199 protein-coding genes, 5 tRNA genes, 1 other RNA gene and 2 pseudogenes (2 of these 207 only partly in view) are annotated in these 230,686 nt (G+C 75.6%); 87 read left to right on the top strand and 120 right to left on the bottom strand.

From position 1 onward, the window contains the following. A protein-coding gene (leuA, locus tag BM165_RS07410) for a 2-isopropylmalate synthase (protein WP_083427151.1) crosses the window boundary here: on the top strand, positions 1-807 show its end. Its footprint begins 933 nt before the window's first position; only the last 807 of its 1,740 coding nucleotides appear in the window; its start codon lies beyond the left edge, outside the window; its stop codon occupies positions 805-807. 24 nt (positions 808-831) lie between these two features. Here the strand turns inward: leuA and mnhG are convergent, their stop codons facing one another. The 7 genes from mnhG to BM165_RS07375 all read right to left on the bottom strand — a co-directional run bounded on the left by mnhG (position 832) and on the right by BM165_RS07375 (position 9,203). After that, entirely contained in the window at positions 832-1,236 is a 405-nt protein-coding gene (gene mnhG, locus BM165_RS07405; protein WP_075012867.1) for a monovalent cation/H(+) antiporter subunit G, read from the bottom strand. Beyond that, a complete protein-coding gene (locus BM165_RS07400) occupies positions 1,233-1,562 on the bottom strand; it encodes an MrpF/PhaF family protein (protein WP_075012866.1) in 330 nt (109 codons plus the stop codon). The genes mnhG and BM165_RS07400 overlap by 4 nt, the downstream gene beginning before the upstream one ends. Then, positions 1,559-2,119, bottom strand: coding sequence for a Na+/H+ antiporter subunit E (locus BM165_RS07395; protein ID WP_075012865.1), 561 nt, complete (start codon positions 2,117-2,119; stop codon positions 1,559-1,561). The genes BM165_RS07400 and BM165_RS07395 overlap by 4 nt, the downstream gene beginning before the upstream one ends. Beyond that, entirely contained in the window at positions 2,116-3,804 is a 1,689-nt protein-coding gene (locus tag BM165_RS07390; protein WP_075012864.1) for a Na+/H+ antiporter subunit D, read from the bottom strand. The genes BM165_RS07395 and BM165_RS07390 overlap by 4 nt, the downstream gene beginning before the upstream one ends. After that, entirely contained in the window at positions 3,801-4,292 is a 492-nt protein-coding gene (locus BM165_RS07385; RefSeq protein ID WP_075012863.1) for a Na(+)/H(+) antiporter subunit C, read from the bottom strand. The genes BM165_RS07390 and BM165_RS07385 overlap by 4 nt, the downstream gene beginning before the upstream one ends. Further along, complete coding sequence (locus BM165_RS07380) at positions 4,289-7,165, bottom strand: Na+/H+ antiporter subunit A (protein WP_075012862.1); 2,877 nt, start codon at positions 7,163-7,165, stop codon at positions 4,289-4,291. Before BM165_RS07380 ends, BM165_RS07385 begins: the two co-directional genes overlap by 4 nt. A 229-nt stretch (positions 7,166-7,394) precedes the next feature. Further along, positions 7,395-9,203, bottom strand: a complete 1,809-nt coding sequence (locus BM165_RS07375) for an ABC-F family ATP-binding cassette domain-containing protein (protein WP_075012861.1) — start codon at positions 9,201-9,203, stop codon at positions 7,395-7,397. Between the two features lie 171 nt (positions 9,204-9,374). Here BM165_RS07375 and BM165_RS07370 point away from each other — a divergent pair, with 171 nt between their 5' ends. The 6 genes from BM165_RS07370 to BM165_RS07345 all read left to right on the top strand — a co-directional run bounded on the left by BM165_RS07370 (position 9,375) and on the right by BM165_RS07345 (position 15,303). Continuing rightward, positions 9,375-10,145, top strand: a complete 771-nt coding sequence (locus BM165_RS07370) for a hypothetical protein (protein ID WP_177225140.1) — start codon at positions 9,375-9,377, stop codon at positions 10,143-10,145. A gap of 81 nt (positions 10,146-10,226) precedes the next feature. Beyond that, positions 10,227-11,759: a Mur ligase family protein gene (locus BM165_RS07365; protein WP_075012859.1), complete on the top strand. Its 1,533-nt coding sequence runs from the start codon at positions 10,227-10,229 to the stop codon at positions 11,757-11,759. A 76-nt stretch (positions 11,760-11,835) separates the two neighbouring features. Then, complete coding sequence (locus BM165_RS07360; RefSeq protein ID WP_075012858.1) at positions 11,836-12,825, top strand: pirin family protein; 990 nt, start codon at positions 11,836-11,838, stop codon at positions 12,823-12,825. An 81-nt stretch (positions 12,826-12,906) separates the two neighbouring features. Next, positions 12,907-13,818, top strand: a complete 912-nt coding sequence (locus tag BM165_RS07355) for a DUF5996 family protein (protein ID WP_075012857.1) — start codon at positions 12,907-12,909, stop codon at positions 13,816-13,818. A gap of 88 nt (positions 13,819-13,906) precedes the next feature. After that, on the top strand, positions 13,907-14,878 hold the full coding sequence (locus tag BM165_RS07350) for a pirin family protein (RefSeq protein WP_075012856.1): 972 nt from the start codon (positions 13,907-13,909) through the stop codon (positions 14,876-14,878). Next, positions 14,875-15,303, top strand: coding sequence for a PPOX class F420-dependent oxidoreductase (locus BM165_RS07345; RefSeq protein ID WP_075012855.1), 429 nt, complete (start codon positions 14,875-14,877; stop codon positions 15,301-15,303). The genes BM165_RS07350 and BM165_RS07345 overlap by 4 nt, the downstream gene beginning before the upstream one ends. 42 nt (positions 15,304-15,345) lie before the next feature. Here the strand turns inward: BM165_RS07345 and BM165_RS07340 are convergent, their stop codons facing one another. After that, entirely contained in the window at positions 15,346-16,107 is a 762-nt protein-coding gene (locus tag BM165_RS07340) for a VOC family protein (RefSeq protein WP_075012854.1), read from the bottom strand. 159 nt (positions 16,108-16,266) lie between these two features. Beyond that, positions 16,267-18,372, bottom strand: a complete 2,106-nt coding sequence (locus BM165_RS07335) for a TPM domain-containing protein (protein ID WP_083427150.1) — start codon at positions 18,370-18,372, stop codon at positions 16,267-16,269. A gap of 100 nt (positions 18,373-18,472) precedes the next feature. Here BM165_RS07335 and BM165_RS07330 point away from each other — a divergent pair, with 100 nt between their 5' ends. Continuing rightward, complete coding sequence (locus BM165_RS07330) at positions 18,473-18,832, top strand: Rieske (2Fe-2S) protein (RefSeq protein ID WP_075012853.1); 360 nt, start codon at positions 18,473-18,475, stop codon at positions 18,830-18,832. Between the two features lie 25 nt (positions 18,833-18,857). Here the strand turns inward: BM165_RS07330 and BM165_RS07325 are convergent, their stop codons facing one another. The 10 genes from BM165_RS07325 to ffs all read right to left on the bottom strand — a co-directional run bounded on the left by BM165_RS07325 (position 18,858) and on the right by ffs (position 29,529). After that, the gene (locus BM165_RS07325) at positions 18,858-20,009 is read right to left on the bottom strand and encodes an ABC transporter ATP-binding protein (RefSeq protein WP_075012852.1); all 1,152 of its coding nucleotides are present in this window, start codon (positions 20,007-20,009) and stop codon (positions 18,858-18,860) included. Then, positions 20,006-21,076 carry an ABC transporter ATP-binding protein gene (locus tag BM165_RS07320; RefSeq protein WP_244274108.1) on the bottom strand — a complete coding sequence of 357 codons (1,071 nt, stop codon included), beginning with the start codon at positions 21,074-21,076 and terminating at the stop codon, positions 20,006-20,008. The genes BM165_RS07325 and BM165_RS07320 overlap by 4 nt, the downstream gene beginning before the upstream one ends. 5 nt (positions 21,077-21,081) lie before the next feature. Beyond that, positions 21,082-22,023: an ABC transporter permease gene (locus BM165_RS07315; protein ID WP_075012851.1), complete on the bottom strand. Its 942-nt coding sequence runs from the start codon at positions 22,021-22,023 to the stop codon at positions 21,082-21,084. A gap of 28 nt (positions 22,024-22,051) precedes the next feature. Next, complete coding sequence (locus tag BM165_RS07310) at positions 22,052-23,056, bottom strand: ABC transporter permease (RefSeq protein ID WP_075012850.1); 1,005 nt, start codon at positions 23,054-23,056, stop codon at positions 22,052-22,054. A 92-nt stretch (positions 23,057-23,148) separates the two neighbouring features. Then, positions 23,149-24,855 (bottom strand): ABC transporter substrate-binding protein, encoded by a 1,707-nt coding sequence (locus BM165_RS07305; RefSeq protein ID WP_075012849.1) that lies wholly within the window; start codon positions 24,853-24,855, stop codon positions 23,149-23,151. A gap of 365 nt (positions 24,856-25,220) precedes the next feature. Continuing rightward, complete coding sequence (gene recR / locus BM165_RS07300; RefSeq protein ID WP_075012848.1) at positions 25,221-25,820, bottom strand: recombination mediator RecR; 600 nt, start codon at positions 25,818-25,820, stop codon at positions 25,221-25,223. Between the two features lie 38 nt (positions 25,821-25,858). Beyond that, a complete protein-coding gene (locus BM165_RS07295; RefSeq protein ID WP_075013091.1) occupies positions 25,859-26,200 on the bottom strand; it encodes a YbaB/EbfC family nucleoid-associated protein in 342 nt (113 codons plus the stop codon). 76 nt (positions 26,201-26,276) lie between these two features. Then, complete coding sequence (locus BM165_RS07290; RefSeq protein WP_075012847.1) at positions 26,277-28,616, bottom strand: DNA polymerase III subunit gamma and tau; 2,340 nt, start codon at positions 28,614-28,616, stop codon at positions 26,277-26,279. 64 nt (positions 28,617-28,680) lie between these two features. Continuing rightward, positions 28,681-29,352, bottom strand: a complete 672-nt coding sequence (locus tag BM165_RS07285) for a YceI family protein (protein ID WP_075012846.1) — start codon at positions 29,350-29,352, stop codon at positions 28,681-28,683. An 81-nt stretch (positions 29,353-29,433) separates the two neighbouring features. Then, an RNA gene (ffs, locus tag BM165_RS07280) (signal recognition particle sRNA small type) lies at positions 29,434-29,529 on the bottom strand. Positions 29,530-29,718: 189 nt separating this feature from the next. Between ffs and BM165_RS07275 the strand changes: the two genes are divergently transcribed. Next, on the top strand, positions 29,719-30,663 hold the full coding sequence (locus BM165_RS07275; RefSeq protein WP_083427149.1) for a DMT family transporter: 945 nt from the start codon (positions 29,719-29,721) through the stop codon (positions 30,661-30,663). Between the two features lie 48 nt (positions 30,664-30,711). On the opposite strand, the gene BM165_RS07270 is transcribed toward BM165_RS07275, so the two are convergent. Continuing rightward, positions 30,712-30,796, bottom strand: a tRNA-Ser gene (locus BM165_RS07270). A gap of 139 nt (positions 30,797-30,935) precedes the next feature. On the opposite strand from BM165_RS07270, the gene BM165_RS07265 reads away from it, so the two are divergent. Then, positions 30,936-31,283: a hypothetical protein gene (locus tag BM165_RS07265; protein ID WP_075012845.1), complete on the top strand. Its 348-nt coding sequence runs from the start codon at positions 30,936-30,938 to the stop codon at positions 31,281-31,283. Between the two features lie 43 nt (positions 31,284-31,326). Beyond that, positions 31,327-33,120 carry a serine/threonine-protein kinase gene (locus BM165_RS07260; protein WP_075013089.1) on the top strand — a complete coding sequence of 598 codons (1,794 nt, stop codon included), beginning with the start codon at positions 31,327-31,329 and terminating at the stop codon, positions 33,118-33,120. 73 nt (positions 33,121-33,193) lie between these two features. On the opposite strand, the gene BM165_RS07255 is transcribed toward BM165_RS07260, so the two are convergent. The 5 genes from BM165_RS07255 to BM165_RS07235 all read right to left on the bottom strand — a co-directional run bounded on the left by BM165_RS07255 (position 33,194) and on the right by BM165_RS07235 (position 35,660). After that, positions 33,194-33,281, bottom strand: a tRNA-Ser gene (locus tag BM165_RS07255). A 10-nt stretch (positions 33,282-33,291) separates the two neighbouring features. Next, positions 33,292-33,768: a nucleoside deaminase gene (locus BM165_RS07250; RefSeq protein ID WP_244274107.1), complete on the bottom strand. Its 477-nt coding sequence runs from the start codon at positions 33,766-33,768 to the stop codon at positions 33,292-33,294. A gap of 85 nt (positions 33,769-33,853) precedes the next feature. Next, the gene (locus tag BM165_RS07245; RefSeq protein ID WP_075012844.1) at positions 33,854-34,504 is read right to left on the bottom strand and encodes an HAD-IA family hydrolase; all 651 of its coding nucleotides are present in this window, start codon (positions 34,502-34,504) and stop codon (positions 33,854-33,856) included. Beyond that, positions 34,501-35,001 (bottom strand): tRNA adenosine deaminase-associated protein, encoded by a 501-nt coding sequence (locus BM165_RS07240; protein ID WP_075012843.1) that lies wholly within the window; start codon positions 34,999-35,001, stop codon positions 34,501-34,503. The genes BM165_RS07245 and BM165_RS07240 overlap by 4 nt, the downstream gene beginning before the upstream one ends. After that, positions 34,998-35,660, bottom strand: a complete 663-nt coding sequence (locus BM165_RS07235) for an O-methyltransferase (protein WP_075012842.1) — start codon at positions 35,658-35,660, stop codon at positions 34,998-35,000. The genes BM165_RS07240 and BM165_RS07235 overlap by 4 nt, the downstream gene beginning before the upstream one ends. A 40-nt stretch (positions 35,661-35,700) precedes the next feature. On the opposite strand from BM165_RS07235, the gene BM165_RS07230 reads away from it, so the two are divergent. The 3 genes from BM165_RS07230 to BM165_RS07220 are packed head-to-tail and all read left to right on the top strand — an operon-like array spanning position 35,701 to position 37,368. Then, on the top strand, positions 35,701-36,189 hold the full coding sequence (locus tag BM165_RS07230) for a PaaI family thioesterase (protein WP_083427148.1): 489 nt from the start codon (positions 35,701-35,703) through the stop codon (positions 36,187-36,189). Further along, positions 36,186-37,097, top strand: a complete 912-nt coding sequence (locus BM165_RS07225) for a prephenate dehydrogenase/arogenate dehydrogenase family protein (protein WP_075012841.1) — start codon at positions 36,186-36,188, stop codon at positions 37,095-37,097. Before BM165_RS07230 ends, BM165_RS07225 begins: the two co-directional genes overlap by 4 nt. 37 nt (positions 37,098-37,134) lie before the next feature. Beyond that, positions 37,135-37,368, top strand: coding sequence for a DUF2630 family protein (locus tag BM165_RS07220; RefSeq protein WP_075012840.1), 234 nt, complete (start codon positions 37,135-37,137; stop codon positions 37,366-37,368). A gap of 82 nt (positions 37,369-37,450) precedes the next feature. On the opposite strand, the gene BM165_RS07215 is transcribed toward BM165_RS07220, so the two are convergent. Then, a complete protein-coding gene (locus BM165_RS07215; protein WP_244274106.1) occupies positions 37,451-38,692 on the bottom strand; it encodes a PucR family transcriptional regulator in 1,242 nt (413 codons plus the stop codon). A 172-nt stretch (positions 38,693-38,864) separates the two neighbouring features. Between BM165_RS07215 and BM165_RS07210 the strand changes: the two genes are divergently transcribed. The 7 genes from BM165_RS07210 to BM165_RS07180 all read left to right on the top strand — a co-directional run bounded on the left by BM165_RS07210 (position 38,865) and on the right by BM165_RS07180 (position 47,090). Further along, positions 38,865-39,743, top strand: a complete 879-nt coding sequence (locus BM165_RS07210; RefSeq protein WP_075012838.1) for an ABC transporter ATP-binding protein — start codon at positions 38,865-38,867, stop codon at positions 39,741-39,743. Beyond that, on the top strand, positions 39,736-40,572 hold the full coding sequence (locus tag BM165_RS07205; protein WP_244274105.1) for an ABC transporter ATP-binding protein: 837 nt from the start codon (positions 39,736-39,738) through the stop codon (positions 40,570-40,572). The genes BM165_RS07210 and BM165_RS07205 overlap by 8 nt, the downstream gene beginning before the upstream one ends. Positions 40,573-40,614: 42 nt before the next feature. Further along, the gene (locus BM165_RS07200) at positions 40,615-41,496 is read left to right on the top strand and encodes a branched-chain amino acid ABC transporter permease (RefSeq protein ID WP_075012837.1); all 882 of its coding nucleotides are present in this window, start codon (positions 40,615-40,617) and stop codon (positions 41,494-41,496) included. Next, a complete protein-coding gene (locus BM165_RS07195; RefSeq protein ID WP_244274104.1) occupies positions 41,493-42,665 on the top strand; it encodes a branched-chain amino acid ABC transporter permease in 1,173 nt (390 codons plus the stop codon). Before BM165_RS07200 ends, BM165_RS07195 begins: the two co-directional genes overlap by 4 nt. Positions 42,666-42,762: 97 nt before the next feature. Further along, a complete protein-coding gene (locus tag BM165_RS07190) occupies positions 42,763-44,109 on the top strand; it encodes an ABC transporter substrate-binding protein (protein ID WP_075012836.1) in 1,347 nt (448 codons plus the stop codon). Between the two features lie 236 nt (positions 44,110-44,345). Continuing rightward, complete coding sequence (locus BM165_RS07185) at positions 44,346-45,323, top strand: UDP-glucuronic acid decarboxylase family protein (RefSeq protein WP_075012835.1); 978 nt, start codon at positions 44,346-44,348, stop codon at positions 45,321-45,323. A 153-nt stretch (positions 45,324-45,476) separates the two neighbouring features. After that, entirely contained in the window at positions 45,477-47,090 is a 1,614-nt protein-coding gene (locus BM165_RS07180; RefSeq protein WP_244274103.1) for a VWA domain-containing protein, read from the top strand. Here BM165_RS07180 and BM165_RS07175 read toward each other — a convergent pair. The 9 genes from BM165_RS07175 to BM165_RS07135 form a co-directional block, all read right to left on the bottom strand. Beyond that, positions 47,081-48,049 (bottom strand): glycosyltransferase family 9 protein, encoded by a 969-nt coding sequence (locus BM165_RS07175; protein ID WP_075012833.1) that lies wholly within the window; start codon positions 48,047-48,049, stop codon positions 47,081-47,083. The two genes, BM165_RS07180 and BM165_RS07175, sit on opposite strands and share 10 nt — an antisense overlap. Positions 48,050-48,052: 3 nt before the next feature. Continuing rightward, on the bottom strand, positions 48,053-49,432 hold the full coding sequence (gene rfaE2, locus BM165_RS07170; protein ID WP_075012832.1) for a D-glycero-beta-D-manno-heptose 1-phosphate adenylyltransferase: 1,380 nt from the start codon (positions 49,430-49,432) through the stop codon (positions 48,053-48,055). Continuing rightward, positions 49,429-50,094 (bottom strand): D-sedoheptulose-7-phosphate isomerase, encoded by a 666-nt coding sequence (locus tag BM165_RS07165; RefSeq protein WP_244274102.1) that lies wholly within the window; start codon positions 50,092-50,094, stop codon positions 49,429-49,431. The genes rfaE2 and BM165_RS07165 overlap by 4 nt, the downstream gene beginning before the upstream one ends. 20 nt (positions 50,095-50,114) lie before the next feature. Next, positions 50,115-51,359, bottom strand: a complete 1,245-nt coding sequence (locus tag BM165_RS07160; RefSeq protein ID WP_177225139.1) for a glycosyltransferase — start codon at positions 51,357-51,359, stop codon at positions 50,115-50,117. After that, positions 51,356-52,336: a glycosyltransferase gene (locus BM165_RS07155; RefSeq protein ID WP_075012831.1), complete on the bottom strand. Its 981-nt coding sequence runs from the start codon at positions 52,334-52,336 to the stop codon at positions 51,356-51,358. Before BM165_RS07155 ends, BM165_RS07160 begins: the two co-directional genes overlap by 4 nt. Next, positions 52,333-53,385 carry a glycosyltransferase family 9 protein gene (locus BM165_RS07150; RefSeq protein WP_075013084.1) on the bottom strand — a complete coding sequence of 351 codons (1,053 nt, stop codon included), beginning with the start codon at positions 53,383-53,385 and terminating at the stop codon, positions 52,333-52,335. The genes BM165_RS07155 and BM165_RS07150 overlap by 4 nt, the downstream gene beginning before the upstream one ends. Further along, the gene (locus tag BM165_RS07145) at positions 53,382-54,872 is read right to left on the bottom strand and encodes an HAD-IIIA family hydrolase (RefSeq protein ID WP_075013081.1); all 1,491 of its coding nucleotides are present in this window, start codon (positions 54,870-54,872) and stop codon (positions 53,382-53,384) included. The genes BM165_RS07150 and BM165_RS07145 overlap by 4 nt, the downstream gene beginning before the upstream one ends. Before the next feature lie 257 nt (positions 54,873-55,129). Continuing rightward, entirely contained in the window at positions 55,130-55,627 is a 498-nt protein-coding gene (locus tag BM165_RS07140) for a MarR family winged helix-turn-helix transcriptional regulator (RefSeq protein WP_075012830.1), read from the bottom strand. Between the two features lie 25 nt (positions 55,628-55,652). Further along, positions 55,653-56,804: a hypothetical protein gene (locus BM165_RS07135; protein ID WP_075012829.1), complete on the bottom strand. Its 1,152-nt coding sequence runs from the start codon at positions 56,802-56,804 to the stop codon at positions 55,653-55,655. 190 nt (positions 56,805-56,994) lie between these two features. On the opposite strand from BM165_RS07135, the gene BM165_RS07130 reads away from it, so the two are divergent. The 3 genes from BM165_RS07130 (at position 56,995) to BM165_RS24690 (ending at position 60,729) form a co-directional block, all read left to right on the top strand. After that, the gene (locus BM165_RS07130; RefSeq protein WP_075013080.1) at positions 56,995-58,311 is read left to right on the top strand and encodes an alpha-hydroxy-acid oxidizing protein; all 1,317 of its coding nucleotides are present in this window, start codon (positions 56,995-56,997) and stop codon (positions 58,309-58,311) included. A gap of 97 nt (positions 58,312-58,408) precedes the next feature. Next, positions 58,409-59,863, top strand: a complete 1,455-nt coding sequence (locus BM165_RS07125) for an amino acid permease (RefSeq protein ID WP_075012828.1) — start codon at positions 58,409-58,411, stop codon at positions 59,861-59,863. Next, positions 59,860-60,729, top strand: coding sequence for a universal stress protein (locus BM165_RS24690; protein WP_075012827.1), 870 nt, complete (start codon positions 59,860-59,862; stop codon positions 60,727-60,729). Before BM165_RS07125 ends, BM165_RS24690 begins: the two co-directional genes overlap by 4 nt. A 126-nt stretch (positions 60,730-60,855) precedes the next feature. Here the strand turns inward: BM165_RS24690 and BM165_RS07115 are convergent, their stop codons facing one another. Continuing rightward, a complete protein-coding gene (locus tag BM165_RS07115; protein WP_208976677.1) occupies positions 60,856-61,563 on the bottom strand; it encodes a MerR family transcriptional regulator in 708 nt (235 codons plus the stop codon). Positions 61,564-61,626: 63 nt separating this feature from the next. Between BM165_RS07115 and BM165_RS07110 the strand changes: the two genes are divergently transcribed. Beyond that, a complete protein-coding gene (locus BM165_RS07110) occupies positions 61,627-62,094 on the top strand; it encodes a DUF6194 family protein (protein ID WP_075013078.1) in 468 nt (155 codons plus the stop codon). A 41-nt stretch (positions 62,095-62,135) separates the two neighbouring features. Here BM165_RS07110 and BM165_RS07105 read toward each other — a convergent pair whose 3' ends face one another. From BM165_RS07105 to BM165_RS07090, 4 genes are all read right to left on the bottom strand, one after another. Then, entirely contained in the window at positions 62,136-64,361 is a 2,226-nt protein-coding gene (locus tag BM165_RS07105) for an MMPL family transporter (protein ID WP_208976676.1), read from the bottom strand. Positions 64,362-64,699: 338 nt separating this feature from the next. Further along, a tRNA-Arg gene (locus BM165_RS07100) sits at positions 64,700-64,772 on the bottom strand. Positions 64,773-64,794: 22 nt separating this feature from the next. Then, positions 64,795-64,883, bottom strand: a tRNA-Ser gene (locus BM165_RS07095). Between the two features lie 97 nt (positions 64,884-64,980). After that, on the bottom strand, positions 64,981-66,183 hold the full coding sequence (locus tag BM165_RS07090; protein ID WP_075012826.1) for an MFS transporter: 1,203 nt from the start codon (positions 66,181-66,183) through the stop codon (positions 64,981-64,983). Positions 66,184-66,301: 118 nt separating this feature from the next. Between BM165_RS07090 and BM165_RS07085 the strand changes: the two genes are divergently transcribed. From BM165_RS07085 to BM165_RS07070, 4 genes are all read left to right on the top strand, one after another. Further along, positions 66,302-66,835 carry a CGNR zinc finger domain-containing protein gene (locus tag BM165_RS07085; RefSeq protein WP_075012825.1) on the top strand — a complete coding sequence of 178 codons (534 nt, stop codon included), beginning with the start codon at positions 66,302-66,304 and terminating at the stop codon, positions 66,833-66,835. Positions 66,836-66,942: 107 nt separating this feature from the next. Continuing rightward, positions 66,943-68,385: a bifunctional phosphatase PAP2/diacylglycerol kinase family protein gene (locus tag BM165_RS07080; RefSeq protein ID WP_177225138.1), complete on the top strand. Its 1,443-nt coding sequence runs from the start codon at positions 66,943-66,945 to the stop codon at positions 68,383-68,385. 133 nt (positions 68,386-68,518) lie between these two features. After that, a complete protein-coding gene (locus tag BM165_RS07075; protein WP_083427144.1) occupies positions 68,519-69,064 on the top strand; it encodes a DoxX family protein in 546 nt (181 codons plus the stop codon). Next, positions 69,061-70,119: a PHP domain-containing protein gene (locus tag BM165_RS07070; protein ID WP_075013075.1), complete on the top strand. Its 1,059-nt coding sequence runs from the start codon at positions 69,061-69,063 to the stop codon at positions 70,117-70,119. Before BM165_RS07075 ends, BM165_RS07070 begins: the two co-directional genes overlap by 4 nt. Positions 70,120-70,144: 25 nt before the next feature. On the opposite strand, the gene BM165_RS24685 is transcribed toward BM165_RS07070, so the two are convergent. The 12 genes from BM165_RS24685 to BM165_RS07010 form a co-directional block, all read right to left on the bottom strand. Continuing rightward, complete coding sequence (locus BM165_RS24685; RefSeq protein WP_075012823.1) at positions 70,145-71,323, bottom strand: acyltransferase family protein; 1,179 nt, start codon at positions 71,321-71,323, stop codon at positions 70,145-70,147. Next, complete coding sequence (locus BM165_RS07060) at positions 71,320-72,372, bottom strand: glycosyl hydrolase family 18 protein (protein WP_075012822.1); 1,053 nt, start codon at positions 72,370-72,372, stop codon at positions 71,320-71,322. The genes BM165_RS24685 and BM165_RS07060 overlap by 4 nt, the downstream gene beginning before the upstream one ends. After that, on the bottom strand, positions 72,369-74,696 hold the full coding sequence (locus BM165_RS24680; RefSeq protein WP_075012821.1) for a bifunctional polysaccharide deacetylase/glycosyltransferase family 2 protein: 2,328 nt from the start codon (positions 74,694-74,696) through the stop codon (positions 72,369-72,371). Before BM165_RS24680 ends, BM165_RS07060 begins: the two co-directional genes overlap by 4 nt. Positions 74,697-74,847: 151 nt before the next feature. Beyond that, on the bottom strand, positions 74,848-75,921 hold the full coding sequence (locus tag BM165_RS07050) for a hypothetical protein (RefSeq protein ID WP_143108071.1): 1,074 nt from the start codon (positions 75,919-75,921) through the stop codon (positions 74,848-74,850). Between the two features lie 688 nt (positions 75,922-76,609). After that, positions 76,610-77,665, bottom strand: coding sequence for an alpha-hydroxy acid oxidase (locus BM165_RS07045; RefSeq protein WP_075012819.1), 1,056 nt, complete (start codon positions 77,663-77,665; stop codon positions 76,610-76,612). A 117-nt stretch (positions 77,666-77,782) separates the two neighbouring features. Continuing rightward, positions 77,783-79,078: a glycoside hydrolase family 6 protein gene (locus BM165_RS07040; protein ID WP_075012818.1), complete on the bottom strand. Its 1,296-nt coding sequence runs from the start codon at positions 79,076-79,078 to the stop codon at positions 77,783-77,785. Positions 79,079-79,302: 224 nt separating this feature from the next. After that, entirely contained in the window at positions 79,303-80,541 is a 1,239-nt protein-coding gene (locus BM165_RS07035; protein WP_083427143.1) for a glycosyltransferase, read from the bottom strand. A 151-nt stretch (positions 80,542-80,692) separates the two neighbouring features. Next, positions 80,693-81,538: a hypothetical protein gene (locus BM165_RS07030; RefSeq protein ID WP_075012816.1), complete on the bottom strand. Its 846-nt coding sequence runs from the start codon at positions 81,536-81,538 to the stop codon at positions 80,693-80,695. Between the two features lie 166 nt (positions 81,539-81,704). Further along, entirely contained in the window at positions 81,705-83,024 is a 1,320-nt protein-coding gene (locus BM165_RS07025) for a UDP-glucose dehydrogenase family protein (RefSeq protein ID WP_075012815.1), read from the bottom strand. Between the two features lie 317 nt (positions 83,025-83,341). Continuing rightward, complete coding sequence (locus tag BM165_RS07020; protein WP_075012814.1) at positions 83,342-84,190, bottom strand: SDR family oxidoreductase; 849 nt, start codon at positions 84,188-84,190, stop codon at positions 83,342-83,344. Further along, a complete protein-coding gene (gene rfbB / locus BM165_RS07015) occupies positions 84,187-85,182 on the bottom strand; it encodes a dTDP-glucose 4,6-dehydratase (protein WP_075012813.1) in 996 nt (331 codons plus the stop codon). Before rfbB ends, BM165_RS07020 begins: the two co-directional genes overlap by 4 nt. A gap of 121 nt (positions 85,183-85,303) precedes the next feature. Then, positions 85,304-86,842 carry a sugar transferase gene (locus BM165_RS07010; RefSeq protein WP_143108069.1) on the bottom strand — a complete coding sequence of 513 codons (1,539 nt, stop codon included), beginning with the start codon at positions 86,840-86,842 and terminating at the stop codon, positions 85,304-85,306. Between the two features lie 290 nt (positions 86,843-87,132). On the opposite strand from BM165_RS07010, the gene BM165_RS07005 reads away from it, so the two are divergent. Continuing rightward, on the top strand, positions 87,133-88,215 hold the full coding sequence (locus tag BM165_RS07005; protein ID WP_083427142.1) for an LCP family protein: 1,083 nt from the start codon (positions 87,133-87,135) through the stop codon (positions 88,213-88,215). Between the two features lie 75 nt (positions 88,216-88,290). Then, positions 88,291-88,422: a hypothetical protein gene (locus BM165_RS26020; RefSeq protein ID WP_280140690.1), complete on the top strand. Its 132-nt coding sequence runs from the start codon at positions 88,291-88,293 to the stop codon at positions 88,420-88,422. A gap of 3 nt (positions 88,423-88,425) precedes the next feature. Here BM165_RS26020 and BM165_RS07000 read toward each other — a convergent pair whose 3' ends face one another. The 6 genes from BM165_RS07000 to BM165_RS06975 form a co-directional block, all read right to left on the bottom strand. Further along, positions 88,426-88,650, bottom strand: coding sequence for a hypothetical protein (locus tag BM165_RS07000; protein WP_075012812.1), 225 nt, complete (start codon positions 88,648-88,650; stop codon positions 88,426-88,428). Beyond that, positions 88,647-90,017 (bottom strand): sugar transferase, encoded by a 1,371-nt coding sequence (locus BM165_RS06995; protein WP_244274101.1) that lies wholly within the window; start codon positions 90,015-90,017, stop codon positions 88,647-88,649. Before BM165_RS06995 ends, BM165_RS07000 begins: the two co-directional genes overlap by 4 nt. 253 nt (positions 90,018-90,270) lie before the next feature. Continuing rightward, positions 90,271-91,776, bottom strand: coding sequence for a sugar transferase (locus tag BM165_RS06990; RefSeq protein WP_075012810.1), 1,506 nt, complete (start codon positions 91,774-91,776; stop codon positions 90,271-90,273). Positions 91,777-92,205: 429 nt separating this feature from the next. Continuing rightward, the gene (locus tag BM165_RS06985) at positions 92,206-93,309 is read right to left on the bottom strand and encodes a glycosyltransferase (protein WP_208976675.1); all 1,104 of its coding nucleotides are present in this window, start codon (positions 93,307-93,309) and stop codon (positions 92,206-92,208) included. Between the two features lie 78 nt (positions 93,310-93,387). After that, a complete protein-coding gene (locus BM165_RS06980; RefSeq protein ID WP_177225137.1) occupies positions 93,388-94,275 on the bottom strand; it encodes a glycosyltransferase family 2 protein in 888 nt (295 codons plus the stop codon). A 74-nt stretch (positions 94,276-94,349) separates the two neighbouring features. Next, positions 94,350-95,339 carry a polysaccharide deacetylase family protein gene (locus BM165_RS06975; RefSeq protein ID WP_083427140.1) on the bottom strand — a complete coding sequence of 330 codons (990 nt, stop codon included), beginning with the start codon at positions 95,337-95,339 and terminating at the stop codon, positions 94,350-94,352. A 44-nt stretch (positions 95,340-95,383) separates the two neighbouring features. Between BM165_RS06975 and BM165_RS06970 the strand changes: the two genes are divergently transcribed. Beyond that, a complete protein-coding gene (locus BM165_RS06970; protein ID WP_075012806.1) occupies positions 95,384-97,603 on the top strand; it encodes a glycosyltransferase in 2,220 nt (739 codons plus the stop codon). Between the two features lie 37 nt (positions 97,604-97,640). Here BM165_RS06970 and BM165_RS24195 read toward each other — a convergent pair whose 3' ends face one another. From BM165_RS24195 to BM165_RS06955, 3 genes are all read right to left on the bottom strand, one after another. After that, positions 97,641-98,744 (bottom strand): glycosyltransferase family 4 protein, encoded by a 1,104-nt coding sequence (locus BM165_RS24195; RefSeq protein WP_244274100.1) that lies wholly within the window; start codon positions 98,742-98,744, stop codon positions 97,641-97,643. Continuing rightward, on the bottom strand, positions 98,741-99,964 hold the full coding sequence (locus BM165_RS24190; RefSeq protein WP_143108068.1) for an oligosaccharide repeat unit polymerase: 1,224 nt from the start codon (positions 99,962-99,964) through the stop codon (positions 98,741-98,743). Before BM165_RS24190 ends, BM165_RS24195 begins: the two co-directional genes overlap by 4 nt. A gap of 98 nt (positions 99,965-100,062) precedes the next feature. After that, positions 100,063-100,719 (bottom strand): hypothetical protein, encoded by a 657-nt coding sequence (locus BM165_RS06955; RefSeq protein ID WP_075012805.1) that lies wholly within the window; start codon positions 100,717-100,719, stop codon positions 100,063-100,065. Positions 100,720-101,313: 594 nt separating this feature from the next. On the opposite strand from BM165_RS06955, the gene BM165_RS06945 reads away from it, so the two are divergent. The 3 genes from BM165_RS06945 (at position 101,314) to BM165_RS06935 (ending at position 104,750) form a co-directional block, all read left to right on the top strand. After that, positions 101,314-102,435: an MATE family efflux transporter gene (locus tag BM165_RS06945; RefSeq protein WP_143108067.1), complete on the top strand. Its 1,122-nt coding sequence runs from the start codon at positions 101,314-101,316 to the stop codon at positions 102,433-102,435. A gap of 5 nt (positions 102,436-102,440) precedes the next feature. Beyond that, positions 102,441-103,388, top strand: a complete 948-nt coding sequence (locus BM165_RS06940; protein WP_143108066.1) for a glycosyltransferase family 2 protein — start codon at positions 102,441-102,443, stop codon at positions 103,386-103,388. A gap of 129 nt (positions 103,389-103,517) precedes the next feature. Continuing rightward, a complete protein-coding gene (locus tag BM165_RS06935; protein ID WP_075012801.1) occupies positions 103,518-104,750 on the top strand; it encodes a glycosyltransferase family 4 protein in 1,233 nt (410 codons plus the stop codon). A gap of 6 nt (positions 104,751-104,756) precedes the next feature. Here BM165_RS06935 and BM165_RS24185 read toward each other — a convergent pair whose 3' ends face one another. Further along, positions 104,757-105,485, bottom strand: a complete 729-nt coding sequence (locus tag BM165_RS24185; RefSeq protein WP_143108065.1) for a methyltransferase domain-containing protein — start codon at positions 105,483-105,485, stop codon at positions 104,757-104,759. Between the two features lie 23 nt (positions 105,486-105,508). Between BM165_RS24185 and BM165_RS06925 the strand changes: the two genes are divergently transcribed. After that, complete coding sequence (locus tag BM165_RS06925; protein ID WP_083427139.1) at positions 105,509-106,594, top strand: glycosyltransferase; 1,086 nt, start codon at positions 105,509-105,511, stop codon at positions 106,592-106,594. A 67-nt stretch (positions 106,595-106,661) separates the two neighbouring features. Here the strand turns inward: BM165_RS06925 and BM165_RS06920 are convergent, their stop codons facing one another. The 5 genes from BM165_RS06920 to BM165_RS24675 form a co-directional block, all read right to left on the bottom strand. Next, on the bottom strand, positions 106,662-107,543 hold the full coding sequence (locus BM165_RS06920) for a glycosyltransferase (protein WP_075012798.1): 882 nt from the start codon (positions 107,541-107,543) through the stop codon (positions 106,662-106,664). A gap of 151 nt (positions 107,544-107,694) precedes the next feature. Beyond that, complete coding sequence (locus BM165_RS06915) at positions 107,695-108,822, bottom strand: right-handed parallel beta-helix repeat-containing protein (protein ID WP_177225136.1); 1,128 nt, start codon at positions 108,820-108,822, stop codon at positions 107,695-107,697. Between the two features lie 93 nt (positions 108,823-108,915). Continuing rightward, entirely contained in the window at positions 108,916-110,109 is a 1,194-nt protein-coding gene (locus tag BM165_RS06910; RefSeq protein ID WP_075012796.1) for an ABC transporter ATP-binding protein, read from the bottom strand. Position 110,110: 1 nt separating this feature from the next. Continuing rightward, positions 110,111-110,956, bottom strand: a complete 846-nt coding sequence (locus BM165_RS06905; RefSeq protein WP_280140689.1) for an ABC transporter permease — start codon at positions 110,954-110,956, stop codon at positions 110,111-110,113. Positions 110,957-110,996: 40 nt separating this feature from the next. Further along, complete coding sequence (locus BM165_RS24675) at positions 110,997-111,710, bottom strand: TVP38/TMEM64 family protein (RefSeq protein WP_177225134.1); 714 nt, start codon at positions 111,708-111,710, stop codon at positions 110,997-110,999. A gap of 147 nt (positions 111,711-111,857) precedes the next feature. Between BM165_RS24675 and BM165_RS24670 the strand changes: the two genes are divergently transcribed. Continuing rightward, positions 111,858-112,754: a hypothetical protein gene (locus tag BM165_RS24670; protein WP_075012793.1), complete on the top strand. Its 897-nt coding sequence runs from the start codon at positions 111,858-111,860 to the stop codon at positions 112,752-112,754. Positions 112,755-113,080: 326 nt separating this feature from the next. Here BM165_RS24670 and BM165_RS06890 read toward each other — a convergent pair whose 3' ends face one another. Continuing rightward, positions 113,081-113,965, bottom strand: a complete 885-nt coding sequence (locus BM165_RS06890) for a beta-1,6-N-acetylglucosaminyltransferase (protein WP_075012792.1) — start codon at positions 113,963-113,965, stop codon at positions 113,081-113,083. A gap of 204 nt (positions 113,966-114,169) precedes the next feature. Continuing rightward, positions 114,170-114,343, bottom strand: coding sequence for a hypothetical protein (locus BM165_RS24665; protein WP_177225133.1), 174 nt, complete (start codon positions 114,341-114,343; stop codon positions 114,170-114,172). Between the two features lie 196 nt (positions 114,344-114,539). Between BM165_RS24665 and BM165_RS06885 the strand changes: the two genes are divergently transcribed. Together BM165_RS06885 and BM165_RS06880 are read left to right on the top strand one after the other, a co-directional pair. Beyond that, on the top strand, positions 114,540-116,648 hold the full coding sequence (locus tag BM165_RS06885) for a SpoIIE family protein phosphatase (protein ID WP_244274098.1): 2,109 nt from the start codon (positions 114,540-114,542) through the stop codon (positions 116,646-116,648). Continuing rightward, complete coding sequence (locus tag BM165_RS06880; RefSeq protein WP_075012791.1) at positions 116,645-117,481, top strand: SDR family oxidoreductase; 837 nt, start codon at positions 116,645-116,647, stop codon at positions 117,479-117,481. Before BM165_RS06885 ends, BM165_RS06880 begins: the two co-directional genes overlap by 4 nt. A gap of 26 nt (positions 117,482-117,507) precedes the next feature. On the opposite strand, the gene BM165_RS06875 is transcribed toward BM165_RS06880, so the two are convergent. The 9 genes and pseudogenes from BM165_RS06875 to BM165_RS06820 form a co-directional block, all read right to left on the bottom strand. Further along, entirely contained in the window at positions 117,508-118,494 is a 987-nt protein-coding gene (locus tag BM165_RS06875) for a glycosyl hydrolase family 8 (protein ID WP_177225132.1), read from the bottom strand. A gap of 169 nt (positions 118,495-118,663) precedes the next feature. Next, positions 118,664-120,310, bottom strand: coding sequence for an ArnT family glycosyltransferase (locus BM165_RS06870; protein WP_075012790.1), 1,647 nt, complete (start codon positions 120,308-120,310; stop codon positions 118,664-118,666). Continuing rightward, entirely contained in the window at positions 120,307-122,919 is a 2,613-nt protein-coding gene (locus tag BM165_RS24175; RefSeq protein ID WP_177225131.1) for a glycosyltransferase, read from the bottom strand. Before BM165_RS24175 ends, BM165_RS06870 begins: the two co-directional genes overlap by 4 nt. 420 nt (positions 122,920-123,339) lie before the next feature. Then, positions 123,340-124,413: an NrfD/PsrC family molybdoenzyme membrane anchor subunit gene (nrfD, locus tag BM165_RS06850; protein WP_075013067.1), complete on the bottom strand. Its 1,074-nt coding sequence runs from the start codon at positions 124,411-124,413 to the stop codon at positions 123,340-123,342. A gap of 5 nt (positions 124,414-124,418) precedes the next feature. Next, a complete protein-coding gene (locus BM165_RS06845; RefSeq protein ID WP_075012789.1) occupies positions 124,419-125,480 on the bottom strand; it encodes a 4Fe-4S dicluster domain-containing protein in 1,062 nt (353 codons plus the stop codon). Next, positions 125,480-128,758 (bottom strand): annotated as a pseudogene (gene fdh / locus BM165_RS06840) (formate dehydrogenase). Before fdh ends, BM165_RS06845 begins: the two are co-directional and overlap by 1 nt. Before the next feature lie 88 nt (positions 128,759-128,846). Further along, positions 128,847-129,323 carry a hypothetical protein gene (locus BM165_RS06830; RefSeq protein WP_075012786.1) on the bottom strand — a complete coding sequence of 159 codons (477 nt, stop codon included), beginning with the start codon at positions 129,321-129,323 and terminating at the stop codon, positions 128,847-128,849. A 224-nt stretch (positions 129,324-129,547) separates the two neighbouring features. Further along, positions 129,548-129,934, bottom strand: coding sequence for an MmcQ/YjbR family DNA-binding protein (locus BM165_RS06825; protein WP_075012785.1), 387 nt, complete (start codon positions 129,932-129,934; stop codon positions 129,548-129,550). Positions 129,935-129,974: 40 nt separating this feature from the next. After that, complete coding sequence (locus tag BM165_RS06820) at positions 129,975-130,244, bottom strand: hypothetical protein (RefSeq protein WP_143108061.1); 270 nt, start codon at positions 130,242-130,244, stop codon at positions 129,975-129,977. A gap of 127 nt (positions 130,245-130,371) precedes the next feature. On the opposite strand from BM165_RS06820, the gene BM165_RS06815 reads away from it, so the two are divergent. The 6 genes from BM165_RS06815 (at position 130,372) to BM165_RS06790 (ending at position 137,452) form a co-directional block, all read left to right on the top strand. Further along, positions 130,372-131,181 carry an MBL fold metallo-hydrolase gene (locus tag BM165_RS06815; protein ID WP_075012783.1) on the top strand — a complete coding sequence of 270 codons (810 nt, stop codon included), beginning with the start codon at positions 130,372-130,374 and terminating at the stop codon, positions 131,179-131,181. Then, entirely contained in the window at positions 131,178-131,882 is a 705-nt protein-coding gene (locus tag BM165_RS06810) for a DedA family protein (protein WP_083427134.1), read from the top strand. The genes BM165_RS06815 and BM165_RS06810 overlap by 4 nt, the downstream gene beginning before the upstream one ends. Further along, positions 131,879-134,047: a phage holin family protein gene (locus BM165_RS06805; RefSeq protein WP_075013066.1), complete on the top strand. Its 2,169-nt coding sequence runs from the start codon at positions 131,879-131,881 to the stop codon at positions 134,045-134,047. The genes BM165_RS06810 and BM165_RS06805 overlap by 4 nt, the downstream gene beginning before the upstream one ends. 109 nt (positions 134,048-134,156) lie before the next feature. Beyond that, the gene (locus tag BM165_RS06800; protein WP_075012782.1) at positions 134,157-135,131 is read left to right on the top strand and encodes a glucosyl-3-phosphoglycerate synthase; all 975 of its coding nucleotides are present in this window, start codon (positions 134,157-134,159) and stop codon (positions 135,129-135,131) included. Positions 135,132-135,266: 135 nt separating this feature from the next. After that, on the top strand, positions 135,267-136,220 hold the full coding sequence (locus BM165_RS06795) for a glucosyl-3-phosphoglycerate synthase (RefSeq protein WP_075012781.1): 954 nt from the start codon (positions 135,267-135,269) through the stop codon (positions 136,218-136,220). Beyond that, a complete protein-coding gene (locus BM165_RS06790) occupies positions 136,217-137,452 on the top strand; it encodes a glycosyltransferase (protein ID WP_208976674.1) in 1,236 nt (411 codons plus the stop codon). Before BM165_RS06795 ends, BM165_RS06790 begins: the two co-directional genes overlap by 4 nt. On the opposite strand, the gene BM165_RS06785 is transcribed toward BM165_RS06790, so the two are convergent. Then, positions 137,365-138,321 carry a Gfo/Idh/MocA family protein gene (locus BM165_RS06785; RefSeq protein ID WP_075012780.1) on the bottom strand — a complete coding sequence of 319 codons (957 nt, stop codon included), beginning with the start codon at positions 138,319-138,321 and terminating at the stop codon, positions 137,365-137,367. The genes BM165_RS06790 and BM165_RS06785 overlap by 88 nt on opposite strands. A gap of 287 nt (positions 138,322-138,608) precedes the next feature. Here BM165_RS06785 and BM165_RS25135 point away from each other — a divergent pair, with 287 nt between their 5' ends. Continuing rightward, positions 138,609-139,301: a TetR/AcrR family transcriptional regulator gene (locus BM165_RS25135; RefSeq protein WP_075012779.1), complete on the top strand. Its 693-nt coding sequence runs from the start codon at positions 138,609-138,611 to the stop codon at positions 139,299-139,301. A gap of 30 nt (positions 139,302-139,331) precedes the next feature. Here BM165_RS25135 and BM165_RS06775 read toward each other — a convergent pair whose 3' ends face one another. From BM165_RS06775 to BM165_RS06765, 3 genes are all read right to left on the bottom strand, one after another. Continuing rightward, complete coding sequence (locus BM165_RS06775) at positions 139,332-139,928, bottom strand: TetR-like C-terminal domain-containing protein (protein ID WP_075012778.1); 597 nt, start codon at positions 139,926-139,928, stop codon at positions 139,332-139,334. Positions 139,929-140,064: 136 nt separating this feature from the next. Next, on the bottom strand, positions 140,065-140,397 hold the full coding sequence (locus BM165_RS06770) for a hypothetical protein (protein WP_075012777.1): 333 nt from the start codon (positions 140,395-140,397) through the stop codon (positions 140,065-140,067). Between the two features lie 100 nt (positions 140,398-140,497). Further along, positions 140,498-141,388: a 1,4-dihydroxy-2-naphthoyl-CoA synthase gene (locus BM165_RS06765; protein WP_075012776.1), complete on the bottom strand. Its 891-nt coding sequence runs from the start codon at positions 141,386-141,388 to the stop codon at positions 140,498-140,500. Between the two features lie 69 nt (positions 141,389-141,457). On the opposite strand from BM165_RS06765, the gene BM165_RS06760 reads away from it, so the two are divergent. Then, positions 141,458-142,282: an endonuclease/exonuclease/phosphatase family protein gene (locus tag BM165_RS06760; protein ID WP_244274096.1), complete on the top strand. Its 825-nt coding sequence runs from the start codon at positions 141,458-141,460 to the stop codon at positions 142,280-142,282. Here BM165_RS06760 and BM165_RS06755 read toward each other — a convergent pair. Then, complete coding sequence (locus tag BM165_RS06755) at positions 142,279-142,770, bottom strand: NUDIX domain-containing protein (RefSeq protein WP_177225130.1); 492 nt, start codon at positions 142,768-142,770, stop codon at positions 142,279-142,281. The genes BM165_RS06760 and BM165_RS06755 overlap by 4 nt on opposite strands. A 47-nt stretch (positions 142,771-142,817) precedes the next feature. Further along, positions 142,818-143,363 (bottom strand): DinB family protein, encoded by a 546-nt coding sequence (locus BM165_RS06750; protein WP_208976673.1) that lies wholly within the window; start codon positions 143,361-143,363, stop codon positions 142,818-142,820. An 82-nt stretch (positions 143,364-143,445) separates the two neighbouring features. Between BM165_RS06750 and BM165_RS06745 the strand changes: the two genes are divergently transcribed. After that, positions 143,446-144,567: an NAD(P)/FAD-dependent oxidoreductase gene (locus BM165_RS06745; RefSeq protein WP_075012775.1), complete on the top strand. Its 1,122-nt coding sequence runs from the start codon at positions 143,446-143,448 to the stop codon at positions 144,565-144,567. Positions 144,568-144,636: 69 nt separating this feature from the next. On the opposite strand, the gene BM165_RS06740 is transcribed toward BM165_RS06745, so the two are convergent. Together BM165_RS06740 and BM165_RS06735 are read right to left on the bottom strand one after the other, a co-directional pair. Further along, on the bottom strand, positions 144,637-145,677 hold the full coding sequence (locus tag BM165_RS06740; RefSeq protein WP_244274095.1) for a GGDEF domain-containing protein: 1,041 nt from the start codon (positions 145,675-145,677) through the stop codon (positions 144,637-144,639). 344 nt (positions 145,678-146,021) lie between these two features. Further along, positions 146,022-146,108, bottom strand: a tRNA-Ser gene (locus BM165_RS06735). A gap of 166 nt (positions 146,109-146,274) precedes the next feature. Here BM165_RS06735 and BM165_RS06730 point away from each other — a divergent pair. Further along, on the top strand, positions 146,275-148,170 hold the full coding sequence (locus tag BM165_RS06730; RefSeq protein ID WP_244274094.1) for a helicase-related protein: 1,896 nt from the start codon (positions 146,275-146,277) through the stop codon (positions 148,168-148,170). A gap of 32 nt (positions 148,171-148,202) precedes the next feature. On the opposite strand, the gene BM165_RS06725 is transcribed toward BM165_RS06730, so the two are convergent. From BM165_RS06725 to BM165_RS06700, 6 genes are all read right to left on the bottom strand, one after another. Then, positions 148,203-148,955: an MIP/aquaporin family protein gene (locus tag BM165_RS06725; RefSeq protein WP_083427132.1), complete on the bottom strand. Its 753-nt coding sequence runs from the start codon at positions 148,953-148,955 to the stop codon at positions 148,203-148,205. 97 nt (positions 148,956-149,052) lie between these two features. After that, a complete protein-coding gene (locus BM165_RS06720; RefSeq protein ID WP_075012774.1) occupies positions 149,053-150,162 on the bottom strand; it encodes an ABC transporter ATP-binding protein in 1,110 nt (369 codons plus the stop codon). Beyond that, on the bottom strand, positions 150,159-151,175 hold the full coding sequence (locus tag BM165_RS06715; RefSeq protein WP_075012773.1) for an ABC transporter ATP-binding protein: 1,017 nt from the start codon (positions 151,173-151,175) through the stop codon (positions 150,159-150,161). The genes BM165_RS06720 and BM165_RS06715 overlap by 4 nt, the downstream gene beginning before the upstream one ends. Beyond that, positions 151,172-152,113, bottom strand: a complete 942-nt coding sequence (locus tag BM165_RS06710) for an ABC transporter permease (RefSeq protein ID WP_075012772.1) — start codon at positions 152,111-152,113, stop codon at positions 151,172-151,174. The genes BM165_RS06715 and BM165_RS06710 overlap by 4 nt, the downstream gene beginning before the upstream one ends. A gap of 74 nt (positions 152,114-152,187) precedes the next feature. After that, the gene (locus BM165_RS06705; RefSeq protein WP_075013059.1) at positions 152,188-153,129 is read right to left on the bottom strand and encodes an ABC transporter permease; all 942 of its coding nucleotides are present in this window, start codon (positions 153,127-153,129) and stop codon (positions 152,188-152,190) included. Then, a complete protein-coding gene (locus BM165_RS06700) occupies positions 153,126-154,658 on the bottom strand; it encodes an ABC transporter substrate-binding protein (protein ID WP_075012771.1) in 1,533 nt (510 codons plus the stop codon). Before BM165_RS06700 ends, BM165_RS06705 begins: the two co-directional genes overlap by 4 nt. A 347-nt stretch (positions 154,659-155,005) precedes the next feature. On the opposite strand from BM165_RS06700, the gene BM165_RS06695 reads away from it, so the two are divergent. Both BM165_RS06695 and nagA read left to right on the top strand, forming a co-directional pair. Next, positions 155,006-156,466, top strand: a complete 1,461-nt coding sequence (locus BM165_RS06695; RefSeq protein ID WP_075012770.1) for a glycoside hydrolase family 3 protein — start codon at positions 155,006-155,008, stop codon at positions 156,464-156,466. Beyond that, a complete protein-coding gene (nagA, locus tag BM165_RS06690; protein ID WP_075012769.1) occupies positions 156,463-157,593 on the top strand; it encodes an N-acetylglucosamine-6-phosphate deacetylase in 1,131 nt (376 codons plus the stop codon). The genes BM165_RS06695 and nagA overlap by 4 nt, the downstream gene beginning before the upstream one ends. On the opposite strand, the gene nagB is transcribed toward nagA, so the two are convergent. The 6 genes from nagB to BM165_RS06660 form a co-directional block, all read right to left on the bottom strand. Further along, positions 157,594-158,376 (bottom strand): glucosamine-6-phosphate deaminase, encoded by a 783-nt coding sequence (gene nagB, locus BM165_RS06685; RefSeq protein ID WP_075012768.1) that lies wholly within the window; start codon positions 158,374-158,376, stop codon positions 157,594-157,596. A 7-nt stretch (positions 158,377-158,383) separates the two neighbouring features. Then, complete coding sequence (locus tag BM165_RS06680) at positions 158,384-159,361, bottom strand: ROK family protein (RefSeq protein WP_208976672.1); 978 nt, start codon at positions 159,359-159,361, stop codon at positions 158,384-158,386. Next, the gene (locus BM165_RS06675) at positions 159,358-160,287 is read right to left on the bottom strand and encodes a carbohydrate ABC transporter permease (protein ID WP_075012767.1); all 930 of its coding nucleotides are present in this window, start codon (positions 160,285-160,287) and stop codon (positions 159,358-159,360) included. The genes BM165_RS06680 and BM165_RS06675 overlap by 4 nt, the downstream gene beginning before the upstream one ends. Further along, positions 160,284-161,270 carry a carbohydrate ABC transporter permease gene (locus BM165_RS06670; protein ID WP_083427131.1) on the bottom strand — a complete coding sequence of 329 codons (987 nt, stop codon included), beginning with the start codon at positions 161,268-161,270 and terminating at the stop codon, positions 160,284-160,286. Before BM165_RS06670 ends, BM165_RS06675 begins: the two co-directional genes overlap by 4 nt. A 64-nt stretch (positions 161,271-161,334) precedes the next feature. Then, positions 161,335-162,660: an extracellular solute-binding protein gene (locus BM165_RS06665; RefSeq protein WP_075012766.1), complete on the bottom strand. Its 1,326-nt coding sequence runs from the start codon at positions 162,658-162,660 to the stop codon at positions 161,335-161,337. Between the two features lie 65 nt (positions 162,661-162,725). After that, positions 162,726-163,904, bottom strand: a complete 1,179-nt coding sequence (locus tag BM165_RS06660; RefSeq protein ID WP_075012765.1) for an ROK family transcriptional regulator — start codon at positions 163,902-163,904, stop codon at positions 162,726-162,728. A 127-nt stretch (positions 163,905-164,031) separates the two neighbouring features. Between BM165_RS06660 and BM165_RS06655 the strand changes: the two genes are divergently transcribed. The 4 genes from BM165_RS06655 to BM165_RS06640 all read left to right on the top strand — a co-directional run bounded on the left by BM165_RS06655 (position 164,032) and on the right by BM165_RS06640 (position 168,809). Further along, on the top strand, positions 164,032-164,700 hold the full coding sequence (locus BM165_RS06655; RefSeq protein WP_075012764.1) for a TetR/AcrR family transcriptional regulator: 669 nt from the start codon (positions 164,032-164,034) through the stop codon (positions 164,698-164,700). Next, positions 164,697-166,742 carry an acyl-CoA dehydrogenase family protein gene (locus tag BM165_RS06650; RefSeq protein ID WP_075012763.1) on the top strand — a complete coding sequence of 682 codons (2,046 nt, stop codon included), beginning with the start codon at positions 164,697-164,699 and terminating at the stop codon, positions 166,740-166,742. The genes BM165_RS06655 and BM165_RS06650 overlap by 4 nt, the downstream gene beginning before the upstream one ends. An 80-nt stretch (positions 166,743-166,822) precedes the next feature. Next, positions 166,823-167,542: a trimeric intracellular cation channel family protein gene (locus BM165_RS06645; protein WP_075012762.1), complete on the top strand. Its 720-nt coding sequence runs from the start codon at positions 166,823-166,825 to the stop codon at positions 167,540-167,542. 37 nt (positions 167,543-167,579) lie between these two features. Then, entirely contained in the window at positions 167,580-168,809 is a 1,230-nt protein-coding gene (locus BM165_RS06640; protein WP_075012761.1) for a saccharopine dehydrogenase family protein, read from the top strand. A gap of 114 nt (positions 168,810-168,923) precedes the next feature. Here the strand turns inward: BM165_RS06640 and BM165_RS25575 are convergent, their stop codons facing one another. Further along, the gene (locus BM165_RS25575; RefSeq protein ID WP_280140688.1) at positions 168,924-171,653 is read right to left on the bottom strand and encodes a SpoIIE family protein phosphatase; all 2,730 of its coding nucleotides are present in this window, start codon (positions 171,651-171,653) and stop codon (positions 168,924-168,926) included. A 176-nt stretch (positions 171,654-171,829) separates the two neighbouring features. Between BM165_RS25575 and BM165_RS06630 the strand changes: the two genes are divergently transcribed. Both BM165_RS06630 and BM165_RS06625 read left to right on the top strand, forming a co-directional pair. Then, on the top strand, positions 171,830-172,915 hold the full coding sequence (locus BM165_RS06630) for an EAL domain-containing protein (protein ID WP_075013056.1): 1,086 nt from the start codon (positions 171,830-171,832) through the stop codon (positions 172,913-172,915). A gap of 74 nt (positions 172,916-172,989) precedes the next feature. Further along, positions 172,990-173,163 carry a DUF1059 domain-containing protein gene (locus BM165_RS06625; protein WP_083427168.1) on the top strand — a complete coding sequence of 58 codons (174 nt, stop codon included), beginning with the start codon at positions 172,990-172,992 and terminating at the stop codon, positions 173,161-173,163. 218 nt (positions 173,164-173,381) lie between these two features. Here the strand turns inward: BM165_RS06625 and BM165_RS25565 are convergent. Beyond that, positions 173,382-173,570: pseudogene (locus BM165_RS25565) on the bottom strand (aldo/keto reductase); the annotation flags it as partial. A gap of 241 nt (positions 173,571-173,811) precedes the next feature. On the opposite strand from BM165_RS25565, the gene BM165_RS06615 reads away from it, so the two are divergent. Both BM165_RS06615 and BM165_RS06610 read left to right on the top strand, forming a co-directional pair. Next, a complete protein-coding gene (locus tag BM165_RS06615; protein WP_075012758.1) occupies positions 173,812-174,096 on the top strand; it encodes an HU family DNA-binding protein in 285 nt (94 codons plus the stop codon). A gap of 116 nt (positions 174,097-174,212) precedes the next feature. After that, the gene (locus tag BM165_RS06610) at positions 174,213-175,469 is read left to right on the top strand and encodes a serine hydrolase domain-containing protein (RefSeq protein WP_075012757.1); all 1,257 of its coding nucleotides are present in this window, start codon (positions 174,213-174,215) and stop codon (positions 175,467-175,469) included. A gap of 54 nt (positions 175,470-175,523) precedes the next feature. On the opposite strand, the gene BM165_RS06605 is transcribed toward BM165_RS06610, so the two are convergent. Beyond that, entirely contained in the window at positions 175,524-175,985 is a 462-nt protein-coding gene (locus tag BM165_RS06605; protein WP_075012756.1) for a MaoC family dehydratase, read from the bottom strand. A 90-nt stretch (positions 175,986-176,075) separates the two neighbouring features. Here BM165_RS06605 and folP point away from each other — a divergent pair, with 90 nt between their 5' ends. The 4 genes from folP (at position 176,076) to BM165_RS06585 (ending at position 180,199) form a co-directional block, all read left to right on the top strand. Beyond that, positions 176,076-176,936 carry a dihydropteroate synthase gene (gene folP, locus BM165_RS06600; protein WP_083427130.1) on the top strand — a complete coding sequence of 287 codons (861 nt, stop codon included), beginning with the start codon at positions 176,076-176,078 and terminating at the stop codon, positions 176,934-176,936. Further along, positions 176,936-177,874 (top strand): acetamidase/formamidase family protein, encoded by a 939-nt coding sequence (locus BM165_RS06595; RefSeq protein WP_075012755.1) that lies wholly within the window; start codon positions 176,936-176,938, stop codon positions 177,872-177,874. Before folP ends, BM165_RS06595 begins: the two co-directional genes overlap by 1 nt. 190 nt (positions 177,875-178,064) lie before the next feature. After that, entirely contained in the window at positions 178,065-178,487 is a 423-nt protein-coding gene (locus BM165_RS06590) for a PaaI family thioesterase (protein WP_075012754.1), read from the top strand. A gap of 113 nt (positions 178,488-178,600) precedes the next feature. Then, positions 178,601-180,199 (top strand): 4-coumarate--CoA ligase family protein, encoded by a 1,599-nt coding sequence (locus tag BM165_RS06585; protein WP_075012753.1) that lies wholly within the window; start codon positions 178,601-178,603, stop codon positions 180,197-180,199. A 509-nt stretch (positions 180,200-180,708) separates the two neighbouring features. Here BM165_RS06585 and BM165_RS06580 read toward each other — a convergent pair. Beyond that, positions 180,709-181,332: a hypothetical protein gene (locus BM165_RS06580; protein WP_075012752.1), complete on the bottom strand. Its 624-nt coding sequence runs from the start codon at positions 181,330-181,332 to the stop codon at positions 180,709-180,711. 62 nt (positions 181,333-181,394) lie between these two features. Further along, positions 181,395-182,381, bottom strand: a complete 987-nt coding sequence (locus tag BM165_RS06575; RefSeq protein WP_075012751.1) for an AraC family transcriptional regulator — start codon at positions 182,379-182,381, stop codon at positions 181,395-181,397. 155 nt (positions 182,382-182,536) lie between these two features. Between BM165_RS06575 and BM165_RS06570 the strand changes: the two genes are divergently transcribed. Together BM165_RS06570 and BM165_RS06565 are read left to right on the top strand one after the other, a co-directional pair. Next, the gene (locus BM165_RS06570) at positions 182,537-183,241 is read left to right on the top strand and encodes an NAD(P)-dependent oxidoreductase (RefSeq protein ID WP_075012750.1); all 705 of its coding nucleotides are present in this window, start codon (positions 182,537-182,539) and stop codon (positions 183,239-183,241) included. A gap of 42 nt (positions 183,242-183,283) precedes the next feature. After that, positions 183,284-184,276 carry an NAD(P)H-quinone oxidoreductase gene (locus BM165_RS06565; RefSeq protein WP_075012749.1) on the top strand — a complete coding sequence of 331 codons (993 nt, stop codon included), beginning with the start codon at positions 183,284-183,286 and terminating at the stop codon, positions 184,274-184,276. 9 nt (positions 184,277-184,285) lie between these two features. Here the strand turns inward: BM165_RS06565 and BM165_RS06560 are convergent, their stop codons facing one another. Then, complete coding sequence (locus BM165_RS06560) at positions 184,286-185,515, bottom strand: cysteine desulfurase-like protein (RefSeq protein ID WP_075012748.1); 1,230 nt, start codon at positions 185,513-185,515, stop codon at positions 184,286-184,288. 100 nt (positions 185,516-185,615) lie between these two features. Here BM165_RS06560 and BM165_RS06555 point away from each other — a divergent pair, with 100 nt between their 5' ends. Further along, positions 185,616-186,164, top strand: coding sequence for a bacterial proteasome activator family protein (locus tag BM165_RS06555; RefSeq protein ID WP_075012747.1), 549 nt, complete (start codon positions 185,616-185,618; stop codon positions 186,162-186,164). A gap of 8 nt (positions 186,165-186,172) precedes the next feature. Continuing rightward, positions 186,173-186,367, top strand: coding sequence for a DUF1707 SHOCT-like domain-containing protein (locus BM165_RS06550; RefSeq protein WP_075012746.1), 195 nt, complete (start codon positions 186,173-186,175; stop codon positions 186,365-186,367). On the opposite strand, the gene BM165_RS06545 is transcribed toward BM165_RS06550, so the two are convergent. The 5 genes from BM165_RS06545 to serS all read right to left on the bottom strand — a co-directional run bounded on the left by BM165_RS06545 (position 186,336) and on the right by serS (position 192,270). After that, entirely contained in the window at positions 186,336-187,271 is a 936-nt protein-coding gene (locus BM165_RS06545) for a slipin family protein (protein WP_244274092.1), read from the bottom strand. The genes BM165_RS06550 and BM165_RS06545 overlap by 32 nt on opposite strands. 274 nt (positions 187,272-187,545) lie before the next feature. Then, positions 187,546-189,180: a methyl-accepting chemotaxis protein gene (locus tag BM165_RS06540; protein WP_083427129.1), complete on the bottom strand. Its 1,635-nt coding sequence runs from the start codon at positions 189,178-189,180 to the stop codon at positions 187,546-187,548. A 69-nt stretch (positions 189,181-189,249) separates the two neighbouring features. Then, complete coding sequence (locus BM165_RS06535) at positions 189,250-190,053, bottom strand: HAD hydrolase family protein (protein WP_083427128.1); 804 nt, start codon at positions 190,051-190,053, stop codon at positions 189,250-189,252. Continuing rightward, entirely contained in the window at positions 190,046-190,972 is a 927-nt protein-coding gene (locus BM165_RS06530; protein WP_083427127.1) for an HAD family hydrolase, read from the bottom strand. Before BM165_RS06530 ends, BM165_RS06535 begins: the two co-directional genes overlap by 8 nt. Further along, on the bottom strand, positions 190,969-192,270 hold the full coding sequence (serS, locus tag BM165_RS06525; protein WP_075012745.1) for a serine--tRNA ligase: 1,302 nt from the start codon (positions 192,268-192,270) through the stop codon (positions 190,969-190,971). Before serS ends, BM165_RS06530 begins: the two co-directional genes overlap by 4 nt. Before the next feature lie 306 nt (positions 192,271-192,576). Here serS and BM165_RS06520 point away from each other — a divergent pair, with 306 nt between their 5' ends. From BM165_RS06520 to BM165_RS06505, 4 genes are all read left to right on the top strand, one after another. Further along, a complete protein-coding gene (locus tag BM165_RS06520; protein WP_075012744.1) occupies positions 192,577-194,010 on the top strand; it encodes a GuaB1 family IMP dehydrogenase-related protein in 1,434 nt (477 codons plus the stop codon). 7 nt (positions 194,011-194,017) lie between these two features. Then, on the top strand, positions 194,018-194,365 hold the full coding sequence (locus tag BM165_RS06515) for a metallopeptidase family protein (protein ID WP_075012743.1): 348 nt from the start codon (positions 194,018-194,020) through the stop codon (positions 194,363-194,365). Between the two features lie 21 nt (positions 194,366-194,386). Then, positions 194,387-194,722 (top strand): GroES family chaperonin, encoded by a 336-nt coding sequence (locus tag BM165_RS06510; RefSeq protein ID WP_244274091.1) that lies wholly within the window; start codon positions 194,387-194,389, stop codon positions 194,720-194,722. 124 nt (positions 194,723-194,846) lie between these two features. After that, complete coding sequence (locus BM165_RS06505; RefSeq protein WP_075012742.1) at positions 194,847-195,026, top strand: hypothetical protein; 180 nt, start codon at positions 194,847-194,849, stop codon at positions 195,024-195,026. A gap of 15 nt (positions 195,027-195,041) precedes the next feature. Here BM165_RS06505 and BM165_RS06500 read toward each other — a convergent pair whose 3' ends face one another. Next, positions 195,042-195,503, bottom strand: a complete 462-nt coding sequence (locus BM165_RS06500) for a MarR family winged helix-turn-helix transcriptional regulator (protein WP_075012741.1) — start codon at positions 195,501-195,503, stop codon at positions 195,042-195,044. Positions 195,504-195,587: 84 nt separating this feature from the next. Here BM165_RS06500 and BM165_RS06495 point away from each other — a divergent pair, with 84 nt between their 5' ends. Further along, positions 195,588-197,699: an MMPL family transporter gene (locus BM165_RS06495; RefSeq protein ID WP_075012740.1), complete on the top strand. Its 2,112-nt coding sequence runs from the start codon at positions 195,588-195,590 to the stop codon at positions 197,697-197,699. Positions 197,700-197,786: 87 nt separating this feature from the next. Here BM165_RS06495 and pheA read toward each other — a convergent pair whose 3' ends face one another. After that, positions 197,787-198,722 carry a prephenate dehydratase gene (gene pheA, locus BM165_RS06490; RefSeq protein ID WP_075012739.1) on the bottom strand — a complete coding sequence of 312 codons (936 nt, stop codon included), beginning with the start codon at positions 198,720-198,722 and terminating at the stop codon, positions 197,787-197,789. 108 nt (positions 198,723-198,830) lie between these two features. On the opposite strand from pheA, the gene BM165_RS06485 reads away from it, so the two are divergent. Together BM165_RS06485 and BM165_RS06480 are read left to right on the top strand one after the other, a co-directional pair. Then, positions 198,831-200,579 (top strand): GGDEF domain-containing protein, encoded by a 1,749-nt coding sequence (locus BM165_RS06485; protein WP_083427126.1) that lies wholly within the window; start codon positions 198,831-198,833, stop codon positions 200,577-200,579. A 113-nt stretch (positions 200,580-200,692) separates the two neighbouring features. Further along, complete coding sequence (locus BM165_RS06480; RefSeq protein ID WP_244274090.1) at positions 200,693-203,290, top strand: diguanylate cyclase domain-containing protein; 2,598 nt, start codon at positions 200,693-200,695, stop codon at positions 203,288-203,290. A gap of 127 nt (positions 203,291-203,417) precedes the next feature. Here the strand turns inward: BM165_RS06480 and BM165_RS06475 are convergent, their stop codons facing one another. After that, entirely contained in the window at positions 203,418-204,887 is a 1,470-nt protein-coding gene (locus BM165_RS06475) for a MocR-like transcription factor YczR (protein WP_075012738.1), read from the bottom strand. 58 nt (positions 204,888-204,945) lie between these two features. On the opposite strand from BM165_RS06475, the gene BM165_RS06470 reads away from it, so the two are divergent. Next, positions 204,946-205,572, top strand: coding sequence for a membrane protein YczE (locus BM165_RS06470; protein ID WP_143108060.1), 627 nt, complete (start codon positions 204,946-204,948; stop codon positions 205,570-205,572). A 72-nt stretch (positions 205,573-205,644) separates the two neighbouring features. Here the strand turns inward: BM165_RS06470 and BM165_RS06465 are convergent, their stop codons facing one another. Beyond that, positions 205,645-206,733: an MFS transporter gene (locus BM165_RS06465; RefSeq protein WP_075012737.1), complete on the bottom strand. Its 1,089-nt coding sequence runs from the start codon at positions 206,731-206,733 to the stop codon at positions 205,645-205,647. 340 nt (positions 206,734-207,073) lie between these two features. Between BM165_RS06465 and BM165_RS06460 the strand changes: the two genes are divergently transcribed. From BM165_RS06460 to BM165_RS06450, 3 genes are all read left to right on the top strand, one after another. Then, entirely contained in the window at positions 207,074-207,673 is a 600-nt protein-coding gene (locus tag BM165_RS06460; protein ID WP_075012736.1) for a TMEM165/GDT1 family protein, read from the top strand. 25 nt (positions 207,674-207,698) lie between these two features. Further along, positions 207,699-209,189 carry a diguanylate cyclase domain-containing protein gene (locus tag BM165_RS26015; RefSeq protein WP_348271788.1) on the top strand — a complete coding sequence of 497 codons (1,491 nt, stop codon included), beginning with the start codon at positions 207,699-207,701 and terminating at the stop codon, positions 209,187-209,189. Positions 209,190-209,310: 121 nt separating this feature from the next. Then, on the top strand, positions 209,311-210,051 hold the full coding sequence (locus tag BM165_RS06450; protein WP_143108058.1) for a hypothetical protein: 741 nt from the start codon (positions 209,311-209,313) through the stop codon (positions 210,049-210,051). Positions 210,052-210,302: 251 nt separating this feature from the next. On the opposite strand, the gene BM165_RS06445 is transcribed toward BM165_RS06450, so the two are convergent. Next, on the bottom strand, positions 210,303-210,788 hold the full coding sequence (locus tag BM165_RS06445; protein ID WP_075012733.1) for a VOC family protein: 486 nt from the start codon (positions 210,786-210,788) through the stop codon (positions 210,303-210,305). Positions 210,789-210,845: 57 nt separating this feature from the next. On the opposite strand from BM165_RS06445, the gene BM165_RS06440 reads away from it, so the two are divergent. Continuing rightward, positions 210,846-211,670: a helix-turn-helix domain-containing protein gene (locus BM165_RS06440; RefSeq protein WP_083427125.1), complete on the top strand. Its 825-nt coding sequence runs from the start codon at positions 210,846-210,848 to the stop codon at positions 211,668-211,670. Here BM165_RS06440 and BM165_RS06435 read toward each other — a convergent pair. Beyond that, positions 211,667-212,566 carry a haloalkane dehalogenase gene (locus BM165_RS06435; protein ID WP_075012731.1) on the bottom strand — a complete coding sequence of 300 codons (900 nt, stop codon included), beginning with the start codon at positions 212,564-212,566 and terminating at the stop codon, positions 211,667-211,669. The genes BM165_RS06440 and BM165_RS06435 overlap by 4 nt on opposite strands. Positions 212,567-212,666: 100 nt before the next feature. On the opposite strand from BM165_RS06435, the gene BM165_RS06430 reads away from it, so the two are divergent. Continuing rightward, positions 212,667-213,422 (top strand): MerR family transcriptional regulator, encoded by a 756-nt coding sequence (locus tag BM165_RS06430; RefSeq protein WP_075012730.1) that lies wholly within the window; start codon positions 212,667-212,669, stop codon positions 213,420-213,422. Positions 213,423-213,512: 90 nt separating this feature from the next. Here the strand turns inward: BM165_RS06430 and BM165_RS06425 are convergent, their stop codons facing one another. After that, complete coding sequence (locus BM165_RS06425) at positions 213,513-214,307, bottom strand: class I SAM-dependent methyltransferase (protein ID WP_075012729.1); 795 nt, start codon at positions 214,305-214,307, stop codon at positions 213,513-213,515. A gap of 164 nt (positions 214,308-214,471) precedes the next feature. Here BM165_RS06425 and BM165_RS06420 point away from each other — a divergent pair, with 164 nt between their 5' ends. Genes BM165_RS06420 through BM165_RS06400 form a run of 5 tightly spaced genes read left to right on the top strand, consistent with a single transcriptional unit; the run spans position 214,472 to position 221,559 of the window. Then, a complete protein-coding gene (locus BM165_RS06420; protein WP_075012728.1) occupies positions 214,472-217,045 on the top strand; it encodes an ATP-binding protein in 2,574 nt (857 codons plus the stop codon). Continuing rightward, positions 217,042-218,622 carry a sensor histidine kinase gene (locus BM165_RS06415; RefSeq protein WP_075012727.1) on the top strand — a complete coding sequence of 527 codons (1,581 nt, stop codon included), beginning with the start codon at positions 217,042-217,044 and terminating at the stop codon, positions 218,620-218,622. The genes BM165_RS06420 and BM165_RS06415 overlap by 4 nt, the downstream gene beginning before the upstream one ends. Continuing rightward, the gene (locus BM165_RS06410; protein WP_075012726.1) at positions 218,619-219,005 is read left to right on the top strand and encodes a response regulator transcription factor; all 387 of its coding nucleotides are present in this window, start codon (positions 218,619-218,621) and stop codon (positions 219,003-219,005) included. Before BM165_RS06415 ends, BM165_RS06410 begins: the two co-directional genes overlap by 4 nt. Beyond that, entirely contained in the window at positions 219,002-220,096 is a 1,095-nt protein-coding gene (locus BM165_RS26010; RefSeq protein WP_075012725.1) for a HEAT repeat domain-containing protein, read from the top strand. Before BM165_RS06410 ends, BM165_RS26010 begins: the two co-directional genes overlap by 4 nt. Further along, positions 220,096-221,559, top strand: a complete 1,464-nt coding sequence (locus tag BM165_RS06400) for a glycosyltransferase family 2 protein (RefSeq protein WP_075013049.1) — start codon at positions 220,096-220,098, stop codon at positions 221,557-221,559. The genes BM165_RS26010 and BM165_RS06400 overlap by 1 nt, the downstream gene beginning before the upstream one ends. 24 nt (positions 221,560-221,583) lie before the next feature. On the opposite strand, the gene BM165_RS06395 is transcribed toward BM165_RS06400, so the two are convergent. Together BM165_RS06395 and BM165_RS06390 are read right to left on the bottom strand one after the other, a co-directional pair. Beyond that, a complete protein-coding gene (locus BM165_RS06395) occupies positions 221,584-222,477 on the bottom strand; it encodes an aldo/keto reductase (RefSeq protein WP_208976671.1) in 894 nt (297 codons plus the stop codon). 46 nt (positions 222,478-222,523) lie between these two features. After that, a complete protein-coding gene (locus BM165_RS06390; RefSeq protein ID WP_075012724.1) occupies positions 222,524-224,854 on the bottom strand; it encodes a glycoside hydrolase family 65 protein in 2,331 nt (776 codons plus the stop codon). A gap of 133 nt (positions 224,855-224,987) precedes the next feature. Between BM165_RS06390 and BM165_RS06385 the strand changes: the two genes are divergently transcribed. After that, on the top strand, positions 224,988-225,983 hold the full coding sequence (locus BM165_RS06385; protein ID WP_075012723.1) for a GNAT family N-acetyltransferase: 996 nt from the start codon (positions 224,988-224,990) through the stop codon (positions 225,981-225,983). 9 nt (positions 225,984-225,992) lie between these two features. Here BM165_RS06385 and BM165_RS06380 read toward each other — a convergent pair whose 3' ends face one another. Further along, positions 225,993-227,513, bottom strand: coding sequence for a glycerol-3-phosphate dehydrogenase/oxidase (locus BM165_RS06380; RefSeq protein WP_143108056.1), 1,521 nt, complete (start codon positions 227,511-227,513; stop codon positions 225,993-225,995). A 15-nt stretch (positions 227,514-227,528) separates the two neighbouring features. Here BM165_RS06380 and BM165_RS06375 point away from each other — a divergent pair, with 15 nt between their 5' ends. Beyond that, the gene (locus BM165_RS06375) at positions 227,529-229,193 is read left to right on the top strand and encodes an FAD-binding oxidoreductase (protein ID WP_075013046.1); all 1,665 of its coding nucleotides are present in this window, start codon (positions 227,529-227,531) and stop codon (positions 229,191-229,193) included. A 218-nt stretch (positions 229,194-229,411) separates the two neighbouring features. Here BM165_RS06375 and BM165_RS06370 read toward each other — a convergent pair whose 3' ends face one another. Further along, positions 229,412-230,686, bottom strand: partial view of an FAD-binding oxidoreductase gene (locus tag BM165_RS06370; protein ID WP_083427123.1) — the 3' portion only. The gene runs 135 nt beyond the window's last position; 1,275 of the gene's 1,410 nt are visible here — the last part of the coding sequence; its start codon lies beyond the right edge, outside the window — the gene reads right to left on this strand; it ends in the stop codon at positions 229,412-229,414.

The following is a 230,686-nucleotide window of genomic DNA, read 5'->3' as shown; positions in this document are numbered from 1 at the left end:
CAGATCGACTTCTCCGACATCGACGAGATCCGCCGCACCGTCGAGTACTGCAACCAGCTCGGCGTGCACGAGCGGCACCCCTACGGCGGCGACCTGGTCTACACCGCCTTCTCCGGCTCCCACCAGGACGCCATCAACAAGGGCTTCACCGCCCTGGCGGCCGACGCCCGGGCAGCCGGGCGGAGCGTCGACGAGATGCCGTGGGCGGTCCCCTACCTGCCGATCGACCCCAAGGACGTCGGCCGCAGCTACGAGGCGGTCATCCGGGTCAACAGCCAGTCCGGCAAGGGCGGCGTCGCCTACATCATGAAGACGGAGAACCACCTGGACCTGCCGCGCCGGCTGCAGATCGAGTTCAGCGCGGTGATCCAGCGGCACACCGACGACGAGGGCGGCGAGGTCACCGCGCAGCAGATGTGGGCGGCCTTCAGCAGCGAGTACCTGCCCGACCCCGACTCCCCCTGGGGACGCCTGGCGCTCACCGGCCACCGGCACACCACGCACGGCGACCACCTCGACGAGATGGTCGTCGAGCTGACCGACGACGGCGTGCCGGTCACCGTGCAGGGCCGCGGGAACGGCCCGATCGCGGCCTTCGTCGACGCGCTGGCCTCCCTCGACGTCGACGTCCGCGTCCTGGACTACGCCGAGCACGCGCTCAGCGCCGGCGGCGACGCCCGCGCCGCCGCCTACGTCGAGTGTGCCGTCGGCGACAGGGTGCTGTGGGGCGTGGGCATCGACCCCAACATCGTCAGCGCCTCGCTGCGCGCGGTGGTGTCCGCGGTCAACCGCGCCCAGCGGGGCTGACCGGGAGCGACGCCCGGGCCCGGCTCAGCGGGGTCCCGCCGAGTCGGGCCGGGGCGGGGCGTCGCCGGGTTCGTCACCGTGGTGCCGCAGGTCCTCGTGTCCCCCGCCGCCGTACTCGTCGACCAGCAACAGGTCCCGGCGGACGTGCCGGCGGCGGTAGGCCACCCGGCTGATCAGGTGCGCACTCACCGGCGCGGTCAGCAGCTGGAAGGCCGCCACGAGCAGCAGCATCCAGGCGTTGGCCCAGCCCTCGAGCCGGATGGCGGCACCCACCATCACCAGCAGCACGCCGAGCACCTGCGGCTTGGTCCCGGCGTGCATCCGCGACAGCACGTCGGGGAAGCGCACCAGCCCCAGCCCGGCGGTGAGGCAGAGGGCGGCACCGGCCAGCAGGCAGACCGCGGCGATGACGTCGGCCACCGCGGTCACGACCCGTCCTCCCGCTGCTCGGCGGCCACGGGCAGGCCGAGGTCGCGTCCGTCCCCCGTGGCCGAGCGCAGCAGCATCCCGCCGACGTAGCGGGCCACCGACACCGAGCCAACGAAGGCCAGCAGGGCGACGACGACCAGCACCGGGACCAGCGTCGGGTCCCGCTGCAGCGCGGCGTGGACGGCGAGACCGGCCGAGATGATCACCAGCAGGGTGTCGGTCGCCACCACCCGGTCCAGCAGGGAGGGACCGCGCGCCAGCCGGACCAGGGCCAGCAGCGCTCCCCCGCCGATCAGCAGGTAGAGCGCGACGTCCAGGGCGGTCACGGCGCCTCCACCCGCGTGACCCGTTCGAGAGCCGCGAGGTCCTCGGCCGAGCCGAACGCGCGGACCAGCCGCTGCTCCACGACGAGGACGTGGGACCTCTTGCGCTCGACGTCGGCCAGGTCCCGCGCGGGCAGCACGTGGAGCGTCATCACACGCCCCTCCCGGTCCAGGTCGAGGACCAGCGAGCCGGGGACGAGCGAGGTGGCCTCGGCGACCATGGTCAGGAGCAGGTCGGAGTCGACGCGCAGCTGCACCTGCACGATGGCGGTGTTCCGCAGCCCGCCGGGCCGCAGCGCCTCCCAGGCCACCTCGGCACCGGAGACGACCAGGTCGGCCAGGAAGTGGCCGAGGAACACCAGCAGGGGCAGCGGCCGCACCCGGGTGCCGCCGACCACGTGCGGCAGCGGCAGCAGGACGAGCAGGACGAACGCGACCACCAGGCCGGAGAGCAGGTTGGCCCAGGACCAGGTGCCCCAGAGCAGCATCCACACCACCACGAGCCACAGCATCAGGGGGACCTGGTGGCGCAGGCGGGTCGCGGCGGGCTCGACGGTCACGGCACCTCCTCTGTCCCGAACACCGAGGTGGTGTAGGGCGTGCGGTCGAGCAGATCGGCCGCCGCCCGGCTGGTCAGGCCGTAGAGGGGCCCGGCCAGCCCGGTCAGGGCCACCGTGAGCGCGACCAGGGCCGCCGTGGCACCCACCATCGTGCGCGGCAGCGGGCGCAGCGCCCGGACCGCGCCGGCCGGCGGCGGGAGGTCGGGCTCGGCCGCCGTGGCCACGGCCGTGTGCCGCCGCCAGGCCTCCTGCAGTGCCGTCCGCGGCTCGTCCGCGGTGGACCCCGCGCCGTCGTCCCCGTCCGGCCGGCGCCGCGCGGTGGCGTCGGCGGCCGCGGCCGCGGCGGTGTCCTCGGCGGGCGCCTGGCCGGGGGGACGCCAGAACGCGCGGGTCCAGACGCGGGCGACCGCCAGGAGCGTCAGGAGGCTGGTCACCACCCCGCCGCCGACCAGCGCGAACGCCAGCGCGCTGCCCTCGGCGACGCCGGCCTGCAGCAGGCCCAGCTTGCCGATGAAGCCCGACAGCGGCGGGATGCCGGCGAGGTTCATCGCGGGCACGAAGAACAGCACCGCCAGCAGCGGGGAGCGCCGGGCCAGGCCGCCGAGCCGGTTCACCGACGTCGTGCCGCCCTGGCGCTCGACCAGCCCCGCGACCAGGAACAGCGTGGTCTGGATGGCGATGTGGTGGGCGACGTAGAAGACCGCGCCGGCCAGCCCGGCCGCCGTCCCCAGGGCGATGCCGAACACCATGTAGCCGATGTGGCTGACCAGGGTGAACGACAGCATGCGGCGCAGGTCGCTCTGCGCCACCGCGCCGAGGATCCCGACCACCATCGTGGCCAGCGCCGCCCACATCAGCAGGTCGTCGAGGGCGCCGTCGGGGAACAGCAGCGTCTGGGTGCGGATGATCGCGTAGACGCCGACCTTGGTGAGGAGGCCGGCGAAGACCGCGGTGACCGGGGCGGGCGCCGTCGGGTAGCTGTCGGGCAGCCACGCCGACAGCGGGAAGACCGCGGCCTTGATGCCGAAGGCGATCAGCAGCATCGACTGCAGCAGCACCTGGACGCCCGCGGGCAGCTCGTCCAGCCGCACCGCCAGCTGCGCCATGTTCACCGTGCCGGTCGCGGCGTAGACCAGCCCGATCGCGGCCAGGAACACCAGCGAGCTGGTCAGGCTGACCACGATGTAGGTGATGCCGCCGCGGATGCGCGCCGCGGTGCCCCCGAGGGTGAGCAGCACGTAGGAGGCCATCAGCAGGATCTCGAAGCCGACGTAGAGGTTGAACAGGTCGCCGGCGAGGAAGGCGTTGCCCACGCCCGCGACCAGGACCAGGAACGTCGGGTGGAAGATCGACAGCGGCGTCTCCTCCTGCCCGTCGGCCGCGCCCTGGCCGATGGCGAAGACGAGGACGCCGAGGGCCACGGTCGAGGCCACCACCAGCATCAACGCCGAGAGCCGGTCGACGACGAGGACGATGCCCAGCGGCACCGGCCAGCCGCCGACGGAGACCGCGGTCGCGCCCTCGGCGTCGGCGACGAGCAGCAGCGCCACCGAGACGCCCAGCACCGCGGTGAGCACGGCGGTGCTCAGCAGCCGCTGGAACACCGGGTGCCCGCTGGCCAGCAGGGCGCCGGCGGCCCCCAGCAGCGGGAGCAGCACCGGCAACGGAGCGAGCGCCTCGATCACCGGCGGGCGCTCCCCGCGGGCAGGTCGACGTCGTCGGCCAGTTCCTCGGCGTTGCGGGGCAGGCTGTCGGCGTGCCCGGCGATGCGGTCGTCGGGGGCCAGCTCGTCAGGGTCGAGCTCGTCGGCGTCGGTGGCGCGCCGGGCGGCGACGCGGCGGTCCTCCTCGTCGGTGCCCACGACCTCCTCGCGCACCAGGCGCCAGGACCGGTGGATGATCGCCAGCACGAACGCGGAGACGCCGAAGGTGATGACGATCGCCGTGAGGATCAGCACCTGTGGCAGCGGGTCGTTGATCTCGTCGGGGTCGGAGTAGCCGAGGATCGGCGCCAGTCCCGCCGGCCCGCCGGTGGACAGCAGCAGCAGGTTGGTCGCGTTGCCCAGCAGCACGAAGCCCAGCAGCACGCGGGTGAGGCTGCGGTCGAGCAGCAGGTACACCCCCGCCGCGTAGAGCCCGCCGACCATCAGCGGCAGCACGATCGTGGGGGTCATCGCAGCACCATCTCCCCGGGGCCGAGTTCGACGGGGTCCTCCTGGTCCTCCTGGCGGTCGAGCTCCGCGCCGAGGCTGCGGAGCACGTCGAGGACCAGCCCGACGACGATCAGGTAGACGCCGATGTCGAAGAACAGCGAGGTCACGAGCTTGACGTCGCCGAGCACCGGCAGCGTGGCCTCGAGGATCGCCGTCTGCAGCGCGCCGGCCCCCAGTGCCAGGCCGACGGCGCCCGTGCCGCCGGCGAAGAGCAGCCCGCTGCCCAGCAGCAGGCCCGGCGCGACCGGCGCGGCCTCACCGAGCTCGTAGCGCCCGCCGGCCAGGTAGCGCAGCACCAGCGCCAGGCCCGCGACCAGCCCGCCGGCGAAGCCGCCGCCGGGCTCGTTGTGCCCGGAGAACAGCAGGTACAGCGAGAAGACCATGATCGTGTGGAACAGCAGCCGGGTCACGACCTCGAGGACGACCGAGCGGCGGGCCGGGTCGAGCGTCGCGGTGGCGGCCAGCCAGCGGTCCCGGGGCGCCCGGCGGGCCCGCTCGCGGCGCTGCGAGAGCTCGGTGCGCGGAGCCCGGTCCACCCCGCCGGTCCGGCGGCGGAGGAAGACCAGGCTGGCCACGCCGGTCGCGGCGACGACCAGCAGCGAGATCTCGCCCAGCGTGTCCCAGGCCCGGATGTCGACCAGGGTCACGTTGACGACGTTCTTGCCGCCGCCGAACTCGTAGGCCGGACCCGGGTAGTCCTCCGACACCGGCGTCGCCGTGCGGGCCGACAGGGCGACGGCCCCGACCGCGGCCATGAACGCCCCGACGGCCACCGCGACCACCCCGCGCACAGCCCGCTCGCGGGGCCGGTGCCGCTCGCTGATGTCCTTGGGCAGCTTGCGCAGCACCAGGACGAAGACGACGAGCGTCAGGGTCTCGACGAGGAACTGGGTCAGCGCCAGGTCGGGGGCGCCCTGCAGCGCGAAGACGACGGCGATGCCGTAGCCGGTCACCCCGACGACGAGCACGGCCGACAGCCGCTGGCGGATGCGCAGGGCGAGCGCCCCGGCGGTGACCACGACGACGCCGACCACCGCCTGCACCGGGCTGTCCCAGGCCCGCCACTCCCCCGGCCAGGGGGCGCGGGTCAGGAGCAGCACCCCGGGCAGCGCGAGGACCGTGACCAGGATGGTGCCGAGGTAGGCCGGCAGCGATCCGCGCTGCGTGGTGCCGGTGACCAGCACGGAGAGCCGGTCCACGGCCTGGATGACGTTCCAGTAGCCCTCGTCCGCCGAGGCGCCGACGGCCATCCGCCGCTGCAGCCGCTGCGCCGGCGCGCGCAGCGCGAACAGCAGCGCACCCCCGGCGACGGTGAGCGCCGACAGGGCGAGCGCCGGCTGCCAGCCGTGCCACAGCGCCAGGTGCTCCACCTCCGGGGCCAGCAGCGGCAACGTGTCGGCGTACCGGGCGACGAGGCCGTCGAGCAGCGGGCTGGCGGGGCCGAGGACCAGACCGGTGAGCGCCAGGACCACGGGGGCGGCCAGGAACAGCGGCTCCGGGGGGTGGTCGACCCCGGTGGCCTCGACACCGGGCTTGCGCGCGAACGCGCCCCAGACGAAGCGGGCGGTGTAGGCGGCGGTCAGCACCGACCCGGCCACCAGGCCGGTGAGGACGGTGACCGCCGCGGTGCGGTCGGGCAGCCCGCCCTCCAGCAGGGCGGTGAACGCGGCCTCCTTGCCGACGAAGCCCAGCAGCGGCGGCAGTCCGGCCATGGACGCGGCGGCCGCGGTGCCGGTGACGGCGAGCACCGGCAGGCGCCGGCCCAGGCCCGACAGCCGGCGCAGGTCGCGGGTCCCGGCGGCGTGGTCGACGACGCCGACGGTGAGGAACAGCGTGGACTTGAACAGCGCGTGGGCCAGCGTCATGACCAGCCCCGCGGCGGCCAGCTCGCGGCTGCCCGCGCCGACCAGGGTCACCAGGAAGCCCAGCTGGCTGACGGTGCCGAAGGCCAGCAGCAGCTTGAGGTCGTTCTGGCGCAGCGCGCGGTAGCCGCCGACCAGCATCGTGGCCACACCGAGGCCCATCACCAGCGGCCGCCACCCGGGGACGTCGGCCAGTGCGGGCGCCAGGCGCGCGACCAGGTACACCCCGGCCTTCACCATCGCCGCGGCGTGCAGGTACGCGCTGACCGGGGTGGGTGCCTCCATCGCGGCGGGCAGCCAGAAGTGGAAGGGCACCAGCGCGGACTTGGTGACCGCTCCCACCAGCACGAGGACCGTGCCCCACACCACCGGCGGCCCGCTGCCGGGGTCGGCGACGACCTCCGAGAGCAGGAACGAGCCGCTGGCCTGGCCGACGAGGATCAGCCCGACCAGCATCGCCAGCCCGCCGGCGGTGGTGAGCACCAGGGCCTGGGACGCCGCCCGCCGCGCCGCCAGCCGCCGTCCCGACCCGCCGATCAGCAGGAACGAGAAGACGGTCGTGAGCTCCCAGAAGACGTAGAGGAGCAGCAGGTCGTCGGCGAGGACGAGACCGAGCATGGAGCCCGTGAACGCGGTGAGGCAGCCGGCGAAGCGGCCGGTGCCCTCGTCGCCCGGCGCGAAGTAGCGGGCGCAGTAGACCAGGACCAGCGCGCCGACACCGGTGACCAGCGCGGCGAAGACGAGGGCGAGGGCGTCCAGCCGCAGGGCCACGTCGAGGTCGAGCGCGGGCACCCACGGGAGGGTCTCGCGCGCCTGCCCGCCGGCGAGGACGGCGGGCAGTTGCGCCGTCACCCAGGCGAAGCCGGCGGCGGGCACCAGCGCCAGCGCCAGGAACGCCTGCCGCCCCCACCACCGCACGAGCACGGGCGCCAGCACGCCGGCGAGCAGGTGGAGGAGCAGGAGGGCGAGCACGTGTCTCCGGGGTTGGCGACGGCACGGGGACACCAGGGACGTCGGTCGCACGACCGCCGGCGGTGCCCCCAGACTACCGACCCGGCGTCACGAGGCCCGACTCGTAGGCGAACGCGACCGCCGTCGCGGCGTGAGCCGGGATCAGGTCACCTGATCGTGCTGCGTCCTGGCTCACCGTGGGAGGTGAGCCAGGACGCGCTGCGGTGAGCCAGGACGGACCGAGGACGACTCAGCCCTCGGCGAGCTCCGCGGCGGCCAGCCAGTCGGTCTCGACCTGCTCCTTCTCGGCCAGCAGCTCCCGCAGCCGGGCGTCGAGCGCCAGGACCCTGGTGTGGTCGGTGGCCGCGGCGGCGAGGTCGGCGTGCAGCCGCTCCTCGTCGGCGGTCAGCTTCTCCAGTCGCCGCTCCAGCCGGGCGGCCTCCTTGCGGGCCGCCCGCACCTCGGCCGCCGACGGACCGGCGGGGACGGGCGTGGCGGCCGGGGCCGCCCCGGTCGCGGCCGAGGACAGCGGGGCCTCCCCCGCCGCCCGGCGCTGCAGGTACTCCTCCACGCCGCCCGGCAGCGCGGCGAGCGAGCCGTCGCCCATGAGCGCGACCACCGAGTCGCACACCCGGTCGACGAAGTACCGGTCGTGGCTGACCACCAGCACCGTGCCGGGGAAGGAGTCGAGCAGGTCCTCGAGCTGGGTGAGCGTGTCGATGTCGAGGTCGTTGGTCGGCTCGTCGAGCAGCAGCACGTTCGGCTCGGCCATGAGCAGCCGCAGCAGCTGCAGCCGCCGCCGCTCACCGCCGGAGAGGTCACCCACCGGCGTCCACTGCCGCGACGCCGGGAAGCCGAACCGCTCGGCCAGCGACGACGCCGAGATCTCCTGCCCGCCGATCCGGGCGATGCGGGCGATCTCCTGCACCGCCTCGAGCACCCGCAGCCGGGCGGGCAGCTCCGTGACGTGCTGCGACAGGTAGGCCGGCGCGACGGTCTGCCCGCGCACCACCGTGCCGCGGTCGGGCTCGGTCTCGCCGACCAGCAGCCGCAGCAGCGAGGTCTTGCCCGCCCCGTTGACGCCGACGACGCCGACCCGGTCACCGGGCCCGACGTGCCAGGTCAGGTCGCGGAACAGCGGCCGCGGGCCGTCGTCGGCGGGCACCGAGTAGTCGACGTCCTCCACGTCGTAGACGGTCCGCCCCAGCCGCCGGGCGGCGAACCCCTTGAGCGCCATCGTCTCCCGCGGCGGCGGCTCGTCGGCGATGAGCGCCTCGGCCGCCTCGATCCGGAACCGCGGCTTGCTGGTGCGCGCCGGCGGCCCCCGCCGCAGCCAGGCCAGCTCCTTGCGCACCAGGTTCAGGCGCCGCTCCTCGGTGGCCGCGGCCACGCGTGCCCGCTCGGCGCGGGCCAGCGTGTAGGCCGCGTAGCCGCCCTCGTAGGCGTGCACCGCGCCGTCGGCGACCTCCCAGGTCTGCGTGCAGACCTCGTCGAGGAACCACCGGTCGTGGGTGACGACCACGAGCGCGCCGACCCGGCTGCGCACGAAGTCGGCCAGCCACGCGACGCCCTCGACGTCGAGGTGGTTGGTCGGCTCGTCGAGCACCAGCAGGTCCAGCGGCCGGATGAGCTGGGCGGCCAGCGCGACGCGGCGCCGCTCGCCGCCGGACATCGGCCCAACCGGGCTGTCGAGCCCCAGCCGGTCGAGCTCCAGGCCCGACAGCACGCTGCGGACGGCCGGGTCGGCGGCCCACTCGTGCTCCGCGGCGAACACCGAGGACGGCAGGACGACGTCGCGCACGGTCGCGCCCGGCGGCAGCGTGCCGGACTGGTCGAGGACGCCGACGGCGAGGTCGCCGCGCTGGGTGACCCGTCCGCTGTCGGGCTCCTCGCGGCCGGTGAGGACGCCGAGCAGCGTGGACTTGCCGCTGCCGTTGCGCCCGACCACGCCGATGCGCTCCCCGGACGCGACGCCGAGGGAGACGTCGTCGAGCAGCACGGTGGTGCCGTGGGCCTTCGACACCCGCTCGAGGTTGAGCAGGTTCAGCGGGGCGCTCACGGGCTGGTCCGGGTCATGAGGAGCCCAGTATCTCCGGGCCCGGCGGCGCGCCCGCGACCGCCCGGGGCGCCGTCGCTAGTGGACCCCAAGGCGCCCGCAAGTGAGGCCCGGAGAGTCAGGACCAGCACGGACCCGGGCTCCCGGGGCGGACGAGCGGAGGACTCCATGAGCATGACGGCAGCGGCACACGGCGCCATGACCCCGGCGCCGGCGATCCCGGCCCCGGCAGCCCCGCGCCTCCGGGCGGTGCCCCCGCTCGCCGCACCCGCCCCCGAGACGACGGCGCTGTGGTGGGCGCGGCTCCTGCGGCGCGGCCCCGGCCCCACCGAGTACTCGCTGGTCGCCGTCAACTCCGACCGCTTCCCCGACGGCACCCCGGTCGACATGACCGCCGTCGACGCCCGCGGCCGCCGCCCCGCCGGCTGGCAGGTCGACGTCCGGCACCGCGCCGCCGACGGCCGGGTGGTCCGCATCGAGGTCGCCGAGGAGCTCGCCGAGCGGTGCCCGCCGATGTGGTTCGCCGAGGTCACCCACGCGAGCAGCGCCGTCCCCGCCGTCTCGCTGCTGGCCTTCCGGGGCACCGCCTTCCGGCGCGGCGCGGTCGTCCGCCCGCACGAGGTCGCCGCCGCCGGCGTGCGGGTCACCGACCGGATCGCCGAGGTCCGCTGGTGGATCCGCTCCGGCCTGGTCGACACCGTCACCGTCGAGCCGGTGTACCGCGGGCGCGGCGTGGCCCGGACCCTGGTCACCGCCGCCGAGGGGCTGCGGTTCCTCCGCGGCTGGGCCCCGCTGCGCTCCGACGGGCGGCTCACCGACGCCGGCGCCGGCTGGCTGGAGACCGCTCCCCCGGCCTGGCGGCCCCGCCTGGCCGAGCGCAGCGAGGTGCTGCCCGACGCCGACGTCGAGGAGGAGCTGACGGGGGTCGCCCGCCTGCTCCGCTGACGCCCCCGCCCCTCCGGAAAGGACGGGACCGTCCGCCGCCCCGGCCTGCAGAACGGTCGTGCCCCGCCTATCGTCGGCCGCGTGCGCCTCCCCGCGGTGACCTGGTCGGAGGTCGAGCACCGGGCGCGCAGCGTGGCCGGCGGCCCGGTCACCCGCTGCGGCGGCACCGACGACCTGACGGTGGCCGGTCTGGTCACCGACTCCCGCCGCGTCGTGCCCGGGTCGCTGTTCGCCTGCGTCCGCGGCGCGGCCAGCGACGGGCACCGCTGGGCCGCCACGGCCGCGCGTGCGGGTGCCGCGGCGCTGCTGGCCGACCGGCCGGTCGACGTCGCGCTGCCGGTGCTGTGCGTCCCGTCGGTACGGGCCCAGCTCGGGCCGCTCGGGGCCCTGCTGGCCGGGGACCCCGCCCGCGCGCTGCGGCTGACCGGGGTGACCGGCAGCAACGGCAAGACGACGACCAGCACGCTCCTGCGGGGCGTCCTCGAGGCCGGCGGCACCCGGACCGGCGTCGTCGGCACGCTCGGTGCGCAGGTGGGCGGGCGCTCCCGCGGCACCGACCTGACCACGCCCGAGGCCCCGGAGCTGCACCAGCTGCTGCGCTGGATGGTCGACGCCGGCGCCCGGCAGGCGGTCGTGGAGGCCTCCTCGATCGCCCTGGACATGGGCCGCATCGACGGCCTGCACTTCGACGTCTCGGTGTTCACCGGCTTCGAGGAGGACCACCTCGACCACCACGGCACCATCGAGCACTACTGGGCGAGCAAGGCCCGGCTGTTCGAGCGGGACCGGTCGGCGGCCGGCGTGGTCGTCGTCGACGACCCGTGGGGGCGCCGGCTGGCCGACCAGGCGCCGGTGCCGGTGACCCGCGTGGGGTCGGCCGAGGACGCCGACGTCCGGGTGCTCGGCTGGCGCACCGGCTCGGCAGGCACCGAGGTGCTGCTCGGCGACGACACCGGCGGGCACCGCGTGAGCAGCCCGCTGGTCGGCCGGGTGCACGTCACCAACCTGGCCGCGGCGTGGGCGACCGGCCGGCTGCTGGGCGTCCCCGCCGACGCGATCGCCGCGGGCCTGGCGACGGTCGCGCCGCCACGCGGGCGCAACACCGTGCTCGGCGGGTCGGGCCGGCCGGTCGTCGTCGTCGACTACGCGCACACCCCCCGCGCGCTGGCCGCGGCGATCGCCACCGCCCGCGACCTGTGCGGCCCGGGCGGTCGGCTGCACCTGGTGCTCGGCGCCCGCGGCCGGCGCGACCGGTACAAGCGGCAGGGTCTCGGCGAGTCCGCCCGCGCCGCCGACGTCGTGTGGCTGACCAACGAGGGCAGCCACGGCGAGAACCCGTCGGCGATCATCGGCGAGCTGCGGATCGGCCTGCTCGGCGCCGCCGCGGCCGTCCGCACGGTCCCCGACCGGCGCGCGGCCATCTCCTCCGCGGTCCGCGCCGCCGGCCCGGCCGACGTCGTCCTGCTGGTGGGCCGCGGCCACGAGACGCGGTTGCTCGACACGACCGACCCGCGCGACGCCGTCCACCTCGACGACGCCGAGGTGGCCAACACCGCGCTCATCGTCGAGCACGGGCCGCCGGCGACCGCCGACGCCGCCGAACGCGCCTCCTGAGCGGGCGCAGGGAAGACAACGACCTCCTCCGGCGCTGCAGTCGCCGTCAGTTGAGAGTTCAACGAGGAGGTCGGCCATGCCTGCCGTGACCGTCGAGGACACCACCACGCTTCCCCGGGTCCCGCTGCCCGCGCCGCGCACCGTCCGCCGGCGCACCCGCTCGGTGACGACGGCGCCCTCGGGCTTCGAGGGCGAGGGGTTCCCGGTGCGGCGCGCCTTCGCCGGCGTCGACCTGCGAGACCTCGACCCCTTCATCCACATGGACCAGATGGGCGAGGTCGAGTACGCGCCGGGTGAGCCGAAGGGCACCTCCTGGCACCCGCACCGCGGGTTCGAGACCGTCACCTACATCATCGACGGCACCTTCGAGCACGCCGACTCCCACGGCGGCGGCGGGACGATCAGCAACGGCGACACGCAGTGGATGACCGCCGGTGGCGGCGTGCTGCACATCGAGCGGCCGCCGGAGGCGCTGGTGGCCAGCGGCGGCCTCTTCCACGGCCTGCAGCTGTGGGTCAACCTGCCGCGGGCGCAGAAGTGGGTCGAGCCGCGGTACCAGGACCTGCGGGCCCGCGAGTCGGTGCTCCTGGCCAGCCCCGACGCCGGCGCCCTGGTGCGGGTCATCGCCGGCGACGTCGGCGGGCACACCGGGCCGGGCTCCACCTACACGCCGATGGCGATGGTGCACGCGACGGTCGCCCCCGGCGCCACCCTCGACCTGCCGTGGCAGCCGGACTTCAACGCCCTCGTCTACGTGCTCTCCGGCGCGGGCTCCGTCGGCGTCGACGGGGCGCCGGTGCGCACCGGCCAGCTCGCCGTCCTCGGCCCCGGCGACACCGTGACGGTCAGCGGCGCGCTGCGGCAGGAGTCCCGGACGCCGGCGCTCGACGTCGTCGTCCTGGGTGGCCGGCCGATCCGCGAGCCGATCGCGATGTACGGGCCGTTCGTCATGAACACCCGGCAGGAGGTCGTCGAGGCCTTCGACGACTTCCGCGCCGGGCGCCTGGGCTCGATCCCCGCCCTGCACGTCCCCCACGCCGGGGTGCGGGGAGAGACCGGGCAGTGAGCACGACCCCGGCGGCGGCTTCCGCGCCGCCGCCGGGGGCTGCATGCTGACCGCCACCGGACCTGCGACGGAGGAGCCCCCGTGTCCGTCTTCCCGCCCGTCCCGCTGGCCGAGTGGGCCGACACCAAGGACACGCTGCACCGGCTCCTGCAGATCGCCGGCAAGCTGCGGCTGGCCAACGCCCCGCGGCGCAACCACTGGTGGCACGTCCCCCTGCACCTGACCGGCCGCGGCCTCACCACGCGGCCGATGGGCTTCGACCCGGTCTTCGCCGTCGATCTCGACCTCGTCGACCACCGGCTCGAGGTCACCGTGGCCGACGGCAGGCGGGCGTCGTTCCCGCTGCCCGGGCTCAGCGTCGCGGCCTTCTACCGGCAGCTGCTGGCCACCCTCTCCTCGCTGGGCCTGCCGGCGGCCGTCGAGCTGCCGGTCCCCTTCGACCTCGCCGACCGCACCCCGTTCGCCGAGGACGAGCACCACGCGTCCTACGACCGCGAGCGGGTCACCCGCTACTGGGTCGTCCTCGGCCAGGTGGCGCAGGTGCTCGAGGAGTTCGCCGGGCGCAGCTACGCCAAGACAAGCCCGGTGCACCACTTCTGGCACACGTTCGACCTCGCCGTCACCCGGTTCTCCGACCGGCAGGTCGAACAGCCGGCCACCGCCGACCCGGTCACCCGCGAGGCCTACTCCCACGAGGTGATCAGCGCCGGGTTCTGGTTCGGCGACGACACCGTGCCCGAGCCGGCGTTCTACTCCTACACCGCCCCCGAGCCGCCCGGCCTGACCGAGGAGCCGCTGCGCCCGGCCGCGGCACGCTGGGTCGACAGCCGCGGCGCGCACCTGGCACTGCTCACCTACGAGGACGTGCGGACGTCGGCCGACCCCCGCGCCACCGTCCTCGACTTCCTGGAGAGCGCCTACGCCGCCGGCGCCCGCCGCGCCGGCTGGGACCTCGGCGCGCTGCGCTGCCCTACGGCTCCCGAGCCCCGATGACCCGAGCCCCGATGACCCGAGCCGCGATGACCCGAGCCGCGATGCCCGGCGCCCCGATGTCCTGCCGCCCCGTCCGGAGGTCCGCACGATGAGCACCAGCGACCGACGCCCGTCCGCCCGCGAGCTCGGCGGCCTCGCCGACACCCCCGCCAGACCGGCCCTGGACCTGCTGCCCGGCAAGGAGGTCCTGCTCGGCCCGGGCACCCCCGTGCGGCGGCTGCTGCCCACGCTCGGCCGGCGGATGGTCGGCGCCTGGGCCTTCGTCGACCACTACGGCCCCGACGACGTCGCGTCCGGTCCCGGCATGCAGGTCACGCCGCACCCGCACACCGGCCTGCAGACGGTGTCCTGGCTGATCGAGGGCCGGGTGCACCACCGCGACTCCGTGGGCAGCGACGTGACCTTCGGGCCACGCGAACTCGCGCTCATGACCGCCGGGCACGGCATCGCGCACGCCGAGCAGTCGCCGGTGCGCCACCCGCGGTTCCTGCACGGCGCCCAGCTGTGGGTGGCGCTGCCCGACGCCGCCCGCGACACCGCCCCGGCCTTCGAGCACCACACGGCGCTGCCCGGGACCACCTCCGACGGGATGACCACGACGGTGCTGATGGGCCGCTTCGGCGGAGACACCTCACCGGGCACGGCCCACACGCCGATCGTCGGCGTCGACCTCGACCTGGCCGCCGGGGCCGACGTCGAGGTGCCGCTGGAGCCGGACTTCGAGCACGCCCTGCTCGGCGCCGCGGGCGGTGCCGAGGTGGAGGGCGCGCCGCTGGCACACGGGGCGATGGTCTACCTCGGCACTGGCCGCCGCTCGGTGCGGATCCGGACGGAGGCGCCCGCGCGGCTGCTGCTGCTCGGCGGCGAACCGTTCGAGGAACGCCTGGTCATGTGGTGGAACTTCATCGGCCGCGCCGGCGAGGAGATCACCGAGTACGCCGAGCGGTGGAACGACGGCGACCCGCGCTTCGGCGCCGTCCCGGGGTTCACCGACGACGAGCGCCAGCTCGCGCCGGCCCTGCCGCCGGTGCCGCTCAAGGCCCGCGGGCGGGTCCGGTGACCGTCGACGACGGCCTGCTCGCCTTCGTGACCAGCCGCAGCTCCGCCGTGCTGGCCACCGTCAAGCGCGACGGCCGGCCGCAGCTGTCCAACGTCGGCTACGCCTACGACCCGGAGCGGCAGCTGTTCCGGGTGTCGGTGACCGCCGACCGCGCCAAGACCCGCAACCTGCAGCGCGACCCCCGGGTCACGCTGCACGTGTCGTCGGAGGACTTCTGGTCCTGGGCGGCCGTCGAGGGCACCGCGGAGCTCACACCGGTCGCCGCCGACCCGCACGACGCCACCGTCGAGGAGCTGGTCGCCTACTACCGCGGCATCTCGGGTGAGCACCCGGACTGGGACGACTACCGGCGCGCGATGGTCGCCGACCGGCGCCTCGTCGTGCGGTTCACCCCCGAGCACACCTACGGCCAGGTCCGGGACTGAGCCGACGGCCGGCGCGCCCCGTCCGCGCCGGCCGGGGCACGCTCAGCCCTGGGGCGGGTCCTGCATGACGGAGAAGGCGGCACCCCACGGGTCGGTGACGACGGCGAACCGGCCGAACTCGGTGTCCTCCGCCGCCATGGTGACCTTCCCGCCCGCGGCCTCGACCGCGGCCACCGTCTCGTCGGTGCTCGCCACCGAGAAGCAGGTCGACCAGCCCCTCGGTGCGCCGGGAGTGACGCCGCCGAGGCCGCCGAGCGGGCGCTCGTCGGTGGCGAACGTGGCGTAGCCGCCCATGCCGTCGAGCTCGTCGAAGCGGAAGCCGAAGACGGCGGTGTAGAACGCCTGGGCGGCGGCCGGGTCGTCGACGGCGGCCTCGTTCCACGCCAGCGCGCCGGGCTCGTTGTGCAGCTCGACACCGGTGTGCGTGCCGGCCTGCCACAGGCCGAACGGGTTCCCCTGCGGGTCGCGCGCGACGACCATCGTGCCCATCGGCCCGACCTCCATCGGCTCGACGACGACGGTGCCGCCGGCCGCGCGGATCCGGTCGCAGGTGGCCGCGGCGTCGCTCGCGGCGAAGTACGTCGTCCAGGACGGCGGGTCACCCGGGTCCATCAGCGGGCCGAGGCCGGCCACCTGGTGACCGTCCCGCAGCGCGTTGACGTAGCCGCCGAACTCGGGACTGTCGGCCGTCCAGTCCCAGCCCAGCAGCGAGCCGTAGAAGGACTTCGCCGCGTCGACGTCGGCCGCGCCGTAGTCGACCCAGCAGGGCGTGCCGTCGGGCCAGGGGGTGTTCCGGGTGGGCATGGCTCCTCCTCGCGGTGTCGGGAGGGCACCGTCCCACCGCACACCGACAGTCCGGGAGCCCCGACGGCATCCTGGCTCACCCCCGCGCGTCCTGGCTCACCCCCGACGGTGAGCCAGGACGCAGCACGATCAGGCCACCTGATCGTGCTGCGCGCCACGCTAGAAGCGGCCGCCGCCGGACCGGCCGCGGCTGCGCGAGCCGCCGAAGCCACCGCCGCGCGGGCGGCCACCCCCGCCGCCGAAGCCACCGCCGAGCCCACCACCGAGGCCCCCGCCGCGACCGCCGCCGTACCCACCCCCGAAGCCGCCGCCGCGCATCCCTCCGGCCAGGATCCCGCCGAGCACGAGGCTGCCCAGGTCCACCCCGCCCCGCCCGCCGCCGTACCCGGGCCCGTAGCCGGGAGCGCCGTAGCCGCCCCCGCCGTAGCCGGGAGCGCCGTAGCCGCCCCCGCCGTAGCCCGACGACCACGACGCGACGTCGGACTGCGCGTACTGCAGCGCCTGCTGGGCGAGCTGGTCGGCCAGCTGCGCCTCCCGCAGGGCCGCCTCGGCGTCGACGCCACCCGTGCCGACCGCGGCGTCGAGGTGGCGCTGCGCCTCGGCCAGCCGGGTGCGCGCCTCGGGGCCGACCGCACCGCGGCGGGTGGCGACGAAATCGGCTGCTGCGGCCACGGTGGAGCGCGCCCGCAGCAGCGTCTGGTCGAGCGCGGCCGCGGCCCGGCGGGCGCGGGTCTGCGCGTCGCGGGCCACGGCGAGCGCCTGCTCCAGCGCGAGGTCGGCCTCCTCCAGCCGGCGGAGCGCGGTCAGCGGGTCGGGGAGCCCGCCGGTCATGGCCTCCTCCGCGGCGGCGAGGCCGGCCTCCGCGCGGGCCACCTGGGGCCGCAGCCCCGAGGCGTCACCGGACCCCAGCAGCGCGCGAGCCTCGGCGAGGTCCTCCTCGGTGTCCGCGCGGACGGCGGGCAGGCGGGCGGCGGCCGCCTCCAGGTCGCGCTCGAGCCGGCCGACGGCGTCGAGCAGCGTGCCCACCTGCGCGACGGCGTCCTCGGCGGCGCGCAGGTCGCCCACCGCCTCGCCGGACCGCCCGCCCTCCAGCGCGGCGCGGGCCTCGGCGACCTCGTGCCCGGCCGCGGCCAGCCGGGCGCGGGCCTCCTCGAGGTTGCCGGCGACCGGCGCCAGCGCGGGAGCGGCGTAGCGCCGCTGCAGCCGCGCCATCCGCTCCTCGTCCTGCGGCAGCCGGCCGTGCAGGGCGGTGATGCGCGGGCCGAGCGCCTCCAGCGCCTGCGGGGCGGTGCGCTCCAGGTCGCGCAGCTGCTCGAAGGCCTGCGCCTGCTCGTCGAGCCGGGCGTCGGCGGCCCCGGTCAGCTGCAGCATCTCGGTGAGCATCCGGCGCTGCGTCGGCTCGTCCTCCGGCACCTCGTCGTCGAGCTGCTGGCGCAGCGTGAACGCACGGGTGAGCTCCTGCCGCGACTGCGCCAGGGCCTCCGCGAACCCGGCGACGGCGGCCTCCCCGTACTGCAGCCGGGCGAAGTCGAGGTCGAGCTGGGAGGACGTGACCGCCTCGTCGAGGTCGAGCAGCGCCGAGCTGGCCCGGCCCTGCAGCTCCGCGGTGGGCACGCCGGCGTACGGGTCGGGCCGCTCCAGCCGGGTGGTGGGCGGCGGCTGCGCGCCCGCACGGCGCCGGCGCGCGCGGGACAGCAGGTAGACGCCGCCGCCCACCACGGCGATCCCCCCGACCACCGCCGCGGCCCCCGCGCCCGACCCGCCACCGGAGCCGGTGCCGGTGCCGGTGCCGGTGCCGGTGCCGGTGGACGAGGCCCCGCCCAGGCCGTCGGCGAAGGCCACCGCCGCGCCGGCCCAGTCGTCGTCCGCCAGGAGGGGCTCGACCTCGCGGGTGAGGAACGCGTCGATGTCGGCGTCGTCCTGCGGGAACGCGTCGTCGACCCAGGAGCCGTACCGCCGGTCGTCCACGGCCACCGCGAGCAGCACGTCGGTGCGCCCCAGGCCGGAGAACTGCGCCGTCCGCGGGGCCCACTCCTCGCCGTCGAGACCGTCGAAGGAGGACACGTAGACGACGAAGACCTGGAGGCCGTCGCGGGCCTGCCGCTCGTCGACGGCCTGCTGCACCCGGCCCACGTCCCCGCCGAGCGCGCCGACGAGGTCGGTCACCTCGCCGGGCACCTCGAACGGCTGCTCGGCCAGCGCCGGGCCGCCGCCGGTGAGCACCAGGGCGGCCGAGACCGCGAGGACCCCCATCAGCCGGCGCACACGACCGACCCTAGGTCGGCGCGCGCTGCCCGGCCGGGTAGGACGCACACGACCGGGTAGGGGGCTGTCGACCCAGACCCGGCACCGCAGGAGGACACCCGTGAGCGACCCCGACCGCATCCCCGCCGCCCAGCTGCCCCCGGGGACGGTGGGCCGGGCCGGCAACTGGGCTGTCGGCAACCGCGACGGGGAGTACTTCGCCGTCTCCCGCCGGTGCCGGCACCAGCTCGCCGACCTGTCGAAGGGCAGCCTCGACGCCGACGGCTGCCTGGTCTGCCCCTGGCACCAGGCGCGGTACGACGTGCGCACCGGCGAGATGGTCGAGGGCCCGCGCGGCATCCTCGGCTACCACGGCCCCACGCCGGGCTACACCCAGTTCGTGCGCGCCTACGCCCGGATCCTGCGGCTGCGGGTCAGGCGCGCCCTGCGCAAGGGCGACGACGTCGTCGTCGAGGACTAGCCGCGGACCCGGGTCGGGGCCGCGTTCAGGTCCGCTCGATGGGCGCGTCGATGCCCTGCACCAGCGCGTCGGACTCGATGTCGCCGACACCCGTCGGGCGCACCGAGACGCCCATCGTGGCGGCGACCTCCTCGGCCGACCGCGGGCGCAGCACGCCGTCGCGGATCTCCTCGGCCCAGTGGCAGCTGACCAGGTGCGCGGGCCCGAGTTCGCGCAGCACCGGCACCTCGTCGTCGCACCGGGTCTCCTGCCGCCAGGGGCAGCGGGTGTGGAACCGGCAGCCGCTCGGCGGGTTGGCCGGCGAGGGCAGGTCCCCGGCCAGCAGGATCCGCTCCCGGGTCTCCTCGACCACGGGGTCGGGCACCGGGACGGCGCTCATCAGCGCCCGGCTGTAGGGGTGCAGCGGCTCGGCGTAGAGGACCTCGGAGGGTGCCTGCTCGACCAGCGACCCGAGGTACATGACCCCGACGACGTCGCTGATGTGCTTGACCACCGCCAGGTCGTGCGCGATGACCAGGTAGGTCAGCCCGAGCCGTTCCTGCAGCTCCTCGAGCAGGTTGACCACCTGCGCCTGGACGCTGACGTCGAGGGCGGACACCGGCTCGTCGGCGATGAGCAGGTCGGGCTCGAGGGCGATGGCGCGGGCGATGCCGATGCGCTGGCGCTGCCCGCCGGAGAACTCGTGCGGGTAGCGGCGCAGCGCCGCCGAGGGCAGCCCGACGGCGTCGAGCAGCGTGCGGATCCGCTCCGCGATGCCCTGCTTCCCGCCGCCGAGGCCGTGCGCGTGCAGCGGCTCGGACAGCAGCGACTCGACGTTCTGCCGCGGGTCGAGGCTGCCCAGCGGGTCCTGGAAGACCATCTGCATCCGGCGGCGGATCGTGCGCAGCGGCTCGCCCGAGAGCGAGGCGACGTCGGTGCCGTCGAAGACCACCCGGCCGGCGGTCGGCTCGACCAGGCGCAGGACGGCGCGGCCGAGGGTGGACTTGCCGCAGCCGGACTCCCCCACCAGGCCGTAGGTGCTCCCCCGCTCGATGCTGAGGTCCACCCCGTCGACGGCACGCACGTGGCCGACCGTGCGGTCGACGAACAGCCCGCGCTTGATCGGGAAGTGCACCTGCAGGCCCTCGACCCGCAGCAGCGGGTCGGCGGGGGGTGTCTCGGCGGGGACGGCGGTCACCGGGCGGCTCCCGAGGCGGTGGCCCCCGCAGGGGTGGACGGATACGACAGGGGGTGGCGGCAGCGCAGCTCGCGTCCGGGTCCGTCGTACTCCAGCGGCACGGTGCTCCCCGACACCTCGGTCAGGCAGTCGTCCTGGGCGTTGTCGCAGCGGGGGGCGAAGGCACAGCCCTGCGCCCAGGGGATGACGTCGCGCGCGGACCCGCGGATGGGGTGCAGCGGCGCGCCCCGGGGGCCGTCGAGCCGCGGGACGGAGGCGAGCAGGCCGCCGGTGTAGGGCTGACGGGGCCGGGCGAACAGCTCGTGCCGGTCGGCCGACTCGATGATCCTCCCCGCGTACATGACGTGCACCCGGTCGCAGAGCCCCGCGACGACGCCGAGGTCGTGGGTGATCATCACCAGCGCGGTGCCGGTGTCGACGACCAGCTCCTTCAGCAGCTCGAGGATCTGCGCCTGGATGGTGACGTCGAGCGCCGTCGTCGGCTCGTCGGCGATCAGCAGCCGCGGTGAGCAGGCCAGTGCCATGGCGATGAGCGCCCGCTGGCGCATGCCACCCGACAGCTGGTGGGGGTACTCCTTGAGCCGGCGCGCGGGGTCGGGGATGCCGACGCGGTCGAGCAACCGGGTGGCCTCGTCGACGGCCTCCTTCCTCGACATGTCGCGGTGCTCGAGCAGGACCTCGGTCACCTGGGTGCCGATGGGCACCGTCGGGTTGAGCGAGGACAGCGGGTCCTGGAACACCATCGCCATGTCCGCGCCGCGCAGCCGGCGCAGCGTCCGGTCGGAGGCGCCGAGCAGCTCGTGCCCGTCGAAGCGCACCGAACCGCCCACCTGCACCCCCCGGCGGGGCAGCAGCCCCATGACCGCCAGGGACGTGACCGACTTCCCGCAGCCGGACTCCCCCACCAGCCCGACCGTCTCCCCCGGGGCGACGGCGAAGCTCACCCCGTCGACGGCACGGGTGGACTGCTCGCCGCGGCGGGTGAAGGTGACGGTCAGCTCGTCGACCTCCAGCACCGGCTGGCCGGTGCGGTCGGCGCCGTGCGGCGGCAGGTCCTCGATGCTCACCCGGCTCACCTCCGGAACTTCGGGTCGAGGGCCTCGCGCAGCGACTCGCCCAGCAGCGTGAAGCCCAGCGCGACGACGATGATGCACAGCGCCGGGTAGACGGCCAGCTCCGGGCGAACGGACAGGAAGTCCTGCGCGTTGGACAGCATGGCCCCCCACTCCGGGCGGGCGAGGTCGGGGTCGCCCAGGCCCAGGAACGACAGCGCGGCCGCCTCGATGATCGCCGTCGCCAGGGACAGCGTGGCCTGCACGATCACCGGCGACAGCGAGTTGGGCAGCACGTGGCCGAAGACGATCCGGCTGCGCCGGATGCCCAGCGCGCGCGCCGCCAGGGCGTAGTCGCTGTCGCGCTGGGCCAGCATCGAGCCGCGCAGCAGCCGGGCGAAGATCGGCACCTGGGTGACCGCGATCGCGATCATCAGCGAGTACTGGTTCTGCCCCAGCAGCACCGAGATGCTGATCGCCATCAGCAGGCCGGGGATCGACAGCAGGATGTCGATGAACCGCATGACGACGGTGTCGACCCAGCCACCGAACGCCCCCGCCAGGACGCCCAGCGCCATCCCGACGACGACGCCGAGCACCGTGGACACCACGCCGATGAGCAGCGACTGCCGCGAGCCGACGATCAGCCGGGACAGCAGATCGCGGCCGAGCTCGTCGGCCCCGAGCAGGAAGCCCTCGCGGCCGCCGGGGATGAAGCCCGGCCGGATCTCGCCCAGCAGGTACTGCGCGTACGGGTCCCGCGGGGCCAGCAGCGGCGCGAAGGCTGCGACCAGCAGGAACACGACGACGATGACGGCGCCGGTGATGGCCACCGGGTTGCGCCGCAGCCGCCGGTAGGCGCTGCGCGTGAGCGAGACGCCGCCCTCGCCCTCGGGCACCTGCCCGGCCCGGGCGGCCAGCTCGTCGATGCGCTGCCGCTTGAGGTCCCCCATCGCGGTCATCGGTTCCGCTCCCGTCCGGCCCGCGGGCTCATCGGACCCTCACCCGGGGGTCGAGGAGGCCGTAGGAGATGTCGACCAGCAGGTTCACCAGGACGTACACCACCGCCAGCATGAGGATGAAGCCCTGCAGGACGGCGAAGTCCCGGGCGAAGATCGACTCGAAGATGGCCGACCCGACGCCGCCGAAGGCGAACACGGTCTCGGTGAGCACCGCACCCGACAGCAGCAGCCCGGTCTGCAGGCCGATCGTCGTCGACACCGGCAGCAGCGCGTTGCGCACCACGTGCCTCCGGCGGACGGTCGCCGTCGCCAGCCCCTTGGCGTTGGCCGTCCGCACGTAGTCCTCGTTCACCACGTCGAGGACCGAGGCCCGGGTGATCCGCACGATGATCGCCAGGGGGATGGTGCCCAGCGCGATACCGGGCAGCACGAGGTGCGTGAAGGCGTCCCAGGCGGCGTCCCACTCACGGGTCAGCACGCCGTCGAGGACGTAGAAGTTCGTGATGCGGGTGGCGTCGATGCGCACCTCCTGCCGGCCGGAGCCCGGCAGCCAGCCCAGCTCGACGGCGAAGAGCAGGCGCAGCAGGTAGGCCAGGAAGAACACCGGGGTGGCGACGCCCAGCAGGGAGCCGATGACCGACGCCGAGTCCAGCCAGCTGCCGTGCTTGCGGGCGGCGAGGTAGCCCAGCGGGATGCCGACGCCGATCGCGAAGACCATCGCGAAGAGGGTCAGCTCGATCGTGCCGGGCATCCGCTCGAGGAACTCCTCGGTGACCGGGCGCCCGGTGCGGGAGGAGTTGCCGAAGTCGAGCTGCACCGCGCGGCCGAGGAAGCGCAGGTACTGCACGATCAGTGGCTGGTCGAGGCCGAACAGCTCGTTGTAGCGGGCGATCGCCTCGGGGGTGGCGCGCTCGCCGAGGGCGGCCTGGGCCGGCCCGCCGGGCAGGGCGCGCAGCCAGGCGAAGAGCAGCACCGACAACCCCAGCAGGATCGGGATCAGCTGGAGGAGCCGCCGGACGATGAAGCGGAGCACGCGCTCGGGTCACCTCTCCACGACGGGGCCGGACACGGGACCGGCCGCGCCGGGGCAGGACCTGCCTGCCCCGGCGCGGCCGGCGGTGCGGGTCAGTCGCTGATCGACACCGTGGAGAAGACCTCGGCGGTCAGCGGGCTGGGCTCCAGGCCCTGCACGTTCTCCGCCACCACGAGCGCCGGCGGGGAGTGCGAGATCGGGACACCGGGGAGGTAGTCCATGATCAGCCGGTTGGCCTCCTGGTACTGCTCGGTGCGGGCGCTCGCGTCCGGCTCCGCGTCGGCCTCGGCGAGAGCCGCGAAGATCTCCGGGTTGCTGAACGCCCCGAACTCCGCCGACGCCTGGCCGTTCGACGCCTCGGCGAAGAACGTCCCGATGAAGTTGTAGGCGTCGTTGTAGTCACCGGTCCACCCGAGCAGGTGGATGTCGGCCTGACCGGCCTGGACCGCGTTCAGGTAGTCCGGGTTCCACGGCAGCGCCACCGGCTCGATGGTGAACCCGGCGTCGGTGAGGTTCTGGTTGATGACCTGGAACAGCGCGGCCGGGTCCGGCAGGTAGGGCCGGCTGACCTCGGTCGGGTAGTAGAACCGCAGCGTCGTCCCCTCGGCGCCGGCCTCCTGCAGCAGCTGGCGGGCGCGGTCGGGGTCGTACTCGTAGGTGGTGACGTCCTCGGCCCACCCGTCGACGGTCGGCGGCATGAACTGGGTCGCGGCCTCGGCGCCCTCGGGCAGGAGCGAGTTCACGATCGTCTCGCGGTCGATCGCGTGGGCGATCGCCTGACGGACCCGCGGGTCCTGCAGCGCCGGGTTGGCGGAGGTGCCGGGCACGTTCCCGCCGTTGAAGCCCAGGTAGAGGATGTTGAACGGGTCGCGGACCAGGACCTGGAAGCCCTCGTCCTCCAGCGACTGGTAGTCCGCCGGGGCGACGAAGTCGTACCCATCGATGGACCCGGCCTGCAGCTCCTGCCGCCGGGTGTTCTGGTCGGAGATCGTCCGGAAGATGATCTCGTCGAGCAGCGGTGCGTCGCCCCAGTAGTCCTCGTTGCGGACTATGGTGACCTCGCCGTTGCCCCGGTCCCAGCTCTCGAACTTGAACGGTCCGGTGCCGGTCGGGTGCTCGAGGGCGTACTCCGAGTAGCTCAGCGAGTCCTCGCTGCCGGAGAGGTTGTCGGCGTCGTACTGCTGCAGCGCCTCCGGGCTCTGGATGGAGAAGGCCGGGAGGGCCAGCGCGGAGGGGAACTTCGAGGTGACCTGGGTCAGCCGGATCACCGCGGTGTTCTCGTCGGTGGCCTCGCAGCTCTCGTAGACGCTGGGCGTGTCCGGCGTGCTGGCGAAGCCGCCGAAGACCGCCTGGTAGTAGTACGAGGCGCTCGGGCTCTGCGCCAGGCCCTCGAAGTTGTACCAGCGGTCGAAGTTGAAGCAGACGGCCTCGGCGTTGAAGTCCGTGCCGTCGTGGAACGTCACGCCCTGGCGGAGGTTGAACGTGTACTCGAGGCCGTCCTCGCTGACCTCGTAGTCCTCGGCCAGCTCCGGCACCGGCTCGGTGCCGCCGAGCTCGTTGCCCAGGAGACCCTCGTGGATCTGACGGGCGACCCGGAAGGTCTCGCCGTCGCTGCCGAACGCCGGGTCGAGCATGGCCGGGTCGCCGGCCGCACCGAAGACGAGGGTGCCGCCGGTCTGCTCCTCGCCGCCGCCCTCGCCGGAACCGGATTCCCGGTCGCTGGAGGCACAGGCGGCCAGGGTGACGGCGGTCAGTGCGGCCGCGGAGGCGGCCAGCACGCGCTGTGGTCGACGCTGCATCGCAGGAGACCTGCCTTCTCGGCCCGGGGCTGGGCCGGATGAGATCCGTGGTGGGTGGCCGTCGGACGCAGGACGTCCGGACGGCGTGCACAGGGACCCTAGGTGCGGGCTGTGACCGCGATGACAGGGGTGGCCGTTTCGACACCGATTCGAGACCTGGCGCGTCGCCGCGCAGGTCGCCCGCCCGCCCCGGACCCCGGTGGGGTACTGGAGCGGCCCCCTGCAGGGCCCCGCCTCGAGCGGGGTGAGGGGATGGAACGGCCCCGCTGCAGGGGCCCTCCGCGAGCAGGTGAGGGGATGGAACGGCCCCCTCGCAGGGGCCCGCCCCGAGCGGAGCGAGAGGTGGGGGGCGAGGGGGTCCTTCGTCAGGCGTCGATGCGGCGGCGGCCCTCGAACGCCCGGCCGAGGGTGATCTCGTCGGCGTACTCCAGGTCGCCGCCCACGGGCAGCCCGCTGGCCAGCCGGGACACCGCCAGCCCCAGCGGGCCGACCAGCCGCGCGAGGTAGGCCGCGGTGGCCTCCCCCTCGAGGTTGGGGTCGGTGGCGATGATCAGCTCGGTGACGGCGCCGTCCATGAGCCGGGTCATGAGCTCCTTGACCCGCAGGTCGTCGGGGCCGACGCCCTCGATCGGGCTGATCGCCCCGCCGAGGACGTGGTAGCGCCCGCGGAACTCACGGGTCCGCTCGATCGCCACGACGTCCTTGGGCTCCTCGACGACGCAGATGACGTCGTCGGACCGGCGGGGGTCCTTGCAGATCCGGCACTGCTCGCCCTCGGCGACGTTGTAGCAGGTCACGCAGAAGCGGACCTCGGCCTGCACGCGCTGCAGGGCGGCCACGAGCCGGCCGACGTCGGCGGACTCGGCGGCCAGCAGGTGGAAGGCGATCCGCTGGGCGCTCTTGGGCCCGACGCCGGGCAGGCGGCCCAGCTCGTCGATGAGGTCCTGGACGGCACCCTCGTACACGGTTGTCCTCGGGGAGTCGGTGGTGGGATGCGGCGCGGTCAGGCGCCGGGCAGCCCGGGGAGGGCGCCGCCGAGCCCGCCGGCCAGCGGGCCCATGCGGTCGGCGGTGAGCTCACCGGCCAGACGCGAGGCGTCGCGGACGGCGGCGACGACGAGGTCCTGCAGGGTCTCGAGGTCGTCGGGGTCGACGGCGGCGGGGGCGATGGTGACGGCGGTCAGCTCACCGCTGCCGGTCATCGTGGCGGTGACCAGGCCGCCACCGGCCGAGCCGGTGACCTCCTCGTTGGCCAGCTGGTCCTGCGCGGCGGCCAGGGCCTGCTGCATCTGCTGGGCCTGCTGGAGGATCGCCTGCAGGTCGGGCTGGCCACCACCGGGGAACATGACCCGAGCGTAGGCCGCGGGGACGACGAACCGCTCGACCTCGTCCCGGATCCGCCGGCGCGCCCGCCCCCGGAGGTCAGTCGACCGGCCGCGCCCCGAGCTCCGCACGCAGCAGCGCCAGTGCCGCCTGCTCCGGGTCGACCGCGGCCACGTGCTCCCGCTCGCCGGCGGCGTCGTCCTCGGCGGCGCGCTGCGCCATGAGCTCGCGCGCCTCGGCGGCCTCGGCGACGCGGGCGGCCTCCTGGGCGGCCTCCCGCGCGCCCTGGCCGTTGCCGCCGGACGCCGCCGGCGCCCGGCCCGTCGCGCCCTCGACGACCGCCTCGACCTTCCAGCGCACGCCGAGCAGCTCGTTGAGCGCCTCGCGCAGCACGTCCTTGTTGAGGTCGTCGCCGATGCGCCGCGCGAGCGCCGGCGACGACGTCGAGAGCGTCAGCACCCCGTTGGCGAGGTCGTGCACCTGCGCGTTCTTGAGCAGCGCCTCGGTCGTGCGCTTGTGCCGCTTGACGACGGCGAGCAGCTCGGGCCACACCCGCCGCACGTCACCGGTGGTCAGCGCCCCGTCGCCCCCGCTGCCGGCGCCGGGCGGGTTCGCCGACACCACCGGCGTCGGCTCACCCCCGCGCGGCGCAGGCGCGGACTCGGCCGCAGCCCGGGGCGGCGACGCCGGCGGGCGCGGCTCGGCCACGCGGGCCGCGGCAGCCCGGGCGGCGGCGGGCTGTGCCGCGTGCGGCCACTCGTCGTCGTCGGTGGGCTCCGGCGGCAGCGGGATGTCCGGCTCGCCGTGGACGACGCGCGCACCCGTGCGGGGCCCGTCGGGGGCGGGCGCCGCAGCAGCAGTGGCCGCCGGCGCGGGGACGGCCGCGGCGGCGGGCGCACCCGAACCGGGCGGCGTCGTCTCCGGCCAGCCGTCGTCGGCCACCGCGGGAGCCGGTGCCGGGCGGGCGGCACCCGACCCCGGCGGCGTGGTCTCGGGCCAGTCGTCGCCGGCCGCCGGGGACGGCGCCGCCGCGGCGGGCTGCCCTGCCGCCGCGGCCGGCTGTCCTCCGGCCGACGCGGGCGCCGGCGTCGGTGGGCGCTGCGAGGGGCGCACGTACTCCTTGCGCGGCTGCCCGGGGCGGTCCGCCGCAGCCGGAGCCGCAGCCGGAGCCGGAGCCGGGGCCGGCTCGGAGTGCACCGGCTCGGCGCGGGCCGGTGACGGTCGCGGCGTCTCCCGCACGGGGGCGTCGGCCACGGGCTGCCCGCTCCCGTCCCCCGCGATCGACAGCCGCCGTTCCAGCCGCTCGAGCCGCTGCAGCGTGGCGACCGCCGAGTCGTCGGTGGCCGGCAGCAGCATCCGCGCGCACACCAGCTCCAGCAGCAGCCGCGGTGCGGTCGTGCCGCGCATCTCGGTGAGCCCGGCGTGCACCGTGTCGGCCAACCGGGACAGCGTCGCCGACCCCAGTGCCCGCGCCTGCGAGACCATCAGGTCGAGCCGGTCGGGCGGGCAGTCGAGCAGCCCGTTGCCGCCGGCCTCGGGCACGGCGTCGAGGACGATCAGGTCGCGCAGCCGGTCGAGCAGGTCGGTGGCGAAGCGGCGGGGGTCGTGCCCGGCCTCGACGACGCGGTCGACGGCGCGGAAGACACCCGGCGCGTCGGAGGCGGCGAGCGCGTCGATGGCCTCGTCGAGCAGGGCGTCGTCGGTGACGCCGAGCAGGCCCACCGCGGTGGCGTAGGTGACGCCCTCGGGGCCGGCGCCGGCCAGCAGCTGGTCGAGGATCGACAGCGAGTCGCGCACCGAGCCGCCGCCGGCGCGCACCACCAGCGGGAACACCGTCGGCTCCACCTGCACGCCCTCGGCGGCGCAGGTCTTCTCCAGCAGGCCGCGCAGCGTGGTCGGCGGGACCAGGCGGAACGGGTAGTGGTGCGTGCGCGAGCGGATGGTGGGCAGCACCTTGTCCGGCTCGGTGGTGGCGAAGACGAAGACGAGGAACTCCGGCGGCTCCTCGACCACCTTGAGCAGGGCGTTGAAGCCCTGCGTGGTCACCATGTGCGCCTCGTCGACGATGTAGACCTTGTAGCGGCTGTTCACCGGCGCGAAGAAGGCCCGCTCGCGCAGGTCCCGGGCGTCGTCGACACCGCCGTGGCTGGCCGCGTCGATCTCGATGACGTCGAGCGAGCCCGGTCCGTCGGGCGCCAGGGCCACGCACGAGCCGCACACGCCGCAGGGGGTCGACGTCGGCCCCTGCTCGCAGTTGAGCGAGCGGGCCAGGATGCGCGCCGACGACGTCTTGCCGCAGCCGCGCGGGCCGCTGAAGAGGTAGGCGTGGTTGATCCGGCCGCCGTCGACGGCGTTGACCAGCGGGGTGGTGACGTGCTCCTGGCCGACCACCTCGGCGAAGGTCGCCGGGCGGTACTTCCGGTAGAGCGCCAGAGCCACGCGGCGAGGTTACGTGGCGGGGACGACGACCCGGGAGACGCGCGGCGGGGTCACGGCGCGGCCGTCACATCGTGAGCCGGAGCAGGAACTCGACCTGCCCGCGGTCCTCCACCCGGACGAAGCCCAGGTTCGGCGGGGTGATGCCGAAGTCGGCGAAGACCACCGGCACGGCGCCGGAGACGTCGACGCCCTCGGCCGTGCGGACGACGGAGATCTCGGCCTGCACCTGTCGCGTCGTGCCGCGCAGCGTGAGGTCGCCGGTCACCGGGACGGTCACCGGCGCGCCGCTGAGCTCGGGGAGGTCGACCGGGCCGCGGATCGTGAAGGTCGCCGTGGGGTGCGTGCCGACGTCCATGACGTTGCCGCGGAAGTAGTCGTCCCGCCGGCCGCTGTCGGTGCTGACGCTGGCGACGTCGACGGTGACCTCGGCGCTGCCGAGGTCACCGCCGTCGATGACCACCTGCCCGGTGACCTGGTCGGTGGTGCCGGCGACGGTCACGTCGGCCCCGTTGAGGACCTCGTCGACGCGGTAGCCGGCCGAGGAGCCCGGGGTGACCGTCCAGGTGCCGTCGGTGTCGGAGACCAGCTCGACGTCGGAGGGCTGCGCCTGCACGGTGGGCGCGGCGGCGGCGTCCTCCTGCGTCGCGGCGTAGAGCAGCGGGCCGATGCCCAGCCCCAGGGCGAGGAGGGCGACGATCCCCCCGACGATCCACCAGGTGCGGCGACGACGGGCCATGGGGGCTCCTCTCCTTGACGCTTCAAGGATGACAGCGCGTCGAGCTGGGAGGAACCTGTGAGCCGTGCCGGACGGCAGAAGAGAAAGGACCCCCCGCGCACCCGCCAGAGCCCGCTTATCCTTGCTGCCTTCCGGCCCTGGGGAGGTTCACAGGGTGACGCCACACGAGGGGTCTGCGCACCACTGTAGAGGACGCCGGTCGCTAGGCTGCGGCCCCATGACACCCCGGCACGCGCTCGTGCTGCCCCCGCCCGTCTCCTGACCCGGAGCACCGCGGGCTGACTCCCGCGGCCGGCACCCGCCCGGCCGCCGCTGTGCCGTGCTCCGGACCCGTTGCCTCCGTCCGGAACCAGCGCCAGGAGCGTCGTGTCCACCCTCTCCTCCACCCCCCTGTCCTCCCGCCGCGGCCCGGGCCGCGGCTTCCTCCTCGTCGTGGCCGCCGCGCTGTGCTGGGGGACCTCGGGCCTGTCCGGCCGCGTGGTCGCCGACCGCGCCGGCCTGTCCGCCCTCGACATCGCCTGGTACCGCCTCGCCATCGGCACGGTGGCCCTCGCCGCGGCCTGGGCCGTGACCGCCCGGCGCCGCGGACCGGCCGTGCCGGTGACGCGGCCGGTCGCCGTCCGCCTGGTCCTCGTCGGCGCCGGGCTGGCCGCCTACCAGTTCGCCTACTTCAGCGCCGTGGAGCAGGCGGGCGTGAGCATCGCCACGCTGGTCGCCCTCGGCCTGGCGCCGCTGCTGATCGCCGTCGGGGGCACGCTGCTGGGCTCCGGCCGGCCGGACCGGGCGACGACGGCCGCGCTCGGCGTCGCGCTCGGCGGGCTGACCCTGCTCGTCGGCGTCTCGGCCGGTGCCGGGACCGGGACGGCGGTGCTGCTCGGCGCCCTCACCGCCACCGGGTCGGCACTCGGCTACGCCGTCGTCACGCTGGCCGGCGGTGGCGTGCCCGCCGGGGTGCCGGTGACCCTGGCCGGCTTCGCGGGCGGTGCGCTGCTGCTCACCCCCGTGGTGCTCGCCCGGGGGCTGACCGTCCCGTCCGACGGCGTGGCGCTGGCGGTGCTGCTCTACCTGGGCCTCGTGCCCAGCGCGCTGGCCTACGGCCTGTTCTTCACCGGCGTGCGGACGGTGCGGGGCGCGGTGGTCTCGATCGTCACCCTGCTCGAGCCGCTGACGGCGACCCTGCTGGCCACCGTGTTCCTCGGCGAGCGGCTCGCGCCGGCCGCCGTCGCCGGCGGGGCGCTGCTGCTGGCCGCGGTCGCGGGCCTCTACCTGCGCGAGCTGGGCCGCCGGTCGGCACCCGTGGGCGGCGGGTGAGACGGCGACGGGCCCCCGGCTGCCTGCCGGGGGCCCGTCGTCACGGTGCGGAGGATGGGAGATTCGAACTCCCGAGGGGTTGCCCCCAACCCGCTTTCCAAGCGAGCGCCATAGGCCACTAGGCGAATCCTCCCGGAACGCGTCGATGGTACCGGGCGCCGTGGCGGGGGACAGCCGGCGGGCCGCGGCGCGCCGCCCCGGGTGGTCCCCCGCGGCGGCACGGGGCAGGCTGACGAGGACGGGGGCGCACGCGAGGGCGAGGGAGCACGACGATGAGCGAGCCGGGGCAGGTCCGACAGGAGGTCGTGGACGAGATCGTGGCGGTCCTGCGCGGGGCGGACCCGGCGGGGCTGCCGGCCTCGGCGACGGCGCAGGAGAAGGCGGCGGCCAAGGACCGCTACCTGTCGGAGTTCGTGGCCGAGCGCAGCAAGCGCGACCGCCAGGCCCAGGCCTGGGAGCTGCTGCTCACCCGCAGCTACGACGAGCCGCCGACGTGGCAGCGGCTCTTCGACGACCTCCCTCCCGGCGCCGCCGAGGAGCTCGGCGGGCTCTACGACGTCCTGCCGTCGGGCGCACAGGAGGAGTACGCCCGCCGCTACGGCGTGCCCAGCGCCGTCTGACGACAGCGGTGCCGGGCGGGCCCCGGCGGGGTAGGGGGTGCCGGTGACCTCCACCGCGAACGAGCGCCTGGTGGCCGGCCGCTACCGGCTCGGCCCGCGGCTGGGCAGCGGCAGCATGGGCGCGGTCTGGCTCGGGCGCGACGAGCTGCTGGGCCGCGAGGTGGCCGTCAAGCAGGTGCTGCTGCCGGCCGGGACCGACCCCGCGGTCGCCGAGCAGCAACGCCGGCGGGCGATGCGCGAGGGTCGGATCGCCGCGCGGCTCACCCACCCGCACGCGATCTCGGTCTACGACGTCGCGCTGGAGGACGGCGTCCCGTGGCTGGTCATGGAGTACCTGCCCTCCCGCAGTCTGGCCGAGGTGCTGCACCAGGACGGCGTGCTGCTGCCCGACCAGGTCGCGCAGGTCGGCGCCCAGCTGGCCGACGCGCTGGTCGCCGTGCACGCGGCCGGGATCGTGCACCGCGACGTCAAGCCGGGCAACGTGCTCGTCGGGCGGGGTCCCCGGGTCGAGGGCCTGGTCAAGATCACCGACTTCGGGATCGCGCACGCGAGCGGTGACGTCACCCTCACCCAGACCGGCCAGATCACCGGGACGCCGGCCTTCCTCGCGCCCGAGGTCGCCCAGGGCAGCGAGATGACGCCGGCCAGCGACGTCTTCTCCCTCGGCGCGACGCTCTACACCTGCCTGGAGGGCCAGCCGCCGTTCGGCATGGACGACAACGCGCTGCGCCTGCTGCACCGGGTGGCCGCCGGGGACGTCCGGCCTCCGCGGCGCGCGGGGTCGCTGCAGCGGCCGCTGGAGCGGATGCTCGACGCCGATCCCGCGCGGCGCCCGGCGATGACCGAGGTCCGCGACGAGCTGGTGCGGCTGGCGGCCGGCCGGGACGGCGACCCGACGACCGTGCTGCTGGCCCGGACCGCCCTCGGCGCGGCGCCGGGCCGGACGCGCACCGCCGACCTGCCCTCCGGCCGGTCCCCCGGCGCGGCCGCGGTCGCTCCGTCGCCGCCGGCCGGCCCGCCCCCCGAGGCGGTCGACCCGCCGACCCCCGTCTCGCCACCGACGCTCGTGGATGAGCCCGCGCCCGCCGCTGCCGCGCAGCCCGCACCCGCGCCCCCCGCCGCCGCGTCGCCCGGCACCGACCCGCCGCCTGCCGCCCCCGCCCCGGACCGCCCGGCTCCGCGGCCGGCACCGCTGGTCGTCCCCCGGCGCCGGGGCCGCCGTCCGCTGCTGGTCGCCCTCGCCGTGGCGCTGGTCGTGCTCGCGGCGTCGCTGGGCACCTGGCTGGCCGTCCGCGACGACGGCTCCGGCGGCGAGGCGTCGGCGGACCCCGGCACCTCGTCGTCGGAGGCCCCCGCCGACGACAGCCCGGCGGGCGACACCGCGGCCGGCGAGAGCACGGCGGCGGACGAGCCGGCGAACCCCTCGTCGGAGGGCGCGCCGTCGTCGGAGGCACCGGACACGGCCGCGCAGGAGCCGACGGCGTCGGAGACGACGCAGGAGACGAGCCCCGCGCCGCCCGACCCGGCCACCGAGGCCCGGCAGACCCTCGAGCAGTACTACACGCTGCTGCCCGGCGACCCCGCCGCCGCCTACGAGCTCACCGGCCCGACCCTGCGGTCGCGCGCCAGCTACGGCTACTACGAGGACTTCTTCAGCCGCTGGTCGGAGATCAACCTGCTCGACCTGCGGGACGTCACCGACCAGGGCGACCGCATCACCGCGACCACGGAGGTGGAGTTCCTGGACGGCGGGGAGCGCCTCGTGGAGACGCACGCGGTGACCTTCGTCCGCGGCGACGACGGCCGGCTGCTCATCGACCTCGACGTCCTCGCCTGAGGGGTCCCGGCCCCAGGAGCGCGGACACGGCGACGGCGGCGCCCCGGGGTGGGACGCCGCCGTCGGGGACCGCTGGCGGTGGCGGTGGGATTTGAACCCACGGAGGCTTGCACCTCACACGCTTTCGAGGCGTGCTCCTTCGGCCGCTCGGACACGCCACCGTCGGACAGACTACAGGTCCCGTCTCCGGCGGAAGAACGTGCGTAGGAGTGTCGCGCTCTCCTCCGCGCGCACTCCCCCGGTGACCTCCGGGCGGTGGTTGAGCCGGCGGTCGCGGACGACGTCCCACAGCGACCCGGCGGCGCCGGCCTTGGGGTCGTCGGCGCCGTAGACGACGTGCGCGACCCGGGCGAGGACGCTCGCGCCCGCGCACATCGTGCAGGGCTCCAGGGTGACCACCAGCGTGGCGCCGGTCAGCCGCCAGCCGTCCCCGTGCACGCGGGCGGCGGCCCGCAGGGCCAGCACCTCGGCGTGCGCGGTGGGGTCCCCGAGCCGCTCGCGCTCGTTGGCCGCCTCGGCGAGCACCTCCCCGCCGGGCCCGAGGACGACGGCGCCGATCGGTGTGTCGCCCCACTCCTGCGCGGCGGCGGCGAGCTCCAGGGCGCGGCCCATGGCGCGGTCGACGGAGGCCGGGTCCGGTCCGGTCACGACATGCCGTCCGACCGGGTGCTCCCACGGACGCTCGTGCTCTGAGTCCGCCACGGACCCAGAGCACGAGCGTGCGGAGAGGAGGTCATCCCCCGGTGCCCGTCAGCGGGAAGCCGACCAGCGCCGACAGCTCGGCCAGCGCGGCCGCCGGGTCGACCACCTTGATCGTGTGCATCCCCAGGGCACGGGCGGGCTTGAGGTTGATGCCGAGGTCGTCGAGGTAGGCGCAGTCGGTGAAGTCCAGGTCGCGGCCCACCGCCTCGTTGAGCCGGTCCAGCGCCCGCCGGTAGATCTCCGGCTCGGGTTTGCGCACGCCCTCCAGCGAGGACTCCACCACGGCGTCGAAGAGGTCCAGCAGCTCGGCCAGCCGGCCGGTGCGCTCCATGGGCGCCACGTTGTTCGACAGCATCCCCAGTGGCAGGCCGGCCGCCCGCAACCGGTGGACCGCCCCGACCATCTCGGGGCGGATCTCCCCCGAGAGGGCGGCCAGCACGCGGCGGGCGTCCACGCGGTGCCCGGCCGCCAGCGCCTCGGCCTCGAAGGTGTCGACGAACCCCTCGACGTCGAGCTCGTTGCGCTCGAAGCGGGCCCAGGCGTTGGTGTCGGGGTCGGTGCTGTTCAGCCGGCGGATCAGGCCCTCGGGCAGGCCCGCCTCGGCCTCGTAGGCGGCGAAGGCGACCATCGGGCTCTCGGTGATCACGCCGCCGAGGTCGAACACCACCGCCGAGACGCTCACCGCCGCACCGCCGCGGCCAGCTCGTCGGCGAAGCCCAGCCGGGCGGCGATGCGCGTGACCATCTCGTCGGCCCACAGGTCGTCGGCGGTCACGATCGGCCGCAGCTCGGCCGCGGGCAGGCCGTCGTCGGCGAACACGTCCAGGTCACCCCCCGGCCAGCCGGTCTCGTCGTCGTCGAAGGCGCCGTCCTCGTCGACGGCGATCCCGTAGCGCTCCACCACCTCGGCGCCGAGCACCCACTCCTGCATCGTGGCGTCGGAGATCAGCGCCCGGACCATCCCGCCCGGGCCGTGCCGCAGCACGACGAAGTACAGCCGGGAGTCGACGACGACGACGAACGGCGGCGGCCACTCCCCCGCCCCCGGCTCACCGAGCGCGCGCTCGAGCACCGGCAGCTCGTCGCCGGCGTCGGCGGCCAGCAGCTCCACCCGCCAGGCACCGTCCGGGCGGCTGACCCGCACCGCCCAGCTGCTCCCCTGCGCGTCGCCGCCGCTCATCGCTTGCGCAGCAGGGTCAGGCCGTCGGCCAGGGGCAGCAGCGCCGTCTCCCACCGCGGGTCGGTGGCCAGCGCCGCGTTGAGCGCCACCACCGCGCGGTCGTCGTCGGTCTGCGGGTCGAGGACGCGGCCGCCGCGCAGCGTGTTGTCCAGCAGCACGAGCCCGTTCGGCCGCATCCGCGGGTACAGCTCGTCGACGTAGGCCGGGTAGCCGGTCTTGTCGGCGTCGACGAAGGCCAGGTCGAACACGGGGTCGGCCGGCACCGCCCGCAGGCTCTCCAGTGCCTCCCCCAGGCGCAGCTCGACCCGGTCGGCGACGCCGGCCCGCTCCCAGTACCGCCGGGCGACCGCCGTCCACTCCGCGCTGCGGTCCAGGCACAGCAGCGAGCCGTCGTCGGGCAGGCCGCGGGCGATGCACAGCGCGGAGTACCCGGTGAACGTGCCGATCTCCAGCGCCCGCCGCACACCGAGCGCGCGGGTGAGCAGCTGCATGAGCACGCCCTGCTCCACGGCGATCTGGAAGGTGGCCGGCGCCTCGCCGCGCTCGGCGAGGGCGGCGGTCTCGGCGACCAGGTCGGCGGCCACCGCGTCGAGCGGCTCGGAGCTCGCCCGCACGTGCTCGGCGAGCTCCGGGGTGAGGAGGAAGGACCGCGGCGTCATGCGGCGCGGACCGGGAGCACGGAGGCCATAGCCTCTGATCATGGCCGATCCCGCCCCGGACCACGGAGCCCAGGTCCGCGCGCCCCAGGTCGAGGAGCCCCGGGCCGAGCTGCCGCGGGTCGACCCCGCGCTGGCCGCCCGGCTCGCGGCCGACCCGCTCGCCGAACTGCTCGGCATCGTCCTCGAGGAGGTCCGCCCCGGGTACGCCCGCGCGGCGATGACCGTGGGCCCGCGGCACGTGAACGCCGTCGGCACCGCGCACGGCGGGGCGACCATGGCACTGCTCGACGTGGTGCACGCGGCGGTGAGCAACAGCCACGGCGTCGTCGCCGTGGCCCAGGACGTGCACACCGAGTTCCTCAACCCCGGCCGGCCCGGTGAGCGACTGGTGGCCGAGGGCACCGAGCTGCACCGCAGCCGGCGGACCGCCGTCTACCGGATCGACGCCCGCGGCGACGACGGCCGGCCGGTGGCCACCGCGCTGGCCCGGGTCTTCCGCACCGACCGCAGCTGGGAGACCGCCGAGTGAGCCTGCCGGTCCCCACGACGGAGGCGCCGCCGGTCGGCGTCGTCGGCCTGGGGCAGCTCGGCGGGTCGCTGGCCGCCGCACTGGTGGGGGCCGGCCGCGAGGTGCGCGGCTGGGACGTCGACCCCGCCGCCCGCGAGGCGGCCGCGGCGCGCGGGGTGCGGGTCACCCGCGAGCTCGCCGGCGTCGTCGTCCTGGCGGTGCCGCTGCCGGCGACGGCCGCCGCGCTCGACGGCCTCGACGTCGACCCGGCCGCCACCGTCACCGACGTCGGGTCGGTCAAGGAGCCGGTGCTGGCCTCGGTGGGCGCCGCGCTGGGCGGGCGGTTCGTCGGCGGGCACCCGATGGCCGGGACGGAGCGCTCCGGGCACGCGGCCACCGACCCCGGCCTGTTCCGCGGCGCCCGCTGGGCGCTGTGCCTGGAGCCGGGCACCGACCTGCGGCGCTGGCTGCGCGCCGCCGAGGTGGCCCTCGACGCCGGCGCGGAGGTGGTGCCGGTGACCGCGGCCGAGCACGACGCCGCCGTCGCCGCCGTCAGCCACGTCCCGCACCTGCTCGCCGCCGCGCTGGCCGCCGCCGCCGGGGAGGCCGGCCCGCTGGCGCTGTCGCTGGCCGCCGGGAGCTTCCGCGACGGCACCCGGGTGATCGGCAGCGACCCGGCGTTCGTCACCGCGATGGTCGAGGGCAACGCCGGGCCGACGGCGGCCGCCCTCGACCGCGTGCTGGTCCAGCTCGGACGCCCGTGGCCGGAGCTGGTGGCCGCCGGGCACGCGGTGCGCACCGCGCCGGGCGGCGGGCGGGCCGTCCGTGTGCCGCTGGAGCGGGCGGCACTGCTGGCGCTGGGCCGGGCCGGCGGCACGGTCACCCGGCGGCTGGCCGCCTTCGTCGAGGGCCGGGTGCCCGAGGCCTGACCGGTTTCGCGATGGACGGCGGGGGCAGGGTGGGGACATGGACGACAGCGAGATCCGCAGCCGCATCGACGCGCTGGTCGAGGAGGAGCACCGGCTCCGCGGGGGCTCCGAGCACACCGCCGAGCAGCGCACCCGGCTCCGCGAGATCGAGGAGGAGCGCGACCAGCTCTGGGACCTGGTCCGCCAGCGGGACGCCAAGCGGCAGTACGACGAGGACCCCGACACCGCCGAGGTGCGCCCCAGGTCCGAGGTCGAGGGCTACCTGCAGTGAGGTAGGTCCCGAGGTGACCGCTGCGGCCCCGTCCCGGGTCCCGCCCTGAGCCTGCGAAGGGTGGGGAGGACGGGGTCCTTCCCTAGGCCGAGTCGCGGACCGGGCGGCGGGTGCCGGCGTCGTGGTGGCCGGTGGCCAGCAGCGCCAGCTGCCACAGCAACCGCACCCGGGGGTCGGTGGGCTTGCGGCCGGTCACCGACTCGATCCGCCGCAGCCGGTGCATGACCGTGTTGCGGTGGCAGTAGAGGAGGTCGGCGGCGCGGGTCGGTGAGGCGTCGGCGTCGAGGAAGGCCGACAGCGTCTCCAGCAACACCTCCCGCTCGTCCCCGGGCAGCTCGAGCAGCCGGCCCAGCGTCTGCCCGACCAGCCGCTCGGCGATCTCCGGCGAGTTCGACAGCAGCGCCTCGGGCAGCCGGTCGTCGATGGTGACGACCCGGGACAGGCCCGCGGGCAGCGTCCGGGCGGCCGTCTGCGCCAGCCGGTGGGCACCGGCCACGGCCGCGGCGCCCTCCACGACCGACGACACCCCGACCGGCCCGGCGGCCAGCAGCCCCAGCCAGCTCAGCAGCTCCGACAGCCGCCGGGTGCCCAGGGCCACCACCCCGACCTGGGCCTGCGAGCGCGTCGCCCAGGCCGAGCGGATGCCGCGCCGGAGCAGCGCCGGCGCGGGGTCGGTCAGGGGGTCGGGCCCGTCGTCGGGCAACGGGGCGACGACGACGGCCAGCCGTCCCCCGAGCGGGACGGCGAGCAGCTCCGACGCCGTCCGGACGAAGGCGGGGTCGTTGCCGCGGCCGTCGAGGAGCGCGTCGACCAGCCGCTGCCGCTCCGCGGCGTCCAGCCCGGCCCGGCGGCGCTCCTCGGCGCGGTAGCCCTCCGCGGCGGCGCTGCAGCCGCGGTCGTTGGTGCGCCACAGGGAGCCGGCGACTTCCAGCAGCAGCCCGTCGTCGTGCCGGTCGTTCTGCCGGGACAGCGCGACCAGCGCCTCCCAGGTGACCTGCCCGCCCAGGCGGTAGGCGCGCAGCACCGCCTCCAGCGGGATCCCCTGCGCGGCACGCTGCCGGCCGACGGCGCGGGCGCCCTCGGCGTGGCTGGCGTGGTGGGTGGCGGGGACGTCGGGCATCAGCCCCCGGATGCCGACCTCGAGGTTGCGCCGCAGGCTCGAGCGCAGCTGGGGATCGCCGGCGGCCATCGCCTCGCGGTAGGCCGGCTCGGTCTCCACCAGGATGGCGACCATCCGGTCGGTCATCTCCTCGAGCCGGTCCAGCAGCGCCGGGACCAGTTCGGCGACCCGCTCGGCGACGGCTGCCGGGGGTGTCGTCTGCACGCGCTCACCTCCGGGGCTCATCGCACACAGCACAACACGGGTCGGTCACGACTGTGCGCTGCGCCCATTGTGACGGCCCTCACCAGCCCTAGGCTCATCGGGACGGAGCCGTGACCGAACCGTCGCCCTGTGGCGCGGGCGGTCGCGGCCACCTCCCCGACGAAGAGGAGACGTGGGCCCCTTGGCGCAGCCGCCGGACAGCTCGGGCAGCACCCCGCACCAGGACCGATCGCCCACCGCCCGGCTGGAGATGACCGGGATCAGCGTCGCCTTCGGCGGCGTCAAGGCCCTGACCGACGTGTCGCTGACCGTCGAGCCCGGTCAGGTGCACGGGCTCATCGGCCCCAACGGCGCCGGCAAGACCACGATGTTCAACGTCGCCTGCGGCCTGGTCCGGGCGACCGAGGGGCGGATCGTCTGGCGCGGGCAGGAGCTGCGGCGCCTGCGCCCGGCCCAGCTGGCCGGGCTCGGCATCGCCCGCACGCTGCAGGGCGTGGGCCTGTTCCCCGGGCTCACGGTGCTCGAGAACGTGATGGTCGGAGCGCACCGGCACGCCCGCGCGGGCTTCTTCTCCGCGCTGTTCGCCGTCCCGACCTCCGACGCCGACGAGGCCCGGCTGCGCGAGCGGGCCGTGGCCGCCCTCGGCGAGCTCGACGCCGAGGGCTACGCCGCCCGCTACCCCGGCAGCCTCCCCTACCCCGTGCAGAAGCGGGTCGCGCTGGCCCGCGCCCTCGTCTCCGAGCCCGAGCTGCTGCTGCTCGACGAGCCCGCCAGCGGTCTGAGCGAGGACGAGATGCGCGAGCTGGGCGACCTCATCGGTCACCTCTCGGGCCGGATGAGCGTCCTGCTCGTCGAGCACCACATGGACCTGGTCATGCGAGTGTGCGACCACATCACCGTCCTGGACTCCGGGAAGCAGATCGCGGCGGGCACCCCGCAGCAGGTCCAGAACGACCCGGCGGTCACCGAGGCCTACCTCGGCGACGCCGTCGACGACACGACCGACGTCAGCGAGCTGGCGGGCACCGACGGGGGGACCCACCGTGGCTGAGACCGGCGCACACGGCAGCACCGCGGCGGGCGCCGCCGGCGTCGGCCTGTCGAAGGGGGACACCGGTCGGGGCGCCGCGACGGGGAGCAGCGTGATCGCCGGCGGCGGGACCGCGACCGCCGACGCGGTGCTGTCCGTCGAGGGGTTGTCCGCCGCCTACGGCCCGGTCAAGGCGCTCGACGGCGTGACCCTGCGCGCCGAGCAGGGGCGGATCACCGCGGTCCTCGGCGCCAACGGCGCGGGCAAGACGACGCTGCTGCGCACCATCAGCGGCCTGGTGCGCCCGACCGCCGGCCGCGTCGTCCTCGACGGCGAGGACGTCACCCGCGCGCCCGTGGAGGCCATGGTCACCAAGGGCATGGCGCACGTGCCCGAGGGCCGCGGCGTCATCGCCGAGCTGACCGTCGACGAGAACCTCCGGGTGGGCTCGCTGTTCCGCGGCAAGGTCGCCCAGGACGAGTTCGACCGGGTCTACGACCTCTTCCCGCGCATCGCGGAACGGCGCGGCCAGACGGCGCACACGCTCTCGGGCGGTGAGCGCCAGATGCTGGTCATCGGCCGCGCGCTGCTCGCCCGCCCCCGCCTGCTGCTGCTCGACGAGCCCTCGCTGGGCCTGGCGCCGCGGATCGTGGCGCAGATCTTCGCGCTGCTGCGCAAGCTGGTCGACTCCGAGGGCCTGTCGGTGCTGCTCGTCGAGCAGAACGCCCGCAGCGCGCTGTCGGTGGCCGACACCGGCGTGGTCCTCAACCTCGGCCGCGTCGTCGTCACCGACGACGCCGCCCGGCTCGCCGGTGACGAGGACCTCCGGCACGCCTACCTCGGCTTCTAGCCCTCCCCCGCAGCCCGGCACCACCAGGAAGGCGACCTCCACGTGCGCGAGTTCATCAACCTCACCCTCGGCGGGGTGATCACCGGTGCGGTCTACGCGGCCTTCGCCCTCGCCCTGGTGCTGATCTGGCGGTCCACCCGGATCGTCAACTTCGCGCAGGGCGCCATGGGTGCCCTCACGACCTTCATCGCCCTGTCCCTCATCGAGTCCGGGCAGTCCTACTGGGTCGGCCTCGTGGTCGCGCTGCTCGCCGGACTGGTCCTCGGCGCCGTGATCGAGCGGCTGGTGATCCGGCCGGTCGAGGGCGGGCCGGAGCTCAACGCGGTCATCGTCACCCTCGGCCTGTTCATCGCCATCCAGGCGCTGATCTCGGTGCTCTTCGGCGTGAACCAGCGCGCGTTCGTGGCGCCCTTCTCCACCATCGGCTTCACCGTCGGCGACTCCAACCTGGCGCTGAGCCCCAACACCCTGTTCACCCTCGGCGCGGTGCTGCTGGTGATGGCCGGGCTCGTCGCCCTGTTCCGCTTCACCCGCGTCGGGCTGGCGATGCGCGCCTCGGCCTTCGGCCAGGAGGTCGCCCGGCTGCTCGGCGTGCGGGTGGGCCGGATGCTGACCCTCGGCTGGGCGCTGGCCGCCGTGGTCGGGTCGCTGGCCGGGATGCTCATCGCCGCGGAGGTCACCTTCGTGGCGCCGACGTTCATGGACTCGCTGATCGTGTTCGGCTTCGTCGCCGCCGTCCTGGGCGGCCTCGACTCCCCGATCGGCGCCGTCGTCGGCGGGCTGCTGCTGGGGCTGGCCCTCAGCTACGTGCGCGGCTACTTCAGTGACACGCTGACCGGCATGGCCGCGCTGGTCATCCTCGTGGTGGTCCTGCTCGTCCGGCCCGGTGGACTCTTCTCGACGACCCAGACGCGGAGGGCGTGACCGCCGTGAGCGACCTGCAGACCCCGGCCTCCTCCCCCACCGCCGGCGCGGCCACCTCCGACGCGCCGAGCACGGCCACCGCCGCGAGCAACGCCAGCTCCGCGCAGGCCGCCGGGGGCCGCACGTTCCTGCCGCGGAACACCCTGCTGCGGCACCTGCTCGTGCTGGTCCTCTGCGCCGTCGGCGCGGTGGTGCTGCTCGAGACCACCGACCTCGGCTTCAACGCGCAGGTCGGCTACGTCGCCTTCTACGCGATCGCCGCCGGTGGGCTGACCGTGCTGACCGGCCTCAACGGGCAGATCTCGCTGGGCCACGGCGCGCTCATGGCGGTGGGCGCGTACACCACCGCACTGCTGCTCGACGCCGAGGAGCCGCTGCCTCTCGTCGTCGTGTTCCTCGCCGCGGTCGCGCTGACGTCGCTCGTCGGCGCGATCGTCGGCGTCGCCGCGGCGCGGCTGCACGGGCCGTACCTGGCCGGTGCGACGCTGGCACTGGCGGTCGGCCTGCCCGGTCTCGCGCTGTACTACCGGAGCTTCCTCGGGGGTGAGCAGGGCCTGACGGTGTCCTCACCCGACCGCCCGGAGTGGTTCACCGACGTCATCCGCAGCCTGTCCGGCGGCTCCCCCTCCGGCGTCAAGTGGATCGCCTACATCAGCGTCGCCTGCCTGCTGATCACCTACTTCCTGCTGGCCAACCTCATGCGCAGCCGGGTGGGGCGCACCTGGCGTGCCGTGCGCGACCAGGAGGTCGCCGCCGAGCTCGCCGGCATCGACCTCGGCCGGTGGCGGGTGCTCGCGTTCGTGGTCAGCGCCGCCGCCGCGGGCCTGGCCGGGGCGGTCCTGGCTCTCGTCGTCCGGCTGACTGCACCGACCGGCTTCACCATCGTCCTGTCGCTGTCCCTGCTCACGGCCATCGTCATCGGCGGACTGGGCAGCCTGCTGGGGGCTCTGATCGGGGCGGCGCTGCTGGTCTTCCTGCCGCGCGTGCTGCGGGACGCCGGCGAGTCGCTGGACATGGACGCCGCGCAGGCCGCCGAGATCTCCTACGTCGTCTACGGCGTGATCCTCGTGCTGGTCATGCTCTTCGCCCCCGCCGGCCTGGTCGGGTCCATCCGGCTCGCCTGGATGAAGCAGCGCGCCCGGCGGGCCGCCGGCGGCACCACGAGGTGACCAGCCGGGCTCCCCGGCCGCGTCCCCGCCGACCCCAGCCCCCACCCACCCCAGAGCCCCCGGGCACAGGTGCCCGGGTCCATCCAGAGGAGACCCCTTGACACGATCCTCACGACGCCTCGTCAGCTTCGTCGCTGCCGCGACCGTCGCCACCACCCTCGCCGCGTGCGGCGGCGGTGACTCCGGCGGCGGTGGTGGCGGCGGCGGCGGCAGCGAGGAGAACGAGGCCTCCGACGTCGGCATCACCGAGGACACCATCAAGCTCGGTGCGCACTACCCGCTGACCGGCGTCGCGGCGCCCGGCTACAGCGAGATCCCGACCGGCGTCCAGGCCTACTTCGACTTCGTCAACGCCAACGGGGGCGTCAACGGCCGGCAGATCGAGTTCACCTACCGCGACGACGCGTACAACCCGACCAACACCAGCCAGATCGTCAACCAGCTCGTCCTCGAGGACGAGGTGTTCGCGATCATGGGTGGCCTCGGGACGCCGACGCACAACGCCGTCACCGACTTCCTCAACAGCGAGGGCGTGCCCGACTTGTTCGTGGCCTCGGGCTCGCGGCTGTGGGACGACCCGGAGGAGAAGCCCTACACCTTCGGCTGGCAGCCCGACTACGAGATCGAGGGCAAGATCATCGGCCAGTACGTGGCCGAGAACTTCCCCGACGCCAAGGTCGGCCTGTTCCTGCAGGGCGACGACTTCGGCGAGGACGGCGCGGCCGGCGCCCGCCAGTTCCTCGAGGACCAGATCGTCGAAGAGCAGACCTACGTCCCCGGCAACACCGACGTCCGCCCGCAGATCTCCGCGCTACAGGCGGCCGGCGCCGACCTCGTCCTGGGCTTCAACGTGCCGAGCTACACGGCGCTGTCGCAGCTGACCGCACTGCAGCTGGGCTACGACCCGCAGTGGTTCTACTCGAACGTCGGGTCGGACCCGGCGCTGGTCGGCGCGCTGCTGGCCCGCTTCTCCGAGGGCCAGGTGAGCGACGCCAGCCTGCTCGACGGCGTCCTGACCACCGAGTACATCCCGGGCGTGGACACCCCCGACAACCCGTGGACGCAGCTGTGGCAGCGGGCGTGGGAGGAGTCCGGCCAGGAGGGCGAGCTCACCAACTTCCGCGCCTACGGCATGTCGCAGGCCTACACGATGGTCCAGGCCCTGCAGTCCGCCGGCCAGAACCCGACGCGTGACGACCTGGTCGCCGCCGTGGAGCAGGCCGGCTCCGAGTGGGAGGGCCCGGGCTTCGCGCCCTTCCGGTACTCGGAGGACAAGCACGCCGGCTACAGCGGCATGCTGGTCAGCCGCATCACCGGGACCACGGCCGAGGACCTGACGCCGGTGCTGGTCACCGACAACGGCGACGCCGAGATCGAGGAGCTCGACCGCGAGGCCACCACTCCCCCCGAGAGCGGCGTCCCGGACGAGGAGCCGATCAACTGAGGAAGGATCCCCTCGCCCCCACCCCTCGCTGTCGCTCGGGGCGGGGTCCTGCGAGGGGGCCGTTCCCAGGCTCCTGCTGAACGGGCCGCCGGTTCCCCCTCGGGAGCCGGCGGCCCGTTCGCCGTCCCGGGTGACGCGGACGAGGACACTTCACCGGCTGAGTGTCGGCCGATGATCTCCGGGTAGGGCCGCTCCGTGTCCCGCGCCGGTGCGGGACTGGTGCGACGGGAGCGGAGATGGTGCAGGCGGCACGGACGATCCGGCGGGCGGTGGTGACCGGCGGTGCCGGTTTCCTCGGCTCGCACCTCTGCGAGCACCTGCTGGAGCGCGGCGTCGAGGTGGTCTGCCTGGACAACTTCCTCACCGGCTCGGCGGAGAACGTCGTCCACCTGATGGAGCACCCCGGCTTCCGGCTGGTGCGCTGCGACGTCACCGACTACGTGCACGTGCCCGGCCCGGTCGACCTGGTCCTGCACTTCGCCTCGCCGGCCAGCCCGCTGGACTACCTGAGGATGCCGATCGAGACCCTCAAGGTCGGCAGCCTCGGCACGCTGCACACCCTGGGCCTGGCCCACGAGAAGGGGGCCCGGTACGTGCTGGCCTCGACGTCGGAGGTCTACGGCGACCCGCTGGTGCACCCACAGCCCGAGGAGTACTGGGGCAACGTCAACCCGGTCGGCCCGCGCGGGGTCTACGACGAGGCCAAGCGCTTCAGCGAGGCGATGACGACGGCCTACCGGACGTCGAAGGGCACCGACACCGGCATCGTCCGGATCTTCAACACCTACGGCCCGCGGATGCGCGCCGACGACGGCCGCGCCATCCCCGCCTTCGTCGGCCAGGCGCTGGACGGGCGGCCGCTCACCGTCGCCGGGGACGGCTCGCAGACCCGGTCCATCTGCTACGTCGACGACACGGTGCGCGGCATCCTCGCGATGGCCTGCTCCGACCAGCCGGGGCCGGTCAACATCGGCAACCCCGACGAGCTGTCCATGCTGCGGCTGGCCGAGTGGGTCATCGAGCTGACCGGTTCCTCCTCGGGCATCGAGTTCATCGACCTGCCCGTCGACGACCCGAAGGTCCGCCGTCCCGACACCCGCCGGGCGCAGGAGCTGCTGGGGTGGCAGCCGGTCGTCGCCTCGGAGGAGGGGCTGCGGCGCACCGTCTCCTGGTTCGCCGAGCGGCGGAGGACGGTCGCGGCCCAGGCCGGCTGACCGGCGCGCAGGTCCGCTCCGGCCCGTGTGGCCGACCCGCCCACACGGTGGCCCGCTTCGCATCTACATTGGGGACCGGCGGTCGGAGGGCACGCCGAGGAACCGGACACTGACCGAGAGCGAGCAATGGGCCGCCACGCCGACACGAGCACCGTGCGCCGCACCCAACGTCCCGCACCCGTCGCCCTGCTCGTCGCCCTCGTGGTGCTCGCACTGGTGGCCGGCGGGCTGGTCTGGTGGCTGGCCGCCGGGTCGGGCGGGAGCGACTGCGAGGAGAACCGCACCGTCCGGGTCGCCGTCGCCCCGGAGCTCGGTGCGGTGGCGCAGCAGCTGCTCGACGAGCCGCAGGACCTCGGTGGCGGTGCCTGCGCCGTGGCCGAGGTGACCGCGCAGGAGCCGCTGCAGACCGTCGGCGACCTCTCCGCCCTCGAGGGCAGCGCGCTGCCGCACGTGTGGGTGCCCGACAGCTCGCTGTGGACCGTCCGCGCCGGCGACGCCGACCTCGACGCGTCCGGCTCGATGGCCACCTCGCCGGTCGTGCTGGGCACCAGCCGCGCCGCCGCCGACGCGCTGGGCTGGACCGCCTCGCCGCCGGACTGGCGCGCGGCCCTGAGCGGCGAGCGCCCGATCGCCGTCCCCGACCTCGCCGCGAGCGCCGAGGGCGTGTCCGCACTGGCCGCCGTGCAGACCTCGCTGGGGGGTGGCGACCAGGCCGACAACGCCGTCGTCCAGGCCGTGCTGGCCGCCCGCCGAGGGCCGGCGACCACCCCGGCCGAGGCGCTCGGGGCCGCCGCCCGCAACGACGTCGAGGCCCCGCTCGTGCCGATCAGCGAGCAGGAGGTCATCACGGCCAACCGCCTCGCCCCGGAGTCGCAGCTCGTCGCCGTCTACCCCGCGGAGGGCTCCCCGCAGCTGGACTACCCGGTGCTGCGGGTGGGCTCCCCCGCCGACGACGACCGCGCCGCCGTCGACGCCGTCGTCCGGACCCTGACCTCCGCCACCGCGCGCACCGCCGTCCTGGACGCCGGCTTCCGCGACGCCGAGGGCACGGCGCCGACCGAGCCCGGCCCCGGCGTGCAGGAGGAGGCACCCGAGGCGCTGGAGGTCGACCCGGAGGGCGTGCAGGCCCTGCTCGGCGAGCTGAGCCGGCTGGCCGCCCCCTCCCGGCTGCTCACCGTCATCGACGTCTCCGCCTCGATGGAGGCGCCCGCCGGTGACGGCACCCGTGCCACGCTCGCCCGCGACGCCGCCCGCAGCGCGCTGACCCTCATCCCCGGGACGTCGTCGATCGGGCTGTGGGTCTTCGCCCACCAGCTGGAGGGCGAGCAGGACTGGCAGGAGCTGGCACCGATCCGCACGCTCACCGACGAGGTCGACGGCTCCACCCAGCGCGAGCTGCTCGACCGCGAGCTCGAGACCATCCCCGACCGGCTCGACCCCGGTGGCACGGGCCTGTACGACACCACGCTGGCCGCCTTCCGCTCGGCGCAGGAGCAGTACGACCCCGAGGCCGTCAGCAGCGTCGTCATCGTCACCGACGGCACCAACGAGGACGCCAGCGGCATCGGCCTCGACGAGTTGCTGCAGGCGCTGGCCGCCGAGGCCGACCCCCAGCGGCCGGTCAAGGTGATCGGCGTGGCCCTGGGTCCGGACGCCGACATCACCGCGCTCCAGCAGATCGGGGACGCCACCGGCGGCGCGGCGTACTCCGCGGTCGACCCCACCGACCTGCAGGACGTCCTCTTCGACGCGCTGCGTCAGAGGTAGGCGCGCAGCCCCTCGAGGGCCGCGGCCACCTCCTCGACGGTGATCCGGGCGAGAGCGGGGTCGAGCTCGGTGCCCCAGGGGTCGCCGGTGCCGTCGCCGTGCCACAGGACGACGTGCAGGGGTCCGTGCGCGCCGGTCCGTGCCGGCGGGCCCCACAGCGCCGGGGACACCGGCCCGAACAGGACCACCGAGGGACGGCGGTAGGCGGTCGCCAGGTGGGCCACCCCGGTGTCGCCGCTGACCACCACGCGTGCGGCGGCGACGGTGGCGGCCAGCTCGAGCGTGGAGGTGCGCCCGGCGAGCACGGCGTCGTCGGGCAGGCCGGCGCCACGGGCCACGGCGGCGGCCAGGTCGCGCTCGGCCGGCCCGCCGGTGATCCGGACGTCGTGTCCCGCGTCGGCCAGCTCCCGGGCGACCGCGGCGAAGCGCTCCGGCGGCCAGCGCCGGCCGGGGAAGGCCGCACCGGGGTGAACGAGCGCGGCGCCGGTCACCGGCGGCGGCACGGCCGGGACGGCGAGGTCGAGCGCGTCGGGGTCGGCGTCGATCCCCAGGCCCTCGGACACCAGCCGGCACCAGCGGCGCACCTCGTGCTCGTCGGGGTGCCAGGTCGGGCCCGGCCAGCCGGGGCCGGCGAAGGTCAGCAGCCGCCCCGGGTGCAGGCCGGCGACGACGACGTGCGACGCCGGCCCCTTCCCGTGCAGGTCGACGGCGAGCTCCGGCGGCGGCCGGTCCCAGTCGAGCGGCTCGAGCTCGCGCGCGGGCAGCACGTCGTCGACGGCGTCGACCAGGCCGGCCAGCGGCGCCAGCGCGGCCGTCGTCGCCAGGACCAGCCGGTGGTCCGGGACCGCCGCACGCACCGCCCGGATCGCCGGGACGCCGGTGAGCAGGTCACCGAGCCCCAGCGGCCGCAGGACGACCGCGACCGGCCGGCCCTCCTGTGCACTTCCGCGGAAGTGCACGGCCTAGACCCGGGAGCGCTGGACCAGGGCGGTGGTCGAGTGGCCGTCGAGGTAGGGCAGCACGACGGCCTGCCCGCCCCACCGGCGCAGCACCGCGGCCTCGGGCAGGTCCGCGCCGGCGTAGTCGCCGCCCTTGGCCCACACGTCGGGCCGCAGCCGGTCGAGCACCTCGACGGGGGTGTCCTCGTCGAACACCACGACGGCGTCGACGAACTCCAGCGCCTCGAGCACGCGCGCCCGGTCGGGGGCGGTGACCAGCGGCCGGGTGGGGCCCTTGAGCCGGCGCACCGAGTCGTCGGAGTTGATGCACACGACCAGGCAGTCGCCCAGCCCGCGGGCGGCGCGCAGCGTGGCCACGTGGCCGGGGTGCAGCAGGTCGAAGCACCCGCCGGTGGCCACCACGGTGCCGCCGGTGGCGCGGACGCGGGCGAGCAGCGCGGAGACGCCGTCCTCGGCCGCCACGTCCGGCTCCCGGACGGCGGGCGCGTCCCACGCCGACGCCCCGCCGGCGGCGACGAAGCGCCCGGCGAACCCGACCGCGGCCGCCACCGCCTCGCCGGTCACCGCGCCGTCGGCGAGGGCGAGCGTCGCCGCGGCGGCGAAGGAGTCGCCCGCACCGCAGGGGTCCCCGCCGGTCACCGGCACCGCGGGCACGACCATCGGCGCGCCCTCGCCGTAGGACAGCAGCGCGCCCCGCGCGCCGAGGGTGACCGCGACCGCGCCGACGCCCCAGTGCCGGATCAGCCCCTCGGCCCGGGCGCCGACGGCGGCCAGGCCGTCGCCGTCGGCGGTGACACCGGCCGCGGCGGCCACCCGGGCGGCCTCGGCGGCGTTGGGCGTGACCAGCCGCACCGAGGGCACCGGGTCGGCGCCGCGCGGGTGGGGGTCCCAGACGACCGGCCCGCCGGCGCCGGCCAGCGCGGCCCGCACGGCGGGGTCGGAGGTCGTGCCGCGCCCGTAGTCGGCGACGAGCACGGCGGCCGCGCCGCGGATCGCCTCGAGCGCCTCGGCCGGCAGCCCGCCCAGGGTCACCGCGGGCGCGCCGCTGTCGAGGCGGACCACCGAGTGGTCACCGACGCGTACCCGCTGCTTGACCGCGGTGCCGCCGGTGGCCGGGACGGCGACCAGCCTGACCCGCCCGTCCAGCAGCGCCCGCAGCCGCGCGGCGCCGTCGTCGTCGGCGAGCGGGGCGACGAGCACCACCTCGCGGCGGGTGGCCTGCGCCGCGATGACCGCGGCGAGGGCGGCGCCGCCGGGGCGCTCGCGGGTCTCGAGGTCCTCGACGACGGGCACGGGCGCGTCCGGGGTGAGCCGGGACGCGGTGCCCACCAGGTCGACGTCGAGCAGTGCGTCGCCGACGACGACGACCGGTCCGGCGCTCACCCGGCGACCCCGAGGCGCGACCGAGGCACCCGCGCCGGCTCGGCCAGCACCGCGGCGTCGAACGCCGCGCACAGCAGGTGCAGGGCGACGAGGTGGCATTCCTGCACCGTCGCCGTCCACGGGGAGTCGATGCACACCGCCTCGTCGGAGGCGGCGGCCAGCGGGTTGGGTGCCGGGCCGGTCATCGACAGCACGGTGATGCCGCACTCGCGGGCGCGGCGGGCGGCGGTGACCGCGTTGGGGCTGCGGCCCGACGTCGACAGCAGGACCAGGACGTCCCCGGCCCGGCCGTGCGCCTCGACCTGCCTGGCGAACAGCTCGTCGGCCGGGTAGTCGTTGGCGATCGCGGTGAGCGAGGAGGTCTCGGCGGTCAGGCAGATCGCGGAGAAGGGCGGCCGGTCGGCGCGGTAGCGGCCCACCAGCTCGGCGGTGAGGTGCTGCGCCTGCGCCGCGCTGCCGCCGTTGCCCGCGGCCAGCAGCCGCCCGCGCTCGTCCCCGCACAGGACGTCGGCCAGCAGCCGGCCCCAGCGGTCGAGGGTGTCGACCGCCGCGTCGAGGCTGCGCAGCGCCGCGTTCAGGGACGCGACGTGGTCGCGGCCGGTGAGGTGGGTGCAGGAGTCGGGCGAGACGACCTCGCCGGCGGAATGGGGAGCGACACTCACGGGGCGACCTCCAGGGGCGCTCATCGGACGGCCTCGACGGGACGCCGGGTGGACAGGACCTGCCGGTAGACGGCCTCGGTGTCGGCGGCCACGCGGGCCCACCGGTAGCGGGCGCGGGCGCGCCGCACACCGGCCGCCCCGTAGGCGGCGCGGCGGGCGTCGTCGGCCAGCAGCGCGGCGAGCACCTCGCCGAGGCGGGCCGGGTCGCGGGGCGGCACGAGGTCGCCGGTGACGCCGTCGGCGACGGAGTCCTGCAGGCCGCCGACGGCGGTGGCGACCACCGGGCGGCCGCAGGCCATGGCCTCCAGCGGGGTGATGCCGAACGGCTCGTACCAGGGCACGGCGAGCACGACGTCGGCCGAGCGGATCCACGCGGGGACGTCGGCCCGGCCGACCGACCCGGCGAACACCAGCCGGTCGGCCACGCCGAGGGACGCCGCGACGGCGCGCAGGCGGCGGACCTCGGGGTCGGCGTCGACGGCACCGGCCGGCGGCCCGCCGACGACCACCAGCTCGGCGTCGGGGACGGCGGCCAGCGCGCGGACGGCGTCCTCCTGGCCCTTGCGCTCGACCAGCCGCCCGAGCACCAGCAGCCGCGGCCGGCCGGTACGCGGCGCCACGGGCCCGCGCGGGGTGAACACCGTGGTGTCGACGCCGCACGGCACGATCGAGACGCGGTCGCGGGACAGCCCCAGCCGGCGCAGCTCGAACACCTCGTCGCTGCAGGTGGCGACCACGTGGCCGACGGCCGCGCACAGGCCGCGCTCGAGTTCCACGCGCTGGGGCGGTGAGGTGTCGGCGTCGCCCTGGTGACGGCGCTTGACCGAGCCGAGGGCGTGGAAGGTCTGCAGCACCGGCACCGGGGCGAGCAGGCTGCCGGCGGCCTCGACCGCGGCCAGCCCGCTCATCCAGAAGTGCGCGTGGACGACGTCGGGCGGCGCCACCGCCCAGCGGGCGCGCAGCCCCGCCGCCAGCGCCGGCACGTGCGCGAGCAGGTCGTCCTTCGGCAGCACCCGCGCGGGTCCCGCGGTGACGTGGCTGACGACGTAGCCGTCGAGGGTGACCACCTCGTCGGGCAGGTCCGGGTCGTCGCGGCGGGTGTGCACGGTGACCTCGTGGCCGCGGGCGGCCAGCCCGGCGGCCAGCGCCGCGACGTGCACGTTCTGGCCGCCGGCGTCGACGCCGCCGATCGCGGCCAGCGGCGAGGCGTGTTCGCTGACCAGGTCGACGCGCAGCGGCGGGCCGCTGGTGCGGTGCGTCCTCATCGGGTGACCTCCTCGAGCAGGGCGTCCCAGTCGGAGAGGAACCGGGGGAGCCCGTAGCGCCCCAGCGCGGCGGCCCGCGCCGCCTTGCCGGCCAGCCGGGCGGCGTCCTCGTCGTGCAGGTAGGTGGCGACGGCGTCCCACAGCACCTCGGGCCGGGTGGAGACGACACCGGCGTCGGCGGGCACCGCCTCCACGACCTCGGTGGTGGCCAGCGCGACCACCGGCATGCCCAGGTGCATCGCCTCGAGCAGCGACAGGCCCAGCGACGTCCACCGCACCGGGTGGACGTAGACGCGGCGGCGGGCGAGCTCGGCGTGCATGGCCGCCTGCGGCGGGTCGTCGTGCAGGGTCACCCGTGCGGGGTCGAGGCCGTGCGCCTCGTGCAGCCCGGCCAGGCCCATGCCGAAGACGTCGACCGGGGCCACCGCGGCCAGCCCGGGCAGCAGGTCGGCGCCCACCGTGCGGCCGCGGCGGACCGGCTCGTTGGTGACGACGGCGGCGCGGGCCAGCTCGCCGGTCCAGCGCTCGCCGGGGTCGACGATCCCGTGCTCGATGACCGTCGTCGGCGCGCGGCCGTTGTCGTAGAAGAGCCGGTTGAAGTGCGTGACGTGCGCGATCGGGACGTCGTCGCGGTCGGCCAGCGGGTGGCGGGTGTGCGGCACCGGGCCGTCCCCGGGCTCGAGCCCCGGCGCGTTGTGCTCGAGGAAGACGGCGGGCAGGTCGCGCCCGGGCTCGCGGCCCAGCCACTCGCGCACCAGCTCCAGGTCGCGCACCCGCTGCAGCACCACGACGTCGACGTGCTCGTCGCGCAGTTGCTCCGGCGTCACCTCGCGGGCCGACGCCGGCCAGTCCCACGTGCGGGCGCGGCCCAGCCCGTCGGGGCCCCGGCCGGGGACCACGGGCAGCAGGTACTCGTGCCGGCCCTGGACGAACGCCGTCGTCCAGGAGCCGTGCACGTGCCAGAGCAGGACCCTCACGCGCTCACCAGCTTCCCGACCGCCGCGACGACGTCGTCGGCGGTCACCGACGTCAGGCAGGGGTGGCCGGGCACCGGGCACTCGCGCGCCCGGGTGAGCCGGCAGGGGGCGTCCTGGTCGCCGAGCAGCACGGTGGGGACGCCGTGCGGCGCCCACCGGGCCGCGGGCACGACCGGGCTGAACAGCGACACGACCGGCGTGCCGACGGCGGCGGCCAGGTGCGCCGGGCCGGTGTTGCCGACGACGACGGCCGCTGCGCCGTCGAGCAGGGCGGCCATCTCCGCGAGGGAGGTGGCCCCGCCGAGGTCGACGCCGCGGCGGCCGGCGACGGCGGCGGTGAGGTCCCGCTCCCCCGGCCCGCCGGTGACCAGCACCCGGTGGCCGGCGTCGGCGAGCGCCTCGACCGCCTCGGCGCAGCGCTCCGCGGGCCAGGCGCGGGCGGGGACCGACGCGCCGGGGTGCAGCACGACGTAGCCGGGCTCGAGACCGCCGGCCGCCCAGTGGCCCGGCTCGTGCGGGACGGCCGGCAGCGGGCGGCGGACGGCGAGCCGGCCGTCGTCGCCGTCGGGCAGGTCGAACCCGGCGGCGCGGGCCAGCGCCAGCGCCCGCTCGGGCTCGGGCAGGTCCGCCTCGTCGTCGGGCCCGTTCCGGTGCCGGACGTCGAGCAGCGAGCCGGGGTAGTCGACGCTGGTGGCGCTGATCCGGGGCACCCCGGCGGTGCGCAGCAGCAGCGCGAGCGGCAGCGGCGACTGGTGGAACGACGTGCTGACCACCGCCTCGTCGGGCGCCAGCGCCCGCACGCGATCGGTGAGCGCGGCGAGGTCGGCGGCGTCGACCGGCGGCGGGTCGCCCAGGATCCAGGGGCAGGCCCAGGTCCAGACCTCGTCGACGCCGGGCAGCAGGGCGGCGGCCTCGGCGCCGGCCGGCCCGGCGAGGAACACGACCCGCTCGGCGCCGTGGGCGACGGCGCGCACCAGCGGGCCCTGCAGGAGGACGTCGCCGGCGTTGTCGAGCCGGGCGACGAGGACCGTGCCCCGGCGGCCGGTCACCACCGGCCGGCCAGGACGTCGCCCACCGCGGCGGACAGGGTGGCCGCCCGGCGGGGCGCGGCGGCGACCTCCTGCCGCCGCGTCACCGGGGTGGGCACCAGGATCCCGCTCGCCCCGGCGGCCGCGGCGGCCTCGACGTCGGCACCGATGTCGCCGACGACCACGGTGCGCGCGGGGTCGACGTCGAGCTCGGCGCAGGCGGCCTTGACCATGCCGGGTGCGGGCTTGCGGCAGCTGCAGCCGTCGTCGGGGCCGTGCGGGCAGACCTGCACGGTGTCGAAGGGCCCGAGCAGCTCGTCGAGCCGCGCCATGCAGGCGTCGACCTGCTCCCGGGTGATGATCCCGCGGGCCACGCCGGACTGGTTGCTCACCACCCCGACCCGGACGCCGCGGGCGCGGAGAGCGTCGACCGCCTCCCGCGCCCCCGGCACCGGCTTCACGAGCTCCGGGTCGCCGTTGTACGGGAAGTCGCGCACCAGCGTTCCGTCGCGGTCGAAGAGCACGAGGTCGGGCAGGCCGCGCCACGGGGTCACCCGGCGGTGGGTGACGACGCCGCGCAGCCAGTGCCAGGTGGCCAGCGGCGGGATGGCGGCGCTGGTGAGCGCCATGGTGGACACCTCGGCGCGCTCGCGCGGGCCCGGGGCGATGCGTGCCCAGGCGAACTCGGCGGTGCCGGCGGCCCAGGCCAGCGCGGCGGCGAGCGCCGGACGGGGCCGGCGGGCGGCGGCCAGGCCCAGGGCGGCCAGCCCGGCCGCCGTGACGGCGAGGTGCTGCGGACGGCGGCCGAGCGCGGCCTCCGCCCGGTCCCGCCAGCCGGGCCCGTGCAGCCGGCGCATCAGGACGTCGTCGGCGTTGCCGGCCTGCACGCGGACGCTGACCCAGCGGTCGACCGGGCGGACCGGGTGGGTGATCCACCGGTCACCGCGGACCAGCCGCGCGCCGGTGTCCATGACCCGCAGCGCGAGGTCGGAGTCCTCGCGGAAGGCCCGGGGGAAGCGCTCGTCGAACCCGCCGACGGCGGCCAGCGCGGCGCGGCGGTAGGCGAGGTCGGCGGTGATCCAGGCGCTGGTGGCCAGGCCCGCGGTGCCGCGCTCCCAGTCGGTGGGCCGGCGGTCCTCCGGCAGCGGCACCCGCACCCGGCCCTGGCTGCCGGCCACGTCGGCGGGCAGGCCGGCGAGGTCGGCGGCCAGCCGCTGGTACCAGTCGGGGTCGGGGACGACGTCGTCGTCGAGGAAGGCGATCCACTCGGTGCGGGCGGTGCGCCAGCCGAGGTTGCGCGCGCGGGCGGGGCCGCCGCCGCCGGTGCGGACGACGCGGACCGGCGGCAGGCCGGGCCGCTCGACGGTCAGCGGGGGCCCGGCGGGGCGGTCGTCGACCACCACCAGACCGTCCGGGCGGGGGCCGGGCATGGCGGCGAGGGCGTCGAGCAGCACGTCGAGCGACGGCCGGCCGATGGTCGGCACGACGACGGTGCAGCTCACGGGCATGATCGCGCCCTGCCCGGTCTCGTCGGCGCGCAAACACTACGGGCTTGAAGCGCCTCCGAAGGTGGCACGTCGGCTCCCCCGCAGGGCCCCGCCGCGAGCCCGCGAGCGGTGGGGGGCAGGCGAGGTGCTGCAACGGCCCCTCTGCAGGGCCCCGCCGCGAGCCCGCGAGCGGTGGGGGGCAGGTGACGTACTGGAACGGCCCCTCTGCAGGGCCCCGCCGCGAGCCCGCGCGCGGTGGGGGGCAGAGGGGTCCTTCCTCAGCGGCGGATGCGGGTGGCCGCGGACACCCGCGCCAGCGCGTCGGTGACCACGGCGGCGTCGTCACCGAGCAGGGTGAGCAGGCGGGCGACGAGCTCGTCGTGGGTGACCGTGGCGGCCCGCGTGCGCTCCCGGCCGGCGTCGGTCAGCCGCGCGTGCAGCAGGCGGCGGTCGCCCGGGCGCCGCTCGCGCACGACCAGACCCTGCTCGACCAGCCGGCCGACCGTGCTGGTCACGCCGGCCCGCGACAGCCCGAGGGCCTCGGCGACCTCGCTCATCGTCGCCCGCTCCCCCGGCGCCTCGGCGATGCGCCGCAGGGCCTCGAAGCCGGTGAGGGAGAGGTCGTGCTCGCGGTGCAGCGCGGAGTCGACCCGGTGGGTGATGCGGTCGTGCACCTGCACGATGCGCAGCCAGGTCTCCGCGGCGCGGGGTGCGGCCCCGGCGAGCGCCGCCGGGTCGGTGGGGACGCCGGGAGCCAGCACGTCCTCGGAGCCCATCGCACCATCGTGACCGAAGTCAGCCTCAGGCGCTCCCGGTCGGCCCGGTGGGTCCGGCGGGCGCGCCCGGGCGCCGGCGGGCCGCGGTCAGCACCAGCCCGGTGGCGCTCAGCACCAGTGCCACGCCGGCCGCGACCAGCGGGACGGGCGCCGGGGCGGAGTCGGCCGGCCGGGCGGCGGCGGCGACGCGCAGGCGCACCTCGGCGGTGACCGCGGAGTCGGTGCCGACCATCTCCAGCGTCGTCGACCCGTCGGTGCCCGGGACCCGCACGGTGGCCTCGACCGCGCCGTCGGCGCCGGCCGGCACGGAGGCGAGGACCCGCCCGCCGGCCACCCGCACGGTGACCACCTCGCCCGGCTCGAAGCCGTCGCCGCTCAGGGTCACGGCGTCGCCGGCGGCCACCGTCCCCGCCGAGGCGACGACGTCACCCTCCGGCGCGTCGTCGGCCGGGGTGTCGTCGGCCCGGGTGTCGTCGGCCGGGACCCCGTCCGCGGGGACGTCAGGCGCGGTCCGCGGCGCGGGCCGCCGGGGCGCCGGCACGGGCAGGACCTCGGGTGCGGGCACCACGCCGGACGGGAGGGCCGGCTCGGGCGCCGGGTCCCCCTCCGCCGGCGCGGACTCCGGGGACGCGGGCGGGGGTGCCGACGGCGGTGCGGCCGGGGCCACGGAAGTCGGTGCCTCCGGCACCCCGGCCGGGGGCGCGTCGCCGGCGCCGGACGGCGAGGCGATCGCCGCGCAGTCCTCCTCCGCCGGGCGGGTGAACTCGAAGCCGTCGAGCTCGTCGACGTGGGTGTCACCCGAGCCGTCGAGCGCGGCGTACTCCAGGCGGCTGTCGATCCGCTCGCCCCAGGCGACGTCCCCGGTGCGCAGGACCGCGACCTCACCCGGCTGCAGCTCGGCGGAGTCCTCCCCGCCCGGGGAGCGGGTGGTCGCCAGCGTGACCGCGTAGGCGACGGTGCCGGCGGTCACCTCGACCGCGACGCCACCGGGCCGGCAGCTGGGCCCGTGGGTGACCCTCGCGTCCGGGCGGGCGGGGTCGTCGGCGGCCGCGGCGGGGCCGGCCAGCACCAGGCCGCCGGCCAGCAGCCCGGCCACGGCGGTGAGCAGCGCCAGCCCGGCCGGCAGGACCCGGGGCGCGCGCCCCGGCCCGGGCACGGGCGAGGTCGCGACCGGCACGGTGTCCCCCTCGAGCGGTGGTGCGCGCCGCTCGCGGTGGTCCCGGGGACGGCGGATCCCATGATGCGGCCGGTGACCCCGTGTCGACGACAGTGCGACGGCGCGTCGTCAGGTCGCTGCGGCGTGTCGTGACCCGGGCGTGTCGGAGGGTCCGGCCGGCGGTGGTGAGCGGGGTCACTACGGTGATCCGGTGGACTCCGCAGCCGGGACCGGTCGCCGCCGCCAGAACGAGGTCTACCGCGCCGGGGTATACGGGCGCTCCCCGCTCGTGCCCACCACGGCCCGGCCGCTGCAGCGCCGAGCCCGCGCGCGGCTGACCGCCCGGGCCTACGCCTACGTGGCCGGAGGTGCCGGCGAGGAGAACACGCAGCGGGCCAACCGCGCCGCCTTCGACCGGTGGGCCGTCGTCCCCCGGGTGCTGCGTGACGTCAGCGCCCGCGACACCTCCGTGGAGCTGTTCGGACGGCGGATCCCCGCGCCGCTGCTGCTCGGCCCGGTCGGTGCACTGGAGCTGGTGCACCGGGAGGCCGACCTCGCGGTGGCCCGTGCGGCGGCGTCCCTCGGCGTGCCGTTCGTCTTCTCCAACCAGGCGTCGGTGCCCATGGAGACCTGCGCGGAGGCCATGGGGGACGCCCCGCGCTGGTTCCAGCTGTACTGGTCGACCTCCGACGAGCTGGTGGAGAGCCTGGTGGGTCGCGCCGAGGCCGCCGGCTGCGAGGCGCTGGTGGTCACGCTGGACACCACGATGCTCGGCTGGCGCCCGCGCGACCTCGACCTCGGGCACATGCCGTTCGCCCTCGGGAAGGGCATCGCGCAGTACACCTCCGACCCGGCGTTCCGGCGGCTGGTCGAGGCCCGGGCGGCCGGGGCCGGCGACGCCGCACCCGCGCAGGCCGGCGAGGCCGCCGGGCGCGACCGCCAGCCCCGGCCCACGCTCGCCGCCGTGCTGGCGATGGTCGGCATGGCCCGTGCCTGGCCCGGGCCGCTGCGGGAGAACCTCCGCTCGCCGCTGCCGCGGGCCGCCGTCGAGACGTTCCTGGCCACCTACTCCCGGCCCTCCATCACCTGGGCCGACCTCGCCTGGCTGCGCGCCCGCACCCGGCTGCCGATCCTGCTCAAGGGCGTGCTGCACCCCGACGACGCCCGCCGGGCGCTCGACGAGGGCGTCGACGGCGTGGTGGTGAGCACGCACGGCGGGCGGCAGGTGGACCGCTCGATCGCCGCGCTCGACGCCCTACCCGACGTCGTCGCCGCCGTGGGCGACCGCGCGCCGGTGCTGCTCGACAGCGGCATCCGCAGCGGCGCCGACGTGCTGGTCGCCGTCGCCCTCGGCGCGCGGGCGGTGCTGCTGGGCCGCCCCTACGCCTGGGGCCTGGGCCTGGCCGGCGAGGCCGGGGTCCACCAGGTGGTCTCCGACGTCCTCGGCGAGTTCGACCTCACCCTGGGGCTCAGCGGGCACACCTCGGTCGCGGAGCTGTCGCCGGAGGTGCTCCGCCGGATCCCCTGAGCCCCGGAGCAGGAGTGGCCGTCCCCGCCGGCCTGGGTCACGGTGGTCGCCACCCGCCCGCCGCCGACGACGCCGGCTCCCCGTCGAGGAGGTCCGCGTGAGCGCTCCACCCGCAGGCAACCAGCTGTTCCGGCGCAAGCCGGTCGCCGAGATGGTCGAGGAGACCGGAGCCGGTGCGGACGGGGCCGCCGCGACCGGGGCCGGCGACCGCGGCGGCAGGGCGCTGGCCCGCCGGATGGGCGTCGGCCAGCTCATGGGGCTGGGCATCGGCGCCACCATCGGCACCGGCATCTTCTTCGTGATGACCACGGCCGTCCCCGAGGCCGGCCCCGCGGTGATCGTCTCCTTCGTGCTGGCCGCCGTCACCGCCGGCTTCACCGCGCTCTGCTACGCCGAGCTGGCCTCCACGATCCCGGTGGCCGGGTCCTCCTACTCCTACGCGTACGCCACGCTCGGCGAGCTCGTCGCCTACGTCGTCGGCTGGTGCCTGGTGCTGGAGTACGCCGTCAGCTCGGCGGCGGTGTCGGTGGGCTGGAGCGAGTACCTCAACGAGCTCCTCGACGACACCGTCGGCCTGCGCATCCCCGACACGCTGTCCTTCGCGCCGGGCGCCGGCGGGGTGGTGAACCTGCCCGCGATCGTGCTGGTGACGCTGTGCGCGCTGCTGCTGGTGCGCGGGGCGAGCGAGTCGGCGCGGGCCAACGCGGTGATGGTGGTGCTCAAGATCGCCGTCCTGCTGTTCTTCGCCGCGGTGGCCCTCTCCGCCTTCGACGCGGGCAACCTGTCGCCGTTCGCGCCGCTGGGCGCGGCCGGGATCGGCGTCGCGGCGTCGTCGATCTTCTTCAGCTTCATCGGCCTCGACGCCGTCTCCACCGCCGGCGAGGAGGTGCGCGACCCGCGGCGGACGCTGCCCCGCGCGATCATCGGCTCGCTCGTGGTGGTCACGACGGTGTACCTGCTGGTGGCGGTCGCCGCGGTGGGCGCCCAGGCCGCCGGCGCCTTCGAGGGCCAGGAGGCCGGACTGGCGGTGATCCTCGAGGACGTCACCGGCTCGCGGTGGCCGGCGATCGTGCTGGCCGCCGGCGCCGTCATCTCGATCTTCTCGGTGACGCTGGTGACCATGTACGGCCAGACCCGCATCCTGTTCGCCATGAGCCGCGACGGGCTGATCCCGTCGCTGTTCGCCCGGGTCGACCCGCGCACGCTCACCCCGGTGCGCGGCACGGTCGCCGTCGCGCTGTTCGTGGGTCTGCTGGCCGGCTTCGTGCCGCTGGACTTCCTCATCGACCTCACCAGCATGGGCACGCTCGTGGCCTTCCTCGTCGTGTCGGTGGGCGTGATGGTGCTGCGGTCCACCCGGCCCGACCTGCCCCGCGGCTTCCGGGTGCCCGCCTACCCGGCGGTGCCGCTCCTCTCGATCGCCTTCTGCCTCTACCTGCTCTCCGGCCTGCCCGGGGTCACCTGGCTGCTGTTCGCCGGGTGGCTGACGGTCGCGGCGGTCGTCTACGTGACCTACTCGCGCACCCACTCCCGGCTGCGGGAGCCCCGGTGACCCTCGTCGTCGGGCACCCCGCCGACCTGGAGGAGCGGGGCGAGGCCCACCTGCGGCTGACGGCGCTGCTGGCGCGCACGGCCGGCGACGACGTCGTCGTGGCCACCGTGACCGCCCGCGGCTTCCCCGACCCCCGGGTCGACCGGGAGTACCGCACGTGGGTCGCCGAGCTGGTGCGCTCACGGCAGGGCCGGGCGGCCCTCGCGCTGCGCGCGGCCGGCGTGGCCGACGTGGCCACGGTGGCCGTCGAGGCACCGTCGGTGCCGGCCGGGCTGGTCACCGTGGTGGGCCAGGTCGGCGGCTCGCTGCTGGTGCTGGGCCGGGAGGGCGCGGTGCCCGAGCACCTGCTGCGCTCCTCCCCCGTGCCGCTCGCGCTGGCCGCGCGGGCGGGCGCGCCCGGCGAGCGGGTGACCCGGCTGACCTGCACCTGGGCCGGCACCGACCGCTCCCGCGCCGCCCTCACCTGGGCACGGCGCGCCGCGGCGGCCTGGGGCGTGCCGCTGCGGCTGGTCACCTTCGCCCCCGAGCGCGACCCCCTGCTGCCGTCGGAGACCGGGCTGCACGTCGAGCGGGAGGTGAGCGCGGCCTGGGCGCGGCAGGCGCAGGAGGGGCTCGACGCCGTCGCGGCGACCCTGCCCGGGGCGCCGGAGACGGTCGTCGCACGCGGCGCCGGGTGGCCGGGTGCGGTGGCCGCGGCAGGGTGGTCCGACGGGGACCTGCTGGTCGTGGGCTCGTCGCGGCTGGGGCCGGTCGCCCGGGTCTTCCTCGGGTCGACGGCGACCCGCATCCTGCGTGCCGCACCGGTGCCCGTGGTCGTCGTGCCGCGCGGGACGGAGGACGCGGCCGACACGCCGCACCGGGGTTGACGCCCCACTGTGACGGCGCTCACAGTGGTGGCAGGGCGGGGGCAGCCGGCAACGATTGGCCTCCCACTGCTGGGAGGATCGACCAACGCGGCCAGACCGCCAGGACCGGCCCCCCGCCCCACACCCTCAGCGCTCCCGCAGCAGCGCCGCGAGCGCCGACGACGCGTCGAGCAGCGCCCGGGAGCGGGCGTCGAGGTCGGCGTCCCGGGCGGCCAGCGCGGCGAGGACGTCCTCCCGCCGCCGCGCGCCGCGCAGCTCCGGCAGCAGCGCCCGCAGCGGTCCGACGCGGTACCCGGCGAGGCGGAGCTGGTGCACGATCCGCGCGTCCCGCACGTCGGTGGGTGAGTAGCGGCGGGCCGCACCGGCCGTCCGCCGCGGGACGACGAGCCCCTCGGCGTCCCAGTGCCGCAGGGTCGAGGGGCGCACCCCGAGCGCGGCGGCGAGCTCGGAGACGCCCATCGAGTCCGACGGCCGGACGTCGTCCACCGGCTCGGCGCTGATCGACGCGGCGGCCTCCCGGGCCAGCGCGAGGTCGCGGCGCTCGGTGTGCAGCCCGGCGTGGGCTGCGTCGAGCAGGCGCAGCAGGTCGGGGGCCGGCCACCGGTGCGCCGCGCGCACCGCCTCGCGTGCCCGGACCGGGCCGACGGCGACCGCCAGGGAGCGGTAGGCCAGCGCCGCCTGCACGTGCACGTCGGTGAACACGCGGTACCCGGCCGCGGTCCGGGTCGTCGCGGGCAGGACGCCGTCGGCCTCGAGGTCGCGCACCTGCTGCACCGAGCACCCCGCCCGCCGCGCGACGTCGACCGTCCGCAGGGGCCGGTGGAGACCTGTCACGCCCTCCCCGCCTCCTGCGGAGGGCCGACCCTCCACAAGCACTTCCAGGTCACGCTCGAGGGCATGAGCATCGACGAGATCATCGACGCCGTCACCCCGCTGGGTGAGGTCCTGGTGCTGCGGCCCGGGCCCGGCGACGGCTCCCCGGAGGGGGCGTGGGGCGACGTCTTCCTCTACGTCTCCCCGGACGGCGTCGTCCCGAGGACCCAGCCGTTCGCCACCGTCGTGACCAGGGACCAGCCGGGCGAGCCGCCCGCGGGCCTCGACCGGCCGGGGTCCTTCCGCGTGAACGTGGGGGTCTCGCGGGAGGAGTTCACGGCGCTGGTCGGCCGCGGGCCGCGCGAGCCGGCCGGCGACGAGCCCGCCGCGGACACGACGGACACGGTGCTGGCGCACCCGGCGTACGGCGGCCTGGGCTGGGTGTGCGTGGTCGACCCGGGACCGCGGACGGAGGCGGTGGTGCGCGACCTGCTGCGCAGCGCCCACGCCCGGGCTCGGACGCGCCGCGAGCGCCGCGACGCCGTGTCCTGACGCGCGCCGGGGCGGTCCCCGCGGGGACCGCCCCGGACGTGTCAGCCGCGCGTCGTCGCCAGGCTGTCCTCCGGCGCCGTCCGCGGCCCGGGCAGGACGGCCGCGGCCGCCGGCTCGTGCTGCAGTTCGGGCAGCCAGCGCAGCCACCGGGGCAGGTACCAGTTGGCCCGGCCGAGCAGCTGCATCACCGCCGGCAGCAGGACCGCGCGGACGACGGTGGCGTCGAGCAGCACCGCGATGGCCAGCCCCAGCCCGATCTGCTTCATGCTCGTCATCGACAGGGTGACGAAGGTCAGGAAGACGAACACCATGATCACCGCGGCGCTGGTGACCACCCCCGCCGACGAGGTGATGCCCCGCGCCACCGCCGCCCGCGTGGGCAGGCCCTGGTCGTGCCCCTCGCGGATCCGGCTGAGGATGAAGACGTGGTAGTCCATCGACAGGCCGAAGAGGATCACGAACAGGAACAACGGGATCCAGTTCACGATCGCCCCGGTCCGGTCGAGGCCGATCAGGTCGGCGCCCACGCCCTCCTCGAACACCAGCACCATCGCCCCGTAGGCCGCCGCGACGCTGAGCAGGTTGAGCACGATCGCGGTGACCGCCACCGTCACCGAGCGGAACGACACGAGCAGCAGCACGAAGGCGAGCACCAGCACGAAGCCGAACACCCACGGCGTGCGGTCGGCCATGAGCTCGTCGAAGGCGACCGAGTAGGCGGTGCCGCCGGTGACCACCGCGGTGACGCCGTCCACCTCCCCCACCGTGGCGGGCACGACGTCGTCGGCGAGGGTCGCCAGCGCGTCGCGCGAGGCCTGCTCCTCGCCGTCGCCGACCAGCGGCACGGAGACGACGGCGACCGTGCCCGCCTCGTTCGTCTCGACCCCGATCGGCTCGCTGACCTGCCCGGTGGCCAGGGCCCGCTCCCGGAGCTCGGCGACGGCCGCCTGCACCTCCGGGGCCTCGACGTCGGGCGCCTCGATCACCACCTCCGCCGGGGAGGGGCCTCCCGGGAACGCCTCGGTGATGCGGTCGTACGTCTGGATGACCGCGAGGTCCTGCGGCAGGTCCTGCACGCCCTCGCTGCGCAGGTCCATCGACAGCGCGGGGACGGCGAGGGCGACGAGTGCGGCCCCGGCGGCGAGGGCGGCGACCAGCGGCCGGCGCAGCACGGCGCCCAGCACCGCCGGCCAGAAACGGCCGGGTCCGGCCTCCCGGCGGCGCAGGAACGGGATCCGCCCCTTCTCCACCCGGTCGCCGAGCCAGGCCATCGTCGCCGGCAGCACGGTCAGCGACCCGAGCACGGAGACGGCGACGACGAGGATGGTGGCCGAGGCGACGCCGGTGAACACCGAGAACCCGGTGAGGAACATGCCGGCCATCGCCACCACGACGGTGATGCCCGAGATGAGCACCGAGCGGCCGGAGGTGGCGGCGGCGACGTCGAGCGCGTCGGCCGGGCCGGCGCCCTTCGCCCGCTCCTCGCGCTCGCGCTTGAGGTAGAAGAGCGAGTAGTCGACGCCGACGGCCAGCCCGATGAGCAGCATGACGATCTGCGCGGTCTGGTCGACGTGCCAGACCTGGCTGGTGAGGCTGAGCAGGCCCAGCGAGGCGAGGAACGCCGTCAGGGCGAAGACCAGCGGCACCAGCGCGGCCACCACCGCGCCGAAGGTCACCAGCAGCACCACGAGCGTGATCGGGACGGAGAGCAGCTCGGCGCGCTGGAAGTCGGCGTCGAGGGTCTCCCCCAGCGCGAGGTCGGCGCTGGTGCCGCCGAACTGCTCGACCCGCACGTCGTCGTGCCGGTCGGCGACCGCGGCGACGGCGTCCTGGATCGGCCCGATCCGCTCGTCGGCCGTCGCGCTGTCCCCGGCGACGTCGAGGGTGACCAGCACCGAGCGGCCGTCGGCCGACACCAGCGGGGCACCGTCGAGCGGGCTCACCACGTCCGTGGCCTCGGGGACCCCGCGGAGCGTCTCGACGAGGTCGGTGAGCGCGGCGGTGGCGGCGGCCTCGGGGACGCCGGCGTCCCGCTGCACCAGGACCATCTCCGAGGCCGGCTCCTCCCAGCCGTTCTCCTCGAGGACCCGCTGCGCCTGGGCCGGCGCGCCCAGGGTCTGCTCGGCCGCGGTGAGCTCCCCCCGGGGGACCACCTGGCCGACGAGGAACGCGGCGGCCACGAAGGCCAGCCAGCCCAGGACGGCGGCCCTCCGGTGGCGGGCGCTCCAGCGGCCCATCCGGGCGGCGAGGTTGCCGCGTGTCTGCACGGTCGTCTCCTGTCGGGTCGCGGGACCGTCCGGCGAACGGTCGGGTGCCGTCGTCGAACCTGCTCTCCGCGGGGTCGCCGGCCCATCCGGGCAGCCGGTCGGTCCGGTGTCGGGCTGACCCGACAGCCGGTCCCCGGGAGCGGCAGCAGCCTCGCGGCGCGGCGCGGACGGCGGCATCGGGGAAGACCCCCGTCCACCCCTGGTCCTCGGCAGCGCGCCGTCGGGGTGGACCCGGGCCGGTGAGCGGTGCGTCACAGCGGCACCGGGGCCGACCCCGGACAGACGTCGGCCCCCGTTCCCACGAGGGGGACGGGGGCCGGCGCTGTCTCAACCAGACGTGCACCCGAAGGGATTCGAACCCCTAACCTTCTGATCCGTAGTCAGATGCTCTATCCGTTGAGCTACGGGTGCGTGGGTGTTCAGTTGTCGTGCGCGGAGGCTCCGGGATTTGAACCCGGGATGGGGATTAACCCAAACCGCATTAGCAGTGCGGCGCCATAGACCGGACTAGGCGAAGCCTCCCGGGGTCCGAGTTCCCCCGGTACCACCGAGAGGAGAGACTACCAGCGCCCCGCGGGCGGCTCCCAGCCCGGGGGGTGCCCCGGGCCGGGAGCGAGCGTCAGGCCGCGACCGCCTGGCGCTCCCGCGCCGGCGCGGCACGGCCGGGCACCAGGGTCACCAGCACGGCCGCCGCCGCACCGCCGACGGCGAGCAGCAGGCTGCCGGTCACCCCGGCCGGGCCGTCGATGAGCGCGCCGCCGAGGGCCGCACCCAGCGCCGAGGCGCCGGTGGCCATGGTCGACAGCCAGGTGAAGGCCTCGGTGGTGGCGTGCGCCGGCGCCAGCGCGCCGACCAGCGAGCTCTGCACGGTCATCGTCGGCGCGATCGCCGTCCCGCCGAGGAACAGCAGCGCGCCGAGCACCCAGGGGCTCGACGCCGCGGCGAGCGGCGCCAGGCCGATGGTGACGCCGAGCAGCAGCCAGCGGTACTGGCGCGGCAGCGAGGCGCTGACCACGCGCGCGCCGAACCACAGGCCGCCGGCCACCGAGCCCAGCGACCACAGCGCGAGCAGCAGGCCGGACAGGCCCGGGGACCCGGCCTCGTCGGCGAAGGCGGGGATGGCCACCTCCAGCGCGCCGAAGCCCAGCATCAGCGCCGAGCCGCTGACCAGCACCCGCGGCATGCCGGGGGTGAGCACGGTGGCGAAGGCGCTGGTGCGCTCCGCGGCCGGCACGGGCACCCAGCCGCGCATCGCCGTCGACGTCGCGATGGCGAGCGCGCCGGCGACGGCCAGGGTGCCGGCGACGGCCAGCGCCCACGCGGGTCCGGCGAACACGGCCAGCGCGGCGACGAGCGTGGGGCCGGCCACGAAGACCAGTTCGGTGGCGGTGGCGTCGAGGGCGAAGGCGGTGGTGCGCACCCGCGGGTCGACCCGCGACCACAGGGCCCGGACGGTGCCGGAGACCAGCGGCGTCCCGAGGCCGGCGGCGGCCGACGCGGCGAGGACGACCGCCGTCGGCGCGCCGCCGAGGACGGCCAGCACCAGCAGGGCGAGCAGCAGCGGGTACACGGCAGCCTGCGCCAGCAGGACCGGGCGCGGGGTACGCCGGTCGGCCAGCCGGCCGAGGACGGGGGCCATGGCGGCCATCGCGAGGCCGTAGGTGGCGGCGGCGAGGCCGGCGACGGCGTAGGAACCGGTCTGCTGCTGCACCATGAGCAGCAGCGCCAGCGGGACCATCGCCGAGGGCAGCCGGCCGGCGAACCCGGCCAGCAGGAGCACGGGGGCGGACGGCAGGCGCCAGACGGACAGGTACGTACGCACGACGGAACTCGTTTCGACTTGCAGGTGGAGAACGGAACAGTAGGGAGTCAAACACCGTTGACCCCCTACGAAGTCCCGAGGTTAGCAACCGGTCGTCAACCGGGCGGTAGGGAGCCATATGAACTACGACACCTACGGGTCGAACGCGGTGGAGCTGGCCATCCACCTGGCCAACACCGACCGCGACGGCGACCCGGCCTGGGCCGGCGCCTTCCTGCGCGCCCACGACGAGTGGTTCACGCCCGAGACGGTGCTCGACCTCACGCCGTCGGAGTCGCGTCGGGCGGCCGCCACGGCCGACCTGGTCCGCGCGGTCGCCGTCGCGGGCTCGCAGGACGAGGTCATCGCGCGGCTCAACGAGCTGCTCGCGCTGGCCCGGCCGCACCCCTACGCCACCGACCACGACGGCGAGCTGCACCTGCACTACGCCCGTCCCGACGCGCCGGCGGTCGAGCAGCTGACGACCACGGTGGCGATGGGGCTGTCCCAGGTCGTGGCCCAGCACGGCTGGCAGCGGCTGGGCGTGTGCTCCGCCGAGGGCTGCGACGACGTCTACGTCGACACCTCGCGCAACGCCAGCCGGCGGTACTGCTCCAACACCTGTGCCAGCCGCTCGTCCGTCGCGGCCTACCGGGCCCGCCGCCGGGCCTGACGGAGGACCACCCCTCCCCCACGCCCGGCGCGCCCCGGCGCGGGGCCCTGGGGGGTGGCCGTTCCATCGCACGCCACAGCCGTGGACGCGCACGTAACGTGCCGCGGGTGACCCCGCTGCGGCTGCGGTACTGGGACGCGCGGCTGCACGCCGCGATCGGCGCTCTGCCCGACACGCCGGCCGACCGGTGGCTGCGCCGGCTCACCACCACCGCCGACCACGGCCGGCTGTGGTTCGCCTTCGCCCTCCTGCTCGGGCTGCGGCGCGGCCGGTCGCGGCGGGCGGCCGTGCGCGGCCTCGGCTCGCTCACGGTGGCCAGCACGGTGGTCAACGCCGTCCTCAAGCGGCTGGTCGGCCGGGTGCGGCCCGACCTCGACGCCATGGCCAGCCACCGCCGGCTGCCGCGGGCGCCGCACACCCTGTCCTTCCCCAGCGGCCATTCCTCCTCGGCCGGCGCCTTCGCCACGGGCGTGGCGATGGAGAGCCCGCTCGCCGGCGCCGCGCTCGCGCCGCTGGCGCTGGCCGTCGGCTACTCGCGGGTGCACGTGGGCGTCCACTACCCGGGCGACGTCGTCTCGGGGCTGGCCATCGGCGCCGGGGTGGCGCTGGCCGGGCAGCGCTGGTGGCCGGTCCGCCCGACCGAGCCGGCGCGGGTGCGGCCCGCCCGGTCGGCCCCCGCGCTGCCCCGCGGCGAGGGCCTGGTGGTGGCGGTCAACCCGCGGTCGGGGCCGCCGGACCACGACCCCGTGGCCCAGGTCCGCCGCCTGCTGCCGGCCGCCGAGGTGCACGGCTCGGCGCCCGGCCACGGCATCGCCGACCTGCTGGAGGAGGCCGCCCGCTCGGGACGGGCACGCGCGCTGGGGGTCGCCGGCGGCGACGGCAGCGTGGCCGCCGCCGCCGCGGTGGCGCTGGCGCACGGGCTGCCGCTCGCCGTGCTGCCGGCGGGCACGCTGAACCACTTCGTGCGCGACCTCGGCGTCGAGACACCCGAGGAAGCCGCGCGGGCGGTAGAGGCGGGCCGGGCGGTGTCGGTCGACGTCGCCGACGTCAACGGCACGCCGTTCCTCAACACCGCCAGCATCGGTGCCTACCCGGAGATGGTGCGGCGGCGCGACGCCCTGGCCGGCCGGGTGGGCCGCTGGGCGGCGATGGCGGTCGCGGCGGCGCAGGTGCTGCGCGCCGGCACGCCGGTGTCGATGGTGCTCGACGGGCGGCCGGTGGACGTCTGGATCCTGTTCGTCGGCAACTGCCGCTACACCCCGCGCGGGGTGGCACCGGCCTGGCGGCCCCGGCTGGAGGACGGCCTGCTCGACGTCCAGTACCTGCGCGCCGACGTCCCGTTCAGCCGCACCCGGGCGGTGCTCGGGGCGCTGCTGGGGGTCAGCGACCGCATCTCCGGCTACGCCTCGTTCGCCACCGACGAGGTGCACGTGCACCTGTGGTCGGGCGCGCAGCCGGTGGCCTACGACGGCGAGACGGGCGCGGCGGAGTCGTCGTTCGTCTTCGGCAAGCGGGCGCCGCTCACGGTGTACTGCCACCGCACGTCCTGAGCGCTCCCCCACGCGGCCGCCGGTGCTGACCGAGCGGGGCGCGGCGCCGGTCACTAGGTTCCGGGGCGAGGTGTCCTCTGCGCTGCGCGGGCAGGGGACACGCAGTCAGTCCCATCGACGGAAGAGGTCCTCCATGTTGGTCCGCCGGATCGCCCGGCCCCTGCTCGCGTCGTCGTTCCTCTACGGCGGCATCGACACCCTGCGCAACCCGCAGACCCGGGTGCCGGGGGCGGCGCCGGTGGTCGACACCATCACCCAGACGGCGGACCAGCAGCTGCCGGTGCAGGTGCCGCGCGACGTCGAGCAGTGGGTGCGGATCGACGCGGGCATCAAGGTGGGCGCCGGCGCCCTGTTCGCGCTCGGCAAGTTCCCCCGCCTCAGCGCCCTGGCCCTCGCCGGCAGCATCGTCCCGACCACGCTGGCCGGGCACCGCTTCTGGGAGCACGAGGACCCCGAGGAGCGCTTCGGGCAGCTGTCGAACTTCCTGAAGAACGCCGGCCTGCTCGGCGGGCTGCTGATCGCCGCCGTCGACACCGAGGGCCGCCCGTCGGTCGGCTACCGCGCCAAGCGGGCCGCCCGGCGCGCAGCCGAGTCGACCGAGAAGACCTACGACAAGGCGGCCAAGCGCGCGGCCAAGGCGCAGAAGAAGGCCGCCAAGCAGGCGAAGAAGGCCAGCTGAGCACCCCCCTCCCGCCCGCGGCCGCGCTCCGGAGGATCGCCTTCCTCCTGGAGCGCGCCCGCGAGCCCACGCACCGGGTGGCGGCGTTCCGCACCGCGGCCGCCGTCGTCGACGCGCTGCCCGAGGGCGAGCTCGACCGGCGCATCCGCACCCGGACGCTGACCGACCTGCGCGGCATCGGCCCCAAGACCGGTGCCGCGATCGTGCAGGCGCACGCCGGTGAGGTGCCCGAGTACCTGGCCCGCCTCGAGGAGACGTTCGCCGAGCTGGTGCCGCTGGCCGACGACGTCGCCGAGTTCCGCAGCGCCCTGCGCGGCGACCTGCACACCCACTCCGACTGGTCCGACGGCGGCAGCCCGATCCGCGAGATGGCCGAGGCCGCGATCGCGCTGGGGCACGAGTACGTGGCCCTGACCGACCACTCCCCGCGGCTGACGGTCGCCAACGGGCTGACCGCCGAGCGCCTGGAGCGCCAGCTCGACGTCGTCGCCGCGCTCAACGAGGAGCTCGCACCCTTCCGCATCCTCACCGGCATCGAGTGCGACATCCACCTCGACGGCCGCCTCGACCAGACCGACGAGCTGCTGGGCCGCCTCGACGTCGTCGTCGCCAGCGTGCACTCCGACCTGCGCGCGGAGTCCGCCGCGATGACCGAGCGGATGCTCGCCGCGGTCGCCAACCCGCACACCGACGTCCTCGGCCACTGCACCGGCCGGCTGCTCATCCCCCGCGAGCAGCGGGAGGGACGGCGCCAGCGGCCGCGGCCGGAGAGCGCCTTCGACGCCGAGGCCATCTTCGGCGCCTGCGTCGAGCACGGCACCGCCGTCGAGATCAACTCCCGGCCGGAGCGGCTGGACCCGCCCCTGCGGCTGCTCGCCCTCGCCGTCGAGCTCGGCTGCGAGTTCGCCGTCGACACCGACGCCCACGCCCCCGGCCAGCTCGACTGGCAGGCCAACGGCTGCGAGCGCGCCGTCGAGACCGGGGTCGACCCCGACCGGGTGGTCAACACCTGGCCCGCCGACGAGCTGCTGGAGTGGACCGCCGGCGCCCGATGACCGCCCCTGTCCCCGTCCGCGGCGGCTAGGCCGCCGCCGACCGGGTCACCTGCACCACCGGAGCGGTCACCACGCCGGGTGCGACGTCCGGCGTGACGTCCGGGCGGACGGCCACCGCGGCCGGCCCGGCGGCCACCCGGTGCCGGCGGCGCGGCAGCAGCCGCGGCCGGCGGCCGGCACCCAGGTCCTCGGACCACCCCAGCACCACCAGCACGGTGAGCAGCAGCACCCACGTGGCGGTGTACTCGAGCACCTCACCGCTGGTGGTGGCCGTGTGGTACGGGGCCAGCGGCGTGGCGGCGATCGCCGCCGGGGTGAGCGTGATGACGACGTTGACCCACAGGAACGCGGTCAGCGAGCGGCTGTGGAACAGCGACAGGACGGGGTGGATGCCCCGCACCCGCTCCATCCAGCGCATCCACGGGTCGAGGCGCAGCAGCAGCAGCACCCCGCCCAGGGAGAACAGCATGGTGGCCGCCGGGTTGAGCTCGAGGCGGTAGGACCCGTACAGGGGCTCCTGCCACAGGGCGACGGCGATCCCCGCCGCGGCGCAGCCCACCCCGAGGACCAGCGCCGTCGACACCGGCACGTGCGGCAACCGGCCGTCGCGGTGGGCGAAGCCGAGCAGCCAGCAGGTCGTGTACGCCGAGAGCCCGAGGACGATGTCGGCCGTCGCGCCCAGCGGGTTGACGATCCCCACGGTGACGAGGGCCATGGCGCCCAGCGGCACGGTCATCGTCCGCAGCGGCCACCGGCGGGACAGCCACAGCAGCGGCGGGGTGAGGACCAGCAGCCAGAGGTACACGCGGATGAACCACACCGCGCCGACCAGCCCGAAGCCGTCCGAGGAGACCGGCGGGTCGGCGAAGGGCAGCAGCCACAGCCACGCGGTGTCCCAGGTCAGCGGGGCGGTGCCCTCCTCGGCGCTCCAGGACCAGCCGGCCGCGAGCATGGCGGTGATGACCGCGGCGCCGAAGACCCAGAACGGCACGAGCAGCGCCGCGGCCGCCCGCGGGAGGAACGCCCGGCCCCTCCGTGCGGCGTCGAGGCGGGACGCCGCAGCGGCGCCGCCGGCCGCGAACAGCACGCCCACCGCCGGGAACACCAGCGTCAGCCACGGCTGCGGGAAGGCCGCCGTGGTGAGGACCGCGGCCAGCGCGACCACCACCAGCGACTTGACGTACGCACTCTCCCGACGGTTCACGCGCCCTCTCCCTCTCCTGTCGCCTCTGCCACCGCGGCCCACAGCCGCGGGTCCTCGCCACCGAGCTGCCAGATCGCGATCCCGCGCAGTCCGGCGGCGGCGGCGAGGTCCTGCTTGGTCTCCAGCGAGCGCGCGTCCTCGTACCAGACGGTGTGCTGCCCGCCCTGGTCCACGTAGTCGAAGGTCCAGGCGGCGGCCGCGTCGTCCCAGCGGGGTTCGGCCCCCACCCGCTCGGCGAGCGCCACGGCGTCGGCGTGCTGCAGGTTGCTCCCGTCCTCGCCGACCCAGTCGTAGCCGTAGGTGGCCATCCCGAGCATCAGCTTCTCCCGTGGCACCCGCTCGACGGCGTACTCGACGACGTCGCGGACCCAGTCGGTGGGTGCGATCGGCCCCGGGGGGCTGCCGCTCCACGCGTTGTCGTAGGTCATGACCCGCACCTGGTCGGCGATCCGGCCGATCGCCTGGTAGCCGTACGCCAGCGCGTACGACGTCTCGTCCCGGTCGCGGGCGGGCACCGCCACCGACAGCAGCAGGCCGTGCTCGTGCAGGTCGTCGCGCAGCGCCTGCAGGAACGCGGTGAAGTCGGGCCCGGCCAGCGCCGGCAGCCCCTCGTAGTCGATGTCGACGCCGTCCCACTCGTTCTCCAGGGCGACCTCGACCAGCTCCCGCCGGTGGTCGGCGGAGGCGACCGGGTCGGCGAGGAGCCGGGCCACCGCGTCGCCCTGCCACGTCCCGTCGGCGAAGTTCTGCACCGCCGGGATCACGCGGACGTCCCCGGAGTCCAGCCGGTCCAGGACCTCCTGCGGCGGGGCGTCGACCGCGAGCGTGCCGTCCGGGCGGAGGGTGGCCCAGGTGGGGCTCACCTCGGCCACGCCGCCCTCGTCGACCGCCCGGGCGAGCGCGGCCGGTGCCCGCTCGTCCCAGACCGGGAGCCACGCCGCCGCCACGAGGTGCTCGGTGCGGTCCGGGGCCCAGGGCCGGGCCAGGGTGACGGCGCCGGCGACGACGAGCACGGCGCAGACGACCAGGACCAGCAGCGCCCGCCTCATGACCGCACCCCCAGCGGCTCGGGACGCGCCACGGCCGGCAGGGGCTCGTCGACGTTGGCGGTGCGGGCCAGCTTGTTCCAGCCCAGCCGCACACCGCGCAGCGCGGTCCCGAGCGCCGCGTAGAGCAGGTAGGCCCGGAGCGGCTCGTAGATCAGCCGGTACAGCGGCACCATCAGCAGGTGCGCCGGCCGCTCGCGCAGCAGCCAGACCGCCACCGTGGCGAGCAGGCCGTAGACCAGCGCGAACAGCCCGAAGTAGCCCAGGACCGGCAGCGGCCCCTGCTCGACGAGCATCTGGACCACCACGACCGCGATGAACGGGGTGAAGACCAGCGGCAGCAGGATCGTCAGCACCGACAGGGGCATCACGAACATGCCCAGCCAGCCGTACCGCGGCCGCAGGATCATGTTCCGGTGCCGCCAGACGGCCTGGAGGGTGCCGTACATCCAGCGGACCCGCTGGCGCAGCAGCGCGTCCACGGTCTCGGGGGCCTCGGTCAGGGCGACGGCGCCGTCGGCCTGCTCCACGCGCCAGCCGTACTGGTGGAGCATGAGCGTGAGGTCGCAGTCCTCGGCCAGGGTGGCGTCGCTGTAGCCGCCGACCTCGAGGACAGCCCGGGTCCGCCAGGCCGCGCACGCACCGGGCACGACCATGATCGCGTTGAGCAGCGCCGCCGCCGCACGGTCGACGCCGATCTGGGTGACGTACTCGAGCGCCTGCCACCTCGTCACGACGTTGCGCGCGAAGTTGCCGACCTTGACGACGCCGGCGACCGCGCCGACGTCCGGGCGGTCGAAGCGCTCGATCATGGCCTCCACGGCATCGGGGGCGAGCAGGGTGTCGGCGTCGATGGTCACGACGAAGGGCTGGTCGATGGCGGCGAAGCCACGGTTGAGCGCGGCCCACTTCCCGGCGTTGACCTGCTGCAGGAGCCGGACCCGCGGGTCCCGCACGGCCACCGCCCGCACCCGGGCGGCGGTCCCGTCGGTGCTGCCGTCGTCGACGACGAGGACCTGCTCGACCGGGTACCGGGACGCCAGGACGTGCTCGAGGGTGCGCGCGATGACGACCTCCTCGTTGTAGGCCGCGATCAGCACGGCGACCGGGAGCCGTTCACCCACGGGCCGCCGGCGGTGGAGACGGCTGCGGACGAGCGCCAGCACCGTGTTGAACAGGCCGACGCCCAGCATGCTTGCGATGGCGACGACGAAGAGGACCTCCAGCAGGAGGTGCGGCCAGACGAAGAGCACGGTCGCCGCGCCCTCGGCCACGCGGTCCCAGGTGGAGACCTCGACCGTGCCGGTCCGGGCCCGCAGGTCCGCCGACACCTGCGGCATGGACTGGAACGTGTACCCGGCGGCGGTGGCCTTCCCGATGAGGTCCTCGACGTAGGCCAGCGTGAGGCTGCGGTCGGTGCCACCGGAGTCGTGCAGCAGGATGGTGATGTTGTCCTCCTCCCCCAGCGGGGGCATGGGGATCTCCCCGGTCCGCTGCCCGGAGGCGTAGGCCCAGTCGTGGGGGTCGAAGTCGTGGCTGACGACGGCGTAGCCCAGCTGCTGGGCCCGCAGGATGCCCGGCGCGTCGTCGCGCATCGACTCCTCGTCCTCCCCCTCGTACGGCAGGCGGAAGTAGGAGGCGTGGTGACCGGTGATCGCGCGCATGACGCGATCGGCGACGACGACCTCGACCTGCTGGCGGAACGCCGTGGAGACGTTGACGTCGATGTGCGTCATGGAGTGGTTCCCGAGCGCGTGCCCCTCCCGGACGATCCGCTCCATGATGTCCGGGTAGCGCACCATCTGGTCGCCGGTGACGAAGAACGTCGCCTGGATGCCGTACTCGCTGAGCAGGTCCAGCAGGCGGGGCGTGTAGACCGGGTGCGGACCGTCGTCGAACGTGAGCGAGATGGTGCGGGATGCGGTGTCGTCGTAGCCGTAGCGGTGCAGCACGTACCGCGACGACCCGATCTCGGCGGCATCGGCTGCCGGGAGCTCCGCCACCACCTGGCCGTCGAAGGGGTCCTGCCCGTAGGTGACCCCGGCGACCTCGAGCACCTCGAGGACGCGGACCAGCGGGCCCTCACCGACCACCGGCGGCTCGCCGACCTCGAGCACCGTCGGCCCGTCGGGGATGGAGTCGCCGTCCAGCGCCGGAGGCGCGAGCACGCGCGGCACGGCGAACACGACGCTGCCCACGGCCAGCACGAGCAGCGTGAGCAGGACGGCGCGCAGCCGCTTCCAGCGCCGGCCGGACGGGTTGGCGAAGACGGGGTGCGTGGTCGCACCCGCGGCCGGGACACGGCCAGGGTGCAGGGGTCGTCTCATGGTCCTCGGGGTCCTCGGAGTGGCGCAGCGGAGGGGACTCGCTCGGCACGGCGGCGCCCCGGTGACGAGCAGCGGGGGGCGGGCGTGCCGGCGGACGACCGGCCGAGGGCGCTCCTGGATCAGGGCGCGGCGGTCCGGTCGGAGAAGCGGGTCAGTCGGGCCGGGCGCTCGGCTCGTCGGCGCTGCCGACGACCGCGCCGGCGGCGCCGGAGCGGGAGAGGACGGCGGCACCGCAGACCGGTGCGATCGCGGTGGTGGGCAGGACGGCCACCGGGGTGCCCCACGCGTCCTGGCCGCCCGAGCCGGACGCGGCCGAGGACGAGGACGAGTGCGCCGAGGGCGCGCCGGGCGACACCGGGGCGGGCGGCACCGGGGCGGGCGGCACCGGGGCGTGCGGCACCGGAGCGTGCGGCACCAGAGGCGCCGGGACCGCCGGAGCGGGAGCCGGGACGGGCGACGGGGAGACGGGGACGTCGTCGGAGTCGACGGCCTGCGGGGGCACGGTCACCGCCTCGACGGGAGCGTCCCGGTCCGCGGCCGGGGTGGTGCGTACCGGCTGCTCTCCCGCGGACGCGTCGGCGTCCCCGGGGTGCGCCGGGGCAGGGGGTTCCCCGCCGGGCGCGGGTGCGGTGTCGGCAGGGACCGCGCCGCCGGCAGCGGGCGCCACCGGGCCGCTGACCTCGGCGGCAGGAGGCGTGAGAGTCCCCTCGGCGGGCAGGGGCGCCGCTGCGGTGGCGGGAGCCGCCGGGCCCTCGGTCTTCGGGTCAGTGGTCTTCGGGTCAGTGGTCTTCGGGTCAGTGGTCTTCGGGTCAGTGGTCTTCGGGTCAGTGGTCTTCGGGTCAGTGGTCTTCGGGTCGCCGGTCGCGGAGTCGCCGGTCTCCGGGTCCCCGGTCACCGGCGTCGATGCCGGGTCCTGGGTCGCCGGGTCCCCGGTCTTCGGGTCCCCGGTCTTCGGGTCCCCGGTCTTCGGGTCCCCGGTCGCCGGGGCGCCGGTCGCGGGGTCCTCCGGCGTCGCCGGGTCCGCGGGTGCCGTCGTCGGCTCCGCGGCCGGGTCAGCCGGGGACTCGGGTGCCGTCGTCGGCTCCGCGGCCGGGGTCTCGCCGGTCGGGGTGCCGGTGACCGGAGGCTCCACCGCCGGCGCCTCGACCACGGGCGCCTCGACCACGGGCGCCTCGACCACGGGCGCCTCGACCACGGGCGCCTCGACCACGGGCGCCTCGACCACGGGCGCCTCGACAGCGGGAGGGCCCTCGGGGGACACGACGTCCGAGGGCTCCGCGGCCGGGGGCACGGAGGGGTGCTGCGGGACCGCTGGCACAGCGGAGGACGGCCGCGTCGGCGCGTGGTCCTGCGCGCCGGCCGAGGGAGGGCCGCCGTCCGGCGAGCCACCCCGGGGCTCGGCGGCACCGGGCTCGATGGCGCCCAGAGCCGCACCGTGCGGATGGGACCCGGAGGAGACCGGGTCACCGCGGTGGTCCCCGACTGCGTGCGGGTGGAGCGGCACGGCCCCGGCGGGCGGCGCGACGGGGGCGGCGCCCGGGGCCTGCGCGGCGGCGGACCCCGCAGACACGACACCGGCCACCCACGCGGCCCCCAGGAGAGCGAGGACGAGGAGTGCCCGCCGAACCCACGACACGGGTCCGGTTCGACCAGCGGGGACGACGGAGGGTGACGAGACGCACTCGTGCACCAGCGCCACCTCCCGTCCCGCCGCTACCGTCCGCTCCCGGGCGCCCCCCGTCCGGGCGACGAGGTCGTCCGCGAACTCCCCCGTACCGCTTCTGACCGCACTGTTCGTCCACAGGCGGGGAGACGTCAACCACCTGCGCCGTGATATGCGTACACGCCGGGGGTTGGACCACGCAGCGTGATCAACTGACCGTGAACAGGAGCGTTCCCGGACGCCTTGGGCGTCACGGGCGGGGGCGGGCGACCACCGTCCCCGGGTCCAGGTCGGCCGGTGAGGTCGCCCCGGCCAGGGCCAGCACGTGCCGCAGGTCGCCCGCCAGCTCCTCCAGCACCGAGGTGACGGCAGCCGCACCCCCGGCGGCGAGCGCCCACAGCACCGGCCGGCCCACCAGCACGGCGTCCGCCCCGAGCCCGAGCGCGACCAGCGCGTCGGTCCCGCTCCGGATGCCGCCGTCGACGAGCACCGGCACGCGGCCGGCGACGGCGGCGACGACGTCGGCGAGGGCATGGGCGCTGGGCAGCGCGCGGTCGAGCTGGCGGCCGCCGTGGGTGGAGACGACGACCCCCGCCGCGCCGGCCTCGACACAGCGCAGTGCCTCGTCGCCGCGCAGCACGCCCTTCACCACCACCGGCAGGCCGCCGACCTCCGCCAGCCGCGCGACGACGTCCGGCGTCATGGACGGGTCCTGCTCCGCCGACTCCCGGCCCACCGCCCCGAGCACCAGGTGACGGGCCAGGTTGACCAGGTACTCGTCGTCCGGGACGTCGATGCGCACGCCGGCGACACGCTGCTTGCGGCCGACGTGGGGGGTGTCGACGGTCAGCACCACGGCGCCGGCGCCGGCCGCGGCGGCGCGCCGGACCAGCGCCTCGGTCAGGCCGCGGTCCCGCATCAGGTAGGCCTGGAACCACCACGGCCCGGACGCCGCCGCGGCGACGTCCTCGAGCGGGCGGGAGGCGCGGGTCGAGACGACGGTCAGGCAGCCGGCGTCCCCGGCGCCGCGCACGGTGGCGCACTCGCCGTCGGGGGTGGCCAGGGCGTGGAAGGCCATCGGCGCGACGACGAAGGGCGAGCGCAGCCGCGTCCCGAGCAGGGAGGTGGCGACGTCGACGCCGGAGACGTCGCGCAGGACCCGGGGGCGGAGCCGGAAGTCACGCCAGGCGGCCTCGGCCTCGCCGAGGGTCACCTCGTCGCCGGACCCGGCCTCGTAGTACTCCCACACCTCGGGCCGCAGCACGGTGCGCGCCCGGTCCCGCAGCTCGGTGAGCAGTGCCAGCACCGGGCCGAGCCTAGGTGCGCCGGTGCCGGGTCCGGTCCCTCCCGGACGCGACCAGGGGGACGGGCCGTCACGGGACGGCCCGTCCCCCCTGGGGAGAGCGGGTGCTGCGAGCCGGCGTCAGTTGCGGGCGAGGCCCAGCGCGTACTCGGTCCAGAAGGTGCCGGCCGCCGGGCCGCCGTTGCACTGCCCGTCGGACTCCCCCGGCCGCTTGATCCACAGGAAGGCGTCGACGAGGGACTCGCCGGTGGCGGCGGTGGGGCGCTCGCCGAGGGCCCGGCCGCCGGGGTTGCACCACTCGCCGCCGTTGGCCCCGTTGCCGTTGCGGCTGGTGTCGACGACGAAGTGCGCGCCGCCCAGCGCGGCCGAGATCGCGTTGCCGTAGGTCACGTTGGCCGGGGTGGTCTGGAAGTTCGAGACGTTGAGCGCGAAGCCGTCGGCCTCGTCGACACCCGCGGCACGCAGCCGCTCGGCCATCGTCCCGGCCGGCACCCAGCCGGAGTGCCCGGCGTCGACGTAGGTGTGCGTGCCCGGGTTGGCCTCGAGGGTCTGCACCGCCGAGCGGATGAGGCCGAGTCGCTGGTTCGCGTCGCCGCACAGCTGCGCCAGCGCGTCGGGCTCGACGACGACGACCGCCTCGGCGTTCCCGATGCCGGCGGCCACGCCCTGCACCCAGCTCGTGTAGGCCTGCGGCGAGGAGGTGCCGCCGGCCGAGTACCCGCCGCAGTCCAGGCCGGGCACGGCGTAGGCGACGAAGACGGGCACGGCACCGGCGGCGCGCGCCTCGGCGACCCGCTGCCGGACCACCCCGGTGACGTCGCGGTCCCAGGCACCGACCCACGTGGCGGTCGGGACGGAGGCCATGTCGGCGAGGAGCGCGGCGGCGCCGGGGTCGCGGCCCTGCAGCTGCGTGGCGGCCTGCGCGGCACCCGGGTTCGGGCCGAAGAAGCGGTCGCCGGCCAGCGGGTTGCCCGGCGCCGAGGAGCGGGCCTGCGTCCCGGCGGCGACGGGTGCCTGCGGCGCGGGGGCCTGCGTGGGGGCCGGGGCGGGCGTCGTCGGCTCGGGGTCCGCGGGGAGCGCCGGGGCGGGCTCCGGCTCCGGCTCCGGCTCCGGCTCCGGAGCCGGGGTGGTCGCCTCGGGCGCGGGGGTCCCGGCCGGCTCGGCGACGGGCGGGGGCGGCGTGGTCACCGGGGCCGGGGTCGTCTCGGGGGCAGGCGAGCTGTCGACGGCGACCGGGGCGCCCTGCGCGGCGTCCGCAGCGGTCGCGCCCTGCACGGCGCCGGTCAGCGGGGTGCAGCCGAACAGCGCGGGCGCGACGGCGGTGGCGGCGAGCACCGACAGCAGGCGGCGGTGCCGCGGGCGGGGCGGCGTCAGCGGCGCGGGCCGGCCAACACTGGAGAGCGACGATCCGAACACAGAGGGTGACGTCCTGGGCACGCACTGAAGGTAGGTGACCGCTTGCGTTGTGTCACCAACGAAGTCCAGGACCTCCCCGGACCTCCCCGGACCCCCACCGCAGGCCGCGACGGCGGCGGAGGGCTCGCAAAAGCCCGACAGGACGGGGAGGACCGGTCCGTTCCGGACGTCGCCCGGGTGGTCGTCAGGCGACCGGGTGTGGGCAAGCTCACACCTGTCGACCGTCAGCGACGGCGGCCCGACCCGGCTCCCAGGGCCCGGCGCGCGGGGATCCGCGAGACCCCGGGCCGGGGTGCGCGGTAGACCACCCGCGAGACGAAGATGAACCGCACGACGAAGGCCACACCGAGCGTGACGGCCTGGGCCAGCAGGGCCCACAGGTGCATCGTCTCGACCAGCAGGACCAGGAACGGCAACCGGAGCAGCGCCTCGGCGTTGTTGAACGCCAGGTGCTGGGCCAGGCGGCGGCGCCGGCTGTTGACGCCGTCGCGCAGGTCGCGGAAGACGAAGCGCTCCTGCAGGACGAAGTTGTGCAGGATGGAGACCTCGGCCGCGACGACGGCGGCGAGGACGTACCAGAGACCGGGCAGCGCGGCGACGAGCCCGGCCATGACCGCCAGGTTCACCAGCGTGCCCAGCGCGCCGACCGCCGCGAACCGGGTCATCCGCCCCATGCGCAGGCCCAGCATCTGGTAGGCGAACTGGACCCCGTTGCGCCAGGAGGCCTTGCTCTCCCCGGCCAGGCGGTCCTCGAAGGTGAAGGGCACCTCGCGGACCCGCAGGTCGTGCCGGGCCAGAATCTCCAGCAGGATCTTGAACCCGCGGGGCCGCAGCCGGCCGGTGTCGACGGCGGACCTGCGGAAGCAGAAGAAGCCGGTCATCGGGTCGGTGCAGACCCGGCCGACCCGCCGCGGGAAGCACGCCTGGGCCAGCACGGTGCTGCCGCTGGAGACCCACCGCCGGTAGGTGCCGGCCAGCCCCGAGGAGTCGCCGTCCCCGCCGTAGCGGGAGGCCACGGCCAGGTCGACGTCGTCGGCGGTCTCGCGCAGGTCGGGGACCATCTCGGGCGGGTGCTGCAGGTCCCCGTCCATCACGAGGACGAAGTCGCTGTCCGAGGCGCGGATGCCGGCGGTGACCGCGCCGGCCAGCCCGCCGACCCGCTCCTCGCCCTCCCGGTGGACCAGCCGGACGGGCAGCGGCGCACGCGCGGCCACCCGGCGGATCTCGGCGGGGGTGTCGTCGGTGCTGTCGTCGACGAAGAGCACCTCGACGTCGCGGTCGCCGACCGCCGCTGCCAGCCGGTCCACCAGCGCCGCGACGTTCCCCGCCTCGTTGTACGTGGGGACGATGATCGTGGTGTCGACCGCCGTGCGGGGCCGCGCCCCGGCTCCCGGTCCCGGGACGACCACCCGCGGGGAGAGGTCCGCCGTCGCACGGAAGTACCGGGGAGGTCGGGAGCGCATCGGTGTCCTCGCGAGCGGCCGGGAGGCGCCGGTCCTGCCCGGGGCGCCCCGCCGTCGGTCGCTGACGGCCCGTCGAGGATGCGTTCCCCTCCGGGTCACGGCAAGTGCGGGGCCACCCGTCCGTGCGCGGGACCCCGCGGGCCGCGTGAGCTCAGTCCTGCGCGACGGGCAGTCGGACGACCGGCGCGTCGAGGGAGAGGGCGTCGTCGCGGCGGCGCAGCCAGGCGCGGGGCAGCACCAGGCGCGGCGCGACGCCGACCAGGACCGACACCAGGACGGCGACGCCGGCCAGCGCCTCGCCGGACTCCTCCACGAAGGTCGCCATGGCCGCCCACTGCCCGCTGAGCAGGCCGGGGAGCACCGACAGGCCGACCGCAGCGGTGGCGTAGAGGCCCAGGGAGGTCAGCACGCGACGCCGGTCACGGCGCTCGGCGCGGCTGATGAAGCCCAGCACGGCCAGGACGAGCAGCGCGCCCAGCGCGCTGATCGCCACGGCACCGGCGGACGACGTGGCGGCGGTGAGCGCCTCCATGACGGTGACGTGCACGGTGCTGCCGGCCTTGACCACCGCGATGCCGGCGGTCACCGCGCCGACCGCGAGCCACCAGGTGCGGCGGCCGGGGTTGCGCGCGGCACCGGCGACGGCGAACAGCGCGGCGACGGCGAACAGCGTGGCGACGTAGACCCGCGGCAGCGACCACGGGGCGTCCATCGACATCGCGTGGGCGGCCGGGCCCGTGGTGCCCCGCAGGCGCATCGTGTAGCCGACGGTCTCCAGCGCGACCGCGAGGAACGCCAGGGCGATGCCCACCGGCGGCAGCGGCACCCGGCGGCGCGCGGGCCGTGCGGCGGGCGCGATCCGCGGGGTCAGCGGCCGCTCCACCCCGGTGCCGGGCGTCCGCTCGTCGGCCAGCCGGACACCCCGTCCCAGGACGACCCCGAAGGCCACGGCGACGACCACCCACGCGGCGAACCCGCCGACGATCCACGTCCACACACCCGGGTCATCGGCACGCAGCGGCCCGGACGTGACCGTCCGGTCACACTCCCGGGTCGGGTGGGGCGGACGAGGTCACCCGGACGGGTGGGACGCCGTCCGCCCTGCTCACGCCGAGGGGCCGCGCGCACCTCGTGGCGGCCCCGCCGTCCCCCGGGACGGCCGGCTACCCGGCGCGGCGGCCGAGCGCGCGGTAGGTCCACCCGGCTGCGGTCCAGGCCTCGCGGTCGAGGGCGTTGCGCCCGTCGAGGACGCGCCGGCTGGCCACGACCTCCCCGAAGGCGACGGGGTCGAGCTCGCGGTACTGCCGCCACTCGGTGAGCACCAGGACGGCGTTGGCCCGCTCCGCGGCCTCCTCGGGGGTGGCGGCGAAGTCCAGGTGCGGCCACTCGCGGCGGCCGTTGTCGACCGCCGCGGGGTCGGTCACCCGGACGACGGCGCCCTGCAGCTGCAGCTGGGCGGCCACGTTGAGGGCCGGGGAGTCGCGGATGTCGTCGGAGTCGGGCTTGAACGCCGCCCCCAGGACGGCGACCCGCTTGCCCAGCAGCGAGCCGTCGAGCACCTCGCGGGCCAGCTCGACCATGCGGATGCGGCGGCGCATGTTGATGTTGTCGACCTCGCGCAGGAACGTCAGCGCCTGGTCGGCGCCCAGCTCACCGGCGCGCGCCATGAACGCGCGGATGTCCTTGGGCAGGCAGCCGCCGCCGAACCCGAGGCCGGCGTTGAGGAACCGCCGGCCGATCCGGTCGTCGTGGCCGATCGCGTCGGCGAGCTGCTTGACGTCGGCGCCGGTGGCCTCGCACAGCTCGGCCATCGCGTTGATGAAGGAGATCTTCGTGGCCAGGAAGCTGTTCGCGGCCGTCTTGACCATCTCGGCGGTGGCGTAGTCGGTGGCGACCTTCGGCGTCCCGCGGGCGACGATCGGCGCGTAGACCTCGTCGAGCAGCCGCTCGGCGGTCCCGCCGTCGGGGCCGGCGGGCAGCCCGTAGACCAGCCGGTCGGGGTGCAGGGTGTCCTGGACGGCGAACCCCTCGCGGAGGAACTCGGGGTTCCAGGCGACCAGCGCACCGGGCACCTTGCCGCCGACGAGGTCGGCCAGCCGGGCCGCCGTCCCCACCGGGACGGTGGACTTGCCGGCCACCACCTCGCCGGGCTGCAGCACCGCCAGCAGCGACTCGACGGCGGCGTCGACGTAGCGCAGGTCGGCGGCGTACTCGCCGTGCTTCTGTGGCGTGCCGACGCAGAGGAAGTGGACCTGCGCGCCGGCCGCGTCGGCGACGTCGGTGCTGAAGCCGAGCCGGCCGGTGGCCAGGGCGCGCTGCAGGAGGTCCTCGAAGCCGGGCTCGTAGAAGGGGGCCCGGGCGGCGCAGAGCGCGGCGACCCGCTTCTCGTCGACGTCGACGCCCACGACCTCGTGACCGAGCTCGACCATGGACGCAGCGTGCACCGCGCCCAGGTAGCCGCAGCCGATGACCGAGATGCGCACCGACGTCCCCTTCCCCGACCACGGGCCGCTCCGACACCGAAGTGCACCACGACCGCCCGCGGGTCGCCCGCAGGACCCCCGTGTCGGGGGAACCGTCAGGGAGCGGGACGGACGGCGCCGCAGCGGCAGGCGTAGAGGCTCGCGCCGCTGAAGGCGTCCTCACCGGCCCAGGAGAACCGGTGCCACAGACACCGCCGGGCCGGCACGGGCCCGGCCGGACGCCACTCGCCGGCTCGGACCGGTCGGGGCTCTGCGGACATGGGCAGCATGGTGCCCCATCAGCGGTCCCGGTGGGGCGGCGCCCGGCGGGACGGCACTCAGCGGGGCAGTGCGGCCAGGTAGGCGTCGAGGGCGGTGCGCCAGTCGCGGGGCCGGAATCCGGTCGCCTCGAGCCGGGTGGTGTCGAGGACGCTGTTGCGCGGCCGGGGTGCCGCGCCGGGCTGGCCGGCCAGGTACTCGGCGGTGCTCACCCGGCGCACGTCGCGGGGGTCGCGGCCGCGGGCGGCGAAGACGGCCTCGGCGACGTCGGCCCAGGAGGCCGGCGGGCCCCCGCACGTCACGTTGTAGGTGCCGGGCGCGGCGCCCACGGCGAGCAGGTGCCCGACGGCGTCGGCCAGGTCGCCGGCGAACGTGAGCCGGCCGACCTGGTCGTCGACGACGGCCGGGCTGACGCCGCGGTCGGCGAGCGCGGCCATCGTGCGCACGAAGTTGCGGCCCTCCCCCACGACCCAGGTGGTCCGCAGCAGCAGGTGCCGGTCGACGGCGGTGGCCAGCCGGTCGCCGTCGGCCTTGCTCTGCCCGTAGACGCTCAGCGGGCGGACGGGGGCGTCCTCGGAGATCGGGCCGCACGCGTCCCCGTCGAAGACGTACTCGCTGGAGAAGTGCACGAGCGTGGCCCCGTGCTCGCGGGCGACGCTGGCGAGGGCACCGACGGCGTCGACGTTGACCGCCCGGACCGCGGCCCGGGCGGCGGGGTCCTCGGCGGCGTCGACGGCCGTCCAGGCCGCGGCGTTGAGCAGCAGGTCGACGCCGGTCCAGTCGTGGGCGGCGACGGCGCGGGGGTCGGTGAGGTCGAGGACCGTCCGGTCCAGCGCCCGCGCGCCGGGGAACCGGCGGAGCAGCGCGCGGCCGACCTGCCCGCGCGCCCCCAGGACGACGGCGGTCACTGACCGCGCGCGGCGTAGGCCGCCTCCACCTGGTCCTTCAGGGGCCGCCACCAGGCCTCGTTGTCCCGGTACCAGGCGATGGTGGCGGCGAGCCCCTCGCGGAAGTCGGTGTAGCGCGGGCGCCAGCCCAGCTCCTCGCGCAGCTTCGTGGCGTCGATGGCGTAGCGCAGGTCGTGCCCGGCGCGGTCGGTGACGGAGTCGAAGGCGTCGGCGGGCTGCCCCATCAGCTCGAGGACGGTGGCCAGCACGGTGCGGTTGTCGACCTCGCCGTCGGCACCGATGAGGTAGGTGTGCCCGGTCCGGCCCCGCTGCAGGACCTCGTGCACCGCGGCGTTGTGGTCGTCGACGTGGATCCAGTCCCGCACGTTGAGGCCGGCGCCGTAGAGCTTGGGCCGCCGCCCGTCGAGCACGTTGGTGATCTGCCGCGGGATGAACTTCTCGACGTGCTGGTAGGGCCCGTAGTTGTTCGAGCAGTTCGACAGGGTCGCCCGGACGCCGTAGGAGCGCACCCACGCGCGCACCAGCAGGTCCGAGGCCGCCTTCGTCGACGAGTACGGGCTCGAGGGGTTGTACGGCGTCTCAGGGGTGAACTTCCGCGGGTCGTCGAGCTCGAGGTCGCCGTACACCTCGTCGGTGGAGACGTGGTGGAACCGCACGTCGTGCCGGCGCACGGCCTCCAGCAGCGTGTAGGTGCCGACGACGTTGGTCTGCAGGAAGGGCCCGGGGTCGGCCAGGGAGTTGTCGTTGTGGCTCTCGGCGGCGAAGTGGACGACGGCGTCACTGCCGCGCACCAGGTCGTCGACGAGTGCGGCGTCGGTGATCGACCCGTGGACGAAGGTGATCGCCTCGCGGACGCCGGCCAGCGACGCCTCGTTCCCCGCGTAGGTGAGCGCGTCGAGCACCGTGACCTCGTACTCCGGGTGCTCCCGCACCGTCCGGTGCACGAAGTTGGCACCGATGAAGCCGGCACCGCCGGTCACGAGCAGGCGCACGCGCCCTCCTCACGTCTCGTCGGCCACCCCGTCGGCGGCTCGGTCCGATCCTCCCGCACCGGCCCGGTCCGGGCGGTCGTGCGGACGCGCCACGCCCCCACATGGGGGGATGGGCCATGTGTCAGTAGGCCCCGTCGCGGTGCAGCACCGCGCGGGCGGTGCGCCACAGGATCGCCAGGTCCAGGCCCAGGGACCAGTTCTCGACGTACCGGACGTCGAGCTCGACCGACTCGTCCCAGGACAGGTCCGACCGGCCGCTGACCTGCCAGAGGCCGGTGATGCCGGGCTTCACCAGCAGCCGGCGGTGCATGTCCGCGCCGTACTGCTCCACCTCACGGGTCACGTGGGGGCGTGGCCCCACCAGGGACATGTCGCCCTTGAGCACGTTGACCAGCTGCGGCAGCTCGTCCAAGGAGAACGACCGCAGGAAGGCGCCGACTCGGGTGACCCGCGGGTCGCGGCGCATCTTGAACTGCACGTCGTTGCCCTCGTTGAGCACCAGGAGGGCCTCGATGCGGGAGTCGGCGTCGGCCACCATGCTGCGGAACTTCAGCAGGTCGAACTCCCGGCCGCGCTTGCCGATGCGCCGGTGCCGGTACAGCGCCGGCCCGCGGCTCGTGGCGCGGACGGCGACCGCGACGGCGACGAGGAACGGTGAGAACACGACGAGCGCCACACCGGCGACGGCACGGTCGAGCAACGACTTGGCCAGCCGGCGCCAGCCGCGGAACTCCGGCTCCTGGACCTGGATGAGCGGGATGGTCGACGTCGGCCGGACCTGCAGCCGGTTGGAGGCGACCTCCACCAGGCCGGGGCCGACGAGGACCTCGATGTTGGTGCCCTCGAGCCGCCAGGTGAGGTCCCGGAGGTACTCGCCCGCGGTCTCACTGGCCGAGGCCACCACGACGGCGTCCGCCCGCGCGTCGTCTATGGCGCGCGCGGCGCCGGCCAGGGTGCCGATCACGGGTACGCCCTCGGCGCGGACGGCCACGGCGTCCTCGGGCCGGGGCACGCAGGCGCCGACGACCCGCAGGCCCGCGGTCGTGTCCCGCCGCAGGCGGCGGACCAGGTCCGCCACGGCGACGTCGCGGCCGAGGACGACGACCCGCTTGGTCATGAGGCCGCGGCGGCGGGCCGCGTGCAGCCGCCGCCGGTTGAGCAGCCGGCCCAGTACCGTGACGAGCAGCGCTGGCGGTGCCGCGACGAGCAGCAGCCGGTGGAGCAGGGGTGAAGGGTGCACCGCGGCGGTGACGCCCAGCGTGGTCGCCGCCAGGAGGCCGGCGAGGAGGACGCGGCGGTACTCGTCGTCCCCCGTACCGAGGCGGCGCTCGGCGTAGGCGCCGGCAGCCGACAGCAGGACGGGCCACGCCAGGCAGAGCAGGACCGCAGTGGGCACGGAGCCCACGGCGGTGCCGGACGGCACCACGGCGGCGAGCGTCAGGCCGCCGACGACGGCGAGCAGGTCCCCGACGGCCAGCGCCAGCGTGTAGGACACCAGCCACTCGGGCGTCCTGCGGCGCCGGGCGGAGAACGGGTCGTAGACCGGCCGGTCGAGGAGCGGTCCGGGGAGGCGCTCCTCCGCGCCGGTCAGGGACAACGCCCGCACCGGTCGTGGTGCGTCGTCGCCCGGCGTCGGCGGCACGGTGGTACTGGCGGTCACGCTGGTCCTCCCCTGGTCCCCGTGTCCCCCGGCGGCACCGGCGGGGACGTGGTCGTCGCCGCCACCATCGGCGCCAGAGGACCCGGACCTGAGGGGCCGCGGGGATCGAGGGGGCCCGGACGTCCCTTCTCCATCCCGATGGGGGAGCCCGGCGGCCAGGGGTGACCGACGGTCACGACCTCGGGGCCGCGCCGTCGCGCCGGGTCGTCCCACCCCACGGGGTGGGACGAGGAGCGGAGAGCGCCGGTCCCTCCCTAGCCTCGGGGGGACGACCAGCCACGGGGGGCACTGTGAGTGACGAACGGGACGGCGCGCGGTCCACGCTCGTGGTCGACGAGCCCGCCGCCGAGGTGCGGCCGCGCCGTCGTCGGCGGGGGCTCCGGCGCCTCCTCGTCGCCCTCGCGGTCCTCGTCGCCCTCGTGGTAGCGCTGGCGGGTGGCGGGCTGTGGTTCCTGACGCAGCGCTACGCGGGCAACATCGAGCGGGTCACCGACGTCTTCGCCGGTCTGGACGAGGAGGCTCGGCCCGCGCCGGCGACGCCCACCGAGGAGGCCGCGGACGAGCCGGTGACCTTCCTGCTGGTCGGCACCGACAGTCGCGGCACCACGGCCGAGGGCATCGCCGAGGGCGGCCGGTCCGACGCGGTGATGATCGCCCGCTTCTCCGGCGACCGGCAGCACGCGCAGCTGGTGTCGATTCCGCGTGATTCGTGGGTGGACGTCCCCGGCCACGGGATGGGCAAGATCAACTCCGCGTACGCCCTCGGTGGGCCACCACTCCTGATCCAGACGGTGGAGCAGGTGACCGGCGTCCGCATCGACCACTACGTCGCCATCGACTTCGAGGGCATCACCGAGGTCACCGACGCGCTGGGCGGGGTCGACGTGGTCGTCGCCGAGACGACGAGCTGGGGGCCCTACACCTTCACTGCCGGCGTCAACCACCTCGACGGCGATCGGGCCCGCTGGTACCTCGGGCAGCGCTACGGGCTCACCGGCGGCGACTTCGACCGCGTGCGCCGTCAGCAGCAGTTCATGGAGGCGGTGTTCACCCAGTTGTCCCTCTCGGGAGTCCTGGCCGACCCCGGCCGGCTCGACGCGGCGCTGCTGGCAGTGACCAGCGCCGTCGCCGTCGACGACACCCTGGGCGACGCCGACCTGCTGTCGCTCGCGTACTCGATGCGCGACCTGCGGCCGGAGGCCGTCGACTCCTTCACCGCACCCGTGCTCGGCACCGGCACGGAGGGATCGGCCAGCGTCGTGTACCTCGACGAGGTCGCCGGCGAGCACATGTGGGCCTACCTGCGCAACGACTCGCTGTGGCAGAACGCCGACGAGTTCGGCGACCAGGCCCTGCCCGACGTGCCCCGCTGAGACTCTCCTCCCCCACCCGTCACGGACACCTCAGCGGCCTGCCGGATCGCACCCGGGAGCGACCAGGATGCGGTCGTGGCTTTCCTCCTCGGGTCGACGTGGCTGGCGCTGCACGTGCTCGTCGCCGAGCACGGTTGCGTGCTGGTGACCGTCGCCCTGTGCGGGATCACGCCGGTGGAGGCGCTGCTCCGCCGCACGGTGGCCTGAGGATCAGCGCCGCCGCCCCCACAGCAGCCCGGACAGCGAGAGCAACCCGGCGGCCCAGCCGGTGAGCACGAAGACGTCGCCGCGGTGAATTCCGTGCCCGTGGGCGACGCGCAGGAGCACCGGCCCCTCGTTGTGGTACTCCCCGGTCACGAGGAGCACGGCGAAGGCGGTGAGCATCGCGGCCGCCACGACGGCGAACAGCCAGCGGAGGGTGCCGTCCAGGGTCACCCGCCCTGGCGCCGGAGCACCTGTCCCACGGTCTTCAGGACGATCTTGACGTCGAGCCACGGCGACCAGTTCTCGATGTAGTAGTTGTCGAATCGGGCACGGTCCTCGATCGAGGTGTCCCCGCGCAGACCGTGCGACTGCGCCCAGCCGGTGAGCCCCGCCGGCACCCGGTGACGCGCGGTGTACCGCGGGATGTGCGCGGAGAACTGGTCGACGAAGTGCGGCCGCTCCGGCCGCGGGCCGACCAGGCTCATGTCGCCCCGGAGGATGTTCCACAGCTGCGGCAGCTCGTCGAGCGAGGATGCCCGCAGGAACCGGCCCACCGGCCCCAGCCGGTCGTCGTGCTTGATGTTCCACTGCGTCCGCGACTCGCCCTCGTCCACCGGCTTGAGCGACCGAAACTTCAGCACCTGGAACGGGCGTCCGTCCAGCCCGACGCGCTCCTGCCGGAAGATGATCCCGGGGCCTCCCTCGAGGCGGACGGCGAGTGCGCAGGCGGCGAGGACGGGGGTCAGCAGCAGCAGGGACACCGCGGCCACGACCGCGTCGACCAGCCGCTTGGCCCGCCACCAGGGGCTGCGGTAGACCGACCGCCGCCGGCGGACCAGCGGGATCCCCCAGATCTCGTCGGTGTAGCGGTTGGAGTCGTGCAGCTCGAAGAGCCGCGGCACGATGAAGACCTCGACGTCGAGGCGGTCGCAGGTGCGCAGGATGTCGACGAGCTCGTCCTCGTCGACCCCGCCGTAGGCGACGATGACGTCGCGGACGGCCTGCTCCCGGATGACCTGTGCGAGCCGCCCGTACCCGCCGAGCAGTGGCAGCGGCAGCAGAGCCGCGTCGTCCCCCGGCGCGTTGGCGTCGAGGAAGCCGATCGGGTCGAGACCGTAGTTGTGCCGCTCCAGCAGGGTGGCGGCCACGCGCACCCCGACCTGCCCGGCGCCGACGACGAGCGTGCGGTGCCGGACGAATCCGCGGCACCGGGCGGTGTGGACGACGCGGTAGGCCACCATACGGACGACCAGCACGGTCGCCAGCAGGACGACGATGTGCACGACCTGGCGGCCCGGGGGGTCGATGCCCGCGACCACGGAGAACGCCGCCACCTTGAACGTCCAGGCGACGATCACGGCGGCCAGGACATAGGGCAGGTCGTCGAGCAATGAGAGGGTCAGTCGCGACCGGTAGAGGCCGGCGCGCCAGAACACCAGCAGGAGGAACCCCAGCGCGAGGCCGTGCGCGGTCAGCGATCCCGGGAGCGTGATGGCGGTGGCGACGGCGAAGGCCACGACGTCGGCGAGGACCAGGTAGGGCCCGACTCCGCGCCGCAGCCACCAGGGCTCGGACGCCGGCGTGCCGACAGGACGCACCTCCCGCTCGTCCGCGACCCGCAAGCGCACCCTGCGATCAGGAGCCCGCGTCCTCGCACCCGACGCGGCCCCGCCCCCCGTGGCGTCGACCATGGTCCTCCCCCGTCACCGTGCCACGTCGCGGCACGGTCCCGGGGATGGTGCCACCCGGAACACACCCGACACCATTCGGACGACGAATCCCTCAGCCATTGGAGTGTGGCTTCCGGAAGAGGTCACGGAATGGCTGGGATTGGCTACGCGCGGTCGTTGCTCAGTAGGCTCCGGATCCGCGGAGGACGGCGCCCACGGTCTTCCACAGGATCATGGCGTCGAAGGTCAGCGACCAGTTCTCCACGTAGCGGACGTCAAGCCGGACCGCGTCGTCCCAGGACAGGTCCGAGCGGCCGCTGACCTGCCAGAGGCCGGTGATGCCCGGCTTGACCAGCAGCCGCCGGCGCATGTCGAAGCCGTACTGCTTGACCTCGCGGGTGACGTGCGGGCGGGGGCCGACGAGGCTCATGCTCCCGCCGAGGACGTTGAACAGCTGGGGCAGTTCGTCCAGGGAGTAGCGCCGCATGAACGCGCCGATGCGGGTCACCCGGGGGTCGCGGCGCATCTTGAACTGCACCGTGTTGCCCTCGTTCTGGTCGTGCAGGCCGGTCTCGACCTTGTCCGCGTCGACGACCATGCTGCGGAACTTCAGGACCTGGAACGGCCGGCCCTCGCGGCCGATGCGCTCGTGCCGGAAGAACACCGGACCTCGGCTGGTGACCTTGACCAGCACCGCCAGTGTGGCCAGGAGGGGCAGGAGGACCAGGACGCCGAACCCCGCAGCGGTGCGGTCGACGACGTCCTTGACGATCCGGCGCACCCCCGTGAACTCGGGTCGCTCGACGTGCATGAGGGGCAGTCCGGCGACCGGCCGCACGTGCACGCGGGGCCCGGCCACCTCGGTCACCGCGGGGGCCAGCAGCAGCTCGGCCTCGGTGTCCTCCAGGTCCCAGCCGAGCTTGCGCAGTCGTGCGCCGTCGAGTTCGGGGGACGGCAGGACGGCCACGGTGTCGATCTCGTAGCGGCGCACGACGTCGGCGACCTCCTCGAGGCCGCCCAGGACCGGCAGGCCGTCGAAGACGTCGCGGTCGCCGGCCGAGATGGGCAGGCAGCAGCCGATGACGCGGTAGCCGTGCCGGGCGTCGCGCTCCATCTGGGCGCTGAGGGCCGCGACGCCACTGCGGTGACCGACCAGCACGGCGGTCTGCACGTGGCGACCGCCGGTGCGCTCGGCGCGCAGACGCAGCCGCAGGACCAGGCGGGCGGCCAGGGTCAGGACGGTGGCCAGCGGCAGCGCGACCACGACGAAGCTGCGCGCGACCTCGAGCTTGAACGCCCAGGACACCGTGCCGACCGTGGCGAGGAGGAGCGCGGCGGCGGAGAAGACCCGCCGGAACTCCTCGGGACCGACCCAGAGGTAGCGCTGCTCGTAGGCGCGGGCGACCAACATCGCGCCCAGCCACACGAACGGCAGGGCGACGACGAGGGAGACGCTCGCTGCCCGTCCCATGAGGGGCCCACCCTCGGGGACGAGTGACCCGACGCCAGCGGCGACGAGAGCGGCCAGGCCGTCCAGGAGGACGAGGTGCTGCACGTAGGACCGCCGCCAGGCGCGTCGGGCGGCCGTCCCCTCCCCGCGGAGTCGAGGGGCGAGCCACAGCCAGTTGCGACCGATGGCGTCGGGCGTGGCGTGGTCGTTCCGTTCGCGGACGTCGAGCAGTGCCATGGATGGAACCCCCGTGAATGTGCCGGCCCGTGACCGACTGCCCCGTGTGCGCCGGGACGTCGTCGACCGGCGCGGGTCAACCCTAACCGGACCCGGAGCGGAACGAAAGTGCACAACCTTTTGATCACCGCGCGGGTGAACGTTCAACTACCCAGCGTCGATTGTCCATTCCGTGGCGTCATGTGCCGTTGCCACGGGACGGGCAACGTCCCGTGGCTTCGCCGGGTCACGACAGGCCCCGCGGTGACACCCAGTCAACGCAGGAAGACCCTCCGCAACCGGGACGGCCACAGGTGACTCATGAGGACGGCATTGATCGACGCCGATCCGAGGACGTGCAGGTCGTGCCAGCCGCGTGGCGCGAGTCCGGGACCTGGTCGGCCCGACCGGCTTGCCGCCTCCTCCGCGTGCGCCGGGTACGCCCGCGCCTCACCCGACCCCGTCGCCCTGCACCCCGTCCGGCACCACCAGGCGATACGCCTCGCGGACGCGGCGGCTGGTCACGGCGAGGTCGTGGGAGGACTCGACCGCCCGCCGACCGGCCCGACCCTCTCGCTCGGCCAGCGCGGGGTCCTCCAGCCGGACCGCCAGGGCCAGCGCGAGTGCCCGCGGGTCCTCCCGGTCGACGACGGCTCCTGCTCCGCCCAACGCAGCCCGCGCGCCTGCGACGTCGGCGGAGACCACCGGCCGTCCGAGTGCCATGGCCTCCATCGCCACCAGCGAGAGGCCGGCTTCCCAGCGGCTCGGCAGCGCGACGACGTCGGCGGCGGTCAACCACGGACGGACGTCGCTGCGGGCCCCGGCGAAGACCACCTGCTCCCCGGCACGTGCGCGCAGATCCGCCGCGTCCGGGCCGTCACCGACGAGCACCGTCTGCACCTCGGGCACCCGGCCACGCAGTTCCGGCAGGCAGTCGAGCAGCACGTCCTGCCCCTTCTGCCGCGCGAGCCGCCCGACGCAGACGACGGTCGGTCGGTCCGCCAGGCCCAGCTCGCGCCGCGCACGGCTCCGATCGGCCGGCCCGGTCACCCGGTACCGGCCGAGGTCGATGCCGTTGGGGAGGATGATCGTCCGTGCACGGACGCCCGCGTGCTCCCCGCGTTGCCGCTCGTCGTCGCTGACGCACACGAGGAGGTCGGTCCACCGCGCGGCGAAGCGTTCCCACGCCCGGGCCATCCGGGCGACGGGCCCCTCGGCTGCCTCGAAGGACCACGCGTGCGGCTGAAAGACGGTGGGCCGCCCGCCCCGGAGCGCCACGCGCCCGATCAGACCCGCCTTGGCGCTGTGCAGGTGCACGAGGTCGGGGGCGAACTCACCGATCAGCCGGCGGAGCCGTACGACCTCGCGGGGGACGGTCGGCCCCGGCTCCCGGGAGGCCTGCCAGGGCAGGTGGAGGACCTGCAGGTCGGCCAACCACCCGGGGAGGTCGCCCTCCGGAGGGGCGGCGACGGCGACCTGCCACCCGCAGGCCGCCTGGTCGGCCACGAGGTCGCGTACGACGACCGGAACGCCCGCGACCGTCGGCTGGGTCACGTGGAGGACTCGCACGGCACTCCAGACTGTGTGGTGGCGGATTCCCGACGCTCGGTGCGCGGGGATGCTAATGGCCGGTCAGCCACCGCCCTGCCGGACCACGAGCCGGCGGGCGAGGGACGGCCACCTGGCAGCCAGGTGCAGGACGGCCCGGCGCCGGCTGCTCAGCGAGCCCCGGCCCAGCACCTCGCGTGCCTCGGCGGGCCGGGCGTGACCGTGCTGCAGGCGCCATGCCCAGTGGGCGAACGCGACGTCGGCCAGGGAGCTCGCCGCGATCGCTCGGTCGTGCTCGTCGAGCCCCGGGTTGGCGAGGATCATCTCCGCCACCCTCTCGCGTCCGGCGAGCACGCGTCGGGTGTCCGCGGTCTGCTGGCCACCCCACCTGCGGTAGCGATACAGGGGCAGCGGCACCAGCCCTGCGGCGGCGCCGCGGAGGAACATCCGGACGTAGCACTCCCAGTCGGGGCCGTAGCGGAGCGCTTCGTCGAAGCCCCCGGCGTCGAGGAACGGCCGGCGGAGGATGGCAGGCGCCGGCAGGAAGTTCCACCGCAGGATCTCGGCCCGCTGTCCGTCGACCGGGAAGTGGTCGCCGAGGGACCAGTCCGATCCCCCGGCGCCCGGGCCGAAGTCCTCCCAAGTCGTCGTCATCAGGTGCAGGTCGGCTCGGCGCTCCGCCAGCCAGGCCAGGGCCTCCACGCGCTCAGGGGCCATCTCGTCGTCGCCGTCGAGGATGACCACCAGATCGGAGCGCGAAGCCTGGATCGCCGTGTTCTTCGCGGCGCCCTCACCACCCTGCACCGGCCGCCGCACGAGACGGATCCGGTCCTCGTACGGCGCGACGGCGGCCGCGACGTCGTCCTCGGAGGCGTCGTCGCAGACGACGACCTCGTCAGGCTTCCGGGTCTGCCGGAAGACGGACTCGAGGGCAGCGGGCAGGTACGGGGCGACGTTGTGGGCGGTGATCACGACGCCGACCGTCAGCGGTCGCGGCGGATCGAGCCAGGGGCCTGAAGGCGCCAGGACGGGCCAGTCCCTCCCGGTCACCGTGGCCGCCACGCCGTCACGGCACGGTGCAGGTGGTCCACCGTCCACCGCCCGACGGTGATGCGGGGGAGGGCGTGCCGGTCGGCGCCCTCGACCGGGCCGGCGACGTTCACGAACGCCGCGTCGTAGCCGGCCGCGCGGGCCTGGCGGGCGTTGCGGCGGGCGACCGTCCCCGGTGCGCCGTAGGGATAGGCCAGCAGCGTGGGCCGCACCCCGAGCAGCGTCTCCAGGGAAGCGCGACTCCCCTCGAGTTCCGCACGGCTCCGCGCACGGGAGAGCGTCGCCAGCGAGGCGTGCGAGCAGGTGTGCGAGCCGATGTCGAACAGGGGGTCACGCCCGAGTTCGCGGACCTGTGGCGCCGTCATCCGGCGGTGCCGATCGCACGGCACCGCCCGGCGCCACACGTCCTCGAGTCGCGAGACCACCTCTCGGACTCCCTCGGGAGGGCGCCGGTGCAGCGCCGCGGTGAGCGCTGCGTAGGAGTGGCTCCGCGCCGCAGGGCCACTCGTGTCCAGGAGGACGCGACGCCTCCCGACGCGGAGGACCAGGGACGCCGGACCGGGGCCGTCGTCCAGGAGGAGGTGCTCCAGCCGGTCCCACCAGTACTCCTCGGGCGAGCCCGCAGGGGCGCTGCCGTCGAGTGCGTCCGCCACGATGAAGAAGGTGGCCGGGAGGCCCAGTTCGCGCAGGACCGGAGCAGCCTGTTCCAGGTTGTCCAGGTAGCCGTCGTCCAAGGTGATGGCGACGGTCGGTCGTTCCCGTGGACGACGGATGTCCGTCGCGGACACCACCTCGAACCACTCCCCCAGCGCCGTCATGTGCTGCCGGAAGAGGGACGGGGGCACCACCATGCCGCCGGGGTCAGGCGAGGGGTCGTCGGAGATCCGGTGGTAGAGCAGGACGACGTCCCGGCCGCGCGGACGAAACCGTCGCGGCCACACCGGGCGCCGGGCCCAGACATCCCCCAGATAGGTCAGACGGCTCATCTCGCCGTGGCGGGCAACCGGACTGCCGTGGTTAGCATCGCCGCGTGGGCGGACGTGACGACCCCCGGGGGTCGCCGCCGGGCCATCCGGAGCAGGGCTTCCTCTACTCGGTCGCCATCGCCTGTCACAACGCGGCACCCTACGTCGCCGACGCCGTCCGCTCGGCCATGACACAGGATCCCCCACCGGCGGAGATCGTGGTCTGCGACGACGGGTCGACGGACGGGTCGGCGGAGGTTCTCCGGGGCCTCGGGAACGCCGTCCGCGTCGTGCGGCACGAGAGGAACCGCGGTGAGGCCGCGGCGAAGAACGCCGCCGTGGCCGCCACCACCAGCCCGTGGGTCGCCCTGCTGGACGCCGACGACGAGATGCTGCCGGGACGCATGGCCGCCGTCCGGGACCTGATCGCCTCGGATCCCGACCTCGCCATCGTCACCACCGACGCCGTGCTCGTCCACGACGGGGTCGAACTGGGGAACTGGTACAGCGCCCACTACCCGTTCGCGGCCACCGACCAACGCCGCGTCCTGCTGGAGCGGAACTTCGTCTTCGGCAACGTGGTGGTGCGTCGGGACGCGTTCACGGTCGCCGGCGGCTTCGACCCGACCATCGCGCACGCGACCGACTGGGACCTGTGGATCCGCATGGTCCACAGCGGCTCACGGGTGGGCTGCGTCGACCGTCCGCTGGCGCGCTACCGGATCCACGAATCGAGCCTGAGCTCGGACAGGGCGGCGATGAGTGCCTCCACCGCCGCCCTGCTGAGACGGACCGTCCGACGACTCGACCTGACCGTCGAGGAGGTCGACACCGCCTCGACGACCGCGGCCGAGCAGGACCGGATCGCCACCCGCTACCGCCTGAAGCAGGCTCTGGCCCGCCCGGCAGCGCCGGTCCGTCGCCTCGCGCTGGCCGTCGCCCGGGATCGTGCGCAGCCGAGGCGGTCCCGCCTGCTGGCCGCGGGGACACTCCTGCTGCCGGGCGTCGCACGGGCCGCGGAGCGCCGTCGGACGGCGACGTGGTGGGAGGGTCCGGGCGGGATGCGCCTCCCCCGCCGTCGGCGACGTGTCCTGGTCACACTCCCCGACCGTCCGTGGCCCACCGACGGCGGCAAGAGGACACGGTCGGCCACCACCCTCCGGGCCCTCGCCGCCCTCCCTGACGTCGACCTCGATGTCCTGGTGCTCTTCGCCGGTCCGCCCGTGGAGCACCCCCTGCCTCCCGGCGTGCGGGCACAGCGGTGCCTCCAGGTGGATGCCGGGCCCCGGCCGCGACCGGTCGCGGCGGTGGTCCTGCTGGTGCGACGGGTGCCGTGGCACATCGCCGTCCGCCGGTGGGACCTCGCCCGCGCCGCGGTCCGCAACCTCGGCCGGGCGCCCTACGACCTGGTGTGGTTCGGCTCGACCGACCACGCGGTGAGCCTGTCCCGCACCGTCCGGAGCCGCCGGACCGTGGTCGACATGGACGACGTCGAGTCGCCCAAGATCGCCGGTTTCCTGGCTCTACCGCCGGACAGCCCGACCCTGCGCCCCCGGCTCCGGGTGCAGCGCCGCGTCGAGCTCCCTCTCTGGCGGCGTCTGGAGCGGCGGGTGCTCCGTCGGTCCGACGCCGTGGTGGTGTGCAGCGAGTTGGATCGCCAGCGACTCGGCAGCGGCCCGGTAGAGGTCGTCCCCAACACCTACGCCGGCCCGGTCCCGTCCCACGCGGCGTGGACGCCGCCGCCCGTCCCGACCTTCGTGCTCGTCGGGACCTACTGGTACCCCCCGAACGTGGACGCGGCCGTGCACATGGCCACGCGGGTCATGCCGCACCTGCTCCGGAGCACACCGACTGCGAAGGTGCGGCTGGTCGGCCGGGGCGGCCTGGATCTGCTCGGTGACGTCGAGGGACTGCCGGGTGTCGAGGTCGTCGGCGACGTGGCCGACGTCGCCCCCGAGCTGCACTCGGCGACGGCGGCGGTCGTGCCGGTCCGGTTCGGAGGCGGCACGCGTGTCAAGATCCTCGAGGCCTTCGCCCTGGGGGTGCCGGTCATCAGCACCTCGCTGGGCTGCGAGGGGCTCGACGCCGTGGACGGTGTCCACCTCCTGGTCGCCGACACCCCTGAGCAGTTCGCCGCTGCCTGCGCCCGGCTGGCCGCGGACCCGGCCGAGGGCCGCCGGCTGGGGGAGGCGGGGTGCCGCCTCTTCGCGGCCCGCTACTCGCCGGCCGAGGTGACCTCCGCGGTCAGCGTGCTCGCGGAGCGGGTGCTCGGCACACCGGCATAGCCCACCCCTCGGCGGCGGCCGGTGGGCTCCGCTCACGTCAGGCGCGCCGGGCCACCGCCGTCCGTGCTGCCGCCACGGTCTCCGCGGCCACCTCGTCCCAGCCCCGCACGGCCACCGCTGCTCCCGCCGTGCGACCGGCGCGGAGGGCGGTGGTGATGGCCGAAGCCCAGCCGTCGGCGTCGTCGTCGGGCAGGTGCTCGGCGGAGTCGCCGCTGACCTCGACCAGCGCGGGGTCGAGCGAGGTGATCAGCGGGGCTCCGAAGGACCGCGCCTCGATGGCCGGCAGCCCGAACCCCTCGAGCCTGCTCGGGCACAGCACGACTCCCGCGTTCTCGTAGCACCAGCGCAGCTGTGCGTCGCTGAGGTGCCCGAGGATCTGGATGGCGCCGCTCGCGACCGACGCCGAGCCGTGCGTCCCCAGCTCCGACGGTCCCCAGCTCGGCGGCCCGACGACCGCCAGCGTGGCCCCGGGACGCTCGGCGGCCACGCGGGACCAGAGGTCGACCACGAGTCCGAGGTTCTTGCGCGGGGAGGTGTCGCCCACCACGAGGGCGAACTCGCGGTCGAGCAGGGCCCCGACCGGCTCGGGCCGGGCCGTCCGCAGCCCGTTGGACATGGCGAGCGGGACGGCGACCGTCCTGCCGGTCACTGCGGGCACGAACCGCTCCACGCTCTGCTGGGTGGCGCGACTGACGCACAGGAGGGTGTCCGCCTGGCGGATGGAGGCCAGGTAGGGCCTCGTCAGGAGGGTGCGCTTGAGGAGCCCGAAGTCGCGCGGGCGCTGGAGGGGCAGCATGTCGTGGACGGTGAGGACACGAGTGCCGCTCCCCCAGCGCGGCAGGATGTGCTTCGTGCCGTGCACGACGTCGAACCGGCGCCGGGCGGGCAGCTGCGCGAGCCCGAGTCGTTCCAGCGTCGAGCGGGCCGGGACGGGGACGTCGGGCACCGTCACGACCCGGTCGGGCGAGCCCAGCAGCTCGGCGAAGAAGGGGCGGGCCGATGCCGTGGCCAGTACGGACAGCTCGACGTCGGGTCGGGCGTGCAGTGCCCGGGCCAGCTCGACCGTGTAGCGGATGATGCCGCCACCCGCTCCCGACGGGGGCACGTGCGTTGCCAGCAGGAGCCAGGAGAGTGGGTTCACCTCGGTCCCCTCGTGGACGTGGAACGCCGGGCCAGCCAGGCGATGACCAGCAAAGCGACGAAGGACGGCAGGACCCGACCCTGTCCCCAGTACAGGTACCGGGGCATCTCGAGGAGGCCGGTCAGCGCCACCGGGTACACGAGGGAGGCCCAGAACTCGCCGTCCCGCCACCGCAGGTAGGCGATGCCCAGCGCCAGACCGACGACGAAGAAGAACACCAGCCCGCCGGCCGTGCCGTAGTCGACGAAGGGGATCGACAGCCCACCGGGGCTGTTGAACTCGGGGGTGCCGTACTGCTGCAGGAGGTAGGCGTAGTCGTCGGGTTCGTACCGCCCTGTCAGGCGTCCGTAGAGGTCCCACTGAGAGATCCCGGGCGCGGTCCAGAAGGCCTCGATGCTGCCGTAGGGGAGCCGCACGTCGCTCCCCAGGCCGTACGTGAGAGCGATCTGGCCGTTGTTGTAAGCGGTGGCGTAGTAGCCGGCCAGCCGGTCGATGACGAACTGCAGAAAGGACCCGCCGCGCTGCTGCGAGTAGAAGACCCAGCTCCGGGAGTACTCGAAGATGCCGAAGACAGCGATCGCACCGGGTACCAGGACGAAGGGTGCCGCCGAGCTCAGCCGGCGCCCGGCTCCCCCGCGGCGAGCCGCGTGCATGGCGAGGATCCCGACCGCCGGGATGGCGAGCTCCAGGATGGCCAGCCGCTCCGTCAGGAAGAACGCGCGCATGAGCGCGAGCACGACGACGACCACGAGCCGGCGGGCCACGTAGCGGTTGGACTCCCTGGTCAGGAGGGTGACGGCCACGACCACGTAGGCGATGCCGAGCTGCGTCAGCGTGGTGATCCCGGCGATGGGGGCGAATTGCGTCCGGAGGGTCGAGTCGAAGGCGTCCTGCGACGTCAGGGCGTCGAGGAGGTCGGCGGGCCGTGCACCCCGGGACGCACCCACGGCGGCGAGGGCGACGTAGCCGACGATCGTCAGCCGGTACAGCACCACGCAGCACCGGCGCAGGAAGCCGGTGTCCACCGCAGCGGCGGGCGACGCCGCGTGGCGTCCACGGCCTCCGCTGAGGAGGAGCGGCAGCATGCCACCGATCGCGAAGAGCAGGGCCCCGGCAGCGAACAGCAGCAGGGTGTCGTGCGTCAGCGACTTCGCCGTGCCCCACGACTCGCGGAAGTAGGAGTCGTCGAGCTGCCATGCGATCAGGAGCGTGACGGGCACGGTCAGGGCGGCCGCACCGGCCGGCGACAACCACCACACGCCGGTCGACAGCGCACTCCCCCGGGACCGTGAGGGAGTGCGCTGTACCGCACTCGTCGTCACTCCGTCCTGGTCCTCTGGATGAGCAGAGCGAGCGCGATCCCCACCACTGTCCCCAGCAGCAGCCCGAGCAGGGTCGCCTGCACCACTGCGCCTGCGCCCCCCACGGTCGTCGCGCGCGGGGAGCCGACGACCTGGGTGTACTCCTGGTCGCCCGAGCGCAGGAGCACGACTTGGCTGCGGGACGCCAGCAGTCGCGAGTATTCGGTCGCAGTGGCGGTGGCGAGCGCGCTGTCGTCATCCGCACTCAGCCTGCCTTGGAGGTCCACGATCTCCGCCTCGATCCCAGCGAGCAGCGCATCGACCTGTGCGGTCACGGCGGCACGCCTCTGCTGGTCGTACTGCTCGATGACTGCGGTCGAGGCGTCGCGCGCCGCTTCCTCCGTTCCGGCCTGGACCTGCAACTCCACGACGTCGGTCGCCCCGACCTGTTGTGCCGTCAGCATCAACTCGTCCCCGAGGCCCAGCCCCTCGGCCACGCTGTCACGGATGTCGGCGCCGGTGAGGATGAGGATCTGCGTCTGGATGAAACGGTCCTTGGCGTCAGGGCTGGTGGTGGCCTGCTCACCGGGCAGGACGGGGTCTTGGACGAAGGACAGCCTCGTGATGGCAGTCGGCGCCTCAGGGTCGCTCAGGGAGACGATAAAGCCGATCAAGCCACCGAGGAGAGCGCCGACGAGTGCAAGTGTTAGCCCACGGCGCTGACTACGAGGTCTCCGTGCCACTGCACCCCCGGCTGCTCGGCCACGCCGACGCTCCTGCGCGGCATCCGAGGCCCCGGAGTCGTCGGTGGCCAGCGCTCCCGGTGACTTCGATCCGGGGTGTACCGTCACGCGCCTGCTCCCTCGGAGGTCCGTCGTCGCGAATGTGGCGAAACCGCAGCGTAAGGTGCCAACCCGCCACCAGCCTCCCGAGGTCCTCCTCAGGAGTCACTGGAGGACCGTCCGCGCGAAGGCCCTGGACGAGGTGGAGGAGATGCTGACGATCGTCCCACCGGGCTCGTCGGGAGCTGGTCCCGTGCCTGCTCCCGCGTACCCGGCCGCCGCACCGCGCGACTTGACGGGTGCCCGCCGCTCGGCTCCCTCGTCCCCCCGGCGGTCGCCGGACGGGACGGACGGCGTCATCCCCGGCAGTCTGGCCCGCGGCGTGGTGGACCGACTCGAGCCAGGGGGGGACACCTGAGCGCGACGCCACCGCAGACGCGCTTCGCGCGCGTGCTGGACCGGGCCTGGCTCGCTCTGCCGCAGGTCGTGTCCCGTCTCACCTCGGTCGTCGTGTTCGCCCTGGTCGCGCAGCGCGTCGACTCCGGTTCCCTCGGCGCGTTCTCCGTGGCCACGGTGATCTCCTCGGCGTCGCTCGCGCTCGCGCCCGCGCTCGTGGGCAAGCCCCTAGCCAACCTGGTCGCTCGCGGTGCCGTCGTGCAGGAGGCACCGTTCGCCCAGTCGGCCGCGGTCGCTGGGAGCGTCCTCGCGGGCAGCGGCCTCCTCGTCGCGGCGCTGGTCAGCGAAGGGCTCGTCCGTCTCACGCTGCTGGGTGCCGCCATCGGTGTCCCGGCGGTCATGATCGTGGAGAGCAGCTTCTGGCGGGACGTGTTCACCGGCGGCAGTCGTCGCGCCGGCGGGCTGCTCAGCCTGGCGTACGCGGTGCAGGCGCTCGGGGTCGTGACGGCCGTCCTCACCCTCAACTCACGGGCCGTGGTGCTGTCCCCGTTCGTCACCCTCCTCGCCGTCGGCACGGTGATCCTCTTGGTACGCCGCGGGCTCACCGCCAGGGGCGCCTGGATCTGGTTCCGCCACCGCCGGTCGTCGTGGCTGCCCTACGTGCTCGGAGTCGCCGCGACCGTGGCGTTGGTCCAGGCCATCCCCGTCGTGATCACCGCGACCGCCGGTTTCGGGTCCGCGAGCGTGTACCGGGCCGGGGAGCTGGCCTTCGGGGGGACCAACCTCCTGATCGGCATCGCCACGCAGAGCCTCCTCGCCCGGGGCACGAGCAGGCCCCGGGCGACCTACGCGAGGTTCACCGCCGCGCTGTTGGTCGTGGCCGTCCTGAACGGGCTCGTCCTGGCCCTGCTCCCCGACGCGTTGCTCCGCGCCCTCGTGGGCCCTGCCGAACCCCTCCTCCGGGAGGTCCTGCTCATCGTCACCGTCCAGCGGTGCGCGCTCGCGGTGAGCTCCATCGGCGGGGTGCTCCTCGTGACCTTGGTGTCCGCACGGCGCTCCGGACTGCTCGACGTCGTCGCCGCCAGCGTCTCATTCACCTCCCTAGTCATCGGCAGCGTGCTGTACGACCTGCGCGGAGCCCTCGGGGGCCTGGCCGCAGCGGAGGTCCTGTTGTCGGGGATGTACTTCCTCCTCCTGCGGAAGAGGACGTGAGTCAGATGAGCACACCCATACGTCCGCGCATGGGACTGGCGATCACCACCGTGGGACGCCCGGCCCTCCACCGCCTTCTCGAGTCGGTGGCGGACTCGACCCTGCTCCCCCGGGTGGTCACAGTGGCCAACCAGAGCGGTCGCGACCTGCAGCTGGGGACGTCCGGACTGCCGTTCGACGTCCGGGTGGTCGACAGCACGGGGGGCGCCAGCAGGGGGCGCAACGACGCGGTCGCGGCCATGGGATCGTCGGTCGACGTCATCGGGTTCCCGAACGACGACAGCACCTATCCCCGGACCTGTCTCGAGCAGGTCGCGGACGTCTTCGGCGCCGGACCCGGTGTCGAAGGCCTTGCGTGCTCGCTCGTCGAGAGCGGCCGCCCCCGCTTCGTCCTCCCGGATGACTGTGCGCTCGACCGCTACTCCGTCTGGCGGGCGATCGAGCCGGCGATGTTCCTCCGCCGGGAGACCTTCGAGGACGTCGGCGGGTTCCGCGAGGACCTCGGCACCGGGTGCCGGACGCCGTGGCAGTCGGGAGAGGGGACCGACCTGCTCCTGCGGGTCATCGAGCAGGGCGGCGTCGTGTCCAGCCGTCCGGACATCGCCGTCATCGGCCAGGGGGAACGCCGGGACCTGGACACGCCGTCCCTGCTGGCCAAGCACCGCGGCTACGCCCGAGGGACCGGGTACGTGTACCGGATCCACCCCTACCCGTCCTGGGTCAGGGCTCGCATCCTGGCCGCCCCCTGGCTCAGGCTGCGCCGGCTCGACCCGTCACCCCGACTCGCGGCGCGACTCGCCCTCGCACGGTCCGTGGGCCGCGCCGAGGGGCTGGCCGGCCGGACCTTGTCCGCGCGAGAGCGGACGTGGCTGCCGACGGCGTCCTCCGCCGCACCGGTGCGCGACCCCGACGGCGGGCACGGGTCCCCTGGGGGCCGCGGCCCGGACCGTTGACGGAGCCTCTCCCCGAGGCGGACGCGGTCGGCCTCCGCGGGCGCCGGTGCACCGGATCAGGGGAGCGCGAGCATCGACGGTGAGGACCGTGGGCACTGCCTACACCAGTACCCGGGAACTGGAGGTGACGTGTTCGATCCCCGCGCCATCGGCGATCTGCCCGACGTCCTGCTGCGAGCGGACGGGTTCCCCGGCAATCGTCGGCCGCGCCTGGTCGCCACCGGCTACGGCGGTTCGGTACGGACGTCGTTCAGCGGATCGAGTGCCTACCTGGCCGAGGCGGGTATCGAGAACGGCTCACTCGACGGGGCGTTCACGCTCTACTCGACCCGGAGACCAGACCGGGTGCTCCAGGCCCAGGGGGCGCTGTGGAAGGCCCGGCGGCTCCTGCGCCGAGAGGCCATCGGCGGATTCAAGTTCTCGGCGGAGTTCAGTGCCCACCTGTGGCGCCGCCACCTCCCATCGCTCGCGGGCACGGATGTCATCAGCAACTTCCAGCTCTTCTCAGAGCGATTCCTGCGACAGCGTGAGTCACACGGGATCGGCGCGTACCTCTACCTCGACGCCACGTTGCACGACTACCTGGAGGGATACCGGGAGTTCGACGTCGCAGGCGTCGACCCGTCCACCGCCGACCGGGTCTTCGCCCTCGAACGCGACGGCTACCAGCGAGCCGACGGGATCGCGGTCATGAGCAGCCAGACAGCGGAGACGCTGACGTCCCATTACGAGGTCCCCGCCGACCGGGTCAGGCTCGTGCTGCCCGGCGCCAACATGAGTGACGAGATGGCCGAGCGGGTCATCGAGGCGCGCGCCACCCGTGCGGCCACGGACGAGTGCGTCGTCGGCTTCATCGGCGTCTACCCGGAGCGCAAGGGGCTGCCGAGACTCGCCTCGGCCATCGGGGCGTTGCGGCGGGAGGGTGTGCCGGTCCGGCTGCTCGTCGTCGGCCGCTGTCCCGAGGAGATCGCGGTCATGGACGGTGTCGAGGCGCTGGGGTTCATCAGCAAGACCGCGGAGCCCGGGGCGTTCGTCGCCGCCCTCGCCCGGATGGACCTCGGTTGCCTCCTGTCGACCGCGGAGATGTCCGGGATCGCCGTCCTGGAGTTCATCCGGTGCGGCATCCCCGTCCTCGCCACGGCCGTGGGTGGGATCCCCGACAACCTGCGCGGCGGCGGGGGGATCAGCGTGCCCGGCGACGCGTCGGCCACGGACGTCGCCGCGGCCATCGGCAGGTTCATCGACGACGGGGACGAGCGGCGCCGGCTGGAGGCGGAGGCCCAGGCGCGCAGCGGCTCGGTGCGCTGGCACGCCGCAGCCGCGGCTCTCGGGGAGATGGTCGCCGAGGAGGGCACGCCCTGACCGGACCTACCGACCGGTGGGGCCCCCGCCGACGGCCGGCCGCCGGACGACCGCCGTGACCAGCAGCGGGTAGGCGGGGTCGTCCCCGTCCAGCACCCCGGCCGGCAGTTCCTCCACCGCCGCCCCCAAGAGGAACGCACGGCAGGCCAGCAGGTTGCCCCGTGCCCGCACCTCGGCGTCGCCGCCCGCCCTGGCGACCAGCTCCCGGAAGCCGAGGGCCGTCCACCGCCACCGGTCCTGGTCCCCGGCCAGCCGGCTGAGGGAGGGGACCGTGACGAGAGCGGCGCCTCCCGGGCGGAGGGCAGCCAGCAGGTTGGCGAGCGCGGCCACCGGGTCCGGCACCAGCTGCAGTGTCTGGGTCACGACGGCGGCGTCGAACTCCTGCTCAGGGAGCGTGTCCCTGTCGCAGAGGTCGCCCACGATGGTAGCCAGTGGGTTGGCCGGGTCGATGTCCAGGACCTCCACACGCGCCGCCCCAAGCACGGAGGCGTACAGGTCCTCCTTGACCTCGAGGACGCGACCGTGCACGAGGTCACGGTGCTCGTGGAGGAACTCCTCGATGAGGTGACGGTCGACCGCTGTCCCCCGCTCGAAGCCCCACTCCGAGAGCGGGTCGGTCCTGCGGGTGCTGCTCCAGCGCAGCCGGAACGACAGCTGGCGGGCCAGCGCGGAGCGGGAGGCGACTGCACCGGTCGCTCGCCGGCGGAGGCTGCGCAACGCAGCGGTGGGCGCCATGCATGGCACACTAACCTCACGACGTGCCTGGTCAGGAAGACGTCTCACCCCGGCGAACGGGCTACCGGCTCTGTGTCGTGACCGATGCCCGGGAGTTCGGCGGGGCGGAGCGGTTCCTGGCCAACCTGCTGGGCGCGCTGCCCGGCGACGTCGCCGTCACCGTGCTCGCGACGTCGCCCGTGGTCCTCGCCCGGGTGGCCGACGCGCGGCCGGGCACCTCGGCGGAGCTGGTGGAGGACCGGGCGGGGCCCTTCCGGCGCGCGCTCCGACGCGCGGCGCCCGACGTCGTGCACCTCAACCTCATCGCCTTCCCGAGCTGCCGTCGCGCGGCCGCGGCAGCGGTGTCGCTCGGGCTGCCGTTCGTCCTCGTCGACCACCTGCCCAACCCCGGGCTGACCTGGCGCGGCCGAGCCGTGCAGCGGCTGCTGACCCGGTCGAGCGCGGCCCGGGTCGCGGTCGGCAGGACGGCCGCCCGGGACGTGGAGCGGTACGGGGGACTGCGGCCCGGGACCGTGCAGGTCATCCCGAACGGCGTGCCCGACCCCGGCTGCGGGGTACTCGACCGCCGCACGTCACGGCTGGTCCTCGGGACGCTCGGTCGCCTGGAACCCCAGAAGGGCGTCGACGTCCTGCTGCGGGCCCTGGTCGCCGTGCCGGACGCCGAGCTGGTGGTCGCTGGGGACGGGAGCCAACGGACCGCGCTGGAGGACCTGGCCGCCGAGCTGGGCGTGGCCGGGAGGGTCCGCTTCCTCGGCGCGGTGGACTCCCCGTGTGCGCTCCTGGGCTCCGTCCACGCCCTCGTCCAGCCCTCCCGGTGGGAGGCGATGCCGCTGGCCGTGCTGGAGGCGATGCACTGCGGCGTGCCCGTTGTCGCGACCAACGTGGGCGACCTCGGTGACGTCGTGCAGGACGGGCGGACGGGCTTCGTGGTCGCCGCGGAGGACCCAGTAGTGCTGGCGGCGGCGTGCCGAGACCTGGCCGACCCGCTCGTCCGTGAGCGCCTCGGGCACAACGCGCGGGTCCGGGCGCGGGAGTCCTACTCGGTGGCGGCCATGGCCGCCTCGTACGACGCGGCCTACCGCCGGGCCGCCGCGCGTCGGCTGCGGTGACGACGTCCGCCTCGGCCCTGCGCCGCACCAGCGGTCCGGCGGGAGGGGCCGCGCCGCTCCGAGCGCTTCAGGCGGAGCGTCGTCGTCCGCGTCCCCGGGACCCGATGAGCGGCCCCAGCTCAGTGTGCCCGTACCTGTGACGAGCCCGGGCGAGGCGGAGGCTGTACAGGGCCACCACGGCGCTCTCGTACCAACGTCGCCGCGACAGCGCCCACGCACACCACCTGAGCCTGGTCGCGCTGCTGAGCATCCAGGGCTTCCGTGGGCCGACGAAGTGGAGGACGTGGACCCCGTTCTCGCCGGACCACGAGACGCCGAGATGCCTGAGGTGGTAGTCCAGGTAGTCGGTGAACATGTTGTAGACGTCGGGCAGCCGGAGGTCCGGGGTGTGCCTCCACTCCGGATGAGCCTCGGTGATGACGTCCTGGTCGCCCACCCCCAGAGCCCCTTCCAGCACCAACCTCCGGTGGGCCGTGTCGGAGACCAGGTCGGGCAGCCGGGAGTAGGACTCCGGATCCGGTTCGACGACCATCAGGCCCGAGTTCAGGGTCGACCAGTCCTCGTTGCCGGGTATCCGCGCCCCGGCTGCGACCGCGGACATGTGGGGTCGCTCGAAGAGGTGGTCGATGTTCTTCACGACGAGCATGTCGCTGTCGACGTAGACGACCTTCGAGAACTGCGTCAGGGAGAACACGCAGAGCTTCTCCAGTGTCCTCGTCCAGTGGCTCCGGCCGTTGTCGGCGTTGACGGCCTGGACCTCCTCGGGGAGCTCGACGTCCAGGCGGACGGGGAGGCAGCTGATCCCCGCCGAGCGGAGCGCCGCCACCACCAGCGGCCTGACCGCCGTCCCGACCAGGACGTACAACGGATAGCGGGACCTCACCTGCACCAGCGAGTCGTGCAGGACGACCGCGCCGGGCAGGTACTGCTCGGAGCTCAGGACGGTCACGTACGCCCTCGAGCCAGACCGTGACCGATTGCTCCGACCCACCGCGGATTCCTCTCCTCGGGTCCCGTCCACCGCGCCCCGGTCCCAATGACCGTCGCGCGCTGATCGTGCAGCACGGACGAGGAAGCGGCCGCTCGTCCTCCGTGCGGCGCTACGGGACGACGTCCGGGATTGCGATCCCGTTGACCGTCCAGCCCGTCCGCGTGCAGCAGTCGGCGGGGACACCCGCGGCGGCGAACGCCGTGCCGGCGCTCGTCACGCCGACGTCCACCAGCGCCAGCTCCCGGATCCGCGCACCGGGCTCGGCGACGACGCCCACCTCCCACGGCGCATCCTCGCGGGTCGCCTCCACCACGAGCCCCGAGACGAGGACGTCGCTGGGGGGCTGGTCGGGGCGGCCCGCGTAGACGAGGACGGCACCGTGGCCGACCGAGGGATCCTGGTTGCCGCCCTCGATCCGGACCCTCCTGACGACGACCTCCCGGGGCGCGTAGGTGTCGTAGGGCGCCCCCTCGGAGGCGATGTACAGGCCCGCGGCACTGGTCCGTTCGACGAGCGCGTCCTCGATCGTGACCTGCTCCCCACCGACGACGCTGATCCCGCGGCCCCAGGTGTTGTCCCGCACCGTGACGTCCTGGACGTGGACCCGCCGGACCGGTGTCCCGTCCGCGAGGTAGGACACGACCGCGACGCCGTCGTCCCCCGTCCCCACGGCCACGACCCCGCGCACCACGCCGTCGTGGGAGCCCCCCGTCACGTGCACCCCGTCGGCGCGGGTGTCCTGGACACGGACGTCCTCGACGAGGAACTCCGTTGCTCCGGGGCCGACGTAGACGCCGGCCGCGGCGGACCCCTCGATCGTGACGCCCCGGACGACCACGCCGGTGTGCCCTGCCACGCGGAGCTTCATCTGCTCGTAGGCGTCCCAGCGACGGCTGGTGCCCCGCATCGCCAGCGTGATGCCGTCGACGACCACGTCGTTCGCCTCGACGACGACCGAGGACCGGGCTTCCTCGACCGCCACGAGGGAGCCCCCGCCGGTGAGGCGCACCCCCGGCACCCGGACCCTCAGGACGTCGGAGTGCACGAAGGACCTCCCCTCGGGCAGGACGAGCGTGTCCCCCGGGTGCAGCCCGTCCAGCGCCCGCTGCAGGGCACGGGTGTCGTCAGTCCGCCCGTCACCCACGGCACCGGAGTCGGCGGGGGTGGCGTGCTGCTCACCCGTGCCACCACCGAGGACGGCGAGCGCGACAGTGAGCAGGACGGCGAGGAGGACCACGCAGCCAGGTTCCCCGCACCCGGTCCGCGCGACCACCTGCCATGCCGGGGTCGCATCGGGAGAGGCCCTCCCGTGCCCGACGGCCGGGGACGCTCAGCCGCCCGCCGGTGACACGGACATCGGCAGCTCCTGGACGAGGATCCGCCCCGGACGCCCGTGGTCGCTCCCGAACAAGGTGAACGACGTCGTCACCGGTTCGTCGAGGAGGTCGGTGTGGGCCGTGCCGACCCAGACGCCCACCGTGAACTCCCCGACGTTGAGGATGGGCGGCACCATCAGCGTCACGCACCATCGGCCGGCCGTGATGCGCGGGGGGCCCTGGTCGCTCAGCGCCTGGTCCAGGACCCGCACACCGGTGGCCGTGGTGACGAACAGCGCCAGGTCCAGACCGGGCACGTCCTCGTCGACGGTGAGGTCGACCTCGATGCGCAGCGGCTCGTCGCGCACCAGCGCGGTCTCCGCCGCGCTCACCGCCGAGCGGACCCCGACCCCGTGGAGCGTGATCGGTCCGCGGCTGACCAGTGGCCCGGATCCGGGCTGCGGGGCGGTACCCGATGCGAGGTAGTCGCGCACCAGCTCCCTGGTGCCCCCCGCGGACCGGACCTGTCCACGGTCCAGCCAGAGGGAACGCCGGCACAGGGAGGTGAGGGCGTCGAGGTCGTGGCTGACGAAGACGATCGTGCGCCCCTCGCTGCCCGCCTCCTCCATCCGGCCGAGGCACTTGCGCTGGAACTCAGCGTCCCCGACCGCGAGCACCTCGTCGACCACCAGCACGTCCGGCTCGAGGTGCGCCGCGACGGCGAAGGCCAGGCGCAGGTACATGCCGCTGGAGTAGCGCTTCACGGGGGTGTCGAGGAACCGCTCCACGCCCGAGAACTCGACGATGTCGTCGAAGGCGCGGGTGATGTCGCGGCGGGACATGCCCAGGATGGCGCCGTTGAGGTAGACGTTCTCCCGCCCGGTCAGCTCCTGGTGGAATCCCGTCCCGACTTCCAGGAGCGCCGCGACCCGGCCCCGGGTCCTGGACACGCCTGCGGTCGGCGACGTGATGCCCGCCATGATCTTCAGCACCGTGCTCTTCCCGGCCCCGTTGCGGCCGAGGATGCCGAGCGTCTCGCCGTCGGCCACCGAGAAGCTGACGTCCCGCAGCGACCAGAGTTCCCGCTGCGCGTCTCCCCCGTCCCGGGTGACCAGGCGCTTCGCGGCGGCCACCAGCGCCTCCCGGGCGTTGGCCCGCTCACCGAGGACGTAGCGCTTGCTGACGCCCTCGAACTGCACGCGGTCCACGTCAGATCACGTCCGCGAAGGACCGCTGCGCCCGACCGAAGTAGCGGATCCCGGTCACGAGGACCACCGCGGCCGAGGCGGCCGACACCGCGAGCGACCACCCGGGCCAGGGGGTACCCGTCAGCGCGAACCGGCCGAACTCGATCGGGCCGACCATCGGGTTGAGCGCGTAGACCGCCTGTTGCCAGCCGGTGAGCGATCCCGTGCCGTAGGCCACCGGACTGGCGAACAGCCACAGTTGCAGCAGGGGGGTGACCGCGTGCTGGACGTCCCGGTACCGGACGTTGAGCGCCGACACCCACAGCGCGACGCCGGCCGCCGTCAGGACCAGCATCAGCAGCCATGCAGGCACCAGGAGGAGGCGGACGCCGGCGAAGATCCCATAGTACGTCGCCAGCACACCGACGAGCAGCAGCGACACGCCCAGGTCGACGCCCGGGGGCAGCAACGACGACGCGGGAGCGGCGATCCGGGGGAAGTAGACCTTGGTCACCAGGTTGACGTTCGAGGCGAGGACCGTGCTGGCCGACACGACGGTGCTCGAGAAGTAGGTCCAGGTGACCATGCCGACCAGGGCGAACAGGGGATACGGGATCCCCTGACTCGAGACCCCCGCGAGCCGGCTGAAGACGAGGGTGAAGACCGTGACGCTGGCGATCGGCTGCGCAAGGACCCACACGACACCCAGGGCCGCCTGCCGATAGCGAAGTCGCAGGTCCTTCAGGGCGAAGTACCCGACCAGCTCCCGCGCCCTCCAGAGGGCCGTCCACGGGCTTTCTCGTGAGACACCACGGGAGGTGTTCTCGTTCCACGTCGCCGGGTCCCCGTTCACACGCACGCCCGCCATCATGCGACGTCCGCGACCGGTCGACCCGCCTGCGCCCGGGTCACCTCACCTGCCCGGGTGCCCACGCGGCGGTGTCGGGCGGCCGTTGCGGGTCCTCCCCGGGCTCCCCCGCCGGCCGCCGGCGCCACCACAGCAGGACGGCGGCCCCGACCACGGCCGCCAACAGGAGACCGATCCGCAACGGCGAACCGGCCCGTGCGGCCCACTCCGTCAGCCCCGGCACCGACGCGCCGGCGCCGACCTGCAGCACCGTGCTGGGCAGCAGCCCGAGCGCCGTCGCCGCCGCGTAGGGCCCGGGCGGCACCGTGCTCAGCCCCGCCGCGTGGCTGAGCACGCTGAACGGCACCACGGGCAGCAGCCGCCCGGCGAGCACCGCGGCGAACCCGCGCTCGGCCAGCACCCGGTCGGCGGTGGCCAGCCGCCGCCCGGCCAGCCGGACCACCGCGTCGCGGCCCAGCGCCCGGGACAGGGCGAACGCGACCAGCCCGCCGAGCAGGCCCCCGGCGAGCGCGACCGCCAGCCCGGTCCCGAAGCCCAGGACGACGCCGAGCAGCACCGACAGCGCCGTCCGCGGCACCGGGCCGACCAGCGCCACGCCCACCCCCGCCGCGAGCACCAGCAGCCCGGGGCCCCCGGCGCCGTCGGTCCAGGCGCGCACCGCAGCGACGTCGGGCAGGTCGGCGGTCAGCGCCAGGACGGCGGCCCCGAGGAGGACGGCGACGAGCACCCCTGCCCGTACCCACGTCCCCCGCACGGCTCCATGGTCACCCACCGCACGCACCGCAGACGTCGACCGGCCTGCGGAGGCGGCGCGTGGCGCGTTGACCGCCCCGGGTGCCGCCACGGATCCTGGCCGCCTGACGACGGGACCGCTCCGTCGCGGCAGGACGGGGAACGCGGCATGAGCGACCGGTACGGCGTGCGACCCGGCGGGGAGCCGGCGCCGGCACCCGCCCGCCCCGGCCCCGCGCTCGGCGCCGCGGTCCTCGCGTTCGTGCAGGCCGGCCTGCTCCTCGCGCTGGTCGTCGTCGTCATCGTCGCCGCCCTGGTCGGCCTGTCCCCGGGCGGTGGCGTCGGCGTCGCCGCCCTGGTGTGCCTGGCCGTCTGCTCCCTGGCCGGCCTCGACCTGCTCGGCGGGCTCCTCCTCCTGCGCGGGGGCGGCCGCACGGTCCTGCTGGTCACCGGGCTGGTCGAGGCCGCGCTGGTCGGCCTGCTGCTGCTCGTCGCCGTCGTCGACGTCGCCGTCCGGCGGTCGGCCGACCCCGTGGCCGACCTCGTCGGGGTGCTGGTCCTGATGACCCTGCTGGCGCTCCCGGTCGTGCGCCTGGTGCTGGCGGCCCGGCCCGCCGTCGCCGGCTGGCTCGCCGCCCGGCGGCCGCCGGTCCCGCCGCCGGTGTGGTCGCCGCAGGCCGGCTGGGTGAGTTCGGCAGCCCCTGCGCAGGCCGTCCCGACCGGGCTGCTCACCGCGGCCCTGGCTCCGGTCGCCGTCCTGGCGGTGGTCGCCACGGTGACACTGGCGCTCATCGAGGGGTCCGTGCTGATCACCGACGGGCCGGCCGCGGGGTACAGCGGCACCGGGGTGCCGACGGAGCCACCGGCACCTGGGGACCGCGGCCACGACCCACAGTTCGCCGGCCTGGCCGCCGACTGCCGCGACGGCGACATGACGGCGTGCGACGACCTCTTCTGGGACACGCCGGTCGGCGACCCCTACGAGACCTACGGCTCCACCTGCGGTGGCCGGCTCGACGACGGGACCTCCGGCGGGTGCGTCGCCGTCTTCGGCCCGACCGACTGACCCGAGCGGCGACGGGCGGTCAGGAGGCGCAGGGCCGCTCCTCGGCCTCCGGCTCCCCGCGCTCCTGCCCGCGGGCCTCCCGGCCGCGGCGGTTCTCCCGGCGATCCGCCGTCCGGAGCGCCCTGCCGAGGAGGACGCCCAGGAACACCGCCAGGACACTGCACGCTAGGAGCACTCGACCGTCATCGATGCCGCGGCGCGCCCCACACCGACCGCCAACAGACGTTGGCTGGCCGATTCAGTCGACGGCTCGGCGCCGGACCGGTCGCCCATGATGTCTTCGCATTGCGGATGGTCTCCTTCCGGGGACACGGACGACGACCGACCTACAGGCACGCTTCATCGAGGAGGTCGAGCACTCGGGCATCCACGCCCGTGTCGAACTTGCGGGCGAAAAGGGCCTGTGAGGCCCGGATATCTGCGACGTCACCGACGCCCAACACCGCCGGGCTCCGTGCATCGTCGCGCCATACGGTGTACCGGAGGTCGTCGTTGACGACGCGGTCCCGGAGCGGGGAGTTGAGCAGGAGCGTCTGGAAGAAGATCTCGTCCGGGATGTACACCCGCCTGAAGTACCTGCAGTAGGCGGGATCCTGCCCAAGGAAGGCATGGATGTACTCCACGGCCTCTCTGGAGAGCGACCAGTACCCGCCGCCCCCGTAGGGCCGGAGCCCGGAGGGAAGCGGCCGCCTCTTCGGCAGGATCCTGCCGATGAACTGCGGCTTGGCAGGTATGCGGCGGCTGTTCACCGGCAGCTCGATGTGCCTGCCTCCCCACCAGAAGTGCCAGTGCTCCAACCTGGGCATGCCGCCCCGGAACCACCCCTCGCGCGGGAGTGGGAAGTGTTCGAGGTACTCACTGTCCGGGTGTGCCTCGAAGAACTCCCTGATGGCCGCTCTGTCCGTGACGGGATAGTCCTGGCCAGTCAGGAGCACGACCCGATCACAGGGGATCCGGCGCTCGACGATGCGCCTGATGCCCTTCAGGGAGGCTTCCACGTGCCCGAAGTCCCCCCAGTGACAGGGATGACGATCGAGAAGGTGGACGTCCGGCCTGCCGCCCAGCTTCTCGAGGATCGGGCCCGTCACCTCGTGCCCGGACTTCGCGTCCACGTGGACGAGGAAAGTGACCCCCTCGTCCTGGAGCCGCGAGACGAGTCGCACGAGTTGATGGGGAAGGCGATAGGCCGAGATCACGTACGCGATGTCCACCGGTTCCCACCCTTCGTCGGGAGGCAGACGCTAGTGAGCGCCGTTCCGGACCCGACGAGCCTGCGTCCCGACACCCGGTCCAGGTCGCTCAACGGCTAAGCAGTGCCATCGGATCCCGTCCGGGGGCTGCCATCGCCGTGGACGGCAGCGCCGAGGGCGCCGGTCGAACAGCGGCCGTCCTCGACGGTGGTGCCAAGCGGGCGGTCAGGAGGCGCAGGGGCGCTCCTCGGCCTCCGGCTCCCCGGGCTCCTGCCCGCGGGTCTCCCGGCCGCGGCGGTTCTCCCGGCGATCCGCCGTCCGGAGCGCCCTGCCGAGGACGACGCCCAGGAGCACCGCCAGGAGGCTCCACGCGAGGAGCACCCAGACCCACCACAGCACGCGTCCCCCAGCCGTCGCCCGGCCCCCGTGCTGCACGGCCCTGCTACCCAGCACGACCAGGAGGCACGCAGCGCCCGGCCTGTGACACCCGGTCGATCCGTTGCCCACAACGGGACCGGTAGGGTAGACACGACCGCCGATCGCGTCTCCGAGACACCGGGACGGATCCGTCCGGGCGGTCGAGCGGGAAGGCGCAGTGGGCGACTCAGGAGGACGTGACCCGCTCCACGCGGATCCGCGGCAGGCCGAGCAGCACGTCGACGAGATCGCGGCGGCGCTGCGCACCGAACTCGCCATGGAGGCCGCCGGCATCGGCACGTTCGACTGGGACCTCGTCAGCGGGGTCCTCGAACGCGACGAGCGCCTGGCCACCGTGTTCGGGGACGACGCGACGCCGTCCGGGCCCGGCCTCGAGACGTTCACCCGCCGCGTGCACCCCGAGGACCGGGACGACGTCACGGCCGCCGTCCAGCGCGCCATCGACACCCGTGACGGCTTCGACGCCCTGTTCCGGGTGCTGGTCCCCGGCGGCGCCACGCGGTGGATCTCCGCCCGCGGCCGGATCCTGAGCGACGCCACCGGTGCCGCCACCCGCCTGCTCGGCGCCGCCTCCGACGTCACCGACCAGCTCGGCGTGGTCCGCGTCCTGGAGTCGATGCCCGCGGGCTTCTACGCGCTCACCCGCGAGTGGCGCTTCACCCAGGTGAACGCCGAGGCCGAGCGCATGCTGGACCGGCACCGCGACGAGCTGATCGGCGAGGTCCTGTGGGAGGCGTTCCCGGCGGCGGTGGGGTCGGAGTTCGAGGAGGCCTACCGGCGTGCGGTCACGACCGGTGAGCCGGTCACCTTCGACGCCTACTACCCCGCCCCGCTCGACGGCTGGTACGAGGTCCGCGCCTGGCCCACGTCCGACGGGCTGTCGGTGTACTTCCTGGAGGTCACCGAACGCGTCCGCGCCCAGGAGAAGCTGCGCCGCGCCGCCGAGCGCGTCGCCACCGTGGCGCGCGTCAGCACCGAGCTGGCCGGGTCGCTCGACGCCGAGGTCGCGACCGGGCAGGTGCCCCGGCTGGTGGTCCCCGTGCTCGCCGACGCCTGCATCGTCAGCGTCTTCGACGAGCACGGGCACGCGCAGGCGGTGAGCACCTGGCACGCCGACGAGGGCCGGCGGGACCTGCTGGAGCGCTACGCCCGCTCGCGGCTGCCGTCGCTGACCTCCATCCCCGCCGTCACCCGGACCATGTCCACCGGGGACGTGCTGCAGCTCAGCGGGGAGCAGGCGCTGGCCACGACGCCGCCCGGCGAGCCGCGGCGGCTGCTCGCCGAGCTGCGCCCCAGTGCCGCGCTCGCCCTCCCGCTGCGCGGCCGCCACCGTCCCCTGGGGCTGGTCTCGCTCCTCTACACCGACGGCCGGGTGCCCACCGGCCAGGAGGTCGCGACGCTGCGCGACGTCGCCGACCGGCTGGGGATGGCGCTGGACAACGCGCGGCTGTACGGGACGCAGCGCCGGCTGGCCCTGGAGCTGCAGCGCTCGATGCTCACTGCCCCGCCCGAGCCCGACCACGCCGAGATCGTCGTCCGGTACCTGCCTGCCGCCGAGGCGGCCGCGGTCGGCGGCGACTGGTACGACGCCTTCCTCACCCCCGACGGGGCGACCACGCTGGTCATCGGTGACGTCGCCGGCCACGACACCGCCGCCGCGGCCACGATGGGCCAGCTGCGCAGCCTGCTGCGCGGGATCGCCATCGGCACCGGCGCCGGACCGGCCGACGTGCTGCGCGACCTGGACCGGTCCATGGGGCTGCTGCGGCTGTCGACCCTGGTGACCGCCGCCGTCGCCCGCCTGGAGCAGGTGCCGGCGGAGATCGGCGCCGGGACCACCCGGCTGCGGTGGTCGAACGCGGGCCACCCGCCGCCGGTCGTGCTCGCACCCGACGGCGCGGTGACCGTCCTGGCCGAGGACCGCGCCGACGTGCTCCTGGGCGTCGACGCCGACCGGCCGCGGCGGGAGTCCGTGGCGGTCCTGGAGCGCGGGACCACGGTGCTGCTCTACACCGACGGCCTCGTCGAGCGGCGCGACTCCGACCTCGACGAGGGGCAGGCCCGGCTCACCGCGGCGCTCGCCGAGCTGGCCGACCGCCCGCTGCCCGAGCTGTGCGACCTGCTGGTCGAGCGCATGGTCGACTCCCACCCCGAGGACGACGTCGCGCTCGTCGCCGTCCGCCTGCACCGCCAGGACCGGCCGCGGCCGGCCTCCGCCGGGCGGGTGGACGTGCCCGAGGGCGTCCCGCCGGACCCGGCCGCGTGATCGTCGTGACCGCCGCGGGCGGCCCCACCGGCACCGCGGTCGTCCGCGCGCTGCGGGCCCGGGGCGAGCGGGTGCGGGCCGTCGTGCGGTCCCCGCGTCCGGGGCTGGAGGCCCTCGGCGCGGAGGTCGCCGTCGCCGACCTGACCGGGGACGTCTCCGGCGCGCTGGCCGGCGCCGACGCGCTGTACCTTGTCTGGCCGAACGTCGACCCGGCCGAGGAGGCCGGCGCCCCGGCCGTGCTGCGCGCCGCCGCCCGCGCCGGGGTGCGCCGGCTGGTCTACCACTCGGTGCTGCGCCCGCAGGCCCGCGTCATGCCGCACCACGCCGCCAAGGACCGCGTCGAGGAGGCCCTCGACGGCGTCGTCGCGGGCACCGGGGCCCGGTGGCGGGTTCTGCAGCCGTGCGCCTACGCCGACAACCTCGACGCCGCCGTCGCCGAGGCCGGGCGGACCGGGGAGCTGCGCAGCCCGTGGGGGCTGGAGCGCGCGCAGTCCTTCGTCGACCTGCGCGACGTCGCCGAGACCGCCGCCGTGCTGCTCACCGAGGACGGCCTGGACAGCGGCACGTTCGAGGCGGCCGGCCCCGAGGAGCTCACCGCGCCCGACGTCGCCCGGATCGCGGGCGCGCACCTCGGCCGGCCGGTGACCGCCGTCGACGCCGCCCCACCCGCGGACGACGGCAGCTACGCCCGCCGCTGCCTGCGGACGATGTTCGGCGAGTACCGGGCACACGGGTTCACCGGCAGCCCGCGGGTGCTCACCGCGCTGCTCGGCCGCCCGCCGCGGACCTTCGCCGACCACCTCACCTCAGATGGTGCCCGCTCGTCCCTGTGACGTGACGGGAGCCGTCCGGGTGACCCTCACCGCGCGCAGGGGTCGAGGAGGTCAGTGGTGAGGATCGCCCGCCCGAGGGCCACCCAGGCCCCCTGGTAGTAGCTGGGGTACTCCGCGTCGACCTCTGCGGCCCGGTCGAGGAACCGGTCACGATCGGCCTCCCGGCCCGCTGCGTCCGCGGCAGCGGCGCTCGCCACGAGCGGAAGCGCGCCCACGCGGTCGTCGAGGACCTCCCCGGTGGGCCGGAGGCGCAGTGCGGCGGCCCGGTCGGATGCCTCGAGCAGGGGCAACGACCGTGCCGCCAGGGCACGGACCGGCGCGTCGCAGGCCGCTGAGAGCCACACCAGCAGGCGCTGGGCATCCAGACCGTACTGGGCCTCTGGCGTCGAACCGTCGGGCGCAGGTGTCGCGGACACCACCTCCCCGTCGACCCGGGCCCAGTCGGGCGGGAGCAGGCGCCCGTGGTCGGTGAGGGTCTCGGTCACCTCCACGGCGACGTCGGCCAACTGGGCCCAGCGTGTGTCGCCCGTCCAGCCGGCCAGGTCCACGAAGACCCCCGGCGCCCAGTAGCTGGGGTTGAGGGTCGCGGGGGCCCCCGTCGCCCACGGTCCCGCGGCGAGCACCGGACCGGTGCCGGGCATCTCGACGACCTCTGCACCCAGCACCGCGGCGGCGAGACGCAACCCGGGCTCGCGATACTGGCCTCCCTGTCGGAGAAGTGCCCAGGCGGCGAGCACGTCGGCGTCGCTCGCGGGGTTGGCGTCCACGACCCGGTCCCCCTGCAGCCGCCACGCGAGCAAGCCGTCGGGCTGCTGCAGGTTGCCGGCGGTCCACCCCCAGATGCGGGCGAAGGCCTCGTCGTCCGCGGCCACCTGGGCCAGGAGCAGCCCGTAGGCCTGCCCCTCGCTCACGGTGTCCCCGCCCTGGTCGCGCCGGACGACGCGACCGTCGGCGTCCACGTAGGTGTCCAGGAACGCCTCGGCAGCCTCTCGCGCGGCGTCGGCCCGTGTCACGCGACCGCCACTGCTCGTGGTCGGATCGGCGACGCAGGCCACCAGCAGCAGGGCCGTCAGCAGCGGCGCCAGCCTGCGGAGGCCCCGTGCCGTCGCTCCCCTCCCCGACTGCAGGAGGCGCGCTCCGGCGGAGGTCGCCGGAGCGCCGCCCGGCATCCGTCGCTGCCCGTCACTCACGGGTCGGGTCGACCCGGTGGACGATGATCTCCTCGCCACCCTCGCCGAAGGAGGCGATGACCTCCGAGTTCTCGAACGCCTCGATGGTGGTCTCGATGGTCGCGCTGTCCGTCGTGCCCGTCACCGAGTCGACCGTCGCCCGCATCTCGACGTTGGAGATGAGGTAGCCGATGTCCCGCCAGTTGTTGGGCAACCGCTGGCTCACCTCGGGGTCGGTGTCCGGCTTGTAGTACCAGATGATGTTCTCGGTGCTGAATCCCTGCTGCACCAGGTCGACCCAGACCCCGTGGCCCACGAGGACGATCGCGTCCCGAGGCAGGTTCTCCGCGGCCCACGCCGTCACCTCCTCGGTCGAGGTGTTGTCCTGCTCCGTGGCGAGGGCCTGCACCTGCGGCAGCCACCTCGGCCACACGACCCCGGCAGCGAAGGTCAGCAGCAGTCCGAGGATCACGGCGACGGACAGCGCCGGTGCCATCCGCGGGAGGGACGGCACGCGGGACGCCCACCTCCCGAGCCAGGAGGACACCGGGAACCGGCTCCGCCAGATGCCGTCCAGGACCCCGGCGACCACCAGTGCCGCGAAGGGCAGCGCAGCCACCGGGTGGGCCAGGGGCAGGTAGCCACCGCGGAGGAGCGCGAGCCCCTGGATGACGAGCACGAGCGCCACCGGCCGGAGCTTCCGCTGCAGGAGGGCGACCGGGATGGCGGCCAGCGCCAGCGCCAGGAAATACAGGTCCAGACCCCGCCAGATGCTGACGAAGCCGGCTGCCGGCGACTGCGGGTCGAAGACGCTCCCGCTGCTCTGCCGCTCGACCAACTGCCACCGCACCGCGTCCCAGAGGCTGACGTGCCCCTCACCCGGGAGCAGTTCTCCCTTGAGGAGTGCGAACAGCGGGTACACGAGGACCGTGGTCGCGAACAACGTGGTCACGACGACGACCACGTACGGGCGCGTGCGCCGGGCACTGTGCTGCCACATGACGTACACGAGCGCCGGCAGGAGCAGCAGGAGCGTCTCCTTGGTCAGCACGGCCACCGCGAAGCACACCGCGCTGGCCGCCTGCTCACCCAGCCGCCGGCGTGGGGAGGCCGCGAGGAAGAAGGCCGCCAGCACCCACGGCACGGCGATGTTGTCCAGCAGGGTCAACCGCTGGAAGAACAGCGCGAGCGGGTTGACCGCGACGAGCAGGATCCCGATAGCCGTGAAGGTCCGGCCGATCCCCAGCCGTCGCGCCAGGCCGTACAGCAGGGCGACGGTGACCAGCTTCATGACCAGCATGAACTCCCGGCCGACCATGATCGCCGCGGGCAGCCGGTCGAAGCCGTCGGTGAGCCAGGCGTACCCGGCCAGCATCATCCAGCCGACCGGTGGGTGGTCGTACCAGTAGGTGTAGTTGGCCAGTTCCCCCAAGTTGACCAGCGCCCAGGCCTGGGACACGTAGGTGCCCTCGTCGTCGGTCACCGTGGTGCCTGGGGACTGGTAGGCGTTCCAGCTGTGCACGAGGCCGGAGACCGCCAAGAGGACCACGAGCAGCACCGGCCCGGCCGGGATCCTGGTCCGCCTCGGGACCGCGGGGCCCTGCGAGTCCGGTGCGCCGACGGCCTCGGCGCGGCGGTGGTCGAGAACGGTCGCCATCACGCCGCCTCCGCCGCGGCCGGCGTCAGCACGTGGTGCGCACCGGCGTGCGCCGTCTTGTACCAGGTGTTCACGCCCCGGGCCTCCCGGACGGCGGCCTTCAGAGCCGCTGCGGAGAGGATGAACTGGTACGGGAAGAGCCCCAGGACGAGCCGCACGTAGTCACCCGGTCGGGCCTTCAGTCCGTAGAGCCGGGTGAACTCGCGGAGGGCCACCACGTCCCCGCCCAGGCCGGCGACGACCGGGATCAAGGGCAGGAAGGTGAGCAGGGCCAGCCCGACCGGCAGGCTCAGCAGGACGGCGGACACGATCGCCAGCGGCAGGATCACCCCGGTGAGGGCCTGGACGAGGGGCATGACCAGGGTGTAGCGGGCGAGCAACCGCTGACGGACCGTCGGCAGTGCGCGCCACTCGCCCTTGCGGTACGTCTGCAGGAAGCCCTGCATCCAGCGCACCCGCTGGTTGAACAGCGCGTTCATCGTGGGCGGCGTCTCCTCGCGGGTCGCCATCCGGGCGTCGTAGGCGACGCTCGTGCGGGCTCCGAGAACGCTCATCCGGACGCCGAGCTCGCAGTCCTCCGCCAGGCACGCGTCGTCCCAGCCGCCGAGCTCGTCCAGCCAGTTCCGACGGACGAAGATCGTGTTGCCCGAGTACGGGATGAACCCCCGCTTGGCCTGGTAGTGCAGCCGGCTCCGGAACCAGTAGAAGTACTCGAGCACGTTCTGCAGGGACCACCAGCTGGTGTGGAAGTTCATCAGCTGCACGGGTCCGATGACCGTGTCCGCGCCGGTCTCCCCGAACCGGAAGTCGACGTGCCGCAGCAGGTCCGGCGCGAGGATGCTCTCGGCGTCGACCACCCCGACGACGTCGTGGCGGCAGAGCGGCAGTGCTGCATTCAGGGCGAGGGGCTTGTTCTTCACCGGGCCGGTGACCTCGACGACGCGCGTCCGGGGGTACCGCGCGGCGGCCCCGTGCGCCACCGCCCGGGTCGGCTCGTCGTCGTCCCCGGAGACGACGAGCAGGATCTCGACGTCGGGGTGGTCCTGGGCAGCGAGCGCCTCGACCGTCCGGCCGAGCACGGTGGCCTCGTCCCGGGCGGGGACGATCAGGGAGAAGGAGTGCTCGGGGTCCCCCGGCTCCGAGAACCGGACCTCGTCGAGCATCTCCGGCGTCGACATGGCGTACAGCCGCAGTGCGGTACTGCTCGCAGCCACGGCGAACAGGGCGAGCACCAGCCCGGTGACCACCAGGTAGAGCAGCGCCCAGCCCGCGTCCCACCGCGCCACGAGCGCCGCCGCGACGGCGACCACCGCCACCTGACCGACGACGTGGACCCACCGGGGAACGGCAGCCCGCCGTACCCGCTCCTGCACCGCACCACCCGAGGGCCCGTAGACGACCCGGCTCATGAAGAGGAACCGCGCGAGGAAGGCGACCCCGAGGGTCACGGCCTGGGCCGGCACCGAGGGGAGGCCCAGGCTCTGCACGAGGAGGACCAGGACCGGCAGGCGCACCAGCGCCTCGGCGTTGTTGAAGAGCAGGTGCTGCGCAAGCCGCCTGCGCCGGGTCGAGCCGTCCCGCAGGTCCCGGAAGACGAACCGCTCCTGGAGCAGGAAGTTGCCGAGGATGGAGACCTCGGCGGCGACGAGGGCCGCGGCGACGTAGTGCACCAGGTGGGCGTGGACGAGCAGCGCCATCACGGCGAGGTTCACCAGGGTCCCGATGGCCCCGACCGCGGCGAACCGGCTCATCCGGCCCATCCGCAGGCTCGCCATCTGGTAGGTGAAGTGCACTCCGTTCCGCCAGGACGCCTTGCTGTCCCCGGTGAGCCGGTCGGCGAAGACGAAGGGCAGCTCGCGGACCCGCAGGTCATGGCGGGCCAAGATCTCCAGCAGGATCTTGAACCCCCGGGGACGGAGCCGCACGAGGTCGACCGCCGAGCGGCGGAAGCAGAAGAAGCCCGTCATGGGGTCGGTGCACACCCTGCCGACCCGGCGGGGGAAGCAGGCCTGGGCGAGCACGGTGCTGCCGTTCGACACCCACCGCCGGTAGCCGCTCGCCAGACCGGAAGCGTCCCCTTCTCCGGCATAGCGCGAGGCGACGGCGAGATCCACGTCCTCCGCCAGGTCCCGGAGCACGGGGACGGTCTCCGGAGGGTGCTGGAGATCCCCGTCCATGACGGCCACGAACTCGCTGTCGGAGGCCCGGATCCCCGCGACCACCGCGCCGGCCAGGCCGCCCACCCGCTCGGCGCCTCGGCGGTGGACCAGGCGGACGGGCACCCGGGCCTCCGCCGCCACCCGTTCGATCTCCAGAGGGGTGCCGTCCGTGCTGTCGTCCACGAACACGATCTCGGCCGCCCGGCCCACCAGGGCGTCGGTCAGGCGCTGCACGAGCGCGCTGATGTTCGAGACCTCGTTGAACGTGGGGACGACGACCGTCAGGTCGACGAGGGAGGTGCCGTGCACCGCGACGTTGCCCTCGAAGCGGAACCGGCGGCCGTCGCGGCCACCCGTCCCCTCCGCGGTCGTCTGTGGGACCTCGTGGGGACTCCGGACGTCGAGCTCGAGATCGGCCCCGAGCAGGGTGTGCGGAGACGGACGTGGGTGCATGAGCATCCTCAGGGAAGACAACCGGGAACGCCGACGTCAGCAGTGACGGTGTCGGGCTGTGAGAGGCGGCTCAGCCGTTGGCGGCGGGCCGTGGACCCGCGCAGGCCGTCCTCTTCTTCCCCCGTGGCGCTGCATCAGCGTGACCGGGAAAAACGGACGCCGGGATGACGGAAAAGAAAACAGCCATCATGACGCGCGTTTCGTCACCGACCGTGTCTTGACCTCCGACCACGGGTGAGAGTTCCGCATCCCGAGAGTGACCGGCCGACTCGATGTCCGTACAAGTCGCCCGAGCGACCGCCGGGGCGGCGGGGTCCGGCACCACCCTCGTCCCCACCCCGACCCACCTCCCGCGGACGGCGTGCGGGCCACCTCCGCGCGGTCGTGCTCTGAGTCCGCAGCGGACTCAGAGCACGAGCGTCAGCGGGAGACGGTCGAGGCGTGCCCGTTCTGGGCGGCCCGGGCGGCCATCCGCTCCCGCTGCGGGACCACGGTGTACTTGGGGTCCTTCGCGCTGGCCATGCCGGCTTCGAAGACGCCGAAGCGGGTGAGCAGCGACCCGGCCGCCAGCAGCACCCCGGACACGACCGCGCCGGCGCGCGAACGCCCCGTCAGCAGAGTCAGCCCGGCCCCTGCAGCGGTGCACGCCTTGGCCGCCCGCAGCAGCGTCCCGGCCCGGCCGGTGTGGAACGGCTCGCTCACGATGCCGAACCCGTTCTCCACCCGGTGCACCACCGCGAGCTCGATCGCCGCCCCGGTGACGGCCATCTTCCGCGACGGGCCGGCCTCGGCGACGGGGGTGAACACCATGGTGACGCCGCCGCCGGCGGCCATCGCCGAGCCGCCGAAGACGAACGGCAGCTCCCGGTGGGGCGCGTGCCACGACGGCACCGCGGTGTTGGCCAGCAGCACGCCGGTGTAGGTGGCCAGCGGCCCGCCGAACAGCCCGGCCACCACGCCGCCGAAGCGCTTGAGCCGGGGGAACCAGCCGAGCAGCTCGACCGCGGCGGTGGCGCCGGCCGCGGCGCTGAACGGCGCCAGGATGTAGGAGCCGATCGACAGCGGCGACGTCGGCTTGATCACCCGGAGCATGTGCAGGAACCGCTCGGGCCGCCCGAGGTCGTGGATCAGGAAGACCACCGACAGGATCGACCCGCCCCCGGCGGTCAGCCGGGAGACCCGCGTGAGCGCCGGCCGGCCGGTCAGGTCGGCGATGGCACCCAGGATGGCCGACGAGCCGGCCGCTCCGCCGAGGAAGAGGTACAGCGGTACGTCCGGGCTCTTCCACACCGGCGGCTTGATGATCGGCCGGCCGTAGTAGGAGGTGAAGTCGGCCTCCTCCACCATCGGGACCTCGCCGCCGCGGCCCCTCCGGCCGCCCCGGCGCCCCTTCCGGCGGCGCCCCGTGCCGTGCGCGCGGACGCCGTCGCCGGCGACGTCGGAGCCCCCGGCCCGCCGCCACCCGGCACCCGGCGTCGTGATCCCCTCGGTCACCACGGTCAGCTCCTCCGCGAGCCGAGGACGGCCGACAGCGCGACCCCGACCATCATCGCCGCCGCGGCGGCCGCCGACCGCCACATCGCCGGCAGGTCCCGGGTGGTCACGATCGGGTCCGGGGGCAGTCCGTAGACCTCCGGCTCGTCGAGGAGCAGGAAGAACGCGCCGTTGCCGCCGACGCCGTCGTCCTCGTCGCGCCCGTAGAGCCGGGCCGACTCCACGCCCTGCCGCTTGAGCGTCTCCAGGCGGGCGTCGGCCCGCGCCTGCAGCTCGTCGAGGTCGCCGAACTGGATCGACTGGGTGGGGCAGGCGGACGCGCAGGCCGGCTGCAGCCCGTCGGTGAGCCGGTCGTAGCACATCGTGCACTTGAAGACCCGGCCGTCGTCCTTGCGCTGGTTGATCACGCCGTACGGGCAGGAGGGCACGCAGTAGCCGCAGCCGTTGCAGATGTCGCCCTGCACGACGACGGTGCCGAACTCGGTGCGGAACAGCGCCCCGGTCGGGCAGACGTCGAGGCAGCCGGCGTGCGTGCAGTGCTTGCAGACGTCGGAGCTCATCAGCCAGCGGATCTCACGGTCGCCGGACTGCGACGTCTGCGGGTCGAACTCGCTGAGCGCCTCGGCGTTGAGCACGCTGGTCTGCGCGGTGACCACGCTGTCGCCGGGCTCGGCCTCGTCGGGCGCGTCGGTGATCCCGTCCTGCCGGGTGGCCGGCGGACCCATCGTCGGCATCGGCAGGTCGACCGTGCGCACCTGCTCGATGAAGGCCACGTGCCGCCAGGTGTTGGCACCGAGCTGTCCCGTGTTGTCGTAGGACATCCCCGACAGGCCCAGGGTGTCCCGGTTGCCGTAGGAGTCGTCCATCGGCAGGGTGTTCCACTCCTTGCACGCCACCTCGCAGGCCTTGCAGCCGATGCACACCGAGGTGTCGGTGAAGAAGCCGACCCGCGCGGGGTGGTCGGTGGCGTACCCCGCCTCCCCCTGCACGTCGGGCAGCGGCCCGAACAGCCGGTTCTGCGGGTCGTTGCCCGTGAAGGCCGGGCTCGCCGAGCTCACCGTCGTCATCAGGTCCCCTCCACGGCCACGCGGCCGCCGACCGGCATGCGGCCCGAGGCGATGCCCGCCCGGTGCCGGTACTGCTCGAGGAGCTCGGTGAGCTCCGGGCCCCGCGGCCGCCGGCCGGGCCGGATGTCGACCGTCGAGGCCTTGCTCTCCTGGATGTGGGTGTTGGGGTCCATCACCACCGGCAGCAGGTCGTTGGCCGAGTCACCGGTCGAGATGCCGGTCTCGCCCCAGTGGTAGGGCGCGCCGATCTGGTGCACCACCTGCCCACCCCGGGTGCGGATCGGCCGGATCCGCTCGGTGACCAGCACCCGGGCCTCGATGGCCGCCCGCGGGCTGACCAGCGTCGCCCAGCCGCCGTTCTCCAGCCCCCGCTCGGCGGCCAGCTCCGGCGACACCTCCACGAAGAACTCCGGCTGCAGCTCCGACAGGTAGGGCAGCGTGCGGCTCATCGCGCCGGCGGTGTGGTGCTCGGTGAGCCGGTAGGTGGTCACCGAGTACGGGAAGACGTCGCCCATCGACGGCGCCTCCCGGTTGTACGGCGCCTGGATGTGCTCGGTCGACGGGTTGCCCTGTACCGCGTACAGGGCGTTCTCCACCGGGGACTCCGACGGCTCGTAGTGCGTCGGCAGCGGCCCGTCGACGACGCCCTTGGGCGCGAACAGCCACGCCTTGCCGTCGCTCTGCATGACGAACGGGTCCTGCCCGGACAGCGCCGCCTGGGCCTTGGCCCCGGGCGGGGGCACGTAGTCCGGCGGCTTGGTCGCCTCGAAGTCGACGGCGTCGCCGGTCGAGGCCCAGCGGCCGGCCTCGGCGTCCCACCACACGTACTTCTTGCGCTCGCTCCACGGCTTCCCGTCGGGGTCGGCCGAGGCGCGGTTGTAGAGGACGCGGCGGTTGTAGGGCCACGACCAGCCCCACTCCGAGGCGACCTGGCCCTGCTCGCGGCCGGGCCGCTTGCGCGCGGCCTGGTTGACCTCGTCGGCGTACACGCCGGAGTAGATCCAGCAGCCCGACGTCGTCGATCCGTCGTCCTTCAGGTCGAGGTAGCCCGACAGCGCGCGGCCGTCGGGGCCCACGCCGTTGATCTCCCGCAGGACGGCGTCGGCGCTGGGGTCCTGGGTCTCCCCGTGCAGCGGGTAGTCCCAGGTCAGGTCGAGCAGCGGGCGGTCGCGCGGGTCGGTGGAGTCCTCCAGCCGCTCCCGCAGGATCCGGCCGAGGTGGTAGTAGAACCACAGGTCGCTGCGGCAGTCGCCCGGCGGCTCGATCGCCTTGAACCGCCACTGCAGCATCCGCTGCGTCTGGGTGAAGGTGCCGTCCTTCTCCACGTGCGAGGCCGCCGGCACGAAGAAGACCTCGGTGGGGATCTGCTCGGTGACCAGCTCCCCGGTCTCGATCTCCGGCGCGGTCTGCCAGAAGCTCGCCGACTCGATCATCTGCAGGTCGCGGACGACCAGCCACTCGAGGTTGGCCAGCCCGAACCGCTGCATGCGGCCGTTGGCGTGCCCGACCGTGGGGTTCTCCCCGGCGAGGAAGTAGCCCGCGACCTTCCCCTCGACCATGTCGGCGACCGTGCGGTAGGAGCTGTGGTCGCCGGTGATCTTCGGGACGTAGTCGAAGCAGAAGTCGTTCTCCGGGGTCGCCGCGTCGCCCCACCATGCCTTGAGCAGGCTGACCGCGTAGGCCCGCTTGTTGCCCCAGAAGCCGCCGGTGCCGGCCGCGTCGGCGACGTAGTCGTCGAGCGACTGGTGCTGCGTCGCGTGCGGCATGGGCAGGTAGCCGGGCAGCAGGTTGTACAGCGTCGGGATGTCGGTGGAGCCCTGGATGCTCGCGTGCCCGCGCAGCGCCAGGATGCCGCCGCCGGGGCGGCCCATGTTGCCCAGCAGCGCCTGCAGGATCGAGGCGGTGCGGATGTACTGCGCGCCCACCGTGTGCTGCGTCCAGCCCACCGAGTAGACGAACGCCGTCGTCCGCTCCCGGCCGCTGTTGGCGGTGATCCACTCGGCGACCTTCAGGAACGCCTCGGGCTCGACGCCGCAGACCTCGGCGACCTTCTCCGGGGTGTACCGGGCGAAGTGCCGCTTGAGGACCTGGAAGACGCAGCGCGGGTGCTGCAGGGTCTCGTCGCGCTTGGCGCGGCCGTGCAGCGGCGGGCCGCCGGAGCCGGAGGCGTGTGCCTGGTCGGCGTCCTTGACCGACTCCTCCTGGGACAGCCGCTCCTGCTCGGCCGCACCGGCGGGGTCGTCCTCGGAGACACCGGCGTCCGGGGTGTCCTCGTACTCGTACTGCCAGCTGGCCTGGTCGTACTGCTTCGAGTCGGGGTCCCAGCCGGAGAACAGGCCGTCGAGGTCCTCGGAGTCCTGGTACTCCTCGCGGATGAGGGACGACGCGTTGGTGTAGGCGGCGACGTAGTCGTGGAAGTACAGGTCGTTGCTCAGGACGTGGTTGACCAGCGCGCCGAGGAAGACGATGTCGCTGCCGGCCCGCAGCGGCACGTGCAGGTCGGCGATCGCGCTCGTGCGGGTGAAGCGCGGGTCGACGTGGATCACCTTCGCGCCGCGGGCCTTGGCCTCGGTCACCCACTGGAAGGCGACCGGGTGGCACTCGGCCATGTTCGAACCCTCGATGACGATGCAGTCGGAGTTCATCAGGTCCTGCTGGGGGTTCGTGGCGCCACCACGACCGAACGAGGCACCCAGACCGGGCACCGTGGCGGAGTGCTATATGCGGGCCTGGTTCTCGATCTGGATCGCGCCCATGGCGCTGTAGAGCTTCTTCATGAGGTAGTTCTCCTCGTTGTCGAGGGCTGCCCCTCCGAGGCTCGCTATCCCCATGGTGCGGTTGACCCGCTTGCCGTCGCACTCGTCCTGCCAGTACCTGCGGCGGGCGTCGAGGACGCGGTCGGCGATCATCTCCATCGCCGTGTCGAGGTCGAGGTCCTCCCACTCCGTCCCGTACGGGCGGCGGTAGCGGACCTTCGTCACGCGGGTCGGGCTGGTCACCAGCGACTTGCTGGCACTGCCCTTCGGGCACAGCCGCCCGCGGTTGACCGGCGAGTCCGGGTCGCCCTCGATCTGGACGACCTGCTCGTCCTTGACGTACACCCGCTGCGCGCAGCCCACCGAGCAGTACGGGCAGACGCTCTGCACGACGCGGTCGGCGGTGGCCGTGCGGGCCACCACGTTCTCCGTCGCCCTGCTCCGCGCGGCCGCGCCGCGCCCGAGCGGATCAGGGCCGGTCAGCTGCCGGAACACCGGCCAGGCATCGAGCCAGGTCTTCACGCCGTGAACTGTGCCACCGCGCGGGGGATCCGGCGCGCGGAACGCCGCGGTACCGGCCGGAGCGGTACCGCGGCGTCCCGCGGGCGGCTCAGCGGACGTGCACGAACTCGTTCCGGCTGACCAGCGTGCTCTCGGGCCCCTCGGTGCTCAGGTCGGTCAGGCAGAACTGGACGTAGCCCTCACCGCGGGCCAGTGAACCGAAGCCCCACTCCACCTGGTCGACGGTGAACGTGCCGACGCGGGTGCGGCCGTCGCAGGTGAACTCGTGGCGGTGGCTGTGGCTCATGGCGGTGGCGTACGAACTGCTGCCGTGCTCGGCGAGGAGGGGGTCGGCGGAGCGGTCCTCGCTCTGCTTGACCGACACCCAGAGGCCGAGCTCCTCACCGGCGGCGCAGTGGTAGCGGACCCGGACCTCGGCGACCGTCGGGTCGCTCGGGTCGATCCGCACGACGCCGACGACGTCGGCCGCGTTCGTCGGCTTCGGCGCGGCCGCGGCGGGGGCGGCGAGGGCGAGGACGGACGTCGCGGCGAGGGCGGTGCCGGCGACGAGGGAACGCAGACGCACGGGATCTCCTGTGATCACGGGGAGGGCAACGGCGGCGCAACATGCCAGACGTCTGTTCCCCCGGCCAGGGGTTCGCGCGCGGTCAGCAGACCACCGGCTCGTCGCCCACCGCCGTCGTCGCCCACCGCCGTCGCACCGCGTCCTCCCGTACCGCAGGGCGTCCTCCCCCACGTCCCACCGTGCGGGAGGACGCCCTGCGATCAGGTCACCTGATCCCCGCGTCGTCAGCCGCCGGCGAGGTGCTCGCGGGCCAGCTTCCGCGGCGCCTTGACCAGCCACGCGTCGGTGACGAGCTCGGCCAGCTCGCCGGCGTCGATGGCGTCGAGCCGGACGAGGACGGCGGCGTACCCGTCGAAGTGCGGCGTCGTCAGGTAGACGGCGGGGTCGTCGGCGACCAGCGCCCGCTTGACGCCCTCGTCGGCCACGGCCGCGCCGAGCACCGGGCCGTCGGGCGCGGCGTCGCCGAGGTGCTCGAGGTCGGCACGGCGCAGCGGCCGCTCCCAGACGAACGTCCGGTCGCGCACCTTCCACGCCGGCGAGCCCCACGCGGTGCCCTCGGTGGTGGCGGGCAGCGCGAGGGCCAGGCGCCGCACGTCCGCCCAGGTGGCCACGGCCGGGACGGTAGCGCCCGGGGCGCCCCGCGGGACCGGGTCAGGGTGCGGCGGCAGTGGGCGCCGGCGCCCGGTCGGGGCGCGGCGGCAGGGCCATCCCGCACGCGGCGAGCCGCTCGCGCAGCCGCGCGGCCTCCTGGCGGCGCTGCTCGGCGCGGCGGCGCAGCACGGCCACCTGGCGCGGGTCGGCCGTCCGCTGGGCGCGCAGCTCCAGCACGGCAGCCGTCTCCAGGTGCAGCGCCATGCGCCGCAGCTCGCCGGACATCTCGGCCGGCCGTGGCAACCCCGGGTCGTCCCCCACTGAGGTCATGGCAGGCATGGTGGAACGCATCCGTCCCCGCCGCACCCGGAACGGCGCGCCGGTGCCCCGCCGGGTCCCGCGACCCGGAGCGGCACGACCCTCCCGGTGCGTCGGTGCCGGGGTCGATACTGCGCGTGTGGGCGACCCGGTGCTGCACTACCTCGGCCACTCGACCGTCCGCGTCGAGCTGGCCGGCTGCACGGTGCTCACCGACCCGCTGCTCACCGCCACTGCCGGCCCGCTGCGGCGGGTCGTCCCCCCGCCGCCCGCGGCGGCGTGGGCCGGCGTCGACCTCGTGCTGGTCAGCCACCTGCACGGCGACCACCTGCACCTGCGCTCGCTGCGGATGCTCGGCGACGGCGTCCGGGTCGTCGTGCCGCGCGGCGCCGGTGCGTGGCTGCGCGGCCGGGGCCTGCGCCGGGTCGACGAGCTCGCGCCCGGGGAGTCCCTGACGCACGGCCGGCTGCGGGTCACCGCGGTCCCGGCCCGGCACAGCGGCCACCGCTGGGGCCCCCGGTTCACCCACGGGCCCGACACCGCGGCGGTCGGCCACCTCGTCGAGGGCGACGGCGGCACCGTCTACGCCTGCGGCGACACCGACCTCTTCGACGGCATGACCCGCATCGGCGACCGCGGCGTCGACGTCGCCCTGGTGCCGGTCTGGGGCTGGGGCCCGACCCTCGGCCCCGGCCACCTCGACCCCCGGCGGGCCGCCGAGGCGGTGGCCCGCATCAGGCCGCGGGTCGCCGTCCCGGTGCACTGGGGCACCCTCGCCGTCCGCGGCGCGACGGCGCTGCCCGGCCTGGCCGGCCGCTACCGCCGGCTGCTGGTCGAGCCCCCGCGGCGGTTCGCCGCCGCGGTCGCCGCCCGGGGGCTGGGCACCACCGTGGTGGTCACCGACCCCGGCCGGCCGGTGGTCCTGCCCACCGCGGCGGAGACGCCGTGAGCGCCGCCGGCACCGTCGCGGCCGGCTGGACCGACGGCTCCTCGCTGGGCTACCCGGTCGTGTTCGGCGGGGTGCTGCTGGGCTCGATCGTGCCGGTCGTCCCCACCGGCGCCGTCGTGGGAGCCGCGGCCGCGCTCGCCGTCAGCACCGGCCGGCTCGACCTCGTGCTGGTGCTGGTGCTGTCCACCCTCGGCGCCTGGGCCGGCGACGTCGTCACCTTCGCCGTGTGCCGGTCCGGCGGGCCGGCCGCGGTCCGGTGGGTGGCCCGCGGGCAGCACGCCGACCGGATCGAGGAGGTCCGCGAGCAGTTCCGCCGGCACGGCTGGCTGATCGTCGTCGCCGGGCGCCTGCTGCCGGCCGGCCGCATCCCGGTGCTGCTCGCGGCCGGGGCGCTGGCCTACCCGTGGCGGCGGCTGCTCCCGGCCTCCCTGCTCGCCGCGACCCTGTGGGCGGTGGCCTACGCCCTCATCGGCGTGGCCAGCGGCGGCGTCTTCGACGACCCGCTCCTGGCCACGCTGGTCGCGACCCTGCTCGTGCTGGTGGTCGGTCTGCTGCTCGGCCTCGCCCAGTCACGCCGCCGGCGGCCCCCGGCCGGGCCGGGAACCGCCGGGGACCGGGGGGACGACGAGGGGGACGACGAGGGGGACGACGCGGGCGCCGCGGCCCCGGCCGGCCCGGCCCCGTGCCGCCCCGCGTCGTGAGCCGCCCGGACCGGCGCCGTCCCGGCGGGGACGGCCGGGTGCTCGCCCGCGGTCGCGCACCGGCCCGCGTGCTGCTGACCTGGCTGCTCACCACCCTCGCCCTCGTCGTCCTCGACCGCTGGCTCGAGGGATTCGCGATGACGGCGTGGTGGCAGCCGCCGCTGACCGCCCTGCTGCTGGGCCTGCTCGCCGGGGTGGTGTGGCCGCTGGTCATGCGGGTTGCGCTGCCGCTCGCCCTGTTCACCCTGGGCCTGGGCAGCTTCCTGCTCCTGGGGGCCGGGGTGCTCGCGGTCTCCTTCGCCGTCCCCGGCGTGACGGTCGCCGACCTGCGCACCGCCGTGCTGGTCGTCGTCGCGATGGCCGCGGTGACGGCGGTGGTCAGCAGCGCGCTGGCCATCGACGAGGACGAGGTCTTCTTCCGCCGCGCCCGCCGCCGCGCCGCGCGTGCCGAGGCGGCCGGCCCGTCCCCGCCGGGAGTGCTGTTCCTGCAGATCGACGGTCTCGGCGCCGACACCGCGCGCCGGGCCGTCCGCGACGGGTCGATGCCCACGCTGGCCGCGTGGCTGCGGTCGGGCAGCCACGCCCTCACCTCCTGGCACACCGACTGGAGCTCCCAGACCGGGGCCGCGGTCTGCGGCATCCTGCACGGCTCCAACCACGACGTCGTGGGGTTCCGGTACTACGAGAAGGACCGCGACCACGTCGTGCAGGTGTCGCACCCCGCCGACGCCGCGGAGGTGGAGCGGCGGCACTCCGACGGGCGCGGGCTGCTGGCCGGCGAGGGCGCCAGCCGGGGCAACCTGTTCAGCGGCGACGCCCCGCACGTGAGCCTGACGATGAGCTCGCTGCCGCTGGTGACCACGCGGCGCTCGATCCGCCGCCGGGAGCGGGTGGGCGCGGGCTACTACGCCTACTTCGCCAACCCGGTGAACGCCGTCCGCACGCTGGGCGTCTCGGTCGTCGACGTCTACCGAGAGCTCGCCGCCGCCGCCCGCCAGCGGCGCGCCGACGTGCGCCCCCGCACCAGCCGCGGCGGCATCTACCCGCTGGCCCGCCCGGGGACGACGGTCATCGCCCGCGACGTCGTGGTCGCGGCGATCCTCGAGGACGTGCTGGCCGGGCGCCCGGTGGTCTACGCCGACTTCCTCGGCTACGACGAGGTCGCCCACCACAGCGGCGTCGAGCGGTTCGACACCCTCGAGGTGCTGCGCAGCATCGACCAGCAGATCGGCCGGCTGGCCCGCGCCGCCCAGCTGGCGCCGCGCGACTACCACCTGGTGCTGCTCTCCGACCACGGCCAGACCCAGGGCGAGGCGTTCGCGCAGCGCTTCGGGGAGACGATCGAGGCGTTCGTCGGCCGGCACTGCGGCGGGGCGCCGGCACCGGGGCGGTCCGGGTCCGGGCCCCGCGACAGCCGGCGCGCCGTCGAGGGCTGGCAGGTCGCCTCCGCGCTGGCCGAGGCCGCCTCGGGACCCGGGCCGATCGCGCGGCGGCTGCGGGAGCGGGTCGAGAGCGCCGGCGCCGGCGAGCACTCCCACCGGACGCCGTCGGGGCAGCCGGGCCGGGTCGCCCGGGTGGCACCGGGGGTGGTGGTCGTCGTCTCCGGCCACACGGCGGGCGTCTCCTTCGCCGACCTCCCCGGCCGGGTGCCGCTGGAGGAGATCGAGCGGCACTGGCCGGACCTGCTGCCGGCGCTGGTCGACCACGACGGCGTCGGCTTCCTGCTGGTGCACTCCGACGAGCACGGACCGGTGGTGCTCGGCCGCGACGGGCTGCACCGGCTGGCCACCGGCGTGGTGATCGGCACCGACCCGCTGGTCCCCTACGGCGGGCACGCGCCGGCGCTCGTGGCGCGGGTCTCGGCGTTCCCGCACTGCCCCGACGTGATGGTCAACAGCCGCTACGACCCCGACACCGACGAGGCCTCGCCGTTCGAGCCGCACGTCGGCTCCCACGGGGGGCTCGGCGGCCCGCAGCAGCACGGCTTCCTCGCCCACCCGCGGCAGCTGAGCGCCCCCGGGGAGATCATCGGCGCCGAGCACCTGCACCGGGTGCTGCGCGGTTGGCTCACCGAGCTCGGGCACCCCGAGCCCGACGGCGCCGGCGCGCCCGTGGGCCCGCTCAGCGTCACCGCCCTGCGCGAGGCCGACCGCAGCCGGGTGTGAGCCGGCGTTCCGGACCGTCCCGGGCCGTTCCGGGAACGCCGGGCTACGGGTTCGTGAACACCGCCGCCCTCCGTGGCGGAGGGCCGCCGCCCTCCACGACAGTGGGCCGATGCGACCCGACGCCCGCGCCTGGTTCTCCGGCCGCACCTCCACCGTCCGCTCGGCCGCCGACGTCGACGTCGGCGCGCTGCTGCACGCCAAGCGGCGGGGCGGCCACCGGGTGAGCGTGGTGCTGCCCGCCCGCGACGAGGAGGCGACGGTCGCCGGCCTGGTGAGCGACCTGGTCGAGCGCTGGGTGCACCGGGTGCCCCTGGTCGACGAGGTCCTCGTCGTCGACTCCGACTCCACCGACCGCACCGCGGAGCGGGCCCGGGCCGCCGGTGCCGAGGTGGTCGCGGCGGCCGACGTGCTGGCCGCGCACGGCTCGCGGCCGGGCAAGGGCGAGGCGCTGTGGAAGTCGCTGGCCGCCACCACCGGCGACCTGCTGGTGTTCCTCGACGCCGACCTGCTCGGCGACGTCTCGCACTACGTGCCCGGGCTGCTCGCGCCGCTGCTGGCCGATCAGCAGGTCGGCTACGTCAAGGGCTGCTACACGCGGCCGCTGGAGGTCGGGGGTCACTCCACGCCGGCCGGCGGGGGCCGGGTCACCGAGCTCACCGCCCGGCCGCTGCTCAACGCGCTGTGGCCGGAGCTCGCCGGGTTCGTGCAGCCCCTGGGCGGGGAGTACGCCGGCCGCCGCTCGGCGCTCGAGCAGGTGCCCTTCCTATCCGGCTACGGCGTGGAGGTCGGCCTGCTCGTCGACCTGCTGGGCCTGCTGGGCCTGGGCAGGCTGGCCCAGGTGGACCTGGGCGTCCGCCGGCACACCTCGCAGGACCAGGAGGCCCTGGGCCGGATGGCCGGGCAGGTGGTCTCGGCGGTGCTCTCCCGCAGCGCGGCCGGGTCCGCCGGCGCCGGCGGGTTGCTCACCCAGTTCCGCAGCGACGGCGGGGGCTTCGTGCCGGTGAGCACCCCGGTCGCCGTCGACGAGCGGCCCCCCATGGTGACCGTGCCCGAGTACCGGGCCGGTCGCGCCGGGGTGGTCTGAGCCCGGCTCCACCGCGCCGACCTGCGGGGACGTCCCTGGTCCGGGTCGCCTCCGCCGGGGGTCCTGGGGCATCCTTCGCGACGGGGGTAGCCCGTGCCGGCGAGGAGCCGGCACCCGACCATGGGGAGAAGACCCATGCGCCCGGACGTCCACCGCTGGCTGCGCCGGCGCACCTACACGGCCACGGCCTGGACCGCGGTCGACCTGGCCGAGGCACGGCGGTCCCAGGGCACCACCGTCAGCGTCGTCCTGCCCGCCCTGGACGAGGAGCCGACCGTCGGCGCGATCGTCCGGGCGATCCGCGAGGCGCTGGTCCACGACACGCCCCTGGTCGACGAGGTCGTCGTCGTCGACAGCGGCTCGTCCGACCGAACCGCCGCCGTCGCCGCCGCCGCGGGGGCCACCGTCGTCGACACCGCCTCCGTGCTGCCCGCCCACGGGCGGGTGCCGGGCAAGGGCGAGGCGCTGTGGAAGGGCCTGCACGCCACCGGCGGGGACCTCGTCGTCTTCGTCGACGCCGACCTGGTCGGCTTCGACCCGCAGTTCGTCGTCGGCCTGCTCGGCCCGCTGCTCACCGACCCGGCGATCGGCTACGTCAAGGCGCTCTACGACCGCCCGCTGACCACCGCCGAGGGGATCGTCCCCTCCGGCGGCGGCCGGGTGACCGAGCTGCTCGCCCGGCCGCTGCTCAACGCCTGGTGGCCCCAGCTCGCCGGCTTCGTGCAGCCGCTGTCCGGGGAGTACGCCGGCCGCCGCGAGCTGCTCGAGCAGGTGCCGTTCGTCTCCGGCTACGGCGTCGAGTTCGGCCTGCTGGTCGACCTGGCCGGGCGCGCCGGCGTCGACGCGCTGGCCCAGGTCGACCTCGGCACCCGGCGGCACAGCCACCAGTCCGACGCCGCCCTGGGCCGCATGGCCGGGCAGATCCTGCAGACCGCGCTCGCCCGGCGCCCGGCTCCCGGACCACCGGATCCCGAGCTGCTGCAGTTCCTGCGGACCGCCGACGGTGTGGAGGCGGTGAGCTGGGACGTCTCGGTGACCGAGCGGCCACCGATGGGGTCGGTCCGCGCGGGCGGGCGGAGCCGCTCGTGAGGATCCTCATGGACGCCGGCCCCTGGCTCCCGGTGCCGCCCGTCGGGTACGGAGGGCTGGAGAACGTCGTCGCCACGCTGACCACGGCGCTGCGCGCCCGCGGGCACACCGTCGTCCTGGCCGCGTCCGGGGACTCGCCGCTGCCCGTCGACGGCCTGGTCAGCGCCTTCCCCGCGGGGCGGTTCGAGCGGCTGGGCTCCCCGTACGCGCAGGTGGTCGGCGACGCCCACGCCCACGTGCTGACCGTGCTCGACGCCGTCGCGGCCGCCGATGCCGCGGGCCGGCCCTTCGACGTGGTGCACACCCACCTGGAGGTGGTCGGCCCCGGGGTGCTGGGCGCCATGGGAGCGGTCGGCCCGCCGGTGCTGGCCACCCTGCACTGGGACCTGCGGCGCAACGCCTCCTTCTACGAGCGCTTCGACGGCCGCGGGCGGGTGTTCTTCGCCGGGGTGTCCGACAGCCAGGTCGCCCGCGGGCCCGAGCGGCTGCGGCGGCAGACGCTGGCCGCGGTCCCCCTGGCGGTCCCGGTGGACGGGCCGCCCCCGCTGCCGGCCGGCGAGCGGGACGACGCCGTCCTGGTCCTGGCCCGCATCTGCGCGCTCAAGGGCACCGACACCGCGGTGCGGGCCGCCGTCGCGGCGGGCGTGCCGGTCGTGCTGGCCGGCCCGGTCGGGCCGTTCGCCGACCGTGCCGCCCTCGACGCCGCGCTCGCCACCCCGGGGCACCCGGGCACCGGCCACCCCGACGTCGCCTGGTTCCTCGAGCAGGTCGACCCGCTCCTGGACGGGGAGCGGGCGCGCTGGGTGGGCAGCGTCGCCGGGGAGGAGAAGGAGGGCCTGCTGCGGCGGGCGCGGGCGCTGCTGACCCCGGTGCGCTGGGACGAGCCGGGCGGGACGGCGGTGTGCGAGGCGCTGGCCGCCGGCACGCCGGTGGTCGCCACCGCCCGCGGCTGCCTGCCCTCGCTGGTCGAGGACGGCCGCACCGGGCTGCTCGCCGACGACGAGGCCGGGCTGGCGTCGGCGCTGCGCGCGGTGGGCGGGATCGACCCGGCCGTGTGCGCCGCCGAGGCGCGTCGGCGCTTCGCCCCCGACGTCATGGCCGCCGCCTACGAGCTGCTCTACGCCGAGGCCGTGCGACGCACCGCTCAGGTGCCGGGCCGCACCGGCGCCCCGGTGCGCGCGGACTCGGCGACGGCGACGGCCACGCGGTGGGTGCGCAGCGCCTCGGCGTAGTCGACCAGCCCCTCCGCCCGGGGCCCACCCGTGAGCAGTTCCACGAACGCGCGGTCGACGGCGGTGCGGGCGTCGACCGTGGGCTCGCGGTGCTCGGCGCCCTCCGCGGTGGTCACGGTCAGCGACGTCTCGGTGAGCTCCACCGCCGCGCCGGCGCAGGAGACGTCGAGGCCGGCCCGCGTCTTCGCCGGCTGGGCGCACGCCGCCGTGAGCGTCCCGATCGCGCCGGAGGCGAACCGCAGCAGCGCGGCGGTGGCGTCGTCGACGTCGCGGGCCGAGGGGTCCGACGACGGCGTGGCCACCGCCTGCACCTCGGTCACCTCGCCGGCGAGCACCCGGGCCAGGTCGAGCACGTGCGTGGCCTGCTCGACCACCTGCCCGCCCGAGCGGTCGGCCCGCGACCACCAGGCCGGCGGGGGCACCTTGTCCTGCCAGGTCACCGACACCAGCCGCGGCGCGTGCTCCGCGCACACCGCGCGGGCCGCGGCGACGGTGTCCAGGTGCCGCCAGTGGTAGCCGGTCGCCGTCGGGAGGTCCGCGGCGGCGACGGCGGCGGCCACCTCCTCGGCGACGGCGAGCCCGGCGCCCAGTGGCTTCTCCACGAAGATGGGCAGCCCGGCCCGCACCACGGCGAGCTCGATCTCCCCGTGGGCGAACGGCGGCACGCACACCCAGACCGCGTCCACGCCCTCGGCGAGCAGGTCGTCGACGTCGAGGGCGGGCACGCCCAGCTCCCCAGCCAGCGCCTCCGCGGCCGGGGGAACGGCGTCGGCCACGCCCACCAGGTCCACCCCGTCGAGGCCGGTCAGCGTCCGCCCGTGCCGTGCCCCCACCCCACCGGCCCCGATCAGGCCCACCCGCAACGTCATGTCGACTCCCCTGCCCCGGCCTCGGCCCCGGGAACCGCGGCCGGCCGTGGACCTGCGGCGTTCCCGGGGTCGGCTGCTCCGTGCGGGGTGGCCGCCCGGACGTGGGCGGCACCGGGTGCCGGCCCTCCGGACCGCGCGGGCGGCACGCGTGGGGCAGGATCGTCTGGTGCCCGTCGCCCGGCCCGCCGTCCCGTCGCCCGTCATCGCCCGCCGGCGACGGTCGTTCAACGGCTGAACCCGTTCCGCATCCTGCGCGTCTACGACACCCCGTTGTTAGCCTGCCAACCGTGAGTGAGCAGTCCCGTCGTGCGCAGAAGAAGGCCCTCACCCGCGCCCACATCCAGCGGACCGCTCGGCGCCTGTTCCGCGAGCGCGGCTTCGACGCCGTCACCATCGCCGACGTCGCCTCGGCTGCCGGCGTGGCCGTGCAGACGGTGTTCAACCACTTCCCGGCCAAGGAGGAGCTCTTCTGGTCCGACCGCTCGCGGTGGGTCGCCGGCCCCGCGGGGGCCGTCCGGGACCGGGCCCCCGGCGTCCCGGCGCTGAGGGCCCTGCGGGAGCACCTGGCCGAGGCGACGGCCCGCTTCGCCGAGGGGCTGGCCGGTGCCGAGGGGCGGGAGACGATCGAGGCGCTCGACCGCTCGCCGGCGCTGCGCGCGGCGGAGCGGGAGCTGCACCACCAGGCCGAGCTGCTGCTGCGCGCCGCCCTCGAGGAGGCCTGGACCGGCCCGGACGCCGAGCGGCCCGCGCCCGCCGACCCGCGGCTCACGGCCGGGATGGTGGCCGCCACCTGGCTGGCCACGACGCGGACCCTGGTGACGACGCTGCGCGACCCGCTGCCCGCGCCCGCGGACGTGCCCGCGCTGGCCGAGCGGACGCGCGCACTGACCACCGCGCTGCTCACCCGCCTGGAGGACCGCCTGGGCAGCGGCGGCGTGCTGCGAGACGACGGGAGCCCCGGCGTCCTGCGCGCCGTGTGAGCGCGCGGCGACGGGCCGGGGAGCCGCAGGTCAGCCGCGGGCGGGCTCCAGCGCGGGCGCGACGATCGGCAGCAGCACCTCGTCGACCACCTGCTCGACGTGCTCGGCCACCATCGCGCCGTCCCCGGCGACGGTGAGCCGCTGCCACCAGAACGCCTCGAGCACCGACCGCAGCAGCGCCAGCCGCTCGGCCGGCACCGGCTCGCCGTGCCGGGCCCAGCGCGCGCCCATGGTCTCGACGGCCGCGGTGAGCGGCTCGACGAGGGCGGCGTCGAGGCCGGCCCGCAGGTCCTCGTCGTGGCGGGCGGCGCCGACGAGGCTGGCCACCGCGCGTTCCTCGCGGGACAGCGGCCGGCGCCAGGAGGCGACCAGCGCGGTCAGGTCGGCGCGGGGCGAGCCCTCGTCGCCGGGCGCGGTCACCAGGCAGAAGCGGCTCACCGCCGAGCGGGCCAGCGCCGACATCGAGGGCCAGCGCCGGTAGATCCCGGCCTTGCCCGCCCGCGCCCGGGCCGCGACGCGGTCGCTGTTGAGCCGACCCCAGCCCTCCTCGGCGAGGATGTCGACGGCGACCGCGACCAGCTGTTCGGACAGCTCGGCGCTCAGCGGGCGCCCGGGCGTGCCGCTCACGGGCAGATCCGTTCGCGCGTCATCAGGTTGTGCACGGCCTCATCCTGACCTGTCGATGGAGTGACCACAACGACCAGGGGCACCCAACTCCGCGGCGGACGCCGGAAAATCGGTTTCGAGGGTCTCCCCGGGCGTGTCAGGCGCCGGCGGCGCTCTCGACGTGCACGCGCAGGGTGGCGCCGTCCTCGCTGACCCAGCCGCGGTCGCGGGCGGTCTCGACCATCCGGTCCCAGCGCTGCGCCCAGTCGGCAACGTCGGCGTCCGGCTCCGCGGCGGCCCGCAGCGCGGCGGCGTCCAGGGAGCCGGTGTCGGCGTCCTCCATGCGGCCCAGACCGGCGTCGCGCAGCGCGCGGTCGGCCTCCTCGTCGGTGACCTGGCCCAGCGCCAGGCGCAGTGTGCTCAGGTCGTCGGTGTCGACGACCCGCGCCTCGGGGCGCTCGTCCGCGCCCCCCACGATCTCCACGATCACGTCATCATCCTCCCTGCACCGGCGCTCCCGGGCGACCCGGCCGGCCGCCTCGCAGGGGCCCTCCGCCTGAGCTCGCGAGGCGTGGGGGCGAGGTGGTCCTTCACACGTGCCAGGGGAAGCGCGAGAAGTCCGGGTCGCGCTTCTCCAGGAAGGCGTCGCGGCCCTCGACGGCCTCCTCGGCCGCGTAGGCCAGCCGGGTCGTCTCCCCGGCGAACAGCTGCTGACCGACCAGGCCGTCGTCGATCAGGTTGAACGAGTACTTGAGCATGCGCTGCGCGGTCGGGCTCTTGGCCACGATCCGCCGTCCCCAGTCCAGGGCCGTCGCCTCGAGCCCGGCGTGCGGCACGACGCGGTTGACCATCCCCATGCGGTACGCGTCCTCGGCGGAGTACTCCTCGCCGAGGAAGAAGACCTCCCGCGCGAACTTCTGCCCCACCTGGCGGGCCAGGTAGGCCGAGCCGAAGCCGCCGTCGAAGCTGCCGACGTCGGCGTCGGTCTGCTTGAAGCGCGCGTGCTCGGCGCTGGCCAGGGTCAGGTCGGACACCACGTGCAGGCTGTGCCCGCCGCCGGCCGCCCACCCGGGGACGACGCAGACGACGACCTTCGGCATGAACCGGATCAGCCGCTGCGCCTCCAGCACGTGCAGCCGGCCGCTGCTGCGCCCCCGGTCGTGCTCGTACCCGTACCTCCCGCGCACCCGCTGGTCGCCGCCCGAGCAGAACGCCCAGCCGCCGTCCCTCGGGCTCGGCCCGTTGCCGGTGAGCAGCACGCAGCCGACGTCGGTGGACAGCCGGGCGTGGTCGAGCACCGCGATGAGCTCGTCGACGGTCTGCGGCCGGAACGCGTTGCGCACCTCGGGCCGGTCGAAGGCGATCCGCACGACGCCGCCGTCGACGGCGCGGTGGTAGGTGAGGTCCTGCAGGTCGAACCCGTCGACCGGCTGCCACGACGCGGCGTCGAAGATCTCCGAGACGTCGTCGCGGGCGCTCATGCCTGCGAACCTAGTGCCGCTGCCGGGCACCGGCAGCGCCGGTCGCCGGGTGCGGTTAGCGTCGGCCGCGTGCCCGACGGCGCCGCCCTGCGCGTGGGCACCCTGAACCTCGCCTCCGGCCGCGGCCCGGGCGGGCGGCCGCTGACCGCGGAGCAGCTCGCCGCCGCCGTCGCCGGCCTCGACGCCGACGTGCTGGCCCTGCAGGAGGTCGACGCCGGGCAGCCGCGCTCGGGCGGCACCGACCAGGCCGCCGTGGTCGCCCGGGCGCTGGGCGCCCTGGACTGGCGGGCCGCCGCGACGCTCACCGGCACGCCGAGCCCGTTCCGCGGCACCTGGACCGCCGCGGACCCCGAGGCCCTGCGCGGGCCCGGCAGCACCGTGCCGGCGCCGGCCTACGGCGTCGCGCTGCTGTCCCGCCGCCCGGTGCGCGGCTGGGCGGTGCTGGGCCTGGGCACCGGCCGCGCGCGCCTGCCCGTCCGGGCACCGGACCCCGCCACCGGCCGACTGCGCACCTGGTGGGTCCCCGACGAGCCGCGCATCGCCGTCGCCGCCTGCCTCGACGGGGTCACCGTGGTCGGCACCCACCTGTCGTTCTCGCCGCCGACGGCCGTCCGGCAGCTGCGGCGGCTGCGGAGGTGGGCGGCGTCGCTGCCGGGACCGGTCGTGCTGGCCGGCGACCTCAACCTGCCCGGCGGCGTGCCGGCGCGGCTGCTCGGCGCCACCCGGCTGGTGCAGGAGCCGAGCTTCCCCGCGCACGCGCCGCGGCTGCAGCTCGACCACCTGCTCGCGCTCGGCGCCGGGGTGACCGGCGGGGACGCCGCCGTCGAGATGCTGCCGGTCGGTGACCACCGCGCGCTGGTGGTGACGGTGACGGTGGGCCGGGGTCGTGGCTAGGCAGCGGTCCCGTCGAGCAGCAGGGGGCGCAGCCGGTCCATCGAGCCCGCGAGGCCCGGGTGCAGCGTCACCTGGTGCAGCGCGGCCAGCGCCACCCAGGCGACGCCGGTGCTCTCGCCGTCCAGGCGCAGCCGGGACGGGTCGAGGTCGGCCACCGGGCGCGCCAGCACGGTGGTGTAGGCCCAGCCGCCGTGGTCGTCGACCGAGCGGGCGCCGAGCACGAGGTCGGCGGCCGGCAGCCCGAGCTCCTCCTCGACCTCGCGCAGCGCGCCCTGCTCCGGCGTCTCGCCCAGGTGCAGCGCGCCGCCGGGTGTCCCCCAGGTGCCGCCGTGGTGGGACCACAGCGCGCGGTGCTGCAGCAGCAGTTCCGGGCCGTCGCCGCCGTCGCGGTGCACCAGCAGGCCGGCCGCCCCGGCGCGGCCCCAGTGACGGTGGCCGAGGGAGCAGGTGGTCCAGCCGTCGGTCGGCGTCAGCCCGCTGGTCCCCACGCCCCCATTCCACCGCACGGGCGGGTCCGCCGCCGCCGGCCCGGGACTCAGTCCCAGCTCGGGGCGGCGATGCCCTGCGCCTCGGCCTCCAGCTGCCAGGCGCCCTTGCCGTCGATCGACTCGCGGATGACGTCGGCGTGCCCGGCGTGGCGGGCCTGCTCCTCGATCTGGTGCAGGACCATCCAGCGGACGGTCGGCACCGTGCCGGGCGGCATCCACCGGGTGACGGCATCGGCGAGCGGCACCACCCGGTCGAGGTCGCGCTCGGCACGCACCACCTCCTCGGTCTCGCGCGCCACGTCGGCCCAGCGGTCGAGCAGCACCGGGACGGTCTCGGCGGCGGTGACGGTGAACCCGGCCATCCAGTCGGCCTGCGGGTCGCCGTCGGCCACCGGCCGGCCGCCCACCCGGCCGGCCATGTTCGCCCGCTCGCCCTGCGCCAGGTGCTTGACCAGCGCCGACAGCGACAGCTCGCTCGCGCTGGGCGTGGCCCGGGCCTGCTCCTCGGGAAGGCCGAGGAGGGCGTTGCGGACGGCGGTGCGCTGGTCGGCGAGCATCCGCAGGAGGACCTCGCGCTCGTCGGGTGCGCTCACGCAGGCCATCCTGCGCCGGAGGCGTGCGCCCGGGACAGCCCCCGGCTGGCCGCGGGCCGCGGCGCTGCCTAGCGTCGCCGTCGTGGAGCGCTGGGACGTCGTCGTGGCCGGGGGCGGACCGGCCGGGGCGGCCGCGGCGCTGTCGGCCCTGGACACCGGCGCCTCGGTGCTGGTCCTGGACCGGGCCGACTTCCCCCGGGACAAGGTCTGCGGCGACGGCATCGCCCCGGAGGCCCTCGACGTGCTGGCCGGGCTGGGGGTCGACGTCGCCGCGCTGACCGCCGGGTACGCGCCCGCGCCGCGGCTGTCGCTGCGCTCGCCCGGCGGTGCGGTGGTCGAGCGCGCCACGCACCGGCCGTCGTCGGTGGTGCCGCGCGAGGTGTTCGACGCGCGCCTGCTGACCGCCGCCCTCGACCGGGGTGCGGTGTTCCGGCGGCACGCGGTGCGCACGGTGCGGCCCGGGCCGGACGGGGTCGACGTCGACGGCGCCCTGACGGCCGGCGTGCTGGTGGGCGCCGACGGGGCGGAGTCGGTCGTCCGCCGGGCGCTGGGCCTGCCGCGCAACCGCGACGACCGGATGGCCGTGGCGCTGCGGGGCTACGCCCCCGAGCTGCCCGGGCAGGGCGGCACGCAGGTGCTGGTCACCACCGACCAGCGGTGGCCGGCCTACGCGTGGTCCTTCCCGCTCGGCGACGGGCGGGCCAACGTCGGCTACGGGGAGCTGGTGTCCGGCGGCGCCAACCGCGCGGCGCTGGTCGAGGGGCTGCAGCGCCTGCTGCCGGGGGTGCGACCGGAGGGCCTGCGGGCGCACCGGCTTCCGCTGTCGACCGGCCGGCCGCGCCAGCCCGACGGGCGGGTGCTGCTCGCGGGGGACGCCGCGTCGCTGGTCAACCCGATGACCGGCGAGGGCATCTTCTACGCGGTGCTGTCCGGGGCTCTGGCCGGGCGGGCCGCGGCGGCGGGGGCCGCCGCGGGGGCGGCGCACCGGCGGGCGCTGCGGCGCCGGCTGGGGCCGCACCACCGGTCGGCGTCGGCGGCGTCGGCGATCAGCCGGTGGCCGGTCGTCATGGACGCGGCGTTCCGCGCGGCCGCGGCCGACCAGCGGGTCTTCGACGACGTCGTGGCGCTGGGACTGGCCGACGGCAGGCTCACCGCCCGCACGCTCGCGGCAGCGGCCCGCCACCTGCGGCCCGGACCTCCCTAGCGCTGGCACGGCCCCGCTGCAGGGTCCCGCCGCGAGCCCGCGAGCGGTGGGGGGCAGCGGGGTCCTTCCTCAGACGGGGGCGACCTCGACGCGGCCGCGGCCGCCCCGCTTGGCGCGGTACAGGGCCTGGTCGGCGGCGGCGTAGAACGCGCGCCGGTCGAGCGCGCCGTCGCGGCAGTGCGCCACCCCGACGCTCACCGACATGGCCAGCAGGGTGCCGTCGGGCAGCGCCAGCGGCGTCGACAGCACCGTCTCGAGCACCGACTCGGCGCGGGCGACGGCGACCTCGGCGGTGCAGCCGGGCAGCAGCACGGCCAGCTCGTCGCCGCCGAGCCGGGAGAGGACGGCGTCCCCGCTGCGGATCTGCCGCCGGATGATGCCGGCGAGGTGCACCAGGGCGTCGTCGCCGACCGGGTGGCCGTGGACGTCGTTGATCTGCTTGAACGAGTCGACGTCGAGGAGCAGCAGCGCCGTCCCGTCGTCGCCGGCGGGGCCGGTGAGCGCGCCGGCGAGGGCGTCGTCGAGGACGCGGCGGTTGACCAGGCCGGTGAGGGTGTCCACGGTGGCCTGCTGCTCCAGCGCCCGGACCAGCCGCTCCTGCACCGACCCCGCGCGCGCCAGCATGAAGGCCGCCACGGTCAGGACCGTCGCGGTGAGCAGCACGTCGGAGACCGCGACCTCCCACGGCAGCAGCTGCGGCACCACGAGGGCGTTGCCCAGCACGGCCACCGTCGTGACGACGACGACGGCGGTGCGGCGCAGGTGCGAGGCCGCCCAGAGGACGGGGAAGGAGAGGAAGGCCTGGGCGCCGACCGAGGCGTCCTGCGTGAGGAGGTTCATCCCGGCGGCCAGCAGCACGCCCACGACACCGACCGCCGGGAACACCCCGGCGCGGTCGAGCCGCCCGGGGTCGCCGGACCGGATGGCGACCGCCACGGCGACGAGGAAGGCGATGGCGCCCCAGGTGACGACGACGGTGAGGGTGGTCGCCGCGTTGGCACCGAAGGTGCTCACGATCGCGAGGACGAGGGCGGAGACGCTGATCATCAGCACCAGCGACCGCGCAGCCGCGCGGGGCTGGCGGGCTCGGAGTCCCCGGGGAACGGCCACGCCACATCTTCGGCCGAAACGGGCATTGCCCTGAGCCACTGCCCTCCCTGGGGGTGAGGTCAGGTCGGCGTGTCGGTCGCGACGCGCCGGGGCGGGACGCCGAGTTCGCCCAGGACCGCGACGTCGAGGGACCCGGGACCGCCGTGGGCGCCCCGGGGCGGCGTCGAGGTCGCAGGCGCAGGCCTCACGTCCGCGCGACCCGGGGAACGCGCCAGCACGCACCCGGTGGGCGGTGACGCGTCGGGTCCCGGGCGGGGCAGTGCCGCCGGCCGAGCAGCGGCGCAGGACGACCGACGAGCGGCCGGCCTCGACATCGACGACATCGACGGGACCGCAGTCCTGCGCGGAGGGCGTGGGATTCGAACCCACGATGGGTGTGACCCCATAGCGGTTTTCAAGACCGCCGCCATCGGCCTCTAGGCGAGCCCTCCCGGTGGTGCGCGGCCCATGCTACGAGGGCGCACGCCCCGAGGGAGGCGGCCGACGCCGGGCGCCCCGGCACCGGACCCGGTCGCCGCGCCGCTCGGCTGACGGGGGGCTGTGCCCGGGATCTCGTCCCGGCGGCGGGCATGATCCGGGCGACGGCGCCGTTGCACCGTGGTCACGCCGCGCGCCCGCGCGCTCACCCCCGATCCCGACCGAGGACACCTCCTGCCCGACACCCGTCTCCCCCAGCCCGCCCCCCGCCGCCGCGTGCGCCGGCCCGCCGACGAGCGCGCCGCCGACCGCCGGCCGGCCGACTCCCCCGCCGGCCGGGAGGCCGACCGCGCTGCCGAGCGCGAGGCCGCCCTCGCCGAGCGCCGCGCCCAGCAGGAGTGGGTCGAGGGCGCGGCACCGGAGCTCCCCGTCCGCGCGACCCCGCCGCAGCGGGTCGTCTTCCACCTCGGCCCGACCAACTCGGGCAAGACCTACGAGTCGCTGCAGGCGCTGGCCGCCACCGGCTCGGGCGTCTACGCCGCGCCACTGCGCCAGCTCGCCCACGAGGCCTACGCCAAGCTGGCCGCACAGCTCCCCGAGGGCACCGTGGGCCTGTCCACCGGCGAGGAGGAGATCGACCCCTCCGCACCGATCCTCTGCTGCACCGTCGAGAAGGCGCCGATGCGCGGCGAGCTGCTCGTCCTCGACGAGTCGCACTGGGTCGCCGACCCCGAGCGCGGGCACTCCTGGGCGCGGCTGCTGCTCACCGGCGAGTACCGCGAGATGCACCTGGTCTCCGCCGCCGAGGCGCACCCCCTGCTGGCGCCGCTGGTCGCCGACGCCGGGTCCGTCGACGTCGTGCACCACCAGCGGTTGTCCCGGCTCGACGTCCTGCGCGCGCCGGTCCGCACCCCCGGTGTGCGCCCGCAGACCCTCGTCGTCGCCTTCTCCCGCAAGACCGTCTACGCCGTCGCCGCCGAGCTCGACCGCCACCGGCCCGGCCGGGTCGGCGTCCTCTACGGCGCGCTCCCGCCGGCCACCCGGCGCGAGGTCATCGAGCGCTTCACCACCGGTGAGGTCGACGTGCTGGTCACCACCGACGTCATCGGGCACGGCATCAACGTCCCGGCGACCACGGTGCTGTTCGCCGAGACCACGAAGTTCGACGGCGTCGAGCTGCGGCCGCTGCGCAGCTGGGAGGCCGCGCAGATCGCCGGGCGGGCCGGCCGCTACGGGCTGACCGGGCACGGCACGGTCGGCGTCCTGGCCGGGGTGCCGGGCCTCAAGCCGTCGACGGCGCTGGTGGGGCTCGGTGCGGAGGTCGCCCGCGGCGACCGGGCCAGCGACCTGCCCGGACGGCGGCCCCGGCTGCGCCCGGAGCTCGAGGACCTCGGCGCCGCGACGCCGGCGGACCTGCCCGAGGCGCTGGTCCGCTGGCAGGCCTGGGCCCGCGCGGCCACCCGCGACTCGGCGATGACCCCCGACGACGTGAGCGGCCTCGTCCTGCGGGTGCAGGCGCTGCTGCCGATGCTGCGCGGCCCGCTGGGCGCGGCCGGCGACCTGCACACGGTCTGGCGGCTGGTGAGCCTCCCGGTCGACTACAACCCGCCGCGGCGCACCCGCTGGCTGGTGCTGGCCCGGGCCGCCCTGCGGCACGCCGTCGGCCTGCCCGTCCCCCAGGAGCTCCTGCTGCCCGACGTGCCGGTCGGCGGCGCGGTCGAGGACTTCGAGCAGTCCGCCGCGGCTGCCCGCGACGCCCAGACCCTGCTCCGCCAGTTCCCCGGCGTCGCCGGCCTCGAGCCCGACGACGCGGCCTGGGTCGAGGAGGAGTGCGCCGAGGCGATCAGCGAGCTGCTGCCCGACGCGATCGCCGTCAGCCGCTCGAGCGCCTGCGTCGAGTGCGGCACCGCGATCGCCCCGTGGTTCACCACCTGCCGGCCGTGCAGCGGGCCGCGCGGCCGGGGTCCCGGCCGGGACGGCGACCGCGACTCCGGGCGCGACCACGGTCCCGGACGCCGGGGGCCGCGCCCGGGCTCCCGGCAGGGCCGGCGTCCCTCCCGCAGCGGCCGCGGCTGACCCGCCGGCCCGGGCGGGGAGCGCCGGGCGGCTCAGGCCTCCGGCGGCTCGCCCCGTGACAGCAGCCGGTCGTAGACCAGCGCGGCGAGGACGCCGCCGACGACCGGCGCCAGGAGGTACACCCACAGCGACGTGAGCTGCCCGGCCAGCAGGTTGGGGCCGAGGGCGCGCGCGGGGTTCACCGCTCCGCCGGTCAGCCCGCCGACGGCGAAGATCGCGGCCGCCAGCGCGAAGCCGACGGCGACCGGCGCGATCGCCGACTCGGCGCGGTCGTCGGTGGCGACGGACACCACGACCAGCACCAGCACGAACGTCACCAGCGCCTCGGCCAGGAACGCCTGGCCGGCGGAGACGCCCTCCTGCGGCGTGGTGGCGCCGAGCAGCCCCTCCTCCCGGCCCGCGCTGCCGTACACGGCCCACGTGGCCGCCGCGCCGGCGAGGCCACCGGCCAACTGGGCGACGACGTAGATCCCGGCGGCCGGCCACGGGAAGCGCCGGGTCGCGGCCAGCCCGATCGTCACCGCGGGGTTGAGGTGGCAGCCCGAGACGTGGCCGAGGGCGGCGGCGAGGGCCACCAGCGTGAGCCCGAAGGCCAGCACCACGCCGACCAGGTCGAACAGGCTGTTGCCGGTGGCCGGCCCGGCGACCACGGTGCTCGTCCCGACGAACACCAGGATCGCCGTCCCGATGAGCTCGGTGAGCGCCGCGCGCCCCACGCGGTCCCCGATCCTGCTGCCGTAGAGGCCGGTGGCCCCGACCTCCCGGGTGGTCCTGCTCGACGCCATCGTGCTCCCCGTTCCCGACGGCGCCCCGGCGCCGTCTGCCGAGGCCGCCGTTGCCCGCTCCGGCGGACCAGCAAACGGACGGTCGGGTATCGGCTGGTCAGGCCACCGGGCGGGCGGCGGGGTCTCCGGCGTCGACGGGAGAGTCGGGCTGCTCCCGCCGCACCGGCTCCCCCACCACGCCGTGCAGGTGGCAGGCGGCCACGTGGCCCGGCGCCGAGCCGACCGGCTGGAGCGCGGGGTCGACGTCGGGGCAGGGCTCGAAGACGTCGGGGCAGCGGGTGCGGAACCGGCAGCCGCTGGGCACCCGCGACGGTGAGGGGACGTCACCGCGTAGCACGATCCGCTGCCGCGAGCGCTCGAGCTCGGGGTGCGGCACCGGCACCGCCGACAGCAGCGCCCGCGTGTAGGGCATCTGCGGCCCGGCCGCGACGGCGGCCGCGGGACCCACCTCGACGACCCGGCCGAGGTACATCACGGCGATCCGGTCCGCGATGTGCCGGACCGCCGAGAGGTCGTGCGAGATGAACAGCAGGGTGAGCCCGAGCTGCCGCTGCAGCCGGCGCAGCAGGTTGAGCACCTGCGCCTGGATGCTGACGTCGAGCGAGGCGATCGCCTCGTCGCACACCAGGAAGTCCGGCTCGCCGGCCAGCGCGCGGGCGATGCCGACCCGCTGACGCTGTCCCCCGGAGAACTCGTGCGGGTAGCGGGTGGCCACGGCCGGGTCGAGCCCGACCAGCTGCAGCAGCTCCTGCACGCGGGCGGCCCTCGCCTGCCGTCCCGGGTGCAGGCCGTGCACCTCCAGCGGCTCGGACACCGTCTGGGCGACCGTGCGCCGGGGGTCGAGGGAGGCGAACGGGTCCTGGAACACCATCCCGGCCCGCCGGCGCAGCTCGCGCAGCTGCTTGCGCCCGAGCGCGGTGACGTCGATGCCGTCGAATGTCACCGTGCCGCCGGTCGGGGGGACCAGCCGCAGCAGGGCGTTGCCGAGCGTGGACTTCCCGCACCCGGACTCCCCCACCAGGCCCAGCGTCTCGCCGCGGTACACGTCGAGGTCGACGCCGTCGACGGCACGCAGCACGCCGGTGGTGCGCCGCAGCGGCCCGCCCGAGCGGACCGGGAAGTGCACCTCCAGCCCGCGGGCCGAGACCAGGACCTCGCCGTGCGCTGCAGCGGCCGCGCCGCCCTTGCCGAGCGAGACCGTGCTCACCGTGCACCGCCCTCCCCGCACCAGGTCGCCGCACGGTGCGGCAGCCCCTTCGTCACGCCGGCCCCCACCACCTGCAACGGCGGCTGCTCGGTCTCGCACCGGGCGTCGCCCCGCACCGGGCAGCGCGGCCAGAACACGCAGCCGGTGGGCAGGTCCGTCGGCGCCGGGGGCGTCCCGGGGATCGTCGCCAGCTCGCCCTCGTCGGCCGTGGCGAGGTCGGGCAGCGCGCCGAGCAGGCCGCGGGTGTAGGGGTGCGCCGGCCGCTCGAGGACGTCGTCGACCGTGCCGTCCTCCACACAGCGGCCGCCGTACATCACCAGCACCCGGTCGGCGATGCCGGCCACGACGCCGAGGTCATGGGTGATCCAGATGACCCCGGTGCCGTGGTCGGTCCGCAGCTTCTCCACCAGGTCGAGGATCTGCGCCTGGACCGTGACGTCGAGCGCCGTGGTCGCCTCGTCGGCGATGAGCAGCGAGGGGCTGTTGCTCAGCGCGATCGCGATGACCACCCGCTGACGCATGCCGCCCGACAGCTCGTGCGGATAGCGGTCGAGCGCACGCTCGGGGTCGGGCAGGCCCACCTCGGTGAGCAGCCCGGCCGCGCGTTCCCGCGCCTCGGCCTTGGAGACCTCACCGTGGGCGCGGATGCCCTCGACCAGCTGCCGGCCGATGGTGAGCACCGGGTTGAGCGAGGTCATCGGGTCCTGGAAGACCATCCCGACGCCGGGGCCGCGCACCTGGCGCAGCCGCTCCGGCGACATGCCCAGCAGGTCCTCCCCGTCCAGTCGCGCCGCGCCGGTCACCGTCGCCACGCGCGCGGGCAGCAGCCCCAGCAGCGCCAGCACGGACACGCTCTTGCCGCTGCCGGACTCCCCGACCACCGCCACCGTCTCGCCGCGCCGGACGCTGTAGCTCAGCCCGTTGACCACCGAGGCCGGCCCGCGCGGGGTGCGCAGCCGCACCCGCAGGTCCTCCACCTCCAGCAGCGGCTCCCCGGCCGCCGTCGCGGTCACCGTCCGCCCCCGGCCATGAGGGTGCGCTGCCGCGGGTCGAGGACGTCGCGCAGCCCGTCGCCCAGGAGGTTGAAGCAGAGCACGGTCAGGAAGATCGCCATCCCCGGGAAGAAGGCCAGCCACCACGCGATGTCGATGAACCCGCGGCCCTCGGCGAGCATCAGCCCCCAGGACGGGTTCGGCGGCTGGGTGCCCAGCCCGAGGAACGACAGCGCCGCCTCGGCGAGCACGGCGAACGCCAGGCTGATCGAGGTCTGCACGATGATCGGCGGGGCCGCGTTGGGCAGCACGTGCCGGGTGAGCAGCCGGAGGTCCGAGGCCCCCACCGACCGCGAGGCCCGCACGTAGACCTCCTCCCGGACGCCGAGCACGCTGGCCCGGGTGACCCGCGCGAAGACCGGGATGTAGACGATCCCGATGGCCAGGGCGGTGTTCCCCGCTCCGGGCCCGCGGACGGCGAGCACCGCGATCGCCAGCAACACCGCGGGGAAGGCGAAGAGGATGTCCATGAACCGCATGAGGACGTCGTCCACCCAGCGGCCGTAGAAGCCGGCCAGCAGCCCGATGAGGGCTCCGACGACCAGGGCGAAGGCGACCGCGAGGAACCCCACGCGCAGCGAGACGCCCGCCCCCAGGATGACCCGGCTCAGGATGTCGCGGCCGAGGTCGTCGGTGCCGAACGGGTGCTCCCAGCTCGGGGCCTGCAGCCGGTCCTCGACCGAGATCTCGTTGGGGCCGGCCGGCGCGAGGGTCTCGTCGAAGACCGCCATCAGCACGATGAGCAGCAGAACCGTGGCGGCGACGGCCGCCGTCGGGTTCCGGGCGAGGAGTCCGAGGGTCTCCCGCCACCGTGGCCGGGGCGGCCGCTGCGTGGACCGGACGCCGGCCTCGGTGGCGTCCGGGGACGGCGCGGTCTGCGGGACGGGCTGGCCGGTCATGGCAGCAGGGCTCGGCTGTGGGTCATGGCAGCAGGACTCGGCTGTGGGTCATGGCAGCAGGGCTCGGCTGTGGGTCACCGGCGGATCCTCGGGTCGATGGCGGTGTAGAGGAGGTCCACCACCAGGTTGATGAGCAGGAAGACCACGGCGAACAACAGGATCGCCCCCTGGAGGACCGGGTAGTCGCGGGCCTGGACGGCCTGCAGGGCGAGCTGGCCGAGTCCTGGCCAGGAGAAGACGATCTCCACCACGACCACCCCGGACAACAAGTAGGCCAGCTGCACGCCGGTGACGGTCACCAGCGGCAGCAGCGCGTTGCGGAGCACGTGCCAGGTGAAGACCTGCCGCTGCGGCAGCCCCTTCGCCTGCGCCGTCCGGACGTGGTCGGCACCCAGCGCCTCAAGCACGCTGGAGCGCACGAACCGGGTGATCACCGAGCCGGAGACCACGCCGGTGACCACCGCCGGCAGCAGCAGCCGCTGGGCCCAGGCACCCGGGTCCTCGGTCAGCGGGACGTAGCCACCCGACGGCAGCCAGCCCAGGGTCCCGGCGAAGACCAGGATGAGCACGATCGCCATCCAGAACTCCGGCACCGAGATGCCGATCTGGCTGAGGACCGTGGCCACCCGATCGACGAAGGACCGGGGGCGCAACGCCGAGATCGTCCCGAGCGGCACGGCGATCAGCAGCGCCACCAGGATCGACGCGAACGCCAGGGTCAGCGTCGCCGGGAGCCGCTCGGCGATGAGGGAGGTGACCGTCTCGCCGCTGCGGAAGCTCACCCCCAGGTCGCCGCCGAGGGCCCGGCCGAACCACCCGAAGAACTGCTCCACCAGAGGCTGGTCCAACCCGGAGCGCGCCCGGAGCGCGTCGTAGGTCGCCTGGTCGAACCGGGTGCCCAGGGCGAGCCGGATCGGGTCGCCCGGGACGAGGTGCACCAGGGCGAACACGATGACGCTGACCCCCGCCAGCACCACCACCGACTGGCCGGTGCGGCGGAGGAGGTACCCGCTCAGGGCAGCTCCACGGTCTCGAAGTTGATCGCCTTGTCCGCCCGGATCTGGTACCCGGACAGGCCGGGCGCCCACGCCTGCACGACGTCGGGGTTGTAGAGGTACAGGTAGGAGACGTCGTCCACGATGAGCTGCGCGGCCTGGTCGTAGGCCTGCTTGCGGGCCTCCTCGTCGGTCTCGCTGGCCCCCTGCTGGAGCAGCTGGTCGACCTGCGGGTTGCTGTACTTCTGGTAGTTGTTCGGCCCGTTCGTCTGGTGCTGCTCCTGGTAGTAGGCAGCCGGGTCGAGGTTGCCGAGCCAGCCGAGCATGAAGGCGTCGAAGTCGCCCTGACCCTGCCGGTCCAGCCACGTCGCGAAGTCGAGCGTCTCGATGGACACCTCGATGCCGATCTCGCCGAGCTGGCTGGCAATCACCTGTGCGGCGGTGACCGTCTCCGGGAACTCGTCGGTGACCATCAGCCCCATCCTCAGCGGGGTCTGCACGCCGGCCTGCTGCAGCAGCTGGCGGGCCTGCTCGGGGTCACGCTCGAACGGGGCGTAGTCGTTGTGGAAGAAGCTGTCCTCGGGGATCGCGGTCTGGTTGGGCTGCGCCGCTCCGAACCACGCCGCCTCGGCGACGGCCTCGCGGTCGATGGCGAAGGAGATCGCGCGCCGCACGTCGCGGTTGTCGAACGGCGGACGGGCGTAGTTCATCGACATGTACCAGTAGTCGACGCTCGGGGTCGTCTGGAGCTCGAGCGTGTCGTCGCCCTGCAGGGACTCGATCTGCTGCGGCGGGATGTTGTCGGTCCACTGCACCTCGCCGTTCTGCAGCGCGGTGAGCGCCGCGGCCGGCTCGGTGATGTAGCGGAACTCGACCCCGCCGATGCTCGGCGTGCCGCCCCAGTAGTCCTCGTAGGCCGTCAGCACGGTGCTGCTCGCGTCGGAGCTCTCCAGCTGGAAGGGCCCGGTACCGACCGCCTCGGTGGTGAGGTCGACCTGGTCGGCGGCGCCCTCGGGCAGGATCGCCATCCCCTTGAACGAGCCGATCCGCTCGAGCAGGTTCGGGGTCGGCTGGGTGAGGGTGATGACGACGGACCGCGGCCCGTCGGCCGCCACCGACGCGACGTTCTGGAACCGGAAGGCGTTGCTGAGTTCCTCGTCGATGATCCGGTTGTACGAGTAGACGACGTCGGCGGAGTCGAACTCGCTGCCGTCGTGGAAGGTGACGCCCTCCCGCAGCGTGAACGTCCAGGTGAGTCCGTCCTCGCTGGTCTCCCACGACTCGGCCAGGCTCGGCTGCATCGTGAGGTCCTCGGCGTTGGGGACCACGAGGGTGTCGTACACGTTCTCGAGGACCTGGAAGCTCGGGTAGGCGGTCGTCACGTGCGGGTCGAACTGGTCGGGCTCGGCGCTCACGGCCGCGACCAGCGTGCCGCCCTCACCTCCGCCCCCTCCCCCGCCGCCGGTGTCGACGCTCTCCCCTCCGCCACCGCAGGCGGAGAGGACCAGGGCCGCCGAGGCGGTGAGGGGCAGGAGCCGGTTCGTGCGCACGGGTACCTCCGTGGTCGGCGGCGTCGTCCACCTCCGACCCTGGCCCGGTGGTCCCGTCCCCGCAGTTCGAGGCCGAGATCGTTACGTTTCCTCGACCTGCCCGTCCTCCCCCCGCCGGCGCGGCCCGTCGAGGTCGCCCCGCAGCCGGCAGCCGGCCGGCCCCCGGGTGCGGGAACGGCTCGGCGGACCAATTCCCCGGCCGTCCGGCGGCGGCGCCGGGCGCCCCCGGAAAGGGGACGGCGGCCATTTCCCGGCCCACGCGCCGACCGGTCCCGATATGCTCGCCGGGCGCCATTCCGGAGCGGTCCGCGCTCCATTCCCCGGCGCCCGAGGGAACGGCGGAGCGGATGCCGGAACTGGACGACCTGGTCGACGCCTGCCTGGTGCCGGGATTCGCCGGCGACCGGGTGCCCGGATGGGTGACCGCGGCCCTGGAGCGCGGGATGGCCGGCGTCTGCGTGTACGGCGCGAACCTCACCGCCGGGCCGCCGCGGCCGGCACCGGAGCGGGTGCGGGCGATCAGCGACGCCGTCCACGCGGCCGCGCCCGACGCCCTGGTCACCCTCGACGAGGAGGGCGGCGACGTCACGCGGCTGGACTACCTGGTCGGCAGCGGCTACCCGGGCAACCTGGCCCTCGGCGTCGTCGACGACGTCGGGCTGACCCGCGCGGTGGCCACGGCGGTCGGCGCCGACCTGCGCGCGGCCGGGGTCGACGTCGACCTCGCGCCGTCGGTCGACGTGAACTCCGACCCGCGCAACCCGGTCATCGGCGTGCGCTCCTTCGGCGCGGACCCGGCGTTGGTCGCCCGGCACGGCGCCGCCTTCGTGGCCGGCCTGCAGGCCGCCGGGGTCGCCGCGTGCGCCAAGCACTTCCCCGGGCACGGTGCCACGACGGTCGACTCCCACCTGGGCCTGCCGGTGGTCGACGCCGACCCCGCCACGGTGCGGGCGCGGGAGCTGCCGCCCTTCGCCGCGGCGGTCGCGGCCGGCGCGGACCTGGTGATGACCTCGCACGTCGTGTTCCCGGCCGTCGACGGGCAGCCGGCGACGCTGAGCCGCCGCTGGCTGGTCGACGTGCTGCGCGGCGAGCTGGGGTTCGACGGCGTCGTCGTCACCGACGCCCTCGACATGGCCGGCGTGCGGGCCGCGCACGGCATCGCCGGGGCCGCCGCGCTGTCGCTGGCCGCCGGGGCGGACCTGCTGCTGGTCGGCGCGGAGGACGGCGAGGAGCACTGCGCGGCGATCCGGCGGGCGGTCGCCGACGCCGTCCGCCGTGGACACCTGGCGGAGGACCGGGTGCACGAGGCGGCCGGCCGGGTGCGCGCGCTGCGGCAGCGGCTGGCCGCCCGCGCCGCCGGCACGGTGCCCGAGGGCGACCCCGGCGCGGTCGCCGCCCGCCGTGCGCTGCGGCTGCGCGGCGTGGCGCCCCTGACCGCCCCCGCCGTCGTCGTGGAGCTGCGCGGCGAGGCCAACATGGCCGTCGGCAACGCCCGCTGGAGCCTGGCCGACCCGCTGCGCGACCTCGGCCTGCTGGCCGAGCTGGTGACCGTGCGCGACGGCGACCCGGGGCCCGCGGCGGTCGCCGACCGGGCGCAGGGCCGGCCGCTGGTGGTCGCCGTCCGCGACGCGTACCGCTCGGCCGACCGGCGCGGATGGCTGCAGGCGCTGCTCGCCGGGCGGCCCGACGCCGTCGTCGTCGCGCTCGGCATGCCCGGCGACGCCGACCTCACCCCCGGCCCCGCGGTGGTCACCCACGGCGCCGCGCGGGTGCTCACCCGGGCCGCCGCCGAGGCGCTGCACGGATGACCACGCTGGTCACCGGGGCGCGGTTGCTCGACGAGGGCGGGGTGGTCGAGGGCGGCTGGGTGCTCCTCGACGGCGACACCATCGCCGCCACCGGCACCGGCGACCCACCGCCGGCCGGCGAGCGGGTGGACCTCGGCGGCGGCGGCCTCGTGCCCGGCTTCGTCGACCTGCACGCCCACGGCGGCGGCGGGCACTCCTTCGACGACGGCCCCGACGCCGTGCGGGCGGCGCTCGCGGTGCACCGGGCCGCGGGCACCACCCGCTCGGTGGTCAGCCTGGTCGCCGCGCCGATGGCGGAGCTGGAGGAGTCGCTGGCCGGCATCGCCGACCTCGCCGCGGCCGACCCGACCGTCCTCGGCGCGCACCTCGAGGGCCCGTTCCTCGCCCCCACCCGCCGCGGGGCACACGAGGCCTGCCACCTGCGCGAGCCCACGCGCGCCGACGTCGACCGGCTGCTCGCCGCCGCGCGCGGCACGCTGCGCCAGGTCACGGTCGCACCCGAGCTGCCCGCGGCGCTGGACGCCGTGCGCGCGTTCGCCGCCGCCGGGGTGACCGTCGCGGTGGGGCACACCGAGGCCGGTGCCGCGCTCACCGCGGCCGCGTTCGACGCCGGCGCCCGGCTGCTCACCCACGCGCTCAACGCGATGCCGGGCCTGCACCACCGCGAGCCCGGCCCGGTCGGCGCCGCGCTGGCCGACCCGCGGGTCACGCTGGAGCTGGTGCTCGACGGCGTGCACGTGCACCCCGTCGTCGCCGCGCTGCTGATGGCCGGGGCGCCCGGCCGGGTCGCCCTGGTCACCGACGCGATGGCCGCGGCCGGCGGGTCCGACGGCGACCACCGCCTCGGCGCGCTGGAGGTCACCGTCCGCGGCGGGCGGGCGGTGCTCGCCGGCACCGACACGATCGCCGGGTCCACGCTCACCCAGGACGCCGCGCTGCGCGCCGCCCTCGCCGCGGGGGTGGCGGAGCCCGCCGCGGTCGCCGCGCTGACCGCGGTCCCGGCGCGGGCCCTGGGCCTGGGACACCGGCTCGGGCGGCTGGCGCCCGGCTACGCCGCCGACGTGGTCGCCCTCGGTGCGGACCGGTCCGTCACGGCCGTGTGGGCGGCCGGCGAGCGGGTGCGCTGACTAGGGCCGCTGCCAGGCCGGCTTGGCCGCGTGCACGTGCCGGTAGTGGTCGAGCAGCGTCAGCCGGACGGCCGCGGCCTCGTCGACGACGACCGTCGCCCGCGGGTGCAGCTGCAGCGCCGAGCCCGGGCACATGCTGGTCAGCGGCCCCTCGACGGCGGCCGCCACCGCCTCCGCCTTCGCCTCCCCCTGCGCCACCAGCAGCAGCCGGCGGGCCCCGAGGATCGTGCCGAGGCCCTGGGTGAGGCAGTGCAGCGGCACCTCGTCGGGCGAGGCGAAGAAGCGGGCGTTGTCGGCGCGGGTGCGCGCGGTCAGCGTCTTGATCCGCGTGCGCGACCCGAACGACGACGTCGGCTCGTTGAACCCGATGTGTCCGTTGCCGCCGATGCCGAGCAGCTGGACGTCCACCCCGCCGGCGTCGGCGAGGGCCCGCTCGTAGTCCTCCGCCGCGGCCTCGAGGTCGGCGGCGCCGCCGTCGGGGACGTGCACCCGGGCAGGGTCGAGCCGCAGCGGCCCGGTGACGTCGCGGGCCACCACCGCCGCGTAGGCCTGGGGGTGCCCGGGCGGCAGGCCCACGTACTCGTCGAGGGCGAAGGCGGTGACCCCGGACAGGTCGAGCCGCCCGTCGGCGACCCGACGGGCCAGCTCGGCGTAGACGCCCACCGGCGAGGAGCCGGTGGCCACCCCGAGGACGGCGTCCGGCCGCCGGGCGACCACGCCCGCGACGACGTCGGCGGCCACCCGGGCGACGTCGTCCGGGGTGGCCTGGACGATCACCTCCACGGCCGGCTCACAGGGCGAGCGGCTCGGCGAGGCGCTCGGCGGCCGCCTCCCGGGCGGTGAGCGCCGCGCCGACCGGCGCCACCGGCACCCCGGGGGGCACCACCTGCACCCGCGCGGCGATGCCCAGGCTGCGCAGGAACGGCGAGCCGGCGGCCTGCCGCTCCAGCTGCGCCCGCACGGCCGCCACCAGCGGCTCCCCCACCTCGGCGACGCCGCCGCCGAGGACGACGTGCTCGACGTCGCAGGTGAGCACGAGCAGCCGGACGGCGGCCGCGACCGCCGCGGCGAACCGGTCGCGGACCCGCGCCGCGGCGGGGTCGCCCCCGGCCGCGGCGGCGAAGACGGCGGCCGCGGCGGGGACGCCGTCGGCGACCGGCCAGGCGACGTCCAGCGCCGAGCCGGAGGCGTAGAGCTCCAGGCAGCCGCGCTGGCCGCACGGGCAGCGCGGGCCGTGCGGGTCGAGCGGCACGTGCCCGATCTCCCCGGCTCCCCCGCCGTGCCCGCGGCGCAGCCCGCCGCCGAGGAGCAGGCCGGCCGCGACGCCGGTGCCCAGGCCCAGCAGCGCGAGGTCGCCGCGCAGCCCCAGCACCCGGGCGGCACCGACGGCGGCCACGTTGAGGTCGTTCTCCACCGTCACCGGCACCCCGCCGAGGCGGGCGGCCAGCAGCGGCGCCAGCGCCACCCCGCGGTCGTCGATGCCGAGGTTGACCGCGTGGGACACCTCCCCCGAGACGGGGTCGACCAGCCCCGGCACGCCGGCGCCCACCGCCGCGAGGTCGGCCACGCGCAGCCCGGCGTCGGCGCACAGCCGCCCGACCACCTCGGCGGCCGCAGCCACCACGCCGTCGGTGCCCCGCCGGGTGGGCACCCGCACGCTGCCCCGCACCGCTCCGTCGGCGTCGAGGAGCACGCCGAGGACCTTCGTGCCCCCGATGTCCAGCCCCGCCGACCAGCCCGCCCCGGTGCCGCCGACCAGGCCGGTCACCCCTTCACCGCCCCGGCCACCAGGCCGGCGCTCATCCGCTTCTGCACCAGCAGGAAGAAGCCGATGACCGGCACCGCGATCAGCGTCGCCCCGGCCATGACCACCCCCCAGTCAGTGGCCCGGTTGGCCTCCACCAGACCCTGCAGCCACAGCGGCAGGGTGCGCTCCCCCGGCTCGGTCATGACCACCAGGGCCAGCGTGTACTCGTTCCACGCCTGCAGGAAGCCGTAGACCCCGGAGGCCACCAGGCCGGGTGCCAGCAGCGGGAAGGTGATGCGGAAGAACGCCTGCGTCCGCGACAGCCCGTCGACCATCGCGGCCTCTTCGAGCTCGATCGGGACGCCGTTCACGAATCCGCGCAGCATCCACACCGTGAACGGCAGGATGGCCGCGACGTACACGATGGACAGACCCAGCACGGAATTGACCAGACCCCAGTCGTCGAGAACGGCGTACTGCGATATGAACAACCCCTCGGCGGGGATCATCTGCACGACCAGAATGGTCAGGATGAACGACTTCCGGCCGCGGAAACGGAATCGGCTGACGGCGAGCGCGGCGACGAAGGCGAACAGCACCGCGCCGGCCAGGGTGAGCGCGGTGACCGCCAGCGAGACGCGGAACGAGGCGGCGAACGACTCGTCGGTCAGCACCTGCCGGAAGTTGGCCAGCGTCCCGTCGACGGGGAAGAAGGTCGGCTCCGGCCGCTGCAGCCGCGCCGTCGGCAGGAAGGCGCTGCTGACCATCCAGTAGATGGGGAAGGCCCACACCAGCGCGACGGCGACCGCGAGCACGCCGAGCAGCCGGCGGGCGAGCCGGGAGCGCCGGCGCACCCGCCGCCGGTGCCGCACGGCGCGGACGGCCCCGGGGACGGCCGCGGTGGCGACTGCGGGGACGGCGACCGGAGGCGGGGCCGTGGCGCTCACAGCTCCTCCTCCCGCAGCATGCGGCGGATGTAGAAGCCGGTGAGGCACAGCGTGAGGACGAGCATGACCGTGGCCATCGCGCCGGCCATCGAGAACTCCCGGGACAGCGAGTAGACGAAGGTGCCGAGCAGGTGGGTCTCCCGGGTGGGGGCGCCGGCCCGCTGCAGCACGTGGATCTGGGTGAACACCCGCAGGTCCCAGATGACCTGCAGCAGCGCGGCGATGAGCAGCACCGGCCGGACCAGCGGCAGGGACAGGTGGCGGAAGCGCTGCCAGGCGCTCGCGCCGTCGAGCTCGGCGGCCTCGACGCACTCGGCGGGCACCTGCAGCAGCGCGGCGTAGGTGGTGAAGACGACGAACGGCACGCTCATCCAGACCACGATCACCGTGGCGACCAGGTAGAACGACGCCGGCTCGATGATCCACGAGTGCCCGCGGAACTCCGCGAGGCCCAGCGGGCCGGCGAGCACCCAGTTGACGACGCCGTACTGCGAGTCGAACAGCCACTGCCAGACGGTCAGGGTGGCCAGGACCGGGGTGCCCCAGGCCAGCAGCATCCCGACCTGCAGGGTGGTCCGGGCCGCGCGGCCGACCCGGCTCATCAGCACCGCCAGCGCGACCCCGACGAGCATGGTCAGGCCGGCGTTGACCAGGCAGAACGCCACCGACCGGCCGATGACGCCCCAGACGTAGGGGTCGCCCAGCAGCTCGGTGTAGTTGCGCAGCCCCACCCACTCGGCGGGCCGGCCGAACTGCTGGGCCAGGCCGTACTCCTGGAAGGACAGCACGAACTGGCGGGCCAGCGGGTAGCCCAGGCCGATGGCGATGGGCACCAGCGCCGGGACGAGCAGCAGGTAGGGGTTCAGGCGCGCACGCCAGGACGCCCGCCGGGGCACCGGGCGCCCGGCGACCGGTGTCGGGCCGGCGGCGACGGGGTCCCGCGGGGGCGCCGCCGTCTCCGGCGGCAGGGGTGGTGCGGACATCGGGCGCTCCGGGCGTCCGGGACCGGGGAGGGCGCGACCGCGCACGCCCTCCCCGGTCGGGCGGTCAGTTGAGCGTCTCCTCGAGGAGCCGGTCGGCCTCCGCCGCCGCCTGCGCGACGTCGGCCCCGCCGGCGATCTGCTGGAAGAAGTCCTCCAGGATGCGGGCGGCCTCGACGTCGGCCCAGCGCTCGGCGGCCGGCGTCAGCTTGGCGTCGACCGCCGCGGCCCGCGCGGCCTCGGCGTAGGGGTCGTCGCCCAGGGAGTCGGCGTACCGGCTGTTGCCCGGGATGAGGCCGTTCTCGGCCAGCATCGTCTGGTACTCCTCGCTGAAGACGATCCGCAGCAGGTCGCGGGCCTCCTCCTGGTGCTGCGACATCGTCGGGATCGCGATGTTCGAGCCGCCGGCGAAGACGGTGGCCGGGGTGCCCGGCTGCTCGCCGGGGAGCGGGAAGACGCCGGTCCGCTCCTCGTTGCACGCCTGCTGCTCGGCCAGCAGCGCCTGCGCCTCGGGCGAGGTGTCGTCGGCGGCGACGCCCTTGTCGCACTCGGGCAGGGCGATGCTGAACCGCGCCCAGGTCGGGGCGGAGAACATGGCCGCCTGGCCGTTGTTGAACGCCACCCACGGCTCGTTGGAGTCGGCGTCGCGGGGCGCCCGGGTGGCGTTGGCGAACAGGTCCTGGACCTCGGCCAGCGCGGCCTGCGACTCGGGGCTCGACAGCGCCCCGACCCAGCGGTCGCCCTCCTGGACGGCGAGCTCGCCGCCGCCGGTGAACAGCCAGGCGATGCCGTTGTACCAGTCCTGGCCGGGGAGCCAGAAGCCGCTGAAGTCCGGCGAGGGGTTGGCCTGCTGCAGCGCCACGGCCGCGGCGCGGAACTCCTCGAGGGTCTGCGGCACGGCGACGCCGGCCTGCTCGAAGAGGTCCTTGCGGTAGAAGACCGCCCGCGCGCCGGAGTAGTAGGGCACCGCGTAGAGCGTGCCGTCGGCGGTGCCGGCCTCGACGAAGCCGGGCAGCATGTCGTCCCCGCCCAGTTCGTCGTAGACGTCGGACAGGTCGCTGAAGGCGCCGGCGTAGGTGAACGTCGGGCTCTGGGTGTTGCCGATCTCGACCAGGTCCGGCGTCTGGTCCTCGCTGGCCAGCGCCGTCTGCAGGCGCGGCACCAGGCCGCTCCAGTCCTGCTCCTCGATCACGAGGTCCATGCCCTCGTGCTCGGCCTCGAAGGTCTCCTCCAGGTGGTCCCGGAGCTCCTGCGGGGTGTCGGTGCCGTTGAGCCAGAGCCGGATCTCGCCGTCGGCCGACGCCTCCGCCGTCTCGCCCCCGCCGCACGCGGACACGGCGAGCAGGGACGCGACCGCAGCGGCGGCCAGTCCGCCGGTGCGTAGTCTTCTCATGTTGGGGTTCCTCCTCGTTCGCGCGGGTTGGGTCCTCCGACGTGCACCTGGCCGGCTCGGGGTGGTCACGTCACCCCGAGCTGGCCGGACAGCACGAGCACGGCCGCCCCCGAGAGGGCGCCGTCCTCGTCGAGCGAGGTCATCCGCAGCTGCACCGTGCCGCTGATGACCGGCATGGTCCGCTCGCGGAGGGCGGCCAGGGCCGCCTCCCGCAGGGGGCCGTCCAGGAGCTCCCGCGGGCCGCGCAGCACGACCTCCGGGAGGTTGAGCGCGCTCACCACGGGGGCGAGCACGATGCCGAGCCGCCGGCCCACCTGGGCCAGCGCCGCGGCGGCGTCGTCGGGGGTCAGTCCCTCGACGCGCCGGCGGATCGCGGGGACCGACAGCACCGTCTCCAGGCAGCCGGTGCGGCCGCAGGCACACGGGGCGGGTCGGCCCAGGGGTGCGCCGTCGACGTCGTCACGTTCGTCGACGGCGGTGACGTGGCCGAGCTCGCCGGCCGCGTGGGAGTCGCCGTGCACCAGGACGCCGTCGAGGACGATGCCGGCGCCGACGCCGCCGCCGACGGTGAGCACCATCAGCCCGCCGCCGGTGGCGTCGCCGTAGGTGAACTCACCGAGCGCGGCGGTGTTGGCGTCGTTGGCCACGTGCACCGGCAGGCCCAGCTCCTCGGTCAGCCGGGCCGCCAGCGGCAGGTCGTACCAGCCCCGGTTGGGCGCCTGGACGACGCAGCCGTCGGGCGTGATGACGCCGGGCGACCCGACGCCGACGCCGAGCACCGGCAGCGGCGAGGCCCCGGCCAGCTCGCGGCACAGCGACGTCAGCGCCTCGACGGCGGCGGCCCCCGTCAGGCCCTGGACCTGCGCCGACCGGCGCTCGCGGACCGTGCCCGACAGCTCGAGCACCGCGCCGTGCATGCGCTCGTCGTCGGCGAGGTCGACCGCGACGATGGAGAACGCGTCGGTGCGCAGGCCGACGAGGGTGGCCGGCTTGCCCACCCGGCCCTCGGCGCGGACGCCGAGCTCGGAGACCAGCCCCTCGGTCAGCAGCGAGGAGACGAGGTCGGAGACGGTGACGCGGGTCAGCCCGGTCGCGCGGGCGAGGTCGGCGCGCGACCGGGGACCGGAGTGGAAGAGGTGCTGCAGCACCATCGACCGGTGGTGGGCCCGGGTGTGCTCGGGCAGGACCTTGCGGGTCGGGCGCAGCGGCGGGCGACGCAGGGCGTGCGGTGCGTCGGCGGTCACATTTGTTAGGCAACCGTCCTTACATATCCCGTGTCAAGAGGGTGGTTGACGGGACACCGGACGGCGACCTCCCCCCGAGGAGTCAGCGGGCAAGGCGGTACCGGCAGTACGCGGTACCGTTGGTCACGTGAAGGACGGGGCGTCGTCCCGCCGGCGCGACCGCCGGGACTCGCGATGGGACGAGCACCGCCGTGCCCGCCGCGAGCAGCTGGTCGACGCCACGGTCGCCGCCGTCGGCCGGTACGGCGCCGGCGTCGGCATGGAGGAGATCGCCGCCGAGGCGGGCACCAGCAAGACCGTCGTCTACCGCCACTTCACCGACCGCAGCGAGCTCTACGTCGCCGTCTGCAACCGGGTGGCGGCCCAGCTCACCGAGCGGCTGCGCGCGGCCACGACCACGAGCGACTCCCCCCGCGGCATGGTCGCCGCCGCGGTCGAGACCTACCTGGCCTTCCTCGAGGCCGACCCGGAGCTCTACCGCTTCGTCGTCGCCCACCCGTTCCTGGACCGGCCGGTCGACGCCGACCCGGTCCGCACGCTGTCGGACCTGGTGGGCGACCAGGCCGCCGCGCTGGTGGCCGCCGCCCTCGAGCAGGCCGGCCGCGACCCGGCCTCCGCCGCACCGTGGGGCCACGGCCTGGTGGGCCTGGTGCGCGCCGCGGCCGACTGGTGGCTGCGCGCCGAGCGCCCGATGCCCCGGGCCGACCTCGCCGCCCACCTCACCGAACTCGCCTGGACGGGTCTGCACGGTCTCGTCCCGGCGCCGACCGCACCGAGCCCCGAGGAGAAGAAGTGACCTCCACCCTGCCCCGCACCGTGGACCCGTCGTGCCTCCGCGAGGTCCTCGACGGCCGCTGGGCGCACGTCCGCCGCGAGGCCCGCGAGCAGCTCGGCGACCGCCGCTGGGCGCCGGTGTACGGCGAGTCGGTGCAGGAGGCCCGCGAGCGGGTCACCCGCCTGGCGGCCGAGCTGGCCACCACCGGCCGCGTCTCCCTCGGGTTCCCGGAGCAGTACGGCGGCGAGGCCGACGCCGGCGCCTCGGTCACCTCGATCGAGATGCTCGCCTTCGGCGACCTGTCGCTCATGGTCAAGGCCGGCGTGCAGTGGGGCCTGTTCGGCGGCGCCGTCCAGCTGCTCGGCACGCAGCGGCACCACGACGCCTACCTGCCCGACATCATGAGCTTCGCCCTGCCCGGCTGCTTCGCGATGACCGAGACCGGCCACGGCTCCGACGTCCAGCAGCTGCGCACCACCTGCACCTACGACCCCGCGACGCAGACGTTCGACCTGCACACGCCGCACGAGGCCGCGCGCAAGGACTACATCGGCAACGCCGCGGCGGACGGGCGGATGGCCGTCGTCTTCGCGCAGCTGGTCACCCAGGGGCAGCGGCAGGGCGTGCACGCCTGGCTGGTGCCGATCCGCGACGAGGACGGGAACCCGCTGCCGGGCGTCACCATCGGCGACGACGGCCCCAAGGCCGGGCTGCTCGGCGTCGACAACGGCCGGCTGTCGTTCGACCACGTGCGGGTGCCGCGGGAGATGCTGCTCGACCGCTACGGCCAGGTCGCCGAGGACGGCACGTACACGTCGAGCATCGAGAACGAGACCCGCCGCTTCTTCACCATGCTCGGCACGCTGGTGCGCGGGCGGGTCAGCGTCGGTGGCTCGGCCGGCGCAGCGACCCGGATGGCCCTCGACATCGCCGTCCGCTACGGCGAGGTCCGCCGCCAGTTCACCGCGCCCGGCCGCGACCGGGAGATCGTGCTCAACGACTACCTGGTGCACCAGCGCAAGCTGCTGCCGGCGCTGGCCACCTCCTACGCGCTCGCGTTCGCGCAGGAGGAGCTGGTCGGCACCATGCACGACATCCAGACGGCGGTGCACGAGCACGGCGAGGAGGTCGACGAGGCCGCCCAGCGCGAGCTCGAGTCACGGGCCGCCGGCCTCAAGGCCGCCCAGACCTGGCACGCCACCCGCACCATCCAGACGTGCCGCGAGGCCCTCGGGGGCGCCGGTTACCTCGCCGAGAACCGGCTGCCGCAGCTCAAGGCCGACACCGACGTCTTCACCACCTTCGAGGGCGACAACACCGTCCTGATGCAGCTGGTGGCCAAGGGCCTGCTGACCGGCTACCGCGACGCCTTCGGCTCCCTCGACGGGTGGGGCCGGGTCGCCTTCGTCGCCGACATGGTCCGCGAGACCGTGCTCGAGCGGACCGCCGCCCGCGCGCTGGTCACCCGGCTGGTCGACGCCGTCCCCGGCCGGGAGGACGTCCTCCCGCTGCGGGACCGCGGCTGGCAGCTGGCGATGCTCGAGTTCCGCGAGAAGCACACCCTCGAGGGCGCGATCCGCCGGCTGCGGCGGAACGCCGCCACCGACGGGATGGAGCCCTTCGAGGTCTTCAACAGCGTCCAGGACCACGTGCTGCGGACGGCGCAGGCGCACGTCGACCGGATCGTCCTGGAGGCGTTCGTCGCCGGGATCGAGCGGGCCGCGGACCCCGGGGCGAGGGCCCTGCTCGACACCCTCTGCGACCTGTACGCGCTGTCGACGATCGAGGCGGACAAGGGCTGGTTCCTCGAGCACGGCCGGCTCACCCCGGCCCGGTCGAAGGCGCTCACCGCCACGGTGAACGCCCTGCTGCGCGAGCTGCGGCCGCACATGGTCACGCTGGTCGACGGCTTCGCCATCCCGCACGTGTGGAAGCAGGCCGCCGTCCTCGACGAGGAGGCGGGCCGGCAGGAGGCCATGTACCGCGAGGACCTGGCGGCGCGGCCCGGCGGCGACACCCCCCACGACACCGCCGTCACCGTGGCCGTCCCGCCCGGCCAGTAGTCGACGAGCCTGCGCGCAGGGACCCGCCGCCCGCACGCTCGCGGCGGGCCCGGCACGCGGGCCGGGGAGGATGGACGGTCGTGAGCACCCTCGCCGTGGCGGCCGAGACCCTGCGCGTCCCGGCCGCCGTCGACCTCGCGGCCATCGTGGTCGGCGCCCTCACCGGTGGGCTGCTCGCCGCCCGGGAGGGCTTCGCCGTCTCCGGTGTGCTGCTGCTCGCGGTCACGGGCGGGCTCGGCGGCGGCCTCATCCGCGACGTGCTGCTCGCCGACGGCCCGCCGGTCGCGCTGACCAACCGCGCCTACCTGCCCACGGTCGCGATCACCGCCATGGTCACCTTCTACTTCTCCGGCTGGCTCTCCCGGCTGACCCGGCTGCTGGTCGTCCTCGACGCCGCCACGCTCGGCCTGTTCACCGTGATCGGTGCGCAGAAGGCCCAGCTGGCGGGGTTGCCCAGCGCCTCGGTGGTCTTCATCGGCACGCTGACCGCGGTCGGCGGGGCGGTGATCCGCGACATGCTCCTGGCCCGGCGGGCCGACATCGTCGAGCCGGGGCCGTACAACGCGGTCGCCGCTCTCATCGGGGCGACGGCGCTGACCGTGCTCGCCGGGCCTGCCGGGCTGGCCCCCATCCCGGTGGCACTCCTGGTCATCGGCCTGGTGGCGGGCCTGCGAGTGCTGTCGGTCTGGCGGGGGTGGGAGGCGCCGGTCGCCGTGGACCTGCCGGGACGGGCCCGCAGCCGCCTGGGCCGGGTCCGCACCGGCCGTGCGCCGCGGGGACGGCGCCGGCCGGGGAGCTGACAGGCGCGTCCCCCGGCCGTCGGGGCAGGATCGGGCGGTGACCGGACCCCAGCGCGAGCACGACGTCGTCCTCTTCGGTGCCACCGGCTTCGTCGGCCGGCTGGTCGCCCGCCACCTGGCCGAGCACGCACCGCCCGACCTGCGGGTCGCGCTGGCCGGGCGGTCGCGGGAGAAGCTGGCCGCCGTCGCCGCCGAGCTGCCCGCCGACGCCCGCACGTGGCCGCTGCTGGAGGCCGACACCGGGGACGCCGCCTCGCTGACGCGGCTGGCGGAGAGCACCCGGGTGCTCGTGACCACGGTCGGCCCCTACCAGCGCTACGGGCTGCCGGTGGTCGAGGCGTGCGCCCGGGCGGGGACGCACTACGCCGACCTCACCGGGGAGGTGCTCTTCGTCCGCGAGGCCATCGACCGCTGCGACGCCGTCGCGAAGGAGACCGGCGCCCGGCTGGTGCACGCCGCCGGGTACGACTCCATCCCCTCCGACCTGTCGGTGTTCCTCCTGGCCGAGCGGGCCCGGGAGGACGGCGCCGGCGGGCTCACCGACGTCCGGCTGGTGGCCAGCCTCCGCGGCGGGTTCAGCGGCGGCACGGTCGACTCGATGCGCGGGATGATCGAGGAAGCGGCCCGCGACCGCGCCGTGCGCCGCCTGCTCGGTGATCCGTACGCCCTCTCCCCCGACCGCGCCGCGGAGCCCGGCACCCGCCAGCCCCCGGACGCCACCCCGCCTGCGCTGGCCGCCGACGGCCGCTGGACCGCGCCGTTCGTCATGGCGTCGTTCAACACCCGGATCGTGCGGCGCAGCAATGCGCTGCAGGAGTGGGCCTACGGGCGCGGGCTGCGGTACGGGGAGTCGATGAGCGCCGGGCGCGGGATCACTGGCGCCTTCACCGCCGCGGGCATCACCACGGGCCTGGCCGCCGCGCTGGGCGTGATGGCCTTCGGCCCCACGCGGGCGCTGGCCGACCGCGTGCTGCCGGCGCCGGGCAGCGGGCCGTCGGAGTCGGTGCAGCAGAAGGGCTGGTTCCGCATGGTGGTCGACGCCGACACCGAGAGCGGGCGCCACTACCGCGCCACGGTGTCCGGCAAGGGGGACCCGGGGTACGCGGCGACGTCGGTGATGCTGGGCCAGGTCGCGCTCGGGCTGGCCCTCGACGAGGACCGGCTGCCGGACCGGGCGGGTTCGCTCACCCCGGCGACGGCGCTCGGCGGCGTCCTGGTCGAGCGGCTGCGCGCGGCGGGTCACACCTACGAGGTCGCCGCCGTCTGAGCGGAGGGCCGTGCCCGGTGACGGGCCCGGAGGGTCCTCACCGGGTGCGGCCGATGGGCTCCACCCAGGTGGGGGACAGCACGTGGCCGCGGTGCGGTCCGGAGGACCGCGGTGTCACAGCACGCGGACGGCGAGGAGGGCGACGTCGTCCTCCGCGTCGGGGAGGAACAGCTCCCGGAGCACGCGGTCGCACAGCCGCTCCAGCGGCAGGTGCACGCTCCGCCGCAGGACGTCGAGCAGCTCCTGCGTCCCGGCCTGCAGGTCGCGGTCGCGGCGCTCGACAAGACCGTCGGTGTGCAACAGCACGGTGCTGCCGGCGGGCAGGTCGACCGCGTGGTCGGTGCGTGGTCGGCCCGGGTCCACGCCCAGCAGCAGGTCGGCCGGGCCGCCGTCGAGGACCCGGACGGCGCCATCGGGGTCGATGACGACCGGCGGCGGGTGCCCGGCGCTGGACCAGTGCAGCACGGCGCCACCGCCGGGGTCCCGGTCCAACCGGGCGACCACCGCGGTCGCCATGGCGTCCAGCGCCAGGCCCTCGGCGGCGCGGTCGAGCTGGCCGAGGACCGCAGCCGGGGTGCCCCCGCTGGCGTGGCTGATGCCGCGCAGCAGCCCGCGCAGCTGCCCCATCACGGCGGCGGCGTTGCGGTCGTGCCCGACGACGTCGCCGATCACCAGGACGGTCCCGCCCAGGACGCCGGGGAAGGCGTCGTACCAGTCGCCGCCGACCTCGGCGCCCTCCGACGCGGGGACGTAGCGGACGACGATCTCGAGCCCCTCCGGCCGGGGCGGGGCGGTGAGCATGCTCCGCTGCAGCGCGTGCGCGAGGCCGCTCTGCTGCTCGAACAGTCGCGCGCTCTGCAGCGCGAGACCGGCCCGCCGGCCCACCTCGACGGCGGTCTCGACCTGCGCCGGGGTAAACGGGCCGCGGTCGGCGACGGTGGCCGCGCCCAGGGCCCCGATGGCCCCGCCCCGCGCCACCAGCGGGACGACGAGTCCCGAGCGGGGGGCCAGCCGGCGCAGCGCCTCCTGCCCCTCCGGGTCGTGCAGGGCGGCCGCGATCCGCTCGACGTCGACCTCCGGCACCACCACCGCCTGCCCGGTCCGCATCACCACGCGGGCGTTGTGCTCGTCGCCCATCGCGTGCACCGTCGCGCCGACGTAGGCGGCCACCGTCCCCCGGAGCGCGGGGTCGCGGTGGGACCAGGCCGCCTCGTGCAGCCGCCCCTGCTCGTCGGTCACGATGATCCAGCACCAGTCGGCCAGCGCCGGGACGACCAGGTCGGCCAGCCGGGTCAGCTGCTCGCTGATGTCCAGGCTCCCGGACAGCACGCGCCCGGCGTCGGCGAGCAGCTGCAGGCGCTGGTTGGCCTCGGCCATGGCCGCCACCGCGGCGGCCCGCTCGGCGTCGGCCCGCAGCCGGGACACGCTCAGCGTGATCTGCGCGGTCAGCGCGTCGAGGAGCTCGACGTCGGCGTCCTCGAAGGCGTGCTCGGTGTCCCAGACGACGACGAAGCTGCCGAGCGACCGGCCCTCCACCCGCAGCGGCAGGGCGGCCATGGCGCGCAGCCCCAGGGCGGGACCGATCTCGGCCATGCGGGGGAACCGGGCGGCGGCGTCGTCGAGGTCGGTGAGCAGCACCCGCTCGCCGTGCCGGGCGGCGTACTGGGTGGGCAGCTCGTCGTCGAGCTCGATCGCCAGCCCCTCCGGGGGCGCCTCCACCTCGGCCTCGGCGGCGGCCGCCGCGACGGTGTCGGCGAGCTGCCGGGCGAGGTAGAGCCGCAGGACCTCGTCGGTGTCGAAGGCGGCCAGCGCGCTGGAGGACGCGCCCAGCAGCCGCGCGCCGCGCAGGGCGATCTCGGCCAGCTGGGACAGCGCGGTGGCGTTGGCCAGCTCGGCGGCCACCTCGGCGACGGCGGCGGCGCGCTGCACGGCGGCCATGCGGCGGGCGGCCTGCTCGCGGGCGTCGGTGACGTCGACGACGGTGCCGAGGACCCGCACCGCGGCACCGCGGGGGTCGCGCACGACCCGGCCCCGCGAGACCGTCCAGCGCACCGTGCCGTCGGTGTGCATCGCCCGGGCCTCGACCACGTACTCCCCCGTGCCGGCCAGGGCGTCGGCCATGGCCCGGCGGACGGCGTCGTGGTCGTCGCGGTGGATCCGGTCGGCGATCATCGTGTCGACGTCGTCGATCTGCAGCGGCCCCACCAGCCCGTGGATCGCCGCACAGCGCTCGTCCCAGTGCAGGAGCCTGGTGCGCAGGTCGTGCTCCCAGATGCCGATCGCCCCGGCCTCGAGGGCCACCTCCAGCCGCACCCGGGAGGCGCCGATCGCCGACCGGGCGGCGGCGAGCTCCAGCTCGGCGACCACGGAGGCGGCCAGGTGCTCGAGCAGGGCCGCGTCGTCGTCCTGCCAGGTGCGCGGCTGGGCGTCGTACACGGCGAGGACGCCGACAACCCAGCCGGACGCGGAGATCAGCGGGCTGCCCAGGTAGGCCGCGACCGCGCCGGAGGTGACGGCGGGCAGCGCCGACAGCCGCCGGTCGGCGCGGGCGTCGGGGACCACCAGGGCCCGGCCCTCGCGGACGACGCACTCCGAGAACGCCCCGGTGAGCAGCGCCCGTCCGCCGACGACACCCGGCGGCAGGCGGTGCCCGCCGACCACGGTGTCCTGGTCGGTGAACAGCGTCACCTTGGCGTGCCCGGCACCCAGGAGGCGGGCGGCCAGCCCCGAGAGCCGGTCGTAGGCGGCGGGGCCGGACACCTCGAGCAGCAGCCGGCGGGCGGCGGCGATGCGGTGCGCGTCGGCCAGCGCGTCGGGGACGGGCGGCAGCACGGGGACGGACACGGCCCTCCTCGGCCACGCGCGGCCCGGGCGGCCGCAGCCCACCATGCTGCCACGGGGGTGCTGGATCGGACGGCACCGTCCGCACGGGGGCGGGTCCCACCACCCCTGCGGGTGAGGCCGGCCCGCCGCCGGTCGAGTGCCGCCGCCCCCGGGCCGATGGAGCCTGCGTGACGGGGATGCTGACACGGGGACTGCCCGACTGCGGGCCGTTGCTCGCCGACCCGGGGGACCTCACGCTGGTCTTCCAGCCGATCGTCGACCTCGCCCGCGCCCGGGTGGCCGGCTACGAGGCCCTCGCCCGGTTCCCGGGTACCGCGGGCCCCGAGGTGTGGTTCGCCGCGGCCGCCGACGCCGGTATCGCCGCGGAGCTGGAGGCGCTGGCCGTCCACAAGGCCCTCGCCGCCGTCCCGGACCTGCCGCCCGACACCTTCCTCACCGTGAACGTCGGCCCCCACCTGCTCGGCACCCGCCCGGTGCAGGAGGCGCTGGCCACCCGCCCGGACCTGCGCCGCGTCGTGGTCGAGCTGACCGAGCACGCGCCGGTGCACGACCTCGGGGCGCTGCGGGTGCAGGTCGCCGCGCTGCGCGCCCGGGGCGCCCTGGTGGCCCTCGACGACACCGGCTCGGGCTGGTCGGGGCTGCAGCAGCTCGCGGCGCTGCGCCCCCAGCTGGTCAAGCTCGACCGGTCCCTGGTCGCCGACGCCGACACCGACCCGGTGCGCATGGCACTGGCCGAGATGGTCGGCGAGTTCGCCGGCCGCATCGACGCCTGGCTGCTCGCCGAGGGCATCGAGACCCGCGGCGAGCTGGCCGCCTTCTGCCGGCTCGGCGTGCCGCTGGCGCAGGGCTGGCTGCTGGGCCGGCCCGCGTCCGGGTTCGCCCCGCTGGCCCCGGACGTCGTCGCGCTCGTCCGCGGCCACGCCGCCCGCGCCCGGCTGCGCGACAGCGTCGCGAGCCTGCTGCGGCCGGTCCGCCAGGCCGACGTCACCGAGCCGCTGCCCGGCGTGCCGCCCGCGGTGCTCGTCGGCCGCCACGGCGAGCCGGTGGCGCTGCGGCTGGCCGACCCGCGCACCGGGGCCGCACACACCGCGCCGGTCTCCCTGCGCGTGCACCCGACCGACGACGTCACCGCGACCCTGCACAAGGCGCTCACCCGCCCGCCGGCCCACCGCTTCGACCCGGTGGTCTGCACCGACGCCGGCGGGGCCGTGCTCGGACTGCTGCGGGTCGAGGACCTCGCCTCGGCCGCCGCCGCCCGCTAGACCGCACCACCCCTCGACCCCGAGGCGGCCCTGAGCAGCGGGGCCACCAGAACACCCATCCCGGAGGACCACCGATGAAGACCTTCGCCTGCGGGGACGTCGTCCCCGGCTGCTCCGCCGCCTTCACCGCCGCCGACGACGCGGGCATCCTCGGTCAGGTGGCCGCCCACGCGGCCGCCGACCACGGGCTGCCCGAGGTCGGTCCCGAGCTCGTCGCCGCCGTCTGCGCGCACATCCGCGCCGCCTGAGCCCCGCCGGGTCCGGCCGTCCCCCGGGACGGCCGGACCGGGCGCCTGCTCCGAGGCCCGGTCGAGGGCGGCGCGCTCGTCGTCCTCCAGCGGCGTCGACCCGTCGTCGTGGTGGGCGCAGTAGAGGCAGCCAGGGGGTGCTCCTCGCGCCCGGGCGAGGCCTCGGTGGCCACGACCATGCGGTCACGCAGGCCGCGCTCGGCCGTCCACCCGCCGAGGATCTGCTCCGAACGGCCCTCGCCGTACATCTCGGCGGTGTCGACGAACGGGCTCCGGGTGCTCGGGACGGCGTCGACGAAGCGGTCGAGGACGGCGTGCGACGTCGCCTCGTCGGCGGTCCAGCCGAAGACGTTGCCGCCGAGGCAGAGGTCGCTCACGGTCAGGTCGGTCCCGGGCAGCTGCGGCATGCCGCCCACGCCAGGTCGGGCCCCTGCGCCGCGCTCCCGCGCGGTCCGGGCCGGTCGTACCGGGCGTCTCCACTGGCCAAGTGCCCGGTCGTCGTGACAACGTGCCCCGGGCCGGATCCCGCGCGGGACCGGTCCGTCGCGGGCCTGCGCCCCGACCCGCCGGCCGCGGACCTGCGGCCGGCACCGTCACCTGCGGACCGCCGAGCACCGGGCGGACCGCGACTCCCCTGAGAGGAACCCCGTGAACAAGGCCGAACTCGTCACCGCCATCTCCAAGCGAGCCGACGTCCCCAGCGCGACCGTGGACGCCGTCCTGGCCGGTCTGCAGGAGGAGCTCGTCGAGGCGATCACCCGCGGCGAGAAGGTCGCCGTCTCCGGCCTGCTGACCGTCGAGCGGACCCAGCGCTCGGCCCGCACCGGCCGCAACCCGCAGACCGGCGAGTCGATCGACATCCCCGCCGCCAACACGGTGAAGGTCACCGCCGGCTCGAACCTGAAGAAGGCCGCCTCGAACGTGCCGGTCTGATCCACCCGGTCGCCCGCCGGGGCGGCGCCTGCCCCCTGTGACCCCGCCCACGCGGCGTCGGTCAGGATGCGAGGCAGGCGCCGCCCGAGGGGGGCGGCACCGGGACGGAGGCGCACGTGACGACTGGACTGGCCCGGGACACCGACCCCGCGGAGGTCGGACTCGACGGCACCCGACTGCAGCGCCTCGACCGGCGGCTGGCGCGCTGGGTCGACGACGGGCAGCTGCCCGGCTTCCTGGTCACGGTCTCGCGGCACGGCCGGCTGGCGCACGTCGGCCGGTACGGGATGCGCGACGTGGAGAACGGCCGGCCGGTCGAGGAGGACACCCGCTGGCGGATCTTCTCCATGACCAAGCCCGTGACCTCGGTGGCGGCGATGATGCTGTACGAGGAGGGCGCCTTCGAGCTGGGCGACCCGATCGCCCGGTGGCTGCCGGAGTTCGCCGAGACCCGCGTGTACGTCGCCGGGTCGGCGATGAAGCCGGTGACCCAGCCGCAGGTCGAGCCGATCCGGATCCGGCACCTGCTCACCCACACCTCGGGGCTCACCTACGGCTTCCACCACGCCCACCCGGTCGACGCGATGTACCGGGCCATGGGCCACGAGTGGGGCACCCCGCCCGGCGCCGACTCCGCCGAGGCGTGCCGCCAGTGGGCCTCGGTGCCGCTGGTGTTCCAGCCCGGCTCGGAGTGGAACTACGGCGTCTCCACCGACGTGCTCGGCCGGCTGGTCGAGGTGGTGTCCGGGCAGACGCTCGACGTCTTCTTCCAGGAGCGGGTCTTCGGCCCGCTCGGCATGACCGACACGTCCTTCGGCCTGCGCGAGGACGACGACGTCGACTCCCTCGCCCGGCTCTACGCCGCCGTGCCCGGACAGCCCGGCGGGGCGCGCACCGGGTTCGTGCCGATCGACGCGATGGGCGAGGCGGCGCACCGCCGGCCCACGTTCCTGTCCGGCGGCGGCGGGCTGGTCTCGACCGCGGCCGACTACCTGCGCTTCTGCGAGATGCTGCGCCGCGGCGGCTCCCACGACGCCGGGCGGCTGCTGGGCCCGCGGACGCTGGCGCACATGGTGCGCAACCACCTGCCCGGCGACGCCGACCTGGAGACCTTCGGCCGGCCGCTGTTCGCCGAGACGCCGCTGCGGGGCGTCGGCTTCGGGCTGGGCTTCTCGATGGTGCTCGACCCGGTGCGCTACGGCGGCGTCGCGAGCCCCGGCGACTACAGCTGGGGCGGGGCGGCGTCGACGGCGTTCTACGTCGACCCGGTGGAGGACGTCGTCGTGACCTTCTACACGCAGCTGATGCCCTCGAGCACGCTGCCGGTCCGCGCGTACCTGCGGGCGCTGGTCAACCAGGCGATCGTCGGCTGAGGTCGTGCACCCCCGCGGACGTGCACCGTGCACGTCCGCGGGAGTGCACGCCGGCTACAGGTAGCGGCGGTAGACGACGGTGGCGACCATCGCCGGCTTGGGCGCGCCCTCGACCTCGACGGTGACGTCCATGTTCATGGCGATGCCACCCTCGATCGGCGTCGCGGAGGCGAGCGTGGCCCCGGCGCGCACCCGGCTGCCCACCGGCACCGGGGAGGGGAAGCGCACCTTCTCGGTGCCGTAGTTGACGCCCATCCGGAAGCCGGTGATGTCGACGATCTCCGGCAGCAGCGAGGGGATCAGCGACAGCGTCAGGTAGCCGTGCGCGATCGGCCCGCCGAAGGGGCTCTCCCTCTTCGCCCGCTCGACGTCGACGTGGATCCACTGGTGGTCCCCGGTCGCGTCGGCGAACTTCTGCACCTGGTCCTGGGTGATCTCGACCCAGTCGCTGTAGCCGAGGTGCTGACCGACGAGGCCCTGCACGCCCTCGACGCCGTCCACGGTGGTCTGCGCCATCGTCTGTGTCCTCCTGTGTCCTGATCCGGATCGCCGGTGGTCTGGTTGGCTGACTTCACCACACGGGCGTCCGGGACGGAGGAGACGGGGTTGCTGCGACTGGGCCGGCTCGACGTGCCGGACGGCGGACTGGTGGTGATGGCCATCGTCAACCGCACGCCGGACTCCTTCTACGACCGCGGCGCCACCTTCGAGCTGGCCGCCGCCGTCGAGCGGGTGGACCGGGTGGTGGCCGAGGGTGCAGATCTGGTCGACGTCGGCGGGGTCAAGGCCGCGCCCGGCGAGGAGGTCGACGCGGCCGAGGAGATCCGCCGCACCGTCGACCTGGTGGCCGCGATCCGGGCCGCGCACCCCGACCTGCCCATCTCCATCGACACCTGGCGGGCGGAGGTCGCGCGGGAGGTGCTGGCCGCGGGGGCCGACGTCGTCAACGACGCCTGGGGCGGCGTCGACCCCGACCTGGCGCACGTGGCGGCCGCGGCGGGCGCGGGCATCGTGTGCACGCACGCCGGCGGGCTGCCGCCCCGCACCCGGCCGCACCGGGTCACCTACGACGACGTCGTCGCCGACGTGGTCCGGCGGACGACGGCGCTGGCCGAGGCCGCGGTGGCCGCGGGCGTGGACCCCGAGCGGGTGCTGGTCGACCCCGGCCACGACTTCGGCAAGAACACCCGCCACTCGCTGGAGGCCACGCGGCGGCTGGACGAGCTGGTGGCCACCGGCTGGCCGGTGCTGGTGGCGCTGTCGAACAAGGACTTCGTCGGCGAGACCCTCGACGTGGCGCTGGAGGATCGGCTCACCGGCACGCTGGCGGCGACGGCGGTGAGCGCCTGGCTGGGCGCCCGGGTGTTCCGCGCCCACGACGTCGCCGCGACCCGGCAGACGCTGGACATGGTGGCGTCCATCCGCGGCGACCGTCCCCCGGCGCGCACCACCCGCGGACTCGCCTGATGGGCGCCGTCCCGACCGTCGGGACCCACCCGCACACGCTGCACGGCTGGTTCGACCGCGACCTCCCGCCGGTGCTCACGGTCGACCCGGGGACGACGGTGCGCTTCCGGACCCTCGACTCCGGCTGGTTCCTCGAGCCGGACACCGGCGGGGACGTCGCCGACCGCCGGCGGGCGCCGGGGTTCACGCCGGACGCCGGTCACGCCCTCACCGGGCCGGTGCAGGTGCGTGGCGCGCGCGCCGGGCAGGTGCTGGAGGTCCGCGTCGACTCGGTCGTGCCGGCGTCCTGGGGGACGGCCTACGGGGGCCTGCTCGGCACCGCCTGGAACGCCCGGCTCGGGCTCACCGGGCCCGCGGTGCACGCCTGGAGCATCGACGTGGACGCCGGCACCGCCCGCAACCAGCACGGCCACACGGTCGCGGTGCGGCCGTTCCTCGGCGTCATCGGCATGCCCCCGGCCGAGCCGGGCCGGCACTCGACGATCCCGCCGCGGTGGCACGGCGGGAACCTCGACTGCCGGGAGCTGGTGGCGGGCAGCACCCTGTACCTGCCGATCCCCGTGGACGGCGCGCTCCTCAGCGTCGGCGACGCCCACGCGGCCCAGGGGGACGGCGAGGTGGGCGGCACGGCGATCGAGTGCGGCGCCGAGCGCGCCGACCTCACCCTCGACGTGCGCGACGACCTCCTGGGCCGGCCGCTGGCCACCCCGGTCGCCCGCACCCCGGCGGGCTGGGTGTGCCTGGGGATCGGCGACGACCTCGACGAGGCCGCCACGGAGGCGATGGACGCGATGCTCGACCTGATGGGCGCGCTGCACGGGCTGCCCCGGTCGGACGCGATGGCGCTCGCCGGCGTCGTGGTCGACCTGCGCGTCACCCAGGTGGTCAACCAGGTGTTCGGGGTGCACGCCGTGCTGCCGGCCGGCGCGCTGCGCTGACCGCGGTCGCGCACCACGGCGCGGTGCGGGGCCGGCGAGTCGCGGCGCCCCTTCTCGCGGCGCCCCTTCTCGCGGCGCCCCCGCGCACGATCAGGTGAGCTCAGCGTGCCGCGTCCTGGCTCACCGTCGGCGGTGAGCCAGGACGCGGCACGATCAGGTCACCTGATCACCCAGCGCTACCGTCCCGCGCATGGCCGCCACCGGTTTCCACACCGCCGACGAGCTGAACGCGCTGCTCCCGGGCACGCTCCCGGGACTGCTCGGCGTCACGGTCACCGCGCACGAGCCCGGCCGGCTGGAGGCGACCCTCGACGTCCGGCCCGACCTGCTCGCGCCCAACGGCTACCTGCACGCGGCGACCGTCGTCGCCCTCGCCGACACCGCCTGCGGCCTGGCCACCCGCGCGCTGCTGCCCGAGGGGTCGAGCGGGTTCACCACCATCGAGCTGAAGAGCAACTTCCTCGGCACCGTCCGGGAGGGCGCGGTGCGCACGGTGGCCACCAACGTGCACGCGGGCCGGTCGACCCAGGTGTGGGACGCCGTCGTCTCCTCCGGCGCCGGGAGGACCCTCGCGCTGTTCCGCTGCACCCAGTCGGTGCTCCGGCCGGGGTGACTGTCCGGGTGAGAGTCCCAGGTGAGAGGCCCGTCGGCCGGGTGACCCCCGTGTCCCGCGACACACCCGGGGTGTGAGACTGGCGCCACACCGCACCCCCGAGGAGGAGCACCGTGGCTCTGGCCAGTCGTTACCCCGACGTCGAGATCCCCGACCTGTCGGTACCCGAGTTCGTCCTCGCCGGCGGCGCGTCGCGCCCTGACGCGCCCGCGCTCGTCGACGGCCTCACCGGTGACTCCATCACGCACGGCCAGCTGGCCGGCTACATCGACCGCGTCGCTGCCGCGCTGGCCGCCCGCGGGCTGCGCAAGGGCGACGTCGTCGCGGTCCTGTGCCCCAACACGATGTGGTACCCGGTCGTCTTCCACGGCATCGCCAAGGCCGGCTGCGTGATGAGCCCGATCAACTCGCTCTACACCGCCCACGAGGTGGCCTTCCAGCTCAAGGACTCCGGCGCCAAGGTGCTCGTCACCGTCTCGCCCTTCCTCGACCGGGCGCTGGAGGCCGTCGAGCAGTCGCCGGTCGACGAGGTCATCGTCATGGACGGCGCCGAGGGCCACGCCTCGCTGCTCGACCTCATCACCAGCGACGCGCCCTCGGTGCAGGTCGACATCGACCCGGCGAACGACCTGGTCACGCTGCCCTACTCCAGCGGCACCACCGGCCTGCCCAAGGGTGTCATGCTCACCCACCGCAACCTGGTGGCCAACGTCGCCCAGTGCCGCCCGCTGATCCAGCTGGGCGAGGACGAGCGGATCATCGCCGTCCTGCCGTTCTTCCACATCTACGGCCTGACCGTGCTGATGAACCAGGGGCTGGCCTGGGGCGGCGCCGTCGTGACGCTGCCGCGCTTCGACCTCGAGCAGTTCCTGCGCACCATCCAGGACCAGAAGATCACCCGCGCCTTCGTCGCCCCGCCGATCCTGCTGGCGATGGCCAAGCACCCGATGGTCGACCAGTTCGACCTGTCCTCGCTGACCTCGATCCTCTCGGGCGCGGCACCGCTCGACGAGGCGCTGGCGCAGGCGGCGGAGGCGCGGCTGCGCAAGGGCGCCGACACCGGCGTCACGGTGGGTCAGGGCTACGGGATGACCGAGCTGTCGCCGGTCTCGCACACCACCCCCGACCGCGGCGGCGAGCCCGCGGGCTTCACCGGCGAGATCCCCAAGGGCTCGGTCGGCCTGGCCATCCCCAACACCGAGTGCCGGCTGATCGACCCCGCCACCGGCGAGGACGCCGCCCCCGGCGAGCGCGGGGAGCTGTGGGTGCGCGGCCCGCAGGTCATGAAGGGCTACCTCAACAACCCGACGGCGACCGCCGAGACCCTCGACGACGAGGGCTGGCTGCACACCGGCGACGTCGCGGTCGTCGACGAGAACGGCATCTACACCGTCGTCGACCGGGTCAAGGAGCTGATCAAGTACAAGGGCTACCAGGTGGCCCCGGCCGAGCTCGAGGCCGTGCTGGTCGGCAACCCGTCGATCGCCGACGCCGCCGTCATCGGCGTCAAGGACGAGGAGAGCGGCGAGGAGCTGCCCAAGGCGTTCGTGGTGAAGGCGCCCGGCGCGGAGATCACCGAGGACGAGGTCATGGAGTTCGTGTCCTCGCGGGTGGCGCCGCACAAGAAGGTCCGCTCGGTGGAGTTCATCGACCAGGTGCCCAAGTCCGCGGCCGGCAAGATCCTGCGGAAGGACCTCAAGGCCCGCGCCTGACGGAGGACCCCGCTGCCCCCGTCAGCGCGGCCGTTCCCGTCCGGCACCGGAGGCGCCGACCGCACCCGCGGTCGGCGCCTCTCGTCGTCCGGGCCAGCCTGTCGCCCGACTGGACGAGGTCGCGCAGCAGCTCGGTGAGGTGGCCGGCCCCGCGCTGGCCGGCATCGGGTTGGCGCTCGTCGGTGCCACCGGGTCGCTGTGGGCGCCGCTGCGGTCCTCGTCGCGGCCGCGGCAGCACCGTGCCCGCGGGCGCCGTCGTCCTGGTGGACCTTGGCCGCGGCCGGCCGTGATCCGCAGGAGCACCGCGACCCCGCGCTTCGACCCCGACCGCTCCGGCGAACCGGAGCACCTCGCGTTCTCCGGCGGCTGCCCGGACTGCACCGGCTGCCCGGCGCCACACGCCGCACGGGGCGACCATCCGCGGCTTCCGCACCCTGCCGGTGAGCCCCCGGCCGTGAGGCGAGCCGACCGGCTGCCGACGGCGGACGGGCGGGTGCCGGTCGCTCAGCTCACCCGGCGCAGCCGAGGACGGCGGCGCGCGCCGCTGCGTGGCGGCGCGCGCCCAGCCGCAGCGCCAGCCGCTCGCTCCGGGACGCTGTCGCCAGCACCGCCGTGCGCTCGGCGGGGTGGCAGGCGTCGAGCAGCCACGGCAGGGCGAACAGGGCGTGGCCGGCGGTGCGCCGTGGAGCCGGGGACAGCGGGCCGGCGGCCAGCCGGGCCTCGACCAGGTCGGCGAGGTCGGCCAGCACCGGCGCGAGGACCGGCGCGCCGGCGCTGACCTCGCGGGCGAACAGCGCCAGGCCACGCTCGGCCAGCGCGAGGGCGGTGTCGAGGGCGGCGTCGAGGGCGGTGTCCCCGCCGGCGCGCCCCGCCCCCGCGTGCCCGCGGACCTCGGCGAGCACGCCCGCGGTCCAGCGGACCAGGGAGCGCTGCCGGACCGCGCAGCAGGGGTCGTCGAGGGCGATGCCGGTCAGGGCGTCGGCGGCCAGCCGGGTGCCCGAGCGCAGCGCCCGGGCGGCCAGGGCCGGGTCGGTCAGCGCGCGCACCGCGCGCCGGGGCCGCCGGGGCGGGAGCGCGTCGTGGTCCGGGGTGCGCGGCGCCGGCACGCGGACGGGGGACGTCGTCGTCGTCATGCCGGGGACGGTGCCGCCGCGCTCCTGCGGACCGCTTGTGAGCAGCTTGGGCGCCGGTGCCCTCAGCGGCCCGACCGCGGTCGCGCCGCCGCACCGGCCGCGGTCGGCGGGACGCCGACGATGCGCTTGTACGCCCGCGAGAACGCAGCCTCCGACTCGTACCCCAGCCGCCCGGCGAGCTCGCCCACCCGCGCGCCCCGACCGAGGGCGACCGTGGCCAGGTGCATGCGCCAGCGGGCGAGGTGGTGCATGACCGGCTCCCCGGCCAGCTCGGTGAAGCGGGCGGCGAACGACGAGCGGGACATCCGGGCCTCCCTCGCCAGCCGGGTCAGCGTCCAGGCCGCCCCCGGCTCCCGGTGCAGCAGCGCCACCGCCTGCCCGACCTGCGGGTCCCGCAGCGCCCGCAGCCAGCCCGGGCCGGTGGCCGCGGTGTCCAGCCACGTCCGCACGGCCTGCAGGACGACGACGTCGGCGAGCCGGGTGATGACGGCCTCGGCGCCCGGGCGGTCCTCCGCGGCCTCGTCGGCAATGACGCGCAGCAGCAGCGGCAGCCACCCCGTGCGGGCGGCGTCGCGCCCGTCGACGACGAGGACCGGGGGCAGCAGGTCGAGCAGGTGGGCCGCACCGGGCCGGGCCGGCTCGACCACCCCGCACACCATCTGCGCCCGGGGTCCGCCGCCGTCGAGCCGCAGGACGGAGTAGTGCTCGCCGAGCTGCCGCTGGGGCAGCAGGTCGGCCCGGCCGGCGACCTCCGCCTCCGGCGTGCTGCGCAGCAGGTGCCCCCGGCCGTGCGGCACGAGGGCCAGGTCGCCCGTCCCCAGCACCCGCTGGTCGCCGTCGACCTCGAGCACGACGCTGCCCCGGGTGACGACGTGGAAGGCCATGCACCCCGGGAAGGCGGGCATCTCCACGCCCCAGGGCGCGGTCGCCTCGGCCCGGCAGTAGAAGGTGCCGTGGATGCGGAGGTCGGCGAGCAGGTCGCCCACCGGGTCGACCGGCGTCCACGGGCGCGCCGTGTCCCCGTCGCCGGGGTCCGCTCCGCTGCTCACGGCACCACCCTGCTGCCCTGCCCCACCGGGCGTCCAGGGCTCCCGGACGAACGGGCACGGACGCCGGACGTGCGGTCATGGGCCGGGGCCCCGCGGTCGGCCAGCCTCGACGGCGACCGGCCACGACGGCCGGCGGGACCGGGAGGAGCAGGGACGTGCGCGTACTGGTGGTGGGGGCGACGGGTGGATCGGGACGGGCGGCGGTCGAGGCGCTGACCGCGGGAGGACACGAGGCGACCGCGTTCGCGCGGCGGGCGGGTGCGGCGTACGCGGGGCGGGCCGGCGTCCGGGCGGTGGACGGCGACGCGACGGTGCCCGGGGACGTCGGCCGCGCCGTCGGGGGGCAGGACGCCGTGGTGGTGACCCTCGGCATCAGCGAGCACCCGCTGCGCGTGCGGCTGCGTGGCAGCCGCGGCACGCCGCTGGACGTCCGGTCGCGCGGCACGGCCGCGGTGGTCGCGGCCATGCGCGAGCACGGGGTCCGGCGGCTGGTCGTGCAGTCGTCCTACGGCGTCGGCGAGACGCGGGACCGGCTCCCGCTGTCGGCCCGGCTGGTGTTCGCGCTGCTGCTGCGCCCGCAGATCGCCGACCACGAGCGGCAGGAGCGGCTCGTCCGCGACAGCGGCCTGGAGTGGACGATCGTCCAGCCGGTGTACCTCACCGACGGCGACGAGCCGGCCGCCACGTCGACGTCGGGGGACGCCGCGGGCATGCACGTCTCCCGGCGGGCGGTCGGCGGGGTGCTCGCCGGCCTCGTCGCCGGGGACGCGGGGGACCGCTGCCTGACGGTGTCGGGTGCGCCTGTCCCGGCGGCACCGGCCGCGGGCGCAGCTCCGGCGGAGGCGGGGCGGGCCTCCTGACCTCGGGCCGTGCGTGCGGGGCGGGCCCCCTAGCCTCGGCCCATGCGTGCGGTGACGGCCAGCGGCCCCGGCGGACCCGAGGTGCTCGGCTGGGGTGAGGTCCCCGACCCGGTGGCCGGGCCCGGCGAGGTCGTGGTCGACGTCGCCGCCACCGCCGTCAACCGGGCCGACCTGCTGCAGCGCGCCGGCCACTACCCGCCGCCGCGCGGCGCCAGCGAGGTCCTCGGCCTGGAGTGCAGCGGGATCGTGAGCGAGGTCGGCGAGGGCGTCACCGGCTGGTCGGTGGGTGACGAGGTGTGCGCGCTGCTCGCCGGCGGCGGCTACGCCCAGCGGGTCGCCGTGCCCGCCGTCCAGCTCCTCCCCCGCCCCGCCGGCGTCGAGCTGGCCACGGCCGCGGCGCTGCCGGAGGTCACCTGCACCGTGTGGTCCAACGTGTTCCAGCTGGCGGGCCTGCGGCGCGGCGAGTCCTTCCTCGTGCACGGCGGGTCCAGCGGCATCGGCACGATGGCGATCCAGCTCGCCGCCCGGGCCGGTGCGCGGGTGTTCGCCACCGCCGGCAGCGCGGCCAAGCGGGCCGCCTGCCGCGAGCTCGGCGCCGACGTCGCGATCGACTACAGGACCGAGGACTTCGTCGAGCGGGTGCGCGAGGAGACCGGCGGCGCCGGGGTCGACGTCGTCCTGGACAACATGGGCGCGAAGTACCTGGCCCGCAACGTCGACGTGCTCGCCGTCGGCGGGCGCCTGGTGGTCATCGGCATGCAGGGCGGCTCGAGGGCCGAGCTCGACCTCGGGAAGCTGCTGGCCAAGCGCGCCTCGGTGGCCGCGACGGCGCTGCGGTCGCGGCCGCCGACGGGTCCCGGCGGCAAGGAGGGGATCGTGGCGGCGGTGCGCGCCGAGGTGTGGCCCGACGTCGAGCGGGGCGTGGTGCGGCCGGTGGTCGACCGCCGGTTGCCGATGTCCCGCGCGGCCGAGGCGCACCGCGTCGTCGAGGCCAGCGAGCACGTCGGGAAGGTGCTGCTGCTCCCGGACGCCTGACGCCGACGCCTAGAGCAGCGCCCCCCGCAGGGCGGCGACGGAGTCGATCACGTAGCCGACCTCCTCGGCGGTGTTGTAGTGCGCCAACCCGAGGCGCACCGCCCCGCCGAGTTCGTTGACGCCGAGCGCGTCGAACAGCTCGCGGGCGTAGAAGTCGCCGTCCCAGGCGCAGATCCCGCGGCGCGACAGCTCGGCGGCCACCTGCCGCGGGCGCATGCCGGGGACGGTGAACGACAGCGTCGGGGTGGTGTGCTCCGGGAAGCCGACCACCTGGACGTGCCGCATGGCCCGCAGCGCCTGGTCCAGCCACTCGAACAGGCTGCTCTCGTAGGCCGCGACGGCGGCCATGGCGTCGCGCAGCCGCTCCCGCCGGCTGCCCGCCGACTCCTCGCACAGCCCCGCCAGGTGGTCGACGGCGGCGGTGACGCCGGCGTAGAGCTCGAAGGGCGGCGTCCCGGCCTCGAACCGGTCGGGGACCCGGTCGGGCGCGGGCAGCAGCCGGTCGGGGTCGAGCTCGGCCAGCAGACCCGGGTCGGCCACCAGGGCACCGACGTGCGGCCCGCACCACGTGTAGGCCGACACGACGAGGAAGTCCGCCCCCAGCGCGGCCCGGTCGAGGAAGACGTGCGGGGCGGCCTGGACGGCGTCGACGTAGACCAGCGCCCCGACGGCGTGCGCGCGGGCGGCGATCGCGGCGACGTCGGGACGGGTGCCGATCGCGTTGCTGGCCGCGGTGACCGCCACCAGCCGGGTGCGCGGGGTGATCAGCTCGTCGTACTGCCAGGCGGGCAGCTCGCCGGTCTCGATGTCGACCTCGGCCCAGCGGACGGTGGCGCCCCGTGTGGCGGCCGCCTGCAGCCAAGGCCGGATGTTGGCGTCGTGGTCGAGCCGGCTGACCACGATCTCGTCGCCCAGCCGCCACGTGCGGGCCAGCGCCCGCGCGACGGCGTAGGTCAGCGTGGTCATGTTGGGCCCCAGCACGACGCCGGTGGGGACGCCGCCGACGAGGTCGGCCACGGCGGAGCGCGCCCCGGCCACCAGCGCCTCCGTCCGCGACGACGACGGGAACACCCCACCGCGGTTGGCCACCGGCACCCGCATCGCGGAGGAGACGGCGTGCACGACACTCTCGGGCAGCAGCGTGCCGCCGGGGGCGTCGGTGTGCACGAAGCCGTCGGACAGGCCCGGGAACTGGCCGCGGACGCGCGCGACGTCCAGCCGTGGTTCCCCCGGGTGCATGCGGGCGACCCTAGTTGGCACCCGCGGCCCGCCGCGCCGTGCACCGACCGGCCCTCCGCCCGGCGTTCGGCCCGCGTCCGGGCGGGGCAGGATGGGAGGCATGACGGCACCCGGCACCGGCAGTGAGCGCCCGCAGCAGGTCCTCGTCGTCGGCCCCGACGGACGGCCGGTCGGCGCGATGCCCGTGCCCGCCGGAGGCCCGGCGGACGGCCACGCGGGCCCCGGCACCCCCGGCCTGAGCGAGATGGTCGAGCAGCCGGCCAAGGTGATGCGCATCGGCACGATGATCAAGCAGCTGCTCGAGGAGGTCCGCGCGGCGCCGCTCGACGACGCCAGCCGCGCCCGCCTGCGCGACATCCACGCCTCGTCGATCACCGAGCTGGAGGAGGGCCTCGCGCCCGAGCTCAGCGACGAGCTGCGGCGGATCACCCGCCCGTTCGCCGAGGAGCAGACGCCGTCCGACGCCGAGCTGCGGATCGCCCAGGCGCAGCTGGTCGGCTGGCTCGAGGGGGTGTTCCAGGGCATGCAGACGGCGGTGGTGCTCGAGCAGATGGCCGCCCGCGCGCAGCTGGAGGACATCCGCCGCCGGGCCCTGCCCAGTGGGCCCGGCGCCGCCGAGTCCCGCCCCGGCGGCGGCCAGTACCTCTGACCGGCGCCGTGCGCGACGAGCGGCGGGCGGTCCGGGCGGGCGACGCCGACCGCGAGGAGACGATCCGCCAGCTGCAGCGCGGCCTGTCGCAGGGCCGGCTCGACGTCGCCGAGTTCGACGAGCGGGTGCGGGCCGCCTACGCCGCCCGCACCCTCGGCGAGCTGGCCGACCTCATCGCCGACCTGCCGCGGGACCTGTGGTGATCGGCGCCGGGACGGCGTCGGCCTGACCGCTGGGCGGGGGTGACGACACGGCCCGCGTCGCACCGTTGCCGGCCGGGAGCGCGGGCGGCGCGTCCGCGTCCTCCCCGCCGGTCGCGACCGCGGGTGCGGACGACCGCGTGTCGCGGCTGCCGGCGGCCTGCTCGAAGAAGCGCAGCAGCTCGACGGGGAAGGGCATCACCAGGGTGCTGTTCTTGTCCGAGGCGACGTCGGCGACGGTCTGCAACAGCCTCAGCTGCAGCGCCCCCGGGGTCGCGCTCATCGCGTCCGCGGCCTGCGCCAGCTTCGCCGACGCCTGGAACTCGCCGTCGGCGGAGATGACCCGGGCCCGGCGGTCGCGCTCGGCCTCTGCCTGACGGGACATCGAGCGGCGCATCGACTCCGGCAGTGAGATGTCCTTGACCTCGACCCGGTCGATCCTGATGCCCCACTCCTCGGTCGGGGTGTCGATCACCGCGCGCAGCTCGGCGTTGATCGCCTCCCGGTCCGACAGCAGCGTGTCGAGGTCCGCGCGGCCGATGACCGAGCGCAGCGACGTCTGCGACACCTGTGACACCGCCCCCATGTAGTTCTCCACGTTGATCACCGCGCGCACGGGGTCCACGACCCGGAAGTACACGACCGCGTCGACGCCGATCGTCACGTTGTCGCGGGTGATGGTGCCCTGCGAGGGCACGTCGAGGACCAGCGTCTGCACCGGCACCTTGGTCATCTGGTCGGCGAACGGGACCAGCACCCGCAGTCCGGGCCCCCGCACCTCGGGCAGCAGCCGGCCGAAGCGCAGCACCACGCCGCGCTGGTACTGCTGCACCATCTTCAGGCTCGCGCCGGCGGTCGCGAGGACGACCACCGCCACCACGATCAGCACGATCCACAGCACGTCCACCGTGGCCCACCCCTCACGACCGGTGGCGTCCCGGGACGCTCCCGCGACCCTGCCGGTCCGTCCCCCGCCACTGTCCCACCGGGGACCGCTCGCGCCGGGGTCCCCGCGTGACGATCGGGTGACGATCCGCCCAGGCGTGCTGGTGAGGGGCCGGAACGGACAGCGGCGCCGTCCCCGGTGGGGACGGCGCCGCTGCGGTTGCGCAGCTGGGAGCGGACTGCCTGCAGGGGCCCCGTCGCGAGCCTGCGCGAGATGGGGCAGGCAGGTCCTCCGGCTAGACGGAGAAGCGGCGGACGGCGTCCTGCAGCTCCCCGCTCATGCGGGCCAACTCGGCCGCGGCGCGGCGGGCGTCGCCCACGCGGACGTTGGTCTGCTCGGTGCCGTCGGCCAGGCCGGTGATCGCCGCGGCGATCTGCCGGGTGCCGCCGGCGGCCTCGGCCACGTTGCGGTTCATCTCGTTGGTGGTCGCCGTCTGCTCCTCGACGGCGGCCGCGATGGTCGCCTGGAAGTCGTTGATCTCGCCGATGACCGAGCTGATCCGGCTGATCGCGTCGACGGCCCCCGCGGTGTCGGCCTGGATGGCCTCGACCCGGCGGGAGATGTCCTCGGTGGCCCGCGCCGTCTCCTGCGCGAGCTCCTTGACCTCGCTGGCCACGACGGCGAAGCCCTTGCCGGCCTCCCCCGCCCGCGCCGCCTCGATCGTGGCGTTGAGGGCCAGCAGGTTGGTCTGCTCGGCGATGCCGTTGATGAGCTTGACGACGGTGGCGATCTCCTGCGACGAGTCCCCGAGCTTGCCCACGGTGCGGGTGGTGGTCTCGGCGACGCCGACGGCCTGACCGGCGACGCGGGCGGCCTCGGTGGCGTTGTGCGCGATCTCCCGGATCGCCGACTCCATCTGCGAGGAGCCGGTGGCCACGGTGTCGACGCTGGCGGCGACCTCGCCGGCGGACGCGACGACGAGACCGGTCTGGTCGGACGCGGCGCGGGAGAACTCGGCGATGCTGCCCGCCGCGGTGTCGAGCTGGGTGGAGGCGCCCTGCAGCCGGTCGGCGGAGTCGCGGACCAGGGTCAGCACGCCACCCAGGGAGTCGAGGGTGCCGTCGAGCGAGCGGGCGACCTCGGCCAGCTCGCCGCCACCGGTGGCGCCGGCGCGCACCCGGAGGTCACCGGCGGCGACCTGCACCAGGACCTCGCGGATCCGCTGCACCGGGCGCATCACGCTGCGCGCCACCAGGAGGGCCAGCACGACCGACGCCACCAGGCCGAGCACCACGACGACGAGGGTGAGGGTGCGGGCCGTGCCGTAGGCGTCGCGCGCCTCGGCGACGGTCTGCTCGGCGGTCGCGGCGGCCGCCGTCGTGGCCGCGGCCAGCGACTCCTCGATGACGTCCTCGTTCTGCTGCAGGGTCTGCAGCAGCGGCAGCGCCTCGGGTGAGGTCGGCGGCAGGGCCTGCAGCCGCGCGAGGGCGGTCAGGTAGGTCTCCGACGCGGCGCTAAAGGCCTCGAAGCCGGCGCGGGCGTCGTCGTCCAGGGGCATCCCCGCCACGGCCTCGGCGTGGGCGGACATGCGCTCGGCGGCCTCCCCGGCCTCCTGGCGGGCCGCCTGGATGTTGGCCGGCGGCAGCGTGGGGATCGCGGCGCGCGCGGTCTGGGCGGACAGCTCCCACCAGTCCACCTGCAGGGTCCGCAGGCCGTCGAGGGGCTCGGCGCCGGCGCTGTGGACCTCGTCGGCCTTGTCCGCCAGGACCGACATCCGCTGGATGCCGAACAGCCCGACGGCCAGCGCGATGGCGGCGACGACGAGGATCGCGCCCAGCAGGCGGGTGCGCAGGCTCCAGCCCGGGGCGGCGGTCGCGGCGGGGGTGGTCGCGGTGGGGGTGGACGTGGGACGGGGAGGGTTCTGGCTCATCGGTCGCCTTCCGTGGCGTGCTGCCGGTCGCACGACACATCGGCAGGCGGCGGCCGTCCTTGAGCCGGGCTACAGCGAGGCGAGGAAGGCCGCGACGCCGTCGTCGTCGTTGGTGCCGGTGACGTCGGTGGCGGCGGCGAGCAGGTCCGGGTGGGCGTGCGCCATCGCCACGGCCCGGCCGCCGCCCTCGCGCACCCAGTCGAAGGCCGCGATGTCGTTGGGCATGTCACCGAACACGACGACGTCGCCGGGGCCCAGCCCGTGCCGGGTGGCGATCCGCTCGATGCCGGTGGCCTTGGTGACGCCGCGTGCGGAGATCTCGGCGAGCGCGTCCGAGGAGGAGTTGGTGACCGTCGCCCGGTCCCCCACCACCCGCTCGACGAGGGCGAGGAAGGCGTCGCGGCCGAGGTCCTCGTGGCGGGCCAGCAGCTTGGCCGCGGGCACCGAGACGATCTCCTCCAGCGGGGCCTCCGCGACGCCGGGCGCGTCGACGTCCCACCGCGGCCGGTAGACCGGCTCGTGCCGGAACTCCAGGCCGTACTCGACGGCGAACCACGTGCCGGGCTGCTCGGCGCGCAGGCCTGAGGTGATCTCCGCGAGCAGCGCCGGGGGCAGCGCGTCCTCCTCGAGGATCTCGAAGCGCCCGAGGTCGAGCAGCACCGCGCCGTTGCAGCAGACGGCGGTGCCGGTGGGCAGCACCTGCCGGATCCGGTGCATCCAGCGCGGCGGGCGGCCGGTGGCCAGAACGACGGGGACGCCGTCGTCCTGCCAGCGGCGCAGCTCGGCGACCGTGGCCTCGCCGACCGTGTCGTCGGACCGCAGCAGCGTGCCGTCCATGTCGCTGGCGATCAGCCGGGGGCGCCAGTCAGACACCGGCGAGCACCGCCTCGAGGTAGTGGGCCACGCCGTCGGCGTCGTGGCCTCCGGTGAGCCGCCCGGCCGCGGCCCGGACGGCGGGGTGGGCGTTGGCGACGGCGACCGCGCGCCCGCCGGCCCCGGCCACCGCGGTGATCATGGGCAGGTCGTTGGGCATGTCGCCGAACACCAGGACGTCGCCGAGGCCGACGTCGTAGCGGGCGAGCGCGACGGCCAGGCCGGTGGCCTTGGTGACCCCGGGCGGCAGCACCTCGATGAAGCCCAGGCCCGCGTGCGTCACCTCGGCCTCGACCGGGGCGACGACCCGCCGGGCGCGCGCCAGCAGCTCGTCCTGGCCGAGCGTGGACGAGCGCAGGAAGACCTTGAGCACCGCGCCGGTGGGCAGCACCTGGTGGCGCGGCAGCAGGTGCGCCGGCTCGGGGTAGGGCCAGTCGAAGCCGTGCTGCACGCGCAGCGCGGAGTGCACCTCGCCCTGCTCGGCGGCGTCCTCGACGGCGACGATCAGGTCACCGGCGACCGACTCGATGCGCTCGATGACCGCCGTCGCCTGCTCGCGCGGCAGGCCGACCGTGCGCAGCACCTCGTCGCGCTCCAGGTCGACGACGAAGCCGCCCTGCGCGAGGACGGCGATGCCGCGCCCGGCCAGCGCCGCGTGCACGCTGTCGAGCAGCCGCGGTCCGCGGCCGGTGACGCCGACGACCGGGATGCCGGCGTCCCAGCAGGCGTCCAGCGCCGCCCGCGTGCGGGGGCTGACCACACCGCCGGAGGTCAGCAGGGTGCCGTCGAGGTCGGTGGCCACCAGCCGCGGGCGCCAGCCGTCCAGGTCGGCGGCGAGGTCCCCCGGCTCGACCACCCGGTCGGCCTCCGGGGAGGGGACGTGCCCGGAGATGACGGCCGGGCGCGCGCTCTCGGTCACGCGGCCGCCGGGGGCACCGGCGCGGCGAGCGTCATGCCGGGCGTGAGCACCTCGTGCCCGCCGAGCCACGGGCGCAGTGCCACGGGGACGTGCACCGAGCCGTCGGCCCGCTGGTGCACCTCGAGCAGGCAGGCGATCGTGCGGGCGATGGCGCACAGCGTGCCGTTGAGCGTGGCCGCCGTCTGCGGTCTGCCGTCCTCGTCGCGGTACCGGACCGCCAGCCGGCGGGCCTGGAAGGTGGTGCAGTCCGACGTCGACGTCAGCTCGCGGTAGGTGCCCTGCGACGGGAACCAGGCCTCGATGTCGTACTTGCGGGCGGCGCTGGTGCCGAGGTCGCCGGCGGCGATGTCGACCACCCGGTAGGGCAGCTCGAGGGCCTGGAGGAACTCCTCCTCCCAGGCCAGCAGCCGCAGGTGCTCGGCGGCGGCCTCCCCGGGCCGGCAGAAGCTGAACATCTCGACCTTGTCGAACCAGTGCACGCGGATGATGCCGCGGGTGTCCTTGCCGTAGGAGCCGGCCTCGCGGCGGAAGCAGGACGACCAGCCGGCGTAGCGGCGCGGCCCGGCGGAGAGGTCGAGCACCTCGTCGGCGTGCATGCCGGCCAGCGCCACCTCCGAGGTGCCCACGAGGTAGAGGTCGTCGCGCTCGACGCGGTAGACCTCCTCGTCGTGCTCGCCGAGGAAGCCGGTGCCCTCCATGGCCTCCGGCTTGACCAGCGCCGGGGCGACGACGGGGGTGAACCCGGCCGCGACCGCCCGGCTGATCGCCAGCTGCGCCAGCGCGAACTCCAGCAGCGCGCCGGGACCGGTGAGGAAGTAGAACCGGGCGCCGGAGACCTTGGCGCCGCGCTCCATGTCGATGGCGCCGAGGGCCTCGCCGATCTGCAGGTGGTCGCGGACCTCGAAGTCGTAGGAGGGGACCTCGCCGACGGTGCGCAGGGCGACCGCGTCGTCCTCGCCGCCGGGCGGGACGTCGTCGTGCACGACGTTCGGGATCGCCAGGTGCGCCTCGCGCAGCGCGGCGTCGGCGGCGCGCTGGGCCTCCTCGGCCTCCTTGACCTGCGCGGCCAGCGCCCTGGCCCGCTCCAGGACGGCGGGGCGCTCCTCCGTCGAGGCGCCGCGCACCGCCTGGGAGGCGGCCTTCTGCTCGGCCCGCAGGTCGTCGGCCCGCTTGACCGCCTCGCGGCGGGCGGCGTCGGCGGCCAGCAGCGCGTCGACCCGGGACTCGTCGGCACCGCGGGCACGCTGGCTGGCACGGACGACGTCGGGGTGCTCACGCACCAGGCGCAGGTCGATCACCCCCCGATCGTAGGTGGGGTCCGTCCGCCGTCCCCGGACCCGCGGGCGGGCTGCCCCCGTCCGGGTGGCCCGGGCCGGTGGGGACCGGGCGCGTGGGCGACGGTCACCCGGCCGTCACCGCCGGACCGGGGCGGCCTCCCGCCGGGAGCCGGCCGACGCGAGCACCGCGTCGACCAGCGCTGCCCGCCAGGTGAGCACCAGCGCCAGGCCGGCTCGCGCTCCTGGACCGCCTGGAGGAGGCCGTCCCGGACCGGTGACGGGACGGCGGTGCACGCCCGGACCCGTTCCGGCTGGGACACTCGGGGCATGCGCTTCCTCGGCGGCAACCGCCCGGCCACCGACCTCACCTACGCCGACGTCTTCATGGTGCCGGGGCACAGCACCGTGGGCTCGCGGCTGGAGGTCGACCTGACCACGCCGGACCGGGTGGGCACGACGATCCCGGTCGTCGTCGCCAACATGACCGCGATCAGCGGCCGGCGGATGGCCGAGACCATGGCGCGCCGCGGGGGCCTGGCGGTGCTGCCGCAGGACATCCCCGTCGACGTCGTGGCCGAGGTCGTCTCGTGGGTGCACGCCCGCCACCCGGTCTACGACACCGCGATCACCCTCGGGCCGACGTCGACCGTCGGTGAGGCGCTGTCGCTGATGGCCAAGCGCGCGCACGGCATCGTCGTCGTGGTCGAGGACGGCGCGGTGGTCGGCGTGGTCACCGACGGCGCGTGCCGCGGCGTGGACCGCTTCAGCCAGCTGTCGCAGGTCATGGCCGAGCACCCGCTGACGATCCCGGCGGGCACCGACCTGCCGAAGGTGTTCGACGTGCTGTCCGGCGAGCGGGTCAGCGCCGCGCCGGTGGTCGAGGGCGAGCGGCTGGTCGGCGTCGTCACCCGCAAGGGCGCGCTGCGCTCCACGCTCTACACCCCCGCGGTCAACGCGACCGGACAGCTGCTCACCTCGGCCGCGGTCGGCATCAACGGCGACGTCGCGGGCAAGGCGACGGCGCTGCTGGCCGCCGGGGTGGACGTGCTCGTCGTCGACACCGCCCACGGCCACCAGGAGAAGGCGGTCGAGGCGGTCCGGGCCGTTCGGGCGGTGGCCGGGTCGACGCCCGTGGTGGCGGGCAACGTGGTCACCGCCGAGGGCACCCGCGACCTGGTCGAGGCCGGCGCCGACGTCGTCAAGGTCGGCGTCGGACCCGGCGCGATGTGCACCACCCGGATGATGACCGGCGTCGGCCGGCCGCAGTTCTCCGCCGTCGAGGAGTGCGCGGCCGAGGCCCGCCGGCTCGGCAGGCACGTCTGGGCCGACGGCGGGGTGCGCCACCCGCGCGACGTGGCGCTGGCCCTCGCCGCGGGCGCGGCCAACGTGATGGTCGGCTCCTGGTTCGCCGGCACCTACGAGAGCGCCGGCGACATCCACGACGACGGCAACGGCCGGCTGTACAAGGAGTCCTTCGGCATGGCGTCGGCGCGCGCGGTCAAGGCGCGGACGGCGGCCCAGAGCGGCTTCGAGCGCGCCCGCGCCGGGCTGTTCGAGGAGGGCATCTCCTCCTCGCGGATGTACCTCGACCCCGACCGCCCCGGCGTGGAGGACCTGCTGGACGGCATCGTCGCCGGGGTGCGCTCGTCGTGCACCTACGCCGGTGCCCGGACCATCGACGAGCTGCACGAGCGGGCCGTGGTGGGGGTGCAGAGCGCGGCCGGGTACGAGGAGGGCCGCCCGCTGCCGACCAGCTGGTGACGGCGCGGTGAAGCCGCTGCCCCGGGCGGTCTTCGAGGCCCTGGTCGCCGACGCCCTCGACGCCGTCCCCGCCGACCTCATGGCGCTGCTGGACAACGTCGTCGTGCTCGTCGAGGACCGCAACGAGGACGAACCCGAGCTGCTGGGCCTCTACGAGGGGCACGCGCTGACCGAGCGCGGGTGGCAGTACGGCGGGGACCTGCCCGACCGGATCATGATCTACCGCGAGGCCATCTGCGAGATCTGCTCGACCGCCGAGGAGGTGGTCGAGGAGGTGACGGTGACCGTCGTGCACGAGATCGCCCACCACTTCGGCATCAGCGAGGAGCGCCTGCACCAGCTCGGCTGGGGATAGCCGCCCGCGTACCGTGACCGCGTGCCTTCCGACGTCGCGAGGGGCAGCGGGCTGCCGATCAAGATGCTGCACGACCGGGTCCTGGTGGCCCTGCGCAGGGAGGACGGTGAGCGCCGCTCGACCGGCGGCATCCTCATCCCGGCCACCGCGCAGGTGGCCAAGCGGCTGGTGTGGGGCGAGGCGCGCGGGGTCGGCGCGAGCGTGCGCCAGGTGAAGGTCGGCGACCAGGTGCTGTTCTCCCCCGAGGACCAGCACGAGGTCGAGGTGCACGGCGAGGAGCTGGTCATCCTGCGCGAGCGCGACGTGCACGCCGTCGCCGCGGAGCGGATCGAGGAGTCCACCGGCCTGTACCTGTAGCGCCGTGGGCACGCGGCGCGGTCCGCGGGCAGGCTGTCGCGCGGGACGTGCACACCTCGAGGGGGCCCACCGGTGGACGACGCGGCGCTGCGGGCGGAACTCGAGGCGATGGCAGCACCCGGCGATGCCGGAGGACCGGGTCGCCGTCACCGAGCGACGGCACCAGAGGTACGGCACCCGGGTGGCCGACGTCGTCGACGGCCGGCCGGTGCCGTGGCCGGTGGCCGACCCCGAGCGGCTGGACGAGCGGCGCGCGACCGTGGGGCTCGAGCCCCTGGCCGTGCACCTCGCCCGGTGGTCCTGAGCCCGCAGCCGGCGGTCAGCCGGCCGGCCGCGAGTGCCGGGTGATCACGTCGGTCATCTCGACGAGGAACCGCCGGACGACGGCGAGCTCCTCCTCGGTGTAGCCCTCCATCGCGGCGACGATGTCCTCCTGCAGGGCTCCGAAGAAGCGGCGGCCGGCGGCCATGGCGCTGTCGGACACGGCGACGACGACCCGCCGACGGTCGGTCTCGTCCCGCTCCCGGTGGACGTGCCCCATCCGCTCCAACCGGTCGACCAGCGCGGTCACCGACGCCGAGCTGAGGTCGACGGCCGCGCCCAGCCCGCCGGCGGTCAGCCCGCGGCCGTCCCGGGTGGCGTCCATGAGCGCCGTGAGGGCCCGCACGTCGGTGCGGCCCAGCCCCTCCTGGTCGGCGAACCGCTGGCCGACCGCGTCGAGCTCGACGCTGAGCCGCCGCAGCAGCAGCCCGACGTCGATCCGCGCGTCCCGCTCCGTCACGGCCGTCCTCCCGCTTGCCCCCGCACCGCTGCTCACCTTATCCTCTCGACGATCGAGATTCTAGAACCCCGAGAGGTTAGCGCCATGGCCCGCCGCACCCCCCTCCTGCGCTGGCTGCTGCCGGCCGTGGTCGCCCTCCTCTGGCTCGGCCTCGCCGGCCCGCTCGGCGCCGTCGGCGCCCAGCTCACCGGGATACAGGAGAACGACAACGCGGCCTTCCTGCCCGACAGCGCGGAGTCCACCCGCGTCACCGAGCTGCAGGAGCGCTTCCGCACGGAGGACGCGCTGCCCGTGGTCCTCGTCTGGGAGGGCGACGGCCCGCTCGACGCGGCCACCCAGGCGCGGATCGGCGAGGCGCTGGCCGAGGTCACCGCCGTCGCCGAGGAGGCCGACGCGCTGGCCGGCGAGGCGTCCCCGCCGATCCCCAGCGAGGACGGCCAGGCGGTGCAGGCCGTGGTGCCGCTGCGCACCGACCTCGGGGACGCGCTGCCGGAGGTGGTGGGAGAGATGCGCGCCGCCGACGACGTCGAGGGCACCACCGCGTACGTCACCGGTCCCGGCGGCGTGTTCGCCGACTTCGCGGACGGCTTCGCCGGCATCGACGGGCTGCTGCTGCTGGCCGCGTTCGGCGTCGTCCTGCTCATCCTGCTGGTGGTCTACCGCAGCCCGCTGCTGCCCTTCCTGGTCATCGGGACGGCGGGCCTGGCCCTCACCGCCGGGCAGGCGGTCTCCTACGTGCTGGCCCGCGAGGGGATCATCACGGTCAACGGTCAGAGCCAGGGCATCGCGTCGATCCTCGTGGTCGGCGCGGCCACCGACTACGGCCTGCTGCTGGTGGCCCGCTACCGCGAGGAGTTGCGGACCGAGCAGTCGCCGCTGGCCGCCATGCGCACCGCCCTGCGCCGCTCGGTCGAGCCGATCCTCGCCTCCGGCGCCACCGTCGTCCTGGGCGTGCTGTGCCTGCTCTTCTCCGACCTCGCCTCCAACCGCGGCCTCGGCCCCATCTCCGCGGTCAACGTCGTGCTCGCGATGATCGCCTCGCTGACCTTCCTCCCCGCCGTCCTGCTGCTGCTCGGCCGTGCCGCCTTCTGGCCCTTCCGCCCGCGCTACGGCAGCGAGGCGAAGCAGGCCGGCGGGTGGCAGCGCACCGCCGACGTCGTCGGCCGCCGGCCCGGCCGGGTGCTCGCGCTCAGCGTCGCCGGCCTGCTCGCCGCAGCGGTGTTCGCCCCGACGTTCCAGGCCGACGGGCTGCCGCTGTCCGAGGCGGTGCGGGGCAACCCCGAGGGCGCCCGCGGCCAGGAGGCGCTGGCCCGCCACTTCGAGGCCGGCAGCGGCAGCCCCGCGGTGCTCGTCACGCCGGCCGACACCTGGCCCGACGTCGCCGCCGCGGCGGCCGAGGTGCCCGGTGTCGCCGCGGTGGCGCCGGTGACCGACGGCCCGCCGACGCCGGACGCGCCGCCCCTGGAGGTCAACGGGCTGGTGCAGCTGCAGGCCACCCTCTCCGACGCCGCGGACAGCATCGCCGCCGAGCGCACCGTGGCCGACCTGCGCGAGGCGGTGCGTGACGTCGAACCCGACACCCTCGTGGGCGGGACGACGGCGACCAACCTCGACACCCTCGACACCGCCGCGCGCGACCTGCGGGTCATCGTCCCGCTCGTCCTGCTGGTCATCACGCTCGTACTGGCGCTGCTGCTGCGGGCGATCCTGGCGCCGCTGGTGCTGCTGGCCACCGTGGTGCTGAGCTTCGCGGCGACGATCGGCGTCTCGGCGCTGCTGTTCGAGCCGCTGCTGGGCACCGCGTCCAGCGACCCGACGATCATCCTGATCGGCTTCGTGTTCCTGGTCGCCCTGGGGATCGACTACAACATCTTCCTCATGACCCGCGCCCGGGAGGAGTCGCAGCGACTGGGCACCCGGCCCGGCATCCTGCGCGCCCTCGCCGTCACCGGCGGGGTCATCACCAGCGCCGGCCTGGTGCTGGCGGCGACCTTCGGGGCGCTGGCGGTGCTGCCGCTGCTCATCCTCGTGCAGCTGGCCTTCATCGTCGGCTTCGGCGTCCTGCTCGACACCTTCGTCGTCCGCACGCTGGTCGTGCCGGCCGCGGTGCACCTGCTGGGCGACCGGACGTGGTGGCCCAGCCGGCTCGCCCAGCACCGCGAGCCCGAGCCGGAGCGGGAGCTGGAACCGGCCTGAGGAAGGACCCTCCTGCCCCCCACCGCTCGCACGCTCGCGGCGGGACCCTGCAGGAGGGCCGGTCGGGTCAACCCGGCTGCGCGCCGCTCACACGAGGCCGGCGCGCAGCCGGGCCACCCACTCCCCGGCCTCGGTGAAGGCGGCGTCGACCGACTCGTCGGGCACCGGCCGGTTGGTGCGGCCGTCGGCGCGCGGATAGGACCCGAGGAAGCGCACGTCCTCGCACACCCGGTGCAGCGCCGCCAGCGCCTCGCCCACCCGCGCCTCGGCGACGTGCCCCTCGCAGTCGAGGGAGAAGGAGTAGACCCACAGCCGGTCGCGGGTGGGCCTCGACTCGATGCGCGTCAGGCTGATCCCGCGGACGGCGAACTCGCGCAGCACGTCGAGCAGCGCGCCGGTGCGGTCGGCGACGACGGCGACCAGCGACGTCTTGTCGTTGCCCGTGGGTGCCGGCAGGGCGCCGGGGCGCGAGACGAGCACGAAGCGGGTGACCGCGCCCGGGTGGTCGGCGACGTCCTCGGCCAGCGGCACCAGGCCGTAGCGCTCGGCGGCGATCGGCGCGCAGACGGCGGCGTCGTACCCGCCCTCGGCCACGGCGCGCGCGGCGGCCGCCGTCGAGGAGGCCGGGACGGTGGGGACGCCGGGCAGCAGGCCGGCCACCGTGCGGGCGGTCTGCGCCAGCGCGTGCGGGTGGCTGACCACGCTGCGCACGGCGTCGACGGCGGTGCCCGGGCGGGCGGCGAGGACGAAGGAGACGGTCAGGAACACCTCGCGGGTGACGACCAGCGGCTCGCCGTCGGTGAGGCCGTCCATGGTGGCCGGGACCGAGCCCTCGACGGAGTTCTCCAGCGGCACGAGGGCGGCGTCGGCCTCGCCCGCGCGCACCGCCGCGAGGGCCGCCGCGACGCTGGCCGCCGGCTGCCGCACCCCCTCGCCGGGTGCCACGGCGGTGCTCAGCGCCGCCTCGGCGAAGGTACCCTCGGGCCCGAGATAGGCGAACCGCGTCGGAGGCGTCTGGAGCACCCGACGAGGGTAGAGCGGTCGGGCGGGGACCACGGGTCCCGTCCGGGGGGGACTGCCTCGCCGTCGGCCGGCAGCGGCCGGACGATCGGCATCGGTGAGGAGGGATGCGTGGCCCCCGGCTCCGCGCCGTTGACCGAGGGTGATCTCGACGCTGCGCTCCGGCGTCTGCTGGCGGCCGGCCAGCGCGACGACGCCGAGGCCTTCCGCGCCGGGCTCGACGACGCCGAGCCCGCGCTGGCCGCCGCCTCCGAGCCCGGCTGGGCCGCCTGGCGCGCCGCGCTGTCCGCCCGCCGCGGGCTGCTCGACGGCGACCGGGACGCCGTCGCGGCCGGGGTCGCCGCGGCCCGCGAGGCGCTCGGCGCCTGTCCCCCGTCGGCGTCGACCGCGCTGGTGCTGGCATACCTCGCCCACGTCGAGGCCACCGCCGACCACCCCGACGCCGCGATGCTGCTGGCCGTCGACGCCAGCCTGCTGACCGAGCAGCTCGTCCCCACCGACCCGGCGGCCGACGGCGGGTCCTCCCGCGCGCTGCACCAGGCGCACCTGTGGCTCTCGCTCACCCTCACCGCGCTCGACCTCGAGGAGCTCGCCGTCGCGCAGGCCGAGCGGGGGCACGCCGTGGCCGCCCGGCTGCCCGACCTCGCCGACCGCTGGCAGCTGCTGCGGCTGTGCGCCCAGCAGAACGTCGAGCTGGCCCAGACGCTGCGCCGCCGGGGCCGGGCCGAGCGGGCCCGTGTGCTCGCCGGCACGGCGATCGCCGCGGCCTCCGGCGCCCGCGCGCTGCCCGTCGACCCCGACCCGGCCGACGCCGACCTCCTCGACGTCGTCCAGGCGTGGGCGATGTGCTGCCACGACGACCTCGACGAGGCGCTGGGCCCGCTGCGGTCGGTGCACCGGCGGGTCCACCGCGACGGCAGCACGTGGCTGCGCGGCTATGCCGACCTCGCCCTGGCCCGGCTGCTGACCCGCCTGTCGCAGGAGCACAACGGCGGCGGAGGTGGGGAGGAGGCCGCGGACCTGCTCGTCGACGCCTCCGGCGCGTTCGCCGCGACCGCCGACCGCCGCCGCTACCGGCAGTGCCTGCTCGAGCTGGGCCAGGCCACCGCCGCGATGGGCCGCCCCGCCGAGGCCCTGTACTGGCTCGACGCCTACCGCGCCGACACCGGCCGGGCGCACGCGCGCAGCCGCGCGCTGTGGGCGGAGATGTTCGTGCGGCGCAGCCGGCTGCGCGAGGTCGAGCGGCAGGCCGCGGTGCTGCGCCGGCACGCGCTGGAGGACCCGCTCACCGGGCTGGGCAACCGGCGCAGCGCCGAGCGGCGGCTGGCCGGGCTGCGGCTGGGCGCCGAGCCGCTGTCGCTGGCCGTCGTCGACGTCGACCGGTTCAAGGAGGTCAACGACGACACCTCCCACTCCCACGGCGACGAGGTGCTGCGGCGGGTCGCGGGGCTGCTGCGCGAGCACAGCCGGGCCGACGACGAGGTGTACCGGTGGGCCGGCGACGAGTTCCTCGTCGTGCTGCCGACGGCGACCCAGCAGCAGGCGCTGGCCGCCGCCGAGCGGCTGCGGGCCGCCGTCGCCGAGGCCGACTGGCGCGACCTGCCGCTGTCCGAGCCGATCACCGTGAGCATCGGCGTGGCCACCGCGCCCACCGCCGAGGAGGAGCGGGCCGAGCCGGTCGGCTGGCGCTCGCTGTTCGACACCGCCGACCTGCACCTGTTCTCCGCCAAGCGCGGGGGCCGCAACCGGGTGCGCGCGCCCGGCCTCGTCGACGGCGCCCCGGCCGACGGCGCCCCGGACGCTGCGCCCGCCGACGGCACCCCGGCCGACGGCACCCCCGTCGACGGGACGCCGTCGTGACGCAGCACCGCGGCCGGGACGCGAGTGACGCCCGGGACGCGGGGGTGGACAGCACCCGGCGTGCCCCCGATACGGTCCTCGACTCCCCGCCCGGCTCCGTGCACAGTGCGCTCGTGCCACCGGGAGCCCTGCACCACCGGGTGACCGCCGCGCTCGCCAACTGGCAGCTCGACGACGCCGAGCGGCTGCTCTCCGTCGTCGACCCCTCGACGCCCTACGAGGCGCCCACCGGGACGCCACCGGGGACCGGCGGCCCCGCGACCGACGACGAGCCCACCCTCGGCCGCGCCTGGGCAGACACCCTCCGCGCCGAGCTGCTCGTGCGCCGCCTGCGGGTGGCCGGGTTCACGCTGGTCGGCGAGCCGCTCGACGCGCCCGAGGCCACCGAGTCCCTCGACCTGCACGCCGGCGTCGCCGACCTGCTCGGGCCCGGGGAGGCCGGGGGCGACCCGCGGTCGGAGTCCGCGGCGCACGCGGCCCTCGCCATCGCCCTGGTGCGCTCGGCCAAGGCCGCCTTCGACGCGTCCGACGACGACCTGCAGCGCGCCGCCGGGCTGGCCCGGCACGCGCGCATCGAGCTGCTGTCGCGCCGGATCGACGCCGCGATGGACGAGGCGGTCGAGGCCGCCAGCCTGCTCGACCCGGCGCTGCCGCCGAGCGCGCTGCTGGTTGACACCCTGGGCACCCTGGCCGGCGTCCTGGCCGACCTCGAGCTCATGCCGCTGGCCCTGGACTACCAGCGCCGGGCGCTGGAGACGTCGACCGCGGCGGCCGGCGCGGGCGTCCTCGGCCCCGACGACGACCCCGACGTGCTCGCCGCGTCGGCGGCCACCTGCCTGGGCGCGCTGTGCGCCGAGCTCGGCGAGGCCCTCCTCGAGGACGGCGACGCCGACTCCGCGCGGCCGCACTTCGTCGAGGCGCGGGAGCTGGCCGAGCAGGCGCTGGCCCAGCTGCCGCCCGACGCCGAGGGCATCGTCGCCGCGCAGGTCGTGCACGGCTGGGCGCTGGTCGGCCTGGGCGAGCACGCGGCGGCCAGCGGTCCGCTGCGCGCGGCGGTGCGCACCACCAGCGCCCGGGGGGACCGCGCCCTGCTGGCCTCGGCGCTGCTGGCGCTGGGCCGCGCGCTGCGGCGCCAGGGCGACGGCCGCGGCGCCGACCGGCAGCTGGCCAAGGCGCTGGCCCTGGCCACCGAGCACGGCCTGCCCCGGCTGCGCCGCGCCGCGCTGCGCGAGCTGTGCACGCTGCACGCCGAGCTCGACGACGCCGGGCGGGCGCTGCCCTACCTGCAGGCCTACCTGGCCGACGAGCTCGACCGGGTCGACGAGCGGCGCACCCGCTGGGTGGAGCTGTTCGGCCGCCGCAAGAGCCTGCTGGAGAACGAGCGGGCCGCCGGGCAGCTGCGCCGGCAGGCCTACGAGGACCCGCTCACCCACCTGCCCAACCGGCGCTACGCCGAGGCCCGCCTCGACGGGCTGCTCAGCGCCGGCAGAACGCCGGCGCTGGCGGTGGTCGACGTCGACCGGTTCAAGGCGATCAACGACGCCGTCGGCCACCCGGGCGGGGACGCGGTGCTGCGCGCGGTGGCCGAGCTGCTGCTCGCCGGCTGCCGCGACACCGACGAGGTGTGCCGGTGGGCCGGTGACGAGTTCGTCGTCCTGCTGCCCGACACCACCGCCGAGCAGGCTGAGCGGGCGCTGGAGCGCATCCGTCGGGCCGTCGCCGCCCACGACTGGGCGGCGCTCGGCCTGACCTTCCCGGTGATCATCAGCGTCGGCATCGCCTCGGCCACCCGCGGCGACGACCGGCGGACGCTGTTCGCCGCGGCCGACGGCGTCCTCTACGACGCCAAGCGCAGCGGCCGTGACCGCGTCGTCCGGCTGTCGGCCGTCACCCAGACCCGCGCACCGGACGCGGCTCCCGGACCCGCGCCCGCCGAGCGGGCCGCCCCGGTGCAGGACACGGCGCTGGACCCCGCGGCGGGCTTCGCGCCGCTGCTGGCCGGCCCGGCCCCCCGCCCGGCCGACCCGCCGCTGTCCCTCGGCGGCCCCGGCGAGCCCTCGCTCGCGCCCGGGCCGGCCGCCCCGGCGCCCTCGGTCCCGGCCGAGCCCGACGTCATCTGGGGGGTGGGCCGCACCACCGAGCAGGTGCTCGCGCTGGTCCGGGAGACCCGGGCCGCCCACCCCGACCGACCGGCGCTCGTCGTGCGCGCCAGCGCCGACACCCTCGTCGCGCTGGCCTCCGAGCACCCCGGGTCGACGGTCGACGCCGCCGCGATGTCGGCCGCCGTCGGCCGGGTCCCCGACCCCGTGGGCCGGGTCGGCGTGCTGTGCGCCGGCACCGCCGACGCGTCGGTGGCCGCCGAGGCCGCCTTCGTCGCGCGGGTCACCGGCACCGAGGTGGTGCGGGTCGACGACGTCGGCGGCAGCCGGCTGCGGCCGCTGCTCACCGACCGCACGCTGCTCGACGACGTCGACTGCCTCGTCGTGGTCGCCGGGCTCGACGCCACCCTCGCCGGGACGGTCGGGGCGATGACCGACGTGCCGATCGTGGCGGTGCCCACCTCGACCGGGCAGCCGGGCTCGTTCGGCGGGTTCGGAGCACTGCTGACGATGCTCACCTCGGCCTCGCCCGGCGTCGTGGTCAGCAACATCGACAACGGCCACGCCGCCGGCGTCTTCGCCGCCCGCATCGCCCGCCGCACCGCGCGGTGACATCGCCGTCCTCCCGGACGGCACCGCGGCCACGAGCCCGGAAGGACCTCGCTGCCCCCCACCCCTCGCAGGCTCGGGGCGGGCCCCGCACCGAGGCCGGTCGACGCGCTGAGCTCCACGGTCGGGGTCAGACGACCGACACCGCGCGCGGATCGCCGGCCGGGCCGTCGGGCACGGCGGCGCCGGTGGCCTCGGCGTCGGCGCGCACCAGCAGCCCGACCGCCCGGCGCAGCACGTCGGGCGGCTGGGTGTAGGGCAGGCGCAGCCGGTCGTCGAGGGCGTGCCCGGTGCCGAACAGCGGGCCGGCGGCCAGCCGCAGCCCGAGGCGCTCGGCGGCGGCCACCACCGCGCGGGAGCGGGGCGTGGGCAGCCCGCACCACAGCACCAGCCCTCCCGGCGGCTCGGGCACCAGCCAGCCGGGCAGCCGCCGCCGCAGCTCCGCGGTCAGCACCGCGCGCCGCTCGCGCAGCCCGGCGCGCAGCTCCGCCAGGGACGCGTCCAGCCCGTCGAGGAGGGCGCAGGCCGCGAGCTGCTCGACGACCGGCCCGGACAGCGACGTCTGCACGGCCACCGCGGTCAGCCGGCGCACGACGTCGGCCTCCGCGCGGACCCAGCCCACCCGCAGGCCGCCCCACGCGACCTTGCTCAGGGTGCCCACCGACAGCACGCCCACCGACAGCGTGCCCACCGACGGGGCGCCGTTCCCGAAGGCGGCCAGCGGCGGCGGCGCCGCCGTGTCCAGGCCCAGCTCGGCGAGCGTCTCGTCCACCACGGCCGGGACGCCGGCGCGGCGCAGGGCCGCGGCGAGCCGCTCCCGCCCGGCGACGTCGAGCAGGGCGCCGGTCGGGTTCTGGAAGTCCGGCATGAGGTAGGCGGCCGCGGGCCGGGCCGCGGCGAGGGCCCGCTCGGTCGCGTCGAGCCAGGCGGCGGGGTCGTCCGGGTCGAGCGCCACGGGCAGCACCCGGGCGCCGGAGGCCCGCGCGGCCTGCAGGGCGTTGGGGTAGCTCGGCTGCTCGACCAGCAGCCGGGTGCCCCGCCGGAGCAGCAGCCCGAAGGCGGTCGACACCCCGTGCAGCGCGCCGCCGGTGACCAGCACCTGCTCGGGCGTCGTGGGCAGGCCGCGGGCGGTGTACCGGTCGGCGACCCGGGCCCGCAGGTCGGGCAAGCCCGCGGGGTGGTAGCCGTGCGCGCCGAGGAACCGCGGCAGCTCCTCGAGCGCGGTGGCCAGCGCGGCGGGCACGGACGCGGGCGCGGCCGGCGCGGCGTGGGCGAGGTCGATCGAGCCGTCGTCGGCCGGGCCGGGCACCCAGGCACCGTGGTGCGGTCCCCGCGGGAGGACGGCGAACGTGCCCGCGCCCTGCCGGGCGGTGGCCCAGCCGTCCTCGCGCAACCGGGTGTAGGCGGCGGTGACGGTGGCCCGGCTGACCGCCAGCGCCTGCGCCAGCTCGCGCTCGGCGGGCAGCCGGGTGCCGAGGGGCACCCGGCCCTCCGCGACCAGCCGGCGGATGCGCCCGGCCAGCGCGGCGTAGCGCGGTGGCCGCTCGGTACCGAGGTCACCGACCAGCGCGGCCAGCCCCCGGGCCGACGTCGAGTCCATGCCACCCTCCCCGGATTGGCCTGTTTGCAGCGGGCCAATCCTGGCGGAGGATCGCAGCGTGCACCAGCTCCGGATCCCCAGCGCCCGCCGCCTCGTCCAGCTCTACGCCGGGCTGGTGCTCTACGGCCTGTCGATGGCGCTGCTGGTGCGCTCCGGCCTCGGGGTCATGCCGTGGGACGTGCTGCACCAGGGGCTGGCCCGGCAGGTCGGCTGGTCGCTCGGCGTCGTCACCATGGTCGTCGGCGCCCTGGTGCTGCTGGCCTGGCTGCCGCTGCGCGAGCGGCCGGGCCTGGGCACGGTGAGCAACGTCGTCGTCATCGGCCTGGCCCTGGACGCCGCCCTGGCCGTCCTCCCCGAGCCGGGGTCGCTGCCCGTGCGGGCCGCGCTGGTGCCGGCCGGCATCCTGCTCAACGCGGTCGCCACCGCCGCCTACATCGGCGTGCACCTCGGCCCGGGCCCGCGGGACGGGCTGATGACCGGTCTGGTCCGCCGCACCGGGGGCTCGGTGCGCGTCGTGCGCACGTCGATCGAGGTGGTGGTCGTGGCCGCGGGCTGGCTGCTCGGCGGCACCCTCGGCGTGGCCACCGTGCTGTACGCGCTGGCCATCGGCCCGCTGGTGCACGCCCTGCTCCCCCGGCTGTCGGTGCGCCGTCCCGCCCCGGCGGTGCGCGCCGAGATCGCGTGATCTCGTACGCGCACGGCCCGTCCGGCGTGCGAGATCACGCGATCTCGGCGGAGGAGGGCCGACCCCCGGCCCTCAGGTGACCACCGGCCGGCGCAGACCGCGGGCGACGAGCGGGGCGGTGACCGCGAACAGCACCGCGACGGCGGGCGCACCGCCGAGGGCCCAGGCGCCGAAGACCAGCAGCGAGGCGGCCTCGATCCCCAGGCCGGCGACGGAGGTGACCGTCGCCCGCACCGGGCCCGGCACCCGCTCCTGCAGCCGGGCCTCCCCCACCACCAGGACCGCCAGGTACAGCCCGTAGGACACCGCGACGGCGGCCACGGCGGCCGGGTGGCCCCACAGCGCACCGGCCGCCAGCAACCCACCGGACAGCAGCAGCAGGCCCGGCAGCGCGCGCGCGGGCAGCCCCGCCGCCCGGCCGGCCAGTGCCGCGCCCGCCGCGCCGGCCAGGGCGACGACGAGGACGGCGGCCGGGACCAGCCCGGTCGCCACGCCCTGCTCGCGGGCCATGACCGGGAAGTACTCCTCGATGGCGTCCAGCCCGCCGAGCACCGCGACGGCGACCACCGCCGACCGCAGTCCCGGCCGGCGCAGCGCAGTGCTGACCGCGCGGCGCAGCGGGACGTCCGGCTCGTCGTCGTCCCCGGTGCGCGGCGGCTCGGGGAAGCGAGTGGCCAGCGCCGCGGCCGCGAGGCAGGTCGCGACGCTCGCCCAGCCGACGAGCTCGTAGCCACCCGCGCCGACCAGCACCCCGGCGAGCAGTGCGGTGGGCACCTGCACGAGCAGCTCGGTCGCCGTCGTGGCGCCGTGCACGCGGACGTAGGAGCCCTCCGCGCCGACGGCGGCGAGCCCGTCGTAGACCAGCGCCTCCCCGGCGCCGGAGACCAGCGCGCCGCCGATCCCCCAGACGACGAAGCCGGCGGCGAACCCGGGCAGGCCCGGCGCCACGGTCCAGAGCACGAAGCCGGCGGCCTCCAGCACCCCGGCGAGGACGAGCGCGCCGCGGCGCGACCAGCGGTCGGCGAGCACGCCGGTGGGGACCTCGGCCAGCAGGCCGGTCACCGACCACAGCGCGAACAGCGCCGACACCTCGGCCTGCGACAGCCCCGTGTCGAGGAAGAACAGCGCGTACAGCGGGTAGACCGGGGCGAGCCCGGACAGGGCGGTCCAGGCGACGGCGAGGCGGGCGAGGGGCCGGGCGGCCTGCGGGAGCGGGGCGGTCGACGGGCGTCAACGGAACGGCATGGCCGGACGGTAACCGGGCCCACACCCGCACGCACCGGGTTTCCCGGCGCCCCTCGTCTAGGGTGGGCGGCCGAGAAGGGGAGTAGCCCCCCGTCCGCTGGTCGACACACTGGCGCCCACCACGGTGGCCGCCCGGTCAGCGGGCCCGTGCACAGGCGCGGGTGGGCGAGACCTTCGACCGGAGCAGTGGTGTCCGCGCTGCCGGTCGGAGGCGTGCGCCCCCGCCCGGCGGTGCCGAGCGGAAGTTGGTCAGCCCGTGGTCGTCCTGTCCGTCGTCGCGACGGCGTTCCTCCTCGTCCTGCCGGTGGAGCTGCCGGACAAGACCCTGTTCGCCAGCCTGGTGCTGGCCACCCGGTTCCCGCCGCTGCCGGTCTTCCTCGGCGTCGGCACCGCGTTCGGCCTGCAGGTGGCCATCGCCGTCACCGCCGGGAGCCTGCTGTCGCTGCTCCCGCAGGCGCTGGTCAGCGGCGTCGTGGCGGTGCTGTTCCTCGTCGGCGCGGTGCTGCTGTGGCGCAGCGCCGGCGAGGGCCCGGAGGACGGCGGGGAGGCCGCGGAGACGCGCGAGCCGACGTCGTTCCTGCGGGCGGCCGCGGTGTCCTTCGGGGTGCTGTTCGCCGCGGAGTGGGGCGACCTCTCCCAGCTGGCGACCGCGGGGCTGGCCGCCCGCCTCGACGCGCCGCTGTCGGTGTTCGTCGGCGCCTGGGCCGCGCTGCTGACCGTCTCCGCACTCGCGGTGTTCCTGGGCAGGACGCTGGCCGACCGGCTGCCCGTGGCGCTCATCCGCCGCGCCGCCGCGGTGCTGTTCGTCGTCTTCGCCGTGGTCGCCGCCGTGGAGACGGTGCGGGCGCTCACCTGATCGGAGGAGGTCACGCGCCCCGGACCTGGAGGACCTCCCGGAGCCGGCCGATCCCGGAGCCATAACCGTCGTCACGCGGCTCGGACAGCGGGCCGCTGCGCACCTCCCCCCGGACCTCGAGGTCGAGCGGCTCGCCGAGGACGCCGAGCTCGCCGCCGTCGTGCGGGTGGCGGCGGCGCTGACCGGGGTGCCCACCGCGACGGTCAACCTGTTCGACGCCGAGTGGCAGCACCAGGCGGTCACGCACGGCTTCTGCGGCTCCTCGACGCCGCTCGAGGAGTCACTCTGCGCCACGGTGAACGCCGCGGGGCCCCGCACGCTGGCCCACGACGACCTCGCCACCGACGCCGCCTGGGCCGACAACCCCTGGGTGGACGGCCGGCGGGCCCGGGTGCGGGCCTACGCCAGCACCCCCCTCGTGGTCGACGGCCGCACCGTCGGCACGCTGTGCGCCTTCGACACCGAGCCGCACCGGTTCCCACCGGGGACCGAGGACCGGCTGGCCGACCTGGCCGCCGTCGTCGTCGCCCTGTTCCAGCGCCGCCGGCAGGCCCGTGAGCTCGCCGAGCTCGCCGCGGCCAGCGCGGCCGCGCAGGACCAGGCCGAGGCCGCCGCCGCGCACGCCGCCCGCTCCGAGGCCTTCACGCGGGCGCTGCTCGACGCGCTGCCGGTCGGGGTCGTCGCCGCCGACGCCGGCGGCCGGATCACCACCGTCAACCGGGTGGCCCGCGGCTGGCACGGCCTCGGCGAGCAGCAGCCCGTCGAGGACGAGCGGCTGTCCCCCGCCTCCGCGGGGAGGTACGGCCTCGAGACCCCCGACGGCGCCCCGATCCCCATGCCGGACCTCCCCCTCGCGCGGGTGCTCGCGGAGGGCCGGGTGGTGGACGCCGAGGTGGTGATCCGCCGGCCCGGCGCCCCGCGGCGGCTGGTGCACGCCTCGGGGAGCCAGGTGGTCGACGACGCCGGCCGGGTGACCGGTGGCGTCGTGGCGCTCATGGACGTCACCGCCCGGTGCGAGCTGGAGGCGCGGCTGCGCGAGGCGGCCCTGCACGACCCGCTCACCGGCCTGCCCAACCGGGCGCTGCTCCTCGACCGCGTCGAGCAGGCGCTGCGGGTGCAGGAGCGCGCGGGACTGCCGACGGCGCTGCTCTACTGCGACCTCGACGGCTTCAAGGCCGTCAACGACAGCCTCGGGCACGCCGCCGGTGACGCCGCCCTGCGCCGGATGGCCGCCGCGCTGTCGGCCTCGGTGCGCCCCGGTGACACCGTGGCGCGCATCGGCGGGGACGAGTTCGTCGTCCTGTGCCCGGGCACGGCCACCGAGACGGCCGCGCGGCAGCTGGTCGCCCGGATCGCGGCCGCCGCCCCTGAGCGGCCCACTGAGAGACACCGAGAGGTGCGCTACCCCGCATGGGCTCAACGTGGCCAGTTGGGGGCTCGGTGGTCGCGCTTCGAGGCGCCGCAGATCGCCCTTGTGCCACGCATGCAGGCAGGGCCACGCTGTGTGCGAGCTTGATGCCGGTCCGGCGGAGGGAGCCGGTAAGCCCGGTCCCGCGAACGCGAAGACGGCCGAGAACCATGCGCCCAGTGAAGACGGTAGAGGATGGGCCGGGCAGCTACGCTCCGTCGTCGGGACGGTGCAGAAGAGTCCTTATGCAGCGGTACTCGCCGTCGGCCTACTCATTGTGGTGGCCGCGTTCATACGCAAGATTGGGCATCTTGAGCTCATCACGCAAGGGTCTCAATGGCCGACCGCTGGTGTAGGACTTGTACTGTGTCTTGTCGGGATCGTCGGCCCACTGCTGGAGGCAAGGCGCTCACTTCGCAGCTTTCGAGGGCTGCAGAGCGGATTGGAGTATCACGGTCCCGGCGTAGATTTGCCGCCAGAGACCTTGGATCCGGCCTTCCTTTTCAAGGCCTTCTACGTCGGCATGCCTCCGGCCTTCATCAAGCGGGTCGACCCGGCCGATGACGGGCACAAGCGGAAGTTCAGCGACCTGATCTGGAGCCGACAACTGGACCGCTTCCAGGAGGCGGACGAGACGACCCCCATCCCGTCGGACCGGCGCTCCATAATCAAGGCTGATCATCGACATGGGGACGAGGCGGCGCTCCAGAACGGCCGCTCGCGTCAGGTCGAACTACCCGACTCCTACGTCGACGACGAACTGTTCCCAATACTCACCTACAAGACCCGCTTCGAGCACCACGGCGCCCTGTACATCGTTGGCTGGTACGTGCCGATCAAGCTACCCGAGCTGACCGATGACAAGTTGGTGGTCGAAGAGGAGGTGCGCCAGTTGCTGTTTCAGCCCGTTCTGGCGGCGAAGGGTGCCCATGTTCCCCTAGGCAAAGCGATCAAGAAGCTCATGCAGTGATTTCGGGGCCGCAGTGACGAGTTGTAACGCCAAGCTGGACTGATGGCGCAAAGGGCCAATACCAGGATGCGCCCGCTGCTTTCGGGACATTCATGACGATCGGACGCTTTGAGGCCCTCACCAAGAGCCCGACTTGGCGCTTGACGGCCTACCTTCAGTCGCCTCTGCGACCCAACGGCCTCCCGACCTTCGGTGTCCTCGAGGCCGCCTCAAGTGACACGGTGACGGCACGCGGAGCGGCAGGACCGGGCCTACGCCTCCAGCCCGCCGGAGGCCGCCCACTCCGACAGGCGGCGCTCGGCCTCCTCGGGGCTGACGTCCTCGACGCGGGTCATGATCGCCCAGCGGTGCCCGAACGGGTCGTAGACGGAGGCGAACCGGTCGCCGGTGACGAAGGTGGCCGGCTTCTCGCGCACCGCGGCACCCCGCTCGACGGCGGCGGCGAACACCGCGTCGACGTCGGCCACGTAGATGCAGGTCGAGCCGCTCACCCGGTCCTCGGCCTGCCCGGTCGGCGCGACCAGCCCGTACTGCGGGTTCGGGTCACCGAGCTGCAGCCGGCCGGCGGGGAACTGCAGCTCCGCGTGCGCCACGGTGCCGTCGGGGGCGTCCATCCGGCTGACCGTCGTCGCGCCGAACACCTCCTCGTAGAACCGGATGGCCTCGGCCGCGGGCGAGCAGACGAGGAACGGGGTCAGGGTCGTGTAGCCGTCGGGCCGGCCGTCGGTGATCGCCATGTCCCCCACCCTGCCTAGGCTCCGGCCGTGGCGTCTTGGAGGAACGCGACAGCTCCCGTGACGACGCGCGGCGTGCTGCGGCCGGGCGAGACCGCGCGGGTGGCCGGCCTGCGGCGCGACGCCCCGGTCAGCCCCGCGCTCGAGCCGTTCGTCGAGCGGTACTGGTCGGTGCGGTGGGACCGCACCGGGCAGCCGCCGTTCCGTTCCGAGGTGCTCAGCCACCCGAGCGTGAACCTGTCGGTCGAGACGGGCAGCGAGCCGCGGTTCGGCGCCGAGCTGCCGGCGGTCCTGCTGCACGGCGTCGTCCCACGGCGGTTCGTCGTCGACCTGACCGGTACCGGCCGGGTGACGGCGGCGAAGTTCCGCCCCGGCGGATGGGTCGCGATGGGTGGCCGGCCGCCGGGTCGCGGCGCCGTCGTCCCGCTGGGCGGGCACCTCCCCGGCCTCGACGCCGCGGTCCTGCTGCACGCCGTCCTCGCCGAGGAGGACGACGACGCCCGGGCCGCCGTCCTCGACGCCGCCCTCGCCCCGCTGGCCCCCGAGCCGACGGTGGCCTACCGCGACCTGCAGCAGCTGCTCGGGCGGATGGCCGAGGACCGCGAGCTGGTGCGGGTCGACCAGGTCGCCGCGCTGGCCGGCGTGGGCGTGCGGTCCCTGCAGCGGCTGTTCGCCGGTCTCGTCGGCGCCTCGCCCAAGGCCGTGCTGGCGCGCTACCGGCTGCAGGACGCCGCGGCCGCCATCGACGCCGGGACGGTCGACGACCTCGCCGCGCTGGCCGCGGAGCTCGGCTGGTTCGATCAGGCGCACTTCAGCCGCGACTTCCGCGCCGTCGTGGGCGTGACGCCGTCGGCCTACCTCGCCCGCGCCCGGGCCGGGGGCTAGGGCAGCGTCGGGATCCAGTCGGCCAGCGCCCGGCCGATCGCGTGCGGCGAGTCCTCGGGGACGAAGTGCGCGCCCGGCACCGTCACCTCGGTGACCGACGGCCACTTGCGCACCAGCGACCGCTGCCGGCCCACCAGGATCGACCCCGGCTCGGCGTTGACGAACAACTTCGGGACGGCGCTGGTGCGCAGCCAGTACCCGTAGCGGGAGACGACGTCGCGGACCTTCGGCGGCACGTTCTCCAGCGGGATCTGCCGCGGCCACTCCAGCGTGGGCCAGCGGTCCTCCGGCGTGCGGAAGGGCGTCCGGTAGCGCTCGTGGGCCTCGGGTGTGAGCCCGCGCAGGGTCGACGCCGGGAGGATGCGCTCGACGAAGACGTTCTCCTCCAGCACCCGTCGCTCGCCGTCGTCACCGCGCATGCTGCGGAAGATCCTCCGCGCGTCGGCCGGCCAGTCGGCCCAGTTCATCGGGGTGACGATCGCCTCGGTGAAGGCCAGCCCGCGGACGGCCTCGGGGTGCGCCCGGGCCCAGTCGAAGCCCAGCGCCGACCCCCAGTCGTGCAGCACGAACGTCACCCGCCGGTGCACGCCGACCACGTCGAGGAAGGCGGCCAGGTGCTCGGCGTGGGTGGTGAACGAGTAGGTGCCCCGCTGCGGGTCGGGCAGCTTGCCCGACTCCCCCATGCCGACCAGGTCCGGCGCGATGCAGCGGCCCAGGTGCTGCACGTGCGGGATGACGTTGCGCCACAGGTAGGACGACGTCGGGTTGCCGTGCAGGAAGACGACCGGATCCCCCTCGCCGACGTCGACGTAGGCCATCTCGGTGCCCAGCACCGGCACGCGCTTCCGGGGGAAGGGGTCCACGGGCGAGACGGCGTCGTCCGGCTGGGCGGTCATGGGCGCGATCCTCGCCCAGCAGCCGCCACGCCGCTAACGCTCTTGACCCTGACGCAGCGTCAGGCTGTGCACTCGTCGTCGTCAGGGAGGAGGGACCCGCGTGAACGTGGGAGAGGTGGCCGCGCTGGCCGGGGTCACGGTGCGCACGCTGCACCACTACGACCGCATCGGCCTGCTGTCGCCGTCGGGCCGCACCGGGGCCGGCTACCGCCGGTACTCGGCGGCGGACCTGGACCGGCTGCACCAGGTGCTGCTCTACCGCGAGCTCGGGTTCCCCCTCGAGGAGGTCGCGAGCCTGCTGGACGACCCGTCCGCCGACCCCGCCGAGCACCTGCGCCGGCAGCACCGGCTGCTGCGGGACCGGCTGGAGCGCACGCAGGCGATGGTCGCGGCCGTCGAGAAGGAGATGGAGGCGAGATCGATGGGGATCGCACTGACCCCCGAGGAGAGGTTCGAGGTGTTCGGCGAGCACGACCCCGAGCGGTACGAGGTCGAGGTGCAGGAGCGCTGGGGCGACACCGACGCCTACGCGCAGTCGAAGCGGCGGGCCGCGGCCTACACGAAGGAGGACTGGGTCCGGATCAAGGCCGAGGGCGAGGACCTGGTGCGGCGGATGGCCGACGCGCTGCGGTCCGGCGTCGCGCCCGACTCCCCGCCGGCCATGGACCTCGCCGAGGAGCACCGGCAGCAGATCACCGGCACCTTCTACGACTGCCCGCCGCAGATGCACGCGGCGCTGGGGCGGATGTACGTGGAGGACGAGCGGTTCACCGCGACCTACGAGGGGGTCGCGCCCGGCCTGGCGCAGTGGGTGAGCACGGCCGTCCAGGCCAACGCCGCCCGGCAGGAGGGCTGACCCCGGATCCGGTGGAGATCGCGCGATCTCGACCGAATCCGGGCCCGGTGGCGCCGAGATCGCGCGATCTCGGCGCCACCGGGGAAGGGCTCACACGCGGACGAGCAGCTCGCCGTGCAGGAACGCGAGCCAGCCGTCGTCCGCGGCGGCCCACCGCAGCCACGCGGCGGCGATCTCCTCGAGCTCGTCCCGCGGAGCCAGGCGGTAGGCCACCGCCTGCTCCGCGAAGGCCGACGCCGTCGCCCGACCCGCCCACGAGCGGCCCCACCACTCGCGCTCGGCCGGGGAGGCGTAGCACCAGGAGGACGCCGTCGCGGTGAGGTCCCGCAGGCCGGCGGCGTGCGCCCAGGACACCAGCCGCCGTCCGGCGTCGGGCTCGGCGCGGTTGGCGCGGGCGACCTCGGAGTACAGCGCCAGCCAGCGGTCCAGGCCCGGGTCGGCGGGGAACCACGTGGTGGCGGCGTAGTCGACGTCGCGGACGGCGAGCAGGCCCCCGGGACGGCAGACCCGCGCCATCTCGCGCAGCGCCGCGACCGGGTCGGTCAGGTGCTGCAGGACCTGGTGGGCGTGCACGACGTCGACGGAGTCGTCGGGCAGGTCGAGGGCGTACACGTCGCCGACGGCGAACGTCACCGCCACGCCCCGCGACGCCGCGAGGTCGCGCGCCTCGCCCAGCGGGTCGGCCGAGACGTCGACGCCGAGCACCCGGCCCGGCGCCACCGACCGGGCGAGGTCGACGGTGATGGTCCCGGGTCCGCAGCCGACGTCGAGCAGGTCCTGCCCCGCCCGCAGGTGCGGCAGCAGGTACGCCGCGGAGTTCCCCGCGGTGCGCCAGCGGTGCGACCGCAGGACCGGCTCGGCGTGCCCGTGCGTGTAGGTGTCCACACGGGCATCCTGTCGGGCCGTCCCACCGTGCGGAACCGCCTTCCTACTCACTGGGACGCCGCGGTCAGGCACATGTCGACCTCCGGGGGACGCTGATCCGGTCGTCCGCAACCGATCGGGACACGGCGCTTGAGGCGGCGGCTCCGGATGCCGATGGACGTCTCGTGCACCCCGACCGCCCCACCAGCCTCGGCAGCCGCCTGGCCCTGCTCCCCTGGCCGGTGGTGACGGCCGGGCTGGCTGCCGTCTACGCGGGGGCGGTCGTGCTCGGCCGGCTCACCCGGCTCGGGGACTCGCAGCTGGCGCTGGTCTGGCCGGCCGCGGCCGTCGGCGTCCTCTGGCTCGCCCTCTCGGGTCCCGACCGGCGCCGCCTGGCGGTCGACACCGCGGTCCTCGGCGCCGTGGCCGCGACGGCCAACGCCGCGACCGGCGCCGACCTGACCCTCGCGCTGGCCTTCGGGCTGGCCAACGTCCTGCAGTCACTGGTGGCCTGCGCCCTGATGGACGGGCTGCAGCGACACTGGCGGTCGGCGTCCTGGCGGCTGCGCCGGCCGGCCGACCTCGGCGCCCTGGTGCTCGCCTCGGTGGGTGGGTCGGCTGCCGCGGCCCTCGTCGGGCCGGTCGCCCTCTGGTGGGCCCAGGACGCCGACCTGCCCACCACGACCGGCGCCTGGGTGCTGCGCAACGCCGCCAGCACCTTCGTGTTCACCGCCGCGGCGCTGCGGCTGGCCGACCGGCAGCTCCCCCCGGTCCTGCAGGGCGGCGGCCGGGAGCGCGCCGAACTGGTCGCCGCGGTCGTCCTGGTCGCCGTCGGCTACACGGCCGTGTTCGGGCAGCACGTGCACCTGCCCCTGTCGTTCCTGCTGCTGCCGCTGAGCATGTGGTTGGCCCTGCGCTTCGACACCACGGTCGCGGCCCTCATGGTCCTGCTGACCGGCGTCTTCGTCGTGACCCTGACCATCGACGGGCGTGGCCCCTTCGCCGTCGGCGACCCGTGGATCCGGGTGCTCCTGGCGCAGGCCTACGTCAGCGTGGCCGGCCTGGTGGCCCTCGTCCTGGCACTGCACCGCGACGAGCGGTCCCGGCTGATCGCCAGCCTGGAGAAGGCGCGGGCCCGCGCCGACGAGCAGGCCCGTCTCGCCGAGCGGGCCAGGGCGAACGAGTCGGCGTTCCTGGCCACCATGAGTCACGAGATCCGCACACCGCTCAACGGGGTGCTGGGTCTGACCGGCCTGCTGCTCGGCACCGAGCTCGACGAGCGGCAGCGCGGCTGGGCCACCGCCGCCGATCGGTCGGGACAGAGCCTGCTGCGCATCGTCAACGACGTCCTCGACACCGCCAAGATCGAGGCCGGCGCGCTGGAGATCGAGGCGGTGCCGCTCGACCTCGCCGAGGTGCTCGAGGAGGCGGCCCTCCCCGTCCGCGAAGCCGCCGCCGACCGGGGCCTCGCGCTCGTCGTCGCCCCCGCGGCGCACCTCGCCACGCGGCGCACCGGAGACCCGACCCGGCTCCGCCAGGTCGTGGGCAACCTGCTGTCCAACGCGGTCAAGTTCACCGAGCACGGCTCGGTGACCGTCACCGCCGACGGCGATGCCGAGACCGTCTCGATCACCGTCACCGACACCGGCATCGGGATGACCGGCGAGCAGGTCGGCCGCCTGTTCACCCCGTTCCAACAGGCGGAGGCCTCCACGACCCGGCGCTACGGCGGGACGGGCCTCGGGCTGGCGATCACCGCCGGCCTGGTCGAGCGGATGGGCGGCGAGGTGATGGTGAGCAGCACCTCCGGCGCCGGCAGCACCTTCCGCGTCACCCTGCCGCTGCCCGTGGGTCCCGCGACGCCGGCGCCGGCTCTCCACGTGGGTGCCGACCGGCACGACCTCGCCGGCATGCGCGTCCTCGTCGCCGAGGACGACGAGGTCAACCAGCTCGTCGCCCGCACCACCCTCGAGGCGCGGGGGATGCGCGTCGACGTGGTCGCCGACGGGGCCGCGGCGGTCACCGCCGCGCTGACCGGCGGCTACGACGCCGTCTTCATGGACTGCCGGATGCCCGTGCTGCACGGCCTGGAGGCGACCCGGCGCATCCGCGCGGCCGAGGAGGCCGGGGGGCTCCCCCGCGTCCTGGTCATCGCGCTCACCGCCAGCGCCCTGACCGAGGACCGGCAGCGCTACCGGCAGGCCGGGATGGACGCCCTGCTGCCCAAGCCCTGGACCGCGGAGGAGCTCGAACGCGCCCTCGACCTGGTGCGGGCGGCCGCGGCCGCCCGCCGGGCCGGTCCCGCCGACGCCGACCTCACCGGCCCCGGCCCCGGTCTCGACACCGACACCGACACCGACACCGACACCGACACCGACACCGTCCGTGCCCGCCTCGACGAGCTGTTCGAGGACGTCGACCCCGCCGAGGCCGAGCCCGTGCGCCGCGCGGTCCTCCGGGCCTTCCTCGACCGCACGCCCGGGCTGCTCGGCGAGCTCGCCACGGCCGCCGCCGCCGGCGACCGGGCGACCGTGGCCGCGCACGCCCACACCGTCAAGGGCAGCGCCGGCACCCTCGGTGCGCGGGGCCTGGCCGCCCTCGCCGGCGCGCTCGAGGAGCAGGCCGCCACGGCCGACCCCGCCGACCTCGCCGCCCTGGTCACCCGCCTGACCGCCTCCGTCGACCGGCTCGCCCCCACCATGGAGCGGCTCGCCGGCGGCCCCGTCCTGACCGGCCCGGCCGCGGGGGGCGGGTCGTGACCGCCGAGCCGGCCTGGCTGGCCGCCCTCCCCGCCGTCGCCGGCCAGGTGCCCGACCTGAGCCTGTGCGTCATCGACGCCGGTCACCGGTTCGTGTCATGCCACGGGGCCTGGCTGCAGGTCCGCGGGCTGACACCGGCCGACGTGCTCGGCCGGCCGGTGCTCGACATCGTCGCGCCGACGTTCGCCGACCTGGTCACCGAGATGGTCGACGCCGGGCTGGCCGGCCGCTCGGAGCGGACGGAGTTCGCCACCGACCACCCCCACGACAGCGGCACCCGCCGGGCGATCTGGGAGATGGGCGTCAGCCCCCTGACCTCCCCCGACGGGGAGCCGATGGCGCTGTTCACCGCCCGCAACGTCCTCCGGTCCCGCGCCAGCGACGCCGCGCGCACGACCAGCGAGCACCGGTTCCGCGCCGCCTTCGACGCCACCCCCATGCCCATGCTGCTGCTCACCACCGTCCCGGCGCACCCGGCCGGCGGCGTGCGCGTGCTGCGCGCCAACCGGGCCCTGGGCGATCTGGTCGGCCGGCCGGTCGGGGACCTCGTCGGGGTCGACCTCACACCCGCCGTGGTGGCCGACGGCCTGGTCGGCGCCGAGCTGGCCCGGCTGGTCGGCCGCGCGCTGCGCGGCGGCGGCCACCTCGCCGTCGACAGCTGGCTGCGGCACACCGACGGCACCCGGGTGCCCGTCTCGGTGGCCTGCTCGCCCCCCGTGCCGGCCACCGACGAGGACGGCAGGGATCGGACCGAGCTCGTCGTGCTGGTCCGCGACCTGACCGCCGAGCGCGCCACTCACCGCGCCCTGACCGAGGCCCTGGCCGGCGAGCACCGGGCCGCCGAGCACCTGCGGCAGCTGGAGCGGCAGCGCGGCGACTTCGTCGCGGCCGTCTCGCACGAGCTGCGGACGCCGATGACGAGCATCCTCGGCAACCTCGAGGTGCTGCTCGACGGCGACGCCGGCCCGCTCGGACCGATGCAGGCGCTGATGCTGGCCACCGTCGAGAACGAGTCGCAGCGACTGCGCGGGCTCATCGAGGACCTGCTGCGGACCGCCTCGGTGCAGGCCGGGGCCGAGCCCGCCGTGGAGCCGGCCGACGTCGACCTCGCCGCCGTCGCCCGCGCGGCGGCCGGCGCGGCCGCCGGGCCGCTGGACGCCCGCGGCCAGCACCTCCGCGTCACCTCCGACGGCGCGGCCTGGGTGCGCGGCGACGCCGGGCAGCTGGGCGACGTGCTCACCGAGCTGCTCACCAACGCGGCGAAGGTCAGCCCGGCCGGTGCCGAGATCCGGCTGGAGTGCGCCCGGTCCGGTGCCGACGTGACCGTCACCGTCACCGACGCCGGCCCCGGCATCACCGACGACGACCTGCCCTTCCTGTTCGAGCCCTTCTACCGGACGGCGCACGCCTCCGCGCAGGCCCTCCCGGGCACCGGGATCGGCCTGACCCTGGTCGCGCACACCGTGGCCGCGCACGGCGGGACCGTATCCGCCGCGTCCGGCCCCGGCGGCGCCGTCCTCACCGTCCGCCTCCCGGCGGCCGGCTTCCCCTCCCCCCTCGCCCGGAGCTCCGCGTGACCCACGTCCTGGTCGTCGACGACGACCCCGCCATCGCCAGCCTCGTCGCCTTCAAGATCGGCCGGATGGGCGCGCGCGTCTCGGTCGAGGCCGACGGCGAGGCCGGCCTGGCCGCGGCCCGCCAGCTGCGCCCCGACCTCGTCGTGCTCGACTGGATGATGCCGCGGATGAACGGCCTGGAGGTGTGCGCGGCCCTGCGTGCCGACGCCGACCCGCAGCTCGCCTCGGTGCCGGTCATCCTGCTCACGGCCAAGGCGCAGGAGAGCGACGTCGAGCGCGGGTTCGTCGCCGGCGCCACCGACTACGTGGTCAAGCCCTTCAGCCCGCGCGAGCTGGTCAGCCGGGTCACGGCCGCCCTGCCGCCGGGCGCCCTCGGCGCGTGAGCGGGCTGTCACTGGCGGCCGTCGTCGCCACGGCGGTCCTCACCGGCGCCACGCTGCTGCTGCTGGCCGCGGTCACCGTCGAGCACGCCCGGCGGGGACGGCGGCAGGCGCGCGACGCCGCCCGCCGGGCCGAGCTGACCCCGCTGGTGTACGCCGCGCTCGACGGCGACGACGAGGACGCGCAGGCCGGGCTCGAGCACGCCCCGGCCGTCCTCGACGACCTGGTGCTCGACCTGCTGCCGCAGCTGCGCGGCGCCGACCGGGTCGCGCTCGGCGGGGTGCTGGTGCGCCGCGGCGTCGTGGCCCGCGCGGCCGCCGACCTGTCCGCGCGGGCGCCGTGGCGCCGGGGACGGGCCGCGGCTCTGCTGGGCAACGCCGCCGACACCGCGCACACCGCCGCCCTGACCGCGCTGCTCACCGACCGCAGCGCCGCGGTCCGGTGCGCCGCCGCGCGGGCGCTGGGCAAGGCCGGCGACCCGGAGGCCGCCCTCCCCCTGCTGCGGGCGCTGTCCCGGTCGCGGCGGGTCCCCGCCGGCGTCATCGGCATGGCCCTGCTCGACCTCGGCACCCCGGTGCTGCCCGCCCTGCGCGCGGCCCTCGCCGCCCCGCCGTCGGCCGCCGCCCAGGCGCTGGCCGCCGACCTGCTCGGGCTGCACGGCGACCTGGAGGCCGCCGGCCCGCTGCTCGCGCGGGCCGCCGGCCGGGTGCAGCCGCTGACCGTCCGCCGCAGCGCCGTCACCGCCCTGGGCCGGCTGGGCTCGCCGGCGGCGACCCCCGTGCTGGCCACCGTGCTCGCCGAGCCGGGCTCCCCCGCGCTGCGCCGGGCCGCCGCCGAGGCGCTGGGCCGGATCGGTGACGACGCCGCGCTGGCGGTGCTGGCCACCGCCTTCACCGACTCCTCCGCCGGCTCCTCCTCGGGCGATGCCGCCGTGCGGGCCGACTGCGCCGACGCGCTCGCCGGCGCCGGCGAGGAGGGCCGCGAGCTCCTGGCCGCCTCCGCGTGGTCCTCCGGGCCGCTCGGCGAGGCCGCCCGCGCCGCGCTGTCCAACCGGGCCCGCCCGCGCGAGGCCCGCGCCCGGACGGCGGCGTGATGCGCGAGTTCCTCGCCGACGTCGTCACGACGATGAACTGGGGCGTGCTCGGCTACGTGCTGGTGCTCGACGCCTCGATGCTGGTGCTCGTCGTCGTGGGTGCCCGCACCGTGGCGACGACCCTGCACTGGTCCGGCGCCGAGGGCCTCGACCGCGTCTTCGCCAGCCCGCTCACCCCCGGCATCTCCGTGCTCGTGCCCGCGCACGACGAGGAGGCCGGCGTCCTCGACACCCTCGCCGCCGTCCTGGCCCAGCGCTACCCGCTGCTGGAGGTCGTGCTCGTCGACGACGGCTCCACCGACCGCACCTTCGACCTGGTCGCGGAGCGCTACGGCCTGACCCCGGTGACGCCGCGCTGGCGCGCCGACACCCCGGTCGAGGGCGAGGTGCTGTCGGTGCACCGCGCCACCACCGGCGACCCGCTGACCGTCGTCCGCAAGACCAGCGTCAAGCGCCGCTCCGACGCGCTCAACGCCGCCCTCAACCTCGCCCGCCACCCGCTGGTGTGCATGGTCGACGCCGACTCGCTGCTCGAGCCCGACGCGCTGCTCAAGGTCGCCCGGCCCTTCATCGAGGACCCCGACTCCGTCGTCGGCACCGGCGGGGTGATCCGGACGGCCAACGCGGCGGTCACCGACCGCGGGGCCGTGCTGGAGCCCCGGCTGTCGCGGCGCTGGCTGGTGCGCATCCAGGCCGTGGAGTACCTGCGCTCGTTCCTCCTCGGCCGCACCACCTGGGCCGGCGCCGACGCGCTGCTCATCATCTCCGGCGCGTTCGGGCTGTTCCGCCGCGACGCCGTCGTCGAGGTGGGCGGGCTCGACCCGCGGTCACTCGCCGAGGACGCCGAGCTCGTGGTCAGCCTGCGCGAGCACCTGCAGGGCGCGGGCCGGCCGTGCCGGATGGTGTTCGTGCCCGAGACCGTGTGCTGGACCGAGGTGCCCGAGACGTGGTCGGTGCTCGGCCGGCAGCGGCAGCGCTGGTCGCACGGCCTGGCCCAGCTGCTGTGGAAGCACCGGCGGATGGTCGGCAACCCGCGCTTCGGCGCCGTGGGGCTGCTGGCGCTGCCGTTCTTCCTGGTGTTCGAGCTGCTCGGCCCGGTGGTGGAGGTCGTGGGGCTGGCCTCGGTGGTCGTCGCGGCCGCCCTCGGGATGCTCGACCCGGGCACGGCCTCGCTCGTGGCCGGAGTCGCGCTGGCGCTGGGGCTGCTGGTGAGCACCTCCGTGGTCGCCGTCGAGGAGTTCACCTTCCACCGCTACCGCAGCGGCCGGGACCTGACCGCGCTGCTGCTGGCCGGGGCGCTGGAGAACGTCGGCTACCGGCAGGTGCACGCCTGGTACCGGCTGCGGGGGCTGCTCGCCGCGCTCGCCCGCCGCGAGCCGGTGTGGACGGCGATGCCCCGCACCGGCTTCACCACCGCCGACCCCGCTCCCGCCGAGGCATGGGAAGCGATCCGCACGTCCTGAGCCTGCGGACGCAGGGATCGCCTCCTATGCCGGGGCGCGGTGGCTCCCGGCGCGGGCGGCGTCCAGCGCGGTCAGCTCGTCGTCGGTCAGCTCGATCGACGCGGCCGCGACGTTCGCCCGCACGTGCCCGGTGCTGGTGGCGCCCGGCAGCGGCACGACCGGGCGGCCGTGCCGGCGCCGCTGGTGGTGCACCCAGGCCAGCGCGACCTGCGCGGGGGTCGCGTCCAGGCGGGCGGCGGGCCCGGCGAGGGCCGCGCGGACGTCGGCGGGGGTGTCCCCGCCGCCCGACAGGCGTCCGTGCCCCAGCGGCGAGTGCGCGACCAGGGTGGTGCCCAGCTCGGCCAGGGCCGGGAGGAAGGGCTCGGCGGCGTCGGACACCAGCGACCACTCCTCCTGCAGCGCGGTCACCGGGTGGACGGCGGAGGCGCGGCGGAGGTCGTCGACGGTGACGTTGGACAGGCCGATCGCCCTGACCGCGCCCGCCGCGACCAGCTCCGCCATGGCGGTCACGGTCTCCTCGATCGGGGTCTCGTCGCTGCGGTGGTGGAGGTAGTAGAGGTCGATGACGTCCACCCCGAGCCGGCGCAGGCTCGCCTCGCAGGAGCGCAGCACCGAGGCGCGGTCGGCCCGCACGCTCCAGTCGTCGAAGCGGCCCGACGGGCCCCACACCACCCCGAACTTCGAGCACAGCAGCACCTCGTCCCGGCGCCCCGCGAGGGCGCGCCCGACGAGCCCTTCGTTGCCGTACATCTCGGCGGTGTCGAACAGGGTCACGCCCGCGTCGAGGGCGGCGTGCACCACCGCCACCGGGTCGCGGTCCGGGCCGGCCGCCGTTCCCGGCGCCGGGTCGCGCAGGCGCATCAGGCCCAGGCCCTGCCGGGGCGGGTCGTCGGTCGGCCAGAGCGGTGACGGGGTCATGGGCGGGACGCTAGGAGCTCACCCGCACATGAGGTCAACGGCCGGCTCAGCTGCGCGGTTCGCGGCCGGGCGGCTGCCGGGGCTCGGCGAGGAGCGGGGCCGGCTCGCGCAGCGGCACGCGCGCGGGCTCGGCGGTCACCGTCAGCGGAGCGCCGTCGACGACGACGGTCACCGGCCCCTCCCCGCGCACCAGCGTCACCGCGGTGCCCTCACGGGTGGTCTCCACGCGCAGCACCCGGCCGCGCCAGGTGACGTGGTAGACGGTGCGCGACAGCGACGAGGGCAACAGCGGCGCCAGCTCGAGGTCCTCGGCGTCCTCGCGCATGCCACCGAGGCCGGCGACCAGCGCCAGCCAGGCGCCGGCCACCGAGGCCATGTGCAGCCCCTTCTGCGTGCCCTGCTGCAGGTCGCGCAGGTCCACGAGCGCTGCCTCGCGCAGGTGGCGCAGGGCGAGGTCGGGGTGCTGGGCCTGGGCGCACACGACCGCCTGGACCGCCGCCGACAGGGAGGAGTCCCGCACGGTGCGGGCCTCGTAGTACTCGACGTCGCGGGCCACCTGTTCGGGCGTGAACTCCTCGCGGCACCACCACAGCGCCTGCACCAGGTCGGCCTGCTTGAGCACCTGGCGCCGGTAGAACTCGGCGTAGTGGTGGTGCTCCTGCACCGGGTAGCGGTCGCGCTCCTCCTCGAAGGGCCACTCGGCGTAGGCCGTGAAGTCGTCGCTCATCGGGTGCACGCCCAGGCTCTCGTCCCACGGGACGTACACGGCGTCGGCCGCGGCGCGCCAGGCGGCGGTCTCGGCGTGGTCGACGCCGAGCTCCGCGGCGCGCGCCTCCGACTGCTCGCAGGCGTCCGCGGCGCGCCGCAGGTTGGCGCGGGCCATGAGGTTGGTGAAGAGGTTGTCGTTCGTGACGCCGGTGTACTCGTCCGGCCCGGTCACGCCGAACAGGTGCCAGGCGCCGGCGGCGTCATGGTGGCCCAGGGACGCCCACAGCCGTGCCGTCTCCACCAGCACCTCCAGGCCCCCGACGGTGTCGAGGTCCTCCCCCGTGGCGTTGGCGTACAGCCAGAACGCCCGGGCGACGTCGGCGTTGACGTGCACGGCCGCGGTGCTGGCCGGCCAGTAGGCGGAGGTCTCCCGCCCGTCGATGGTCCGCCACGCGAAGGCCGCGCCCGCCCGCCCCAGCGTCCGGGCGCGCTCGCGGGAGACGTCGAGCGTGGAGGCCCGCCACCGCAGCAGCCGGGCCGCCGCGTCCGGCCGCAGCAGGGTGAGGGCGGGCAGCACGAAACCCTCGACGTCCCAGAAGGTGTGGCCGCTGTACCCGATGCCGGTCAGGCCCTTGGCGCCGACGGCCGCCCCGGAGGTGCACGCGGCCGAGCAGACCAGCTGGAAGACGCTGTAGCGCAGCGCCTGCTGCAGCTGCGGGTCGCCGTCGACCTCGACGTCGCCGGTGGCCCACAGCTCGTCGAGCGCGGCGCGCTGCCGGTCGAGCAGCCCCTCCCAGCCGAGGTCGAGCGCTGAGTCCACGGCCGCCGACGCCTGGCCGAGGACGGAGTCCGACCCGGCGTCGAGCGACCAGCTGTACCCGACGACCTTGACGACGGTGAGCGCCCCGCCCGGCTGCAGGTCGGCGGCGACGGTGGTGGTGACGTGCTGCTCGTCGACGTCGGTGCGCGTGCGCCCGCCCTCGACCCGGTGGGCGACCGCGGCGGCGACCGTGATGCCCGACCGGCGGGTCCGCTCGACCAGGGCGCCGCCGGCCGCCGAGCCGATCTGCGCGTGCGGCTCGAAGGCGCCGTCCAGGGCCTCGGCGACCCGCGGGTCGTCGTTGTCGATGCCCGTCGGCGTCACGGCCCCGGCGGCGAGCTCGGACCGCACGAGGACGTGCGCGGGCCCGTCCAGGGCGCGCACCTGGAACCACACCGCGAGCACCGACCGCTCCACCAGCGACACCAGCCGCCGGGAGGTCAGCTCGACCGACGTCCCCGACGGCGTCCGCCACCGGACCCGGCGGTCGAGCGTCCCGGCCCGCAGGTCCAGCGTGCGCTCGTGCACCTCCGGCCGGGCCTCGCGCACGTCCAGCGGCACCCCGTCGACGAGCAGCCGCAGCGGCGTGCCGTCGGCGACGGTGAGCAGCGCCTGCCCCTCCTGGGGCTGGCCGAAGCTGTCCTCCGGGTAGGACAGCGGGTGGGTCTCGAAGACGCCGGACAGGTAGGTGCCGCGCATGCCGAACGGCTCGACCTCGTCGAGCGTGCCGCGGACGCCGAGGAAGCCGTTGGACAGGGCGAACAGCGACTCCGCGACGGGCAGGGTCGCGGGGTCCACATGCCGCTCGCAGACCGTCCAGGGGTCGACGTCGAGGGTGGGGGCGGTCACGTCGGGGCCTCGCTGTCGTCAGGGCCGGCCTCGTCCGGGCCGGTCTCGTCCGCGCCCGTCCTACCGCCCGCCGTCCCCGGCCGCGACCCCGCCGCCAGGGGAAACCCGTTGCGCCGCCGCGTAGGACGGGAGCGTGCAGATCGTGGAGACGGGCCCGGACGACGGGCTGTTCGCCGCCTGGTGCCACGTGTGGGCGGCCACCGAGCGCGCCGACCGCCCCGACGAGGAGCCGCAGCCGGCCTCCGAGCACGTCGGCCTGGCCCGTCAGCTGGCCGCCCGGGGCAGCTCGCGGCGGGGCACCCACCGGGCCGCGGTGACCGGCGGCGCCGTCGTCGGGGCCCTGCGCCTGCTGCTCCCGGTCCGGGACAACACCTCGGTCGCCCACCTCGACGTGGCCGTGCACCCCGACGCCCGCCGTCGCGGCACCGGCACCGCGCTGCTGGAGGAGGGCGTGCGGCTGGCGCGGGCCGCCGGGCGCACCTCGCTGGTCACCGAGGTGCTCGAGGCGGGACCGGACACACCCGGCTGCGCCTTCGCCCGGGCGCACGGGTGGACGTGCGGCATGCGCGAGACCCGCCGCGACCTGCTGCTGCCGGTGGACGAGGCGCGGCTGTCGGCGCTGGAGGCCGAGGCGACCGCCGCGAGCGCGGGGTACGAGGTGGTGACGTGGCGCGACCGGGTCCCCGACGCGCTCCTCGCGGACCGGGCGCTGCTGAGCACGCAGATGTCGACCGACGCGCCCAGTGGCGACGTGCCGGTCGGCGCGGAGGTCTGGGACGGCGCACGGGTGCGCGAGCAGGAGGCCCTGGCCCTGGCCCGTGGCCGGACCGTGCTGTCGGCCGGCGCGGTCCGGGACGGGCGGCTGGTCGCCTTCACCGACCTGCACGTGCCGGTGGCCCGGCCCGAGCACGCGCGGCAGAGCGGCACCCTGGTGCTGGACGGGCACCGCGGGCACCGCCTGGGCGCCCGCGTGAAGGTCGCGGTCCTGCGCGAGCTCGCCGCGACGATGCCGCGCGTCCGGCGGATCAGCACCTACAACTCCGACGGCAACCGGCCGATGGTCGCGGTCAACGAGGCGCTCGGCTTCCGGCCCGCGGGCGCGCTGTCCACCTGGTCGACCCCGCTCTGATCGCGCGGGTCACCCGGCGCCGAGCGCGGCCTCCGCGGCGGTGACGGCGGCGGCGCGGTCGGCGGGGACCAGCCCCAGCCGCACCCGCCGGTCGAGCAGGTCGGCGACGGTGCGCGCCCCCTCGGCCAGCGCACCGAAGCGAAGCTCCCCCACCGTCTCCGGCCGGCCCGCCACCACCATCCCGGCGCCCAGCGCGGCCACCCGTGGCGCCTCCGTGCCGTACCGGGCGACCAGCCGGGCGGGCGCGGTCACCCGGGCCAGCACGTCCGGCGACGCCGCGCCGACCAGCGGCAGCGACGCGGTGGGCGAGCGCCGGGCGCCCCGGCCCAGCCGCGCCACGACGGCGTCGACGGTCTCCTCCGCGATCGCCCGGTAGGTGGTGAGCTTGCCGCCGACGACGGACAGGACCGGTCCGTCCCACCGCAGCAGGTGCCTGCGCGAGAGGTCGGCGGTCGCGTCGCCGGGCCCGGTCCCGGCCGACTCCGGCAGCACCAGCGGCCGCAGCCCCGCGTAGGAGCCGACGACGTCCTCGCGGGTCAGCGGGGCGGCCAGCACCCGGTTCACCGTGCCGAGCAGCTGCGCCACCTCGGCGTCCGACGGCACCGGATCCCCGTCGGGGACCGGGCCGTCGACCGGCTCGTCGGTGATGCCCAGGTACACCGGTCCGCCCGGCTGCGGCAGCGCGAAGACGTAGCGCGACCGCGAGCCGGGCAGCGGCACGGTGAGCGCGGCGGCCGGGTCGCCGAGGCGGTCGGCGCGGACGACGAGGTGCGAGCCGCGGGACGGCGCCAGCCGGATGCCGGGGGCCAGCCGCTGCGCCCACACGCCGGTGGCGTTGACGACGGCACCGGCCCGCACGACCACCGGCGCCCCGTCGACCTCCGCGTGCACCTCCGCGCCGTCCACGGCGACCACCCGCGCCCCGGTCAGCACCCGTGCCCCGTACGCGGCGGCCGTGCGGGCCAGCGCGACCACCAGCCGGGCGTCGTCGGTGAGCTGCCCGTCCCAGAACAGCGCGCCGCCGCGTCCGGGGGTCAGCGCCGGCACCAGCCGCGAGGCCTCGGCGGCGCCGACCCGGCGGGTGCCCGGCAGCGACCCGCGCCCGCCGCGCACCGACCGCCGCACCGCGTCGCCGAGCCGCCCGCCCAGCGCCCCGACCGCGCTGACGTCCCGCCCGGCGGCGTCGGGCACGAAGAAGGGCAGCGGCCGCACCAGGTGCGGCGCGGTGGTCCGCACGAGGACGGCGCGCTCGCGGGCGCTCTCCCGCGCCAAGCCGACCTCGCCGTGGGCGAGGTAGCGCAGCCCGCCGTGCACCAGCTTGCTCGACCAGCGACTGGTGCCCGCGGCGAGGTCGGCCCGCTCCAGCAGCGTCACCGACAGGCCGCGCGCCGCGGCGTCCAGCGCGACACCGGCCCCGGTCACACCCCCGCCGACCACCACGACGTCGACGTCCCCGCCGGTCAGCGCCTCGACGTCGGCCGCGCGGCGGGCCGGGGTGAGGTCGGGGTCGCCGGGGACGGGGCCGGGCACCGGCAGACTGTAGCCGTGCCCGAGCAGCCGGAACTGACCGTCCAGGGGTGGGGGCCCGGCGCTCCCCCCGCCGCTCCCGGGCAGGGCGCGACCGACCCCGGCGCCGTGCTGCCGAGGGCCGCCCGCCGGCACCTGACCGAGCAGCTCGGCTGGACCCCGCGGGCCACGCCGCCGGTCGCCGTCGACGACATCCGCCTGGCGCCCTCCCGGCTGCCCGACGACGTCCGCACCGAGCTGGCCGCGCTGCTCGGCGAGGAGCACGTGCGCACCGACCGCGCGTCGCGGCTGCGCCGGGCCGGGGGCAAGAGCTACCTCGACCTGCTGCGGCGGCGGGGCGGGGACGCCTCCGACGCGCCGGACGCCGTCGCCTGGCCCGCCGGCACCGGCGAGACGGCGGCGCTGCTGGCGCTCTGCGCCGAGCGCGGCGTCGTCGTCGTGCCGTTCGGCGGCGGGACGAGCGTCGTCGGCGGGCTGTCCGGCGTCGACCCCGACGACCGGCCGTCGCTGGCGGTGGACCTGTCCCGGATGGCCTCGGTGGCCGACGTCGACGTGGCGTCCTCGCTGGTCACCGCGGGCGCCGGGGTGCGCGGTCCGGCGCTGGAGGCGGCGCTGGCCGGGCGGGGCCTGACCCTCGGGCACCTGCCGCAGAGCTGGGAGTTCGCCACCGTCGGCGGCTACGCGGCCACCCGCTCGGCCGGGCAGGCGTCCACCGGGGTGGGCCGCTTCGACGACCTGGTGGCCGGGCTGACGCTGGCCACGCCGTCGGGCGTGCTCGAGCTCAGCTCCCCGCCGGCGTCGGCGGCCGGGCCGGACCTGCTCGGCCTCGCCCTGGGCTCGGAGGGCACGCTCGGGGTGATCACCGAAGTGCGGCTGCGGGTGCGGCCGCTGCCGCAGGCCACCGCCTACGAGGGCTGGTCGTTCCGCACCTGGGCCGAGGGGCTGGCCGGGCTGCAGCGGCTGGCGCGCCACGACCTGCTCCCCGACGTCGTCCGGCTGTCCGATCCCGACGAGACCCGCGCCAACCTCCTCAGCGCCACCGGCACCGGGGCGCGGCTGCTGCGCGGCGCGCTGCGCGCGCGGGGGCGGGGCGGGGGCTGCCTGCTCGTCGTCGGCTGGGAGGGCCTGGCGCCGCTCGTGCGGGCCCGCCGCGACGCCGCGGTGCCGGTGCTGCGCGAGCACGGCGCCGTGCGGCTGGGCCGGCAGGTGGGCGAGTCGTGGCGGCGGCACCGGTACGCCGCGCCCTACCTGCGCGACCGCCTCCTCGACGCCGGCCTGCTGGTGGAGACGCTGGAGACGGCGGCCACCTGGACCGCGCTGCCCACCGTGTACGACGCCGTCCGCCGGGCGCTGTGCGAGTCGCTCGGCGCGCCCGGCAAGCAGCCGCTGGTGATGAGCCACGTCTCGCACGGCTACGCCACCGGCGCCTCCCTCTACGTCACCGTGCTCGCCGACCGCGACGACGACCTGCCGCTGCAGCAGTGGCTGACCGCGAAGCGCGCGGCCACCGACGCACTGCTCGCCGCCGGCGGCACGCTCACCCACCACCACGCCGTCGGGGCCGACCACCGCCCGTGGCTGGAGCGCGAGGTCGGCCCGCTCGGCGTCGAGGTGCTGCGGGCGGTCAAGCAGCGGCTGGACCCGCGGGGCGTCTGCAACCCCGGCGTCCTGCTGCCCGACTGAGGGGCCCGCGCCCCGCGGTGCACGATCAGGTGGGCTCACGGCCGCGCGTCCTGGCTCACCGCCGACGGTGAGCCAGGACGCGGCACGATCAGGTCACCTGATCGTGCCGCGCCCCCGGGTGCGCACCTCAGGAGGACGGGGTCCAGCCCGGCGGGGGCACGGCCGGACGGGTGCCCGAGCGGCGGCGCAGCGAGCGCGGCAGCCGCTCCCGGCGACGCTCAGGCACCGGAGGACCGAAAGGCGTGACCGCCGGAGAAGACGTCGCCGGGGTCGACGGCGCGCTTGACGGCGAGCAGCCGCTCCCGCGCCTCCGGCTCCCAGGCCGCCAGCACCTCGTCGGGGTCGCTGACGTCGCCGAGGAAGTTGACCAGCGCACCGGGCGTCGTCCACGGCGCCAGGGCGGCGAGCACGCCGCGGCCGACCTGCGGCACCACCTCGGTCAGGCCCGGCACCATCGGGCCGAGCACGAACAGCGACCAGGGGGCGGAGCGCCCGGTCACGGCGTTGGGTACCGGCGCCGGCCGGCCCATCGCCCCGCCGAGCTGACGGACCTCGACCATCACCAGCGGCACCTCGACCCCGGGCCCGGCGGCGGCGAGCAGCGCGTCGACGGTCTCCGCGGTCAGGTCGTCGAGCAGGACGCCCTTCTCCCAGCTGGGCATCGGGTCGGTCGGGTCCATGTGCACCGCGTCGAGGGCGGTCGGCGGCATCGGCCCGACGCCGCCGAGCAGCACCTCACCGGCGGCCTGCACCGGCGCCACCAGCGCGGCGCCGGCCTCGGGGTCGTCGCCGGCGTAGAGGAAGCGCAGGTGCACCACGGTCTGCCCGCGCAGCGGCGGGGGGAGCTCCTCCAGCGGCGGCAGCCGCAGCACGGCCACCGACGTGCTGGCCTCCTCCGGCAGGGTCGGCGCCCACTCGCGGAAGGCGTGCAGCACCGCGGCGGCGTCCCGCCCGGCGAAGAAGAAGCCGCCGCCCACCAGCGCGGGCACGGCGTGCAGCCGGAACTCCAGGGCGGTGACGATGCCGAGGTTGCCCTTCCCGCCGCGGACGGCCCAGAACAGCTCGGGGTCGGAGTCGGCGGTCACGGTGCGCAGCCCGCCGTCGGCGGTGACGATCTCGAAGGAGAGCACGGAGTCGGCGGCGAAGCCGAAGCGGCGGCCGAGGGGGCCCACGCCCCCGCCGAGGGTGTAGCCGACCACGCCGACGTCGGACGACGAGCCGCAGAGCCCGACCAGCCCGTGCCCGGCGGCCGCCGCGAGGACCGTCTGCCACTTCACGCCGGCCTCCACCCGCGCCGTCCGCCGCTCGGGGTCGATCCGGACGCCCTGCATCCGCGACGTCGTCACCAGCACCGCGCCGTCGGCGTTGCGCACCGGGCCGTGGCCGGTGGCCTGGACGGCGACCGGCAGGCCGTGGGCGGTGGCGAAGCGGACGGCGGCGACGACGTCGGCCGCGCAGACCGCGCCGACCGCGACGGCGGGCGTGTGGGTGAC

This window comes from Geodermatophilus obscurus, from assembly GCF_900115395.1.
GTDB lineage: Bacteria > Actinomycetota > Actinomycetes > Mycobacteriales > Geodermatophilaceae > Geodermatophilus > Geodermatophilus obscurus_B.
The sequence above is the reverse complement of the archived record's forward strand: the minus strand, read 5'-3'. Positions and strand labels throughout refer to the sequence as shown.

Coding starts and splice junctions, on each gene's coding strand:
- BM165_RS06495 (WP_075012740.1), top strand. CDS start 195,588: ATGGCCCGCCGCACCCCCCTCCTGCGCTGGCTGCTGCCGGCCGTGGTC.
- BM165_RS24680 (WP_075012821.1), bottom strand. CDS start 74,696: ATGAGACGACCCCTGCACCCTGGCCGTGTCCCGGCCGCGGGTGCGACC.
- BM165_RS07350 (WP_075012856.1), top strand. CDS start 13,907: ATGAGCACCAGCGACCGACGCCCGTCCGCCCGCGAGCTCGGCGGCCTC.
- BM165_RS06605 (WP_075012756.1), bottom strand. CDS start 175,985: ATGGCGCAGACCACCGTGGACGGCGTCGAGGGCGTGCAGGGCCTCGTC.
- nagA (WP_075012769.1), top strand. CDS start 156,463: ATGACCACGCTGGTCACCGGGGCGCGGTTGCTCGACGAGGGCGGGGTG.
- BM165_RS07305 (WP_075012849.1), bottom strand. CDS start 24,855: ATGCAGCGTCGACCACAGCGCGTGCTGGCCGCCTCCGCGGCCGCACTG.
- BM165_RS07085 (WP_075012825.1), top strand. CDS start 66,302: ATGAACTACGACACCTACGGGTCGAACGCGGTGGAGCTGGCCATCCAC.
- BM165_RS06590 (WP_075012754.1), top strand. CDS start 178,065: ATGGCCGCCACCGGTTTCCACACCGCCGACGAGCTGAACGCGCTGCTC.
- BM165_RS06560 (WP_075012748.1), bottom strand. CDS start 185,515: ATGCACCCGGGGGAACCACGGCTGGACGTCGCGCGCGTCCGCGGCCAG.
- BM165_RS06990 (WP_075012810.1), bottom strand. CDS start 91,776: ATGGCACTGCTCGACGTCCGCGAACGGAACGACCACGCCACGCCCGAC.
- BM165_RS06905 (WP_280140689.1), bottom strand. CDS start 110,956: ATGGCGGGCGTGCGTGTGAACGGGGACCCGGCGACGTGGAACGAGAAC.
- BM165_RS06595 (WP_075012755.1), top strand. CDS start 176,936: ATGGGCGCCGTCCCGACCGTCGGGACCCACCCGCACACGCTGCACGGC.
- BM165_RS24670 (WP_075012793.1), top strand. CDS start 111,858: ATGAGCGACCGGTACGGCGTGCGACCCGGCGGGGAGCCGGCGCCGGCA.
- BM165_RS06475 (WP_075012738.1), bottom strand. CDS start 204,887: ATGGACTCGACGTCGGCCCGGGGGCTGGCCGCGCTGGTCGGTGACCTC.
- BM165_RS07315 (WP_075012851.1), bottom strand. CDS start 22,023: ATGACCGCGATGGGGGACCTCAAGCGGCAGCGCATCGACGAGCTGGCC.
- BM165_RS07385 (WP_075012863.1), bottom strand. CDS start 4,292: ATGACCCCCACGATCGTGCTGCCGCTGATGGTCGGCGGGCTCTACGCG.
- BM165_RS06765 (WP_075012776.1), bottom strand. CDS start 141,388: ATGAGCGCCCGCGACGACGTCTCGGAGATCTTCGACGCCGCGTCGTGG.
- BM165_RS07185 (WP_075012835.1), top strand. CDS start 44,346: ATGGTGCAGGCGGCACGGACGATCCGGCGGGCGGTGGTGACCGGCGGT.
- BM165_RS06710 (WP_075012772.1), bottom strand. CDS start 152,113: ATGACCGGCCAGCCCGTCCCGCAGACCGCGCCGTCCCCGGACGCCACC.
- BM165_RS07160 (WP_177225139.1), bottom strand. CDS start 51,359: ATGAGGACGCACCGCACCAGCGGCCCGCCGCTGCGCGTCGACCTGGTC.
- BM165_RS07340 (WP_075012854.1), bottom strand. CDS start 16,107: ATGCCCACCCGGAACACCCCCTGGCCCGACGGCACGCCCTGCTGGGTC.
- BM165_RS06435 (WP_075012731.1), bottom strand. CDS start 212,566: ATGACCGCCCAGCCGGACGACGCCGTCTCGCCCGTGGACCCCTTCCCC.
- BM165_RS07235 (WP_075012842.1), bottom strand. CDS start 35,660: ATGACGCCGCGGTCCTTCCTCCTCACCCCGGAGCTCGCCGAGCACGTG.
- BM165_RS07145 (WP_075013081.1), bottom strand. CDS start 54,872: ATGCCCGTGAGCTGCACCGTCGTCGTGCCGACCATCGGCCGGCCGTCG.
- BM165_RS06395 (WP_208976671.1), bottom strand. CDS start 222,477: ATGACCCCGTCACCGCTCTGGCCGACCGACGACCCGCCCCGGCAGGGC.
- BM165_RS06725 (WP_083427132.1), bottom strand. CDS start 148,955: ATGGCGTCGAGCAGGACCACCCGGGAGGTCGGGGCCACCGGCCTCTAC.
- BM165_RS06540 (WP_083427129.1), bottom strand. CDS start 189,180: ATGAGCCAGAACCCTCCCCGTCCCACGTCCACCCCCACCGCGACCACC.
- BM165_RS06630 (WP_075013056.1), top strand. CDS start 171,830: ATGCTGACACGGGGACTGCCCGACTGCGGGCCGTTGCTCGCCGACCCG.
- BM165_RS07295 (WP_075013091.1), bottom strand. CDS start 26,200: ATGTTCCCCGGTGGTGGCCAGCCCGACCTGCAGGCGATCCTCCAGCAG.
- BM165_RS06580 (WP_075012752.1), bottom strand. CDS start 181,332: ATGACGACGACGACGTCCCCCGTCCGCGTGCCGGCGCCGCGCACCCCG.
- BM165_RS06665 (WP_075012766.1), bottom strand. CDS start 162,660: ATGAGAAGACTACGCACCGGCGGACTGGCCGCCGCTGCGGTCGCGTCC.
- BM165_RS07265 (WP_075012845.1), top strand. CDS start 30,936: ATGAGCGAGCCGGGGCAGGTCCGACAGGAGGTCGTGGACGAGATCGTG.
- BM165_RS07110 (WP_075013078.1), top strand. CDS start 61,627: ATGAGCATCGACGAGATCATCGACGCCGTCACCCCGCTGGGTGAGGTC.
- BM165_RS06820 (WP_143108061.1), bottom strand. CDS start 130,244: ATGACCTCAGTGGGGGACGACCCGGGGTTGCCACGGCCGGCCGAGATG.
- BM165_RS24185 (WP_143108065.1), bottom strand. CDS start 105,485: ATGGCGCCCACCGCTGCGTTGCGCAGCCTCCGCCGGCGAGCGACCGGT.
- BM165_RS06940 (WP_143108066.1), top strand. CDS start 102,441: ATGAGCACACCCATACGTCCGCGCATGGGACTGGCGATCACCACCGTG.
- BM165_RS07240 (WP_075012843.1), bottom strand. CDS start 35,001: ATGAGCGGCGGCGACGCGCAGGGGAGCAGCTGGGCGGTGCGGGTCAGC.
- BM165_RS06670 (WP_083427131.1), bottom strand. CDS start 161,270: ATGTCCGCACCACCCCTGCCGCCGGAGACGGCGGCGCCCCCGCGGGAC.
- BM165_RS07140 (WP_075012830.1), bottom strand. CDS start 55,627: ATGGGCTCCGAGGACGTGCTGGCTCCCGGCGTCCCCACCGACCCGGCG.
- BM165_RS06845 (WP_075012789.1), bottom strand. CDS start 125,480: ATGACGACGGTGAGCTCGGCGAGCCCGGCCTTCACGGGCAACGACCCG.
- BM165_RS07360 (WP_075012858.1), top strand. CDS start 11,836: ATGCCTGCCGTGACCGTCGAGGACACCACCACGCTTCCCCGGGTCCCG.
- BM165_RS06785 (WP_075012780.1), bottom strand. CDS start 138,321: ATGACGTTGCGGGTGGGCCTGATCGGGGCCGGTGGGGTGGGGGCACGG.
- BM165_RS07035 (WP_083427143.1), bottom strand. CDS start 80,541: ATGCGCTCCCGACCTCCCCGGTACTTCCGTGCGACGGCGGACCTCTCC.
- BM165_RS06800 (WP_075012782.1), top strand. CDS start 134,157: ATGCGACCCGACGCCCGCGCCTGGTTCTCCGGCCGCACCTCCACCGTC.
- BM165_RS06565 (WP_075012749.1), top strand. CDS start 183,284: ATGCGTGCGGTGACGGCCAGCGGCCCCGGCGGACCCGAGGTGCTCGGC.
- BM165_RS07230 (WP_083427148.1), top strand. CDS start 35,701: ATGGCCGATCCCGCCCCGGACCACGGAGCCCAGGTCCGCGCGCCCCAG.
- BM165_RS07285 (WP_075012846.1), bottom strand. CDS start 29,352: ATGGCCCGTCGTCGCCGCACCTGGTGGATCGTCGGGGGGATCGTCGCC.
- BM165_RS07060 (WP_075012822.1), bottom strand. CDS start 72,372: ATGAGGCGGGCGCTGCTGGTCCTGGTCGTCTGCGCCGTGCTCGTCGTC.
- BM165_RS06505 (WP_075012742.1), top strand. CDS start 194,847: ATGCCGGAGGACCGGGTCGCCGTCACCGAGCGACGGCACCAGAGGTAC.
- BM165_RS06975 (WP_083427140.1), bottom strand. CDS start 95,339: ATGAGCCGTCTGACCTATCTGGGGGATGTCTGGGCCCGGCGCCCGGTG.
- BM165_RS06445 (WP_075012733.1), bottom strand. CDS start 210,788: ATGGCGATCACCGACGGCCGGCCCGACGGCTACACGACCCTGACCCCG.
- BM165_RS06795 (WP_075012781.1), top strand. CDS start 135,267: ATGCGCCCGGACGTCCACCGCTGGCTGCGCCGGCGCACCTACACGGCC.
- BM165_RS06400 (WP_075013049.1), top strand. CDS start 220,096: ATGCGCGAGTTCCTCGCCGACGTCGTCACGACGATGAACTGGGGCGTG.
- BM165_RS06695 (WP_075012770.1), top strand. CDS start 155,006: ATGCCGGAACTGGACGACCTGGTCGACGCCTGCCTGGTGCCGGGATTC.
- BM165_RS07075 (WP_083427144.1), top strand. CDS start 68,519: ATGTTGGTCCGCCGGATCGCCCGGCCCCTGCTCGCGTCGTCGTTCCTC.
- BM165_RS06625 (WP_083427168.1), top strand. CDS start 172,990: ATGAAGACCTTCGCCTGCGGGGACGTCGTCCCCGGCTGCTCCGCCGCC.
- BM165_RS06520 (WP_075012744.1), top strand. CDS start 192,577: ATGCGCTTCCTCGGCGGCAACCGCCCGGCCACCGACCTCACCTACGCC.
- BM165_RS24175 (WP_177225131.1), bottom strand. CDS start 122,919: ATGCACCCACGTCCGTCTCCGCACACCCTGCTCGGGGCCGATCTCGAG.
- BM165_RS06555 (WP_075012747.1), top strand. CDS start 185,616: ATGACGGCACCCGGCACCGGCAGTGAGCGCCCGCAGCAGGTCCTCGTC.
- BM165_RS07220 (WP_075012840.1), top strand. CDS start 37,135: ATGGACGACAGCGAGATCCGCAGCCGCATCGACGCGCTGGTCGAGGAG.
- BM165_RS07370 (WP_177225140.1), top strand. CDS start 9,375: ATGACGGCAGCGGCACACGGCGCCATGACCCCGGCGCCGGCGATCCCG.